The following is a 230,686-nucleotide window of genomic DNA, read 5'->3' on the forward strand; positions in this document are numbered from 1 at the left end:
CTGACCGGGCCGGACCAGCACGTGGATGTCCGCATCGCGCTCGAGCAGCTGTGGGATCAGGAAACGACCGATGAACCCAGTTGCTCCGGTAACCAGGTAAGCCATAGCCGATCAACATAGTCGCCCCGGCCGCGCGGTTTGTGCCCGGGATCACACTGCGGCGGGCCGGGTGGTGTTCGCGGGTCCGAGCTACCGGTTGGCGACCCGCGAACGACCGGTCCGGCGCACTTCGTTGTGCCCGGATTCCTCCGGCGTCGCGGGATCGCCGCGCCGCCGAGGAGACTCAGTCCGCGAAGACCGGCTTGCGCTTGGTCAGCATCGCGGTGGCGCCTTCGCGGAAATCGGGGGAGCCGAGCAGCTCGGTCTGGCCGGACTTCTCGGCCGCCAGCGCCCCGTCGAGGGCGATCAGGGTGGCCTGGTTGAGCGCCTTCTTGGTGAGCTCCAGCGCGCGGCGCGGGCCCGCGGCGATCTTGGCGACCGCGGCCTCCACCGCTGCGTCGAGCTCGTCGTCGGGCAGCACGGCCGTGAACAGTCCGGCGCTCTTCGCGGCAGGGGCGGGCAGCCGCTCGCCGAGCAGCGCCATCTCCGCGGCCAGCGGGCGTCCGGCCGCGGCGGCGACCAGCGCGGCCGCACCGCCGTCGGGCATCAGGCCGATGTTGATGAACGCCAGCAGCAGGTAGGAGTCCTCGCTCGCGTACACCAGGTCGGCGGCCAGCGCGATGCCGACGCCGACGCCCGCGGCCGCGCCCTTGATCCGGGCCACGACCGGAACCGGCGCGTCCACGATGGCTTTCACCAGCCGGTTGGCCGCGTCCATCACCAGGTCGGCGGTGATGCCGCGCTGCGCCTCGCCGGGGGACGCGGCCAGATCCGCGCCGGTGCAGAAGTCGCCGCCCTCGCCGGTCAGTACGATCGCGCGCACCGATCGGTTCTCGGCGGCCGTCAGGAACGTGTCGCCCAGCGCGACCATCGTGTCGTAATCGATGGCGTTCTTGCGCTTGGGTTTGGTGAGGGTGATACGCAGTACCTTGCCGTCCTGTACCGCGGCGAAGCCAGCGGTGGCCGCCGCGGTTGGTGCGGAATCGGCATTGCTCATTTTTCGCTCCTGGTCTGCGATTCGGCGGACGCCGGACCATGAATGGTGGTTAACTTTGCGAATTGTGGTTAACTTAGGTGGACTTGTCCGGCGCTGTCAACCAGGCGGCGCCGTCCCAGAACGGAGAGGTGCATGGTCGCGGAACACGGCGAGGTAGACCTCGCGCCCGCGCGGCCCGAACCGAGCGGGGGCAGGACGGGCCAGGAGAACGCCGGGGTACGCCGTCGCCCCAAAGACCGCAAGGCCCAGATCATCCGGGCCGCCGCGCGCGCCTTCAGCGAGCGCGGGTACTACCCTGTCGGCGTCGACGAAATCGCCGCCGATGTGGGCATTTCCGGGCCCGCGCTGTACCGGCATTTCGCGAACAAGTACGCGCTGCTGGTCGCCGCCGCCGAGGAGGGCGCGCGCCACCTGCTCACTGTCGCGCGCAACGCCGACGATCCCGGGCTCGACCCCGAACCGCGGCTCGAGCGCCTGATCAAGGCGCTCGCCGAGCACACCATCGACATCCGGCGCGAGGCGGGGCTCTACCGGTGGGAGCGCCGCTACCTGGAACGCGAAGATCGGATCCGGATCCGCAAGATCTACGACGATCTGAACGCCACCCTCGCCGCGCCCATCGCCGAGCTGCGCCCGGACGCGTCCGAGGCCGACCTGCGGGTGTTCGCCGCCTCGGTGCTCAGCGTGGTGGCCAGCATCTCCGCGCACCGCACGGCGCTCTCCGGCGCCCGGCTGCTTCCGCTGTTGCGCGAGATGTGCTGGTCGGTCCTGCGAGCCGAACTGCCGCCCGCTCCCGCGCAGCCCGAGCAGGGGCCGGCGGCGCGCGGCCTTCCGGTCACCTCCAAGCGCGAGCAGCTGCTCGCCGAGGCCATCCGCATCTTCGGGCGGCAGGGCTATCACGAGGCCAGCATCGAGGAGATCGGCGCCGCGGTCGGGATCAACGCCTCCAGCGTCTACCGGTACTTCAGCAGCAAGTCCGATCTGCTCGCCGCCGCCTTCCATCGCACCGGCGACCGGGTCTCGGTCGCCATGACCGACGCGCTCGCCGAGGCGACGAACCGGCCGGACGCGGTGCGCCTGATCGCCGCGCGCTACGCCAGGCTGACCTTCGCCACCCCGGAGATCATGCCGGTCTACTACGCCGAGTTCAGCAACTTGCCGCAGGCCGAACAGCACAAGCTGCGCGCCATCCAGCGCCAGAACGTCCTGGAATGGGCCAACCTGCTCGACGGCGACCCCGTCGAGGCCCGCTTCCGCGTGCACGCCGCGATCGGACAGGTCATCGACGTCGGCAGGCTCACCCGCTTCGACTCCCGTCCGGCTCAGCTCGCCCGCGTGACGGCGCTGATGGAAGCGGTCATGCTCGGCTCAGCCCGGGCGACCGTGGCGTAGTCGGAACATCGCCTTGGCCATGCGGAGATGGCGGGGATGCCGGTCGAAGGTGGCCAGGTTCATCGGCGCGCGGTAGCGCTTGCGTGCGACGGCGAGCGTTCTGCTGAACTCGCGCAGTCCGTGCTCGCCGTGGCTGTGGCCCTGGCCGTATTCGCCGACGCCGCCGACGGGCAGCGCGGGGATGCCGAGATGGGCGGTGGTCGAATTGATCGTCACCACTCCCGCCCGCAGCGTCTCGGCGAAGGACTCCACGCTGTGTACGTCCCTGGTGAACACCGAGACAGCGACGCCGTTTCCGGTGGCATTGATGCGCTTCGCGGCCTCCTCGATATTCGCCACCCGGTTGACGATCAGCACCGGCCCGATCGCCTCGCCGCTGATCGCGATGCTCTCCTCCGGCACCTCGGCGAGCACGATCGGCTCGACGTAGGGCTCGCGGATCGAATCCAGTCCGCCGACCACCGCGCGCCCGCCCCTGGCGAGCGCGTCGCGCACTTGCTTGCGCACCACGTCGACCTGGGGCTCCAAGATCATCGGCCCGTAGGAGGCGCGCTTGTCCGCGCCGGGGCGCAGCCTGCGGGCATCCGCGGCCACCAAGTCGAGGAAGTTGTCGTACACCGAATCCGCGACGTAGGCGCGCTGCACGCCGGAGGGGTTCTGGCCCGCGTTGGCCATCGCCCCGAACACCGCGGCCTCGGCCGCGTCCTCGAGTTTCGCGTCGACGTGCACCACCATCGCGCCCTTGCCGCCGCGCTCGACCACCACCGGCGTCATGGTCTGGGCGCACAGCGAGATCACCTCCCGCGCGCCCGCTTCCGAGCCCGAGTAGGCGATCTTGTCCAGCTTGGCCCGGCACAGCGCGGCCGCCGTGGCGCCGTCCCCGGTCACCACCTGAAGCACCGGCTGGCTCGGGGCCAGCTCGGCCCAGCTCTCGGCCAGCCACACCCCGACGCCGGTGGTCAGCTCGTGCGGCTTGAACACCACCGCATTGCCCGCCGCCATGGCGTAGGCGATCGAACTCATCGGCGTGAAGACCGGGTTGTTCCACGGCCCGAGCACCCCGACGACGCCGAGCGGCAGATAACCCACCGAGGCCCGCTGGTTGCGGCTCAGCCAGCTCGAGCCGAGCCTGCGCCGCCGCAGCGCGCGAGAGGCGTTGCGCGCGGCCCAATCCAGATTCTCGACCGCGAGCATCACCTCGCCCGCTGCGTCCGCCGCGGGTTTTCCGGTCTCCTCCGAGACCAGCTCGACCAATTCGCTTGCCCGCCTTGCGATGCTGCGCTTCCAGTCCAGCAGCCAGCGTCTGCGGCCACCGAAACCCAAATTGGCCCACCATCTTTCGGCGGTGCGCGCGGCGCGGACAGTGCGATTCAGCTCGCCCGCCCCCATCACGGCGTAATTTCCGACCACCTCTCCGGTACGCGGATCCTGGGATATCAGCACGTTCGATCGGCCCGATCCTCCCGGATGCGCCGCCAAGCGTGGCTGCGCGGACTCGGCCATGGTTACCTCTTCGCAGTCTCGACCCGCCGTGCCCCCACCCGAATCGAGCCGACCCCTGACGGACCGGCTCCCAGCGCGGTCCCGCCACAGACGAGTGAGTGCGTGTATGCCCCCGTTTAGCAGACTATGGTCGGCGTCCCCGGCCGACAAGGCTGCGCCGCCGCCCCTGCGCTGCCCTTGCCACGCCTCGACCAGGATCGATCCAGCGCGACGCGGATCACAGGCAGCGAATGTGATCAATCCCACATTTATCCCGCTCCAGGTTTGGGTACGGACTGGTCGTCGGTCCAGGACGCGAGATGCCGGTAACATCACGCCCGGCGGCAGGGATCACCACCCCGACGTACTTCAGTGCGTCCGGCGATCGGATCGCCGCCCCGGCCCGATAGTGGAGAGTTGATGCCGAGCTTGAACCCAGCAGAATCGCCGGCGCGCCAGCCAGATTCGACCCAGCGCGATCCAGCGGTCCGCGTCGAGGACGTCCGCAAGTCGTTCGGCGACGTGCACGCACTGCAAGGGATCAGCTTCACCGTCGAGAAGGCGAGTGTGCTCGGCATTCTCGGCCCCAACGGCGCGGGCAAGACCACCACGGTCAAGATCCTGTCCACGTTGCTGCGCCCGGACTCGGGCACCGCCGTCGTCGCGGGCCACGACGTGTGCGAGGACCCGGCGGGGGTGCGGCGCTCGATCATGATGACCGGCCAGTACGCCGCGCTGGACGAGAACCTGTCCGGCCGCGAGAACCTCGAACTGTTCGGCAGGCTGATGGGCTTGGGCAGGTCCGCGGCACGCAAGCGCGCCGACACCCTGCTCGAGGAGTTCGACCTGGTGAGCGCGGGCAAGCGCGCGGTGCGCAATTACTCCGGCGGCATGCGCCGCCGCGTCGACATCGCCTGCGGTCTGGTCGTGCGCCCCGAGGTGGTGTTCCTCGACGAGCCGACCACCGGTCTGGATCCGCGCAGCCGCCAAGGCGTCTGGGATCTGGTGAACGTGCTCAAGGACCAGGGCATCACGGTGCTGTTGACCACGCAGTACCTCGAGGAAGCCGACGTGCTCAGCGACAACATCATCGTCATCGACAAGGGCACGGTGATCGCCGAAGGCACCGCCGAGGAACTCAAGGAGAAGACCGGCGGCAGCTACTGCGAGGTGGTCCCGCTCGACCCGAAGAAGGTGCTGACCGCCGCGTACGCGCTGGGCGATCTGGTGCCCGCCGCCGTCACCGCCGAACTCGACGGCGCCGACCGGCTCTCCTTCCCGGCTCCGAACGGCGCGACCACACTGTCGGAGGCGCTCCGCAGGCTCGACAGCGCGGGTGTCGCGCTGGCCGACATCGCGTTGCGCAGGCCCTCGCTCGACGACGTCTTCCTTTCCCTCACCGGCCACACGGGCGGTCACTCGTGACCGCCAGCGCCACCGAACCGGCCACCACCGAGGCGGCCGAACTCTTCGCCGAGCTACCAGTCGCCCGTCCGTCCTCGTTCGCGCAGTGGCAGGCGCTGACCGGGCGCGTGGTGAAGACCATGGCCACCAAGGGCGAGCTGATCGTCGCCTTCGTGACGCCGCTGGTGTTCACCCTCGGCTTCTATCTGCCGCTGCGCTTCGTCATGAAGCTCCAGGGCATCGACTACGCGCAGTTCGTCATGCCGATCATCGTGTTGCAGACCATGGCGTTCACCATGCTGTCCAACGCGCAGCTCGCCGCGTTCGAGGCGATGACCGGCCTGAGCACCCGCCTCCAGACCATGCCGATCGGCACCTTGGTACCGCTCACCTCGCGGATCTGCGCGGGCCTGGTCCGTTCGGTCACCTCGCTGACCGGCGCGCTGCTCTTCGGGTACATGATCGGTTTCGAGTTCAGCGCCGGGTTCGGCCAGGCCGTGCTGTTCTGCGCGTTCTCGCTGGCCATCGGCACCGTGCTCGCGATCGGCGCGGACGGTCTCGGCAGCCTCACCAAGAGCCCGGAGCAGCTCAGCCAGGCGCTCACCCTGCCGACGCTGATCTTCGGCATGCTGTCCTGCGGGTTCGTGCCGGAGAGCAGCTTCCCGGAGTGGATCCAGCCGTTCGTGCGCAACCAGCCCATCTCGCAGTTCTCCTTCGCGCTGCGCGACATGGCGGGCGACGGGGTGAGCTGGGGCGTGTTGTGGGTGCCGCTGGCGTGGCTGATCGGGTTGACGGTGGTGTTCACGCCGTTCGCGGTGTGGGCGAGTGTGAGGCGGTCATGAACGTGCAGACGACGGAGTCCGAGGAGAAGGGCGCGGAATTCGCGCCGCTGCCGACCGTGGCCGCGCGCTCGGAGCACGCGATCGGCACCTGGGCGCAGCACAGCCTGTTGCAGTGCAAGCGACTGCTGATCGGCTGGATGCGCGATCCCGCCACCACCATCCAGACGCTGATCTATCCGGCGCTCACCCTGCTGATGTTCGACGTCGTGCTCGGCGGGACGATCACCAGGAACACCGGCATGGACGCCATCTACGGCCAGGTTCCGCTGATCACTCTGGTGGCGGCCATGTCCGGCGCGGTGGTGAGCGCGCTCGGTTTCAAGGTGGAGAAGGCCACCGGCCTGCTGAGCCGGTTCTGGACCATGCCGATGAACCGCGCGGCGAGCCTGTCGGGACGGTTGCTCGCCGAGGCGGTGCGCGTGCTGATCACGACGCTGTTCGTGATCCTGGTCGGCATGGCGCTCGGCTTCCGCTTCAACCAGGGACCGCTGGCGGCGCTGGCGCTGATCGGCATCCCGGTGCTGTTCGGCATCGGTTTCGCGGTGCTGTGCACGGCGCTCGCGACGCTCACCGAGGGCGTGCTGCTGGTCAGCCTGATCACGATCGTGAACACGCTGCTGATGTTCTTCAACACCGGATTCGTCCCGGTGTTCGCCTACCCGACCTGGCTGCAAGACGTGGTCGGCAACCAGCCGATGAGCACCGCCATCGACGCGATGCGCGGGCTCTCCGCGGGCGGTCCGGTCGCGGAGCCGCTGCTGAAGACGATCGCCTGGACCGTCGGCCTGATCGTCGTGTTCGCCTGGCCGGCGGTTCGCGGTTACCGCAGGGCGGCCGAAACCGCCTGATCGGCAATCGGCTCGGCGGGTCGACGTGGATCGTCGGCCCGCCGTCCTGTTTCGCGCGACCCGTGATGCGCGGACCGAGGGCTCGGCCGTTGTCCGATCCCGCGGCTACTCGATCTCGGTGGTCATCGGCTCGCGCGGCCGACTGAACTCGTAACCGGCCCAGCGGTTGCGGTTCGTCCAGCCGACCAGGTCGTAGCGCCAGCGGAACGGCCAGGTGTGCGCGACGGTGTTGAACAGCACCGCGCCCAGCGCGGCGTAGTCGTCGTGCGCGGAAAGCAGCGCGCGCTGCCCGCGCTCGGATTCGGTGAAGAAGGCTTCGAACATCGCGATCGACTGCTCGGTGGTCAGCCTGCCGAGGCCCCACAGTCCGCGCATGCGCATCCAATAGACCAGCCGCGCCCGCCACGGCCACAGCGCGTCGATAGGGTCGCGGCCGGTGCGCAGCGCGTCGACCGCCGTGTCGACCAAGGCGAGCGAATCCGCCACGCTGTAGCCGGTACACGGGTGCATCATGCCGCCGCGCGATCCGAACGGAACCGCCCGCGCGACGCCCTTCTTCGGCGGCGGCTGGTCGATCGGATAGTGGGCGGCCTCGTTGGGTTCCTCGCCGGTGAGCCGAATGCCATGGGCGGCAAGCCGATTCAATGTCCGCTTGCGCAGCTCGTGTTGCGGCATGCCGCCGCGCAGGCCGAGGCTGGTCTCCTCGAAGATCACCGTGCCGTCCCCGACCGGGACCGCGTAGAGGAACGACGGCGGCTCGTCCGGGCCCGCGCCGTTCTCCGGCCGCCAGTCCAGCAGCAGCCCCTCGCCTGCGCTGACCATCGGCGCCGCGGTCTCCTCGTCGACGAAGATGCCGTGCGCGCTGGCCGCCCTGCGCTGCCCGAGCGTGGGCAGGCCGCGGGTGTCGAACACCGTGGCGGCCTGCAATACCGTGCCGTCGGCCAGTTCGACCTCGTGCGCGTCGACGCGGGTGGCGCGCCCGGCGATCACCTCCGCGTCGTCGAGAGACAGCGCGTCGTGCAGACCCTGCTTGGACAGCACGCAGTAGGGACGGCGAATACGGTGCTCGGTCTTCGTCCACACCGTCGGCGCCTCGATGCGCGATCCGATCGCGCCGGGCGGCAGCCACTCCGGCAGCTCGTCGGCCCAGCAGGAAAAAGTGGGCGGCCAGAGCCGCTGCGGCCGCGGGTCGATCGCGATCACCCGCAACCCCGCCCGCATCGCCCGATGGGCCAGCGCCCGTCCGGTCGGGCCGAGCCCGACGACGCACAGATCGGCCGCCGGGACCGCACCGTCACTCATATCCGCATTCAATCCGCTGCTGTCACCCCGGTGCAACCAACCACGGGCCTCTGGTGTCCAAGTCCACTAACGCGGCGTGACCCAGGTGGTGATGTCGGCGTGGACGACCTCGAGGCCGTGCTTGTCGTAGATCGACACCGGCACCACCAGGTCCCGGCCCTCGGTGATCTGCGTGAAGTCCGGGATCTCCGGCAGCTTCGCCACCGCGCGCAATCCGGTCTCGGCCTTGGCCAGGTACTGCACGTTCATCGCCTTGGGAATCCAGCGGTGCGTGGTCGGCACCGTGGCCTCGCTGAGCATGCCCATGGCGACCTCGGCCAGATTGCACGCCGCGATGGCGTGGAAGGTGCCCAGGTGGTTGTGGATGCCGAACCACTTCGGCGAGGTCACCTCGCACAGTCCCGGCTCCAGCCGCACGACGCTGGGCAGCACCGTGCCGAAGTACGGCACCCTGGCCACCATGCCCAGCGAGAACAGCGCATGTCCCAGCCGGTTGTCCGGCAGCTTCTTCCACCCGCGCAGCGTTGCGGTCTCTTTCGTCATACCGCTATCTTACTCAAAAGTAAGTTCTGTACTCCATGGGCTCTCCGCGGAGTCTTCGCACACCTCGCAGGGGCTGTAACCTCTGCGTGGCGTGCGAAAGACGTGCGAAGTCGGCCCCCTCGCGGGGGTGATCGGGGCGACACCGGGGGCGATTTGAAGTGGGTTGGGGGTCTCGGGCATACTGTTCGGGTTGCCTTGCGCGGGGTCGTGGCTGTTTCCCAGTGAGACGGGTCGTGACCGGCGAGGCGAGCAGTACCCACTTGTGTGCTTCATCGAGTTTCGGTGTGAGCACGTCCGGGACGTTGTTCCGAGCCTGAGATGAAGTTTTCGATCCGGGCCGAGGAATAAGCGGTAGGGCGACACGCCCGACCGCGTGGACCGGAGAACCATGACAGATGAACAGCGGCGAGGATCGGGCGTGCCCGGTCGCGGTCTCCACTGAGCCGGATCTTGCCCGAGCGGGAGCCCTGCGGTTACGCAAGCTTCCCCCTCCGGGCCTGACCCACTCGAGCTGGGACGTCTTCGTGTGTTCGGGCTGTGCAAATGAGGGTGGTGCGGAAGCCCGGCTTCCGGATCACGAAGGAAAGCGGAGAAAAGGACACTTAGCGTGGCGGGACAAAAGATCCGCATCAGGCTCAAGGCCTATGACCACGAGGCGATCGATGCGTCTGCGCGCAAGATCGTGGAGACGGTGACCCGCACCGGGGCCCGTGTCGTGGGCCCGGTGCCGTTGCCGACCGAGAAGAACGTGTACTGCGTCATCCGTTCGCCGCACAAGTACAAGGACTCGCGCGAACACTTCGAGATGCGTACGCACAAGCGCCTCATCGACATCCTCGACCCGACGCCGAAGACGGTCGACGCGCTCATGCGCATCGATCTGCCGGCCAGCGTCGACGTCAACATTCAGTGACGGGGACTCGAGACATGACTGACAACAAGAACCGGCCCGCGGCCGGCATCCTGGGCACCAAGCTCGGCATGACCCAGGTCTTCGACGAGAAGAACCGCGTCGTTCCGGTCACCGTCATCAAGGCGGGCCCGAACGTGGTCACCCAGATCCGCACGGTGGAGCGCGACGGCTACAGCGCCGTCCAGGTCGCCTTCGGCGCCATCGACCCCCGCAAGGTGAACAAGCCGGTCTCCGGCCAGTTCGCCAAGGCGGGCGTCACCCCGCGCCGCCACGTCGCCGAGATCCGGGTCGAGGACGCGTCCACCTTCGAGGTCGGCCAGGAGATCAGCGCCGACGTGTTCGAAGAGGGCAGCTACGTCGACGTCACCGGCACCAGCAAGGGCAAGGGCTTCGCGGGCACCATGAAGCGCCACGGCTTCCGTGGTCAGGGTGCCTCGCACGGTGCGCAGGCCGTGCACCGCCGCCCGGGTTCCATCGGTGGCTGCGCCACCCCCGGCCGCGTGTTCAAGGGCATGCGCATGTCGGGCCGGATGGGTAACGACCGCGTCACCACCCAGAACCTGTCGGTTCACAAGGTGGACGCCGAGAACGGCCTGCTCCTGATCAAGGGTGCGATCCCGGGTCGCAAGGGCGGCGTCGTGATCGTCAAGAGCGCCGTGAAGGGTGGTGCGCACGCATGACCAGCCTCGAGAAGAAGGCCAACCTGACGCTGCCGGTCAAAGAGATCGGTGGCAAGACCAACGGCACCGTCGAGCTCCCCGCGGAGATCTTCGACGTGACCGCCAACATCGCGCTGATGCACCAGGTGGTCGTCGCGCAGCTGGCCGCGGCCCGTCAGGGCACCCACGCGACCAAGACTCGCGGCGAGGTCTCCGGTGGTGGCAAGAAGCCGTACCGCCAGAAGGGCACCGGTCGCGCCCGCCAGGGTTCGACCCGCGCGCCGCAGTTCGCGGGCGGTGGCACCGTGCACGGCCCGCAGCCGCGCGACTACAGCCAGCGCACCCCGAAGAAGATGAAGGCCGCCGCCCTGCGTGGCGCCCTGTCGGACCGGGCCCGCAACGAGCGCATCCACGTGATCACCGAACTGGTCGCGGGTCAGTCCCCGTCGACCAAGACCGCCAAGAGCTTCCTGGCCGAGCTGTCGGACCGCAAGAAGTTCCTGGTCGTCGTCGGCCGCGAGGACATCGCCGCGTGGAAGAGCGTGGCGAACCTGCAGAACGTGCAGCCGATCGCCCCGGATCAGCTCAACACCTACGACGTCCTCAACAGCGACGACGTGGTGTTCAGCGTCGAGGCCCTGAACGCTTTCGTTCACGGTCCCGCCGAGGCGGCACAGGAGGAGAGCAAGTGACCACCATCGCCGACCCCCGCGACATCCTGCTGGCGCCGGTCATCTCGGAGAAGTCCTACGGACTGATCGAGGAAGGCACCTACACCTTCCTGGTGCACCCGGACTCCAACAAGACGCAGATCAAGATCGCCGTCGAGAAGGTCTTCGGTGTGAAGGTCACCAGCGTCAACACCGCCAACCGTCAGGGCAAGCGCAAGCGGACCCGCTTCGGTTACGGCAAGCGCAAGAACACCAAGCGTGCGCTCGTGACCATCTCGGCCGACAGCAAGCCCATCGAGATCTTCGGAGGCCCGGTCGCGTAAGCGAGCGGGAATCCAGAAAGTAGAGAAGAACTCATGGCAATTCGCAAGTACAAGCCGACTACCCCCGGTAGGCGCGGGTCGTCCGTCTCCGACTTCGCCGAGATCACCCGGTCCACCCCGGAGAAGTCGCTGCTGCGTCCGCTGACCAAGACCGGCGGTCGTAACGCGCACGGCCGCATCACCACTCGCCACCGCGGTGGCGGGCACAAGCGGGCCTACCGTCTGATCGACTTCCGTCGCCTGGACAAGGACGGCATCCCGGCCAAGGTCGCGCACATCGAGTACGACCCGAACCGGACCGCCAACATCGCGCTGCTCCACTACGTGGACGGCGAGAAGCGCTACATCATCGCGCCGAAGGGTATCCAGCAGGGCACCCCGATCGAGTCCGGCCCGACGGCCGACATCAAGCCGGGCAACAACCTGCCGCTGCGCAACATCCCGACCGGTACCACCATCCACGCGGTGGAGCTGCGTCCGGGCGGCGGCGCCAAGCTGGCCCGTTCCGCGGGCATGAGCATCCAGCTGCTCGGTAAGGAAGGCCCCTACGCCACGCTGCGTATGCCCTCCGGCGAAATCCGTCGCGTCGACGTGCGCTGCCGCGCCACCGTCGGCGAGGTCGGCAACGCCGAGCAGTCGAACATCAACTGGGGCAAGGCAGGCCGCATGCGCTGGAAGGGCCGTCGCCCCACGGTCCGTGGTGTCGTCATGAACCCCGTCGACCACCCGCACGGTGGTGGTGAGGGCAAGACCTCCGGTGGTCGCCACCCGGTCTCGCCGTGGGGTCAGCCGGAAGGCCGCACCCGCAAGCCCAACCGTCCGAGCGACAAGCTCATCGTCCGCCGTCGCAAGACCGGCAAGAAGCGCTGAAGGAGGAGGTAAGAAATGCCACGCAGCCTCAAGAAGGGCCCGTTCGTCGACGACCACCTCCTCGCGAAGGTGGACGTGCAGAACGAGAAGGGCACGAAGCAGGTCATCAAGACCTGGTCGCGTCGTTCGACCATCATCCCGGATTTCATCGGGCACACCTTTGCGGTGCACGACGGCCGCAAGCACGTCCCCGTGTTCGTCTCGGAGTCCATGGTCGGGCACAAGCTCGGTGAGTTCGCGCCGACCAGGACGTTCAAGAGCCACGTCAAGGAAGACCGGAAGAGCAAGCGGCGATGACGACTGAGACTCAGAACCCCACTGCCCGGGCGACCGCCAAGCACGTGCGCGTCACCCCGATGAAGGCTCGTCGTGTCGTGGACCTGGTCCGCGGCAAGCGGGTCGAGGACGCTCTCGCGATCCTGAAGTTCGCGCCGCAGGCCGCGAGCGAGCCGGTCGCCAAGGTCGTCGCCAGCGCCGCGGCCAACGCCGAGAACAACCTCGGCCTGAACCCGGCCACGCTGGTCATCTCGACGGCGTACGTCGACGAGGGCGCCACCATGAAGCGTTTCCAGCCGCGCGCCCAGGGCCGCGCGTTCCGGATCCGCAAGCGCACCAGCCACATCACCATCGAGGTCGAGAGCGTGCCCACCGCCGGTGCTGCTCGCAGCCGCCGGAAGGGAGGGGCAAAGTAAATGGGACAGAAGATCAACCCCCATGGCTTCCGCCTCGGTATCACCACCGACTGGAAGTCGCGTTGGTACGCGGACAAGCAGTACGCGGACTACGTGAAGGAAGACGTCGCCATCCGTCGGCTGCTGGCCAACGGCATGGAGCGGGCGGGCATCTCGAAGGTCGAGATCGAGCGCACCCGTGACCGCGTGCGTGTGGACATCCACACCGCGCGTCCGGGCATCGTGATCGGCCGCCGCGGCGCGGAAGCCGACCGCATCCGTGCCGAGCTGGAGAAGCTCACCGGTAAGCAGGTTCAGCTGAACATCCTCGAGGTCAAGAACCCCGAGTCGGACGCGCAGCTGGTTGCCCAGGGTGTGGCCGAGCAGCTGTCCAACCGTGTGGCGTTCCGTCGCGCGATGCGCAAGGCCATCCAGTCGGCCATGCGTTCGCCGAACGTCAAGGGCATCCGTGTGCAGTGCTCGGGCCGCCTCGGCGGCGCCGAAATGTCGCGCTCGGAGTTCTACCGTGAGGGTCGGGTGCCGCTGCACACGCTGCGCGCCGACATCGACTACGGCCTCTACGAGGCCAAGACCACCTTCGGTCGCATCGGCGTGAAGGTCTGGATCTACAAGGGCGACATCGTCGGTGGCAAGCGTGAGCTGACCGCCGCGAGCGCTCCGGCGGGCGATCGCGATCGTCCGCGCCGGGAGCGGCCGAGCCGCCCGCGTCGGTCCGGTTCCACCGGCACCACCGCGACCGGCAGCACCGAGGCCGGGCGCTCCGCCGCCACTGCGGTGGCTGACGCCCCGGCAGAGAAGCAGGAGGGCTGACGCATGCTGATGCCTCGCAAGGTCAAGCACCGCAAGCAGCACCACCCGAGCCGTTCGGGCATGGCCAAGGGCGGTACGTCGGTGGCCTTCGGTGACTTCGGTATCCAGGCGCTCGAGCCTGCCTACGTCACCAACCGGCAGATCGAGTCGGCGCGTATCGCGATGACTCGCCACATCCGCCGTGGCGGCAAGATCTGGATCAACATCTACCCGGATCGCCCGCTGACCAAGAAGCCTGCCGAGACCCGCATGGGTTCCGGTAAGGGTTCGCCGGAGTGGTGGGTCGCGAACGTCAAGCCCGGCCGCGTGATGTTCGAAATGTCGTACCCGAACGAGGAGATCGCTCGCGAGGCGCTGCGCCGCGCGATGCACAAGCTCCCGATGAAGTGCAGGATCGTGACCAGGGAGGAGCAGTTCTGATGGCAACTGGTACACCGGCCGCAGAGCTCCGCGAGCTCACCGAAGAGGAACTCGTCTCCCGCCTGCGTGAGTCGAAGGAAGAGCTGTTCAACCTGCGCTTCCAGATGGCGACGGGTCAGCTGGACAACAACCGTCGTCTGCGCGTCGTTCGTCACGAGATTGCGCGCATCTACACGGTCATGCGTGAGCGTGAGCTCGGTCTGGCCACCGGACCCGCAGGTAAGGGAGATGCGGCATGAGCGAGAACACCACTCAGGAGCGCGGCCGTCGTAAGGTGCGGATCGGCTACGTCGTCTCGGACAAGATGAACAAGACGATCGTGGTCGAGCTGGAGGACCGGGTGAAGCACCCGCTCTACGGCAAGATCATCCGTACCACCTCGAAGGTCAAGGCCCACGACGAGAACGAGATCGCCGGCATCGGCGACCGCGTTCAGCTGATGGAGACCCGCCCGCTGTCGGCCACCAAGCGCTGGCGTCTGGTCGAGGTCCTGGAGAAGGCGAAGTAATTCCCCGCTCCGCGGCTTGAATCTCGAAGGCCCGCTTCCCCGTTCGGGAAGCGGGCCTTCGCCGTCTTCGGGATAGGATGATCACACCGAAGCGAGGTGGTTGGGGTGACCGACGTCGAGGACGGGCTGGCGCGCCCGCGACTTGCGGCAGGTGCGCTGTTCGCGCGCGGTGAGCGGATATTGCTGGTGCACAAGATCTATGGCAATGGGTGGGATCTGCCGGGCGGGCTCGTCGAGGACGGGGAGTCGCCCGCGGCGGCGTGTCGTCGGGAGGTGCGCGAGGAGTTGGGGATCGATCGGACGCCCGGTCGGTTGCTCGTCCACGACTGGGCGCCGTACCCGGGGGAAGGGGACAAGATCCTGTACGTGTTCGACGGCGGGGAGTTGGGCGCCGACGAAAAGGCGATCGAGCTTCAGGCCGAGGAGCTGGACGACTGGTGCTGGGTCGGGCTCGACACGCTCGACGACTACGTCGTTCCCCGGCTGGCCCGCCGCGTACGCCATGCGCACATTGCCAAGTGTGCCGGGCGCACCCGCTATTTGGAGCACGGCGAGCTGGTAGCGAACGCGAACTAGCGGGGCACTGCTGGGTCTGCCGGGGCACCAGGAACTCGGGGCCGTATTCCGAAGGTCGGATGCGCCGGGCTCGGATGTCATTCCGCGGGTTGAGGTGGTGGTGTTCCCCGCCGGAACCTGTCAGAAGGCTGATTACCGCGGGTAACGTACTCGGTGATCGGCCGTTGCGTCGAGTGGCGAGTCGGCCGGTGGATATCGGACCGCGCCGGACATGGGGCCGAACCAGTTCGGAGGGGTGCGATGGGATCGGAGCGGGTGTCGCGAGCGGAGTTGCGGGAGCAACTGGTGCGCAGCGGAATCGCCGGGGAAGTGGCGACGCCGCGGGAGGGGAATCTGCGGCATTACGGGCGGATGGTGGCCAAAGATCCGCGGTATCAGTTCGGATTGCGCCTGCGCGATTGGTCGTTCGACGAGACGCTGGCGATGATGGCGCGGCTGTGCGGTGTCGATCCGAATCCGGAACACACCCACGGCGTCGACACCATCGATCCGGATCTCACGCTCGACGCGCTCGACGCGATGGGGGAGCGCATCGGCGCCGCGGCGGCCGAGGGTGCGACGGTGCTGCTGGCGACCGGACATCCGGCGACGCTGCTCGGCGTGTACCGCGCGATCGAGGATGCGCTGCGCGCCGCCGGGTGCGCCGTGCTCACGCCCGCGGCGGGCTGGTCGTACGAATCCCGGCTCTGGGAGCCGGCCCCGCATCGCGAAATCGCTTATGCCTCAGGCGTCGCCGCACTGATCGGCACCGACGGACGGTGGCGGCACACGCACGATCCCGAGCCGATGCGGGCCGCGCTCGCGAGTCTGGACGGCGAACTCCCACGCCTGGTCGTCGCCGATCACGGCTGGGCGGGCGCGGCGGGGGAAGCGGGCATCGACACCGTCGGCTTCGCCGACTGCAACGATCCGGCGCTCTTCGCCGGTCTCGACGAGGGCAAGATCGCGGTCACCGTCCCCCTCGACGACGGCCTCGACCCCCACGTCTACGAGCCGCTCACGGCGTACCTCCTGCACCGCGCGCAACTCACCAAGCCACCACGCCGCCTGAGTTAGCCACCATTTCACTCTGCTCGTTCGCCTATCGCGGCCGATAGCGGCGCTCTTGCGCTATACGTATACATCTACTTATAGTGTGTCGAGACAGAGTGCGGGTGAACGCGCACGACGTCATCCACAACCGCACAGCGCCCGACTACGACGGACCGAATGAGGGCCCGCCGCTAGCTGATGCATGCCTGTATGCGCATTCACGAATGAAAGCGGGGAAATCATGACCAACCATCAGCAGCACGGACCCTCCCAAGACCTCGACAGCTGAGCCGATCCAGGCCAACGAAAGGACCTTCATGTTCGGCCGACTCGGGCGTCTCGTCGTCCACCACCCGTGGAAGGTGATCGGCGTGTGGCTGATCGCCGCCATCGCGCTGGTGGCTTCCGCCCCGGAATTCACCTCGACCACCGACCAATCCCGCTTCTTGCCCTCGCATTACGAGTCGATCAAGGCGATGGAGTTGCAGGAGAAGGCATTTCCGCAGAATTCCCCGCCCGCGGCGCTGATCGTCTTCGCCCGCGAGGACGGCGCCGCGCTCACCGAGAACGACTCGGCAGCGGTGGCCGCCGCCGCCACGGCGCTCGGCGGTGAGAACATCGAGGGCGTCACCGGAATTCAGGCGACGCCGCCCTCGGACAACCGGCTGATCCAGGTCATCGCGGTGCAGATGACCAAGGTCACCAGCGCCTCCGACAAGACCCAGGGCGACGCGGTGAAGAGCCTGCGCGACAGCCTGAAAGAGCAGGTGCGCGACACCGATCTGAAGGCGGGCATCACCGGCGCCGTCGCGCAGACGCTCGACCAGACCGAGTCCGGCGAGCGGGGCTTGGCCATCGTCGGCGCGGCGACGATCGTGCTGATCTTGGCGCTGCTTCTGATCATCTTTCGCAGTCCGGTGATCGCGCTGCTTCCCGTGGTGGTGATCGGCGGTGTCTCCAGCATGGTGGGCAGCCTGATCGCCATGGCGGCCAACGCCTTCGATCTGGAGATGGACGCCTCGGTCAACTCCATCCTCGTGGTCGTGCTGTTCGGCGTCGGCACCGACTACATCCTGTTCCTGATGTTCCGGTACCGGGAACGACTGCGCGCGGGCGAGGATCCCAAGACCGCGATGGTCAGCGCCGTCACCCGTGTCGGCGAGGCCATCACCTCGGCGGCGGGCGCGGTGATCATCGCCTTCATGGCGCTGACGCTCTCCAGCCTGGGCATGTTCCGTGCGCTCGGGCCCGCGCTGGCGATCGCGGTCGCGGTGGCGCTGGTGGCGGGACTCACCTTGGTGCCCGCGATCGTCTCCCTGCTCGGCACCAAGGTGTTCTGGCCGTCCAAGGCGTGGCGGGTGGAGCCGAAGGGCGCGCGGTTCGCCGCGATCGGCAGGGCGATGGGTAAGCGGCCCGGCGTCTTCGCCGTCGTCTCCGGTGGTGTGCTGGTGGCGTTGAGCGTCTTCGCCGTCGGGTTCAACCCCACCTTCGATCTCGGCTCGGGCTCGACCTCCGACGCTTCCGAATCCGTGGTCTACAACAAGGAATTGCTGAAGGGCATGCCCGCGGGCGCGACCCAGCCGTCGGACGTGCTGCTGCACGCGCCGGACGGGCAGTTGACTCCCGATCAGTTGCAGGGCTACCGGGCGGCGCTCGCCCAGGTGCCCGGGGTGGGCGCGGTCGGCGGACCGATGGTGTCGGCCGACGGAACCATCGCGAACTTCCAGGTGACCCTCGCCGACGCGCCGGAATCCGATGCCGCGCTGGACACGGTCCGCGGACCGTTGCGCACGGCGGCGCACGACGCGGCGCCCGCGGGCGCGACGGTGGCGGTCGGCGGCATCACCGCGGTGTTCGTCGACTTCCAGGACGCCATGAACCGCGACTACGCGATCGTGTTCCCGGTGGCGGCGATCCTGATCATGCTCGTGCTCGCCCTGCTGCTGCGCAGCCTGGTCGCGCCGTGGTATCTGATGGCCTCGGTCTTCCTCGGCTTCGCCGCGACCCTGGGTGCCACGGTGCTGGTCTTCCAGCACATCCAGGGCGCTTCCGGCCTGATCTTCACGCTGCCGGTGATCATGTACCTGTTCGTCGTCGCACTCGGCACCGACTACAACATCCTGATGATCGCCCGATTGCGCGAGGAAACCCGGGAGGGCCGCGACCCGCGCGAGGCGGCGGCGCTGAGCGTCCGCCACACCGGCCCGACGGTCGCCGCGGCGGGCGTCATCCTGGCGGGCACCTTCGCCTCGATGATGCTGGCGGGCAACAGCACGCTCTCCCAGATGGGCTTCGCGATCTCGGTCGGCATCGGCATCGCCGCCTTCGTCATGGCGATGTTCTTCACCCCGGCGATCACCGCCCTCCTCGGTCATCGCGCCTGGTGGCCGGGGCACGGTGATCGCGCACCGAAGTCGGCCGAAAGTGGTTCTAGCGAAGTGGATTACGCGCGTGCCACGTACTGACACGACGTCCGCTGACGCCGGGCGAGTGGAGGCGGCGCGTGGTAGGTCTGCCGCCGGGGGCTGGCAGAGCTGAACCGTGATTCGATCGGGCTGTTTCGTCGAAAGTTATTCGACGAACAGCCCTTTCGGCGTTCGGTGGGTGATCGACGCAGCGTTCACGCAATCCTCCCGCCCCGTGTCGAGCCCCATCGTAGGCCGGGGTGTGCCTCAGATCTCGCTGCGCGGCAACGGGTTCAGCTGCTGGTCGCGTACGGGCGGCGGACCTTGTGGGCGGCGTCGATGACGCGAGCCACGGCGGAGCCGGACACGCCCACCTCCTTGGCGATGCCTGCGCTGGACCAGGCCTGGTCGGCGAGGGTGAGAATGTCGGCGATCTGCTCGACCGGCAGCTTGGAGAGGCCCTGCTCGGCGATGTTCCGCGCGACCAGGCGGACCTCGTCCTCGGCGCTGTCCGGTTCCTGGTCGAGATCGTCGTCCTCGGCGTCCTCCTCGGCGATGGCGCGCTGGGTGGCGAGGATGATCTCGGTGCTGCGCGGACGCAACGGTTCCGGCTCGGGCTCCAAGGTGAGCTGTTCGGCAGCGGCCTCGGCGCGCACGCGTGGGGTCGAGTCGTCGGACTTCGAGCCGGAATCGGTGTGTTGCCGAGTGGTTCGGTCTTCAGCCGGTTCGGGGTCGGTGGCTGGTTTGCCCTCGTCCTCCACCGCTTCCTCGTCGCGGGCGGGCGCCGACTTGCCGCCGCGGATCGCCTGGAACTCGGCGAGCTCGACGGCGTCGGTCGTGTTCACGGGTTCGGCCGCTTCGGCGTCCTCGGGCTGCGGGTACGAAATGGTTTGCAGGGCATGGGATCCGGCCCACATCGACGGCGTGGTCCGGCCGTTGCCGTTGACCGGCCGGAGCCTGGTCTGCGCGATGTGGAGCGGCTGCGCGGCGGCGTCGTCGGCGGTATGGGCCGAGCGGCCGTTGGACGATCCGTTGCGTCGCGGCGTCCGCGGGGCGTCGTCCTCTTCGGCGAGCCCGCCGGTGAGCAACGAGAGCGGAACCAAATACGACAGCCCGGTCATCGAACCGCGAGCCGTAGCCGCGTCCGGTCCGGACTCCTCGTCGGCGGAAGCGGAGGTGTCCTCGGAAGTGAACGTGCCTGCGTCCTCGGAAGCGGAGGTGTTCTCGGCGGTGGAAGTGCCTGCGTCCTCGGAAGTCGAAGTTCCTGCGGGAGTGGCTCCGGCGTGGCGACCGTCGAGCGGCTGCTTCTCCGCGTCGGCGGCGGATTCCACGGAAGTCGGCCGAGTGTTCTGGAGCGGTCGCGGTTCGACGCCGTCCGTCCGGGAGGCGGACGTGGCATCGATGTCCGTCGCCGCGATCGCGCTCGGTCCACCGGTCGAATCCACGACCAGCCCGGCGGTATCCCACTGCCTCGTGTCCGCGGACCCGTACGCCCCGCGCAACTTCGGCACGGCGGTGTCGTCCACGATCGGCACGCTGTCGATGAGCTGCGCGTACCGCGCCGCGACCCAGGCGTGCAACCAGATCACCACGCCGACCATCGCCGGCGCGATCGCGAATTCGGCCGCTCGCCCGAGATCGCCCGCGGCCAGGTGCGGCCCGGTGTTCAGCGCGATGGTGGTGCCGAGCAGCGCCGCCTCGAAGACGATCACCTTGCCGCGCGGGAGCTCTCGCCCCCAGCGTGCCGCGGTCGTCGCGACCACCATGATGGTGATGATCGGGATGGAGATCATCGCCTCGATGCCATAGCTGAGCCAGTACAGCGGATCGGACATATCGCCGCTCGGGACGAGGTTGTGCTGCACGTTCACGCCCGCCCACACCATGCCGAGAATCACGACGGCGATCAGCGCCCGCGAGGACCATTCGGCACGGCGGTAGAGCTGAGCCAGCCGCGCGTCCTGGTTGGCGACGCGCCGCCGGGCCGCCAGCGCGCGGCGGTGCCAGCGCGCGTCGTCCTCCTCGGCGCGGCGGATGGCGGCCCCGGTGCGACGGTCGAGCTTCTCGGCGGCCAGCTCGTCCTCGACGGCGCGCCGCCGCTGACCGCGACGTTGGGCCCGAATCCATTCCGCGAGTTCACGTTCCGCGGCGATCTCGGCCTCGGAGAGCACCTCGACCAATGCGGTGTCGTGCTGCAGCGGCAGTTTCCCGCGCGCCGTCGCGACCCGTTGTGCCAGTGCCGCTATCTCGGAATTGCCGGTCGACGGTTCGTCGGGCATCGCGAGCCTTCCCTGGAGCCGATATCGGGCCGATTTCTCGGCGTCGACAAGTGTGCTCGAACATATGTGTGAACGCGATGAGACTAAACCGACGGCCCGCCGCGGTCAATGCGAACGGCGGCAGTGCGCGAGAGTGCCGAGCGTCTGCCCCGGTAGTGCGGGCCTCGGGGGAAGGTCAAGCGTCCTTATGACACACGGCTTCCAGCAGCACGCCGTCGTACCCGATCCAGAAGGTCGCGAAATAGGGCGGCGGATACTCCGGGAATTCGCGTGGCGGATGGACAATTTCGTCGCCGCGCGCGGCCGCCCAGGAATGCACCGCGTCGACGTCGGCGCGCGTGCGCACCATGAAGGCGAGGTGTTGCAGTCCCGGTTTCACGCGCGAATATCCCGGCTGTTCGGCCGGATAGAAGAACAGGTAGGTCCCGACTTTGCCGCGGGCGGGCCGGTAGGCGAACTGAGTGTCGTCCAGCAGGAAACGCTCGTAGTCGACGAGCGGCATCATTTCGTCGTAGTACGCGCGCGCCGCGGCGAGATCCGTGACGTTGATGCCGAGATGTCCGAGGGGCACTACTCGAACTTAGAGCCGCGGCCGTGGACTGGGAAGGATGCTTGACGCGCCAAGCGACGGCCCGACGCTAGGCCAGGGTCGTGTGCCAGACGAGCGCGGCGGCGAGTGCGCCCGCGCCGTTGACCGACCAATGCAGTGCGATGGGTGCGAGCAGGCTGCCGCTGCGGCGGCGCAGCCAGGTGAAGACGACGCCTGCGGCGGCGGTCGCGGCGACCGCGAGCAGGATGCCGACGATCTGTCCCGCCAGGCCGCCGCCGAGGAAGCCGGTGAGCCCGCGGTTGCTGGTCGTCAGGCCGAAGGACGAGGCGATGTGCCAGAGGCCGAAGAGCAGCGAACCCGCCGCGAACACCCCGCGCGCGCCGTAGACGCGATCCAGGGTGCCGTGCAGCACGCCGCGGAAGGCGAGTTCCTCGGGGATGACGGTCTGTAGCGGGATGACGATCATCGACGCGATGAGCGCGCCGGAGATGGTGGCGTACCGGTCGGCGAGGAAGAACGGGCGCGTCGCGGGCAGCAGCGCCCCGACGGCCACGGCCGCGAGCACGATGCCGACCGCGGCCAGCGCGTACAGCGATCCGCGCCGCCAGTGCCTGGGGGAGAGTCCGAGTTCGGCCCAGCCGAGCCCTCGCCTGCGGACCAGGGCGAGCAGGACGATCGCGGCGATCGGAACGGTGACGATGCTGGCCCACGCGGTGGTGAAGTGCGCGATCAGGTTGGTGCCCGCGAGGACGACGATCACGACCGCTACATCGATATAGGCATGCAGTTTGTTGTGGGTGGGGGCCGCTTCCTCGAGGTCCGTTTGACGCACCCGGCCCAGTGTAGGGTCCGGCCCGCGCGGTTCGCCCTTGGTTGAGCGCCTGATCACAGGTGCCGATTTTCACCGCGAGCGTGGTCTCGCGGAGGCTATCCTGTGACCAATCTGAATGAAACATGTTTCAGTTTTTTCGCCAATCTGGCCCGTAGGGAACTGGACGGTCGATACAGTCCGATCGTTCGCACCCGGTGTGCGTCTCGAAGAGGAGTTTCCGAATGACTAGAACCCAGAGGCGGATCGGTCGCCGGCTCGGCGTCGGCCTGACGACGCTGGTCGCGGCGGGTTGCGCGGCGATACTGACCGCGCCCTACGCGTCCGCGACGGTCGACGACCTCAGCGTCTCGGCGGGCAACCCGCAGGCGGGCTGCACCTATGAGATCACCGCGAAGGTGAATCACTGGTTCGAGGTCTGGTTCTACGACAACGCGCTGGTCATTCCGGGCAGTCCGGTGAAGCCGGTCAACGGCGTGGCGACCGTCCAGTGGAAGCCGAAGAAGTCGGGCACCCACACGCTGGCCGCGCTTCAGGGCTTGGCCTACGAGATCAAGGTGAACGTGGCCGAGCCCACCCTCACCGGCAGCGCCACCTGCGGCGCCGGACCCCTGGCCTGGATGGGGTCCTGAGAGAGCCGCGCCCGCGACGGGCAGAGCCATCGTCGCGGGCGCTCGGGCCGGCCGGCTACCCCTGTTCCGCCGGCCGGCCCGCCTTCGTCAGCACGCCCAGGCGGCGTGGTCCGTCCACGCCTGGAGGGTTCTCGTCGTCTCGAATCGTCGCGGCGCGCCGGTGACCGGATCGGTGAACTCGAGCGAGGCGGCCAGCAGTTGTAGCGGCCGGGTGAAATCGTGCACCGGCTTGTCGGTGAGACGAGGATAGAAGTCGTCCCCGAGGATCGGCACGCCGAGTCCGTTCATGTGCAGGCGCAGCTGGTGGGTCCGCCCGGTCAGCGGCCGCAGCCGATAGCGGCCGAGTCCGTCGCGGTGTTCGAGCAGGTCGACGACCGTTTCCGCGTTGGGTTCGCCCGCAACCTCTTGGGCGGCGAGCACCTGCTTCTCCTTGACTATGCGGCTGCGCACCGTGCGCGGTAGGTCCAGATCGGGGCGGTAGGGGGCGATCGCCTCGTATTCCTTGCGCACCGCCCGCCGGTGGAACATCGTCTGGTACGCCCCGCGCCGGGCCGGGTCGACGACGAACAGCAGCAGTCCCGCGGTCACCCGGTCGAGTCGGTGGGCGGGCACCAGATCGGGCAGATCCAATTCCTGACGCAGCCGGACCAGCGCGGTCTGCCGGATGTGCTGCCCGCGCGGAATGGTGGCGAGGAAATGCGGCTTGTCCACAACCAGCAGGTGATCGTCGCGGTGCACGACGGTGATGTCGAACGGCACGTCGGTTTCGTCCGGCAGGTCGCGATGGAACCACACTGCTCCGCCGGGGACATACGGCGCGTCCGGCGCGATGGGCCCGTCGAGATCGACGATCCCGCCCTCGCGCAGCAGTTCATCGATCCGTTCCGGCGCGACCCGGGGAAGTCGCTCGACCAGATGGTCGCGAATCGTCGCCCATTCGCCCGTTTCCGGCAGTCTCAGCCGGGCCGGGTCCAAGCCGTACCGCTTGGGCAGCGGCGGCTGCTGCCTTCTTCTCATCGGCGACAACTCTAATCGCCCCAGGTCAGCAGGCCGCGACCGGGCGGTCGGAGCTCGGGCGTCGCGAGGCCGGGGTGGTCGGGCGCGAGGAGGGCGCGACCCCGAGGCCGGCGCGCGTGGTGTGCTGCCGCCACCCCGGCAGTCGCGGCAGCCCGCCGGTTCTCGTCGCCGAATTCAGAAGCCGCGCAACCGATCCGGCGTAATCCGAATGGGCACCGAGTATTCCGCGTAGAACTCGTCCGCCGACATCTTGATGTCCGCCAAGCCCTCGGTGTACTTCGCTGTGTACGAGGCGATTTCGTCGTCGGACGGCCGTTCTTCGACGATGCGCGCCGTTCCGGTCAGTACCACCACCTCGCCGCCGTGCGCGTTGCTGTTGAGATTCAGCGAGACACGCGGGTTGCGGGCGATATTGCGCACCTTCGCCTTGTCCGGCTGGCTGAACAGGAGGAACTCGCCGTCGCGCCACTGGAACCACACGGGGTTCGGCTGCGGCGTGCCGGACGGGCCGACGGTGGTGAGCCAGAGGACGGACTCGCGGCCGAGGCGCTCGGCGACCTTGGCGCCGAAGTCGGTGGCGGTGTCGACGACGGGCGCGGCGGGGCGATCGGATGCCGTTGTGGTCATGCTGTGGTCAACGTCTCCGGCCGCGCCCCGATTCCGGTCGGCGCGCAGGTGTCCGAATACCGCGAGTTCAGGGCTCGGCGCGTTCGTCGAGCACCATCCGCCGCGTCTCGACGAGGGTCTGCCGCGCTCGTCGGCGCACCCGGCACAGTTCGACGGAGCAATTCAGATGGATCTGCATCGCGCGGTGGGCCTGGGGCGCGGAGAGTTCCCCTGGATCGGCGTAGCAATCGGTAATGGCCGAAACAATGTGCGTGACAAACATTTCCACAACCTCCGACTCTGGAGACGGGTAGCTATCGGGGAAAAGTACTTCCCGAGCCGGTGTTTCGGAACCGAGACGAAGCGCCGTTCACGCAACTGTCGACGCGGCGTCGGACAGCGGCAAGCCGCGGACTCGCGCCGCCACCGGTGGTCGGCCGCCCGTTCGCCTGCCGTTCCCCCATCTCAGGGAAAGTTAGCCTTACCTATCTTTCTGTGTGAAGATGGGGCGGATTCCGGCGAGGTACGCCAGAACGAGAGGCGAGGACACATGACGGTGGAGGTCACGCCGCGTGCGGCGGCGGAAACGGGGAACCGGCCGCCCCGCGCGGTGGCGAAACAACGCAAGCAACAGCAGGCGCTGGCGCGCAAGGAGATTCTCGCGCCGGTGCAGGGTGCGCTGACGCTCGCCACTGTCGTCATGGCGATCGCCTCGGTGTGCACCGTGGTGCCGTTCATCCTGATCGTCGAGGCCTGCCGCGAGCTGCTCGACGACCCGGTGGACACCGACCGGGTGTGGCGGCTGTTCGGCCTCGCCATGCTGGTGCTGCTGGTGCGCGCCCTGCTGCAAGCGGCGGCGCTGACCTGGACACACCTGGTGGATGGCGGCTACCAGCTCACCGTGCGCCGCGCGCTCGCCGCCAAGCTGACCAGGGTGCCGCTCGGCTGGTTCGGCGAGCACGGTTCGGGCGAGGTGAAGAAGTATCTGCAAGACGATGTGGAGGCGCTGCACTATCTGGTGGCGCACGCGCGGCTGGAGTTCGTCGGCGCGCTGCTCGTCCCGCTGGTCTCGCTCGGCTATCTGTTCACCGTGGACTGGCGGCTGACGCTGATCCTGCTGGTGCCGCTGCTCGCCTACGCCATGGCCTTCCGCACGATGATGAACCGCGAGAGCATGGACCGTCTCGCGGTCTACACCCGCTGGGAGCGCCGGGTGCAGCAGGCGACCATCGAGTTCGTCGACGGCATCCAAGTGGTCCGCGCCTTCGGGCAGGCGGGCAAGGCGCATCGCGATTTCCAGGACGCCGTCGACGGCCAGGCCGACAGCTTCGACCGATGGAAGACGCCGATGATCCGGCTCCAGGCGGTGGCCGACATCATGATCTCCCCGGTGTTCGTGATGCTGGTGATCGTCGTCGCCGGATTGGCGGGCGTCGGCGCGGACTGGCTGGCTCCACTCGATGTGCTGCCGTTCCTGCTGGTCGGTCTCGGTCTCGGCAGCGCGCTGCTCGGCCTCGGTTACGGGGGACAGGCGCTGCGCGCCGCGGGCGCGGCGGCCGAGCGTCTGTACGAGGTGCAGCAGAGCCTTGAACTCGCCTCGGCCGCACCGGGATCCGACGACCCGAGCGACGCCGAGCCGGGCCTCGTCCGTTTCGAATCCGTCGGGTTCGGCTACCGCGACGGCCACGATGTGCTGCGCGACATCGACCTGGAGCTGCGACCGGGCACCATCACCGCGCTGGTCGGCCCCAGCGGCTCCGGCAAGTCGACGCTGGCCAAACTGCTGCCCCGCTTCTACGACGTCGGGTCCGGCCGGATCACCATCGGCGGCCGCGATATCCGCGACTACCCGAGCGAAGACCTCTATCGCACCGTCGGTTTCGTGTTCCAGGACGTGCGGCTGATCCGCGGCACCATCCGCGAGAACCTGCTGCTCGCGGCCCCTGCCGCCGACGGCGCCGCGCTGGAGCGGGCCGCCCGCGCCGCCCAGATCCACGACCGCATCCTCGCACTGCCCCGCGGCTACGACTCCGAGATCGGCGTCGACGCCACGCTCTCCGGCGGTGAGGCGCAACGGCTTTCGGTGGCCCGCGCGCTGCTCGCCGATACGCCCGTGCTGGTGCTGGACGAGGCGACCGCCTTCGCCGACCCCGAGTCGGAGGCGGCTGTGCAGGACGCGCTCGCGGCGCTGGTGGCCGGGCGCACCGTGCTGGTCATCGCACACCGGCTGCACACCATCACGGGTGTGGATCGGATTCTGGTGCTGGAGAACGGCTCCCTCGTCGAGCAGGGCGACCACCGCACCCTGTGCGAGGCGGGCGGCGTCTACCAGCGGCTCTGGGAGATCAACGAGGCGGCACTCGGCGCGGTCTCGCTCGTGGAAAGTGAGGCAGCCCGATGATTCGCAAAGTTCTCGGCCTGGTGCCCGCCGAATTCGCCCCCCTGACACCGCGTTTGCTCGCCGCGATCCTGGCGCAGGCGATCAGCCAGGCGATCGGGTATCTGCTGCTGGTGCCGGTGCTCGAGGCACTGTTCGACGACGACCTCGGCCGCGCCTGGTTCTACGCGCTGCTGATGCTGGTCGCGGTCGGCGCCGTGGCGGTGTTCGGCTACCTACAGGCCTCGCTCGGCCTGCGCATCGCGGTCGGCATGCAGCGCGGCCTGCAAACCCGGCTCGGCGATCATCTGAACGCGCTGCCGCTCGGCTGGTTCGAAACCCGCAGCGCCGGACCGCTGTCGCGGGTCACGGTGGAGAACGTGCGCGAGATCCAGGGCACCGTCGCCTATCTGATCGCCAAGGTGGTCACCGGCATCGTGGTCCCGCTCGGCGTCGCCGTCGGCATGCTGTTCATCGACTGGCGGATCGCGCTGGCCATGCTGCTCGCCGCCCCGGTCCTCTTCCTCGTCAACGGCCTCGCGGGCCGCGCGTACCAGCGGGCCGACAAGGGCATGCACGAGGCGGCGGCCGAAGCCGATTCGCGCGTGGTGGAATTCGCGCAGGCCCAGCCGGTGCTGCGCGCGTTCGGCGCGGTCGGGTCGGGCAACAAGGCGCTGGACGGCGCGCTGCGGCAGCAACGGTCGGCCAACACCAGGATGGTCTTCACCTCGGTGCCGAGCCTGATCGTCTTCGCGCTCTTCGTGCAGGCCGTGTTCCTGGTCCTGGTCTACGTGGTGATCGCCAGGGTGACCGACGGCGTGGTGTCGGCCGCCGTCGCGATCGCGCTGATCGCCGTGAGTTCGCGATTCATCGAGCCGTTGAATCAGGCCGCGCAGCTGGGCAACGGACTGCGCTCGGCCGCCGCCGCGGTCGACCGGGTCTCCGCGCTGCTCGCGGAACAAGCCCTGCCCGAGGCGAACTCGCCGGTGACGCCGGGCGCGCCGACCGTGGTGTTCGACAACGTGAGTTTCGGCTACCGCCCGGGCGAGCCGGTGCTCTCCGGCATCACCTTCAGCGTCCCGGCGGGAACCACGACCGCGATCGTCGGCCCCAGCGGCGCGGGTAAGACGACGCTGCTGCGGTTGGCCGCGCGGTTCTACGACGTGGACGGCGGACGGGTCGCCGTCGGCGAACACGATGTGCGCGACCAGCCTTCGGAGACGCTGCTGAACCAGCTGTCGCTGGTCTTCCAGAACGTCTACCTGTTCGACCGGTCGGTGGCGGACAACATCCGGATCGGCCGCCCCGAGGCCACCGACGCCGAGGTGCGCCGGGCCGCCGAGGCCGCGCGGGTGGACGAGATCGCCGAGCGCCTGCCGGACGGCTACGACACCGCCGTCGGCGAGGGCGGTGCCGCGCTGTCCGGCGGTGAGCGGCAACGGGTCTCGATCGCCCGCGCGCTGCTGAAGGACGCGCCGATCGTGCTGCTGGACGAGGCGACCAGCGCGCTGGACCCGCACAGCGAGGCGGTGGTGGTGCGCGGCGTGCACGAACTCACCAGGGGCAAGACCGTGATCGTGGTGGCGCACCGCCTGGCCACCATCGCGCACGCGGACCAGATCCTGTTCGTCGACGGTGGTCGTATCGTCGAACGCGGCACGCACACCGAGCTGCTGGCGCAGGGCGGTCGCTACGCCGACTTCTGGAACGAGCGCAGCCGCGCGTCCGGCTGGCGGCTGGAACCGGCCGCGGTGTGAGGCGATGACAACGAGATCGGGCCGCCGCGGAGTGTTCCGCGGCGGCCCGATCGGTTCCTGTGTGCACGACTGGCGGTATCGGACGGAGTCCGTCGATCGACTCCGCGCATGGCAGGAGCGAAGGCGGAGGTGCGCTTACTTCCAGTAGGCCTGGTACTTCAACTGGGATTTCGCCATGTTGTGGGAGGTCTTGAGTGTCTTGACGATCGAGCGGGTGGTGTGGCCGTCGCAGGCCACCCACGCGAAAGCGTCCGCGGGGCAGGAGATCGCCTGGGCTTGTTCGCGCAGCAGGCGGCCGTCGTCCACGCGCTGGAGCCAGGTGACCTGGTGGTGCGGCTTGTTGCGGACGGGCAGCGTCTGGTCGGACTCGTACTGCCATTCCAGGAAGACACGAGCGGGCACGTCGCCGATCGCGTCGAGCAGCGAGTTGATCGCGGGCAGCGAGGCGGTGTCGCCGAAGAGGAGGTATTCGCTCGGCGGCGTCTCCGGCAGCTCGAACTTCGACCCGAGCACCGACGCCTCGATCTCGTCGCCGACCTTGGCCCGCTGCGCCCACACGCTCGCCGGCCCGGTGTGCACCGCGAACTCGATGTGAAAGTGGTCGCTCGCGGGGTCCTGATCGATGGTCGTGAAAGCCCGATGGTGCAGCTTGTCGGTCTCCGCATCCGGGATCCACAGCCGGATGAACTGCGTCGGGTGCACCGGGTGATCGGCAAGCAACCCGCCCGCGGTGAACCCGATCCGCTGGCATTTGTCGGTGACAGCCTCGGTCGACGTCACGCGCAGTCGGTAGTCATCGGCGCGCCACACCTTCATGATGACGCCGTTTGCCCCTCGTCCCATGGGGCATAAGGTTAGCCTATCCACGCTTGGCGATGAAGTCCGTCCTCGGCTTGCGCACCGCAGCAGCGGAGGCAGAGGGACGCCCGGTGGTTGCCGAACGCGGCTCATCCCTAGCTCGCGAATCGCCGCGTCGAACGAATCGCCCTCCGCCGGGCGCGAATACGTTGGTCAGTGTCCGACGGCTCCGCCCCGAATATCGCGGTGCGCCACGGCCGTCGCCACCACGTCGGCGCGCGGCCCGCCCAGCGGTTCGCTCAGAAACGCTGCCAGGATGTCGGCGGTCGCGCGCTGCGTCGGTACCGGTCCCCGCGAACCGCCGATCAGCTGGGCCACCGCGAACCGGCCCGGCCCGGAGAGGAAGAGCGGCGCGTCGGTGAAGCTGTAGTGGTTGGCGTCGCCGATTTCGAAACGGAAGCCGCCCGCGCCCAGCCTGCCGAGCAGCGCGGCGTTGCGCTCCAGGAACCGCTCGGAATGTCCTGTCTCGTCGTGCTCGCTCTCCAACAGCAGGAAAGGTTGGCGCAGCGTGCGATTGGGCAGATCGCCGTACAGCGTGCCGTCGATGTTCGCCGCGGCGCGGATGCGGTCGTCGTCGGCGGCCGCGGCGGCCGCGGCCGCCCCGCCGAACGAATGCCCGATGACGGCGATGCGCTCGGTGTCGAGATGACCGGAGAGACGCGGGCCGAGCGCGCCAGGCCGTTCCAATCGATCGAGGACGAACCGCAGATCGGCGGCCCGCACCGCCTGTCGCACGCTCATGTACCGCTCTCCGGCGGCGTCGTCGGCCGGGAAGTCGTCCACCGCCGTCGCGAGACGTCCGTCGGCGAGCTCGACCACGGCCGCCTCGTAGGGGTGATCGACGGCGAGAACCACGAACCCGCGGCTGGCCAGATCGGCGACCAGCCCGGTGTGGAACGCACGCGGCGCACCGTATCCCGGCGAGAACAGCACTACCGGCCAGCGGTCCCGGTCTCGGGCCAGGGACGCGCGATCGTCGGCGTGCGTGTCGATGCGGTCGTAGCCGCGCATGAGGAAGCTCGGAATCTGGCTCACCCGCCGCGGCAGCTTGCCTAGTCCGTCGAGGTAGCGTGAGCCGCTTCCGGTCGGCTCGGCGGCCGGATACCAGGCTTGCGCGATGACGTTGCGGCGGTCGGCCGGGTCGTCCGTCGCGGCTTCCGGCCGGTCCGGATCGACCCAGCGGAATGTCTCGGTGCCGACCGGATACGGTCCGCTCGGCGCGGGCAGCGTCGGCACCGGCGGCAGCACCCACGCGAAAGCCGCCGCGACGACGAGCATTCCGACGCCCACGCGCGCCGCGATCCCGCCTAGACGCCTGCTCGGCCGCGCCGCGACGAACCATGCCGTGACCACGAGCAGCAGATACGTCGGAACGAACTGCCAGTAGAACCCTTCGCGCAGCCACTGGACCGCCGCCACGAGCGCAACCCCGCCGAGCAACCCCAGCGCAGGCGCACGCCCGATTCGCGCGGTGCACATCACCACCACCGCGCATACGACCGCGGCCACAGCGATCACCACATCGATCAGCGACATATCCGCCTCGCTTCCGCTCGGACAACGGATTCGGGCTCCAGCCTGACGCGCGATCGGGTCATCGCGCGTCGGCAGCAGGTCGCGAGGGGATCGTCCGGAGGGATGATCGAAGGGTGCTGAATCAGCCGATTTCACGCTGCCGGACGTAGTCCGTCGACAGTCCGCGCATGGCCGGAGCGAAGGCGGAGTACGCAGAGAGGGCGCTGCCGGACGTAAGTCCGTCGACAGTCCGCGCATGGCCGGAGCGAAGGCGGAGGTACGCCTACTTCCAGTACGCCTGCGACTTGATCGCGGTTTTCGGCAGGTTGTGAGTCTGCTTGAGCGTCTTGACGATCGAGCGGGTGGTGTGGCCGTCGCAGGCGACCCAGGCGAAAGCGTCGTCGGGGCAGGTGATCTCCTGCGACTGTTCGCGCAGGAGCCTGCCGTCGTCGATGCGTTGGAGCCAGGTGACCTGGTGGTGTGGCTTGTTGCGCACGGGCAACGTCTGGTCGGATTCGTACTGCCATTCCAGCCAGACGCGAGCGGGCGCGTCGCCGATCGCGTCGAGCAGCGAGTTGATCGCGGGCAGCGAGGCGGTGTCGCCGAATACCAGGTATTCGCTCGGCGCGGCCTCGGGGAGTTCGAAACTGGAGCCGAGCACCGACGCGTCCAGCACGTCGCCGACCGCCGCGTTGACCGCCCAGCGCGCGGCGGGGCCGTCGTGCAGGGCGAATTCGATGGCGAACGTACCGGTTTCCGGATCGGGGTCCACCAGCGTGTAGCCGCGGTGGTGCAACTTCTCGGTCTCGAGGTCCGGGATCCACAGCCGGATCCACTGAGTGGGGTGCACGGGATGGTCGGCGAGCAGGCCGCCCGCGTCGAAGCCGAGCCGAATGAACTTGTCCGTGACGTATTCCGTCGCAGTGACGGTGAGCCGGTAGTCCTGACCGCCCCACGCTTTCACAATGACGCCGTTGAAACCTCTGCCCATGAAAGTGAGGTTAGCCTAAGCTGAATTTAATGTCACGAGGTACGCCGAGACGAGTTCGGCCCCCGTCGCGACGGGGGCCGAATCGTGCGCGAACCTGGTCAGCAGCCCTGGCCGACGAAGTTGCCGATGGTGCAGACGGATTCGCGGCTCAGCTTCCAGGTGCCGTCGATCTGCTTCCAGGTCAGGTCGAAGGTCCACGGCTCGTAGCCCTCGGTGGAGGTGTAGAGCACCGCGGACAGGGTGTCGCCGTTGACCGACACCGGGCCGACGACGTCCCAGCGCCAGCTCGCCGGGGCGATGGCGATGAGCGCGGCCGCGGCGTCGAAGGCAGGCAGGCCCGCCTCGCCGGTCTCCAGCTCGGCGGCGCGCGCGGCGCGCGACGCACCCGCGTTGAACAGCACCGCCATCTTGGCGCGCAGCTCACCGGTGCTCGGCGCCTGGGTGCGCAGCGGCGCGGTGATCGGCGCGGCCTCGGCGATCGCGGCGGTGGTGACGGTGCCGAACGCGCCGACCAGGGCGGCAGCGGCAAAGGCCACCGCGCCCAGCTTCTTTCGGGTGCTGATCATGAAAGTAATTCCCATCGTTCTCGTGCCGGTGCGTTCCCCGCTGTGGGGATCGACACTCGCGTTCACTGTAAGGTAAGCCTATGCAAACATGAAGGCGGGGGTTCGTCGATGTGGGCGCGAACACGGATACGCGCGATGTGAGAGTGGGAGAACCGGTGGAAACACTTGTGGTGATCGGCGCGGGTCCGAAGGCGATGGCCGTCGCGGCCAAGGCGCACGTGCTGCGCGAACTGGGGCTGCCCGCGCCGCGCGTCGTCGTGGTGGAAGCGCAAACGGTTGGCGGTAATTGGCTGCCGAGCGGCGGCTGGACCGACGGCCAACACCGGCTCGGCACCAGCCCGGAGAAGGACGTGGGCTTCCCCTATCACTCCACCTGGGCCCGCGGCCACAACCGCGCGATCAACGAGGCCATGACGGCGTTCAGCTGGACTTCCTTTCTGGTCGACCAGGGCACCTATGCCGAGTGGATCGACCGGGGCCGTCCGAGCCCGCAGCACCACGTCTGGGCCAAGTACCTGCAGTGGGTCGCGGCACGCGTGGATTTCGAACTCGTCCTCGGCACAGTGCGATCCATCGCCGCCGCGTCCGACGGCTGGCTGATCACCGCGGTGGACGCCGACGGGATTCCCACCGAAATCGACGCCGACGCGCTGATGATCACCGGCCCCGGCCGCAGCGAGAAGGCGCTCGCCAAGCATCCGAAAGTGCTCAGCGTCGCGGAATTCTGGGACCTCGCGGGCAAACGCAAGCTGCCGGTCTCCTCACGCGCGGCGGTCATCGGCGGCGGTGAGACCGCGGGCTCGGCGCTGGACGAGCTGGTGCGCCACGGCATGCTCTCCATCTCGGTGATCTCGCCGATGGCCACCATCTACACCCGCGGCGAAAGCTACTTCGAGAACTCGCTGTTCAGCGATCCGATCAAGTGGGGCTCGCTGAGCACCGAGGAGCGCAGGGACGTCATCCGCCGCACCGACCGCGGCGTGTTCTCGGTGCGGGTGCAGGAGAGCCTGCTCGCCGACAACCGGGTGCACCACATGCAGGGCCGCGTCGTGCGGATCGCCGATCAGGGCGACGGCGTTGCGCTGACCCTGCGCAACGAGATGCGTCCGGACCAGGTGCACAACTTCGACCTGGTGATCGACGCGACCGGCGGGCAGCCACTGTGGTTCCTGGAGATGTTCGACGCCAACGCCGCCGACCTGCTGGAGCTCGCGGTCGGCGGGCAGCTGACCCAGTCCAGGATCGAGTCCTCGATCGGCTACGACCTCGCCGTCCAGGGCTTGGACGCGAAGCTGTACCTGCCGAACCTCGCCGCGCTGGCGCAGGGGCCCGGGTTCCCGAATCTCAGCTGCCTCGGCGAACTCTCGGATCGCGTGCTGCGCAGCGAGTCGGTTCGCCCGGCGCGCGGCGGGCGGGTCGAGTCGAGCGTCGCAGGTAACCGGCAGCTACTCTAGCGGCTCGGTTTATAGGATAGCCTCAGCTTACTTTCACGAAGGGTTCACCTCTCATGCGCGTCGTATCATTCGGCTTCCAGACCTGGGGTCGGCGGACCTTGCAGGCTCTGATCGACTCCCGGCACGAGGTCGTCCTCGCGGTCACCCATCCGGCGAGTGATCATTCGTACAAGGGGATCTGGGGCGACTCGGTCGAGGAGCTGGCGCGCGAGCGCGGCATTCCGGTGCACCTCACCGAGCGTGCCGACGCCGAGACCATCGACCTGGTGAAGCGCGCCGAGCCCGACATCATCGTGGTCAACAGCTGGTACACCTGGATGCCCCCCGAGCTGTACACGCTGCCGCCGCACGGCACGCTGAACCTGCATGATTCGCTGCTGCCGAAATTCACCGGGTTCTCGCCGGTGCTGTGGGCGCTGATCAGCGGCGCCTCCGAGACCGGGCTGACCATCCATCGCATGGACGAGGGGCTGGACACCGGCGACATCATCGTGCAGAAGTCGCTGCCGATCGGCCCGGCCGCCACCGGCACCGAATTGGTGCTGGCCGGAATGGATCTGATCCCCGAGGCGCTGAACGAGGCCCTCGACGCGATCGACGCGGGCACCGCGGTGTGGCGTCCGCAGAACAAGGCCGAGCGCACCTTCTTCCACAAGCGATCCGATCGTGACAGCCGGATCGACTGGAGCTGGCCCGCCGTGGACCTGGAGCGCTTCGTGCGCGCGCTGTCCGCGCCCTACCCGCCTGCCTTCGCTCACTACCGGGGGCAGCGGGTGGAAGTGCTCGCGGCCACCGTGTCGGAGGGCTGCTACGGCGGCACGAACGGCCGCGTGGTGGTGCACGAGGACGGCGCGGCCGTGGTGTGCGGACCGGACGCATTCCGCGGGAACAACCGGGCGCTGACGATCACGCGGGTGCGCACCGCCGACGGCGTGGAACACGCCGCCGCCGAGTTCTTCGCGCGCGGTGGGTATCTGACCGACTCGCCGGAGTGATCTGGGCTACGTGATGTGCGGGCCGCGAGACGAATCTCGCGGCCCGCACGTGTGTTCGGGCGCCCTTCCGCAGCGGGCCGCAGCTGTTCGTCCCGCCGGTTCCGTGGTCGTCATGTCGATCACGCCGCCGCCCGAACTTACCCTAGCCTTACATCAGTAAGGTTACCCTATGCTAACGTCGCTGAGTCAGCGTTGCCCGGCCCGTCGCCAGATCGACGGCGGCGCCGGGCGCCTGACGCAGCGATACCGTGATGCAGGAGCCGTGTAATGCCGAAAACCCTTGGGTGGATTCGCAAATTCCACAAGCCGAGCTCGGACTCGAGCCCGACATTGCTGATGTTCCCGCACGCGGGTAGCGGCGCCTCCGCCTACCGCACCTTCTCCAAGGTGCTCAGCGAGAATTTCGACGTCGTCGTCTTCCAATACCCCGGCCGTCAGGACCGGGCCGCCGAGCCGATGCCGGAGACCCTGCCCGAGGTGGCGGCCGGTGCGCTCGGCGCGTTCCTGGAGTCGGAATACCACCGCGGCGGTCCCATCACGGTCTTCGGGCACAGCATGGGCTCGATGGTCGGGTTCGAATTCGTCCGCCAAGCCGAGGCGGCGGGCATCGAGGTCGGCCTGTTCGGCGCCTCGGGCGCGGTCGCGCCGTTCCGCGTCGTCGACATGCCCCGGCATCCGACCGAGGACGAAGAGCTGCTCGATCATCTGGCCGCGCTCAACGGCACCGGCGCTGACGTGCTGTCCAGTCGCGAGATCATGCGCATGACGCTGCCCGCGCTCAAGGCCGACTACGCCGCCTTCGACCGCTACGTGTGCGAGCCCGAGGTCAAGCTGCGCGCCAGGCTGCACGTCATGGGCGGGTCCGACGACGAGCACGTCACGGCGCGGCACCTGCAGGACTGGGCGACGCACAGCGAGCAGGACATCACCGTCACCCTTTTCGACGGCGGACATTTCTATCTGAACGACCACGTGGACGGCATTGCTGAATTGCTGACGTCCGAAGTTCTTTCCGCGAGATAGTTCGCGAATTCGTACGTTAGGTTTGGCATGGCACGCGCTGTTTCGGGGGACGAAGATCATATTGTCATCGCCGGTATGGCGGTGGAGGCTCCGGGGGGCGTCGACAATCTGGACGATTTCTGGTCGGCACTCGCCGAATCACGGGAATTGATCGGGCCTTTCCCCCGGGATCGGGAATGGCCGCTGCGGGAAGTTTTCTCCTTGCACCGCACCGAAGGCTGGGGTTCGGTGCCCGACGCCGGTGGGTTCCTCACCGGGGCAACCGAATTCGATCCGCAATTCTTCGGGATCACGCCGCGCGAGGCGGTCGCCATGGATCCGCAGCAGCGGGTCGCGTTGCGGGTCGCCTGGCGCGCGCTCGAGCACGCGGGCATCAACCCCGGCGCACTGGCGGGTGACGAGGTGGGCTGCTTCATGGGCGCCTCGTTCATCGAATACGGACCGCGCGCGGCGGAAGTCAACGAGTACAACGGTTATCGCGCGGTCGGCACCGCGCTCGGCGCGGTCGCCGGACGCATCTCGCACGGTCTCGGCCTGGTCGGGCCGTCTGTCACGGTGGACACCGCGTGCGCGTCCTCGCTGACCGCCGTGCATCAGGCCGCCGCCGCGATCCGGTCCGGCGAATGCGACTGGGCGCTCGCGGGCGGTGTGTGCGTGATGGGTTCGCCCGGCGCGTTCTACGAATTCGCCAAGAACAACGCGCTGGCCATGGACGGTCACCTGCGCGCCTACTCCGCGAGCGCCACCGGGACCCTGTGGGGCGAGGGCGCGGGCGTCGTCGTGCTGGAACGCGAGTCGCGGGCGCGCGAGCTGGGCCACCGCGTGTACGCCAGGGTGCTGGCCACCAGGATCAACCACAACGGCAAGGGCGCGCCGATCACGGTGCCTAGCGCGCAGGCGCAAGAGGCGCTGGTGCGCAAGACGATCGACGCGGCGGGCATCGACCCGAGCCTGGTCGGACTCGTCGAGGGACACGGCACCGGAACGCCGGTGGGCGACCCGCTGGAGCTCACCGCGCTGTGCAACACCTACGGCGCCGATGCCGAGCGCGGGCCCCGGCTCGGCTCGGTGAAGACCAACATCGGCCACGCCCAAGCCGCGGCGGGCATGCTCGGGCTGATCAAGGTGCTGCTGTGCGGCGCCAACGGTCACATCGCCCCGACTCTGCACGCGGACGACCCGGCCCCCGGGGTGGATTGGAGCGCGACCGGCCTGCGGTTGGCTACCGAACTCGAACCGTGGGAAGCGCACGAGGGCTTCCGCTACGCCGCGGTCTCGTCGTTCGGCGTGGCGGGCACGAACGCGCACGCCATCCTGGCCATGCCGGTTCTGGAGGATATCGATGCCTGATTACCGTCTCCCCGACGGCGCCGTTCCGGTGCTGCTGTCCTCCGAGACCGCCGACGGGCTGCGCGCCGAAGCCGCGGCCGTGCTCGCTTACCTGGAGCGCCGCGCCAACGTGACGCCTGATGCCGTGGCGGACATGCTGTTCCGCACCAGGACCGCGCGCCGTCGTCGCGCGCTGGCGATGGTGCGCACTCGCGAGGACCTGCTCGACGCGCTGCGCGCCGTCGTCGCGGACGCGTCGCACCCGGCGGTGGTGAGCACCGTCGGTCTCGCCGCCCCGAGACGCATCGGTTTCGTCTTCCCCGGTCAGGGCAGCCAGCGACCCGGCATGGGGCGCTCGTACTACGAGGCGTCCCCCGAGTACCGCGCCGAGGTCGACGCCTGTGTCGAGATCCACGAGAAGCGCTACGGCCACATCGCGCCGCTGCACTACCTGCTCGGTCACGAGGGCGAATATCAGGACACGGTCTGGGAAGTGCAGCCCGCCTTGATGTTCCACATGTCCGGCTTGGCCGCCATGTGGCAGGCCTACGGGGTGCGGCCGGTCGCGACGATCGGTCACAGCCAGGGCGAGCTGGCCGCAGGCTGGGTGTCGGGCGTCATGACCCGGCGCGACGCGGTGCTGGCCGTCACCCACCGGGCGCGGTTCGTGGACGAGATCGTGTACCCCGAGCAGTACTCGATGGCCGTGCTCGGCATGGACCGCGAGGAGTGCGAGGCGCTGCTGGCCAGGCATTCCGGCTGGGCCGAGCTCGCCGTCGTGAACGCGCCGCACATCCTTGCCATCTCCGGCGACCAGGACACCGTCGCCGACATGGTGAAAATGGCCAACGCCGAGGGCAAGTTCGCCAAGGAGATCAAGGTCGCCTACCCGGCGCACACCACGTTCCTGATCAAGATCCGCAAGGAGATGGAGTCGGTGCTCGGCGACGAGATGAGCGCGCCGACCTTCTCGCCCACCGAGATCACTTGCTACGGGGGCACTCTCGGCGGACCGATCACTCCGGACATCACGCACCGGCAGTACTGGTACTGGAACCTGCGCAACCGGGTTCGCTTCGACCGCGCGGTCGTCGCCGCCACCGCCGAGGTCGACACCTTCATCGAGGTGGCCGAACACCCCACACTGCAACTGGCGTTGCAGGAGAACCTGGCCACCGTGCCGGACGACCCGGCCACCGGCCCGCGCGACTTCCAGGTGCTCGGCACCTCGCGGCGCACCGCGACCGGGCTGGAGGATTTCACCCGCAACCTCGCGACCCTCGCCGTGCACGACCTGAACTACGCGTGGGAGAGCCTGCGGGTGGCCGACTCCTCCGTCCGCCTTCCGCTGCCGAACTTCCCGCACACCCGGATGGCGTCGAAGCGGCTGTGGGCGCCGTACCGGTCCGCCGCGGAGACGGCCGGACCTGCCGAGGTCGCGCCGGTCCGCTTGGCGGAGAGCTGGACTCGGCTCTCCCGGCGCACGCTGACGCCGCCGCGCACGGTGGCGGTCGTCGACCGCGACGGCCGGTGCGCCGAACTGGCCACGGCGTTGCGTGCGCGCGCCGAGCGGCACGGCGCGACGGTGACGATGTTCGACGGTTCGCCCGTCGAACAGGCCGACACCGTCGTGGTGCTGCTGCCGCCGGGCAGCGCCGCCGACGAGGCGGCCGCGGTGGCCGAGTTCGCCGAGTTCGCCACCGACCAGGGCTGGCTCGCGGCGCTCGGCCCGCGGGTCACCGAGTGCTGGCTGGTGACGGCGGGTGCGGAAGCGGTGGGGGAGAACGAGATTCCCGCGCTCGCCGCCGCCGCGGCCGGTGCGGCCTTCCGCTGCGTCGCGCTGGAGCGCATCGGCGTCGCCTTCCGCCGCATCGACCTGCCCGCGGACTACCCGGCCCTGGAGCAGAAGCTGCCCGCCGACCGCATTCTGGAGGCGCTGCACCTCGCGGGCGAGCCCGACCTCGCGATGCGCGACGGCAAGCTGCACGCCAAGCGTCTCGTCGTTGCCGAGCAGGCGCAGGCCGTCGCCGCTCCCGACCTCGGCGAGGTGCTGATCCTCGGCGGCACCGGACACGTCGGCCTGGAGTTCTGCGCGCAGTTCGTCCGCGACGGCGCGGGCCGGATCACGCTGGTGAATCGCAGCGGCGAGACCACCGCGCTGACCGAGCGGCTGCGCGCCGTTCGCGCGCTCGGCGACACCGAGATCGACGTGCTGGCCTGCGATATCGGCGATCCCGCCGCCGTCGCCGAGCTGGCCGCCCGCTACGCGGATCGTCCGGTGACCCTGCTCGCGCACGCGGCCGTCGACTACGTGTACTCCGCCGCGACCGAGTCCGACGCCGCGGCCGTGGCGCAGGCCGCCGCGGCCAAGGTGGTCGGTTTCGGCGAGGTGCTGCGCGCCCTGCCGACGACGCCGACGGCCACCGTGCTGCTGTGCTCGTCTTTCGCCGCCACCCTCGGCGGCTGGGGTCAGGCGCTGTACGCGGGGACCAACCGCATGCTCGATGCCATGGCCTCCCGGTTGCGCGCCGAGGGCCGCGCGTGCACCTCGGTGCAGTGGGGTCTGTGGGTGCTGCCCGCGGAGGCGGACGCGGCGGTCGAGGCCAGGATCGAGGGCTCGGGTCTGCTGCCGATGGCGGCCGCCGACGCGGTGGCGGCCGGGCTGGCCGACACCTCCGCCAACAGCCTGGTGCTCGCGGCGGACTGGTCGAAGCTGCGTGGCGTCACCGAAACCGTCGGGCTCGAACCGGTTTTCGCCCCCGCGCTCGACGCGCTGGCGGAACTGGCTCCGGCTCCCGCGCCCGCGCCCGCCGCCGAGCCTGCGCAGGCCGAGACCGCCCCGGCCCCGGCTGTTTCCGCGCCGTCGGTTCCCGAAGCGGGCTTCGCCGAGCGCATTCGCAAGGAACTGGACCGCGTCATGCTCTCCGACGGCAGCGAGACCATCGACGGCTCGGTGCCGCTGGTTTCGCTGGGCATGGACTCGCTGCAAGCGCTCGATCTGCGCAAACGGCTCAAGGCCGAACTGAACCGCGACCTTCCGGTCGCTGCCATTCTCGGCGGCGCGTCCCTGGATGACGTCGTGTCGCTGATGTCCGAGAACAAAGGCTGAGGAGTCCGCTGGAATGTCGGAGACCACGCAGGCGCCCGAGCGCAAGGCGGCGCCCCCGCAGATCGAGGACGTGCTCGCCCTCAGCCCGTTGCAGGAGGGCCTGTTCTCGCTCGCCAAGCTGGCCGGTGACGACGACCTGTACAACATGCAGTTCGTGATCGAGGTCGCGGGCCCGGTCGACGTCGCGGTGCTGCGCCGCAGCGTCGAAGCGATCCTGCGTCGGCACGCCAACCTGCGCGCCGCGTTCTGGGACCGCGACCTGCCCAAGCCGGTGCAGATCGTGCCCACCTCGGTGGAGCTGCCGTGGTTCGAAAGGACCGCCGACGAACGGGAACTCGAGGCGATCGTGGCCTCCGAGGCGCGTCACGGCTTCGACCTGTCCCGCGGCCCCGCGCTGCGCGTCGCGGTGGTCGCCCTGCCGGACGGATCGCGGCGGATGATCGTGACCGCCCACCACATCCTGATGGACGGCTGGTCGCTCGGCGTGTTCTTCCGCGAGCTGTTCGCGGTCTACGAGGCGGGCGGCTCGGTGGCCGCGCTGCCCGCGCCGCGCCCCTACCGCGACTACATCGGCTGGCTCGCCGCCCGCGACAACGAGGCCACCCTGGGCAGCTGGGCCGACTATCTCGACGACGTGGACCCGCTGATTCTCGCCGACCGCGCCGACGCGGCGGTGAACACGATCGTGCCGACCATCCACAAGGTGGCGCTCGATGGCGCCGACACCGATCGGGTGCAGCGCTGGGCCCGCGCGAACGGGCTGACCATGAACACGGTCGTCCAGTTCGCGTGGGCGATCGTGCTCGGCAGGCTGACCGACCGCAGCGACGTCGTCTTCGGCACCACGGTCTCCGGCAGGCCGGACGAGCTGGCCGGTGTCGAGACCATGATCGGCCTGTTCATCAACACCATCCCGGTGCGTATCCGGCTCGACGAGCTGGACGCCGCGGGCGGGGTGGCGCTCGGCTGCGCCCAGTTGCAGCGCGCGTCGGCGGCCATGCGCGACAACGGGTATCTGAGCCTGTCCGCCATCCAGCGCGCCACCGGGCGCGGCGCGCTGTTCGACACGCTGTTCGTCTACGAGAACGCGCCGGTCGCCGACGTACTCCAGGCGATAACCACCGCGGACGGCACCACCTTCCGGCCGACCGCGTCGGAGAGCCTCACGCACTACCCGCTGGCGGTCGTCTCCTACCTGCTCGACGGAGAACTCGCGGTGGTGGTGGAGGCCGTGGAGGCGGTCCTCGGCGAGATCTCGCCCGCCGACCTGGGTGCCCGCTTGGTGGAGGTGCTGCGCCAGCTGCCCGATATCGGTGACGCGGGCCAGGATTCGCTCGACGTGCTGCTGCCGGGGGAGCGGCCGCAGCCGCCCGCGGCCCCGGCCGACGACGTGCTCGGCGTGACTGTGCCGGAACTGTTCGCTCGCCAGGTGGCCGCGACACCGGACGCACTGGCGCTGAGCACCGAGGACGAACGATACACCTATCGCGAGCTGTCCGACGCCGCGCTACGCCTGGCCGGTGGGCTGTCCGCGCGCGGCATCGGCTCGGAAGACGTTGTCGCCCTGGCCATGCCGCGTTCGGCGGAATCGATCGTGGCGATCCTGGGCGTGCTGGCCGCAGGCGCGGCCTATGTGCCCGTCGACATCACGCTGCCCGCTGCTCGCATCGAATCGATTGTGCGTCAGTCGAACCCGCGCCTGATCCTGATCGACGGCGCGGGCATGCCCGCACTCGACGAGATCGAGGAGCTGCCGCCGGTCGAGGCGTTCGGCGCGGTCGTGACCGACTCCGCGGCCCTCACAGCCCCGGTGCCCGGGCACCCCGAGCAGCGCGCGTACCTGATCTTCACCTCCGGCTCGACCGGAGAACCCAAAGGCGTCATGGGCACCCACGCCGCGCTGGCCTCCTACTTCGCCGACCACCGCGACCGGGTGTACCGGCCTGCGACGGTCCGGCTCGGCAGGCCGCTGCGGATCGCGCACGCCTGGTCGCTGAGCTTCGACGCGTCATGGCAGCCGATGCTCGGCCTGCTCGACGGGCAGTCGATCCACCTGTTCGACGCCGAGGAGATGCGCGACGCGCACCGCCTGGTCGGCGGGATCGGCAGGCACGGCATCGACATGATCGACACCACGCCGTCGATGTTCGCCCAGCTGGCCGCCGCGGGTCTGGTGAACGAGCGCGGCGCGGATCTCGCGGTGCTCGCCCTCGGCGGCGAGGCCATCGGCGTCCCGCTGTGGAAGCAGTTGTGCGCCTTGCCGGACACGGCTGTGCACAACTGCTACGGCCCCACCGAGACCACGGTCGAAGCGGTGGTCGCCTCGGTGTCCGATCCGAAGGCGACGCCGACGATCGGTTCACCGACCACCGGAATGACCGGCTACGTCTTCGATTCCCGGCTGCGTCCGACGCCGCACGGCGTCATCGGCGAGCTGTACCTCTCCGGCGCTCAGCTGGCGCGCGGTTACGCGGGCAAGCCGGGCATCACCGCCGAGCGCTTCGTCGCCGACCCGTTCCGGCCCGGTCAGCGCATGTACCGCACCGGAGACCTGGTGCGGCGCTTGCCCTCCGGCGATCTCGCCTACTTCGGCCGCGCCGACGATCAGGTGAAGATCCGCGGCTACCGGATCGAGATCGGCGACATCGAGGCCGCGCTGCACGCGCTGCCCGGCGTGCGGGAGGCCGCGGTCCTGGTGCTGCGTCGCCCGAGCGGACCGGTGCTCGTCGGCTTCGCGGTCGGCGCGGAACTCGAATCCGCCCGGCTGCGTATCGAACTCGCCGACCGGCTGCCCGGCTACATGGTGCCGCACCGCATTCTCACGGTCGGCGGACTGCCGGTCACCAGCAACGGCAAGCTCGACGCGCGGCAGCTCGAGGCGCTGGCGAACGCCGCGCTGGACAGTGCGGCGGCGAGCACGGCGCCGACGTCCGACACCGAACGCGTGCTGTGCGCGACCGTCGCCGAACTCACCGGCGGCGCCGAACCCGGTATCGACGACCACTTGGTCGAGCTGGGTCTGGACAGCATCGTCGCCATCTCGCTGGTGAACGCCTTGCGCCGCAGGGGAATCGCCACGAGCCCGCGTGCGGTGCTCACCGCGGGATCGATCCGGGAACTCGCGGCGGCCATCGACGCGGGCGCGGGCGGCGAGCGGACCGGCGCCGTCGCCGAGTACGGCTCCGTCGGCCAGGTGCCGATCCTGTCCTGGATGCACGAGCACGGCAACTACCGCAGGCTGGCTCTGAACACCCTGCTGGAGCTGCCCGCCGACGTGGACGCCCCGCGTATGGAAGCGGTGCTCCAGTCCCTGCTCGACGGCCACGACATGCTGCGCGCCCGGTTCGTCGAGACCGCGGCCGGATACGACGTCGTCACCAGGGAGCCGGGTGTCGTGCGCGCCGCGGACATCCTGACCAGAATCGAAGCGGGACCGAACTTCCCGACGGAACTCGGCACGCGCGCCCAAGCGGTGGCCGACGAGATCGACCCGCTCACCGGCGATCTGGTGCGCGCGGTATGGTTCACCCGCGCCGACGGTCCCGGCCTGCTGCTGCTCAACATCCACCACCTCGCGGTGGACCCGGTCTCCTGGCACATCATCTGCGCGGACCTGGCCGCGGCCTGGGAACAGCTGTCGGCGGGCACGCCGGTGGCCGAACTCGCGCACCCGGTCGAGTACACCGCGTACCGCACCTGGGCCGAGCGGACCCGCGCTCGTGCGGGCAGCGCGGAGGTCGCGGCACAGCGCGATTACTGGGTCGGGCAGACCACCGCGCCGGACCCGGTGCTCGCCGCCCGGCGGCCGGACCCGAGCACAGACACCTGGTCCTCCTACCGGGTGCAGCCGCTGTTCACCGCGCCGGAGACGACCGCCGCGGTGCTCGACGGGTTGACCGGTGCGCTCGGCGTCCGCGAATTCCTGCTCGCGGCGCTGACCATGGCCCTGGCGACCTGGCGCACGGAACGCGGCCAGGACGCCGCAGGGGGCGCGTACCTGGCGATGGAGGGCCACGGTCGCGAAGACCAGGTGCTCGGCGCCGACATCGACACCGCGCAGACGGTCGGCTGGTTCACCAGCGTCTTCCCGGCCCGCTTCGGCGCGGGCGCTGATGCCGTGGATGTGGCTGCCGCGGAACAGGATCCGGCCGCCGCACGGGCGCTGCTCGAGTCCGTCGCGGCGACGCTGGCCGCGGTGCCGAACAACGGCGTCGACTACGGCGTCCTGCGCTACTTCGCGGCCGACGCCGAGCTCGCCGCGGCTCCCGAGCCGCAGGTGCTGTTCGACTACCTCGGCCGGATGGACCTGGCCGTCGCGTGCAAGCCGTGGTCGCCGGTCCACGAGGTCGAGCTGTTCACCCAGCTGCCGACCGCACCCGAACCCGATTTCCCACTCCGGTACGCCATGGACGTCATCGCGGGCGTGCAGCCCACCGACGCCGGGCCGCAGCTGGTCACCCTGCTGCGGTGGAGCGATGCCCTGTTCACCGCCGCCGAGGTCGCGCGGCTCGCCGATATCTGGCACGCCGCCGTCGCCGCGCTGGCGCGCGCCGTCGCGCCCGTCGCCGTCGGCGGATCGCCCGCGCAGGCCATGTGAACCCGGAACCCCAAGCCCGTCAGTCGAATCGAAGGACCGCCATGTCAGAGGACATTCTCGAGCGTCGTAAGCAGTTGCTGCAGCGCCGGTTGCGCGACAACGCCGTGAAGGCGGCCGCGCCCGCACCGGTGCGCACCCGCGTCAGCGGTGAGCCGAGCCCGCTGTCGGATGCCCAGCGGCGCATGTGGTTCGTGCAGCGGCTCGACCCGGCCGACACCACGCTGAACGTGTGTGTCGCCTATCGGCTGACCGGAGCGCTGGACGCCGAGCGGCTGCGCGCGGCCTGCGCCACCGTCCTCGCGCGGCACGAGGTGCTGCGCACCACCTACGGCGTCGACGCGGACGGCGAGCCGTTCCAGGTGTCTCGCGACGACGCCGAATTGCTCTGGCAGGAACACGATCTCAGCGCGCTGCCGGAGGCGAGCCGGAACCTGCGTGTCGAGGTGCTCGCCCGCCGCGAGTTCGCGCGCCCCTTCGACCTGACCACCGACCTGCCGCTGCGCGCGACCCTGGCGCGCACCGCGTCCGACGAGCACGTGCTGATCCTGGTCGTGCACCACGTCGGCTGGGACGACGACTCGTGGCCGGTGTTCTTCGCCGAAGTCAACGCCGCCTACCGCGGCGAGGATCTGCCGGAGCCGCGCGCCCAGTACGTCGATGTCGAGGTCGGTGCGAGCAGCGGTTCGGAGGCCGATCTGGCCTGGTGGCGCGAGACTCTGACACCGCTGCCCGAACGCCTCGAACTACCGAACAAGGCGGCGGTGAGCAGCCCGTCCAAGAACGCCGACCGGCGCACCCGACCGCTCGCGCCGGAGCTGATGGCGCAGGTCACCGAGCTCGCGCGCGAGCACTCGGCCACACCGTTCATGGTGCTGCTCGCCGCGTTCGAGGCGCTGATCCACCGGTACACGGCCGCCACCGATTTCCTCGTCTCGGTGCCCGTGGTCAACCGCGGGGCGGGCGCGCAGGGCCTGATCGGCTACTTCGGCAACGCCGTGCTGGTGCGCGCCGATCTGGACGGGTCCGCCGATTTCGCCGCGCTGCTCGAGCAGACCCGCACCGCGTGCGTCGGCGCGTTCGGCCACCAGGGCGTCGGCATCGACCGCGTGGTTCGCGAGGTCGGCCCGGAGCGTGTCGCAGGCCGCGACGCCATGGCACAGCTGGTACAGCTCAGCTTCAGCGTGCGCGGCGAGGCCAACGGCTTCGACCTGGCCGGCGTCGAATCCGCCGAACTGCCGCTCGGCAGCGCGGTGGCCCAGGAGGAGCTGGGACTGATGGTGGTGCTCGACAGCGCGGGCGCGCGGGTCGAGGCGACCTACCTGGTCGACGCGCTCGACCAGCACCTGGTCACGCAGTTCCTCGACCACTACGTCCAGCTGCTGGGCAGCGTCCTGCGCGATCCCGGAATGCGCCTGCGCGACATCGACATTCTCGGCGACGCCGACCGCGCCGAACTGCTGGCCCTCTCGCACGGCCCGCTCGTCCAGACGCCGGCGACCACCCTGGTCGCGATGCTCGAGGACCGTGCCGCCGCCGCGCCCGAGCACGTGGCGGTGGCCTCCGACGACATCGAGCTCACTTTCGACGCACTGAACCGCCGCGCGAACCGCTTGGCGCACTGGCTGATCGGCCGCGGCGTCGGCGCGGAAGACATCGTCGCGTTGCGCATGGCGACCTCCGTCGAGTTCATCCTCGCGTCCATCGCGGTGCTCAAGTCCGGTGCGGCCTACCTGCCGATCGACCCCGCATACCCGGCCGACCGCATCGAGTACCTGCTCTCCGACGCCCGGCCCACGCTGGCCCTCGATGTCGACGCACTCGCGGCAGCGGAAGCCGAGGCCGCCGACCTCCTCGACGCCAACCCGTCCGATACGGATCGCCGCGCGCCGCTGCACCCGTCGAACACGGCCTACGTCATCTACACCTCGGGCTCCACGGGCAAGCCCAAGGGCGTGCCGGTCCCGCACGAGGCCATCGCCGAGCACCTGATCGGCTTCAACGACGAGTGGGATCTCACCCCGCACGACCGGGTGCTGCAGTCGACCTCGGTGAGCTTCGACGCCTCCCTGCTGGACATCTTCGTCACGCTCACGGCTGGTGCGCGGGTCGTCGTGCCCAAGCCGAACGCCTACCGCGACATCCCCTACGTCGCGGATCTGGTCACCCGCCACGGCATTTCGGTGCTGCACATGGTGCCCTCGATGCTGGCCACGTTCCTGGTGCTGCCGGAGGTCAACGATTGGCGCACGCTGCGTCACGTCCCCGTCGGTGGCGAGGCGCTGCCCGGTGAGGTCGCCGACCGGTTCGCGACCCAGTTCGACGCGGAGCTGCGCAACCACTACGGCCCCACCGAGGCCGTCGTGTGCTCGACCCACATGCCGGTGGAGGGGCCGCAGGGCACGGGGATCGTGCCGATCGGCGTGCCGAACCAGAACGTGTACGCGTACCTGTTGGACAGTGCGCTGCAACTCGTGCCCAACGGCGTCGTCGGCGAGATCTACCTGGGTGGACGTCAGCTGGCCCGCGGCTACCTGCATCGGCCCGGCCTCAGCGCCGAGCGCTTCGTCGCCGACCCCTTCCTGCCCGGCGAACGGCTCTACCGCACAGGCGATCTGGCGCGCCGCAATGCCGGTGGCGAGATCGAATTCATCGGTCGCGCCGACGAGCAGGTCAAGGTGCGCGGGCATCGGATCGAACTCGGCGAGGTGGAGGCCACCGTCACCGATTACCCGGGCGCCGCGCACTGCGTCGTGATCGTGACCGAACACGAATCGCTCGGCCCGATCTTGGCCGGATACGTGGTGCCCGTGCCGGGCGTGGAACTCGACCTCGACGAGGTGCGCGCGTTCGTGGCCGCGCGTCTGCCGGAGTACATGGTGCCCGCGGCGCTCACCGTCATCGACGAGGTGCCGCTCACCGCGCACGGCAAACTCGACAAGCGGGCGCTGCCCACTCCCGAGCTCGCGGTGGCCCGCGCTTACCGGGAACCGAAGACGCCCACCGAGATTCGCGTCGCCGCGCTGTACGCCGCGCTCTTCACCCGGGACCGCATCGGCGCCGACGACTCGTTCTTCGAACTCGGCGGGCACTCGCTGCTCGCGGCCCGGCTGATCACCATGATCCGCGCCGAGTTCGGCATCGAGATCGATATGCGCGTGCCGTTCGACAAGCCGACCGTCGCCGGTCTCGCGACACACTTGGTGGCCTCGTTCCTCGATGAATTCGGCATCGACCTCGACGATCTCGACGACACCGAGGCGTCGGGCGCCGACCAAGCCGTCGCCGAGGCGCGCTCGGCGCGGCCGGAGCTTGTGCGCAGGGCGCGGCCCGAGCACATCCCGCTGTCGTACTCGCAGCGCGCGTACTGGTTGCAGCGGCGGATGGAGGGCTCGATCGACGGCGAGAACGTCACCTATCCGATCCGGCTCGAAGGACCACTCGACAGGGCCGCGCTGTTCGCCGCGATCGATGACGTTGTGGCCCGCCACGAATCGCTGCGCACCACCTTCCCCGAGCACGAGGGCACGCCGTATCAGCTCGTGCACCCGTTCGAGCACGTCGAGGTCTCGGTGCTGGATCTCGACGGCAGCGAGGCCGCGCTCGACGCGGAACTTTCCGCTGATGCCGAGTACGTCTTCGATCTGCAAGCGGAGCCGCTGCTGCGGCTGCGGCTGCTGGCGCTGGATCCGGGTACGCACGTGTTGTCGATCCTGATGCACCACATCATCGCCGACCGCCGGTCCTGCCAGATCTTCGTCGACGACCTCACCGCGGCCTACCGCGCCAGGGCGCGTGGCGCGGCTCCGGACTGGCCGGAACTCGCCATTCAGTTCCCAGATTTCGCGATGTGGCAGCGCGAGGTCTTCGACCGAGGACCCGACCGCGCGGTGAGTGACCTCGGTCAGTCGCAATTGGACTACTGGCGCGAGGCGCTGGCCGGACTGCCGGACGAGATCGCCGTCGGACACGACCATCCGCGACCACAGGTGCTGGGGCGCAACGGCATCGCCACGGTGCGCACCGTGCCCGCCGCGATCTGGGAGAAGGCCAGGGCAACAGCCGAGGCGGCGGGCGCTACGGAGTTCATGCTCTGCCAAGCGGTGGGCGCGGTGACGCTGAACGCGCTCGGCGCCGGTGACGACCTCGCCATCGGCGCGGCCGTCGCCAACCGCATCGGCGAAGCGACCGACGACCTGATCGGTCTGTTCGCCAACGTGGTCGTGCTGCGCAATGACGTCTCGGGCGACCCGACCCCGCGGGTCGTGCTGGACCGGGTGCGCGACGCGGCGCTGGACGCGATCAGCCGCCAAGGCGTGCCGTTCGAGCGACTGGTCGAGACCATCAACCCGCCGCGCTCGCTCGCGCGAAACCCGTTGTTCCAGGCGATGATGCACGTCCGGCACCGGCAGGCGCCGGTCGCGTTCAGCGAGGACGGCTCCACAACGGTGCGCGACATCGCCAAGTTCTACGACGTGTCGTTCATGGACTTCCACTTCGACTACACCGTGGACACCACCGGCGACCTGATCGCGCGCGTCGTGGTCAATCCCGACCTGTACGAGGCGGCGACCGGCGAAATCTTCGCCGACGTGCTCACGCGGGTGCTCGAGGCGTTCGCCGAGCGGCCCGACCGGGCGCTCACCGAGCTGGATGTGCTGGCAGGACAGTGGGACCCGGCCAGGTCGGTGGTGCACATGACGCCAGCGGCCGCTCGGTTCACCGACGGGGAGAGCGAAGCGCCACAGACCGACACCGAGCGCACCCTGATCGCCATCCTCGAGGACCTGCTGGAGATCACCGACGTCGGTCGCGACGACGGCTTCTTCGGCCTCGGCGGCGACAGCGTCATCGCCATCCAGTGGGCGGCGCGAGCGGGCGAGGCGGGTCTGCCGCTGACTCCGCAGTTGGTGTTCGAGTACTTCACCATCGCCGAACTGGCCGCCGCCGTGGACGATGCCGCAGCGAACCCGCCCGCCGAGGACGAGCACCGGCACGAGGCGATGTCGGTGTCCGGCCTGGATCAGGACGCCCTCGCCGCGCTGCAGAACTCCTGGGCGGCGCAGAACTGACGCGGACCGGTCGGCCGACCTGCGATCGGCCGACCGGGGTGTGCGACATGGGGAACGACCGATAGCGTCGGTGCCGATGAATTCCGCCACGACAGCAGCCGCGCCCATCCCCGCCGACCACGTGCGGGGCTGGGTGGAGGCGTCGTGACGGCGCAAACCGCGGCGGGGTGCCGACCGTGAGCGGGGCCGCGCCGATGTGGTTGATGGTTCCGGTGTTCGTGCTGCAAGTCGCGGTCACCGTCGGTCGATGGCTGCTGGTGAACGAGACCCCCGCCGACAAACTCATCAACCGGGCGTTGAGTTTCAGCGCGGTGTGCGTGTTCGCCGCGCTGTGGGATACCGATCTGAGTGCCGACGGCTACCCGAGCCGGGTCTTCCTCGTCTGCGGTGTGCTGGCTTTGGCCAGTGTGTACGGTCTGGCCGAATTGTTCGACAACGCCGAACCCGCGACGGTCCGCCGCAGGCAGTGGGGCTACGACGTGTTCGCGGTGAGCGGCGCGGGGGTGCTGTTGCTCGGCGACGGTCTCGCCGCGCCCGCGACCTGGTGGCGGACCCTGCTCTGGGTCGGTGTCTTCCAGTTGCCGATGGCCGGGGCGGGGGTGCGCACCATGCGCGCGTGCCTGCGCGAAATGCCGCGCGCGAGTTCGCGGCGCGAGCGGGTTGCCTACTCGGCGTTGATGGCGACCGCCGCCTATTGGTGCGCCGCCGCCCTTTTCGCCGCGACCACAGCGATCCTCAGTGGCCTCACCTATCCCACCGAATGGACCGTGACCTCGTGTCTGGTCTACCTGTTCGTCACCTTGCTCACGGCCGTGCCGCTGGTCCGAGCCGTAGGAGTGTGCAGCGGACTCGACCGCACCGGGCGGGAACTACGCACCCTGCGCCCGCTCTGGCGGGACCTCACGACCGCCGTTCCGGAAGTCGTGCTGCGTCCCGCGGCCGGACGGATCACCGAACCGGACTCGCGCCTCTACCGTATGGTCGTCGAGACCAGGGACGCGCTACAGCACCTGCGGATGTACATGCCGCGCAACGATTCCGGCGAGCTCGGCATCGCGGCCTACGCGCGCCGGATCGCGCAAGCGGTCGACGCCAAGGCAGCCGGGGTCGCGCCCTCCACGGAACGGGCGAGGGAGAATCCGTACGCGGGCCAGGATCTGGACGCCGAACTCGGACACCTGCTCGAGCTGGCCAGAGCCTGGCCGGGCGCGGTCAGCGAGCCCGGGCGGGCGAACCGACGATGACGCTGCCGACGTTGCATTCCTCGAGCTCGTTCACGCCCGCGGCGGACACGAACGCGGCGGTGTCGCTGAAGCCCTGCGCGCACGCGCCGAGGCCCATCGCGGTGGCCGCGAGATACACCGTCTGCATGAGCACGCCGACGTGCTTGAGGATGCTCGCGTAGGCGACCTGCTCGTAGGTCCACATCACCCGCCCCGAACGCGCGGCCATCAGCAGCACCAGCTGCGGTTCGCCGCCGTCGACCAGCGTGGCCGAGGTGGAGCGGATCAGCTTCTGCACGGCGGGCGAGTCGCTGGGGGCGACGGGACGCAGCACGTGGCCGAACGAATCGTAGTGGTACATACCGGGTTCCAGACCCGCGACGTTGCGCACGATCGGGTACAGCTCCAGCTCGTACACGCTGCCGCCCGACGGGTACGGGCGCGAGGTGAGCTCCTCGCCCTCGGCGACCTCGCGGACCGAGCGGGTGCGGGCGGTGCGGTACAGCAGCTCCGCGAGTTGATCGACGGTCATCGGCGCCGCGTCGTCGAAATCGCGGCAGGAGACGCGATCTTCGAGCACGTCGGTGAGGCTGGGGTCGGCGATGCGCAGCTTGTCCAGGTCGGGCTTCGCGAGCGGGACCGCCGCGCCGGGGTAGTCCGGCTTGCGCGCGGGCGGCTGCGGGAACGACGGCTTGCCCCACTTGGTCGGGCCGAAGTGCTCCCAGGTGATGGTGCGCGGACCGAGCGTGCTGCGGCGGTGGAACCACAGGTCGGGCGCGCTCCAGCTGCGGGTGGCGAACTCGCGTTCCTCGGCGGCCGGATCGGCGACCAGGAAACCGCACCAGTGCAGGTCGTCGGCGAGCTGGGACTTGATCGCGATCGGCAGTGTGGAGTCGGCCGCGCCGGGGCCGTCGAGCAGGCTGAGCAAGCGCGGGTCGTGGATGCGCAGATCGCACCAGGCCAGCGGATGCTCCAGCACGAAGCCCTGTGAGTCGCGGTGCAGTACAGCGAATTTCGACAGGGTCGCCGACCACGGCAGTGGCGTATTCGGCCGGGCGGGCGGGTCGGTGAAGGGCCGGATGGTGTAGAGGTCGCGGCCGCCGTCGCGCACGGTCACCGACAGCCAGCCGCCGTCGGTCAGGCGCTCCACCAGCTCGCCGACCCCGGCGCCGCCGCCCGTGCCCGCCATCTCGCCGAGGGTGGACGGGCCCTGGTTCAGCGTCTTCAGCGCCTGCACCTGGTCCGCGCCGAGGCCGGTGAGCTTCTGGTTGTTCGGCGGATTCAACAGCACCGCGCCTGTGGGCACGGTGACGCAGGTGACGCCGTCGCGCAGGGCGAACCGGGTCTGGTCGGGGTAGGTGGTGACGGCGGGCACCGGGAAACTCCTCTTGCTTCTTGCTTTTCGCTTACTTCGCGACGTTGGCCAGCGCGGGCGACAGCTTGTCCAGGATGAACGGGATGGACAGCACGGTCGGCTGGTTGATCCCGGTGATCTCCTGCGTGGTCAGAAAGACGACCGCGTTCTTCTTCACCGCGGGCAGCTCCGCGTAACCGGGCAGCTGGCGCCACTTTTCGTCCATGCCCGCCGAGTAGCCCGCGAGCAGCAGGTCGGCGGTGAGCTCGTTGACGCGCTCCGGCGACAGCGCGACGCGGCCCTGGTTGGCGGGCAGGTCGACGAGGTTCTTCGGGATGCCGAGGCCGAGCTGGGCGAACACCTTGCTGGATCCGTCGTTCGGGTCGTTGAGCACCATCAGCTGGGTCATGCTGGCCAGCCAGGTGCTGGCGAAGGTCTTGCCCTTCAGGCCGGGGTTGGCCGTGGTGATGCCCGCGATCTTGTCGTTCACGCCGGCGATGAGCTCGGTCGCCTCGTCCTGCTTGTGCAGCACCTTGCCGAGCGTGGTGACCAAGTCCTGCCAGGGCGTGACGATCTCTTTGCTCAGGCCGGGCAGGGTCGGCGCGACCTTGGAGAACTCGTCGTAGTTCTTCTGGTCGGCGATGAAGGAGTCGGCCAGGATCAGGTCCGGTTCCAGCGCGGCGACCTGTTCGGCCAGATTGCCCGTAGTGCTCAGCGGTTTCGCGGCCTCGCCGATCTTGGGCTGCCACGGCGGCGCGCCCTTGCCGAGCACGGCGACGTTGTCGATGTAGGCGGCGGGCGTCACGCCGAGCGCGATGCTGGTGTCGAGCCACTGGTTGCCGAGCACCACGATCTTCTTCGGCACCCCGGTGATGGTGGTCTCGCCCCTGACGTGGCTGACGGTGATCGACTCGCCGTCACCGCTCGCCGCGTCGCTCGACGATCCGCACGCGGTGACGCCGAGGGCCATGGCGCCGGCCAGCACGGCCACCGCCGCCCGCGCCCAACCGCGGGAAGCCCGCACAGACCTCATCGTTGAACCCTCCTTCACCGAGGAACTCCTCGATCGGCCCTCCCGAGCCACCAGATTAAGTCAGCCAAGCCTAACCTATCCATATCTCGGAACAGCCCCCGGTCGCGTTGACCGAGGCCGCCGCCGGCCTGGGTACGCTGCGCGCATGTCGGAGCATCTGCCGCACGAGATGACCGAAGAGCAGTACCGACGGCTGCCGGAGAACATCGCCCGCGAGATCGAAGTGGTGCACGGGCATGTGATCGTCTGCGAGTCGCCGGTGCCCGAACACAATCGAGTTGCGCGGCGGCTGGCGAGCGCCATGGAGCAGCTGCCGAGTACCGAGCCGTGCATTCGGGCCGAGACCGATATCGATGTCGTGCTGTGGAGAGTCCCGAAGTTCACGTTCCGTCGGCCGGACGTCACGGTCTACCGCTGCCTGTCCGAACGGGGCGCCAAACCGGAGGCCTCGGACGCACTGATTGTGGTCGAGGTGTCCTCGCCCTCGACCGCGGCCGAGGACTTGCTCGACAAGAAGGCTCAGTACGCCCGGGTGGGAATCCCTCTGTACCTGGTGGTTTCACTCGATACCAAGTACGAGATCGAGGAAGTGCGCGAGTTCCGGCTCGACGCGTACGCGGGGAGTACCGCTTGCACCGGCTGCACCGAGAAGGCTTCCTCGAGCTGGAGCACGTTATCGTCGGAGAAATCAGCTTCGCCGACCTGGTCCGCTGATGAAGGTCGGGGCGACCGGTCCTGGTGGATGTCGGCGCCGGGCCGATAGGGTACTGGCGTGAGTACTTTGCCGCTCGCGGTCGTGCTGGCGGTGACCATGTTCATCGCCGCGATCGTCGTGGGGCGCTGGTTCCTGGTGAACGAGTTGCTGATCGATCGGCAGATCAACGCGGCGCTGAGCTGGGATTTGGCGGCGATCGCGTTGTACGAGATCGCGAGTGTGCTCGGAATGCGCGATCTCGCGGACCGGCTGTTCCTCGGAGTCGGTGCGATGACGCTGGCCTACGTGTACGGGTTCGCCAGGCTTGTCGACGGCATGGACGCCGACGTGCTGCGAACCCGGCAGCGTCGATACAACCGAATCGGCGTGGCGACAGGAGCGGTCATTCTGTTGGGCCCCACCCTGGTGGATCTGCTCGGATGGCCGCTCGGTAGTCCTGCCGTCCAGATCAGGGTTATCTGGACGGTGGGCAGTCTCCTCGGCTCCTTGTGCGGAGCGCTGATCGCCCGGGCATGCATGCGAGAACTTCGCACTCCCGACCCGACGTTGCGGGAGCGCTGGACGTACTCCGCGCTGCTCGCGGTCGGGCTGTACTGCTGCTTCGCATCCGGCATCGGTGCGATCCGGATTGCCTACGGTGAGTCCTCCATGGAGCCCGGTTTGTCTTGGGCCGTAGCGACTTTCGTGATGCTCGGGGTGCTGACAGCGTTGATCGCGATCCCTCTGCTGAATGCCGTGCTGGTGCGCAGCGGGTTGGATCGGCACGGTCGCGCGTGCCGGCGGTTGCGGCCGTTGTGGCGCGATCTCACCGCTGCTGTCCCGGAAATCGTCCTGCTGCACGATGATTCGCACCGCGATGAGCCGAGGTCACGGCTGTATCGGATGACGGTCGAGATTCAGGACGCGTTGCTGCACCTGCGTCCCTACGAGCCTGCGCCGTCGGTCGAGCAAGACATGACGGACTACGCCAGCCGAATCGCGCATGCCGCACGAGCGAAGGCCTCCGGTGAACCGCCACGTCCACGCGCCGGTATGCCCGCGGTCGCCGTCCAAACACTCGGGGACGACGACCGCGCCGCGGGCCTACGTGATCTGCTCCAGCTCGCCAAGGCGTGGCCGAAGGAGGGCGTCGGCGATGACCTTCGGTCGAATGCCGGTGTGGCTCAGAGGCTGACGCGCTGCTCCGGCGGCAGGAACAGCTCGTCGCCTTCCTTCACCTCGAAGGTGGTGTAGAACTCCGCGATATTGCGCACGATCTGGTTGCAGCGGAATTCGTTGGGGGCGTGGGTGTCCTGGAGTCGGGAGATGGTGACCTCCTCGGTCTGCTTCTCCCGCCAGGTGCGCGCGTGTGACAAGAACATCTCGCGGTAATCGGGTGTGATGCCCTCGCGTTCGGCGGCGAGCCGGTAGGCCGCCAGCGCGATCTGCAGGCCGCGCAGGTCGGCCAGGTTCTCGCCGACCGTCAGCTTGCCGTCCACCTTGTACTTGGGATCGAGGCCCTCGGGCACCAGTCCGTCGAACTGTGCGATGACCTGATCGGTCTTGGCCTTGAACGCGGCCAGATCCTCCGGGGTCCACCAGTCGCGGCGGTTGCCGTCGCCGTCGTACTTGGCGCCCTGGTCGTCGAAGCCGTGGCCGATCTCGTGGCCGATGGTGGCGCCGACCGCGCCGTAGTTCACCGCGGTGGTCGCGTCCTTGTCGAAGTACGGTGGCTGCAAATACGCTGCGGGGAAAGCGATCTCGTTGTTGGTGGGGGAGTAGTAGGCGTTCACTGTCTGCGGCGACATCGCCCACTCGGACTTGTCGACCGGAGTGCCGAGTCGGTTGAAGGCCCGCTTTACCTCGAAAGCGTTGACCGCGCGCAGGGATTCGATCAGCTTGCCCCTGGTGATCTTCAGCCCGGAGTAGTCGACCCACTTGTCCGGGTAACCGATCTTGACGTTGATCTTGGCCAGTTTGGCCAGCGATGCCTCGCGGGTGGGCTGCGACATCCAGGACGAATTGGTGAAGTTCTCCCGGTAGGCGGCCATCAGGTCGGCGATCATCGCCTGCGCGCGCTCCTTGGCCTCCGGCGGGAAGTGCGCGTCCACGTACAGCTTGCCGAGCTGCTCGCCGAGATTGTCGTCGACCACCCCGACTGCCGATTTCCACAGCTCCGGTCGCTCCTCCAAGCCGCCGAGCACCTTGCCGACGAAGTCGAACCGCGCGTCGGCGATGGCCTTGGGCAAAAACCTGCCGTAGGCATTGGTGACGTGCACGCGCAGGTACTCGCGCCACTGCGCGATATCCACCTCGGCCCACAGCTGCCCGGCCGCGGTGACGAACGAGGGCTGGCCGACCACGATCTTCTCGAACAGCTCTCGCGGCCGGTCGGTGTTGCCCGCCAGCCACTGATCCCACTCGAATTGCGGTGCGAGAGCCTTCACTTCGTTCCAGCTCATCAGGTTGTAGGTGGCGTCGGTGTCGCGCGTGCGCACGCTGTCCCAGTGCGCGGCCGCGATCCTGGTCTCCAGGTCCAGCACCCGTTGGGCCAGCCCGGCCGGGTCAGGGAACCCCGCGCCCGCGGCCATCTTCTCCAGGTAGACCTTGTAGCCCGCGATCCGGGCGGCGAACTCGGGCTTGCGGTACTCCTGCTCGCCGAGCATCAGGCCGGACTGCCCGATCGAGGGAATGTAGGCGTTGGAGTTCTTGCGGTCGATGTTGATGCCGAGGCCGATCAGGCCACCGATCGGCAGCTCGGCCATCACCTTGGCCAGATCGCCCTTGGTCGCCGCGCCGTCGATCTTCGCGAAGAGGTCCGCCAGCGGGCTCATGCCCAGCCGCTCGATCTCCTCCAGGTCCAGCCTGGCGTCGTACAGATCGCGGATCTGCTGTGCTTCGGAGCCGGGCTTCGGGTCCTCGATGCCCTCGATGATGGCGCGCAGCTGCTCGGTGGTGCGATCGATCGCCTCGCTGATCGCGCCGACCTCGGACTTGTCCGGCGGTAGCTGGTAGTCGCGCAGCCAGGCGCCGTTGACGTGCCGGTACAGATCGTCCTGCGGGCGGACGAGCTGGTCGGCGCCGCCCATGTCGACGCCGGTCAGCCGCACGGTGCTGGCGTCGCCGTCGCTCGTGCAGGAGGACAGTAGCGCCGCGGCGGGAGCGGCGATGCCGAGCGCGATCAGGAAGGCGCGGCGGTCCAGCTGGGTCCGGCGACCGTTTGATGTCAACGTGAATCCTCTCCCCGATGCGGTCCACGCCCGCACGTTGTGATCGATGGCGACGTTCGTTCGCGCCGAGGCTACCGGCGCGGCGGGTTGCGAGCACGGATTCCTCGGCCGACGCCCCCGATTTGGGAACGACCTGGGGATTCCCATACACTAGACCGGTTGCCTGCGGGAGCTGTGCCCGCATCCTGGCCGCGAACCCCCAGTGGTTGGCTCTCGAGTTCTTGCTCAGACCGTACGAAACCGCTGGCAGGCGCGCGTTCGGGTGGTAACACGACCATGCCCGTCGGGTCGGCAATCCGGCGTGCGTATACGTCCAGGTCAAGGAGGCTGAAGTGATTCAGCAGGAGTCGCGACTGCGCGTCGCCGACAACACGGGTGCGAAGGAAATCCTCTGCATCCGCGTTCTCGGTGGTTCGTCGCGTCGCTATGCCGGTATCGGCGACATCATCGTCGCCACCGTGAAGGACGCCATCCCCGGCGGCAACGTCAAGCGTGGTGACGTGGTCAAGGCCGTCGTCGTGCGCACCGTGAAGGAGCGCCGCCGTCCGGACGGTTCCTACATCAAGTTCGACGAGAACGCCGCCGTGCTCATCAAGGCGGACAACGACCCGCGCGGTACCCGTATCTTCGGCCCGGTCGGCCGCGAGCTGCGCGACAAGAAGTTCATGAAGATCGTCTCGCTGGCTCCGGAGGTGCTCTGACATGAAGGTGCACAAGGGTGACACCGTGCTCGTCATCTCGGGCAAGGACAAGGGCGCCAAGGGCAAGGTCATCCAGGCCTACCCGGCGACCAACAAGGTCCTCGTCGAGGGCGTGAACCGGATCAAGAAGCACGTCGCGAACTCCGCCAACCAGCGCGGCGCCTCCTCGGGCGGCATCGTGACCCAGGAAGCCCCCATCCACGTGTCGAACGTGATGGTCGTCGACTCCGACGGCAAGCCGACCCGTATCGGCTACCGGACCGACGAGGAGAGCGGCAAGCGGGTCCGGATCTCCCGTAAGAACGGGAAGGACATCTGACATGACCACCTCCGAGAAGACCCAGCCGCGCCTGAAGCAGCGCTACCGCGCCGAGATCAAGGACGCGCTGAACAGCGAGTTCAACTACGCCAACGTGATGCAGATCCCGGGCGTGGTGAAGGTCGTCGTGAACATGGGTGTCGGCGACGCCGCCCGCGACGCCAAGCTGATCAACGGCGCCGTCGAGGACCTGGCCCTGATCACCGGTCAGAAGCCGCAGATCCGCAAGGCGACCAAGTCCATCGCGCAGTTCAAGCTGCGTGAGGGCATGCCGATCGGCGCGAAGGTCACCCTGCGCGGCGACCGCATGTGGGAGTTCCTGGACCGCCTGGTCTCCATCGCGCTGCCCCGTATCCGCGACTTCCGTGGCCTGTCGCCGAAGCAGTTCGACGGCAACGGCAACTACACCTTCGGCCTGAGCGAGCAGTCGATGTTCCACGAGATCGACGTGGACAAGATCGACCGCCCCCGCGGTATGGACATCACCGTGGTGACCACCGCGACCAACAACGAAGAAGGCCGTGCCCTGCTGAAGCACCTCGGCTTCCCGTTCAAGGAGAACTGAGCACATGGCTAAGAAAGCACTGGTCAACAAGGCCAACGCCAAGCCGAAGTTCGCGGTGCGCGCCTACACCCGCTGCCAGCGCTGCGGCCGCCCGCACGCTGTCTACCGCAAGTTCGGCCTGTGCCGCGTGTGCCTGCGCGAAATGGCGCATCGCGGCGAGCTGCCGGGCGTGCACAAGAGCTCCTGGTGAGCTCGCGCTCCTGGTGAGCGCGCACGCATAACGCAATAACGCACGAGGGCACGGACTCCCAGCGAGTCCGTGCCCTCGTGTGTTCGGGATCAGCGGTAGCCGGTTGGTGGTTCGCCGAGCGTACTCAGTACCTGGGCCGCGGTAGCCGGCTCTGTAATTCCGTGAAAGTGACCGCCAAACTCACCGGTTCGGTGAGCACCAGCGCATCGGTGTGGGTATGCCGCGTGACGTAGCGTCGCCCCGACCAGTCGAGTCGGCATTCCTCGATTTCGGTGATCTGCTGCCAATCCTTGGCGAAGTGCACGATCAGATAGACGGGAATGCCCTCCCTGGCGTACAGCTCGCGCTTGATGCCTATATCGGTGTCGACGGTGTCCTCCGAGGTGATCTCGACGACCAGAAGCGCCTGTCGGGCGACGAATTGGACGTCATACGGGCCGTCCGTGCAATCGCGCAGGATCAGATCCGGATACCGGACCCGCAGCCTCCGAAGCGGGTCAACAAGATCGGCGTCGGTCAGACGCATTGGAGTATCGCTGTGTACCTCGCGGCAGGGGCCGTGCGGATCGATAGCGTATTCGACCGCTGAAGCCAATCTCCTGACGACGAGATCGTGTTCAGGAGACTGCGCCATGGCCGTGATCATCACACCGTCGTGAATCTCACCGAAGGAGTCGGGTTGTCCCGCGAGAAACTCCTCCACGGCGACGAGGCGAGGTGGCTCGTTCCGCGGTGTCGACATGATCCTTACCCTACCTACGGCAGGCCGTTCAGCCGCCGCGATGCATGTACGGGAGGAGAGCTGCTCCGGTGCATGGGCGCTTGCGGTGGGCGCCACATACTCGAACACCGACGGTCGGCTCCCGTCGAGTCCGTAACCTCCTAGGTCCCGGTCGCACAACCATCGACGCCCCGATCCTCACCGTCTCCACCGCGGCCACCCTGATCGGCCGCAGCTTCCCCGCCGCGAATGCGGCGATCGACCGATTGACCGAGGCCGGAATCCTGCGCCAGCTCACCATCGGCCGCCGCAACCGAGCCTTCGAATCACCCGAAGCGATCACCGCGTTCACCGCCCTGGAACGACGCCTCGCCAGTCCGGATGGCGACACGCGGACTTCGGATCCGAACCGCCCGGTGCCGCGCCGCCGCTAACTCTCAGGGCGATGTCCGCCGCCTCGGTGCGCTCCAGCGACCGACATCCATCCTGGGGGCTGTCGGACTGGCGCGGTGCCGTGTAGCGACATCCGGACTCCGGTTTGTGGCCGGCGGCCGGTGAGTGCGCACACGTAATGCCGATCAGGGACCCGAGCCGGGTGGCTCGGGTCCCTGATCGGTATTGCTACCCGGGCAATGTTGAGAACAGCTTCGGATCGGGGTTATCTCAATTTTTAGTAACAAACGTTTCTGATTACCGATCTTCCGTGTGGACCATCACATGGAGGATGAAATGAACCATCTCGCAACAAAATTCGTTGTCGCCGTAGCGTCCGTGGCGATCCTGGGCGCGGGTGCCGCGCCCGCGATGGCTGCCCCGGCGCCGCAGGCCGCGCCGGTCGCCGATTCCGGTTCCTCGGGCACCGGCTCCGCGGCCCTCGACCTCCCGCTGGGCCTGCTCAAGCTGCTGATGTGTGGTCCGTGGGGCAGCACGCAGCCGCACCCGAACCCGGCTTGCCGCTGAGCGTCGGCCAGGTGAGCCGAAAGCGTGGACTCCCGGAGTCCGCGCTTTCGCGCGTTCGATGCCATTGCGGTGGCCACCACTGCAGAATCGAGTACTACCACGACCCGAAGGCGCCCCGGCCGAATTCCCTTGTGGTGGTATGCAATCTGCTGGTCACCGACGCGTCTGGGGCGATCCTGCTCCAGCGCCGCTGCGACACTGGGCAATGGGCGTTGCCGGGTGGTGCATGGGGCGGGGCGCTGGTCGTCTTGTGCGAGTTCAGAATTCGAGTTCGGACCAGGGGATGTGGATGGGGAACGGGAAGTTCGTCGTGATCGCGTCGGAGTCCTTCGGCGCCCATGAGCCAGTCAGCAGGTAGTTGGCCGTGTGGAGTGGGCGTACGCCAGCAGGAAGCTTGCCGTGCGTGGTTTCCAACGCGTAGGCATGAACCACCGAGATCGCGCTCTTCTCACGCTCCAGGGTGACTTCCCAGTACCAAGGGATGCCGGCTTGCGCGTAGCGAGCTTTCTTGGCTTCCATGTCGGTCTGCGTGTTCGACGGCGAAAGGACTTCTCCGACCAAGAGCACGTCTTCGGCGCGGACATCCTGGTAGGGCCTCGGCAGACAGCGGTGCACCAGGAAGTCCGGTGTCACGAAGTCGGATTTGCCTGTGCGACCAAGGAATACGTTGGTCTCGGTGTGGACCCGCCAGTACCGCTCCGGCCCGCTGGCCATGTCCTCGCGTGCGCAACGACGCAGCCCGCTCCATAGAAGATTCGTGAACTCCTGATGCTCCGCGGGCCCGCGACGCAGCCAGACGACGCGCCCTTCCCATAGCTCGATCTGCCCGGCGATCTCCTCAGGCAACTGCTCGAGCTCCTCCCAGGTCATGTACTCGGGCAGATCCGGCCGTTCGATCCGCGGACTCGACATGTCCTCATCGTAGTATCGAGCTCGCGTCTGACAACCGCTTATACGGCATTGACCAGCGCCGACATGGTGAAGTGCTGAGCCTTCAGCTGGCGCGAGGCGAACCGCAGCTCGAATCCCGAAGGCTTGAGCGTGATCTGCTCCTTGATGTCGAGCTTGTAGCCGGGGTCGTGCTCGAAGTCGAATTCGTGCAGGAGGTGGGCCAGGGCGAGCATCAGTTCGTGGTAGGCGAACTGGCGGCCGATGCAGGCGCGCAGCCCGGTGCCGAAGGGCTTGTAGGCGCGTTGGTCGCGCTGGCGGCCGGGCAGCCAGCGGTCCGGATCGAATTTCTCGGCGTCCTGGCTTCACACAGCCGTGTCTCGGTGGGCCTGCAGCGTCAGGACCGGCGTTCGAAGATCGGCCCGAGCGCCTGCGCGTCACGCATCGACATCTGGGTGGGCTCGAGCGGGTCGGTGGTGAGCAGATCGCCGATCATCGGCAACCGCCACCGCGGATGCGGTAGGGGAGCTCTGGGCTCGGTGGTCGAGGGCGTGCGAACTGCCATGGGAACTCCTTATCGAGCCTGCGACGTGTCGCGCCGCCGACCGTAGGTGCGAGCGCCGCGTGCTTGCGGCCATGCGTTGGCGAGCGCGAGCAGTATGTGGAGCTCGGCATCGAGGTCCCGGGCGTCGGGTTGCGCTCGGTTCTTGGGTTTCGCGGCGCTGTGGACGGGCGGTCGACCGGCGTTCTTGGCGATGATGGCCTCGGCGATGCGGCGGGTATAGGCCTGCGGATCCTTGTAGTCGGAATCGTCGATGGTGACGTAGCGGCGCAGGTGCAGCAGGCTGTCGCAGATCTCCGCTGTCATGCGGTGGAGCCGGATGGCGGGGTCCTGTTGTCCCCGGCCTGCCGTGGTGTCGAGCACGACTTCGGGTACGGCGGCGGTGAGGTCGGTCCACAGCGGCCGCAGTCTGCGGAGGTTACGGCCGGTGCGATCGTGGCCGAGGCGCGTGGTGAGCGTGCTGATCAGGGGAATGGCCGAGACGCCGACCGCGACGAACATCGCGGTGGCGAAGGACCAGGCCTTGCGATGCATCTCGGGATCGAGGACCGGCTGATCTGCCAGCACGCATCCGAATGTCTCGATGACGGTGGCGCCCACTCGAGCCCCGCGACGACGGCGGTGCAGAAGATGACGACGAAGACCACACGCTCGCGGCGGGTGATGTCTCCGGTCAGCATCTCCCTGAGGCAGATCCTGCCGACGAGGACGGCGGTGATGCCCACGGGCAGGCAGAAGGCAAGCCAGAGCGCGACGGCAGGCCAGCCGAGAAGCTGATCCACCAGTAGGTTCGCGCGCCGGGCCGGTGTTCCGGCGGCAAGGATGATGACGGTGGCTGTCGCAGCGACCAGGTCGTAGATGCGCTGTCGTTGCCGGGCGCGATCCGGGTCCGCACCATCCCACAACTTCGCGATGCCGTAGATGTCGGACACGACGAGCAGGATCGCGCCGAAAGAGAGCTGCCGGGCGAGGTTCACCACGGTGTCCTCGTCGCCGGGAAGTGCCGAGGTCAGGGCTTGCTCGAACCATGATTCTCGCAGCAGCATGCCGACCAGCCCTGCGGCGAGCGCACGGTTGATCAGCCTGTCGACGACTGTGTCGCGCAGCAGCAACCGCCGGTGTGGAAAGCGGTTCGGGAGAACGGTCTTCGGCCCGCGGTGTATGACCCCCCTTTGGGTTCCGTTGAGCTCCAGAGTATCCGAGACCTGCTCGACGGGCTGTCGGGCGTGCACAGGAGCTGCTGGTGAGCCGCGCCCGAATAGCGCAACACCGCGCAAGGGCACGGACTTCGAACGAGCCCGTGCCCTTGTGCGTTCGATTGCCCTGCGATTGTTCAGATTCGAGCTCGATCCATCGCAGGATCGGAGGGAAATGATTGGTTCAGTCACCCGCGAGTTTGATCACGATGACGTACTTGCCGAGCCAATTCCGGGTGTGCGCCAGCGCCATCCACGTGACTTCAGTGGCGACGATGGCAGTGAATACCATTGCGCACCAATGCGTTCCGGCCTGGACCGTGGCGGAAGGGTATGTTGTCTCAGCGACCACGGTTAGGGCAAGTGCGCTGCTGGTCCAGCGCGGTCGGTGCATTCGTAGAATGAAGCCGGGAGTGATGATCTCGCGAGCATTCGGCGAGGGCCTGAGTGTCATGATGGCTCCTGCGTCTGTCGATCTATCTCACCGCCCCGTGCTCGGCCAAGGTTCGATTCAGGGTTGGTCGAGATCCCGTCACCCCTCTCATTCTCGAGAGGGCCTCGAGAAGCATGATCCGCGCGCAATCCTTTGAAACGCCGTCGGGATTGTTGTGAAGAACCTGTGAATGCCCCGGCCGGGGCGGGCGCCGTGGCGGCCACCATGGCGCTGTTCTCTTTTTCCGCTAGAGGTCGTCCGGGAGGACCTGGAACGCCTTGTGCGATGTCAGCGGTGCAAGGGCTTGTCGAAAGTGGCAAGGACGCCCCGAGGTGTCCGCGATGATTATTCCGGTGCCAGTGGAGTCCTCTGCGTGCTGTCTTCGGCGAGGATTTCGTCAACCCGATCAGCCAGGGTCGGGTCGCCGCCGGCGAAGCGACGTAGCCGTAAGGGCTCGGAGCGGCGCCGCATGCGCATGGCAGCCAGGTGAATGGCGTCCCGAATTATGTCCGGTTTGCTGACCTGGGTGTTTTCGGCGGCCTTCTCGATCGTCGCGAGGTCGTCGGCGTCGACATAGACCACGACGCGTTTCAGCGGCATCTGCGTATGGTGGCACGTGTACGGCTCGGTTTCTGCCGTGATCCGTCGTTCGACCCCGATTTTGTCCTGGTCAGCCCATTGCCTACACTAGAGCGGTTGCCTGGGCACCCTCATGTCCGCATGCGTGCGGTGCGCCCGGTCGATACGTACCCCGCCGGTCGGCAGTTGCCGACCGGACCAGCCGAATTGTTGTAGGCCCACCATCGGCGCGCTTCCGGGCGCGCGGGTGCTGTATGGGAACCGCAGCGAGAAAGGTGTCGAGGTCGAACTATGACCATGACTGATCCGATCGCAGACTTTCTGACCCGTCTGCGCAACGCCAACTCGGCGTACCACGATCAGGTGAAGGCTCCGCACTCGAAGCTCAAGGCGAACATCGCCGAGATCCTCAAGCGTGAGGGCTACATCGCCGACTACCGGACCGAGGACGCGCAGGTGGGCAAGACGCTCATCGTCGACCTCAAGTACGGCCCGAGCCGTGAGCGCAGCCTCGCCGGCGTGCGCCGCGTCTCCAAGCCCGGTCTGCGTGTGTACGCGAAATCCACCAACCTGCCCAAGGTCCTGGGCGGCCTCGGCGTGGCCATCATCTCCACGTCGCAGGGTCTGCTCACCGACAAGCAGGCGGCACAGAGCGGCGTGGGCGGCGAAGTCCTCGCTTACGTCTGGTAAGGGAGGTCAGGACAATGTCGCGCATTGGTAAGAAGCCCATCACAATCCCGTCCGGTGTCGAGGTGAACATCGACGGCCAGAACGTGTCGGTGAAGGGTCCCAAGGGCACCCTCTCGCACGTGGTCGCCGAGCCGATCACCGTCGCCCGTGGCGAAGACGGCCAGCTCGAGGTCGTTCGCCCGAACGACGAGCGCCGCAACCGCTCGCTGCACGGCCTGACCCGCACGCTGATCTCGAACATGATCGAGGGCGTGACCAAGGGCTACGAGAAGAAGATGGAAATCTTCGGCGTCGGTTACCGCGTGGCGGCCAAGGGCTCGAACCTCGAGTTCGCCCTCGGCTACAGCCACCCGGTGCCGATCGAGGCGCCCGAGGGCATCACCTTCGCGGTGGAATCGCCCACCAAGTTCTCCGTGTCCGGAATCGACAAGCAGGCGGTCGGCCAGATCTCGGCGGTCATCCACGGCCTGCGCAAGCCCGACCCGTACAAGGGCAAGGGCATCCGCTACGCAGGCGAGGTCGTTCGCCGCAAGGTCGGAAAGACGGGTAAGTGATCATGGCGCAAACCGAAAACCAGAAGGCCAAGCGCATCCCGCTGGGCAAGGACGTGTCGACCGCGCGTCGTCTGTCGAAGACGCGTCGTCACTTCCGCCTGCGCAAGAAGGTCGCGGGCACCACCGAGCGTCCGCGCCTGGTGGTCAACCGCTCCTCGCGCCACCTGCACGCGCAGCTGATCGACGACTCGCTCGGCAAGACCATCGCCGCGGCGTCCTCGATCGAGGCCGACGTGCGGGCGGTCGAGGGCGACAAGACCGCCAAGGGCAAGAAGGTCGGCGAGCTGATCGCCGCCCGCGCCAAGGCGGCCGGTGTCGATGCTGTCGTGTTCGATCGTGGTGGCCACGACTACCACGGCCGCATCGCCGCGCTGGCCGATGCCGCTCGCGAAGGCGGGTTGAAGTTCTGATGACTGCAAACATTTACGGAAGGAACGTCTGATGCCGGGACGTCAGAGGCGTGACGGCGGCAGCGGACCCGCCGGACAGCAGAATGGTGCCGCCGGTGGTGGCGACAGCCGCGACGGCCGTGGCGGTGGCCGCGATCGTCGCGGTGGTGGTGACCGTCGTGACCAGCAGGCCGACAAGAACCAGCTCGAGCGCGTCGTCGCGATCAACCGCGTCTCCAAGGTCGTGAAGGGTGGTCGTCGCTTCAGCTTCACCGCCCTGGTGATCGTCGGTGACGGCAACGGTCTGGTCGGCGTCGGCTACGGCAAGGCCAAGGAAGTTCCCGCGGCCATCCAGAAGGGTGTCGAGGAGGCTCGTAAGGGCTTCTTCCGCGTCCCGATGATCGGCTCGACCATCACCCACCCGGTTCAGGGTGAGGCGGCGGCCGGTGTGGTCATGCTGCGTCCGGCTTCGCCCGGTACCGGTGTGATCGCCGGTGGCGCGGCTCGTGCCGTGCTCGAATGCGCTGGCATTCATGACATCCTGGCGAAGTCGCTCGGTAGCGACAACGCCATCAACGTCGTGCACGCGACCGTTGCGGCGCTCAAGATGCTGCAGCGCCCCGAAGAGGTCGCGGCCCGTCGTGGCCTGCCCCTCGAGGACGTCGCTCCTGCGGGCATGCTGCGTGCGCGCGCTCAGGCGGCTGGAGGTGCCAGGTAATGGCAGATCTCAAGGTGACCCAGATCAAGAGTTCGATCGGCGCCAAGCAGAATCAGCGGGACAGCCTTCGCACCCTCGGCTTGCGTGGTATCCGCAAGTCCGTGGTCCGCGAGGACAACGCCCAGAACCGCGGGCTGATCAACGTCGTGCGCCACCTCGTGACAGTTGAGGAGGTCTGACATGACCATCAAGTTGCACCACCTGCGTCCCGCCCCGGGCGCCAAGACCGAGAAGACCCGTGTGGGTCGCGGTGAGGGCTCCAAGGGCAAGACCGCGGGCCGTGGTACCAAGGGCACCAAGGCGCGCAAGAACGTCCCGGCCGCCTTCGAGGGCGGGCAGATGCCGCTGCACATGCGGCTGCCCAAGCTCAAGGGCTTCACGAACCGGTTCCGTACCGAGTACCAGGTCGTGAACGTGGGCAAGATCGCCGAGCTGTTCCCGCAGGGCGGCGAGATCGGCAAGGCCGAGCTGGTCGCCGCGGGCGCGGTTCGCAAGAACCAGCTGGTCAAGGTTCTCGGCGACGGCGAGATCGGTGTCGCGGTCCAGGTGACCGTCGACAAGGTGACCAGCGCCGCCAAGGAGAAGATCACCGCGGCCGGTGGCACTGTCACCGAGCTGGGCTGACGGTACTCTGCAAGCAGTGGCACCGGACGAGTGATGAGCTCGTCCGGTGCCACTGTTAGAGTTCAAGTGTTGTCTGCCAAGCCACGTCATGGCTTTCGGCGTCCCCCTGTTCGTCAGGGAATCGGGCAAAGCTGAAACTGCCATGTCATGACCATGTCGTTCGCGCCAGGAGGATCAGTGCTTTCCGCCTTCGTATCGGCCTTCCGGACTCCGGACTTACGGCGGAAGATTCTCTTCACGCTGGGGTTGGTCGCGCTGTACCGCCTGGGTGCCGCGTTGCCGTCGCCCGGCGTCGACTACAAGGCCGTCCAGGAATGTGTCGACCTGGTCTCCGGCGGTGAGAACGCAGGCATCTACCAGCTGATCAACCTGTTCTCCGGTGGTGCGCTGCTGCAATTGTCGGTCTTCGCGATCGGCATCATGCCCTACATCACCGCCAGTATCATCATTCAGCTGCTCACGGTCGTCATCCCGCGGTTCGAGGAACTGCGCAAGGAAGGCCAAGCAGGCCAGACGAAGATGACGCAGTACACGCGGTACCTGTCGATCGCGCTGGCCATCCTGCAGGCGACCGGTCTGGTCGCGCTCGCGGCGCGTGGTCAGCTGCTCCAGGGCTGCCAGAAAGACATTCTCGCCGACACCAGCATCTTCGGCATGATCATCGTCGTGCTCGTGATGACCGCGGGAGCCGCCCTGGTCATGTGGTTCGGCGAACAGATCACCGAGCGCGGCGTCGGTAACGGTATGTCGCTGCTGATCTTCGCCGGTATCGCGGCGCAACTACCGATTCAAGGCAGGTCCATCTTGGACAGCCGCGGCGGCCTCGTGTTCGGCCTGGTGTGTGTGGCCGCCTTCGCCATCATCGTCGCGGTCATCTTCGTCGAGCAGGGCCAGCGCCGCATTCCGGTCCAATACGCCAAGCGCGTGGTCGGCCGCAAGATGTATGGCGGCTCCTCGACCTACCTGCCGCTGAAGGTCAACCAGGCCGGTGTGATCCCGGTGATCTTCGCCTCGTCGTTGCTCTACCTGCCGAACCTGGTCGTGCAGCTGACGGGATCGCAGAGCGATCCCGATCCGAGCTGGTGGCAGGAGATAATCCAGAAGTATCTGGTGAACCCGAGCAACCCGGCGTACATCGCCATCTACTTCGGCCTGATCGTGTTCTTCACCTACTTCTATGTCGCGATCACCTTCAACCCGGAGGAACGCGCCGACGAGATGAAGAAGTTCGGCGGTTTCATCCCGGGGTATCGTCCCGGTAAGCCGACGGCCGACTATCTGAACTTCGTCCTGAGCCGCATCACTCTGCCCGGCTCCATCTACCTCGGTGTGGTGGCCGTCCTGCCGAACTTGTTCCTCGGTATCGGTAGTCCCGGTGGTCTCCAGAACTTCGCGTTCGGCGGCACATCGGTGCTGATCATGGTGAGCGTCGGCTTGGACACCGTGAAGCAGATCGAAAGCCAGCTGATGAATCGAAATTACGAAGGGTTCCTCAAGTGAGAGTTGTACTGCTCGGTCCGCCGGGTGCCGGCAAAGGCACCCAGGCCGTCCTGCTGTCGGAAAAGCTGGGCGTCCCGCACATCTCCACAGGGGACCTGTTTCGCGCGAATATCAGCCAGCAGACTCCGCTGGGTCGCGAAGCGCAGAAGTACATGGACGCGGGCGACCTGGTGCCCAGCGATGTGACCAACCGCATGGTCGAGGCCCGGGTCAACGAGCCGGACGCCGTGAACGGCTTCGTGCTCGACGGCTACCCGCGCACCATCGACCAGGCCGAGGCACTGGAGAAGATCCTCGGCGACATGGACAAGAAGCTGGACGCCGTCCTGTGCTTCGTCGTGGCGGAGGACACCGTGGTCGAGCGGATGCTCGCGCGCGGCCGCGCCGACGACAACGAGGACGTGATCCGCAACCGGCTCCGGGTGTACCGCGAGGAGACCGAGCCGCTGCTGCAGCACTACGACGGCCTGGTCGTCACGGTGGACGGCATCGGCGAGGTGGACGAGGTCAACGGCCGCGCGCTGCGCGCGCTGGGACACTGATGTCCCTGTCTCGGAAGCGCTGAGCCGTCATGGTCTTCGGGCGCAACAAGAGCAAGAAGGTGGTGCCGTTCCGCACCGCAGGTGAGCTGGACGCCATGGCGGCGGCGGGCGCGGTGGTAGGCCGCACTCTCGTCGCCGTGCGCGCGGCAGCCAAGCCCGGGGTGTCGACCCTGGAACTGGACGAGGTCGCCGAGCAGACCATTCGCGACGCCGGTGCGGTGCCGTCCTTCAAGGGCTACCACGGCTTCCCGGCCTCGATCTGCGCATCGGTGAACGATCGTGTGGTGCACGGGATTCCGACCGCGCAGGAGATCCTCGCCGAGGGCGATCTCGTCTCGATCGACTGCGGCGCCATCCTGGACGGCTGGCACGGCGACTCCGCGTGGACCTTCGGGGTCGGCGAGATCATCGAGGCCGATCGGCTGCTGAGCGAGGCCACCCGGCTGTCCATGGAGGCGGGCATCGCGGCCATGCTGCCGGGCAACCGGCTGACCGACGTGTCGCACGCCATCGAGATGGGCACCCGCGCCGCGGAGGAACTGCACGGCCGTGCCTACGGCATCGTCGACGGTTACGGCGGGCACGCGATCGGCCGCGAGATGCACATGGACCCGTTCCTGGCCAACGAGGGCGCACCAGGCAAGGGCCCGAAGCTGGTGGTCGGCTCGGTGCTGGCCATCGAACCCATGCTCACCCTCGGCACCACCCAGTCCAAGGTGCTCGACGACGACTGGACCGTGGTCACCCTGGACGGCAGCCGCGCGGCCCACTGGGAACACACCGTCGCGGTCACCGAGGACGGCCCGCGCATCCTCACCTTGCGCCCGGAGTAGGGCGAAAGTTTCGCACGGCGGCCCCCGATAGGATCGGGGGCCGCCGTTTCGCTTTTCCGCGAGCCGCCACATCTCGCCCAGAGACAAGGAGCACGTCGTGACGTTGCGCTTCGGGATTCAACTCGCGCCCAAAGCCGCTGAACTGCAACAGATCCGTGAGCTGGCCAAGATCGCCGACGCGGCAGGGCTCGATCTGCTGGGCATCCAGGATCACCCCTACTCTGGCGCGCTGGTGGACACCTTCGCGCTGATCGCCACCGTGCTGGCGGAAACCGAGCGGCTGCGGGTTTTCCCGGACGTAGCGAGCCTTCCGCTACGCGGGCCCGCGATGCTCGGCAAGCAGGCGGCGACGTTGGATCTGCTCAGCGGCGGACGGTTCGAACTCGCCCTCGGCGCGGGCGCGTTCTGGCCCGCCATCGAGGGCATGGGCGGCCCGGACCGTACGAATCCCGAAGCGCTGTTGGCGCTGGAGGAGGCCACCGAGATCATCCGCGCGATGTGGCGCCCCGGCGCCAAGGCCACTGTCGACGGCACCCACTATTCCGTGCACGACGTGCAGTCCGGCCCCGCACCGGCACATCCCGTCGGGATCTGGTTCGGCAGCGTCGGTCCGAAGGCCAACGCGCTGACCGGACGGATCGCCGACGGTTGGGCGGCGCCGATCCCGCACTATCTGCCCTACGAGAAATGGCAAGGGGCGCAAGACACTATCTCCGCGTCCGCCGTCGACGCCGGGCGTTCCCCGGCGGACATCACCCGCATGGCGCAGCTGGTCGGGACGATCACCGACGCGCCAGGTCCGGTGCGCCTGCGCGGCGAGGACCCGATTCGCACCGACGCCGCGGGCTGGGCCCGCATCTTGGTCGATCTCGCCGTGACGACCGGCTTCGACACCTTCGTGTACTGGCCGGAGTCGCCCGACGATACCCAGCTTCGCCGCTGGATCGGTGACGTCGTTCCTTGCACCCGCGCCTTGTGCGCTTAGCCGAGACCTTCGGCCGTGCAGCGGATTCGGCGGTTCTGTTCGGTACCTCCCCGGCTCGTTGGGAACTCTCTGACGATGCAGTCAGACTAGGTTCCGTGCGGGGGCCGGTTCCCGAGTAGCGAACTACTCGAATCTCGCTGCCGGAAGCCGCAGCCGGACCGCGCGGCCCCGCGGACGGCAGCTGTCGGCTCACCGAACATACTGGGGCGGAGGATGATTCAGCTCTGCCCTGTCTTGCGGAAAAACAGCACGTGATCATGGTCGATCAGCGCTATCGACTTGCGCAGCTGCCGGATGCCCGCGCCGGGCAAGTAGGTCAGATTCGCGAAGGACTGCGTATTGCCGAACGCCGAGCGCACCTTGTTCTCGGTGGCGTGGGACGCGCCGTAGGCGGCCAACAGGCCGAAGTCCAAGGGCGCGAGCGGCTCGTCGAGCGACGTGGGCCCGGCCGGGCGGCCGAGCGCGGCGTACTGCGTCGCCTTGCCGTGCTCGTACCGGCACAGCTCGTAGGACATGTTCGTGGTGGCCGTCACGCTCACCACCGGCCAGTTCTGGGAAAGCCGCAGCGCGAGCGGATGTCCGCCGACCGGAGCGAGTTCCCAGTTCAGGCTCATCACCGTCACCCAGCCGCCGTAGGACATCTCGATCAGCACCACGTCGTCGCCGAGCGTGCTCGCGGTGTTGAACTCGGCCTCGCCGATCACCCAGTCCTCGTCGTCGGCATTGAGGTAGGTGGCGCTGTCGACGAGCTGGATGTCGTCCTCGGCGTAGGCCGCGATGATCGCGGCGCGCAGTTGCGTCATGGCGTCCCGGTCCGGGCAGCGCACGCCGAGGGCGCCGAAGCTGGGGCCGATCTCGACCGGCGTCGACGGCGGCTCCGGATCCTCGCCCGGCGCGAGCGGGCGCAGGCCGACCAGCGCCAAGCGCCAGTTGATCTCCTCCACCGTCGACAGGTCGCCGGAGGACTTGCGGACGATCTGCTGCTGCGTCAGCCGTCCCGCTTGTTCCAGGGTGCGGCACTCCAGTTCCACCAGCGCGTTGTAGGACTTCGGCGTGAGGTCCAGATCGCGAATCCCGCACGCGCGCAGGCGGATCGACATGCCGGTGGAGGTGAACGCGGAGTACCGCTCGCGGTACATCGCCAGCGCCTGCTTGCGCGAGCGGCCCACCATGAGGGTGCGTAACAGCGTGCTCAGACTGGCCAGGTACTTGCCTGCCAGGTCGGGATTGTCCGCGGCAAGCTGGGCGCGAATCCGTGCGGCGTCCTCCACGGCGGCCACGGCCGCGTCCTGGTCCAGCCTGCCGAGCCACACGCCGCACTTGCCGAGCCCGTCGGCGCACATGCCCGCTACGTGCGGATACGTCTGTGCCACTTGGCGATACGTGGCGCAGGCGCCGCGGATGGTGCTGGTGGCCAGATCGCGGCGCCCGGCGTCCCGCGTGACCTGCTCGAAGATCCGCAGGGCCTCTTGTAGTTCGCCCGCGAACCGCGCCTCGACCATTCCGGCGGCCAGCCAGTGCAACCGGATCCCGACCGCTTCCTGCGCCGGTGCGGGAGCCTCGATGGTGCGGTCCCTGCGGGCGGCGGGATCGTTCCTGGTGGCGATCAGCGCCTTGGCGAGCTCGGCGAGCGAGGTGGCCAATCGGAGTTCGGAATCGACCGTTCGGTCTCGGGCCGCACTGCGATCGACCGCTACCTGTCGTTCGATAGCACTCAGATCCATCGCGACCCCAACTCCCGCATCACCTTTCACAGACGGTCGTTCCTTCGGCCACATCTGTTCTCGCGGAGAGTCTGCCACAAATCGGGTGCCGTCGCCCAGGAACGAACCGGCCGGCTGCTAGCTGCCAGCTAATTCGGCGCGAACCGCGTGCTCAGGCCTCCAGCAGCAGCGTGACCGGGCCGTCGTTGGTGAGCTCGATGTGCATGTGCGCACCGAATCGACCTGTCGCGACGGTCGCGCCGAGGGCGCGCAGTGCCGCGGCGAAAGCGTCCACGAGTGGTTCGGCGATCGGGCCCGGCGCGGCCGCGGACCAGGACGGGCGGCGTCCCTTGGCGGTGTCGGCGTAGAGGGTGAACTGGCTGACGACGAGCACGGGCGCGTTCAGGTCGGCCGCGGAACGCTCGCCGTTCAGAATTCGCAGCCGCCACAGCTTGTCCGCCAGGGCCTTCGCGGTCGCTTCGGTGTCGTCGTGCGTGACGCCGACCAGCGCGACCAATCCCTGCGGGTCGGGTTCGATCCGGCCGACCACCTCCCCGTCGACCCGCACCTCGGCGGCGGTCACGCGCTGCACCAGTACTCGCATGCCGTGATCATCGCACTCGTCGTGCACCGGAGGCGGACGCGCCGCGCAACCGTGCGGTGGCGGCGGTCGGCAGTGGCTGAGCCGCAGGCATTTCCGGCGGCGAGATCGCCACGGGTGGCGGTTCGCGTCCCCGACTGGTTGCCAGGCGGTTTCCGGGCAGTGCGGACCGGGTGTGGGCGACGACGGCGAGACGGTTCGGGTGTGTGCCAACTCGATTGTGCGGCAAGTCATCAGGCGCTGATCAGGCTATCGGCCGACGGCATCCCGACACATCTGCGCGTTACTCCCGCGAAGTCTTAAGTTCACGTAAAGGCTACTGGTGAGTTGCTATGGACTGTCATCGTCGGAGGAGTTCGAACCGTAGCCAGCGGTGGTCTCACTACCCGGGGAACACGAGGAGCGATGCCATGGTGAGGACGCCCGGGACGATCACGGTGGCAGACGAATTCGCAGGCCGAATCGGCCGGGTGGAGGTGCGCTATGTCAGTTGAGCAGTACTCGGAGAAGCTGAAGAGCTCGGGGTACGAGGCCGACAAGGTTCGGGCCCGGTTGGAGAGCGTCGCCAATCGCGTTCACGATCAGCTGAGCACGTTGCTGGCTGTTATCGGTAGTGACAACTTCGGCAGCAAATATGTCGAGGGTCAGGGTGACAACGGGTTGACGACGCGGTTGCAGGGCGCGGTGGACGGTACCCACACCATGGCGAAGTCGTGGGCGAACCTGTCGCAGGGCCAGTTCGAGGCGGCGGTTGTCGCCGAGCGGAACGAGGACGAGGCGCGGCGGCGAATCGAGCAGGTCTGAACAGCGGCAGTGGTGGCAGGCGGGCTGATCAGGCGCCGCCATGGAGTTCGGAGTGGGTGAAATGACGTCTGGCCGTATGGAGGGGGACATCACCGGGCTGTTGGAGGATTTCCGCAGCCGCATGCGGGATATCGCGGAAGCACAGCGGGAGCGGGTCAAGCTGATCGCGACCGCGACGACGCGTGACAAGTCGGTGTCGGTGACGGTGAATGCCAATGGTGTGGTCATCGAGACCCGCTTCTCCGACCGTGTCGGCGAACTGAGCTACGACCAGATCGCCAAGGCGGTCACCCAGATGGCGCAGCAGGCGGCCGACGAGGTGTTCCGCAAGAGCAAGGCGCTCGCGGAGCCGTTGCGTGACGAGCGGGCGCGGATGCCGAAATTGTCCGATGTCGTCGAGGGAATGCCGGATATCGAGACCGAGATTCCCTTGGAGCCACCGGTTTCGCTGGCGCCTCCCGGTTCGCCGGAACGCGCCGAGGACGAGGCGATGACGTTCACCGATGTCGAGAGCTACGACCACGGTGGTCGCGGGAATCCCAAGGAGAGCGTCACCGGTCAAGCCTGGTGACGTCTGAATCGGCCTTTCGATGGGTTATTGGACGATCCCGCCGGAGCTCGCTTGGCTCGAGTGGGTAGCGGGTTCGGAGATCACGCGCGTCGATCCCGACGACGTGGTCAAGATTTCCGCGGCGCTGCGAGATATCGCTGATGAGATCCTCAATGAGGCGATAGCGGAGGCGGATACCGCCGCGGCGGCGGTGGTCAACGCGTATCCGCTGGGTGATGGTGGGCAGCAGGTCGCCGATTCGTTGCGGGCGGTGATTCATGACGACACACCCAAAGGCGGGAAGCCCGAGCACGGTTCGATCGAGTTGATGGGCAACTCGTTCAAGGATCTGGCGATTTCGGTCGACGATTTCGCCGGTGCGGTTCATGCGAATCACCTGAACGCGATCATTTCTCTCGGTTGGTTGGCTGCCGAGATGGCTTTGGCGCTTTTCAGCGGCCCAGCGGCGCCGCTTGCCGAGGCCGGGGCGATCGCGGCGACGCGGCTTGTGTTCCAGCAGATGGCGCGGTGGTTGGAGGGTCGGATCGCCAGCATGCTCGCCAGGACTTTCTTGTCGGATGCGGCGAAGCGAGTGGTGACGAAGGTCGTCTACGAGATCGTCCAGGAAGCGATCGTCGAGGTCTTCCAGGGCACCGCGCAAGAGGTGGCGGTGCAGGGCATCGTCATCGCCGAGGGTCTGAACAGCCAGGGCTGGGATACGGGCGCGATCTGGGAGAACGCCTGGGTCTCCGCGCTGGCCGGTGGTGGCGGTGGTGGTGCGGGTTTCGGATTGAACCGCGCGATGGGCCGGATCGCGCCCAGTCTGATGAACAACAACGGCGTCCGTGGGTTCATCGGCGGGTCGATCGTTGGTACGGGTGCGGGTCTTGCCGGCGCTTTTGTCGCGGCGTTGGCGACAGGGAACTGGGATCCGCGTTCATTCGTCGGTGGCGCGCTCTCCGGTGCGGGGCCGAGCGGTATTCATGGTGCCAGGGGCCAGACCCAGCACAACGGGCCGATCAACTTCAACCAGGAGCCGGTCCGGGTTGGCACCCTGCCCGGCTCCGGACCTGACGGTACGTCCCCGGTTCCCGCACCGGACGTCAACGGTGCCGGTGCCGACGGTGGTGGAACGAACGGCGGCGGGGCGAATGGAGCTGGGACCAACGGCGCCGGAGCGAATGGCGCCGGAGCCAATGCCAATGGCGGTAGTGGTGCTGGAACTCCGAACACCACACCGGCGTCGGCCGACACCAGCCAATATGCCGGAAACGCAGGTACTTCCGATGCCGGACCGGTGGGCTCGAGCGAGGCCGGTGGTGACTCGGCGGCGAGCCAGCAGAGCGCTGCCCCGGCCACTTCCGGTCAAGGCAATGCGAATTCCGGTGCCAACGAGGGTGATGCGAACACCTCGACCGGTGATTCCGCCGTACAGAACAGCAGCGCCCCCGCAGCGGGCGCGCATTCGGTCGCGCCGAGCGGAGAATCCGCGCAAGTTGGCACCGATTCCGCACAAGCGGGCGGGGGCTCGGCACATACGGGCGCGGATACCGCCGCGCACACGGGTCAGCCCGCCTCTGTTGGTTCGGATTCGATTGCGCCGGACGGTAATTCAGCTGCGGATGGCCACCGCGTAGCCGACGGCTCCACCCGGGAAACTTCGGCTGCCGGCGTCACCGATTCGGGGACGCCCATGTCCGGTACCGGTACGACCGGGGCCGCTGTCGGCGGAGCGTCGCCCGCGGCGCAGACGCCTGGCGTCACTCCCGTGAACGCCGGATCGGTCGGGGTGGGCACGCCCGGTGCGCCGGCGGTTGCCGGTGCCCCCGGTGCGGCCGTTTCCGGTTCGACGCCCGCTGTCGCCGGGCCGACGGCCTCGAACGTCGCCCCCGGCGCATCGTCGCTGGCGTCCTCGTCGCCCACCTCGTCCGCTGCTCCGGTGCCGCAGTCCGGTAGCGCCCCCGCGTCGGGTGCTTCCCGGCCCGCCCATGCACAAGGGAACTCCACCGCGCTGGATGGCACTACGCGCGCCGTCCCGCCCGATACGGTCGGCGCGGCGCCGACCGGCGAGGGCTCGCCGGAGGTCGGCGCGGGCCCGGCCCGGGCGGCCGGTGTTCCCGGCGCGTCGACGGACCAGGCCGGACCGGTTCAGGCGCGAATCACGGATTCCGAAGCGCCGCAGTCCCGATCGGAGGCGGACGCGGAGGCCGCCGCGTCGAGCGTCGATCAGCAGCAGGTGCAGGTCGGCCCTGCCGACCTGGTTTCGCCCGACCCGGCGCCGACACCGCCGGACGGCACGGCGGATTCGATTTCTCGACAGCGAGATACGGACGACGCGGCCGATCAGGACGACGCTAACGCCGTGGACCCGGCCCCGGCTGCCCTCGCGCTGCCCCCGCTGCCGCCCGCATCGCCCGGCCGACCGGGACCCGCCCCGAGCAGTTCACGCCCGACCACCGACGGCGATCGGGCGGCTGCCGAGCCCGACACGAGTTCGAATGCCGCCCCCGATACGCGGCCGAACCCCGACCGCGACCCCGATCTGGATCCGGATCTCGATCCCGACAGTGTGCCTGTCGCGGACTCCGCCGCCAATGCGGCCGCCGCACTCGACGCTGGCGCGGACTCCGCCGCCAATGCGGCCGCCGCACTCGACGCTGGCGCGGACACCGATGCCGATGCGGGCGCCAATCCCGATGCGAATACCGCCGATGACGCGGATGCCGATTCGGATGCCGACTCCGATACTGATACCGATCCAGACGCAGACTCCGGCGCGGACACGGACACGGACACGGATACGGACGTCGACACCGACCTCGATGTCGACACGGACGCCGATGCCGATGCCGATGCCGACACGGACGCCGATGCCGATGCCGACACGGACGCTGATGCAGATGCAGATGCCGATGCCGATTCGGATGCCGACGCCGACCTCGATACCGATCCAGACGCAGACTCCGATGCGGACACGGACCCTGACGCCGACGCCGACACGGATCCCGACGCGGATCCGGATCCTGACGCCGACACAGATCCCGACGCAGACAACGATTCTGACGCGGACTCCGACAACACCAACACCCGTGACCCGCGGCGTGTCCTACCCGACGACAGCCGCGAGGCGACCCGCGCGGAGATCGACGAGGCCGACGCCATCCTGAATCGGATGGAGCCGGGTCTGCGTGCGCAGGATCTGCTGCTCGGCGATTCCGACGCCAATCCCGCCACCGACGACGATGCCGCGGCGCAGGCGGACAAGAACTCCCGGCGGTGGAACGCGCTGACCGACGCCGAACGGGCCGCCCTGATTCGTGCGTATCCGGATGTGATCGGCAGAGCACCCGGCATCGACTCGCATTCCGCCGACACCGCCAACCGGTTGCAGATCGCCCAGGATATCGCGGATCTCAGCGCACGCGACAGCCTGAACCGCCAGGAACGTGAGCGACTGCGCAACCTGAGGCGCACGGTCGCCGACTTGCGGCAGGCACAACTGCGGGCCGCGCGGATCGATCCGAACCTGCCGGTGCGCGTGCTCGCCTACGATCCGAGTGCCTTCGGTGGAAAGGGCAGGGCGCTCGTCGCGTTCGGCAACCCGGACACGGCGACGCTGGTGTCGTTGCATGTGCAGGGCAGGGACGCGACTGTGGCGGATCTCGGCGCAGTCCTCCAGGACACCGCCGCCAGGCACGCCGCGGCCACGGGCCGCCTGCGCGCGGGAGACTCGCTGGCATCCATTGCCTGGCTCGGTTACGACACACCGGGTCGGGCATCGGCGATGGTGAACTGGCGTGCGAAGAAGGCGGCGGAGCTGCTGCGGCGCGATATCGCGATCCTCGACGCGACCAGGGCGGTGGCGGGGGACAAGCCGTCCGTCAGGATCATCGCGGGCGGCTACGGTGTCGACGTCGCGGCGGCCGCGGGCCGCAAGGGCCGGTTGTCGGGCCTGGTCGGCGATATCGCGCTGGTCGGCACGCCGGGAGATCCGATTCTACCGTCGAAGCACTTCGGCGACGACGTGCGAGTGTTCGTGCCCGATGAGACCAACGGGCTCTACCACCAGTGGAACGCGCCGGAACCCCAGGGATCGAGGCCGCCGCGAGGGGTTCCGGTCGACACCATGTACCGGGTGTCCGATATCGAGTCCAACGGGGCGGGGACGGCACCGTACCTGCCGGATGTCGATCCGTCGCAACCGAATTCGCCACGTCCGGACGTGACCGAGAATGGCTGCGGACCACAGGCGCTGTGGAAGGCGGCCCAGGTCACCGGCAACCCCGCCATCACTGTTCCGGCGCCGGACAGTGTCGGCCCGGACGGCATGGACTGGCGCGATATGGAGCGGCATGCCGATGCCCAGCTGACTCCGTTGTGGAGGCGAGGGCGCCTCGCCGCATTGAACCTGCTGGGGCCCGGACGCAAGCGGACGGGGCAGCACGCGATCGCCGACGCGCTGCGGTACATGCGCGGCAAGTCCGCCGTGATCGTCATCAATCAGCAGCGCGGTAGCGTCCCCGACGGCGAACCGGGCGCGCACGCGTTCACCATGTACTGGGACGCCGACACCGAAAAGGTCATGGTGTATGACCCGCTCCGGCAACCGGACCCGTTCGAGTTCGATCCCACCAAGGTGCCGAACGCGAAGGCCACCTGGGGCATCTTCTACAACAAGAACGGCATCGCCACACGTCCGCTCGGCGACGAAGGCAGGCATGGGCTCGCGGCCGGAAGCGGCGCGCAGAACGACGATCTCGATCGGCAGATGCCGCCGCGAGCGGGCACGAGCGATCCCGCCGATCCGATGGCCGCGCTGCGGCGCCACCTCGACGAAACGCGGACACCCGAGCGACAGAGCCCGGATCCGCTGACCGACCCCGAGCGCGCTTACGTCAACGATCTGTCCACCCGTCTCGGGCTGGGGGATTCGCTGTCCAATGCCGCGGATCCGTTGCGGGCACTGGCAGATCTGGCACAGCGGGTCGCGCCGTCGCCGCAAATGTCGCCGGATCCGGGATCGCGACCCGATGTCGCGTCACCATCACCGGAAACCTTTGTACCGCGACCATTGCCGCCCGAATTGACGCAGGCGTGGCTGCTTCGTCAGATGAATGTGCCCCTCGACGCGCCGCTTCAGGCACTGCTCGAGGCGGCGATTGCCGAGCAGCAGGCTCGAACACTGTTGCGCGCAGGCGCGATCGAGGCTCTCGCCCTCGCGATCCGGTCCCCGATCGACTCCGCCGACCTGGACCTGAGCGCCGCGGAACTCGCCCACTGGGCCGGTGCGCTCGAAGTGTCCGCCGTCGATCTCGCCACCGATCGCGGCGTCGCCGAAACGTTGACCAGGCTGCGCGCGGAAACCCGTGATTTCGCCGCCACCATCGCCCAGCTGGCCGACGCACCCCCGCAGCGAGATGACTCGGGTTCCGCCAGTGGGCGGTCGCCGGAGTCCGCGTCGCGTGCGGTGGCAGAGCGCAATCGTGGTCGTTGCGCGGAGCTGTCGTTGCGGTTGATCAAGGCATTGACCGGCAGTTCGGTGATCAGGCTGCCGTCAGGGGCTGTCGGGCCGGCCGGAATGACCGCGGCCGAGGTGCAGGCCGCGGCGGGTGGGCAGCTGCGCACGGTGTCCGATCACGACGAGATCGCGCGGGCGCTGCTGGACATGCCGGAGGGGTCTTCGGCCTTGGTGGTCGATGCCTATACCGGTCCGGTGGATGAGCACGGTGTCGGTGCTCATGCCTATGTGCTCAGGCGCGAGAAGGACGGCGTCGTGGTGTACGACGCGGGCGCGAGCACCGTGCGGGGTTACCCGCCGAGGCTGCCTTCCGATATCGGCTCGACCCATATGATCCTGTTCGACGACTGCGGCGTTCCGGTGCACCCCATCGCGACAGACGGATCCGGCCTCCACCCGGCCGTGGATCTGCCAGTGCGCATCGGCCTTTCGCTCGGCGCACACTCCGATCAGGTCACTTCGCTGCTGGAGCTGACCAGAGTAGGCAGAGAAATCCTCGCCGTACTGGGGGACGGCGACATCGCGGTCGATTTCAGGCACCAGATGACCAGCGAGTTCGCCGATGGCACGTACGACTCGGAATCGGTTGTCGCCGAAGTCCGCGCCACTGAACGGGATCTCCTTCGTCAGGCGCTGACGCTGGTGCACGAAGGCGTACACGCGCAGATGGCGTGGGACGGCGAAACCAGCAACCGGTTGAATCGGATTCGCATGCTGGGCCGGGACGAGTACATCGCGTCGATGGTCCGCGAGGAAGCCCTCGCGGCCGGACGGGAGTTCGAGTTCGCTCGCGAACTACGCACGCTCGGTTACGCAGTCGACGACGATATCCGGCCCGCCGAGCGCTACCTCGCGGCCTACGACGCCAGGGCAGCGCAGGCGTCGCGCGCCGGCCTCGGCCTCACCGACGAGGAGATCCTGACCCGCGCACGGGAAGCAGGCGCGGCCGCCATCGCGGAGTACATCGCCACCTATCGGTGGGCGGATGGCAACAACTACGTCGAGTACTACGGCGCCGCATGGGACGACGTCATGACCGGCGGGTCCGATGTGCACGGGTGGAGTTCGCTCGAAGTGGAGGCGGAGGTCTCCGAGAACGCGACACGGCGGGTCGTCGCCCAACGGCGTCGGATGGAGCTGGCGGGGCAGATCAACGATCTCGCAAGCAGTCTCTACATCAACACCGTCGAGACCATCGACCCGGAACTGCGCGCGGAGACGCTGCCGAGGCTGCGCGAGGCGAACGAGCGGGAATTGGCCGAGCTGGCCGCACGGCTCGGTGTGGATCGAGCCGATGTCGGCCGGGACATGCTGCCCGACGCGGCGAGGGAGCGACGGCGCGCCGAGCTGCTCGGACGTGAACTGAAGCTTCGATTGTTGTCCGATCTCGGCGATCAGTATCACCTGCAGGGTGAGTTGATCAACCGTGCCGACACCGCCGCGAATGCCGCGGTGGCCAGGGATGTGCTCGCGTCCGAACTCGAGGAGACCGGACTCGACGGGGCGGAGACGATCACCCCGCACGTCGCGCTGGTCGCGGGAGAGCCGCCTCGGGTGGTCGTCGTCGCGCTCGAGCGCGAGCACGGCGCCGCGCTCGCGGGGGCATTGGCGGGCCGCCCGGATCTCGAGGCCGCGCTGCGTCATCCCGATCTGGATCTGCGGCTGATCGAGGTCGGAGAGCCGGGGCCGGACGCGAATGTCGAGGTGACATCGCTTCGTCGCGACGCAGGTCCCGACGTCGTCGATGAAGCGTTGAATTGGACTTCCGAGGACGAGCCCGCCGTATCGGTGGGGATGCCGGGTGATTCCGCGGGCGAGATGTCGGCGGATCGGATCGCGCGGGTCCGGCATCTGCTGGAGAGCAGCGAGATCGGCGCGTGGGCCGATGACATGCTTCGGCGCAACAACGTTCGCGTGGTGCACGAACTGGACGTCGAGCCGCGCTATTACCCGGAGCGTAGGACGCTCGTTCTCGGCTACGGGACCTCGGAGGTCCGGCAGGCCATCGACATGGTGCACGCCGCCGCCCACTTGCGTGATGCCGCGGAGGGATTGTCACCGCATCCGTTGACGACGCAGCGTGGCGACTACGTCGACGCGATGGTCCGGCAGGAGAGCCGCGCGCACGCGCTGGAGGCAGAGTTCGTCAAACAGTTGCGGGCCGGTGGACACGTCGTTCCGGTCGGCGATCTGGAAGGCGCGAGCGATGCCGCACGTCCCGGGATGGCGCGTCGGGCCCTGAATCGGATGACCGAGTTGTCGCGGCCGCGGCGCCTCGATGATCCGATGCGGGACCCGGCGCTCGACTTCGGTGCGGCAGCGATCCGGACGTATCTCGAGACTTACGACGGTGGGATCACCGACTACGTCGGCGTCTACACCAGGGATTGGAACGACGCGAACGGCGTGGTTGCCGACGGCACGGTCGCGACCGCCCTCCCCGATACCGATATCCACCAGCATGTCGATGATGCGGAGTTCGTCGAGCATTCGGATGACGACTCGCCGGATGTCGCCGACGTCTATCAGGACGCCGATGACGCGGAGTTCGTCGAGCATTCGGATGACGACTCGCCGGATGTCGCCGACGTCTATCAGGACGCCGATGATGCGCAGTTCGTCGAGCATTCCGATGTCGGCGCCCCGCACACCTCCGAGGCGAACCGCGGCCGCTGCGCCGAACTCGCGCTGCGCCTGATCAAGCGGATGACCGGCAGCACGACGATCGAGCCGCCGAACGGTCCGGTCGGGCTCGATGGCATGTCGCGGGCGGAGGTGCAGGAAGCCGCGGGTGGCCAGCTGCGGTCCTACGCCGATCATGACGCGATCCGCCGGGCGATCCCGGAAGGGGGCTGGGCGCTGGTCATCGACGAGTATTCCGGTCCCCTGGACGAATTCGGTGTCGGTGCCCACGCCTATGCGCTCGGACCGGGGACCGACGGTTTGACCGTTCGGGATCCCGGCAAGGAGGAGGAGCACGGCTTCCCGCCATCGATTCCGCGGGAGTTGCACGGTACGTACGCCATCATCCTCGATTCACAGGGCAACCCTGTGCATCCCATCCGGGGAAAGGGCGCCGGGTATCTGCCGACGGCGGATTCGCCGGTGCGTATCGGCCGCTCGCTCGACTCGCACGCCGATCAGGTGCGAGCGTTGTTGCGCGGAACGGAGACCGGCGCGGATGTGCTTCGAGTGCTGGACGATTCGTCGATACGGGTGCAATACGAACGGGCGGCCGCGGATCGGCGCAGCGGTGGGTTCGCCGCCGACTCGTTGACGGCCACGGTGTACACCGGCACCCGTGATCAGGTGCGTCAGGCCTTGTCGTTGGCGCACGAGTCGGTGCACGCCGAGCGGTATGTACGCGGCGAGTCCGGCCATCTCGGCATGGACCGTGCGACGTTCATCCGCACCATGGTCGCCGAGGAGGCGGCGGCGGTAGCGCGGTGGATCCAGCTCGCCCGCGAGTTCCGCGCCGACGAACAGCTCGGTGGATACTTCGGCGACCGGCACTACCTCGAAGACATCTACGACGCGGCATTCGACGCGGCGCTCGCATCGGACAGCGGCACAGCGCAATCCGTCGATGCCGACGGCCTGCGTCGAGCGCACGACCGCGCGGCCGAGGCGTTGATCGACGAGATCAGAACCCATGTCTGGCCGAACGGCAGGAACTATGCCGAGTACTACGGTGCCGAATGGGACAGCGCCCGTACCGATCACGCCGGGTTCTACGACGCGCAGATCACGCGGGAACCGTCACCGGAGGCGGCCGCGGCCTTGCGGGCTGGTGCGGTGGACCGCGGCCGGGCGCAGCGCGATCTGGTCGACATCACCGACGAACTGAACAGCAGGGCGGGCGAATACGGTATCGCCGCGCACCTCGACGCCGACTCGTTGTACCGGGAGCTCACCGCGCGTCTCGGGCCGGTTCGCGACGAGATGGCCGATCCATCGATCACGCCCGAGCGGTTGGCCGAGCTGCGGCGCACCGCGCACGATCTGCTTTCCCTGACCGATCTGACGGTGCGGCGGGAGAACGCGCAGACGGACTTCGACCAGCAGGCCGATCGCGTGACCGCGTTGGCCGCCCGCGAAGTGCTGGCCGCCCATGCTCCCGGCGCGCGCCCGCTCGGCGACCACTACGTCCATGCTCCCGGCAGGCCGAACCGGATCGTCATCGCCGGTGAGTCCTTCCAGCACCAGGCCCTTCGCAATGCCGCGGCGGCCGATCCACGGGTTCGCGCGCTCATGCGCGGCGGTCCGGTCGAATTCGAGCACATCTCGCTCGGCGTCGATGAATTCGGCCAGGTCCGAGCACGCACGGTCGACTCGATAGATCCGCGGGTGTTCGAATCCTCCGACAGGGTCGTCGAGGAACCGGATCTGGCCGCCGCCGCGACGAGGCAGCGACTCGAGCCGATCCTGGCGGCGCTGTCGAACAGCGCGGTCGGCGGGTGGGCGCTGGAAACCCTGCGTCGTCACGGCGTCACGATCGAGCACAGTTCCGGCGGTCCGGTGCGGTACTACCCCTCGCGGCGGGTGCTGGCCATCGACGCGGGCGCCACCGACGGTGAGCACATGCGCGCGATCGTGAGCGGCGCGATGCACGCCGAGTTCGCGGGCAGGCAGGATGCCGCGGTCGACGCCCGTGACCGGATGCGTTCGGAGCGACAGGATTACGTCGATCGCAAGATCGACGAGGAGACCTCGGCCCGCGTCTGGGAGATCGTCGCGGCCGTGCAGTTGCGTGGCGCGGTGGAACTCACCGCGACCGATCACGTCTACCTCGATGCCTACCGTAAGGCGCGCGAGGACGCGGCGAACGAGATCGGCGGCCCCGCCGACGAATTGGATCGGATCGCGAACCAGGCCGGTTTCGACGCGCTGCGCCCGCACGTAGCGGCGCATCGCCCCGCGGGCTCCGATCCGACCAACGCCGAGTTCTACGATCAGGCGTGGCGGGAAGCGCACGGCGGGCCCGCCGCCGCCTCGGACGACCAGCACTCCACCCCGCCCGCGGGCCGTCCGGAGTTCCGCCACGACGCTGATCACCAGGCGGAAATTAATGGGGCACTGCGAGATTCGTGGACATTGCGCCCAGGTCTTCCCGGTGAGAACGATGTACAAGGGGTGCTCGGGTTCAGTGCCGTCGGTCGCGATGCGGCGGCGGCGTTGCGCGACCTGAACGCCGACGTGCGTTTCGACGCGGACGGATCCGTCGACGTGTTCGACGGCAGGACGATGGAGGTGTCGGTCGGGGCGCGGGATCGCAGCCATCCCGCCCAGGCCGCCGCCGTCGTCCGCGCAGCGACGCTCGCCGACGCCGTGCGGACCGGTCTGCTGGAGGTCACGCCCTCGCGCGTGCGCGCCCAGGATCGGTCCGACTTCATCGCCGCGCGCGTCCGCGCCGAAGCGCTGGCACTGGGCAGGCAGGCCGAGTTCCATCGTGAACTCGAGCTGGCCGGATACGACACCGCGGCCGATCCGGTCACCGACCCGGCCGCGCGGCAGCGGCTGGAGGCGACCTACCTGTCCGCCTTCGATGCCGAAATCGCCGCGCGACAGCCTGATTCGGAGATCGATCCTGCTCTGCTCGAACGAGCGCGGCAGGTCGGCGTCGACGCACTGCTGGCGAGCGGCGAATTCGACGCACCGGACGGTTCCGGACCCGCACGCGCCCACCGGGATGCCGCGGCCGAGTTCTGGGACGCCCAGCACCGCATCACTGCACCGGACGGGCTGCGCGAATACGCGCCGACCACGCGGGACGCGGCGCGGGCACTGGAGGATATCGGCAGGAAGCGCGCAGCCGTCGAACGCGAACTCGCCCGGGTCGAGGCGGATTGGGATCGCGTGGCCGGGCGATTGGGCGATGTCTCGCGGCTGCGCGGGGACGCGGACACGCTCGATCGGCAGGACGTGTCGGCGCAGTTGCATGGGCCCGATGGCCCGCGCAAGATCGGTGCCCACATCGACCTGGCCGTGCTCGCCGAACTGACCGCACGCCATGGCGAACTGACCGAGCGGCGCCGCGCGCTCGGCGACGACCTCGCCGCGGCGGTCCGGCGAGATCTCGGCGCCGAGGAGCCGATCACGCTCCACGTGACCGAGGGCGGCGTCGTGTTCCTCGGCAGCGACGGCGACGCCCACGCGGATGTGGACCTGCCGCCGCCACCTTCGGACTCGGATGCGCGCGCAGTTCGTCTCGAGGACGACGCCGCGCCAACGGAATTGGCGGATCTGGTGGCGAAGGCCTCGGATCGGGTCGCCGCGGTGCTCGGGGATCACCGCCACGACATCGGTCGATGGGCGGCCCAGATGCTGCGGCGCCACGGTGTGCGGGTGCTCTACACCTCCGAACCGCGCTCGTATTCCGCCAGCCGGGACCACGTGGAGGTGGGGCTGGAGGAATCCTACGACCCGTCGACGAACACGGTGGTTCTGCGCGAAAGCGACAATCCGCGCCAGCGGGCCGTCGCGCTGGTCCGCGCCGCCCGCCTCGCCGAGCTGCATGCCACGTCGCCCCACGGGCCGATACCGCAACTCCGCATGTCGCGCACGGAGTACATCGACCTGATGCTGGATCACCAGGCCGACGCCGCGGCGCTGGGATTCGCGGCGAACCACCAGTTCACCGATGGGAACATGATCGGGTCCATGGCCGGTTCGTTGGCGAAGGCCTACCTCCGGGCGTTCGATCGGGCAGGCGATGTCCTCGCCAAGGCCTACCGCAATGACCCGGCGATCACCGGCCAGCTGCTCGATGCCGCCTCCCATCGAGCCGCCGTCCGGGCGGTGCGCGACAACCTCGACGAGCTGGTGCCCGAAGTCGACGGCCGGAACTTCACCCAGCGGTTCTCCGATCAGTGGTATCGCGCGCACGGCATCACCCCTGGCCCGGCCGTGCCGCTCGCCGAGACGGACGCACCCGCCCCGCCGAGGCGGCGCATCCACGCCCTGGTGGCGGAGCTCGAGCAGGTGCGTGAACTGCGTGCCGACGGCGAGGGCTCGGGCATCCCACGCAGCCCGATGGAAGAGGTGTACTCCGACGCCTACGACCGCGCGCACCGCAAAGCCGAGCGGGCACTGGTACGCAAGAAGTCCTCGCGGCCACCGGAATCGGTCGCCAGAGAGGCCGGAGAGCTTGCGATCCGCCGCCACGTCGACAAGGTGGGAATCGACAACGCCGAGCTGATCGTCGACGTCGTGCGGGCCGCTCGCACGGACGACTCCGACGACGCGCACTGGGGCAACCCACGTGCGAGCAGGACACCCGAGCCGCTCGGCGACGGGTCCGTTCCGGACGGCGCGAGCCCCGCCGACTCCGCGGCGGATGACATCGTCGCCGAGGCTGCCGACGCTTCTCCGTCGGTCCCCGTGGCCGCGCACTCCGAGCCCGATGGACTGAGCTCGTGGCGCGCCACCGTCCCGGATCGTCGGTACGCCGAGGTCTTGGAGGTGCTCCGCGGCAGCGAAACAGGCCGTGCAGCAATCGAACTGCTCGCCGAAATGCGTGCGGGCGTGCGTTTCGACGGCGGGCGGCCGGGCAGTGCCGACAGCTTCGATGGTGCGACGATGGACATCGTCGTCGGTGCGCGCGATCGCGGCCAGCAGGCGCAGGCCGCGGCGGTGGTGCGGGCGGCGGCGTTGGCGGCCGCGGTGCGCACCGGGCAGCTCGAGGTGACGCCATCGCGTATCCGGGCGATGAAGCGGGAGGCCTATATCGCCACCCGGCTGCGCGCCGAGGCCGACGCATTCGGCAGGCAGGCGCTGTTCCACCGGGATTTCGGCACTCCCGAAGTCGGCCCATCCGAATCACTGGTGGACCGCAACTACCGGAGGGAGTTGGAGCAGCGATATCTGGCCGCGTACGACTCCGCCCTCGCCGCCGCCCGGCGGCCCAGCGGAGATCTGGACGTGGAGCGGCACCGGGCGATCGCTCGCGAGGCAGGCGTCAAGGCGCTGCTGGCGACCGACTTGTTCGACTCGCCGTATCTCACCGACAGCGGCGTGCGTCTCGGTGACATCGCCGGTGGTGAGTGGGATGCCGTGCAACGCATCGTCGTTCCCGAAGGGACGGACGAGTATGTGCCGTCCACCCCGGAGGCAGCGCGCCGGGTCGAGGGCCTGATCCGCGAGCACGCGGACGTCCGGCGAGCGCAGGCGCTCGTCCAGTTCTCCTTCGATCAGACGGTCGAGCAGCGCCGCCGGTATATGCAGATTCCCGACGACTTCGATCTCGGATCCGATCAGGCATCGATCATCGCCGAACTGCGGAGCATCGCGCAGAAGCAAGCGCTCGGCGGCGACGGTTTCGTCGTCAACGCGTTGCTCACCGACCTATCCCAGTGGCATGCCCGGTTGGACGACGAGCGGGCACGGCTGGAGGGCGAGATCGCCGACGCCATCGGTCGCGACCTGCCGCAACCTACCCAGGACGGCGGCCAGGGGGTCCGACGTCCCCGTGTCCATCTCGACGAATCGGGTGCGGTGTTCGTGCGCCGACCGGACGCGAGCACACCGGAAACTGCCGAGTCCGGACAGCGGACCGTGCCGGTCGACCCCGATGCCGCCAAACCGGACGGGCTGGAGAACCTCACCGCCCCGCGCAACAAAAGGTTGTTGTTCGATCTGCGGCGCGGCGCCGGGCAGATCGGCGAGTGGGCGGCAGCCGCTCTGGCACGGCATGGTGTGCAGATCCGCTACACCGATGATCCCGCCGCGATGATCGCGCGGTCGGACGGGGACGAACCGGTGCCGGTCCACGATCGGGCGACGAATACCGTTGTCCTCCAGTACTACGACGGCGCGCCGACTCAGGTGGCGGCGCTGGTACGCGCCGCGGTCGCGGCCGGATTGCATGCCCGTGGCGCGGATCGGGCGCCGGACCGGTTGTCGCTGCACCGAAACGACTACATCGCGGCCGAGTTGGACCGCATGGCCGCCGCGTACGCGATGGACTTCCAGTACCGGCGGGTCGCCGCCGCCATTGCCGGCGAAGCGGACTACTACTCCCGTCCGACGCGCCGTAAGGGCGGGCGGCACATCGACGATCCACTGGAACTGGCGTTTCTCGACGCGTTCACCGAGGCGAGGAAGATCGCCGAGCAGATCTACGGCAAGAACAGCGCGGTGGGCCGGGACATGCTGGACGCCGCCGCCTACCGCGCGGGTCTGCGGGCCGTCCGCGCGGCCATCGAGGCATCTGGATTGCGCATCGACGGGCTGACTCCCGCCGAATATGCCGGGGCGGAGTGGGACCGGGCCCGTGGACTTCGACCCGATCTCGCGCCCGAGGGCGAAGCGGAGCTCGCGCCGGTCGCCGACGACAGCCCGCAGGCGCTCGACCAGCAGGCCCGCCGATACGTCGACGAGATCCGGGGATTCCCGGAGAAACGGGCCGAGGGTCACTACATCCCATACGGCCCGGCCGAGACCGCGTACACGGCGGCCTATGACGAGGCGCATCGCAAGGCCGAGCGCGCCCTCGCGAGCGATCCCCAGGCGCGTTCGCCGCAGACGGTCGCCGAGGCGGCCGGTCTCGCCGCCGTTCGCAAGTACGTGGAGAAGGTGGGCGCCCAGCGCGCCGAGATCGCCTTCGACGTCGTCCGTTCGGCTGACTCGATCGAACAGGACGGTCTGTACTGGGGCTCGCCGCGCATCGACCCCACTGCCGATGTACCCGAGCCGGATTCAGCGCAGCAGGCGGAACCGGTCGCCGACGACCTGGTGCGGCGTGTCCTCGACGACAAGCTGGCCGAGCGCGCCGACGGTGAACAGTTGAGCCCGAATGTGCTGCGGTTCCAGTCGGAGTCGGGCACGACCGAGTTGCTGGTGATCGCACCGAAGGGCGGGCACCTCGATGCACTGGACCAGGTGAGCCGCGACCACCCGGCGCTGCGCGACGCCCTGTGGGACGGGCACCATATTCGATACCTGGAAGTCGCGCCGGGGCCTGAGGGCAACCCGTCCACGGTCGTGCTCTCCCGCGATGTGGCCGAGGGACCGCGCCGCAACCCCTCGCTGGCCGACGCCGTCGACACATTCCTGTCGGAGTACCTGCGGTTCCGGGCCGAGGGCAGGATCAGGGAGGGGTTCGTCGACTGGATCACCCGGCTGGGGGAGGAAGGGTTCCACCTCCAGAACGAGGCCCGGCTCGCGTTCCGGATGGAGAATCGGTGGGTATCGACGCCGGTGCGCCTGAAGCCCGATTTGGTCAAGGTGGGATTCCGTGCGGCGCAGAACAATCCACGATTGCCGGAGACCGATCCCGCCGCAGTGGCCTACCGCCTGCACACGCGGCAGATTCCGCAGCTGCTCGAGCAGGTGCGCGAACCGTTGCCGAGCCCGCAGTTCATCAACAGGTTGGTAGAGGTCGGCCCGGTCCGGGTGGACATCTACCTGGAGAACGACGGCAAGGGCGGCTGGCGGGTGCCGCTGACCGGGCGCGGCGGCGGCACCGACGTGCTGGCCAGGTATTTCCAGGGCATGACCGATTCCGATCCGGATCGGTTGGTGGAAAAGATCGCTCAGAGACTTATCGACGGGACCGCCGAAATAGGCGACGGCTCGCTGCCTGAGGACACGCTCGGCCGCGACGCCGACAGCCCGCTGTCGCCCGAGCTGGACGACAACGCTGCCGTGCCGGACAGCGCGAGCTCCGCTGCTGCCCCGCCCTCGGTTTCGGTGGCCACGCGCCCTGCACCCGACGGGCTGAACCGGTGGCTCGTCGGGTCGCCGGATCGTGGGTTCGCCGAGGTCTGGGATGTGCTCAGTGGGAGCGAAACCGGCCGTGCGTCCATCGAACTGCTGGCGGACATGCGCGCGGGCGTGCGTTTCGACGGTAGCCAGCCGGGCAGTGCCGATGCCTTCGGTGGGCTGACGATGGATGTCGTCGTCGGTGCGCGCGATCGTGGTCAGCAGGCGCAGGCGGCCGCGGTGGTGCGGGCGGCGGCGTTGGCGGATGCGGTGCGTGCGGGTCGGCTCGAGGTGATGCCGTCGCGTATCCGGGCGATGGACCGCGAGGCCTATGTCGAGGCTCGGCTGCGCGCCGAGGCGGACGCGCTCGGCAGGCAGGCCCTCTTCCACCAGGATTTCGGTACCCCGGAAGCAGATCCGTCCGAGTCGTTGCCTGCGCGCAACTATCGGACGGCGCTGGAGCAGCAGTACCTGGCCGCGCACGATGCCGCCATCGACTCCGCCAGGCGAGGTGACGACGGCCTCACCGAGACGCAGCTGCGTGAGATCGGGCGAGAGGCGGGCATCGAGAAACTGCTGGCGACCGATCTGTTCGACTCGCCGGACTTCGCTCCCGGCGGCGCGACTCTCCGGGACAGCGCCGGTCGTGAATGGGATGATCTGCAGCGCAACGTCATTCCGGATGGTACGGACGGATATGTGCCGTCCACTCCGGACGCGGCGCGTCAGGTCGAGGGCTTGATCCGCGAGCACGCGGACATCCGGCGGGAACAGGCGCGGATTCGGTTCGATTTCGATCGGACCGCCGGGCGGCTCCGGCGGAGTTTGCAGATTTCCGACACTGTCGATCTCGGTTCCGATCGGGAAGCGATCATCGCCGAATTGCGCCGCGTCGCGAGCCGACGGCCCGGTCTCGCCGACCTCGATATCGCCGACGCCGTGCTCGTCGACCTGTCGCGGTGGCACGCGCGGTTGGACGGTGAGCTGGCACGGCTCGAGGGCGAGATCGCCGACGCGGTCGGCCGCGATATACTGCGGCCGGGGACCACCGACGGCACGACGGTGCGCCGCCCGAGCATTCAGGTCGACGACTCGGGTTCGGTGTTCGTGCGGCCCGAGCAGGCGGACTCTCCCGAGTCGGCGGTCGACGGCACCTCACCCTATCCCGACGACCCGGCCGGATCCGGCCTCGATCAGTTGACGCGCAGCCGCCACGATTCTCTGGTCGGAAAGCTTGTCAGCCAAGCAGATCGAATCGCACCGTGGGTCCTCCGAACACTGGTGCGGCACGGTGTTGGCATTCGATTCACCGACGATCTGGCTCTTTCGGTCCGTCGCCCGGATGCCGACGACGACGCACGGTCACTCGGTTACGAGCCGCTCACCACCAGCGCGGTGATCCAGGTCGGCGATTCGCAGCACGGGCAGATCGGTGCTCTGATCCGCGCGGCGGTCGCGGCCGAACAGCGCGCGCTCGGTGTCGACGCGCAACAGGAACGGCTGACGAGGCATCGCGACGAGTACATCGCCGCGACCTTGGACCGACTGGCCGAAGCGTACGCGATGGAATACCACCATCGCCGTATGAGAGATCTCGACGATGGCACGCGGCCTTACCGTGCGAAGCGGCCGCGCGAGGACGGGCGGTTGATCGAAGACGATCTGGAATGGGCTTTCGCCGAGGCGTACTCGGCCGCGTCGAAGATCGTCGCGCCGATCCTCTACAAGAACGACGCGATCAGCTACGACATGCTCTGGGCGGCCGCATATCGTGCCGGCTTGCGGGCGGTCCGTGCGAATCTCGATGCGCTGGGCGGCCGCATCGACGGTTTGTCTCCGAGCCGGTACGCCGGGGCGGAGTGGGATCGCGCCCGCGGTCTGGACGCCGATGTCGCCTCCGCTGAACAAGGTGTGCCCGCACCCGATCGAGAAGGCCCGGAGGCACGGGACCGGCTCAGCCGCACCCTCGCCGACGAGATCCGGCGATTCCCCGAGATGCGGGCCGACGGCCGATTCATCCCGCGCGGGGCGGCGGAAACCGCCTACACCGACGCCTACGACAAGGCGTATCGCAAAGCCGAGCGCAGGCAGTCACGCGATCCCGAGGCCCGCCCGCCCGCGTGGGTCGCCGAGGAGGCCGGGCTCGCCGCTGTCCGCAAATACGTCGACAATGTGGGCGCGGAGCACGCCGAGGTCACCTTCGACATCGCTCGCTCGGCCGATCCCGGCGAACGAGGCAGACTGCATTGGGGATTGCCCGCGTTCAGGTCCGACACCGCGGCCGACGCTCAGCCGGATGCGGATTCGAGCTCGGTATCCCAGTCCGATGTCGACTCCCAGCCGGATGCGGATTCGAGTCCGGTTGCGCAGTCCGACGCCGACGCTCAGTCGGATGCGGATTCGAGCTCGGTTTCCCAGTCCGATGTCGACTCCCAGCCGGATGCGGATTCGGGCCCGATCGCCCAGTCCGACGCCGACGATCTGGTGCGGCGCGTCATCGAGGACGAACTGCGTTCGCGCCCCGATGGTGAGCCGCTGAGCCCGAACGTGCTGCGGTTCAAGCCGGAATCGAGCACGCCCGAGTTGCTGGTGATCGCGCGCGACGGCGGGCACCTCGACGCGCTGCGCGCGGTGGGGCGCGACGATCCTGCGTTGCAGAACGCCCTGTGGGACGGGCACCGTGTTCGGTACCGGAAGGTCGAGCCGGGTCCCGCCGGCGAGCCGTCGACGACCGACCTTCTCCGCCACATCGTCGAGGGGCCCTTCCGCAGCCCCTCCCTGGAAAACGCCGTCGCGTCGATGCTCTCGGAGTACCTGGCGTTCCGGGCCGACGGCAGGATCGACGAGGGGTTCGGCGACTGGTTCCTCCGGTTGGGCGAGGACGCGTTCTACCTCGAGCAGGAAACCCGGTTCGCATTCCGAGCGCAGAACCGCACGGCCTGGCGGCCGACCGAACTCCGGCACGATCTGGTGGAGATCGGATTCCGTGCGGCGCAGAACAATCCGCGCCTTCGTGAGACCGATCCCGCCGCGGTGGCGTACCGCTTGCACACGCGCCAGATTCCGCAGCCGCCGCAGAAACCGGTCGATGCGCTACCGAGTCCGCGGTTCCGCAGCAAGAAACTGACGTTCGGCCCTGTGCTGGTGTGGATCTACCTCGAGAACAACGGCCAAGGCGGCTGGCGCGTGCCGCCGCCGACACGGAACGGCCTCGCCTCCGACGTGCTGGCCCAGTATTTCCAGGGCATGACCGATACCAACCCGGACCGGCTGGCGGAAAGGATCGCCAAGAAGCTCACCGACGGAACCGCCGATCTCGGCGAGACCTCGCCGCCCAAGGGCATGTTCGGCCGCATGAAGGGCCGACTGCCGTTCGGTCGCAAGGCGAGCGCCGAAGTCGAATCGGCGATGCATCGGGTCGAGCGGGACGGCGCCGAGGCCGACGACATCCGGCTCGGGCCCGACGGCAGGCCCGAGCGTGGTGGACCGGCGAGCTACGAAGCGCCCGAGTTCCCGATGGACCCGAATGCCGATGGTGGGCAGGGGAAGCCGCCGAACCAGCCGCCCACCCCCGCGCCGTTGCCCGATGAGCCCAACGAAGGCAAGGGACATCCCGCGCCGCGTCCGGCGGCCCGGCGCGAGCATCTGTTCGAGTTCGAGGGACTGACCTTCCGACTGGATCTGACCGACAATGGCGCGGGCGCCTGGAATCCAGTACTGCGCCAGGAGAATTCGCCCGCACAGGAATCGGAGACCGCGCCGCAGGCGACGAACCCGAAGGAGGTCGAGACTCCGCACGCGGCGCAGAAGCCGCCCGGCTCCATCGACAAGCCCAAGTCGAAGTTCCTCGCGAACACCGCCTACCGCGACGGTTTCCAGGGCTACAACCCGAAGTACCCCTCCGGCTCCAGCCTGGACGGCGCCGGGCAATCGGTGCTCGGGTACTCGGTGGGTCTGCCGCTCACCAAGGACAGCGGGCACGGCGATGTGCTCCAGATCAAGTTCAACCCGGCGCGCATCCTCAAAGAGGGCGCGACGATGTGGAAGAGCCGCGAGTACGTCCCGATTCTGAACCGCCTGACCAGCCGCGTTCCCGACCGCGCCGCCGAATTCCAGCCGATCCGCGATATGGACGGCACCGAATACCGGCCCTGGATCGACGACACCGATGCCGAAGCGGTGCGCAAGGAACACGGTGTCGGCATCGATGAGATGCGACGGCGCGACGACGCGGCGCAGCAGGCGAGTTCGCCCGAGTCCCAGCAGGCTGCCACCAACGAGCTCCCGCAGCCCGACCCGCAGATCCCGGTGGCGAACACCGAAGCCACCGGCACCTTCGCCGATCTGCTGAACGAGCTGGCGGGGGCCGCCGACCGCCGCCGCGAGCTGGCGGACCGGCTCGTGGCAGCCGCCCGTGACATGGGTCTTCGCCTCGATCCCGGCCTGGACGGCGAAGCGGCCCTGCACGCGGTGCGAATCCTGCAGTATCAGCAGGCCAGGCGGATCGGTGCGCTCGCCGGGCTCGCCGAGTCCGCCGTGCGCTACGACTCGGAGAACCGGCACATCCCGTTCAGCCAGGAAGTCAGCTTCTTCGACAACGACCCGATGACGCGCTTCCTGCGTGAGATCGTGCACGCCGACGACCGGCCGACGACGCTGCTGGACTGGCAGGGGGTCAACAACGGCGGTGAGCCCGGTCGCGACTGGGGCGATCTCAGCTACACCGACCAGCCCGGCATCGACCAGGGCAAGCCGGGCTACTTCGTGAACGCGCTGCGCCGCGATCAGATCAAGGACGAGCGCGCCGTCTGGGCCCAGCTCCTGCAGGTCGACCTCCACTATCTCGACGCGCATCCGCGCGGCGCGCTCGCCGACGCCCTCGCCACCGTGTATGCCCGTACCGACGACATCGCCCGATTCGCCGAACTGGCCAGCGAATTCGTGCGTGCCGATGGCGACGCCGATGAACTCACCCGGCTGGTGACCGACCTGGCCCTGCGGTCCTCGATCGTCTCCGACGGCGGTTTCCTCATTCCGGATGCCGACGGCCTCGGGCTGCTGCCCGGTGTCGACGGCGGGCCGATCCGACTGATGGTGGTCGACGGTCACCTCGACCACGCCCATGTGCTCGCCTCGGCGCTGCGCGCGTTCCCGAATATCGCCGAGGTCGTCAACGACGGTCAGGTGGACGTGGTGTTCCGGGCAGCGGAGATCGCGCCCGACGGCACCATTCGGGTCGATGACAGCGAGCCCGTGCGGGTGCGGCACGCCGCTGAGCTGGTGGACGGTCGCAGGCTGGACATGACCTTCCTGCTCGACGAGGACGGACAGTGGCGCCCGGTCGTCGAGGTGGCGCCGACGACCGAAGGAGAGGGCCCGCGGCCGAAGCCCGAACTGGAAGGGCTGTCTCGCACTGAAATCGAGGCCGCGCGTAAGGAACTCGCGCATCGTCTGGGCGTCCCGGAGTCCGATCTCGACAACCCGCAGGTGCTGTCCGACCGGATGGAACAGATCCGCGCGGAGAACAAGATCAGGGCCAGCCAGATCGAAGCGCTCATCGACTACGGCCGCACCGCATGGGATATCGATGACTTCCACACCATCGGCGACGCCCGCGCGCAGCTGGCCGACCGGCTGAAGCTCGAGCCCGGCCAGTTGACACCCGAGCGGCTTGCCCAGGCTTTCGTGCTGGACAAGATCGGCTCGGCCCGCAGGCATCAGGCCGTCGAGGACCTCGTCGCCTACGCGACGCTCATGCGTGGCATCGATTCCGATGTGGTCGACGCAGCGCGGGATCGGCTCGCCGAACGGCTCGGGGTGGGCAGGCGGCGCGGCCGTTTCCCCCGGGATCTCTTCCCGCGCAACTACCGCAACGACGAGAAGAAGTACCGCCCCGACCGGACCGGCACCGATCCGAAGCGGCTGAACAAGGCGATCGCCAAGCTCGCGCGCAGACCGGCCGAGCGCGAGAACCTCATCGATGCGCTCACCGAGTACTACCGCACTGTCAATCGGCTCGACCCGTTCGATCCGGTGTCGCGCGGCGCGGACGCGGTGGACCCCCGCCTGGCCGATGTCGAATTCCCGGTACACGACAAGGCCGTCGCGCACCTGCTCGACGTGGTCGGCGATCTCGCGTCGCTGGCCGAGGCACTGCGCGGCGCCCGGGTGCTCGACGGATTCGGCATGCTCGGCGCGAACAACTCCGCGCCCGATCCGCGGCCGACGCCGAACCCGGATTTCACCAGGACCGTCGGTGTCGATCTGCCCGAACCGATTCAGCCGTCCGATACCGATGCGGAAAAAGCGGCCAAGGCCAAGCGTTTCGAGAAGGTCTACGAGATCTATCGCGACGGGAAGATCGACCAGAAGGAACGGCTCACCCCGCGGCAACTGGCGAAGGTGCAGGCCGAACTGCGCGCCGAGGTACACGGGCGGGCCGCCGATCTCGACATGCTGGCCGCGCTCAACGATCGGGCCGCGGAACTGGATCGGCAGGCGCGTCGACCGCTGGAGATCGCGCGACTGCTCGGCGAGCGTGGCGCCGCGCTCGGCCAACTCGACGCGGCCCGTGCCGAGATCGAGGCGGCCACGGCTCGCTACCGCGCCACCGAACCGCAGGAGCGCGCCGCCGCGCTCGACGATCTGGCCGCGGCCGCGCGCAGGCAGCAGGCCGCCGACGCCGAGCTGGCGCGGGTGGACGCGGCGCTGGCCGCGACCCGTCCCACCGAACCGCCCGCCGCGCTGCCTTCCGCTGCCGACGATACGGTCGCGCACGGGGATGGGGGCTCGGGCGCACCCACGCGGCCGGAACCCGCCGCCGACGGTGGCGGCGGCCGGGTACCCCCGCAGGGGCCGCCCCCGACGCCGACCCCCGATCCCGATGAACCCTCGCGCAGGACCGATGTCGAGATCGCCCGCCGGGTGACCCAGCGGCTCGCGGCGGAGAATGCCGCCGCCGTCCGGGAATTGAATGCGGCGGACGCGGCAAGGGACGCCGCGATGGCGGGCCTGCCGGTCACCCGCGACGAGCTGGGCCCGGCCCCGGGTCAGGTGGCGAACACCATCGACCGGTTGACGAGGGCGCATCCCGAGCAGGCCGTACGCCTCGAGGAACTGCGCGGAGCCGCGCTGCGCTACCTCGCCGCCGAGTCCGAGGTGGAGGTGCTCGACGAGGCGCTGGCCCGCGCCATGCAGCGCGAAGCGCTGGCCGAGGAGGGCGCGGGTCGCATCGACGACACCGTCGGTGTCGTGGCCGGTGAGCCGCCGCGCATCGTCGTGGTGGGCTGGCATACGCCCGGGAACGTGCGCGCCCAGCTCGAGGCCGAGTACCCGCTGCTGCGCCCGCTGCTCGCGCGGCCGGGAGTGGTGGTCACCCACATCGAGATCGCCACCCTCGACGACGGTCGAATTACGCACCGGCGCACTGACTTCGGCCCGGACCGGCCGACCGGCGCCGCACCGGAGGAGCGCGGAACGGGCGGCCGGTCGCCGCGTCAGCGGGCCGAGGAGCGATACCAGCGGGCGCTGCGCGATGCTCACCGTCAGCTCGGGCAGCCGCGGCAGGAGGATCCGCGGACCACCGTGTGGCCAGGTGGTGAGCAGTCGTCGTCGGGTCCTGTTGCCGAAGCGGATGATTCGAGGGTCGATCTCGGTCGGCGGGAGGATCCACGGACCAGGGTGTGGCCGGGTGGTCCGCAGTCGGAGCCGGGGTCTGCGTCGAATCCTGTTGCCGAGAAGGATGATCCGACGGTCGATATGAGTCGATCGGGGGTTGCTGAGCAGTCCGGTGGTGAGTCGGCGGAATCACAGCCCCCGGCGGAAACCTACGAACCGAAGCATGCTGCTCCGCAGCAAGGAGTTTCGCAGCCCGAAACGGCCGAACCGAAGCACCGCGGCCGCCCGGCGGACGAGTCCGACGCCGGACCCGACGCGTACCAGCCGAAGCACCGTGGTCTTCCTGCGGACGAGTCGCAGGAGCAGGCGCAGCCTTACGAGCCGAAGCATCGTGCGCCGCAGTCCGATGTCGCGGAATCCGAGAGTGCGCAGTCTCGGACGCTGGATCCGAGTGATGGTGCGGGGCGGCATCGTGGTCAGCCTGCTGACGAGTCGGAGTCGCAGGCGCAGGATTATGAGCCGAGGCATGGTGCGTCGCAGCCCGGCGTAGCGGAATCCGAAGGTGCACAGCCTCGGACGCTGGAATCGAGTGATGGTGCGGGGCGGCATCGTGGTCAGCCTGCGGATGAGTCGGGTGAGCAGCCCGCCTACGAGGCGAAGCACCGCAGGGATTCCGCAGACGAGGAGGCCGACGGGGAGCAGGCGCACCGTGGCGCACCGGCCCCCGAATCACAGCAGCCCGGCGAGCAGTCGAAGGTAGAAGGGCCGGGTGAGCAGCCGCAGCCCGCGCAACCAGGCGAGCAGGCGCAGGCCGGGCAGCCCGAGGCCGCTCCGTTGCCGCCGGAGGTCCAGGAGGCTCTGGATCGGCTGCGTGCGGAGCGCGCCGAGGCTGTGACGCTGCGCGCGGAACGGGACGACATCCGGCGGACGTGTGCGGAGGCCCTCGACGCATCGGACGCGTCGTCCGTCGACGCCATGGCGCGGGCCGCGCGAGAGTTCGACGAGGCGAATGCGGCGGTGGCCGAGCTCGACGCGGAGATCGCCGAGCTCGAACTGTCGAACACACCGGAGGGCGTGTACCGGCAGCTGATGCGCGAACGCGCCGTGCTGGCCAGGGAACGCGAATTCTGGCGCGCCAAGCGCGATGACAGGTATTCGCGGTTCAGTGATCTTCCGCTGCCGTTCGGCGATGCCGCGCAGGCGCTGAACCAGTCCAATCTGGCGCGCACCCTGGAACACCTGGAAGCGAGTGTCGGCGGAACCAGGAACATCGCCGGCACCGGCGAAGAGGCCGGGTATGTGGCGCGCGAGCAGCTCGATCCCGGCGAGATCGCGCGTCGTCGCGAGCAGATTTTCAAGCTGCACGATGCCGCGTTGCGGTACAACCGCGTGCAGGCGGCGCTGGCGGAAGTGGATCGCCGGATCGCCGCGCTCGGCCGGGTCGGCATCGGGGAGCCGCAACCGCTGTCGCGGCAGGTGCGCGCCGAAGTCGACCGCCTGGCCGGGGAGCGCGCCCGCGAGGTGCTGGAGTCCAAGCCGTGGCGGCAGATGCGCGCCGATATCGCCGCACGCTTGCGGGTGAACGAGGACGATCTCGGCCCGAATGCCGTCGCACAGCAGAAGTCGCCCGAGGAGGCGCTGGACGAGGCGCTGGCGGAGGTGGCCGGTCGGACCATCAGGGTGGACCTGATGGACGAGCGCGACCGCAACCTCGACTTGCTGCGCGAGGCCGCGACGCGCGTGAACGAGGCCGACAATCGCATCGCCCGCATTCAGGGCAGGATCGCCGAATTGGCGGGAGCGGGGCGCGATTTCCTCGCCGCGGAGGGCGCGCGTCAGGTCACCGACCGGGTCGGGTTCGTCGATGGCGACCCGCAGCGGATCATCGTGATGGCACCGCGCGGCACGCTCGCCGCGCCACGTGCCGACCATGACGCCGCCCTGCTCGAGGCCACCCATCGCGATTCGCGGGTGGCGCGCGCGATGCTGTCGCGGGAGACGACGATCGAGTACCGCGAACTGGTGGCCGAACTCGATCAGCCGGTGACGACCAGGCGGCTGCGTTCGCCCTCGCGGGAATTCATGACGCTCGGCCCCGACGACGCTCCGATCCTGCGCCGGGTGCGCTGGCAGTCCGGTGAGCCGGATTCGACGACCTGGCACGAGGTCAACCCGGAGCGCCCGGAGTGGACGACCAACCGCAAGGGCCCGACCACGCCGAAGGAGTTCAAGGAGCGGGATCTGCCCGAGGGCGTGAGCGGTTGGGCGACCAATCCGTTCCAGGCGTCGGTGGTGGATCCGTTCGTGGACAACGGACCCGGCGTCAACAAGGGCCTGCTGCCCACCATCCCGGGCGGCGATCCGATCTACCCGGGCCAGACCTACGAGCTGCCCTTCGCCGACGTCTTCTACCACTTCATGCGGTTGAGCTTGGAACCGGCGAAGCTGTTCGGTTTCACCTGGTACAACGACTCCGAGCACCCGGGGCGGATCTCGCCCGGCTTCAAGGGACACCCCTGGTTCCGGAAGAAGAGCGCCGACGTCCAGCCGATGGCGCGCGAGCCCGAGCGCGCCGAGCGTGCGCATGCACCCGGAGAGCTGGCGGGCTACGACAGGAGACAGGCCGACGAGCAGCGCGCGTGGCAGCGGGTGCAGAACTGGGCCACCGAGCAGTATCGGCTGTTCCGTTCTTCCGATGGCGACATCGACCGCATCACCGCCAATCTTGCCGCCCGCCCCGAGTTCGAGGGCGCTGCGCGCGAGGTGCGTGCGGCGGAGACCGTGGATCGGATCGCGAGCGTCGTCGAGGACTACATGTCGGCGCGCAGCGAGGTGACGACGCGCAACCCCGACGACCCTGGCCCGGACCTCAGCGCCATCGTCGCGGACCTGACCGGAACACTGCGCAGTGAACAGCCCGGTGACGCGGCCAGATTGGTCGACGACATCCGTGAGGCGCTGCTCGGTCTCGAGCCGGACCGGGCCGCGATCGCCGCCGAGGTCGCGGTGCGCTTGGACAACTCCGTCCCGGCGTTCAGCCGCGAGCAGATCGCGCAGATCAAGCACCACTACATGGCGGCCGAGTACCGGCGGGCGCTGCCCATCGACGGGTCGCCCGCGCGCATGCGCCTGGACGCCGTCGCCGACGTGGCCGAGGCCTGGCTCCGGTTGATCGGCGACGAGGCGACGGCCGAAGACGTGCTCATGCTGCAGGACGCCTTGGCGGAGTCGAACTTCCTGCGCACCAACGACTATGCGTCCTGGCGCGACGCCAACCAGTACGCCGTCCGCATCGGCTTCGACTGGGATTCGGTGCGGCCGCCGTTGACCGCCTGGCGCAAGGGCATCAGGTACGCGCCCGCCCCGCTGCCCAAAGACGCTCCGCTGCCGCCGCGGCCGGATACCGATGACGACGGTCCCGCTCCGTTGCCGCCGGGCCCCGGACCCGATTCCGGGCCGAACCGTCCACCGCTGCCATCCCACAACCCCGGCCAGCTGCCGCCGGGACCGTCACCGGACGATGTCGCGACGGTGGAGCTTCCGAGTCCGGTTGGTGCGGATGATCCGGACGGCGACCCTTCGGACAACGGTGTGCCGCCGGACGACGGTGACACGAAACAGGGTCCGGCCGGTGCCATCGGTGACGACCCGACCATCGATCTCCGCCGCGGCGCCGAGAACGTCGAGCGCGACGCACACGGGCGACCAGTGGATCCGCAGGGTGAACCGCCCGTGCAGCAGGACGAACCCACACGGCCGATCCGCCGTGACGAGCAGCGGGACGAGGCGGTCGACCCCGAACGGGACGACAGCGCCGAAACCTCCGGGGACCGCTACGAGATCGACAACCCGCAGTTCGGTGCACGCCTGCGGTACGGCTTCGAGAACTGGGACGCGGTGGTCGACGCGCTCGCCCCGCACGAGCGCGCGGTGCTGGAACGCATCGCTTCGTTGAGCGCCGACGGCAGCCGATTCCGCGCCGCGATCGACGCCGCCTTGCGCGGTGACGCGGAACTCACGCCCGAACTGGCCGCGGCCGTGGACATTCTCGACGACGTCCTCACCCGCCTCCGCCTTCCCGACACCGCGGTGATGACCTACGTCCGGCCCGAGAATCCGCTGGACATGACCGGCGACGTGGTTGGTTCGCTGCACCGGATCGCGGAGTTCCCGCAGGTTGCGCTCGGCGAGACACAGCCGGTCGACGGCGGCCGCTTCCACCTCGAGCTGACCGTTCCCGCGGGCACGCCCGCCCTGTTCATGAACCGTTTCCTGCCGTCCGGCATGCCGGTGCCGGTCGTGATGCTCGGCCGCGGCCTGAACTGGCGTGTCGACTCGGTGCACAGCCTCGGCAACGACGGTCACTGGTTGATCCGTGCCACCGTGGTCCCCGACGCGGGCTCGCCCGTCGAGACCGGAGGCCACCGTGCGCCGGGAGATGCGCCGACGACCGGCAAGGAATCTTCCGAAGCTGCCGTACCCCAGTCCAATTCGGTGACCGAACGTACCGGGCTACCCCGCTCCGAATCGCTGGACTCCGACCGCGCCGTACCGTCGGCCGCCGAGCCGGGTCCGGTTCGAATCGATGACGAATGGTCGCGTATCGATGACCGCGATCGGATCGCGGCGGTGCTGCGTGCACGTCACGGGCTCGGGATCGAGGGCTTCGACCTGGACGGACTCGATATCGAGACCGCCAGGGAGGCGGCACGGGCGCTGGACGAGATGCTGTCGAAGTATCCCGAGATCGACCTGAGGAACTTCGCTTTCGGCCCGTTGCGCGGTCCGAGGTCCGACCCGAAAATTGTCGGGGAGACGGTTCCTGGCATCGGCAGGGACTTCTCGCCGGAAGCCAGACGGCGCGGGTTCTACCTCAACTCGGAGTGGATCACGATCAACCAGCGCTATGCGACGGATGCGTCGGAGCTGGCGCGATTCGCCGAAAAAGTACTGCGCAATGGTGAATGGCCCGTCGGGGCCGACCGCGTCGTGTACTCGGCGATTGTCCACGAGCTCGGCCATGCGCTGGACAACGCCGGTGAGCGGCGCGCCCAGCACCGCGCGATGGACGCGCTGCGCCAGCACTACGCGGCCACTCGACCGCAGCCCGACGCCGACGGATTCCGTAGCTGGCTCCACCAACTCAGCGGCTACAGCTTCGACGAGGACGGCCGCTTCGATCCCGCGGAAGCGCTCGGCGACGCCTTCCTCGACGTGGAACGCAACGGCGTACGCGCCAGCGAGCCCGCGCGCGTGCTGCATCGGATCCTGGTCGAGGAGGCGCGAGCTCGCATCGGTATGCCGCCGCAATATCTCGACCCCGCGCCGCACGTCGACCTGAATTCGGTCACCTTCGATCCCGACTTCGTCGCCGCGGCACGCGATCAGCTGGCGGGTCCCTCGCCAGCGGACGGACCGGCCGAGGCGACCCCACGACCGGAATCCGGCGAGCGGCCGCAGCCCAAGAAGCCGATGCGACAGCGGATCAGAGAACGGTTCGGCAGAGGAAGGGCCGAGGACGGCGATGCCGTGGCGGTGCCGGAGTCCGCCGCCGATGGGGGTGGGAAGAAGCCGCCGCAGGAGCCGCCGGTGCCGATGCCGGATCCCGATGAGCCGACCGGTGATGGCGCGGAAGGCGCTGCGCCGCAGCCTGATCAGAATGCCGATAATGCATCGGGTCCGGACGAGGACGGTGATGGCGCGGGCAGGTCGGCGCGGCCGGAGCCGACGCCGGATTCCGATTCCTCGGGTGCCGCCCGCCGGGTGCCCACCGAGCCATCCGCTCCGCCCGTCCAGCAGGGCACGCGGGACGGTGCGGCGGAAACTTCGAGAATTATTGGGGAGCAGTCGAGTTCGGCGCAGGCTGAACAAGCAGGGCAGCCGAGCTCCGAGAGTGGTGTGCCGGAATCGTCGGGCGCGCCGGTGCCTGCGGCGGAACCGACTGGAGACCCGCGCCCGGCGGGCGACGGGTCGAGGTCGCCGGAACAGGAGACGCAGCAGCCCGATCCCGCGCAGAACAGCGGCGCTCGGTCTGAGGGCGGCAGGCCGGATCGGTCCGCTGACGGTCCGCGCGCGATCGTCATCGAGTGGGATGGCCAGCAGATCCCACTCCGCTTGGTTGCCGAGGGCCGGGACGGTTGGCGACCGGAACATCCGCAGCCGCAAGCGGATCCGGACGAGTCCGGCAACCTGCCCGCAGAGCCGGAGACCCAGGAACCGCCCGCGACCGCCCAGCCAGGGGCGAAGTGGCCGCTCGTGAGTAACTCGGCCGTGGTCCAAGGTCACGCCGTCATTCCGAAGCATCCTTCGCTGTCGTCCCAGGACACCGCGGGCCAAGCGCTGCTCGGGCACTTCGCGGGGCTGCCGCTGACCAGTCACGGTGCGCACGGCGAACAGCTCGGGATGAAGTTCAACCCGATGCGTTTGGGTCTGGTCTTCGAAGAACTGCGGCGCAACCGCGAACTGTTGCCTTTCCTTCGGCGTTTGACCAGCCGTACCCCGGACCAGACCGGTGACGTGCCGCCCGTGCGCAGGCGCACCGGCGAGGACTATCTGCCCTCGATCGACGAGGCGCTGCCTTCCCTGCTGCATCGGGAATTCGGGCGCGAATTCGCCGAGGAGATTGCGCGCCAGCAACGCGAGCGCGAACAGCAGCGGGCGGATCGGCGGGCTGAGAACGCCTCGGCCACCGCGCGCTCCGAACCGTTCCCCGATGGCGTGCCGCCGGGCGTCGACGGCGTATTCGGCGATCTCTTCGGTGACCTGATCGACGCCGCCCGCCGCCGGAGCGCAGCGTTCGACTGGCTGGCCGACACGGCCGATCGGCTCGAGGTCGACCTGAACGAGGAAACCTCCGAAGCCGTTCAGGACGCGCTGCGGGTGCTGCGGTACCAGCAGGCCAGGCGCATCGGCGCGTTCGTCGGCCTCTCCATCGCCGAGGCGAACTACCAGGTCGAGAACCAGCGCATCCGATTCGGTCGCGAAGTCAGCTTCTTCGACACCGATCCGATGACCCGCCTGTTGATCGAGGTCATGGAGGCCAACGGCGGGGACCCCAGCTGGCTGCGCGTGGTTCGCATCGCCAACGGTGACGCGTTCCCGCTGTGGGGTGAGCTCTACGACGCCGACGAGCCGGGTCGCAACGAGGGCATCGCTCGCTACTTCGCGGACGCGCTGAACCGCGATCAGATCCGCGACGAACGGGCGGTCTGGGCTCAGCTGCTCGACGTCGACATCGTCGACCTCGGTGCGCTTCCTCGGCTCACGATGATCGACGCGGCGAACCGGATTCGCGCCTACGGCACCGATGTCGCCGACTTCCAGTCCCGCGTGCGCCACTTCCTGCGCGCCGACGCCGAGGTCCAGGAACTGACCGGGCTGATGTCGGATCTGGCTCTGCGCTCGTCGATCATCGACGACCTTGGTTTCCTCCTCCCGGACATCGATGGTGTCGCGCTGCTGCCGGGCGACCCCGGCGGTCCGCCGCGGATGGTCGTCATCGACGGCCACGGTGACCACGAGGCCGTGCTCGGCCGGGCGCTGCGGGACTACGCGGATCTCGCCGAGGCGGTCAATGCCGGCTTGGTCGAGCCGGTCTTCCGGACGGCCACACTGGAACCCGATGGCACCTTCCATCTCACCGACGCCGATCCCGGACGGATCGTGCACCTCCGTCAGGAGATCGACGGCCGCCTGCTCGACCTGACCTTGATCGACGACGGCCAGGGCGGGTGGCGTCCGGTGCTGCCGGAACCCGCCGATTCCGGCGCGACGTCGCAGCAGCGCCCCGCACCGAGCCGCAGCGAGATCGTTACCGCCCGTGACGATCTCGCCGCCGCGCTCGACATCCCGGAATCCGAGCGCGGTTCCGCGGCGGAGCTCGCCGAACGGCTGCGCGTGCTGGCACTGGACAATGCGGTGCGCGCGAGCCAGATCGAGGCGGTCATCGACTACGCCCGCACGGCCTGGGACATCGACGACTTCAACAACCACACCGACGCGCGTTGGCAGCTGGCGACCCGGATCGATATCGATCCCGCCGCGATGACACCGGAGGCGATGGCGCGGGCGCTGACCGATCCGGATCTGGGCTCCGCGCGCAGGTATCAGGCCGTGCAGGACCTGATCGCGTACTGGAAGGTGGCCAGGGCCGACGACAAAGCGGTGGCCGAGGCCGCACGGGATCAGTTGGCCGAGCGTCTTGGGGTCGGCAGGCGCAGGGGCAGGTTCCCCAAGGATCTGTTCTCCCGCAATCGCAAGAACGACGAGCTCGAGTACCGGCCGGACCCGTCCAGTCTGGACGCGAAACGGCTGAATCGCGCGATTCGGCACTTGATGCGCCGACCCTCCGAACGGGAGAACCTCGTCGACGCGCTCACCGAGTTCTACCGGACCATCAACGGTTCGGATCGGTACGATCCGGTCACCCGCGGCGCCGACGCGGTCGACCCCCGCGTCGGCGATACCGAATTCCCCGTGCACGAGCGTGCGGTCCAGCACCTGCTCGACGTCGTCGACGATGTCGACACGCTCATCGATGTGCTGGACCGGGTCGGCGACTTCGGGCCGGATGAGGTCTCCGCGAGCGGGCATGCCGCACCGAGCCGCGACTGGGCGCTGACCGTCGGTGTCGACCTGACCGATGCCGACGCCAAGCGCTGGGCGGAGGTGTACGAGGTCTTCCGCGACGGCAGGATCGACCAAGAGGAACGGCTCACACCTGCCGAGCTCGCCGAGGTGCAGGCCGCGTTGCGCGCGGAAGTCGTTGCCCGCGCGCGTGGTATCGCCGAGCTGACCGCGATGAACAACCAGCTGCTCGAACTGGCCGAAGCCGAACAGCGACCCGCACTGATCGACCGGTTGACCGCGCAGCGCGCCGCCGCGGCGCAGGAACTGGACGCGGCCGAGGCCGCGCACGACGCGATCGACAGCGGCCACCCGGGCCGGGAGACGACCGCGACCAGGTTCCGGGACGCTCGAGCCGAGCTGGCGCGCATCGATGACGAGCTGATGCGAACCAGTGCCGCGTACCGCGAGCTGAGCGCGGAGGCCGAGGCGTCAGGGCGACCGCTGCGCCGGGCCGAGGTGATCGAGCGATTGGAAGCCGATCACGCGGCCGCGGTCCTGGAGCTGGACGCGGCGCGTGCCGAGCGCGCCGAGGCGAATCGACCCCACCGGTTCGGCGAGGCGGACCTCACCGACAACCTGGACGAGACCCTGCACGAGCGGCGGGACAGGACAAGACCGGTCGGTGCGGCCACGGAGCGCTGGGAAGCTCAGCTGAACGAGCTGGAGTCGGCGGCACGCAGATACCTCGCGGCGCGTGACGAACTGGCGCGCCTCACCGCACAACTGACGGCGGCACGCAACACCGCCTTCGGTGACGAGGGCACGCGCGCCCCGCGTCCTGCGCGTCGCGACGAGCTCGCCGACCTGACGGCCCGACGGGCCGCCGCTCTGGTCCGGGTCAGCGCCGCCCGTGCGGTGCTGGACGTCGTCAACGGCAGGCGCGGGCAGAGCGAAGCGGAACCGACCGCGGGCGTGGACGCCGAGGTGACCGGGGTGCGCACCCCGAACGCGGAGACCCAATCGCCTGCCCAGCTGGGCGAATGGCAGGCCGCGGCGCACCGGTACGACGCGGCGCGTGCCGAGCTGGCGCGCATCGAGCAGCAGCTCGAGGCCGCGCGGCGCGGTCGACCGGCGATGTCGCAGGCCGAGCGGTCGCGTCGCGTGGTGGAGCGGATCGATGCCCAGCGAGAGACCGCGCTGCGGGAGCGGGACGACGCGCGGTCGCGGCGGGCCGAGGCCATGCGCGGGCTGCCGGTCGACGAGACAGAACTGACCGATGACGCGGCCATCGACGCCATGGTCGAACGGCTGGAGGGCCGGACCCTGCCGGTCACGGAACTCGCCGAGCAGTCGGCGCGGACCCGTGCGCTGCGGGACGCGGCCGTGCGCTACAACGCGGCCGAGCAGCGGTTGACCGCGGTGGATCGGGCGCTCGCGAGGGCGATCCAGCGGCAGGTGCTTGCCGAGGCGGGCGCACGCCGGATCGACGACCGAGTCGGTATCGTGCCGTCCGATCCGGTGGTGATCGTGGTCGTCGGCAGGGACGTGCCGACCGATGTGCGCGCCCGGCTTGCCGCCGACCACCCCCACCTGTGGTTGGCTCTCGGGCGGCCGGACGTCGTCGTCCGCCACCTACGGATCGAAGAATGGGCCGACGGCCGAATCATCTGGCATCGCACAGATTTCGGAGCGAACGGGCCGGTCGCGGTCGGTTCGAGCCCGTTGCGACCGGCGGACGTGGGTGCGCAGCAGGCTCCAGATGGCCGCGCCGGACAGCGCGATGCTGGTGGCGCGCAGCGGGATCCGGGTGGCGCGGACGGGCAGCCCAGCGAGAGCGGCGCACCACGACAGCCGGGCGAGCGCGACGCCGCGGTGAACCGAGCACGCGCGGATCTCGAGCGAGCGCGTGCCCAGCGAGATGTGCTTGCCGACGCGCATTTCGACGCTGTCATGAGCTTCAGGGCCGAGATCGGGCAGCTGCGTATCGCCTCGGCCGAGCTGACCATCCAGGCGTTGCCCGCAACGCTGCGCCGACTGCTCGACGAGGGCGTGCCCCGAGAACACGTCGATCGGCTCCGCGCGGCAGCGCACAACGTCGAGCAGCGGCGCGCCGATCTGGTTGCGGCGCAGACGGCATTCGTCGCGGCGCAGCGCCGACTGGGATTCGCGCGGGCCGGATTGCACGAGGTCCGATACGACTCCACCGCCGAGCCACAGCGAGCACCCGGCGCGGCCGATGCTGTCGACCCGCGCACGGTGCACTGGCCCGGTGGAGTCGCTGCGGAGTCTGGGGCGGAGACAGACCAGGGCGTCGACGGGCGAGCTTCGGAAGATGCCGCGTCCTCGGCAGCTGAGCCGGTCGATCCGCGTACGGTGCATTGGCCCGGGGGTGCGGTGGAGACCGAGTCCGGCGTCGGCGAGTCATCGCCGGAAGGTGTTGCGGCGCAGGTTGTTCGTCCTGCGGATCCATGGACGGTGCATTGGCCGGGTGGTCGCACGGTTGAGTCCGAGGAGGGTGCGGGCAAGGCTTCGCCGGAGGGTGCGGGGTCGTCGGAGGTCGCGCTGGTCGATCCGCGGACTGTGCATTGGCCCGGCGGTGCTGCCGCGTCCGAAGCGGGTGAGGAAGGGCGACACCCGCGTCCCGAGAAGGGAGACGACTCCGGTGCGGCGGGCGCGCCGGCGCGGCCGGGTCCGCAGCCCGGCACCGACCCCGCGGGAGCCGCGCGCACGGCGCCAACGGATTCGGGGCGGCCGGAGGCCGGTGCCGAGCGCGCGTCGAACAGCGAAGGGCCCGCCCAGGCGACGTCCGAATCCCACCGCGCCAGGGTCGCACCCGGCGAGGGCGATCCGGTTCCCGGCGACGCGCGTGAGCCGCAAGCCGCCGGGGGTGGCGGCGGGACGACGCCGCCGGGCCAGCAGCCGCCCGCAGCGGCCGAACCGCCGGATCCGCACGATCCCGGAGCGTCGCGGTCGAAACCTGCGACCGGCGAAACCCGCCCGCACACCATCGAGGTCGACGGTGAGCAGGTTCCGGTGCATCTGGTCGACGACGGCTCGGGCGGCTGGCGGGTCGAACCACCCGTCGTCCGTCCGGAGGCACCCGCGCCCGAAGCGGCTCCGTTGCCCACCTCGGAACCGCCCGCCACGCCTGAGCGCCGCCCCAACCTGGTGCGCCGCATGTGGACTCAGCTGCGCAGCGGGTTCGCCGGGCACACCCCGAAATACCCGTCCGGGTCCGGTGTGGACAGCGCCGGACAGTCGGTGGTCGCGCACGAAGCGAACGTGCCGCTGATCAAGCACACGCCGGAAGGCGATGTGCTGCAGACGAAATTCAACCCCGTGCGCATCCTCAAAGAGGGTGCGACGATGTGGCAGAACCGGGAACTCATCCCGTTCCTGAACAAGCTGACCAGCCGTATCCCGGACCATGCGGGCGACCCGCCGCCTGCCCGCTCCCGCAACGGCGAGGAATACCGCCCGTGGCTGGACGAGGCGGACTCGAGACAGGTCCGCCAGGAAACCGGCGAAGATGTCGAGGAGCTGCGCAGGCAGGCCGACGCCGAACAGCCGAAGCAAGAGCAGGCGCCCGCCCCGGAACGGGTGCGGTACGAGCCGAACCCGAATGCCACCGGCCGGTTCGCCGACCTGTCCCGCGACCTAGCCGACGCCGCCAACCTGCGCGAGGACTTGGCCGCCGACCTGATCGCCGCCGTCCGTGACCTGGGCGCCGACCTGGGGCCAGAAGTGACGCCGGAATCGGTCCGGCAGGCCTTCGAGGTACTGCGCTACCACCAGGCCCGTCGCATCGGTGCGCTGGCCGGGCTCGCCGAGGCCGCCGCCCGCTACGACGCCGAGAACCGCCGCATCCCCTACAGCACCGAAGTCAGCTTCTTCGACTCCGATCCGATGACCCGGTTCCTGCGGGAGGTCATCCACGCCAACGACCGTCCCACCACCCTGCTCGATTGGGAGGGCGTCAACAACGGTGGTGAGCCCGGCAGGGACTGGGGCGATCTCAACTACACCGATCAGCCCGGAACCGACGAGGGCAACCCGACCTACTTCGAGAACGCGCTGCGGCGCGACCAGATTCGCGACGAACGCGCCGTCTGGGCGCAGCTGCTCGGCACCGATCTCGGGCAGCTGGACGTGCATCCCCGGCGCGCGCTCGCCGCGGCGATCGATCACATCCGCGCGCAGGCCCGCGGTCTCGCGGATATCGAGCAGCAGATGCGGAACTATCTGCGGGTGGACGGCGAGGTAGCCGACTTCACCCGTCAGCTAGCCGATTTGGGGCTGCGCGCGTCGGTCGAATCCGACGGTGGGTTCCTGCTGACCGGTGTGGACGGCATCGGGATCCTGCCCGGGGAGGCCGGGCAGCAGCCCAGGCTGCTGGTGTTCGACGGAGATCTGGACCACGAACGGGTGCTGGCCGATGCCCTGCGGAAGCATCCCGAACTCGCACAGGCGGTCAACGACGGACTGGTCGATGTCGTGTTCCGGATCGCGCATGCCGAGCCGGACGGGTCCATGCGCCTGCTGGACAGTGAACCCGTCGCGGTGCGGCACATTCGGCAGGAGGTCGACGGGCGCGTCCTGGACGCCACCATGGTGCGCGACGATGACGGTACGTGGCGTCCGGTCTACGACAACGCGCCAGCGGAAACCGATCAGCGGCCGCCACTACTCCCAGAAGGGTTGTCCCGCAGCGAAGTCGAGATGGCCCGGCACGAACTGGCGCACCGCCTCGGCATACCGGAAGGGGAGCTCGACAACCCCGAGGCGCTCAGGCAACGCATCGAGCAGCTGCGTGCCGAGAACGCGCTCCGCGCGGCCCAGATCGAAGCGATTATCGATTACGGCCGCACCGCTTGGGATATCGACGATTTCCACGCGCTCAGCGATGCGCGCTCTCAGCTGGCGCACCGCCTCGGGTTGGCAACCGATCAGCTGACGCCCGAGCAGGTCGCCCGGGCGCTGGTCGGGGGCGATCTGGGTAAGGCGCGCCGTCTGCAGGCCGTCGAGGATCTGGTCGACTACGCGAAACTATTGCGCGGCACCGATTCCGGTGTGGTGGACGGCGCCCGGGATCGGCTCGCCGAGCGACTCGGTGTCGGGCGTCGTCGGGGCCGGTTCCCGAGGGACCTGTTCCCGCGCAGCTACAAGAACTCCGAAATGAAGTATCTGCCGGACACGTCCGGCACCGACCCGAAGCGGTTGAACAAGGCGATCGCCAAGCTCGCCCGCAAAGAGAGCGAGCGCGAGAATCTGATCGACGCGCTCGCCGAATACTTCCGGACCATCAACGGGCTGGACCGTTTCGACCCGGTCCGCTACGGCGAGGACGCGGTCGATCCGCGCGTCACCGACGGTGAATTCCCGGTGCACGACAAGGCGATCGCGCACCTGCTCGAGGTCGTCGGCGATCTCGACATCCTCACCGATGCGCTCGAAGGCGCCGACATCCTCGACCGCTTCGGCATTCTCGGCGCGCACACCGGACCCGCACCCGAACCCCGCGCCAACCCCGACTTCACCCGGACGGTCGGCGTCGAACTGCCCGAACCGGTGCGGCCCGGCGATACCCCGGAAGAGGTGGCCGCGAAAGCCGCACGGTGGGCGAAGGTCTACGAGGTCTATCGCGACGGCAAGATCGATCAGAAGGAACGCCTCACTCCCGATCAGCTGGCCGCCGTTCAGGCAGACTTGCGCAACGAAATCGAACGCCGCGCAGACGCTCTCGAGCTGTTGGAGGCTCTGACCCGCCGCGCCGACGAACTCGAGGCCGAAGCGCAGCGCCCCGCCCGCATCGCCCAGCTCCTGGCCGAACGCGACGCCGCGACCGCCGAACGCGACGCCGCCCGTGCCGCCCTCGACGCCGCCACCGCCAACTTCCGCCACAACCCCGGCGAAGCCGCGGCATCGGAACTCGGCGCGGCAGCCAAGCGGTACACCGACGCCGAAGCCGACGTCAGCCGGGTGGACGCCGAGCTGGCCGCGACCCAGCCGGCAACTCCGCCGAATGTGCCACCGGTGGGAGGGATGCCGCCGCAAGGTCGATCGGGTATGCCGCCGGTCGACCCACGTGTGGCGTGGGCGCAGCCGGTTGCCGGTGAGGGTGGTGTTGTTTCGGAGGCGCCGGTTGATCCGCGTGTGGCGTGGTCGCAGCCAGCGGGGCCGGACGATCCGACGTTGCCGTTGGGTGTGCGGACCGAAGGCGCGGATTCGGATTCTGGTGTGACACAGCCGCAACCGGGCGCGGGAGACGGTGGCGGCGGTCGGAAGCCGCCTGTCGGGCCGCCGGTGGCCACGCCGGAGCCGGACGGGTCGGGGGATCGTCCCGATGCCGATCTGGCGCGGCGGGTGACGAACCGGCTTGCTGCCGAGAACGCCGCAGCGGTAGAGGAATTGGATGCCACGCGGGCGGCCCGTGCCGAGGCGATGGACGGGTTGCCGGTGCGCGAAGGCGATCTGGCCGAGAACGCGCTGCCGGACACCATCGCCCGGCTGACCCGCGAATTGCCGGACCAGACAACGCGTATCGAGACTCTGCGCGAAGCGGCTACCCGGTTCAACCGGGCCGAATCCGTGCTGGAGGTGCTCGACGGAGCGGTCGCGCAGGCGATGGAGCGCGAAGCGCTGGCCGAGGAAGGTGCGAACCGGATCGACAATACGGTCGGCATCGTTGCGGGCGAGCCGCCCCGGATCGTGGTCGTCGGCTGGAATTCGCCGGGTGACGTGCGCGCTCAGCTCGCCGCCGACTACCCGAGTCTGCGTCCGCTGCTGGCCCGACCGGATGTCGTCGTCCGGCACATCGAGATCACCTACGGTGACGACGGACGAATCATCCACGTGCCGAGCGACTTCGGGCCGGATGGGCCCCTGCCTGGTCCGGTCGAGCCGGGACCTCCTCCGGGAGATTCGCCCGGGTCGCCCGAGCGGGAACGTCGTTCGGGGGAGGAGCCTCAGCCGCCCACCCAGAATCCGCAGGTCGCAGCCGATTTCGAGGCCATGCGTCAGCGCGCCGAGGCGCGCCTGCAAGAGGCGCTCGACGCGATCGCGCGCCGGGCGCAGGCAGCGCGCCAGTCGCAGGACAGCGAATTCGAGCAGCGCAGCCGGCAGCTCGATGAGGCGCTGGCCGAGAACGAGCGCCGTCAGACGGAGCTGGATGGGGCGCAGGAGGAGCCGCGGGTTCAAGATCCGCAGGCTGCGGCGGAGTTCGAGGCACTGGACGGTCGGCCGGAGGTGGCGCCGCTGGTTGGGGCGGACGAGCTGACTCCGGAGGCGCGGGCCCAGCTGGAGCGGTTGCGGGGTGCGCGCGCCGAGGCGCTGGCGCGGCGGGAGGAGTCGCGGGATATCCGGCGGGTGCTGGCCGAACTGCTGGCCGAGGCGGATCCCGGAGGTCCCGAGGCGGCGGCGCTGGCGCGGGCGACCGAGCGGCTCGAGGCGGCGGAAGTCGAGGTGGCGCGGCTCGATGCGGAGATCGCTGAGCAGGAGCTCGCTGGTACGCCTGAGGCTGTCCTCCAGGAGTTGATGCGCAGGCGTGCGCAGTTGGCGGCCGAACGGGCATTCTGGCGGGCCAAGCGGGATGATCGGTTCTCCCGGTTCGTGGATATCCCACTGCCGGTCCGGAACCCGAACGAGGCGCTGAACCAGGCGAATCTGGCGAGTACGCTGCAACACTTGGAGAACGGGATCGTCCGCACCCGCGATGTCGCCGGTACCGGTGAGGAAAGCGCCACGCGGGCACAGGAATTGGTCGGCCCCGATGAGATCGCCCGCCGTCGCGAGCAGATCTTCAACTTGCAGGACGCGGCGCAGCGCTTCAACGAGGCGGATTCCGAACTGGCCGAACTGGATCGGCAGATCGCCGCACTCGGTCGGGTCGGCGTCGCGGAGCCCGAACTTTCGCAACAGGTTCAGGCCGAGCTCGATCGCCTCGCCCGCGAACGCGCGCAAGCCGTGCTCGCGTGCAAGCCGTGGCGGTTGATGCGGACCGACCTCGCGCGCCGGCTCCGAGTCGACGAAAGCCGACTGGGTCCAGAGGGTTTGGGCGCCACCCTGGACGAGGTGGCGAACCGGACCATCCGCGCCGACCAGGCCGACGAGCACGTCCGCAATATCGCCCTGCTGCGGGAGGCCGCCACCCGCGTCAGCCAGGGCGAACAGCTCGTGCACCGAATCCAAGGCCAGATGGCCGAACTGGCGGGTGCGGGCCGCGACATCCTCGACGCGCTGGGTGTGCGCCCGATCGATCCCGGCGAAGGACATCCGCGCGTCGGACTCATCGAAGGCGAGCAGCCGCGCATCATCGTGGTCGCGCCGATCGGGCCGAACGTCCATCCGCGCGTCGATCACGATGCCGCGCTCGCCGCCGCGATCCGCTCGGATCCCGCTGTGGCCCAGGCGATGACGCGCCACGAAGCCCGCATCGAGTTCTGCTGGATCGTCGCCGAGCACGATGCACCGGTGCGGATCGCGCGGATGCCGGGGCCGAACCGCGAGTTCACCACGCTCCCGGCGATGGACGGTCGCCCGCCGCTGCACATGGTGCGCTGGCAGGACGGCGAAGGCAACTGGCATTCGCTGGATCCGCGCAGCGGCGAAGCCGGCACCGGCGGCCCGACCGTACCGAAAACCTATGAGGAACGCCTGCTGCCCGAAGGCGTCAGTGGGTGGGGTATGGCGCCGGTCGAAGCGGCGATCGTCGACCCGTTCGTCGGCAACGGCCCGGGTGTCAACCAAGCGTTCCTGCCGGCCATCCCCGGTGGCTCACCGATCGACAACGGCATGCCCACCTACGAGTTGCCGTTCGCCGACCTGGCCTACAACATTCTGCGGCTCACCCTGGAACCGGCGAAACTGTTCGGCTTCACCTGGTTCAGCGATAAAGAGCATCCTGGCCGGATCAAACCGGGCTTCAAGGGGCACCCGTGGTTCCGGGCGCCGAAACGCGACGTGCAGCCGATGGCGCGGGAATACCAGCTGCCCGAACGTGCCCCGGACAACGGTGAACTGGGCGAACCGTTCAAGCAGCGCCAGCGGCAGGAACAAGAAGCCTGGCAGCGGGTGCAGGACTGGGCCAACGCCGAATACCGGCGGTATCTCGGTGACGACAGCGATATCGACACCGTCGCCAACAACCTCGACGACCATCCGGCCGCCCAAGGCGCGGCGCGTGCGGTGCGGGCCGCCGTGCTCGTCGACGTGATCGCGAATGTCATCGACGACTACACCGCCGGACTCGTCGAGGTAACGCACCGCAGCCCCGACGATCCGGGCCCCGACCTGAGCCGCGCCGTCGAGGCGATCACCGGGCATCTGGATCACGAAAGGCCCGGTGACGCAGCACGATTGGTCGACGACATCCGTGATGCCCTGATGGGCCTCCGTCCCGATCGCGCGGCAATCGCGCGTGCGGTCGCCGAACGGCTCGACCACGCCGTTCCGGCGTTCTCCCACGAGGAGATCGCCCAGATCAAGAACCATCTGATGCGCGATCAGCATCTGCGCATCGATCCGCGCGACGGCGTGCCGCGCCGTCTCCCGCTGGACCCGGTCGCCGATGTCGCCGAAGCCTGGAACCGGCTCATCGCGGGTGGCGACAACATCCTGCCCGCCGATATCCTCCTGCTCCAGGACGCTCTGGCCGAATCCAACTACCTGCGCGCCCACCCGTACGGCGCCGCCTGGCGCGACGCCAATCAGTACGCCATCCGCATCGGCTTCGACTGGGACGCCGCTCGACCACCCCTCACCGACTGGCGCAAGGGCATCAAATACGCCCCCGCCGCCCTCGGGCCCGACAACCTCCTCCCGCCACGCCCCGAAATCGACCCCGACGACCCCAACCCCCTCCCACCCGGCCCCCGCCCCCAACTCCCACCCAACCCCGAGGGCCCGGTCAACCACACCCCGGAACCCTCGGAAAACGGACCCGCCCGACCGATTCCGAGTCCAGATGACCCGACCGTAGAGCTGCCATCGCCGGATACCGTCGATACTCAGCCCATTCCGCACCCGAATGGTCCGACCGTCGAACTGCCGTCGGCGGATGAAGTGGATACCCTGCCGATTCCGCACCCGGACGACCCGACGGTTGAGCTGTTGTCGGCGGATGGGGCCAATTCGGAAGTTGGCGAGGGTCAGTCGCGGCCAGACAGTGGTGCCGATTCGGAGGTCGGCGAAGGTCGGTCGCGGTCTGAGGGTTCGGCGCGGCTGGATGCTGAGGGCGGACAGCCGCGGCCTGAGGGTGGGGCGCAGGCTGAAGGTGGGGAGGGGCAGTCGCGGCCCGAGAGTGAGGCGCAGGCCGAAGGTGGCAAGCGGTCGCATGTCGGCGAGGGGCAGCCACAGCCTGAGGGAGGGGCTGACTCGGGGGTTGGCGAGAACCGGTCGCGGTTGCAGGGTTCGGTGCGGCTGGATGCCGAGGGCGGACAGTCGCGGCCTGAGGGTGGGGCGCAGGCTGAAGGTGGCAAGCGGTCGCAAGTCGGCAAGGGGCAGCCACAGCCTGAGGGTCGGGCTGACTCGGAGGTCGGCGAAGGCGAGTCCCGGCCGGAGAGTTTGGCGCGGCCGGAGGTCGGCGAGGGGCGGCCTCAGCCTGAGGGTGGGTCCGATTCGGAGGTCGGCGAGAGCCGGTCGCGGTCGGAGGGTTCGGCTCGGCTGGGTGCCGAGGGCGGACAGTCGTGGCCCGACGGTGGTGTGCAGAGCGAAGGTGGCGAGCGGCCGGAGGTCGGCGAGGGGCGGCCTCAGTCTGAGGGTGGGTCCGATTCGGAGGTCGGCGAAGGCGAGTCTCGGCCGGAGAGTTCGGCGCGGCCGGAGGTCGGCGAGAGCCGGTCGCGGTCGGAGGGTTCGGCTCGGCCGGATCGCGAGGGCGGACAGTCGCGGCTCGAGGGTGGGGTGCAGGCCGAAGGTGGCGAGCGGTCGGAGAGCGGCGAAGGTGGGCGTCGGACCGAGGGGGAGCAGCGTTCGGAGGGAGGCGAGCGGCGTTCGCGGCCCGACGGTGGTGCGCGAGCCGGTCTCGCGGCCGGAAGTGGCGCGGAGGACGATCGCGACCCTCGGATGCCACCACCGGTCCCGCCGAACCCGCCCGTGCCTCCTTTGCCGCAGCCGCCGCAGCCTCCGCAACGGCCGGTGCCGCCGGTGTCGCAGCCGCCGGTGCTTCCGCAACGGCCGGTGCCGCCGGTGTCGCAGCCGCCGGTGCTTCCGCAACGGCCGGTGCCTCCGCTCCCGGAGATCCCTCAGCTGCCGCAACCTCCGCTCCCGGAGGTCCCGTCGCCGCCTGTGCCTCCGGTACCACCCGTGCCACCGGAGCGACCGGTCCCGCCGCTTCCACCATTGCCGGAGCCTCCGTCGCAGCCGTTCCCACCTGAGCCGCCGGTACCGCCGGTCTCGCCGTGGCCCGCTTCGCCGTGGCCGGAACCCCCGACGCCTTCGGTTCCGCCTGCGCCGCCGCAGTTTCCGGTCCCGTCTGCGCCGGAATCTCCGTCGCCGCAGCCGTTCCCGCCTGGGCAGCCGGTTCCATCGTGGCCTGCGCCGTCGTTGCCGGAACCGTCGGTGTCTTCGGTTCCGCCTGCGCCGCCGCAGTTCCCGGCTCCGTCTGCGCCGGAATCTCCGTCGCCGCAGCCGTTCGCCCCTGGGCAACAGGTGCCGCCGGCGACGCTGCCGCAGTGGCAGGCGCCTCCGATCCCGGAGGTTCCGGAAGTTCCACTGCCGCCGGCTCCGCAGCCGCAGGCTCCGCTACCGGAACTCCCGGAGCGCCCGGAATTGCCGCTACCGCCGGGGCAGCCGGGGTCGGGCAACGGATTCGGGTCTCCCGGTGGCTCGCCGCAGCCGCTGGAGTCTGGTCTCGACTTGCCGTCTCCGCAAGGTGACGGGACTCGTAACGGACAAGGCGGCAATGGATTCGGGGTTCCGGGTTCACCCGGGGCCGGATACTACGACGCGCCCGCACCGGTACGGCCGGATTCGCCCGCGCCGCAGTACGACTCGCCGTCGAACGGCGCCTACGGCGGCGAATCCGCAGGGCAGACCGGCGATCAGCGGGCGCCGTGGCCGTCGAACGGTCATGCTCAGCCGAATGGCGTGAACGGTCACTCCGGTAACGGCTTCCCGGCCTCGAATGGTTCGCAGGCAGGTGCGATGGGAGCGCCCGGGATGCCGGGTACGGCGGCCCCGAGTGCGCCTGCGCGTCCTTCCCGGGCGGTGCCGCGTGCCTCGGTGTTCGGCAACGGGCGCGGTCCCGGCGGTGAGAGCGCGCAACCGCGGGGGAACACGATCGTCGTCCGGTCGCACACCGGGTTCGGTGAGTTCTCCGAACTGGATTTGGGTACCGGTGATCTGCGCGCCATGAACACGGGCCTCGGTCCTGTGGGTGGCGTCTACGGCACCGTCGGTGAGACACGGTTGGTGTTCTACCGTGACCGCGGAAGGCTTCTACTGCGCGTCGCCGGGCGGACGATCGACCTCGAGGCCGAGCACGTCACCGTCGGATGGGATCGAATCAACGAGCGCACAACCCGTTTCGCGCTGTCGATCGCCGGCTCCGTGCTGTGCGATGTGCGTTACCCTGCTGTGGCGCCCGATCTCGATCTCGGCATGCTGATCCGCGACGTGCTGTCCGACCCGGCTCGCCGCGAACGCATCTTCTCCGCGTGATCACCGGCCCGTCGGCCGGTTCCGTGTCTGCCGTATCCGCCACGCTCCGCGGGTTACGACATATCCTCCAGCTCCCACCGGTACCCGAATCCGCGGATGGTGGTGATCAGCCCGGGTCTGCCGAGCTTGGCGCGCAGTGCCGCCATGTGCACGTCGAGCGCCCGCGAGACCGCGGCGAACGCATCGCCCCAGATCCGGTCCATCAGCTGTTGCCTGCTCACCGCGGCCCCCGGTCGTTCCAGGAGGATGCGGATCAGCTCGAATTCCTTGTGGGTGAGCGTGATCGGTTCGCCCGCGATCTCCACCAGCCGCGCGTTCAGATCGACGCGGACATCGCCGGTGACGATCACGCGCTGCGGCGGCGGCGCGTGCGCGGTCGCGCGCCGGGTGACGGTCTCCAAGCGGGCGATCAGTTCCGCGATGCGCGGCGGTTTGACCAGGTAGTCGTCGGCCCCGGCGTGCAATCCGCGGATGACCGCCCGCTCACCCCCGCGCGCGGTGAGGATCACCACCGGTACCGAGCTGACCTTGCGCAGCTTGCGCAGCACCTCCAGACCGTCCATGTCCGGCAGCCCGAGATCGAGGACCACCGCGTCGTAGCGGTTGTGGCAGAGCAGCAGATCGCTGCCGCGCTTGATGTGATCGGCTTCGTATTTGGCTCGCAACGCCTCGAGCAGCGCGCTCGCCACCCCATCATCGTCTTCGACTACGGCAAGCCTCACGCACCGATCCTCGCAAATCGAAGGATCGGTGCGCAGGCGTTTCGGTTCCGCGTCACGCCACCGGGACTTTGGCCGTGCCCTCCTGCGTGGCGTCGTCGGCGCGCTCGGCCTCGAGGACCGAGGTCGCCGAGGTCTCCCGCATGAAGTAGTAGATGCACAGCGAGATCGCGATGCACCCGGCGACGTAGTAGAAGAACACCGATTCGTGCCCCGCCTTCTTCAGCGCGAGCGCGATGGATTCGGCCGTGCCGCCGAAGATCGACACCGTCAGTGCGTAGGGCAGGCCGACGCCGAGCGCCCGGATCTTGGTGGGGAACAGCTCGGCTTTGACGATGGCGTTGATCGAGGTGTAGCCGGTGATGATCAGTAGCGCGAGCATCATCAGGCCCCAGGCCGCGACAGGGTTCGAGGTGTGCGCGAGCACGGTCATGATCGGAACGGTGCACACCGTGCCGGTGATTCCGAAGAACAGCAGCAGCTTCCGTCGGCCGATCCGGTCGGACAGGGCGCCTGCCAGCGGCTGGATCACCACGAACGCCAGCAGCGCGATGAAGTTGATCCAGGCCACCGTGCCCTTGGAGATGCCGGAGGTGTTGATCATGAACTTCTGCATATAGGTGGTGTAGGTGTAGAACGCCACCGTGCCGCCGAGCGTCAGGCCGACAACGACCAGGCATTCCCGCGGGTATTCCAGCAGCACGCGCAGCGAACCGCGCTTCTTCTCCGGCGCCGAGGCGTCGGAGGCGGCGGCTTCGTAGTGCGACGACTCGTCCATCCCGCGGCGCAACCACATGATCGCCACCGCGCCCGCCGCGCCGATCACGAACGGGATGCGCCAGCCCCAGCTGTTCATCTGCTCAGAGGTGAGGATGTGCTGCAGGATGATCTGCACGCCGAGCGCGGTGAGCTGACCGGCGACCAGGGTCACGTACTGGAAGCTCGAGTAGAACCCGCGCTTGCCCGGGGTCGCCACCTCCGACAGATAGGTCGCGCTGGTCGCGTATTCGGCGCCGAGCGACAACCCTTGGAGCAGGCGCGCGATCAGCAGAATGATCGGCGCGGCGATGCCGATGGTGTGGTAGCTCGGCGTGAGCGCGATGATCAGCGAACCCGCGGCCATCACCGTCACCGACAGCGTCAACGCCGTTCGGCGACCGGCCCGATCGGCGTACTGGCCCAAGAGCCAGCCGCCGATCGGTCGCATCAGGAAGCCGAGCGCGAAAACCAGTGCCGATTGCAGGAGTTGGGCGGTGGAATCGCCCGAAGGGAAGAACGTCTTCGCGAAGTAGACGCTGAACGCCGCGTAGACGTACCAGTCGTACCACTCGATCAGGTTGCCTAGCGATCCTCGCATCACGTTGCCGACGACCCTGCGTTCACCGGCGGCTTGTGTCGCAGTCATGGTGTCCTCCTTCGGACTCCGCACACATATCGGGCACTCCCACTGTGTCGCCGGTCACCTGGGGCACTCCTGTGGTACGCGAAATCCCTAACCGTCCCTTAGGCAAGAGTCGTGAAGGCGTGGATGTGCAGTAGCCGTCAGAGCCCCGGGGGCTCCGTTTCCCATCGGTACCCGTAGCCGTGGATGGTGGTGATGAGGTGGGGGCGCTGGAGTTTGGCGCGCAGCGCGGCCATGTGGACGTCGAGGGCGCGGGAGATGGCGGCGAAGGCGTCGCCCCAGATGCGGTCCATGAGCTGCTGGCGGCTGACGGCGGAGCCCGGGCGTTCCAGGAGGACGCGCACCAGTTCGAATTCCTTGTGGGTGAGCGTGATCGGGGTGCCCGCGACCTCGACGGTGCGGGCTTGCAGGTCGACGCGGACGTCGCCGGTCACCACCACCAGCTGAGCGGGGGCGGTGGGGGTACCGGCGCGGCGGGTGATGGCTTCCAGGCGCGCCACCAGCTCGCCGACGCGCGGTGGCTTCGTCAGGTAGTCATCGGCGCCGGCGCGCAGACCGCGGATGACGGCGCGTTCGCCGCTGCGCGCGGTGAGGATCAGCACCGGCACCGAGCTGACCTCGCGGAGTTTGCGCAATACCTCCAGGCCGTCCATATCGGGCAGGCCGAGGTCCAGGATGACGGCGTCGTAGCGGTCGTGGGTGAGCAGCAGGTCGGCGCCGCGCCGCAGATGGTCGGCCTGATAGTCCTTGGCGCGCAGCGCCGCGACCAGGGCGTCGCCGACTCCGGGGTCGTCTTCGACTATCGCGAGTCTCACGCCCAGATCCTCGCAAATCGGAGGTTCCGTCCGCAGGGGTATTGGGTGGTGGGGGACCGGCAGGCTCGAGACCTTGACACGTTCTTAGGGAAGTCACCGCTCATGAGCGAGACGAAAACCGCCGGGTGCGGGAGAATTCCTTCCCAGCTGCTTCCTTCGAAGGAGCCGATGACCAGCACCCCGGTCCGCCATCAGCACCGCGGCCTCGTCCTGCCCTGCAAAAGACCGGACGAGGTCCGCCACGGCGGGTCCGCAAGTCCTACTTGGGGGGTGAGGGTTTCGGCGTGCCGGGTCGCTTTTCGACATCCTGTGCCAGGATGAAGGACAGCAATTCGGCTCTAGCCTGTCACCGGACGCCCTGTCGGGATTCCGGTGACGGGTGCGTGGATGAGGAGATAGCTGCACCGTGACCAGCCCAGAAGGCCCGAACGACGACGCCCGCGACAACCAGGTCTCCGGCGATCAGCAGCCGAATCTCACACCCGAGCAGCGCGCCGACGAAGAGTTCCGCCGGGAGTTCCAGCAGGCGTTCGAGGAGAGCAGCGACAAACCCGATGTGGAGTTCTCGCTGGGTGATTCCGGGCCGGAGCCGGAGCCCGAAACCGTGGACTCGGCCGAGCAGGCCCGCGAGCTCGGCCACAATCTGGCCCGTGAACTGGCCACCGGCGCCCCGCAGGGCTGGTCCAAGCTGGACGCGGTGTTCGCTTTCACCGCGGTCGCCGAGGTCGCGCAGATCGTGTTCAGCGACGATCAGGAGCGTTCGGTCCGCATCCAGCCGTCGGAGGCGGTGCTGGAGCTGGTGCGCAGGCACCGCGAGGTGTCCGCCGCCATGGGCGACGGCCCGTGGTGGCGGCTGCTGTTGCAGTTGACGCCGGCCGGTCAGCTGGATATCGACTACGACTACGGTGACGAGCCGTTCCCGGACGATCACCTGTTCCCGGCCGAGGTGTATCAGGCCGACCTGGAAGCCAATCCGCGGGACCGGCTGCCGGTGTGGCTGGCCGCGTACGTGAGTCACGGCAACCGCCAGTCCCGCACCCCGGCGGAGGCTGCCGCCTGGGCGCGCGCGGATCGGGAAGCCGGTGTGCGCGGGACGATCTCGGAGCGCGATTTCCCGGCGCTGCCCACGCTGTGGGCCCGCTGGGCGGTGTTGGCGGCCGCGTTCGTCGCCGTCGGTTCCGAGTGGGGGCCGCGTATTCTGCCCGCGCTGGGCTGGTTCGAAGGCGCCAAGCGGGGCGGCTCGACGCTGTACATGCTGCCCGGTGGCCGGGCCGTGTTCTCCGGTGGTGTCTGGAACGCGCCCGCCTTGGACGCGGCGTACAACCAGGATGCGCAGCTGCCCGCGTACTACGCCGGTGCTCCGGCCTGGGTGGCGAACCCGGTGCTGAATCCTCGGGCCGCCAGCGGTTTGCTGTCGTTCTGCTACTGGTGGGAGGGCGGTCGCTGGTACCGCGCCGAGTCGCCGACGGCCGATCAGCTCGCCGAGGCCGTGCCCGGTATCTGGACCGCGCAGACGGTGACCAACGTGATCGCCAGCCTGGTCGCCGCCGAGGCCACCGACGGCCAGGTCGCCGCCGTGGCCACGCTGGTCTCGGCCGCGGAAGCCGGTGTGGTGACCAGGGATACGCTGATCAGCGTCTTCGGTGACGAGGGTGGCTACGATATCGACAGCGCCTTCTACCAGCTCACCATGGCTGGCGTGGCCACCACGCTGCCGGATCCGATGCCCGAGGACGAGGCCATCGATCAGGTGCGCCGCTACATTCTCGATCGCAATCTCGACACCACCGGCTATCCGCTGGATCAGCTGCGTGCCGACCGCATCAGCTGCGGCTGGATGGTCTACGTGCCGACCGCGCCGGGTGAGATCGCCATCGGCCGTGCCCTGTTCTACATCGCCGATGACGGTGTGCTGGAGCAGTCCTCGTCCTCGATCGCGCCCTCGCGCTACATCGCGGAGTTCGAGCAGCGCTTCCAGGAGCGCAACGGGATGGTCGACGCCTGACCCAGGTTGCCCGCCTGGGTTAACATCAGGGAACGGATCGATGGCCAATTCCTAACAGGTTCTTTAGCTTCTCGGCCCGGTGAATCGGCCCGCAACGTCGGCCGAGATGCCAGAATGGTCGAAAAGCTCGGCTTACCAGCTGCTTTCCGGCTGGTACGAGCCTGTGAGATGGAGGTGCGCGGTGGACGTCGAGAGTTTTGTGGAAAAGCAGCGCATCGCGGGCACCGACACCGGCAAGGTGCGCGACCGCATGGACGACCTCGCTGATCGAGTGCAGGCGCAGCTGGATTCGCTGATCGCGATCGTCAGCTCCGACCCGGTCTTCGGCAAGAAGTTCATGGATGACCCGAAGGGTCTCAAATACCAGCTCGAGGGCGCTGTCGAGGGCACACGGACCATGGCCACATCCTGGGGCAAGCTCTCCGATGGCCAGTTCCAGAACGCGAGGAACGCCGAACGCGAGGAGCAGAAGCGCCGAGAGCAGTTCGAGAACATCTGAGCCGGACCGGTTGCTGGTAGTTGGCGGGCGGTCCACTCGGACCGCCATGAGAGTTTGTGGAGTGGGTGAGAACTAGGTGGCCAGACGCGATGCCGAGATCGCCGGCGTGATGGAGGAATTCCGCAGCCGCATCCGCGAGATCGCCGAGATGCAGCAGCAGCGGGTCAAGCTCACCGCCACCGCGAGCACCAGGGACCGGCAGATCTCGGTGACGGTGAACGCCAACGGGGTGATCATCCAAACCAAATTCGGCAGCGGCATAGGCGAATACAGCTACGAGGACATCGCCAAATCCATCACGCGGCTGGCCCAGCAGGCCGCCGAGGATGTGTTCGATCAGAGCAAGCAAGTCATGGCGCCCTTGGCGGAGGAGCGGGCGCGGCTGCCCAAGCTCTCCGACGTGATCCCGGGAATGCCCGACTTCCAGAGCGAGATCCCTACGGAGCCACCGGTTTCCGTCGCGCCGCCGGGTGACGCCGAGCGCGAGGACGCGGAACTGGTGTTCACCGATGTGGAGACCCTCGAGGACAAGCCCGAAACCGGAAAGGGCGTCACCGACTCGGTTTGGTGACGTGCGCGCGGTTTAGATGGGTTACTGGCATATTCCCGACGAGCTCGCCTGGGTCGGTTGGGTGGCGGGTGCGCAGATCACGCACATCGATCCCAATGACCTGGACGGGATCTCGGATGTGCTGCGTGAGGTCGGTCGGGAGATCCTCGAGCACGCCATCGGCGAGGCCGATACCGCCAGCCAATCCGTCCGCGTGTCCTACCCGCAGGGCAGTGGCGGCGAGAAGATATTCGACTCGCTCCAGAGCGTAATCCACGGCCAAGACCCGAAGCACGGCTCCATCGAGCTGATGGGCAAGTCCTTCGATCAGCTGGCCACTGCGGTCGACGACTTCACCGGCGAGGTCCACGGCAACCATTTGAGCGCGCTCTTCGCGCTCGGCTGGCTGGTGATCGAGTTGGCCTGGGCGCTGGCCGCGGGCCCGGCCGCGCCCGCCGTCGAGGCCGGTGCGATCGCTGCCACCCGTGCCGCCTTCCGGGTGATCGGCGAGATTCTGGAGAGCGCGATCGCCCGAATCATCGGTCAGCGCTTCCTGTCCGAGGCGGCGCGCACCGTCATCGCAAAAGTCGTCTACGAGATGCTTCAGGAGGGCTTTGTCGAGGTCGTCCAGAGCACCATCGAGGAAGCCGCTATCCACAACATCCTCAAGGCAGAGGGCCTGAAGTCGCAGCCCTTCGATTGGGGCGGCTACCTGAAGAACGTGGGTGTCTCGTTCGCGGCGGGTGCGGCGGGCGGCGGCGCCGGTTATGGCATGGGCCATATTCCGGCGCTCAACCGGATGATGACGAGCGACAACCGGTGGACCCGCGCCATGGGCGGTGGGCTGGTCGGTATCGGCGCGGGTGTGGTCGGTGCGACGGCCGCAGGCCTGCTGACCGGCCAGTGGACTCCGGAGTCGTTCGTCGGTGGCGGCCTGTCGGGCGCGATTCCCTCCGGTGCGTCGAGTTTCCGGGGAAATCGGCAGTACGCGGGTGCGCCCAACGTCGGCGGCGGGAACTTCAACGGCGGAAACTTCAACGTGACCCCGCCGGACGGCACCGCGCCGCCGGGCGAGCCGACCAACGGGACCGATCCCTCCAATTCCACTGGTGCTGCGGACAATTCGGGCGCGGGCAACCAGAACGGTGCCGGAAATCAGAATGGCGGCGGGAACCAGAACGGTGCCGGGGACAACAGCCCGGGCACGAACACAGCCAGTGCAGGCAATACCTCCGCACCGCCGGCCGGGCAGGACACGAACACGCCGCGGGCCGAGGCCGCCGACTCGGGCGCGGGCAACCAGCAGCAGACCGGCGCCGGACCGCAGGCGGGTCAGCAGGCGGGTCAGCAGAGCTCGGAATCCGGTGCGAGCGACAGCAATTCATCGAATTCCGGTGGGAACCAGAGCAATTCGGCTCCCCAGGCGGGCGATTCGAGTTCGGCCGCCGACAATCCCAGCTCGCGGGTGTCGGATCCGGCTGCTGGAGAGGGTGTTTCGGACCCGGGTGCGAGTGTTTCGGATCCCGGTGCGGGGGCCGCGCAGGTCGACCCGGTCGCCGATCCGGGCGCGGTCAACAACATCGCCGCCGGTTCACCGCTGGCCGACCCCCAAATCAGCGCTGGCACCGGTATTTCGGGCGATCCCAACTCGAGCCTGAACACTGCCGCCAACGGGGCCGGAACAACGGCGCCGGGAGCGGCCGCGCCGGGGTCGACGGCGCCCGGTGCGGGCACGTCGGCGCCGGGAGCGTCCACGAGCACGGGTGCGTCCAGTGTCGCGCCGGGCAGCTCGTCGTCCGCCCCGGGGTCCACCTCCACGTCTACGACCACGGGCCAGTCGAGCACCGCCACCGGCCAGCCGGGCGCCGGGCGGCCGTCGACGCCCAACCTGCCCGGTATGCCCCGCGCCGGGGACACCTCCGTTGCCGGTTTCAACGACGGCACTTCCGACGTCGCCCCGAGCGCCGACGCCGAGTCGACACCCGCGTCGCGCGCGGGCTCGTCCGCTCAGGCCGCAACCCCCGGCGCCGCCCCGGCCGGTCCGGTGCAAACGCAGATTTCGGATACCGAAGCGCCGCAACGGAATACCACCGTCGATTCGGATTCGGAGAGCGACGCCGCCAGCCAGGTGCAGGTCACGCCGGAGGGCGGCCCGCAGGTGCAGGCGCGGACCGACAGCACCCTGGATCCGGCGACACAAAACGACACCGACGGGAATGCGCCCGCGCGTCCCCGCAGCGATCAGGACCCGGCGGCGCGGCCGGACAGCGACCAGAATGCGCCCGCGCGTCCCGACACCGACGAGGATGCGCCCGCGCGGCTGGACAGCGACGAGGATCCGGCGGCGCGTCCGGATGTCGACGAGGATTCCGCGCTGGTTCTGCCGCCTCCGCCGCACACCCCGGCGGCCCCGGCTCCGGCACGCTCCAGCACCGATCCGGACACCAGCACGGACCCCGACACGGACCCCGACACGGGCACGGACCCCGACACGGACCCCGACACGGGCACGGGCCCCGACACGGATACCGACAACGATTCGGAGCAGGCCGCCGCCATCCTCGACAGCATGGAGGGCAAGCCGAAGCCCGCCGATTTCCAGCTCGGCCCCAAGGCCACACGGGCCGAGGCGGATGCTTTGGCGCGCAAGAACTCCGAGCGGTGGAACTCGATCACGCCGGAGCAGCGGGAGGTCCTGCTCCGAGTGCATCCGGCCACCTTCGGCAACAATGCGCCGGGCATCCCCGCGCCGGATGTCGATATCGCCAACCGGATACAGATCGACCGGGAGTCGCAGAGCCTGATCGCCCGCAGCCGGTTGACCGAAGCCCAACAGGCGCGAATGGAGAGTCTGCTGGCCGAGCAACAGCGGGCGGCGGCCGCCTTGGCGCAGGCGAAAGCCGAGCAGCCGCGGGCGCGGACACAGGTGGATCCGGACAGCAGGCCGGCGGAGAGGGCGGCGGCACGCCGTCAAGCCGCCCGAGAACGAGCCGAAGCCAAACGGCGGATCAACGAGGCTCGCACCGAGGCCGCGAAGACGGTCAAGCGCGTCAAGAACGAGCTCCAGAGTCTGATTCGGCAGAGCAAGCTGGACTCCGCCTCGCACAAGCAGCTGGTGAACCTGCTGCGTACTCGAGAGGCGATCGCCATGGCGGAAGGGGTGGCCCGAACCGTCGCGCCGAATACGCCGGTGTACGTCATGGCCTTCGACTCCACCGCGTTCAACGGCAGCGGCCGTGCGGCCATCGCCATGGGCGACGTCGACACCGCGACCCAGTTGTCCTGGCACGTCCCGGGCCGGGACGCGTCGCTGGCCAATATCGGCAGCACCGTGAACGAGATGGCCAGCCAGTACCAGGCGACCTCCGGTCGACTACGTGCGGGCGAGTCAGCGGCGTCGATCGCGTGGGTCGGTTATGGCACGCCGAACAAGGGCCAGTCCATGACCACCTGGCATGCCCGTCAGGGTGGCAAGCTGCTCGCCCGGGATCTGGCCGCCTTCCGCGCGACTCGAGCAGTGCTCAACGAGGGGCGGGTGGCGCAGGGGCAACCCGAGATCGCGGTCTCGAGCAAGATCATCGCGCGCGGCTACGGCGTCGACGTCGTCGAATCGTCCGGCCACAAGGGGCGTCTGAAGCGCCTGGTCGACGATGTCGTGCTCGTCGGTTTCTCCGGCGAGGAAGACCAGCCCTTGATCCGGAAGAAGCACTTCGGCGACGACGTCCGTGTGCATATCCAGGATCGCGCCAACGGTCTGTTCCACCAGTTCAACGCCCCGGAGGCCACCGGCCCGAAGCCGCCGGACAACGGCGTGCCGGTCGACCGCATGTACCGGCTGGAGAACATCGCCGCAGGCACCACCGAATTCCAAGCGCCCGACAACGAGTCGTTCCTGGACACCGATCGGCCCCCGTTGCGGGAGAACGGGTGTTCCGAGCAGGCGCTGTACCGGGCGCGCCAGCGTACCGGTAACCCGGACATCACCGTGCCGACCGATGTCGGCACGGACGGTGTATCCATGCGCCGGCTCGAAGAGCACGCCGATTCCCAGGCGACCGAGGTCAAGGTCGGCAAGCGCAAGTCGCCGCACAAGGCGATCGCCGAGGCGCTGGGCTTCATGAAGGAAAAGGCGACGGTCATCGTCGTCGACCAGAACCAAACGGTCGATGAGCATGGTGTCGGTTCGCACGCGTACGTCATGTACTACGACGCCGCGACCGGCAAGATCATGGTCGACGACCCGTACAAGTATCCGGACGGCCCGGTCGAGTTCGACCCCGGCAATCTGCCGGACGCGAAGAAGACCTGGGTCATGGTCTACGACGCGAACGGCAACTCCGTGCGCCCGCTCGCGGTGCGCCCGCTCGCGGTGGGCGCCGCCACCCAGGGCCACGACGATGACGATCGGAACCTGCCGCGGGTCGGCGACGATCAGGGCCGGCGGGATCCGATGCGCGACCTCCGGAGCTTCTTGGACGAACAGCGGCAGCAGGAGGAGCAGCGCAGGCGCGACGAAGAGCGCGGCGCCAACCAGCCTGCGCCGGAACCGGATTCGCAGCAGAACCCCGACCCCGAGGCTCAGCCCACGCCGGACCCGGATACGCAGCAGAACCCCGATCCTGGTGCTCAGTCCGATCCGGAAGCACAGCCCGATCCGGAGGCGCAGCAGGCTCCGGACCCGGGTGCTCAGCCTGATCCGGGAGCACAGCAGACTCCTGATCCGGATTCGCAGCAAACTCTGGACCCGGGTGCTCAGCCTGATCCGCAGGCGCAGCAGACTCCGGACCCAGGTGCGCAGCCCGATCCGGAGGCCCAGCAGGCTCCGGACCCTGGTGCGCAACCCGATCCGGAGGCGCAGCAGACTCCGGACCCCGAAGCCGAATCGGCGTCCGGTCCGCAGCCGAGCCCGGCTCGCCAGGCGACGCCGACGGGCGACCTGTCCCCGCTGACCGACGCCGACCGCGACCGCTTGACCCGCCTCTCGCAGGCGCTCGGCCTCGGCGACGCGCTGGCGAGCTTCGCGGACCCGCGCCGGATCCTCGCGGATCTGGCCCAAATGGCTTGGGCGCGTAGATTCCTCGACCCGACCCCGGTCACCGGGCGCATGAACGAGCTCATGGGCCCGGCCGATTTCGCTCCGTTGAGCATCGACGAGCAGCATCTGGGCGAGCGGTACTGGAACTACTCGCCGGATCCGAGCGACCCGGATTTCGCCCTGCGGCGCGACGAAGCCCACGCCCTGCCGGTTGTCGATCCCGATACCCCGGCGCCCGCGATGCCGATCGCCGTGCCCGACGCGATCGCACCCGCGCTGGGGCCTGCGCCTGCCCGGCCCGATTCCCGCGCCCCGCATCCGCTCGCGCCGGAGTCGGCTCAGGCGCAGCTGCTGCGTCAGCTGCGCCTGAGCGCCGACCAGGTGACCCAGGAGAATCTCGCGGAAACCATCGCGGAGCAGCGGTATCGGACCATGCTGCGGGCGGGCGCGGTCGAGTCGCTCGCGGACGCCAAGGCCCGGCTGGATGCCGCCGTCGACCCGAACCAGCAGGCGGATCTCACCAAGATCGTCAACCAGTGGGCAGATCTGCTCCAGCTCTCGGAAAGCGACCTGGCTGAAGGACAGGTCGATACAACGCTGGAGCGGCTGCGCGACAACGTGCTGGCCCGCGCCGTCGCCCTGAACGATCTGGCCGATGTCGCCCAAGCGGTGCACGTGGTCGAGGGCCGGGCCACCCAGGTGGCGGAGGGCGAGACCCGCCGGTACACGGTGGTGGTGGACGGTCAGCGGGTGCCGGTGCAGCTGACCGCCGACGGTTCCGGAAGGTGGCGGGTGCGGCCTGCCGAGCCGCTGGCTCCGCCGCCGGTGCCGGGGCCGGACTCGTCGAGCGACCCCGACGCGCAACCGCAGAGCCGGTGGAAGCGGGCGATGAAGTTCCTGCGCACCCATCTCGGCAGCCACGGCACCGGCCGCCCGATCCAGTACGCGCTCGGTTCGGGGAACAACAGCGATCTCTACAACGCGTTCGGCGCGGAGATCGAGTTGCTGTCCGGTGACGCGGCGGCCGATGTCAGTGGGCTCGACTGGGATCCGGCGTTCTTCGCGTTGCAGGCGTCGAAGCTGTGGAAGGGCCGCGAGACGTTCTGGGCCCTGGCCACCGGCAACTACTCGGCCAGTCCCCGGATCGGTGATCCGCAGGCACCGGATCCGGTTGCGCCCGACGAGCGCGCCGGTATCGATGAGGACGTGGTGCCGCCGGTTCCGGACGCGGAACCGCAAGGCCCGGCGCCCGATCCCGATCTGGCGCGCCGAGGCGCGGAACTCGGCGACGCCATCGCCGCCCGCAATGCCGCCGGTATCGCGCTCTACGAGGGCGCGGACGCGCTTTCGCTGTCGCTCGCCGACCTCAGCCCCGACGCGGTCCGCACCGCGGTCGGTGAGGCGAACTACCGAGCGATGCGGCAGGCCGCGGCGGCCGCGGCGTACGCGCAGGCGGCCACGCGGTTCCACAACGAGAACGAGCGCCTGCGCTACCTGCCGACCAACGACATGCGTCCCGATCCGCTCGAGCGTTATATGCGCGAGCAGTCCATTGCGGCCGGCCTGCCCGGTGCGGACTCCGAAGCCAACGGCGTCAACAACAATCCGACGCGGCTGAAGCTCTGGTGGGATCCGGAGGGCAACCCGAGCGCGGAGGCCCGCGAGGCGTTCCGGGAGGCGATGCAGCGCGAACAGGTGCGCGCCGAACTGGGCACCTGGGCCAACCTGCTCGATGTCGATCCGGCCAAGCACAGCCCGGCCGATATCGCCCGTGCGCTGACCGCGCTGCACGACCGTGCTGCCGAATTGGCGCGAGAGGCAGCTGAATTCGCGCAACTGGCGGCCGCCTACACCGATGCCGACACCGAGTTCGCGCAAATCGCCGAGGAGATGGCGGGCGCGGCGGGGCACCGGTGGTTGCTCGACCAGGGCGGCGACCTGCTCGATCCGGACAATGCGCCGGGTATCGGCCTGTTGGACGGCAATCCGCAGCGCCTGGTGGTGATCAACGACGGCGGCGACCACGACCAGCAGCTGGCCAACGCGCTCGCCGACCCGCGCAATACCGATATCGCGCAGATGCTGACCCAGGGCGAGCTGGAGCTCGAGTACCGGGTCGCCTGGGCCGACCGCACCGGCGTCATCCATGTGGCCGAGGTGGACGCGCCGCAGGTCCGGCATTTCTCCGGTGCCGTGGATGGTCGCGGGCTCGAGCTCACCATGGTCCGCGACAACGACGACAGCCCATGGCGCGTCATCCCCAGCGAAAGTGCGCTCACGCTGCCGGACAACGGGATTCCGGTGCCCGACCCCGCCACGCTGTCGACCGCGGAGCTGGCGGCCCGCGTCGAGGACGCCGCGGCCCGGCAGGGTGTGCAGCTGGCCGATCTGGCCGGGGACCGCGTCGAGGACACCCTCGACGCGGCGCGCGCCGCGAACCGGTTGCGCGCGGTGCGGATCGAGGCCATGGCCGATCTGGCCCGCCTGCACGCGAATGTGGCCCGCTTCAACGCCTTCGAACGGGCGCTGCACGAAGCCGAGGTGAACCGGTCCGAGCTGCGCGGGCGCCCGCTCGACGCGCTCGAGGAGCTGAAGCAGCGGCATCCCGAACGGGCGGCGAAGCTCGACGCGCTGGCCAGGCTGCTGAGCCAGGACCCCGACCTGGTCGATTTCGATCCGAACCTCTACGACGCGCAGGATCAGCTGCGGCCCGGCGGCCTGCCGATGCATCACGGCGACACTCACGACCAGGTGGGGTTGCTCGTCGACGATCTGGCGGACTTCCTGGCGCTCGCCCGGCACGGCCAGACGCTGCCCGGCGAGGTACCCGGCATACCGGACCCGGACGCCGACTGGCTGCACCTGCTGGGCGTCGATCTGGACACCGCCACCCCGGCCGAGCTGGAGTCGATCTACCGGAACTTCCGGGCGGGCCGGCTCGACGCGGCCGCGCTGCGCACGCCGGAGCAGATCGCCGAGGCGCTGGCGGAACTGCGGGCCGATGTCCGCCAGGACGCCACCGATCTCGCCGCCTTGGCCGCGCTGGCCGAGACGTACTACCGCCTGCCCACCGGCGGCACCCCCATCAACCACTGTGTGCCAAGGGCTTTCGACCAGCTGGCCGTGCGACACCCGAACGTGCTCGGCGGGTTCGCCGTCGATCCCGGCCGGATCAGCGGCGTGCCGTGGGCTGAGCTGTCGGACCACTTCGGCGCCGCGCAGCCCGAGCCGTTCCTGCCGGGGGAGGAGGGCGGCGCACATGCCCGCCTGCTGACCACCTTGCGCGCGCAGGGCCAGGGCGCCTCGGCAGTGGTGATCGACCAGCGGACCACCGTCGACGACTACGGTGTCGGCGGCCACGCCTACACCGTGACCTACCTGGGCCGCGACGTCTTCGACGTGGACGGCCAGCGGGTTTTGCTCACCGATATCGATGACAACGGCCAGGAGCAGCTGTTCGACCTCGGCCCCCATGGCGGCACCGATCCACTGTCGCTGGCCGAATTGACCGGTGGCACACCGGCGGAGACCGCCGCCACTTGGGCGAGCATCTTCCAGAACGACGCGCATGTCGCGGATCTCGGCGATGAGGGTCCGATGCCGGACGCCGACCTGCGTGTCGGCCAGGATCCGCCCGCGCCGCGCCGGCCCGAGGACCCGGTGCATCAGGCGTCGCGGTTCTTCGACGAAACACCCAGTCTGCGTACGGAACCGGAATCCGGGGCCGAGCCTTCTGCCGCGCACCTGGCCTACGCACAAGCCCTGGCCGAGCGCCTCGGTCTCGCGGAAACCCTCGGGGCACTGCCGGATCCGCAGTCCGCGCTCCAGGACATGTCCCAGATGGCGCTGGCCCGCCGCTTCCTGGACGCCTCGCCGGACGGCCTGGCCGACCAGCACATGCTGTTCCCGACGAACTTCGACACGCTCACCGCGGACGAGCAGTTCCCCGGGGAGCACTACTGGCGCTACCCGTCCGATCCGTCCGACGCCGAGTTCCTCGCCCAGCGCGACGCGGCCGAGGCGTTCCAGCGGTCGATCGGACAGCCGCCGGAAACCCAACCGGCGCCGCCGATTCCGCTCGCGGACCCGGATGCCGTCGCGGGGCCGCTTGTATCGTCGCCGGACCCGTCCGACCCGGCGCGTCCGCTCACCATGGCGCACGCCCAGCAGTCGCTCGCCGACCAGCTCGAGCTCACCATCGAGCAGCGGGATCCGGCGAATCTCGCGACCACCGTCGCGGAGCAGCGGTATCGAATCCTGTTGCGCGCTGGCGCGATCGAAGCGCTGGCAACCGCCCTGGGGCGCCGTGACCTCGCGCTGGACCCGCAGCAGCGGACCGAGATCGACAAGATCATCGAGGTCTGGGCCGACCTGCTCGCGATACCGAACAACGGCCTGGCGCCGGCGAACCTGACCGAGACCCTGGAGCGGCTGCGGTCGGAAACGCTGGCCCGCGCGCTGGCGGTCGCGGATCTGGCCGACGTCACCCAGGTGCTGCAAGCGGGCCGGACACCGGGCGGCCCGGTGCGGATCGACCTGGAGGTCGGCGGCGAACGAATCCCGGTTCAGCTGACACCGGACGGTTCCGGCGGCTGGCGGGTCGAAAGGGCCACCCGCCTGGCCGCACCGGAGGTGCCCACCGCCGCGATCGTCAAGGCGCCGGAGGCCGCCCCGGGTGTGCTCCGGACGCTGCGGGACCTGCCGGGTGTGGTCAACCCGCAGCATCCGCCGTCGGAGCTCGTGTCGGCGGGCCAGTCGTTCACGGTGCAGAATTTCGGTCAGCTGGCCGACAGCGAGTTCTGGGGGAACTTCGAGGCCAATCCCGCGTTGACCGCACGCGAGGTGGTCAACCTCAAGCGCAACTGGCCGAAGATCAAGGCATTCCTGCTCAGTCAGGTCACCTCCGCGGAATCGCACGGGCCCGTCTCGCGCACCGGCGATGTCTACGACTACGCCCGCGAGGACGCCGACCCGCAGAAGGTCAGCGAGAGCGAGGCCGAACTCCGCCGTCTCGGGCTGGCCGACCGCTTCCTCGCGGGACCACCGGTGCCGCAGGCCGGTTCGGTGTCGACCACGGGGCGCGCAGCGGACCGCACGCTGGAGCCGCCGGTCCCCGCCGACGCCGAGCACACCCCTTCGGTGCCGGCCCACGACGATCTCGCCGAATGGGGCCAGGAGGTCGCGCAGGCCGCGCAGGAGCTGGACGCGCAGGCGCGGGCGCTGCTGGCGCTGGCGGGCCCGCTCGGCATCGAACTGCCGGATCTGAGCTCGGAATCGGTGCGTGCCGCCGTCGCGCAGGCGCGGTATCTGCTGACTCGCGAGGGTGTTTCGACGAAGGCGTTCGAGGCCGCGCTCGCCCGATACGACGCCGAGAACGCGGATATCCCGTTCCGGACCGATATCGATCTGTCGCATCTACTGCCTGCCGCGGTCGTCAACCGCCCGAGCCCGCTGGAGCGGTACGCGGCCGAGGTCGCCGCGGCGACGAGTGGACGCACCGGCACCCTGCGCTGGACGGGCGTCAACAACAACATGCAGGGCGGGCGCATGTGGTGGGATCTGTCGCACCGCGATACCCCGGAGGGCCGCAGGTTCTTCGAGGAGGCGCTGCGCCGCCACCACATCCGCACCGAGCTGGACCAGCGCGCGCACCTCCTCGGCGTCGACCCCGAGAACCCGAATGTGCTGGCGGAGCTGCAGACGCGGCTCACCGACCTGCAGGACGCCGTCACCGCCTTCCAGCGGCAGGCACAGCAGTTCCTCGACGCCGACGACAATTTCGGCCAGTACGCCGAGGTGATGGCGAATATCGCGGGCAGCGAATGGATCCGGGTCAGCGGCGGTTTCCTGATCGATCCGGTCAACCATCCGGGCATCGGGCTGGTCGGGTCCCCGATGAAGCTCGTCGTCATCGACAACGCCATGAATCATGATGCGGCACTCGCGAAGGCGCTCGCCGATCCGGCGAATTCCGAGCTGGTGGAGCTGATCGACAACGGCAGTCTCGAGGTCGAGTACCGCGTGGCCTGGCCGCGTGAGGTCGGCGGTACCTGGCGGGTGGCCACCGCGGCGGTGGATTCGCCTGCGGTACGCCATATCTCGGAAGACTTCGACGGCCGGAACCTAACCGTCACCATGGTGCGCTACGAGGGCGGCCCCTGGCAGACGGTCACCGATCCGGCGCAGGCGGAGCCGAGTGGCCCGGCGTTGGATCTGTCCCGGATGTCGCGCGGCGAAATCGAGTCCGCCATTACGGAATTGGTGGGCCGCCTGCCGATCGGCCGCGTCGATCTGACCCCGAGCCAGATCGACGCCACCCTGGAGCGGCTGCGTTTCGACAACGAGGTGCGCGCCGCCCAGATCGAGGCGCTGGTGGAGTACGCACGCACCCTGCACGCCCTCGACGCCTACCACCAGCTCGACACCGCGCTGAACAAGCTGGAGCTGAGCCGGGCCGACCTGGCGACCGACCCCAAGGCCACGTTGGAGGCGCTGAAGACCGCGAAACCCAAGCTGGCCAAGGAGATCAACGCGCTCCTGACGAAGCTGGAAGCCGACCCGGAGCTGTTCACCCGGGATCCGCGGGTGGCCGACGACATCGCCCCGATCAACCTGGCCGACGCCCCCGCGCACCTGGCCGCCATGATCGCCGACGTCGATCTGCTGCTCGTGCAGCTGCAACTGGCCGGTCCGACCACTGTGCCGGGAGTGCCGGTGCCGGACCAGGATTGGGTGCGCCTGCACGGCGCCGACATCTACAACACCACCGACGCGCAGTACAAGGCGGCCTTCGGCAAGTTCAAGACCGAGAAGTTCGCCGACCTGTTCGTCCGCGACCCCGGCACCTTGACCGCGCTGCATCAGCAGCTGCGCGCCGAGGTCCGCCGGACCGCCGCCGAGATCGACGCGTTGGCGGCACTGGTGACCTATTACACCAGCGAGATCGATCCCACCGGTTCCGCCGCGATCAACACCTGTGTCTCCGATTCGCTCAGCCGTGTCCTTGCCGACCAGGGCAATATCGTCGATGTCCCGATCCCCTTGCCGAACAACCTTTCCGGCCGCGACTGGCAGGACGTGCAGCCGATGCTGCACGGCGCCCAGCCGGGCGGTTTCGACAACAGCGACGCCCGCGGCCACGCGAAACTGATCCAGGCGCTGCGCGAGCAGGGCGGCCCCGGCGCGATCGCCTGGGTGCTCGACGAGCGCTGGACCCCCGACGCGCACGGTGTCGGCGCGCACTCTTACACCGTGAAGTACCTGGGCGGCAATCAGTTCGAGATCGACGGTCGCCGCGTGACCTACGACGAGATCGGCTCCAAGCGCAGCAACCTGGAATGGTTCGTCGCCCCGGACGGCACCCGGGTCTCGCTGGCCGATCTCACCGGCGGTAGCCGCTATGAAACCAAAGCCACCTGGGCCGTGGCCTGGAAAGCCGGTCGGCAGGTGGCGAACTTCGGCGACCTCGACGCCGCACTGCCCGCCGCCGATCTCGCCATCGGCCAGACGCCGGACCCGAACGCCCCGGTTCCCGCGCATCGGCAGCCACCGGCCAACGCGCCGCCCAGCCCGGCGGCCGAGGTGGCTCGGTTGCGTGCCGAGATGGCCGCCGCGGTGGCCGGCGAAGCCGACCTGCGCGCCGAGATCGCGGATCTGCGGCAGCAGGCCATGGCCGCGCAGAACGCCGGCGATCGCGAGCTGGCCAGTAGCTTGGCGACCGACATCGAGCAGCGCGTTGCGGCAACCGGTGCGGCGGAGGCCGCGCGCGCCGCGGCGGTCGAAGTGTGGCAGACTTCGATCACGCAGCAGGGCAGCGACCTGCAAGCCCGCATCGACGCGCTCGAAGCGCAGCTGGCCGCTCACCTGGGCGGCGACACCGAGATCGCGCAGTTCCGCTCCGATATCGACCTCGTGGACAACCTCGAGGCCGCGTTCCAGCTGCGGGACCGCGTCGAGACCGCCGAGCAGGTCCAGCGGACGCTGGAAGCGCAGATCGAACGCGGAAAGGCGTTGCAGGACAAGCTGCGCGCGGGCATCCGGCTGCTCGAAGCCGACACGGTCGACACCCCGGAGGCGGAAGCGGCCCGGAACCAGGATCTGGCCGCCGCCCGCGCCAAACTCCGGCAGGCGACGCACGCACTCAGCGAGGTGGAGAGCTCGCTGGAACTGCTGCGGCAGAAGCTGCCGCCGGGCGATCTGACCCTGCTGAAGTCCGCGCTGACCACGGAGATCATCTCCGCCACCAATGCGCGGGCCGCGCTCGCCCAGGTCTTCCAGATCGGCGATACGGACCACCTGAACCCGCGGTACCCGGGACCGCGGGAACCGGGGGCCGAGCTGGTGCAGCAGTTGCGCGAGGTTGCCAAGCAGCTGAAAGACGAGGAAGCGCAACGGAGCGAGCTCGCCGAGCGGCAGGCCGCGCTGGACGCGATGAACGACCTCGGCCTGCTGCCGATCTCGGAGCGGGTCGGCGTGCGGCCGGCCGCGCAGCCTACGAGACTGTTCGGGGACAGCGAGATCGTGGTCGTCGGCACGGACACCGACGTCAACCACTACCGGCAGGCGCTGCAAGCGACGCTGTCGGCGCGGACCGACCTGAATCTGCTGCTGGGCATGGCGAAGTCGGACACCACGCCGCTGACCGTGCGGTTCACCCAGGTACAGCTCGACGCGCAGGGCCACTACCAGAGCACCGTGGATCTGCCGTCCACCGATGCCGAACCGACCCAGCGCGCGGGCGCCTGGGAGCCGGGCAAGCACCCGCGTAAGTGGGAGAAGGAGAAGTGGACCGACCCGCAGCCTCCGTTCCTGTTCAAGGTGTCGATGATTCCGACCTTCGACAAGATCATGGCGGGGTTGCACGAATTCGGACCAGGTGAGGTTCCGGCATTCCTGTTCCCGCAGAACCTGCCGTTCTCGAAGACGATCTACAACGTGCCCGATGGCGTGAACGCCTGGACCTCCGATCTCGGCCTCAACCTGTTCCACCTGCGCATCCTGGCGCTGGGCATCATGGACCGGATCCCGGGCCATACATGGACGAAGAATCTGATCCAGAACCGGCCCTGGATCGGCAAGTTCGTCCTGTCGGCCACCCGGTGGCTGCCCGCCAACACCGCGCACGGCAAGTCGATCGAGCTGCCGCTCTCCGCCGACTTCGCCACCAGGCATCCGGCGTTGGCCTGGGCCATGGCCGATGTGGCGCAATGGATTCCGGCGGTGCGCAACGGGCGCTGGATCCAGCTGATTCCGATGGTGCGCGGCACCCGCACCTATGGCTGGCTCGATACCAGCCAGCCCGATCCGCAGGCGCTGCACAACCCGGAACTGGCGACGCCGCAACTGAATTCGGAACAGGCGCGGTTGGACGGTGCGCACACGCTGCCCTACACCGGCGAGAGCGTCAAGATTCCGGAGACGCTGCGGCAGCGCTGGGCCGACAACGAAGCCGAACGGGCCGAGCTGCGGGAGCGGACCGAGGCCGCCTACGAGGGTTTCGAGCACAACCGGGTCTTCGAGGCCGACAGCAACCTGGCACAGATCGCCGACCGTGCCCTCGCCGATCCGGATCGTTACTCCGGCGGCGACCCGAAGCGCTGGGTGCGCGGCAAGGGCAATGCCTGGGTGCGCGACCCCGACGGTTCGACCATTGCCAAGCACGGCGACGGCTCGACCTGGCTCAAAGACCATGCGGGCAACCTGCGTTCCCGCGACGACGTCATCGAGACACTGCGCCAGGTGCGCGACTACCTGCTGCGCAACACCGAGATCCCGCAGAACATCGACATCGCCGCCATGTGGCAGCGGTTGCTGTCCAACCAGGCGGTGCGTGAGGACATCGTCGGGATCGAGGCCGCGCTCGCCTCGATCGAGTTCATCGCCCAGCACCAGGGCGCTTCTGCGCAGCAGGCGACGGCGGCGGCGAAAGCCGCTGGCTACGACTGGGATCAGCGCCCGCGCCATCCGCGCAAGCGCACCCTGTGGCAGCGCCTGACCGGTGCGCGCCCGACACCGCTCGGGTTCACCTCCGAGATCGACCCGATGGCCAACGATCCGGCGCGCACCCGCCGGTTCGGCAGCACGCTGTACTACGGCGTGCAGGGGCTCGGCCATATCCGAGATCAGGTGTCCGCCATCATGTCCGGCTGGCCGGCCGCGAAGGTCGAGACGGCACTGGACGAGGTGACCGATCTCGTCGCCTTGGCGACCCAGTCCCACCACGGTGATCACGGCATCGCCCGCGGCGGCGTGCACGTCTCGGCGCGGGTGACCGGCGAACCCGGCCTTGGCGTGCTCGAGGTGACGATCGTCTCCGACGGCGACGGCACCCTCGGCCCGCAGCGCTACCTGCTCGACGAGCACGACAACAACTGCGTGCAGCTGGCGGGCGAGCACGTCAACGCCGCCCAGGGCGGTGTCGTCACCGATGCGGATCTGCTGGAACCCTCGACGCTGGCCGGTGTGCGGTTCGGTGACCTGGTCCCGGCGCTCAACGGCGCGCCACTCCAGGGTTTCGCCACCACCGCCCAGACCAGCGGCCACGCCCGCCTGGTCCAGGGCCTGATCAACGCGGGCCCCGGCACCACCGCCTACGTCATCGAACAGCGCGGCACCCCGGACCGGCACGGCGCCATCGGCCACGCCATGTCGTTGCACTACGTCGGCGAGGAAAACGGCAGGCACGTCTTCGAACTCAACGGCGAGCGGGTCACGCTGAACCGGGTCGAGAACGGCCGCGAATACTTCGACGCCCCGGTGGCGGCCCTGCCCAGCGGACGGCCCCAGCAGATCTCCCTGGCCGATCTCGCGGGCGGCACCCGCGAGGGCACGGTCGCCCTGTGGGCCACCGCCTACCAGAACCAGCAGGCGATCGTCCTGGACACCGGCGACGTCAACGCGCCCCAGCCCGGCGACGACGTCTACATCGGCTCGAATCCGGCCGACCGATCCGGTGATTCGCGGGACGCGGAGCAGTCCGACACCGAGCAGGACAGCGACGAGGCTACGGCTGAACCCGAGCAGCAGGCGCCACCGGAGGGGTGGATTCTGTCCTCGGAGATGCCCCGTACCGCGATAACGGTGACGCGTGAGCTGATGATCGAGGGACAGTCGGCGGTGCTGGCGGATCCGAGCCGGGCGCGGGAAATCATCGCCGAGATCGGCGAGCGGTTCCTGGTGTCGAACGCGCCGGAGAAGGTGCACGGGCCGGAGCGACTCATCCAGGACATCTTCCCACCGCAAGAGCTTGCGTACCTGCGGTATTCGCTGGAGCGGTCGATCGCCTCCGGGGTGCTGCAATACAAGCTGACCCAGACCGCGTTGCAGCAGATGATGGCGCATCCGGAGCGAATCGCCGTCGCGGTGCGTGGCGACTACACGACCACCGAGCCGGACTACTACGCCTCCACCCTGCGCGAGGACTACGTGATGGTCGGCCACGACGGCTACCCGCGCGATTCCGGAATGCACGCGTTCATGCAGGCCGCGGTCGAGCATCTGACCGCGACCTGGCCGCTGATGTCCGACCCGGTGTGGGCAGAGCTCGCCGCGATCAAGGAAGAACGGTCCGCCGACCGCAAACCGCTGCTGGAGGCGATCCCGGCGAATCGGCGCCAAGAGCTGGATCTGCCCGCGCATTCGGTCGGCGTGTACAACGCGCAGGGTGACAAGACGGTGCTCAGCGCGGCGACCAATATGGAGAGCATCGCGCTGGTGCTGCGCGGATTCCTGACGAGTCTGTCCGAGCACGCGGACGTGATCACGGGTTGGTCGTGGGCGAGCATTCAGCACGCCTTGTTCCAGTTCACCAGCCAGTTCAGCGTGATGGCCGGTGTCACCTTCAGCACTCTGGGCCAGTTCACCGCGCCGCGGAACCCACCGCAGTTCGCCATCGAGTTCGATGTCCCGAACCAGAAGATCACCAAGGTGCGAATTACCGGCGAAACCATGAAGACTCGCCGCGACACCCGCAACGGCGTGTGCCCGGGCTTCGTCGGGATCAAGCCGGACGGCCAGGCCGTCGAACCGATCGAGCAGCTCCAGCAGTCCTTCGACGAGCGCGAGATTCCGACGAAGGGCCACAGCTCGGGCTCCAATATCGCCATGCGCCTCGGCGGTTTCCTGCTGCCGCTGCTCGGCCGGGACTACCCCGCGCTGCGGGTGCTCATGAACCCGGCGCTGAGCGAGTACAACACCGGCATCAACACCTGCTTCGTGGATTCGATGACGCGGGTGGCCGACGACCAGAACACCCCGGATCGGCCGAACGTCGTCACCGTGCCCGCCCTGGATACCCGCAACCTGTCGGGCATCTCGTGGTCCGATGCGCAGCCGAGCTTGCACGGCGCCGTGGCCGAGGGCTTCGATCACCCCGGCATGTCGGCGCACGCCAACCTGATCGACGGTCTGATGCATCGCGCCGGGCCCGGGTCGATCGCCTGGGTGCTCGATCAGCGCACGACCGAGGATCGCCACGGCGTGGGCGCGCACTCCTACGCGGTGAAGTACCTGGGCGAGAACAACTTCGAGGTCGATGGCGTTCCGGTCACCTACCAGCGCACCGACGATCACGGCGTGGCCTGGTTCACCACTCCGGCTGGTGACAGCGTCACGCTGCTGGACCTGACCCATGCCACCCCCGAGGAAACCGGGAGCACCTGGGCGGTGGTCTGGCGCGACGGCGAAGTCGTCGAGAACGTCGGCGATCGCACTGCCGCGCAGCCCGACGCCGATCTGCGAATCGGTCAGACGCCGGACCAGAACTCGCCGGTCCCCGCGCACCGGCAGCCGCCTGCGCACGCGCCGCCGCCCGCGCAGATTGCCGCGTTGCGTGCCGAGATGTCCGACGCCCTGGCTCGCGAGAGCGCGGACCGCGCGGAATCGATGCGGTTGTTGGCGCAGTCGCGGGAGGCGAGCGAGGCTGGTCGTCCTGCGGACGCGCAGGTCCTGTCGACGCGGGCCGAAGAATTCACCGAGACAGCGGAACTCGCGAAGGCGGAGGCCGAAGCGGCCCGCACCGCCGCAGTGCAGGCGCACGAGGACACGCTGAACCTGACCGAGGCGCAGACGCGGGCGCGGCTGGTGGACCTGGGGACGCAGGTCGCCGCCTTGCAAGCACAGCTGGACGGCGAGCTGGGCGGCGAGACCGAAAGTGCCCAATTTCGCAAGGATCTGGAGCTGGTCGACAACCTGACCGCGGCGTTCGCGCTACGCGATCGGGTGGACCTGGCCCAGCAGCTCGAGCGCACCCTCGGAGAGCAGATCACCCGCGGCCAGGGTGCGGTGCAGACGCTGCGCCGAGCCATCCGCGATCTCGAAGCGGAACCCGTTGACACGCGGGCGTCCTCGCGCGCAAAGCAGGCGGATCTGGCTGTGCTGCGGCTGAAGTTGCGCGACGCGCTGCATGCGCTGGCACAGTTGGAAGCCACGCAGACGGCGCTGCACGACAAGACGCCGCCCGGGCCGCTGATCGAGCTGCGCGCCGCGCTGACCCAGGAGATCCTGGCGGGCACGAGGTCACGCAACGCCCTGGCCGAGGTCTTCCAGATCGTCGACGACAACCAGCTGAACCCGGAATACCAGGGTCCGCTGGAGCCGGGCACCCAGCAGATCCAGCAGCTGCGCGCGCTGATCAACCATATGCAGGAGCTGGAAGCCGAACAGAACCAGCTCACCGAGTACCTCGACCAGCAGATCGCCGAGCGGCGGGCCGCGCTTGCCGCGCTGGACGCGCTGGGCATGCTGCCGATTTCCGATCGGGTGGGTGTGCGGCCGTCGCTCAGCCCCACGGCTACGAACTCGCAGACGGTGGTCGTCGGCACCGACACCGATGTCAACGACTACCGCCAGGCCCTGTCTGCTGCGCTGCCGCCGCAGACGGACGTGAGCCTGCTGCTGGACATGGCGAAATCGTCGGTCATTCCGGTGAATGTGCAGTTCCGTCAGATCGAGGTCGACGCCGACGGTACCTACCAGCAGTCGGTGGCGTTGCCGTCCACCGATGCCGAACTCACCGCGCGGGCCGGTTCGTGGGATCCGGCCAAGCATCCGCGTAAGTGGGAGAAGGAGAAGTGGACCGACCCGCAGCCGCCGTTCCTGTTCAAGGTGTCGATGGTGCCGACCTTCGACAAGATCATGGCGGGGTTGCACGAATTCGGACCGGGTGAGGTTCCGGCGTTTCTGTTCCCGCAGAACTTGCCGTTCTCGAAGACGATCTACAACGTGCCCGAGGGCGTGAACGCCTGGAGCTCGGACGTCGGCCTCAACATGTTCCACGCCCGCATCCTGGTCATCGGCATCCTCCAGCGGATACCGACCCATCCGTGGGCGAAGAACCTGATTCAGAACCGTCCGTGGATCGGTCGGACCATCCTGCGCGCCACCCAGTGGCTGCCCGCGAACACCGCACACGGGCAGTCGATCCCACTGCCGCTGTCGGTGGACTTCGTGAACCGGCATCCGCATGTGGCCCAGGCCATGGCCGATGTGACGCAATGGATTCCGGCCGTGCGCGACGGCAAGTGGATTCACCTGATCCCGGTGTTGCGTGGCACCCGCACCTACGCGTGGTTCAACGACGGCCAGCCCGACCCGCAGGCGCTGCACCGCGAGGAGCTGGCACAGCCGGCGCTGAACTCCGAGCAGGCGCGTCTGGACGGCACGACCGCATACCCGTACACCGGCGAGAGCGTCGACATCCCGGAGTCGCTCGCCGCTGAGTGGCGCGCCAATGATTCTGCGCGCCAGCGGATTCAGCAGGAGACCGACGCCGCCTACGCGGACTTCGAACACAATCGCGTCCACGAGCACGACAGCCTGCTCGCCCAGATCGTCGACAACGCGCTCTCGGATCCCGACGCCTACTCCGGCGGCGACCCCAAGCGCTGGGTGCGCGGCCCGGGCAAGGCCTGGGTGCGCGACCCCAAGGGCACGCACATGCCCAAGCGTTCCGACGGGTCGACCTGGCTGCGTGATCACGCGGGCAACACCCGCACCCCCGACGAGGTGGTGCGGAACCTGAACCGGGCGCGCGACTACCTGCTGCGCAATTCCGAGGTCAACCAGATCGCCGACGTCGTCGCGATGTGGAACCGGTTGATCGCCGGACACCCGGTGCGCGAGGACATCATCGCGCTCGAGGGCGCGCTGTTCGAAGCGGAGTTCCAGGCGCGCAATCCGAAGGCGACCGGGCATCAGGCACATGCGGCCGCCAAGGCCGCGGGCTACGACTGGGACGCCAACCGCCCGCATCTGCCGGGCAAGCGCACGCTGTGGCAGCGGCTCACCGGCCGCCGCGCCGACCCGCTCGACTTCACCTCCGGGCTGGACCCGAACGTCAACGATCCGGCGCGCACCCGCCAGTTCGCACTCCCGCTGTACTACGGCGTGCAGGGCCTGGACGGGGTGGACAGCAGGCTGCGCGCGGTCATGGGCGGTTGGCCCTCGGCCAAGGTCGACCAGGCGCTCGCCGTGGTGAAGGACATCGTCCACCGGGCCACCCGGTCCTTCACGACCAACGACCACGATCTGGCCCGCGGCGGGGTGCACGTCTCGGCGCGTGTCACCGGCAGGCCCGGCGAGCAGGTGCTTGCGGTCACCGTCGAGGTAGACGGTGACGGCGCCTTCCCGCGCACCAGGTACTACCTCGACCAGCACGACAACGACTGTGTGCCGGTCGCCGCGCGGTTCGTCAACCAGGCGCAGGGCACCACCGTCACCGACGCCGATCTGCTCGAGCCCTCATTGGCGGGTGTGCTGTGGAGCGATATCGTGCCCGAGCTCAACGGCGCACCGGTGCAGGGCTTCGTCTCCGACGCCGACTCCACCGCCCACGCCCGCCTCGTGCGCGGCCTGCTCGACTCGGGCCCCGGCACCACCGCCTACCTCTTCGAACAGCGCGCGACCGCCGACCGTCACGGCGCCATGGGCCACGCCGCCGCTCTCACCTACATCGGTGAAAATGCGGACGGCACGCACACTTTCGAGCTCAACGGGCACACCGTCATCCTGAACCGGGTCGACCCCGACGGCCGCGAATGGTTCCAGCGGCCCGCACCCGCAGGCACCCGTGAACTCACCAGCGGCACCACCACGACCGAGGTCTCGCTCGCCGACCTCGCCGGCGGCCGCACCGACCAAACCGTCGCCCTCTGGGCCACGGTGTACCAGGACGGCCAGGCCATCCAGCTGGCCCCCGAGTTCACCGACCCGAACGCGGCACCGCCCGCCGATGATGTCTCCTTCGGCACGAGTTCCTCGGTCGACGCCGTGATCGCGGCCAACTTGGCCGCGCTCGGTATCGACACCGAGGCAGGGCGGCTGCTCGAGGCGGCGCTGCTGCTCGAGGAGCGGTATCTGGCCATTGCCGTGATCGCCGAGCAGCCACAGCCGGAAACCGTGCTCGGCGAGCGCAGGTGGGCGGGGCACCTGGGTGCCAGGCTGGTTGCCCGGCAGCACGGGGACCAGGAGCTGACCGTCGACTTCATTCGCGCGATGCACGACCAGTTGACGATGTCGGCACCGCCGGAAATGGAGTTCGGTGCCCCGACACCGCGGATGGGTGTGCTGTCGACGCCGCTGACCGCGGACCAGATCGCCACCATCGAGGCGAACCCGCTACTGTCCTACATGCCGCCGCCCGCCGGGCCCGGCGAACACGGCGTGATCGTCTACCCGAACTACGCGTCGCAGGCGGAGGTCGACCAGGCTCTACAGGAATTGTGCGACTGGTACAACGCGGCCCAGCGTGGATCCGAGTACGACCCCTTCGAACTCGCCGCGGAGCTGCAGCGCAGGTTCGTGTCGCTGCACCCACTCGACTTCAACGGGCGCGCGTCGCGCATCCTGATGAATTGGTCGTTGGAGCAGAATGGGCAATTCCCCAGCGCCGTCCGCGAATTCGATGCCCTGCACATCCCTGCGTCGGACTGGGTGGCCGCGGTCCGGGAGGGCAGCGCCCGGTACGCCGAATGGCTGGCCAATCTCGCCGAACACGGACCCGCTCTCGCCCCCGTGGATCTGTTCGGTCTCCAGGCCGAGCAACAGCGGTATCGTGAAATCGGCGGGGAGAACGCACCTTTCGCGCCGGGGCAGCCGCGCAATCGCGCGAAGTACGAGCAATTGCTGCAGGCGGTCACCTCGCCGGAGACATCGGCACCACTGACCCCTGTTCTCACCGACCTACCGGACCCGGCCACGGCCGATATGGCCGACCTGCAAGCCTGGGCAAGTTCCTACGACGATCCCCAGCTTCGGTACTTCCTGGGGCAGCAGCACGAGGCCGTGGCCGCGCTACTCGCCGACCACGGCATGCCCGCCGCCGACTCGATCGGGCCGCGCCGGGAATTGGAAGCCACGGTGCGAGAGGGCCTTTCGCGGGTGCTGGCGGAGCTCGGCCGTCCCGATCCGCTGCCCGCGGATATCGCCGACCTGGCTGCGTTGGCACAGGAACTTGCCGACGCCCGCCCCGTAGCGTCCGAGCTGGCGGCCGCCGCGCTCGTCCTGGCCGACTTCGCCGCCGAATCCGCCTCGGCCGATCTCGCGGTTACTACCGATCTGTCCCCCGCACAGCGGGATCTGGCCCAGGCCCTCGGTGTGGACCCGGAGCTGATGCAGCGCCCCGGGCTGCTGCGGCAGGCCGTGGATGTGGTGCAGGGACAGCTGCGGGCCATGGATGCGGCGGCGTGGCAGCGGGCGGTGGAGGCCGGGCGGCTGCCGCTGTTGCGGCGGTGGATCGGCCTGCGCATGCAGTGGGACAACGCGACTCAGGAACTCCAGGTCGAGTCGCTGCGGACCGGGGTGCTCGACCCGGTGGCCGTGCAGCGCCTGCAGGACACCAATACCCATTTGCAGCAGGAACTGGCGGAGCTGCTCGCGGTCGCCGAACTGGTCGACTTCTCGGCCCAGAGCTCCGGCGATTCCGTGGTCGGGCTGCGGCGCGCCGCCGCGGCGACCGGATCGCCCGACTTGGCCGCGTTCGTCGACCTGTGTGCCGACGCGCTCCCGCCGATTCCGGCGGCGGAACCGGACCCGGACTCCCAGCTTGCGGCGGCCCGTGAGAACCTGGCCGAGTTGGCCGGTCTGCTCCGCGTGGATCCGGACTCGCTGACGACGGGTTCACCGCAACTGGCCCGACTGCGCGCCAAGTGCGACGACCTCGCCCGCGAGTTGGCTCAGGCACTGCGAACCTCGGTCGCGGACCTGGAAACCGTACTGGAGCAGAGGGATCTGTCCGGCAACCCGGATACCGATCCCGAAATGCTCGGCCGGTACACCGACTGGCTGACCCACACCGGGGCTCTGGAGGCCGCGGAGCACTACAACAGTTTGCTCGCGAACGCCGCGCCCGCGCCCGCCCCGACCGCCGTCGAGCTGAACGCCGCCCGCGACAACCTCGCGGAGGTCGCCGCGCTGCTGGAAGCCGACCCGGCCGAACTGTCCACCGATGGAACCGAACTGGGCGACCTGCGTACCAAACGCGACCAGCTCGCGGCGCAGGTCGCGCAGGCGCTGAACATCCCGGACGCCGAGCTGGAAACCGTGATGCAGGACCGCGACATCTACGCGGAGCCGGGCATTACGACGGAAACTCGTGCGGCATACGGCGATTGGCTGACCTACAACGCCGTCGTCATCGCCGCCGAGCACTACAACGCGCTGCTCGACGCTGCGACCGCGCCGACCCGGGCGACCTACGAGATCGCCGAGCTGAACGCCGATTTCACGGCGACGCTGCCCTCGGTCGACAGTGTCCAGTTCACCGCGTTGACCGTCGACGTCGACGGGCGGCTGCTCGACCCGGAAACCGAACTGCCTTACAACAGCCACGGTACCGGTGACCGGTTCATCCTCGGTGCGGCCCCGGGCGTGGTCCTGACCGCGTCGGCCGCCACCCACTACGAGCTGTTCCGCACCCTCGGCGATCCGAGCGCCGGACCCGCGGGCTTCGGCGTCTGGCACATCGTCGACGGCCGGATCACCAAGATCGAGCCGTACACCCAGGCCTTCTCCCACGCCAACACCGACCCGAAGTTCACCGCCCAGCTGCGTTACGAACTGACCAGACTCGGCGTAGACCTGTCCGGCGTCGACTTCAACCAGGAGAACCAGGGCGCGGTCTGGTCCAGCGTCGACTCCGCACCGACTGTCGACGCGCTGATCGACGGCGATATATCCACAGCGACAGCACTGTTCGCCGGATACGGGGACAGCTTCTGGACGAACGTCACCGAGGTCGCGCGGATCTCCGAGGGCGTGGACGTGACATTGCGCCTGTCTCCGGTGCGCGGCGAACCCGGACAGGTCACCCTGTCGATCACCTCGAACGGTGCTCGGCTGACCAACATCGATCTCGGCCTGGACCCGCTGCGGACCGGTATCGCGCTGCACCGCCTGCACCACCAGGTATCCGGTTGGCTCGCCGCGTCGAACGTGGGCTGGTCCGCCGATACCGCGACGCAACTCGCCGAGATTCCCGGCGCGGACCGCGCCGCCGCGGAACTCGGTCGGTCGACCGCATCGGCTGCCACCGATACCGTGCGATCGCTGCCGAGCGACCCGGCCCGGGCCCGCGCCCAACTGGATCGGGCTCGCGCGAACCGCGACGACTTAGCCGAGACAATGGAAGTGGATCCCGACGATCTCGGCCCGGACTCGCCCGTGCTCAGTGGGCTGCGCACCGAACGCGACGAAGCCGCCGCGGTCTTGGCCCCGGTACTCGAAATCGATATCGCGCAGGTGGATTCGACCCGTGTCGAGCGGTTGTTGATGAGCCGATCCAACCCCGACAGCGACGAAGCCGCCGAGCGCTTCCTGGAACTCGACGCGTTGGTCGACGCCGCCGACGACACCAATCGCCGCCTCGTGGCGCTGGCCGAGCTGGAATCTTCGGCTCCGAACTCGCCCGCGCCACCACAGCATCCGGCAGCGGCGGCTCAGCCGGTCACCGACGCCGATGCACTGGACCGTCCGGTACGCAAGCCGCGGAAGGGCCGCGACCCGGGGACGTTCTTCGCCTACGATCCCGACGGCCCGCACGAAGTGCAGGCGTTCCGGGCTCCGGGCCGGGCGGAGTCGGCGCCATCGAACGAGCCCGTCGGCGATGTGCTTGCGGCGGAGGAGATTCCGGCCCCGTTGACCGGTGACAGCCTGCCCACCGTGGAGCTCAAGCGCGGCTATGTGGGTGAGGAGTTGCGCCGCAACCAGTGGGGCGATCCGGTCGTGCACCATCTGTCCGAGGCGGAGCTGGCGACCCAGCGCATCGTCATCGGACCGGATGGCAGGCTCTACCGCGCGCACGATGGGCAGCTCTTCGACACCGGCGGCCGCACGGTGATGTTCGCTCTCGACCCAGCGGGCAATCTCTACGCCGAGACCGGACTGATCGACAAGCCGATGCGGCATTCGTCGTTCCTGTCCGGGCGCCCGGTCGCCGGTGTCGGCGGGATCCGGGTCGACGCGGGCCGCCTGGCCACCATGACCGACAGCAGCGGGCACTACCAACCCGCAGCAGCGGTCAACGACGATGCGCTGCGAGTCCTCGTCGACCAGGGTATGCGGGTCGCCGAGGATTTCGCGCAGTACGACCCACTGGACCGGCGCCGTCCCGGCCCGCTGGATCCGCAGGCCGTAGGAGCGGACGGCACCGCGCCGGGCGGCGGCGGGAAGCCCAGGGGTGCGGGCAATGTCGTGCGCGACGTGCTGCGCGCGTTCGTCCCGGATTTCGAACCGGGCCGCGACTTCGACGCCGCCACCCGAACCCAGCGCGCCGCGCACGGTGTGGTGGACTACCTCGCGGGTTTCTGGGAGAGCTCGGATTTCGTCGCGTCCTCGCTGTTCCGGCCCATCGACGCCGCAGTGCTGGAGCAGGTCGCGGCGATTGAGCCGAAGCGGTTGCGGCAGTTGCTCGAGCAGGGTGGGCTCACCGCGACCCAGATCGACGGTGTACTGAACCGGCTCGATGAGATTCGCATCAACGGACGCATCCACGGAGATCACGTCGGCGACGCCGACTCCGAAACGGACGCGGATGCCGAAACCGATTCCGAACAGGCCAGTTTCGAACCCGTCGACCCGCGAACCCTCGGACCGGCTCGCGAATCGGCCTTCACCGACCCCGAACTCAGCTCGCATGGACTCATTCGCGTGACGTTCGAGGGCAGCGACACCGTCTGGGTGTACAAGCCGTTCCACGGCGACGCCGACACCGCGGGCATCCCGCCTTCGGGCCGCGCGCTGCGCGAGGTCAAGACCTACCTGCTCGACCGGCTGCTGAAGTTCCACCTCAAGCCGCCCACCTATCTGTGGGAAGGCAGCAAGGGCACGGGCATCCTCCAGGAGTACGTGCCGGGCGCGGAGAGCGGACGTGCGGTACGCGGCTACGACCGGCTGACCCGCGACATGATCGCGATCGTCGACTACATCGCGGGCAACCGCGACCGCCACGTGGGCGACATCATCACCACCCGGTCCGGTCGCGTCGCATCGACCGACGACGAAGCCACCTTCCCCGTGGGCGAGAACTCCTTCGCCCAGTTCGCGACCCAGTCGGTCTTCGTGACCGACGTGCTGGGCCGAGACCTCCACCCCGATGCGATGGCGCTGGTCGCCGCGCTCACCGAGGCGGACGTGCGCGCGATCCTGGACGGCCTCGAACCCGAAGCCATTCAGGGCGCGGTGGACAGGTTCACCGAGATCAAGGACAACGGCAAGATCACCGGCGACACCTGGCCGTACCGTGGCGGACTGCCGGGCATGGTCGACAACGTGGTTGGCGACGACCGTCCTCGGGCGGACCCCGACGATGGTCCTGAGGGCGGATCGCCGGTCGATCCGAGCCCCGGCCCGGACGGGCCCGATCCGCGTCCGCAGGGTGGGGGCCGCGCGATGGATGCGGACACGCCCGATACCGCGGCTATGGGCGTCGGGAACCCATCGGGCCGATTCGATCCGGGCATCGTCACCGGGAACAATCCGGACGGAGACAGCTCGGGGCACGCGGTCGGGCCGAAGCAAGCTTCGGCCACCACGGACCGAGCAAAGGTGGCCGAGGAACGCTGGTTCGACAGCTTCCGGCAGCGGCTGCGCGACCAATTGCACGCGGTCGCGCCGCACCTGTCGGAGAACGGTCCGGAGAGTCAGGCGTTGGCTACGGCGAGCCGTTCCGACGTACAAGCAGGGCTGGAGGGGCTGCGGCGGGACCAGCGCCGGTGGTTGATGCTGCGAGTACGCGACGCGATGTCCTTCGAGGACGCATGCGCCGCCGTGAATCTGAATTCCGAGCAGGCAAGGGCGGACGCCCGGGTCGCGGAGAAGCGGGCGATCCGGAATCTTGCCCAGTCCATTGCCGCCGCGCTCGAGGAGCGGAACAATCCGGAATCGCGCTTGATGCGCGCCGCGCAGGAGCCGCGGAATCGGCGGACGTTGGAGCGAGCGATCGCGAAACTATCCCCGGCGCAACGGCAGTTCGCCGACCTGCGGATCCTCCAATCCCGCGAATGGCCCGCGGTAGCAGCCGAGATGGGCCGGGAACCGGCGCAGCTCTCGCACATCAGGAAGCGGGCCGTGGAGCGGTTGTCGGATGCGCTCACCGGCGTCCCGCGTCCGGACGCCGACCCGAACTGGGAGGCCGTCGAGGACGCGTACCACGAGCGCAACGACGAGTTCGTTCGTCACCTGGCCGGAATTCCGGTCGCTCGTCGTGCGGTGATCGAATTGGCTCTGCGGGGCAAAACGACGGAACAGATTGCCGCCGAACTACATCGCAGCGAGAACGCGGTGCGCAAAGCACGCAAACGAGCTGCCGACCAGCTGGCCAACCTACTGTCGGACAGCACGGTAGCGCTGACCGTGGACGAGGCTTTGGCGGCGGTGCGAGAGGCAGACCACGCCGCACTGGAGCCGTTGCTTGGATATCTCACCGCGAATCGACGGCACGTCATCGAGGGTGTACTGCACGGTGACACGCTCGCGGAGATCGCCGCTCGGATCGATGGCACTGAGAACGGCGTACGCCAGCAGCGCAACCACGCCGCGCGGCAACTGGCGGACTGGCTCGTCAACGGCGCACCGGAAGCCGTCACCGCCGCCGACTCGGCCGTCGACGTGGCGGAAGCCGACGAAGGACCCGAGAGCGCGACGACCGCGGAGCCGAACTCCGTCGACAGCAGCCCCGCGATGCTGTTGGTCAGAAACCCGGCCAACCGAGATGCCGTGCTGGCAGCCGCGGCGAAGCTTTCGCCCGCGACAAAGGAATTCGTCGAGCTCCGGTTCGGACAGGGCCTGAGCATCCCTGAGATCGCCGCGCTGATCGGGCGCAAACAGGGCGCGTTGTGGACTACGCAGTACCGGGTCGTTCCGAAGCTGGCCAGCATGCTGTCCGGCGGCCCCGACCCGATACCGTCCGGAAAACCAGGCAATGCTTTGAAGCTGGTACAGGAGACCCAGCGGACGAACAAGAAAGCACTGTCCCGGGCGATGCAGGTGCTCAATGCCAACGAAAAGCGCATTGTGCGACTGCGGATAGTCCGGGGCATGACGCGTGCTGAAGCGGCTGAGGCCATGCACCCGCTCAGCGTGAAGTCCGTCGACCGCATCTTCGGCGAAGCCGTGCGGAAATTGGCCGGCGAGTTGGCCGGGAGTCCTGTTCTGACCGATCCGGAATCCGCCGCACTGGTTTCGGCCGCTCCACGGGAGGCGCTGCGGCGCAACCTGTCCGGGCTCACCGAGCTGGAGCAGCAGTTCATCACACTGCGTATCTTCGAGGGTCGCAAACACGTGGCCATCGGCGCTGCGCTCGGGAAGCCCACGTCCGCGATCCAGAGTCTGCAACGTCGCGCCTACGCGCGAATGGCGACGCTGCTCATCGGTGATCTCGGCACCGAATGGAGCACCTCGATCCGTGGCGCCATACGGCAATCCTCGGCTCCGGACTCGCCTGCGCCACAACAGCATCCGGGAGCGGTGGCCCAGCCGGTCACCGACGCCGATGCACTGGACCGTCCGGTACGCAAGCCGCGGAAGGGCCGCGACCCGGGGACGTTCTTCGCCTACGACCCCGAGGGGCCGCACGAGGTGCAGGCGTTCCAGGCTCCAGGTCGAGCGGCCAAACGTACTCTGGGCCAGGACATGGTCCAGGTGCAGGCGGCTGTCGACGCCGACCGGGACAGAGTGCTCGAGCTCGCGCGACAAATGTCGCCCGTTTTCGCTGATTTCATTCAGAAGCGCTTTGTCGACGGTATGTCGGTCGCGCAGATCGCCGCGGAAAGCGGGGGGAACAAGAACACCCTCAACGCAATGCAGCGCCGGAACCTCCCGCGCCTGTTGAAGCTGTTGTCCGGAGAGTCGCGCAATGCGATCGATGGTCGCTCCACCGATGTGTTGGGACAGTTGCTCCAAGCCCGTCCTGATGATGTGCGCACCGCCATGGCCGAGTTGTCGCAGACGGATCAGATGGTTGTACGCATGCGGGTGCTCGAACGGAAATCCGCCGCGGAGGTCGCTGCTGCTCTGGGCAATACACCGGGCCAGCGCACCACCCAGAGTCGCGCACTACAGCGGGCGCTCGCGCAGGTCACCGGAGATCACGCGCTGAGCCCGGATGAGGTGCGCGCAGCGCTCGCGACTGCTCGTGCCGAGCAACCAGAGAAGTACGCGGCCGACCTCGCGCGGCTGCCGTACCAAGAGCAGTGGGTGCTGCGACTTCGTGACGCGGATCTGTCCCAGGCCGAGGTGGCGGCCGCGCTGGAGATGTCCGCGACACAGGTGCAGGGCATCGAGCGCCGCGGCAAGGCGCGCCTTGCCTGGTTGCAGTCCGACGACCCGCAGGCAGCGCTGTATCAGAGCGTGAACCAACGCGATCCGGGCGAGGCATCGGACTTCTTGCGAGACGTCATCGATGGCACGAGCGCACGGGCGCAGCGCACTCCCGGGCAGATCGTCCGAGATGCGCAGCAGACGCACATCGGTCGCTCCCAACTTCGGCGTCTGGTCCGTGAGCTGCCCAGTCCGAGGCAGAAGAACGTCTTCCGGTTGCGCGCGGTCCAGGGCATGTCGCACGTCGAGATAGCCGCGGAGCTCGATATCGAGGTCGCGCAGGTGCGCCGGTCCTACGAGCGGGCTGTTGGAACACTCGCTGCCTGGCTCACCGGAGCGGGCAACAGAGCGTCAGGCCCGGACCTGACGCTGGTCCGACAGGTCCAGCGCAAGCATCCGATGGATCTACAGCAGACGCTCGCCGATCTGGGGCGAGAGCTGAAGCTCAATGCAGCAGATATCGAGGTCGTTCAGCTACGCGTCGTGCAGGGAATGTCCCCGACCGAGGTGGCGAAGTCACTCGGGCCTACCGTTTCTCCGGCTGCGGTGAACATCCGGCTGGGTCGGGCGGCGCATGTGGTCGCCGAGCGACTTCGGGGTGAGGGTCTGACCTATCCGAATCCGGAGGCACACTCCTCGTTCGGCGAGTACCTGGCCGAACTCGGTCGTCTGAACAACCTCAGCCTGACGGCCAAAGAACGCATCGTCGGCATGAGTGTGCGCAGCATCGCGCTCTACGAATCCGGAAGCTCCCACGCACTCCGCGAGTTGGACCTGCTCGAGATCTACGATCGCGCGCTGCATCGCGCCGGTTCCTGGAATGCTTTCGCCGATGCGTGGGGACATGCCCTTCCCAATGGCTACAGCTACCGGATGGATCCGCGGGGAGAATCCCTCCCCGATCCCGCGGACTTCGATTCGGTGGGTGGCTGGCTGAAAGCGGTGCGGTTCTACAACCGATTGACACTGGAGGAATTCGCCGCCCGCATCGACACCAGCTACACGAGCATGAACGAGGCGCACAGACGGCTACGCCTGCGTTCGCTGCGCCAGGTTCGTGACGGTCTGAGCGTCCCAGCCGACTTCCTGGAGCGGGCGGTCCTGAAGTACTACACGCGCACGGATGTCCCCGTGGTCGATCAGGCCGAACACGACCTGTTCTGGAGCCTCGTCGCGACCAAACCGGGATCGGCGGAGGAACTGGCCATCCGGGACGAGATATTCGAAAAGTACGCGTGGATCGCGGAGACGATGGCACGACGCTGGGGGCACCTCGGCGAGGTCGGGCACCTGACACAACGAGCCAGCATCGCGGTCTATCGAGCAATCGTGAACTTCGCGCCGGGCGGAGGTCGCTTCTCCACCCACGCCTGGGCCAGCGTTCGCGGCGCTATGCTCGACGCCCATTTCGAGCAGAAGTTCCCGAACGTCGACCAAGCCACTCGCAAGTTGCTCATCGCAGTCGACACACACATCGCACGGCGGCTTCAGGTGGACGGGCGCGAACCGGATAACGCCGCTGTCGCGGAAGCGCTGAATCTCGATCCGGCCAAGGTCGCCGAAGCCCGAGTTCTGATGGCGCAGTATACGTTTTCGCTCGATGACACCCCTCCGGGTGACCGTCAGCCCGAGATCGCGGAGAACGAGGCAGCGTTCACCGACGTGGAGTTCGAACAGACGGTGCGCCGGGCGGTCGCGGATCTCCCGGATCCGGAGTTGGCGCAGCGCGTGGCGGCGCTGCACTTCGGCCACGGGCTCGCCGTCGAAAAGGTGAGCGTCCAAGTCGGGAAATCGCCGGATGAGGTTCACCGGATCGTCGCGGTGACAGGAGAGCTGCTCCGGAAAGCCTTCGCGCCAACGGAGAACCTCGCTCGCACGGAGAGCGCGCCCAGCGCCGATTCCTCGGCCGGTGCGCAGCCACCGGCACCGCGGGGCCCGGGCATGACGCGGACCGCCGACGATACAGTCGTCGATGGCGGGCACGGGTTCGACGACCCGCTGGGTACTGGCCAGGCGGCCGCGATGTCGTCCGACGCACCACCGCAGCGCTGCGCGGATGATGCTGTCGACACGGTGATCTCGGAAACCGGCAGCACGATCGTACAGTCGTTCACCGATGAGCCCGGCCTGCGCGGGCGGACCGGCACACAGCTGGAGGAGCGGACCAAGGGACGGTTGCAGCTGTTCGGCAGCCGGAACGAGGTGGCCGCCCGCCTAGCGGACCCGCACGACCCGCTGTCGATCACGATCCTGGTCGATCACTATGCCGCCGCCGACGCGAACGGTATCGGCGCGCACGCCTACGTGATGGCCAACCGAGGCGGCCGGATCGTGGTGCGCGACCTGAACGACAACAACGGCGCATGGCGGCCGTTCGTGCGGGGCGAGGCCGGGTCGGACGCGGTGGCGATGTCGGGCATCGCCTTCGACCGTGCCGGAAATCCGTTGCGCCCCATCAGCGAGTTCCCCGCCGACCCGGCCGCGCATCCGGAGTTCGCGATCGGCGCCACCGATCCAGACTCGAACGGGGACCGCGCTCCGCCTACCCTCTGGACGCCGCCAGAGGGCACACCCGATGAACAGGCGCTGGTGCGGAACGCGCTGTCCCGCTTGGGCGCCGACGCCGACGCGAGCATCCTGCTGCACCCCGAGCAGCAGTACACCGATCTGCTCGGCGAATCCGGCGACCTCGCGACCCGCAACCGCCAGTGGTGGGACGCACTGGATCCGGCCGAGCAGGCGGTGCTGATCAAACTGGCGCCGCGCGAGGTCGGCCAGGCCGACGGCATTCCCGAGCCGGTGCGGGGTCAGGTCAACCTGGACCTGCTGGAAAACGACCGACGCGCGCTGCTGGCCTTGGGCGCGAACGTGTCGCCCGCCGCCGAGAAACTGTGGAAGTCTCTGTCGGAGCTGCATTTCGACCTGCTGGAGATGGTGGCGAATAGCGAGGACCTCCCCGGCTCACCCGCGGTGAACCTGCGGACCTACACGCCGTCGCTGGACGGACAGGTGCGTAGCGTCGTCACCTTCGGCAACCTCGAGACCGCCGATTCGGTGTCCACCATGGTGTCGGCTCCCGACACCGTGCAGGTGACGGCTACCACGGTGCCGGACAATCTGATTCACGCGACGCAGCTGTTCGACTCCGCGGTCCTGGCGGACGCCGACCGCGAGTACGCGGTCATCGCCTGGCGCGGCTACGGCGACTCCGTGGCCGCCGACGGACAGTTGCTCGCCCGGGATCTTTCGGCGATCAACGCCGTTCGCGCGCAGGCGAGCACGCCGGCACCGGACACGCACGTCTTCGCCCTGGACAGCGCGGGCTCGCTCATCGCCGCCACCGCGTGGTCGACGCTCCCGGGCGCGGACGCCCAGGTCACCGATCTCGTGATCGTCGGCTCCTCGGGCCTCCCGCTCGCGCACGCCGCCGAAACCGGCATCAATCCCGAAAATGTCTATGTCGCGGCAACTTCCAGGGACCAGCAGACCTGGCTCGGCGCCGATGTTCCCGGCGCCCAGGGCCGGTACACCGGGTACGGCACCGGCATGGACCCGGCGACGGCGGCCTTCGGCGCCAAGCGGGTGGCCGCGGAGATCTCCTCCGCCGAGGATTACCATCACCCGGATCTGGTGCGCAGCAGCTACTTCGACTACGACCCCCGCACCGGGAATCCGACCGAGGCGCTGCGCAATTTCGGCCGGATCGCCGCGGGCCGGATCGGCGAGGTCACCTTCGACGAGCACCGGCCCGGCATGTCGGATCCGACGGCGCTGGACTCCACGAACGTGTACATGCCGATCGATCCGGCGAGCGGACGGATCGTCGAGCTCGAGGAGGACCTGGGGCGCGGCAACGCGGAGCTGATCTCGAATGAGCTGAACCCGCAGGAGCTGTACCGCCTGGATCCGTCACCGGCCCAGCCGTGGGGCGGCACCTGGTACGACGGGCATTTCGGCAACTGCGTCGACGTGTCGCTGCGCACCGGGCACGACGACCTGGGCCTGGATGTCGACCCGCCCGACGACGGCGTCGGGTTGGCCGGGCGCAGTGCCGACGAGGCGGAGTTCTACGGGCGCGGCCGCCTGCGGGTGCACCCGGACCGGGACTCGATCGCCCATCAGCTCGCCGATCCGGCGAATCCGATGACCGCGTCGCTGGTCGTCGTGACCTACGGGTACGACAACGTGGCCCACATGGTCCTGCTGGCCAATGTCGACGAGAACGGGAACATGGTCCGCGAAGGCGGTCGACTCATGATGAGCGACCCGAACGTCGACAACGGCGCGTGGCGCCCATACCTCTGGAACGAATCCACTCCGGATGTGGTGTCGACGACCGCAATCGGCTACGACGTCGACGGAAAACCGTTGCAGCCCAACGCTGATCACCCCGTCGACCCGGACACCCGGACCGGCGCGCTCATCGCCCAGATGGATCCGGCGCCCGCCGTCGCCCTGGACGACCGCCGCGTGTTCCCGAAGGACCCCGGCTTCACGGAGGCCGACCGGCAACGCGCCACCGAACTGCTCGCCATGCACCCGTCCGGGCGCGGCACGGATCCAGCGGTGCTGCTGCATCCGGAGCAGGTGTCGCCGGATCCGGTCGCCGAAGCGCGCCTGCTGACCGCCGAGAACTTCGCCTACTGGACCTCGCTGTCACCGACCGATCAGGACGTGCTGCTGCGGGTGCACCCGGAGGTGATCGGCAACACCGACGGCCTGTCCACCGACGTGCCGGTGACGCACGACGAACTGCGAAACAGCCTGCGCGACTACGCCAACCGGATCGCGCTGGCCCGAGAGATCCGCCAACTCGCTGCGATTGCCGACAGCGAGCTGACTCCGTCGCAGCGCGCGCGGCTCGCCGACCTGCACGGCACCGCCCGATCCCTGTTGCGCGCCGAGGCTTTGGCACGCACCGTGCACCGCTCGCTGCGACCGCCGCAGGTCCAGTTGCTGTCCTACGGTGCGGGCCGGGCCCTGATCGGCTACGGCAAGCTCGCCACCGCGCGGTCGGTGAGCTGGATCGTGCCCGATGCGGGCACCGGCCTGGGCGACCTCGATCCGGTCCTGCTCGCGGCGCGCAACCACTACGACGTGACCGCGCGGACGTTGCGCAACCAGGTGGGGGCGGACAAGGACGCGGTCGCGGTGATCGCCTGGGTCGGTACCGACCAGGATCTCGGCATCCGCCCGGAGACCGTGGCCGCGCGCACCGCGCAGGCCGGGAACCTGCTGCTCCGCGACGTCGCGGCGTTCCACGCGGGCCGGGGGCACAACGGCTTGGAGCTGGACGGCGCCGAGCTGGACAGTGCCCAGCGGGACGACGCCGACTCGTACCGCTCCGAGGCGGACGAGCTCGGACTACCGTCGAACTACCTGTTCGGACACCGCACCGGCGCGCTCATCGCCAACGCCGCCGGAGCCCGAGGCGGTTTCGTCGAGGGTCGACTCGCCAGCGTCGATCCCGCGACCCGCCTGATCGAAGCGGTCACGCTGATCGACCCGGCGGGCACCGGACCGATCGGGAGCGCAACGGAATTCGGATTCGGTGACGCCGTCGCCGCCGAGCTCGACATCGAGGCCGAGCAGGCCGAAAGCTTCGGCGCGCCGGTCTACGTCGTGTCGAGCTCCGGCGAGCTGGTGGCCTGGGCGGACGGCCGCCCACCGGGCGTGAGCCGGACCCTGTTCAGCCGCTTGGGCATCGGCGTTTCGGTGGAGGAGTTCGCCGCACAGCGCGTCGCGGGCGGCCCGATCGGTCCGCAACCCATCGATGTGCGCCACGGCTTCGCCGACACGGTGACTCACGCCCCGAACACCGTCCAGCGCAAGCTCGCGTTGATCGCCGCCGGTCTCGGCATCACCGTGACCGAGACGCCGGCAGGCTGGCAGGCGAACACCGAATACCGCACGCCGGACGTTATTTCCGCCGATGCGACCGCACCGAGCTACCCCGACGGCCCAGTCGGCAATCGCAACCGACCGCTGGAAGCGCCCGACAACGCCCCGTGGGGTGCCCCGTCCACCCTGCGGGAGCTCGACGGACCGATCCCGGACGCGGAAGAGGGAGCCGAGGCGGTGCGCCTGCTTCGGCACGCGCACAATGTTTTCGGGGCTTTCGGGGAGAGCATCGAGATTTCGACCCTGCTGGTCGGCGATCAAAGCCCCCAGCACGCGCTGCGGCTCGCCCAGTGGTGGGCGGGGCTGACCTCAGACCAGCAGCTGCGGATGCTGTACGACTACCCGAGGTCCATGGCCAATGCCGAGGGGCTGCCCGCCCGCGTGCGCGACCGTGCACACCAGCATGTGCTGCGCGGCACCGTCGCCCGGCTCGGCGATCAGCTCGACCTGGGGCCCCAGGATGCGGCGCTGCTCTACGACGCCGAGTCGATCTGGAAGGGGTTGTATCGCGGTGTGCAGGTGGCCGCGCAGGTCCGTGCGCCGCTGACCCCGCCGCAGGTGCAGATCCGGTCGGCCCAGTCGAATGTCGCGAACGGCCGCGGTATGGCCGAATTCTCAGTCGGCCCGGTGGATTCCGCCGACCACGTGTTCTGGGTGGAGTTCGGCCAGGACACCGACCCGGCCGAGGCCGACAAGTACCTGTACTCGATGGTGAACCTCTACGAGGCTGTCGCCGCCGAGGCCGGTGGCGGCTCGGTCGCGGTGATCGGACGCCTCGGCGACTCCGGATCGCATGCGCAGCAAGCGTTGCGTCATCGCATCGGCACCTACAACGCGGTGCGGGCCTACCACAACCTCATGGCCGGCGAGACCGACGCGGTGATGCCGCAGAACCATCTCATCGCCATGGGCACCGACGTCGCCGTCGCGGCCAGGGCGAACGAGAACCACGGGCTGTCCGGACAGCTCGCCACCATGATCTCGCTGAACCCGGACTCGCTGGATCGCGTGCCGTCGCCCGCGCGGCTCGGGCTGCCGCCCGGGTCGGTGTTCCTGGCACCCGCCACACCCGCCCAGTGGACAACCATGCGGGTCCGTCAGCTCCTGGCCGGGCTCGACGTCCGGATGCTCGCCGGGCAGACCCGAACCGCGCGATTCCTGCGGAATGGCGTGCGGGCGCTAATGGGCGCCAAGATCCAGTTGCTCTCGGCCACCGACCTGCCCGCGCAAGCGTTGCCCGCGGCCGCCGTCGACAACCCCGCCGAGCAGGCCCACCTGCGCTGGTTCGGTTTCGCCGACCCCGAAACCCACACGCCCACAGAGGGTCTGGCGACCATCGCGCACATCACCGCGGCCCGCGACGCCGCGACCGTCCGCGGTGTGCCGGCGCCGGACGGCACGCAGGCCCACGCACCGGCCGACCAGACCGAGATCACCGACAACGACTGCCTGGACGAGTCGCTGAACGCGATCGGCCGCGGCAAGCCGGACCGCAACATCCTGCCGTTCACGGAACCGCCGGGCCTCGTGGGGCGCACCGCCGACGAGGCCGAACTGCACGCCGGTGGCCGTCTGGAACGCCTGACCTCCCGCGACGCGATCGCCCTTCGCCTGCTCGACGGCCGCGATCCGGCGTCGGAGATCCTGGTCGTCGAGCACTACGCCGGTCCCGACGCCAATGGCATCGGCGCGCACGCCTACGTCATGGCCATGCGTAACGGCATTATCATGGAGTTCGACCCACGCACCAAGACCTGGCGCGCCTACCAGTGGGGTTCGACCCGACCGGGCGTTGTGGCGCTGTCCGGCATCGTCTTCGACGACGCGGGCAAACCGGTCCGCCCCCTCGACTCCTTCCCGTCCGATCCAGCGGTGCGGCCCGCCTACAACATCGGTGCCGACGAGGCCGTGGCGCAAGGACCGCCGGGCGCCGATCCGGACGTCGCCGCCGCTCTGGCCCGGGTATCCGAAGTGCTGGACGCCCGCGGCGACACCGCCTCCGTGCCGGTGGTCGCCGCGGTGCTGGTGGATGTCCTGCGCGCGGGCGGACAGGTGGAGGTCGAGACCTCCGATTCGCCGACGGGCGGACGCGTCCGCGTCGCGATGACACCGGAGGGCAGCGACAGCGCCATCGTCGTCACCGTGAACGGCGCCCCCGGCAACCCCGCCATCAGCCTGGAAATGCCGGTGCGGCAGGACAGTCCGGCGGATATCGAGCTGGCGGGCCGGTTGACGCCGCTGCTGATGCCCGGCTGGCGGGTGTCGGAGGATGTGGTCTCCTCCGGCCTGCTGGCCGAGGAACTGGCGCGCAACGCCCGGGCGCATACCGATGGGGACGGGACGCTCGAGGTGCGGGTGTCCGGGCCGGTCGGCGATCGCTCGATCAGTGTCGAAATGACCGATGGCAGTTCACAATTACCGGTCGAACCGGCGGGTGACGACATCAGTGGCGTGATGCTGCTGAAATCGCTGGCGCAGCGCGCGGGCTGGCACCAGGTCGAGGACGGTGACGTCGCGCCGGACGCGGGGAACGCCAAGACGGTGTGGTTCGAGTTCGACGAGAATCCGCCCGCGCCAGTGGATCCCGATCCGGTGGCCGAGCCCGAACGGGCGCCGGAACCGCTGGCCGGACCGGTGCCGAGCCGCGACGAATACGAGGTCGCGCGGCCGAGCGACGACGACGCCTACCGGCCGCAGACGGCGAGTGAAACGGACTACCGCATCATTCGCCTGGGTGCCGACGGGCTGTTCCGCTGGGGTCCGGACAACGCGCTGTACAACACGATCGACCCGGACGGCGACTTCTTCATCATGGGTGCCGACGGTGAGTTCCGGACTTCAGCCAACGCCAACCACGCCGCGCTGTACAGCACCTACAGCGATATCGACGCGGGACCGGCGGCGTTCGGCGACTGGAAGATCGTCGAGGGCAGGCTCGTCCATGTCCAGCCGTTCAGCACGACCTTCCAGCAGGCGAGCACGGATCCGACCTTCGCCGCGAACCTGAAGTTCGAATTGGCACGCCACAATGTGGATCTCGGCGCCGTCCGGTTCTCCGGGGACCTCACTGTTCCCAGCCTGCGGCTCGACGGCACCCCGACCATCTCGGTCGGCGATCTGCTCGATGGGAACGGCGCGCAGGCATTCCAGTTGATCGGTCCCGGAACGCATTTCGCGGTGCGTGTCGAGAGCGTGGACATGCAGCACGGCGCCACCGCCGACGGACCGATCGACACGCTTTCGGTGACGCTGGCGCTCGACCTTGCGCGCGGCGGCTCGGGCCGGGTCACGCTGGAATTCACCCGCGACGCGAACGGCACCACGATGCGGTACTGGGACCTCGATCTGGGTTACGCCGGTGTGGACACCAAGGACCCCGCCTTCCAGCCGGGCTCAGACCCCATCCGGCTCGCCGACGCCTTCGTCGAAATGCACGAATCGGTGATCCTGCCGTGGCTCGCCGAGTCGGGTGCCGCATTCGAGGGGCATCCCGGCCACTATGCGGAAACCACCGTGGGCGAGGAGGTTACGGATACCGAACGCCCCGAGGACCTCCACGAGAACGACCGCGTCAAGGGCGAACGTCGAGTGCAGGCGTCGATCGGGCGGCACTGGCTGCGCGATCAGCTCGCGGCGATCGGCTGGAGCGCCGATGATGACGTCCACCTCCAAATGGCGTGGTTGGCGACCAGCGAGGCCGTGGCGAACTCGGTGGAGCACAGCACCGGACCGGTCCAGATCACGCTGCGCGTGCTGCCCGGCACCGGCCACCTCGTGGTGCAGAGCATCGACAACGTCGCCGATCACCCGCCGAGCGGCCCGATCCGCGAGAGCGCCAACCTGATGGTGGACCGGGTCACGGCAGCCGAGGAACGCCGCCTGGCAGAGCAGGCGGCCGCACAGAAGGCCGCTCAGCCCGAGCCCGAGACGCCGAAGCAGGCTGATGGCGATGCGCTGTTGGCGAATCTGGATGAGGACGGCTTCGCGGGGATGGATCTGGCTGAGCTGGCGGCGGCGGTGGACGACGCCGAGTCGGCTGTGGAGACGCCGAAGCAGGCCGATGTCGACGCGTTGCTGGCGAATCTGGATGAGGACGGCTTCGCGGGGATGGACCTGGCTGAGCTGGCAGCGGCGGTGGACGACGCCGAGGCCGCCGCCGAAACCGGGGACAACAATTCCTCGGCCGCCGCCGAGCCGACCGAAGCCGAGAAGCAGGATGCCGCAGCCAACTCTGAACGCGGTCGCGGCATCAAGATCCTGCACACCGAGACCGACGCCTGGGATTACGCGCCCCTGGCCAACGGCCGCGGCAAAGCGATCTGGTTCATCATGCCGATCGCCGACAGCGACCCCGGTCCTGGGACCGACCCGGATCCGGCGCAGCCAACCGATCCGACCGCGCCCCAGGGCGATACACCCGCGAGCCCGGAAACCGACACCGACGATGTCGCCCCCGGACCTGGCACCGGCTACCAGGTAGCCGAGCCGAAGTCGCCGAACTCCTACCGGCCCGAGCTGACCGACGGCATCGATATCGGCAAGCTCCAGCTGCGCGGCGGTGTCTTCTACGACCAGAACAACCAGCCCTACAGTTCGGGCCCGAAGGGCGTGTCCTTCCTCATCGGCGCCGACCCGAGCGATATCCGCTGTGTCGCCGTCGACGATGTCGTCGGCAAACTGGATCCGCGGGACGTGCAACTGCATCAGCTGCTCTACAGCAGCTACGCCGACGCATCGGACGGCCCGATCGCCTTCGGCCACTGGGTGATCGAGAACGGCAAGCTCACCGAGCTCATTCCGATGAGCGGAGCCTTCTTGGACCCGGAGCGGCAAGCACTGTTCACCGCCCAGCTGCGCGCCGTGCTGAGCGAGGCCCGGGTGGACACCACCGATACCGTCGTCCACGGCGTGCAGCAGCAGCACGGAATATGGCGTCCGGCACTGCCTTTCGCCACCGTCGCGGAGCTGATGGCCCGCGGTGATCAGCTCGCGGCCATGGTGTTCCGAGGCTGGGGCGCGGACTTCTGGCTGGACGTCACCGACATCGCCACCACCGGAGACCGCGCCACGGTGACCGTCTCGCTGCACCCGGTCGGCGGCGAACCCGGCCGGGTCACCCTGGAACTCACCCGTGACGGCGACGGCGTCACCCTGCGCTACACCGATCCCGACCTGGGACCGGACGCGGATCGGGTGACCAGAGCGTGGCGGCAGCTGCACGATTCGATCGTGGTCCCGTGGCTGGGGGAGTCCGGCGCCACATACAGCGACCCCACTCCGGACTACCTGTCCCCGGATGACGTGCACCACGCCGAATTCGAACAGAAGGTTCGCGAAACGGACCTCTCCTCGCCGGAGGCCGTGGCCGACGCGCTGTACGAGCCGGTCGGGCGCGACGCGGTCACCGAGTTCTACGACGCGCGGGTGTCCGGGCTGAAGACGGCGGAGGTGTTGCGGGCGCAGAACTTCGCCGCGTACACCGGTGTGCCCGTGTTCTTCGTCTCGGCGGATGTGGCCAACCTGAGCGGGCTCAACGCGTTCTGCAACAACCAGGCCGAGACCGCGAACGTCTACTACAACGGCATCGCCACCGCGTTCCGTACCGCGCTCGAGGACTCCGGCGGCGTGGTGATCCCGATGCGCACCGGCGGTGACGAGGTCGGCGCGATCGTGCTCGGCCTCGACGAGCGGACCCTGACCGAGATCACCGCCGAGGTGAATCGGCGCGTCACTGCCTATGCTCGGCAGGAGGGGCTCAGCGAGATCGAGCACCCGAAGCATCCGGGCGACCCGGCCTATCACGGTGTCGGCCTGCATGTCGGGTTCACCGAGATCGTGCCGGGCCTGACACCCAAGGACATTTTCGACGCCGCCGACCTCGGCGTCGACGCCAGCAAGAACGGGAGGACCGATGTCGCAGGAGAGCCGCGACGAGCGACTGGGGCTGACCGGGCTGACACCGGAACAGCGGGCGCGACGGATCCAGGAACTGGAACGCGAGCTGGCGCAGAAGCGAGCAGCGGCCAAAGCCGAACTGCGCGCGGACCTGAAACGCCGACGCCAGGACTCGACCTCGGCGGACTGAACCGCAACCTACCCGCGCTCGCCGCCTACCCGTCACCGGATGAACTGCGCCGCTTCGCGTTCGCCGAGGGTCTGCATGCGCTGGGCGAGCTGACCCCGGAGCTGGTGGCCGAGGCGATGTACCGCCCGGTCGGCCGGGACGAGGTCACCGACTTCTACGACGCCCGGCTCTCCGGCGTGAAGACCGCCGAGGTGTTGCGCGCCCAGCAGTTCGTCGCCGAAACCGGCGTGCCCGCGTTCTTCCTGTCCGCTGATATCGCCAACCTCAGCGGCCTCAACGCGGTGATGAACAACCGGGCAGAGGCCGCCAACGTGCACTTCCGCGGCATCGCCGAGGCCTTCCGCTACGCCCTCGACGCGGTCGGCGGCGCCGTCGTGCCGATGCGCACCGGCGGTGACGAACTCGCCGCCGTTGTCATCGGCATCGACCAACAGACGCTGACCGGCGTCCTCGCCGATATCCAAGCCCGGGTCGCCGCCTACACCGCCGAGCACGGCCTGGACGTGATCGAGCATCCGAAGCACCCGGGCGAAGCGGCCTACCACGGTATGGGCCTGCACGTCGGGGTCACCGAGATCCTGCCCGGCCTCACCCCGAAGGACATCTTCGACGCCGCCGACCTCGGTGTCGACGCCAGCAAGAACCGCGCCTACGAGTTGGCCGACGCCCAGGCGAATCAGGATGGGGTCGCCGACGGACTCCGCCAGACACCGGCTTCGCTCATCGGTCAGCTGCTGCCCGAGCTGTCCACCTACGAGATCGTCGGCGACGATCCGACCGCGACCCTGCTGCCGGGGGAGGCCGCCGTCCTCCTGAAGGAGACGTCGACGCCGGGCTTTGTGCGGGAGAGAGCGAATACACGCACCGCCGCCCGGCGTGCGCTGGCAGAGCGCGGCCACGGGGAGGTCGAGATTGCGCGCGGCCCGCTGGGCGAACCGGTGTTCCCGGAAGGGCTGGTCGGCAGCCTCACCAACAAGATGATCGACCGGGCCACCCAGCTCAACTACTACGCCGCGGTGGTGGCCGACGCCGAGCAGTTCCGGGCAGTCGGCATCGACGCCGAAGACAACCGGTCCGTCCGGCAGATGATGTACGGCACCGGCCGAGTCGAGGAATTGCTCTGGGTGCAGGAGCAATTGGACTTTCTACCGGACAGCGGCGTGGCCTGGGACAAGGTGCTGTTCTCGGTCAAGGAGAGCATCTTCAAGGCCTGGTACACCGCGACCGGTGACCAGAGTCTGCGCCTGAACCATGTCTTCCAGGGCTCGCTGGTCACTTTCGACATCGAGGCCGGTACGTTCCACGTGCAGCTGATGGTGGGGGCCACCGGTAGAGACGGCCTGCCGCTGACCGAGATGCACGGTCGATTCGCGGTGCGCGGCAACGCGATTCTCACCGCGGCCCTGGTGCCCAACACCGCCGGAGCCACACTCGAACCCGCGACCGCCGAACCGGCGGTCGATCCGAGCTCCGCCCGCGCCGCCTACGCCGAGGCCGCCTACGCACTCAAGTGGCTGCTCATGGCACGTGGCTACAACGCGCACGGCATTGTCGAGCTCGCGCCGCCGCTGGGCGCCAACCAGATCGTCAGCACGACGCTGACCGACTGGGGACAGACCCACCCGCAGGCCCTCACGGCGGACGCCGAACTGCGCACCCTGTGGCAGGCCTTCCAGCTGATGTTGCCCCAGGGCGAGCACGCGCAGATCCTGATGCCCGTCCGGGTACCCAACCAGGGCGACCACGCGGGTGTCCTGGAGCTCACCCTGCACGAACACCTGCTGTGGGACGCGCACGGCGCACCGTTCGACCAAGCGGCCGACGCCGACCGACTCGCTGAAATCGTTGCCCCGCAGCGTCTGCGAGCCCTCGCAGCCCTGATGCCGAACCCCGAGTCGGCCCGCATCCTGCATGCCGTCGCCGAGGTACTCACCGATCACCCCGCCGCGGCCAACGCACCCACCACTCTCGCCCCGGTTGCCGACCACACCGTCCACTACGACAAGAACCTCGCCAAGGGCACCGGCAAGGTGGCTCCGATCAGCCTGGACCTGTCCCGCGCCACGGCCGCACCGCACCGCACGGGCGACAGCGCTGTGGATTGGAATGCCGCGCACGCGGCCGCGATCGGTGGTGCGATCGGTGCCACTGCTGCGCCGAACCTCACGGGTTCGGGGATCGCCGCTGCTGTGAATTGGGATGCCGCGCGCAGCGCCGCTGTCGGCGGTGCGATCGGTGCGACCGTGGTGCCGCATCTCACGGGTGCGGACATTGCGCAGGCCGCCGGGGGACTCCGCGGCTGGAACGGCGCCGCGCACGATCCGCGTCCGGCCGCGCAGCCGACCAAGAACGCGGCGCTCCAGTTGCACCGGCGGTTGCAAGGCGCGTTCGCCCAGTTCAGCGGCCGCCCGGCGACCTGTCTGGAAGGTGCGGCGCTCGCCACGGCGACCCAGGCGGAACTGAACGACGGCTTCCGTCGGCTCGACGCGCACCAGCGGGAGCTGCTGCTGCGCTTCCGCAGCCAGTCGTCGCTGCCGGAGGTCGCCGCGGCGGCCGGTGTTGACCCGGAGCAGGTCCGGCGCGCGGTGGTCCGGTTCGCGGAATCGATTGCGGCCATCGGACACCCGGGCCTCGAAGCGGTGTGGGCGGATCGCCGCGCCGACCCCGAACTGTTCGCGGACGCGGCGGTGGTGGTCGCGGCGCAGCAGGAGGGCGGCGGCGCCTGGCGCCGGGCCCTGGGCACGCTCACCGAACAGCAGCGCACCTGCCTCGACCTGACTCTGCAAGGGCTGCGGCCCGCGGCGATCGCGGTCGATCTGTCGGTCGATGCGGCGGCGGTGCAGGTGTTGCGTGCGGAAGCGATTCGGCAGATGGTCGAGGCGCTGGCCCAGCCTGCCGCGGTGGTGTGGATGTCGCCGGCCGAAGCCCTGCTGGCATTGGAAAAGATGCAGCGGGATGATACCGCCGGGGTGCGCAGCGCGGTCCGGTCGCTGGATACCCAGGGCGCCAGGATCATTCGACGCCGCATCATGCAGGGCATGACGTCGGCCGATACCGCGGCGGACCTGGGCATCAGCGAGGACCGGCTGGCCGAGCGGGAGGTCTTGGCCGTCGGACGGATGGTCAAGAAGCTGTCCGGGGCGATTGTGGTCACCGGCGCCGACGCGACGGTCGTGACCGCCTGGCAGGCCAACGACGAAAACTTCCTGGACTGCATGGATCTGCTGACCCCGCAGCAGCGCACGGCGGTCATGATGTTCCTCGACGGTTGGTCGCACACCGAAATCGCGGCCGCACTGGACATCTCCCCACAGGCGACCAGCAAGGTGCGAACGCGGGCGATCGCCAAACTGGTCGAGCTGCTCGCGACCGATCCGGACGCGCGAATCCCCGCGCAGACTCGCGACAGCGCCGAATTGCGCCGGGTGCGCGACTTGGCCGCCGACCCCGGCGCCTTGCGGCAGGCTGCGCGGCACCTCTCCGAGGCCGACTGGACCCTGATCGAGCAGCGTTTCATTCTGAAGGAGAAGACCGCCGATATCGCTGCCGCACTCGCCCTGCCCGAGCATGTGGTCGAGCAGCGGCAGCATCGGGCCGTCCTCCGGTTGAACCGGAATCTCGACGTGGCGGCCGTGGTCGCGGCGGTGCTACCGGCCGTGACGGACGCCGGGCCGCTCTCCGATGGTGTGCACGGGTTCAGCGAACCGGATGTCGTTGCACCACAGCTGATTCCAGCCGAACCCGATGACCTGCCGATCGCCGACTGCGTCGACCAGTCCCTGGGGCGGGTGGTCGCGGATCAGGGTGATGTCGCGGGGCTGCCGGATCCGGAAACCCGGAGTCCGTCCGGGCGGCGCTGGCGGGATGTGCGGGGGCTGCTGCGGGGGGCGCGGCCGGAAGGGTTCGATACCGCCGGGCCGCACGAGGTGCACGCGAACCTCGTCGAAGGCCTGATCAACCAGGCGGGCCCGGGTGCGATGGCGTGGGTGTTCGACCAGCGCCACACCGCCGACCAGGCGACCGGGATCGGTGCGCACGCGTACACGGTGAAGTACTTGGGCGACAACGTTTTCGAGGTCGACGGCCAGCGCGTCACCTATGCGGGCAAGCCGGACGGCGACGGGCTGGCCTGGTTCCGGACCGCCGCGGGCGACCGGGTCTCGCTGGCCGAGCTGACCGGCGGCTCCCGCGCGGAGACAGCCGCCACCCGCGCGGTGGTCTGGCGCAACGGCCAGGTCGTCCAGAATGTCGGCGATCGCACCGCGCCGCTCCCGGAGGACAACCTGCTGATCGGCGCGACCGCATCGGATCAGGATGGCGCGCAACCGGACCCGGACGACCCGTTCGCCGACGAGCCGCGGACCACGCGGGTGAAGCTGGCTGCGCAACCGCCCGACCCGCTGCTGGGTCCGACGGTCGTCGGCCTGCCCGGTGACGCCACCCACCCGGTGTGGGAACTGCTGTTCCGCACCGCCATCGGCCAGGAGGCCATGGCGGTCCTGCACAACGCCGAAGCCCACGTCCAGTTCGGCGACCGTGATCACTTCCACGGCCGCATCCGCCAGATCACCATCGACACCACCGGCCGGGGCCTCGTCGCCGTGGCGGAGCAGGTGCTCGCGCACGCGGCCCGGATGCAGGCCGTCGCGGCCGACGCGGTGGAAACCGAACCCATGCTGATCCGCGATATGGACCGGGACGCGTTCGTGGAGCCGTGGCTGCGCGCGGAGGCCACCGCGATCGCCTGGCGGGCCGAATTCGATCAACAGGTGCAGGACGCCGGTTTCGCGCGGACCGACCTGCTCGGCGTCGACCGAGCCGACCTGGCGTTCCAGCAGGCCCTGTTCGCCCGCTACTTCGCCGCCTACGACAGCGCGCAGGTGGCCCCAGGCACCGATGACGCGCTGGCGAGCCGCGCCCGGCGGGTGGCCGGGGTCGACGCGCTGCTGGAGAGCGCGGAGTTCATCACCGCGACGGATCTGCGCGAGACCCTCGAGAGCCAGTGGGAGAGCCGCCGGGGCATGGGCCGCGGGCTCGAGCTGACGGAGCGGCAGGTGCGCGAGCGGCAGCGCCTGATGCGGATCACCGCGGCGCTGCAACGGGAGATCGACGCGCTCGAGACGGCCTGGGATCAGGTCCAGGACCAAGTGCACGCGATGACCGCGACGAAGGTCGCCGCAATGCCCGACACCACGGATCGGGTGGCGCGACTGCACTACGTGCTCGACGTGATGTCCGATCACTTCCTGCGTTCCGAGGTCCGCATGTGGCCCACGCACAGCCGGGAGCAGATGGGCGCGCTGGTCGAGCTCACCGAACTGTGGCAGGGGGCGCACGCGCGCGCCGCGGCGGTGGGCCGCGCCATGGACGACATCAACGGTCGCCCACGCCGAGAGGCCGCGGTCCCGTCCGATCTGGAGATCGCCGACCGGGCCGTGCTGCCGTCGCTGGAGCGCACGGCCAACCGCGAAATGACCAGCGTCCGAGCCGAATTGCAGTCGACCGAGACCGGTCGCTGGGCCATGCGGACCCTGGAGCGCCTTGGCGTGCGGATCCGGTTCGGCTTCGACCAGATCGGAACGACCGACGCCGGTCGCGAGAACCTCACCCGCGAATCGGGCTACGACGCCGTCACCAACACCCTGGTGCTGCCCTTCGGCCGTGGCTCCGTCTCCCATGCCGAGCAGTTGGTCGTCGCGGCGCACCTGGCGCAGGCGACGCGCTCGGATGGTGACCCGCTGGTCCTGCTGACCGAGGGCCGTGACAGCTACGTCACGGCGATGCTGGACCTGCGCGCCGAGGCCGAGGCCCGCCGGTTCCACCACCGCCGCGAAGTGCACGGCTACAGCCGCTACACCGGCAGCCCGCTGGCGCAGGCCTACCATGCCGCCTACGACCACGCCGAAAACCTGCTGCGCAACGTCTATTCGGTGGAGTCGAAGTACGACGGCCTCCGCAACGACAACCAGGTGCCGCAGGCGGCGACGCACGCGGTGGCCTACCGGTTCGCAGCCCGTACCGTTCGGGAGCAGCTGGCGGCGCTCGGCCCGGTTGTCGACGGCGTCGACCTGAAAACCTTCTTCGATTCGGAATGGGATCGCGCGCACGCCATTCCGCCGACGGCGGACACGCCCGCACCGGAAACCGTCGCCCCGCCCGCGGAGCAGACGGATGCGCTGCTGGACCTGTACGCCGCCCGCTTCGTCGAGGCTATTCAGGAGCTGCGCGCCCAGCGCGCCCAGGGCGCGTTCGTACCGCTCGGCCCGGCCGAGCAGGCCTACCTGGCCGCCGAGGACAGCGCGGCGGAGCGGCTCGCGGCGGTGCGCGCCTATCTGGCCGGGACCGGTCTGGTGGATGCCCAGATCGCCCTGGATCTCGCCCGTTTCGCCAGCGGGGACCTGAACCGTCGGCTGCCGTGGGACATCGAGGAGGACTCGGCCGCTCAGCCCGCGCTCGACGCCCTGACGGCCGCGATCGAAGCGGCCACCGCCTCCGAGCTGGAGACACCCGGTCTCGACTCCGGTGTGTTCGGCCGGGAGCTCGACCGCGTGCTGGCCGAAAACCCAGGCGCGCAACGGGTTGTCGACGAGGGCCCGCTCGCGGATCGGTTCGCCCTGCTCCCGCCGTATCCGGGCAGCGACAATCCGCGGTTGCTGGTGCTCGCCGAACCGGGCGAGCACGTCGATCTGCTGCGTGATCTCGAGCTGGAGCAGCCCGATTTCGACGGCGTGCTGTGGCGGGGATCGCACGAACTCGAATACCTGTCGGTCACGCGGGGACCCGACGGCGAGGTCGTCGTCGCGGACATGCTGCAAGACGACGCCGAGGGCATGTTCCGCGCGCCGCGCTACGACGAGGTCGCGCCGGTGCTGCTGGATCACTATCTGCGCTATCGGCTGCGCAGCGAGGTGGATCCGGACTTCACCTTCGATCTCGATCTCCGGCAATGGCTCGAGCTGCTCGGGCCGGATGCCTTCATCGCCGCGGGTACCGCCCATGCCGAAGTGACCCACGGGTTCGAGCGCGTCGGCTTCCGGATGGTGCAGGCGGACCCGTCGATCACCGAGCCGCATCCGGCCGCGGTCAGCCACCGGCTGGTCACCCGCCAGATCCCGCTCCCGATCCGGGATTTCAGCGATCGGCCCGCAGGCAAATTCGTCGACACGAACCTGCCCATCGGAGCGGTGTCCTGCACGCTGCGGTTGCACGCCGACGGTGCGGGTGGCTGGCGGGTCGCGCCGCCGAATCACGCCGGTCACCCCACGGATGTGCTGTCCCGGTGGTTCCAGGGCATGACCGGCGCCAGCCCCGACCAGGTGGCCGAGCGTATCGCCCAGCTGCTGCTGGACGGGTCGGCCCGGATCGCGCCGCTCGTCCCGGCCGCGCTCGTCGAGCTGCACACCCCGAATCCGGAGATCGACAGCACGCCCACCGCGGCTGTCGAACCGCAGGCCGAGATCGAGGGCCGCTCAGCGGAACCCGAGAGCCCCGCGGCGAAGCGGAGTTTCCTGCGGCGTTTCGCCGAGCGAATCCGCCGTCCGGGTGCCCCGGCCGCCGGTCCGGAACCGAGCGGCCAGGTACCCGGCCCGCGCGCGGCCTCGGACACTTCGGATGGCGGGACGGGCTTCGACCTACCCGAAGCCGGTGCGCCGCTGCCGAATCCGCGGCCTGCCGAGGACTGCGTCCGGCAAACCATGCGCACCGGCCGCGCGGCCGGGCTGGATGTCACCGTGCCCACCGAGGCGAAACTGTCCGGTCGGACCGCGCTCGAGGTCGAGGAACAGTACGCGCACGGCCGGATGCGACCCGCCGATTCGCGAGACGCGATCGCCGCGCGCCTGACCGACCCCGACGACCCGGCCACCGCGATGCTGATGGTCGAGGAGTACTCGATCGGCGGCATGAATGTCGCGCACCTGACCCTGTGGCGGCTGGTCGACGGCCAGGTCATGGTCAGCGATCCCAATGTCGACGACGGCGCGTGGCGCGAGCACGTGCCCGGCACGGTCACGCCCGGGTCTCGCAAGATCTCCGCGATCGCCTACGGCGCCGATGGAAGGGCGCTGTTGCCGAGCGCCGAGCACGCCGCCGCTACGGAGGCCCACCCCGATGCGCTGATCACCCACCGCGATCTCACCCCGCGGGAAGTCGAAGTGCTGGACCTGGTGGCGGCGGGCCTGACCAACAAGCAGATCGCGGAGCGGTTGACGCTCGCGGACTACACGGTGCACACCCACCTGACCAGCATCGCCGTCAAGCTCGGCACCGGCGATCGGGCCGCGATGGCGGCGATCGGCGTGCGCAGCGGGATCCTGCCGTTCTCGGATCCGGATGTCGCCATGAAGCTCGAGGGCGGGCTGCACCCGGACGCGCTGGACGACATCCAGCTCGAGGTCCTGGCTCTGGTCGCGGACGGGTGGTCGAACAAGGAGATCGGGCTGGCCCTGGACACCACCGAGTCCGTGGTGAAGAACCACCTGGTCCGGATCGGCCGCGCGCTGGGCATCAGCGGCCGGGCAGGCATGGTGACGACCGCGCTGCGGGCGGGCATCCTGCCCATGGACGCCGAGTTCGCCCTGCGGCCGCAGTCCGGCGAGGGGCGTACCGCGTTGAGCCCCCGGGAAACCGAGGTGTACACGCTGCGTACCGCGGGGCGGTCGAACACCGAAATCGCCGCGGCGCTGGAGATTTCCGAGCACACCGTAGCCACCTATCTGGCCAGGATCGCGCACAAGCTCGGGGTCGGCGAGGTGGCCGGGTTGGTCGCGGGGGCCGAGACGATCACCGCGATTCCCACGCCGGGTACACCCACTCCGCCCCGGTCGGTCACGCCTGCGGCGCCGCACGAGCCGACCATGATCGACACGAGCCCCGCCGTCACGGAGCCGTTCGACCAGGCGCCGACCATGATCGGCATCGAGCAGCCGCGCAGCACCGAGTCCGAGGTATCCGCGAACCAGCAGGTGTCGGAGCCGTCCGCCGAGGTGAGCGAATCGAGTCTCGGTGGGCAGAATCGGGCGACGCCGACCCAGATCGTGCCCACCACCGAGGGGCCGGAGTATCTCGGTGACGATCCGTCGCTGCCGGAAGCGCTCGTGCCGGGCCGGGAGGTCGAGGGGCCGGAGTATCTGGGTGGGGACCCGTCGCTGCCGGAAGCGCTCGTGCCGGGCCGGGAGGTCCAGGGGGCGGAGTATCTCGATGGCCAGCCGGAGACCGACGAGCCGGAATACCTCGAGCCGGCGCAACCGCGCACCTCCGCCCTGCCCGACGGCTACAGCGAAATCATCGAGGGCATAGGCAACTTCGACGGCAACGGCCGCATGGTCGACGACGGCGTGCTGACCCCGAAACTGGCCAGGCAGGCGATCGCGAACATGCTCCGGGCGATCCAGCCGGTCGAGACCGGCTGGCACCGCGACGGCCACTTCCTACTGCCCGACGGCCGACAGGTGCACGTGCGGGTCGAGAGCAGTTTCGAGAGCGAAGTCGGCAGCTTCCAGCTGCGTCCCGGCGGTGCCGCGTTCGACGTCATCCTGTCCGACCGACTGCGCACCAGGGACGTGGCCCGTGCCGTCGCGCACATGCTCACCCGGATCCGGCAGCTGACCGACCCCGAATTCCAGCACCCCGGTCCGCGCTTTGCGGAACTGAAAGTGCTTGCCACCCAGCTGGACCAGTCGATCTTCGACCCCGCCCGCAGCAAGCTGACCCCCGAGATCCGGGCCGACTTCGACGACCTGATCGCGCACCTGGGCATGGACGTGGACCCGGCCGGTCCGGCGGCGGAAGCGCTGGCCGCCCACGATCCGGAACTCTCGCGCCGGATCAGGCTGGAATACGGTGGCGCTGTCGCCTTCCGGCCCATCTTCGGGAAGACACTGACCGACCCGGCGTTCCACGAGGCCGCGCTCACCCACCTCGGCCAGCTGTCCCGCTTCCTGACGGGCGAGCACGCCTCCGAAGTGCTGATGGCGGAACAACTTTCGCTCAATGCCAGGATGCGCGAGGAGCAGTGCCGCCGCCTGTTCGAGCCGATCTTCGCCAACCGTGACGTCAGCACCATCCGCAAACAGCTCGAAGCGGCCGAACTGTTCAGCGCCGACGACCTGGTCGCCGCCCTGGCTCCGATCAAACGCGCCTTCAACGATCCGATGCCGCCGGGTTGGCGGGCGGCCGCACTGGACGCCGCGATCACCGAGGTACAGCACACCCCCGGCCACATGCAGCAGATCAATCAGGCCATCGACTTCGACCGGATGCGCCAGGCGGCCCGCGCCTACGCCCAGATGCCCGACCGGGTCGGCGGCCTGCTCGATCGGTCCACCGGTGAGGTGTACTTCCCGGCCACCGCCACCCATCCGGGCGGGCAGACCATGTCCATGCTCGACTTCTTCCACGCCATGGACCGGGCCAACCGTGGCGCCGAAGCGGCCGGCCTGGACATCGAATACGTCGTGGTGATCCATGACGAGGCCAACGGCCGGTCCTCGGTCGACGTGCTCTCCCGTCCGCGCGCGCAGTATCGACTGCCCGCCCAGCAGAGCCATCCGGTGCGGTTCGTGCCGCGCCCGTCGGTGCCCGCGGCGGTCGAGGGCGGCCACACCGTGGACGTGGGTGTCGGGCGCGGTGGGTTCGCGGTCGAATTGACGCCCGCACGGGACACCTCCGGTCGCGGCCTCATCCTGCAAACCGAACTGCCCATGGATTACGCCGACGCAGGCCAGCGCCGCCGCAACCTCGGCATCCTCGACGCCGGTCCGCTGACCCGCCCGGGTTCGCTCATGGTGTGGGCCGACTTGCTGCTGCACGGCGCGGTGCTCAATGTCGGCGGCAACGGCGGCGTGGCGCGCTACTACATCAACAATGTCAGCGCCCACTACGGCGACACCGACTACGACACCCTGGCCCGGCAATTGCCGCACACCCTGGTGCCCGGCGCGCACATCGAAATCCAGTGGGACATGAAGTCGGAACTGGTGGAGGGTGGCGAACCCGGCGACCGCGGGCATATCCAGGGCGACGAGCTCATGCTCGCCATCAGCCGCGTGCTGCCGCCCTCGCTCGCGGCCGCCTTCGAGGTGGTCGAGCACACCGAGTTCGAGGGCGACGGCAGCGACGAATACCTGTTCACCATCGACACCGGAGCCAGCAATGTGATCAACCCGGACGCCATGGCCAAATACTCGCCGCCGCAGCCCACCGACCGTATGGTGATCGTGTACAAGCCCGCCGGTTACCGTCCGGCAACGGCTGGTCTCGAAGGTGGTGCACGGTAATGGCGGAGATCGAGGGCGTGCGCGAGTGGCTGGACCGCTCCGCCGAGTTCCTCCGCGGCCAGATGCGCTGGTTCGGTGCCCAGCTCGTGCCCGGGTCGGCACCGTACGTGGTCATCCCGAAGCATCCCAGCCAGGTGGACTGGGCCGATCCGCCCCGTCACCGGTTCGAGGCCCTCGCCAACCTGTCCGGCCCACCGGATCCGTCCCGCGCCGACCGCGCCGCCCAGGTGCTGCACACCGCGGGCTGGGCCGTCCAGGTCCAGCGTGATCCGCAGGCCCCGACCGTCGTCATCGTCCGCGGCGATCGCGAGGGCTACTGTCTGCAAGCCCGCATCGAGGACGGCTACGGCGGCATCGTCCTGCTCGGTGAAACCCCCAACATCCAGCTCTACCAGCCGGATCCACCCCCCGACCGCCCCGCCCCGGCCGTCACCCCGGACACCGTCAGCGACGGCGCCGTCCTCTGCTACGAATGCGACGGCCAGGGCCTGTGCCCCACCTGCCACGGCACCGGCTGGACCAAGGCGCCCACCGCCACCGGTCGCCACCGCTGCCGCACCTGCCAGGGGTCACGGGTGTGCCCGATCTGCGGGGGAGCGGGCGAACTCCGGATCACCGAGTTGTCCGACGACGACCGCATCCACTATCCGCATATTTCCTAACCGTTCCTTAGGAATTTCCTTGGCGGTCACCATGTTCGGATAGCAACGAACGAGCGATAATGTGCGAACCGCTCGGACCTCTTGCGTTGCTTGGGCTTACGGGTCGTCCGTATATGTTCGGGCAGTGATTCCGTGACAAGATGGACGTAAGACGGCACACGGGCGCACGTGACAGTCCCGGAGTTTCGGAGATAGTCAAGGAGTACGAGGCATGCCACCTAAGGAAGATGACGGCGGGGGCTCGGGACCTTCGATCCCGGAGCTCCCGCTACCCAACAATCCCTGGCCGGACATCAAAAAACGTGCGGGTGACGCGGGTTGGATCAAGTTCGATCCGCAGGCGGCGATCGCTGTGGGGCAGGCGATCTCGGATCTCCAATGGAAGTTGTTCTCCCTGTGGGGGAATGCCACGGCAGTCTCGTCCATGATCGACCTGTCCACGCCCGCCATATCCTCGGGTCCGGAGCTCGCCAAGGTGTTCGGTAAGCAGGGCCAGGAGATGTATCGCATCCTCGGCGCGCACCACAAGATCCTCGATGACATGCTCGACTCCGTCGTTGCGGCGGGCAAGAACATGGCCAAAACCGAGGAGGGCAACGTAGAGGATCTCCTCCGTCAGTTGGACGGGATTACGACCCCACTCCAAGACACGCACTACGCCGACGGAAAGGCTCCGGGTGCCCTCACGCAGCGCGAGGGTGATCACGGCAAATATCGCAAAGGGTGGAATTATGATGAAGACGGGATGCCGACCACCCGAAAAAAGGCGGCTAGTGACTATGAGAGTGGATTTCATGTAAAGGATAACCGGAAGCAGCCGGATATCAAGGGCACTCGGAACGCGGGTATCGGGGAAGTCCAAAATAAACCTTGGGCTACTCTTTATGCGAACCGGCAGTACCTGGAGGGTGGCGTCGTCGCGGATATGGTCGCCGATGATGCTGCTGAATGGGAGCATATCGGAAAAAAAATCCAAGAGTGGAGTGTGGAGTTTGGTAACAAGATTGTCAATCACCTGAACCCGGCTGCGGGGGAAAAGGTCTGGGAGGGTGAAGGTGCACAGGCGATCAAAACTGCCCTGAACAACTATCGCCTCTCCCTCGAACCGCTCGCGACATCCGCCGCACAGCACCATTCCCTGCTCGAGCACGTCTCGCAGTTCCTACAGGATACTCACTATTGGGCCCCGCCCTACAAGACGGAAGATGAAGACCCCACTTACTGGTTGACCGACCGGCAGCAGATGTTCGGCGAAACCTATGTGCGCGGTGTCAATTTCACGTCCAAGAGTATTCCGAACCTTGTTTACCCGACGGATGCGTTCAAGGACGTCCCGCCGATCTACGATCCCCGGGATACGAACAAAGACGGCAAGATCGATGACAAGGAAAAAATCCCGGGGGACACGAACAACGACGGCAAGCTCTCCGAGGAAGAAAAGCAGGCGCTGGCGAAAACCCAAGCCGGCGGTCCTGGCGGCCCCGGTCCCGGTCCTGGCGGCCCCGGTCCTGCCAGAGCCAAGGCAGGCCCCGGCCCCGGTCCCGGTTTGACCGCGGAGCAGAAGAAGGCACAGGCGAACGCAGCGGACGAGCAGCGGAAGGCCGCGCAGTTCGCCGAGCAACAGCGCAAAGACGCGGCCCGGCGCGCGAACGAACAAGAGGCCTACGAGAAGACGCAGCGGGCCGCCAACGAGCGCCGACAGGCCGAGGCCGAGCAGCGCGCCAAGGACGCGGCCGCGGAGCAAGAGGCCTACCAGAAGCAGCAGCGGGCGCAAGCCGCTGCGAAGGAAGCCACGTCGGCGGCGCAGCAGGCCGCTCAGCAAGGTTTGCAGGCCGCGCAGCAGGCTGTGCAGGAAGCCCTCCAGGGTGGCCAGAAGGGTGCGACCGAGGCGCTGGCGGCCGCGCAGCAAGCCGCGCAGAACGCGTTGGCCAACGGGATGCCGAAGGTGGGCGACCTGGCGTCGAAACTCGGCGGCCCCGGGCCTGGCCCCGGCTCCCTGGCAAAGGGATTGGGTCTGACCGAAGCCGCGAAGCTGTTCCCCCGCGCGGGCGCCGCCACGGCGGCGACCGCCGCCGGAACAGGTCTCGGCTCGCTCGGCCGGGCCGGGGCAGCCATGCAGGCGACGCCCGGTTCCCCCGGCCCCGCCGGTGCGGCGGGTCAGGGTGCGGGCCAGGGTCAGCAGAACTACAAGCGCCCTGCCTACCTCGAATCCGACCAGCACCTGGACGAACTGCTCGGTGAGGCGCCGAAGGTGGTCAGGCCGGTGGTCGAACAGTGAGTCGCACTTGGAAATTCACCGACACCGAGTTCATGGCCCTGTGGTCACGGTCCGGGGGCACGATTCTCCCGCATCCGTTCACCTACATCTGTGAAATGCAGACCACCGATGAATACGAACGTGCGTTGCACCTTGTTCGGGAACGGTGGCGGGGCACGGACGATCGGGTGCTCGATGAGATTTCCGAGGCCGTGTTGCAACCGGATATCGCTCTCGAAGTGCGCGGATTCGACGAGCGGGAGTACGAGCGCGCGGAAGGCTGGGTCCGGGTGCTCGCGGTCCGGCGTGGCGACCGCGGGTACGTGCTGAAGCAGGTGACCGGCAAGACCTTCGAGCACGCCGCCGGTTTCACCGTCACCGAATGCGAGCCGCTGGCGCTGGCCGACGCGGTGGTGGCTGAACTGCCGAAGGTCGAACCGGGAAAACAGGGCAGTATCAAGTTGCCGGTGCCCAAGAGTGAAGAAATGGTCGACACGAGTAGTTCCGGCCTGTGGGACGACCCCTACGGCGGCGGCTCCACCCCGGTGTCCGGGGAACGGTTCGAAAAGACGGTCGCGGCGTCGCGCGGGGTGGTGCGCGTGAGCCAGGGTTATTCGGTGTACGGTCCGCGCGGGCGGCTCACCCTCGAGCTCAAATGGCGGGATCTGCCCGATGACGGCAGATATCTGATCGCTCCGGACCTGCCGCCGGTCGCGCAACCCGTCGACGAAAAGAAGTTTGTGATCATGATCAACAAGGAGATCGCGAAGGTCGTCCAGACCATCAAGGACGAGAGACTTTCGCACCGTGCCTGATTCGGCTCGATACGCCTGACCACGTTGATCAACGCCGAGATCGCCGAGGTGGTCCGTGCGATCGAGGACGAACCGGTATGGACCCCGGCGGCGGGAACATACACTGAGCGACAAGCGATGAGGGGTTGATGCGATGTCCACAGCGGCGAACATCAGCGGCACGATTTCGGTGCGGACCACCGAACAGGGCCTGCCGCTGGCTATTTCGGTGGAAGCGGATGAGCTGCGGCGGGATCCGGCCGAGCTGGCGAATCAGATCATGCGGTTGTGCAGGCAGGCGGCGAACCGGGCCGGGCTGGCGCGGCGGGAGGAGTTGCAGGCGGCGGGGTTGACCAATCAACAGCTCGCGCTGACCGGGCTGCCGAAGCCAGAGGATGTCGCGGCGCAGGAGTGGGTCGAGGAAGAAGAGTACGACGAAGAGCCGCAGAGCTGGTTGAGGGAAGCCTGACATGAGCGAACGCAGAGAGCGAATCATGTGCCAGTGTGCGGTACGCATGCTGGAGCCGAGCGTCAGCGAGGTGGAGGCATGAGCGAACGCAGAGAGCGAATCATGTGCCAGTGTGCGGTACGCATGCCGGAGCCGAGCGCCAGCGAGGCGCAGGCATGAGTACCAACCCGGTGATGGACGAGATCGAGGCGCGGGCGCAGCGGGCGCTGAACCGGTTGCGCGATCTCGGCGACGAGATGGCGAAGGTGCGCGCGCAGGAGTCGTCGGAGGACGGTGCGGTGACCGTCGAGGTCGACGGCAGCGGAGCCTTGCGGGACATGCGATTCACCAGTGCGGTGTCGCGAATGTCACCCGGTGAATTCGAGCAGGCGGTGGTTTCCACGGCGCATCGCGCGGCGGCCGAAGCCATGGGGCGGATGGGTGAGCTCATCACCGAGTTCAATGAAGAATCCGCAGCTCAGACCTAGTGGCCGCACCAAATATTTACTCTCCCTTAAGGTTTTCCACCCGAATATTTACTGCGCGACTCATCCTGTGATCCGGTATATTCGGTCTGGACCTTCCAATCATTTTCGCGCAGAGGGTGTTTCCGATGCCTAACGGTTTTGACATCAATCCCTGGCCGCATGTGGCCGCCGAACCTGACGCGATTCGGGCCTACGCGGACACGGCTGCGGCGTGTGCCGCCAGCGTGGCGAGCGCCGGTTCGGTGAACCAGGCGGCCACCATGGCCGCGGCCATCCCGGTGTTCGGTTTGATCGGCCAGGATTTCCTCGCCTCCTTCGCGGTGGCGCAGGCCAATCACCTCACCTCGGTCGCTGAACTGGCCTACGTGCACGGCATGACGGCGCTGACCTGCCAGCAGGCCGCCACCGAATACCAAGTGACGGACGGGCTCTCGGGCTCCGATATCGACGCGGTCGGTCGCGCCTGATGTCGGAGCTGGTCGATCAGTCGGTATTGGACATGCTGCGCCAGAGCGCGGTGGGTCCGATGTTGGACCGGCCGGTGAACGATGTCCTGAAGGACATGGGCCTGCCGCAGCTGCCCGAAATTCCGCTGCTGCCACCGATTCCGGGCCTGCCGCCGCTGCCGGTGATCGACCTGTCCCTGCTGGCAAAGCCGCTGACCGATCTGGCCGCCACCTTCGGCACCGGCCAATTCCCGGCTCCCGCACCGGCCGCCGCGCCGGTGGCCAATGGTGATCCGGCCGCGCAGCCCGCGGCGAATCCGGCCGCCGCGCCCGTCGTCGATCCGACCGAGGTACTGAGTCAGGTCTCCAGCGTCGTCTCGACGGTGGTGCAGCTGGGCAGCACGGCGCTCACCATGGCGATGCAACTGTGGCAGAGTCAGGCCGCGGCCGCCGCCGAGGAAAAAGGCAAAGAGGCGCAGAAGGACGGCGGCAAGATCGCCACCCAGGCCGCGCAGGAGTCGGCAGGCGTCGCCTCAGCCGCGACCTCGGTCGCCATCGGCGGCGCGACGATGGCGGCCATCATCGCCAAGTACATGGCACAGGTCGCCGCCTCCGCGCCGTTCCTCTCGACCCCGGGTGGCCAGGCCTTCCTGGTCGCCTCGACCGTCGAGACGATGGCCGAGGCCACGGCGACGGTGGCGAAGACGCGCGGCGAAATGACCGTGCACAGCGCGGAGATGACGGCCACGGGCCAGAAGGTGCCGGTCACCGATGCCCCCAAGGGCATGGACCAGATGCAGATGCTGAGCATGCTGATGCAGATGATCCCCACGCTGACCACCGCGGTGAAGTCCGGCATGGAATCGGCTGTCTCGCTGCACAAGACATTGAACCCGGTGGCCTCCACCAACCCGGCACTGGAAAAGGACAAGGCCGAGCAGGCGGAGCTGGGCAAGAGTGCCGCCAAGCCCGGTGCGGGCGGCGGCGGTTTCGGTGGTGGCGGCGGTGCCGTGGCCGCCGCGGCGCGCCAGCTCAGCCCGTGGGTCGACGGTCGCACGGTCGGCAATCTGGGCGCGGCAGGCGCGAACGGCGTCGGCAACCCGGCCTCGGCGATGCAGGCCGGCGCCAGTTCGGCGGCCCGCAGCAACACCACGGCGGCCACCTCGCCGGGCGGCATGATGCCGATGTCGCCGGCGGCCGCCGCGGGCATGGGCCGTGGCGCGGAGGACGCCGCGAACGGCTTGCGCGGCGAACTGGTGTCCGCCTCGCACGGCAACGAGGTGGTGGGCGATATCGAAGGCGCCTCGCTGCCCGTCGTCGGCGCGGCCAACGCCGATGGACTCAACGAACCGCCGGACCAGGCACTCACTCTCTGATAGGAGGACGGCATGGAATTCGATCGCGCCGGGGCAATCAAGTCTGCCACCGCACTCGACGCCCTCGCGGACCGGCTGGAAGCCGATCTGAAGGCCAACACGCCCGCCCTGGCCGTGGAAGCCGCTGGGCTGGACGAAGTTTCACAGCGTGCCGCGCAGACCCTGCGCGGGGTGGCCGCCTCCTACGACGAAGCCGCGACCGCAGGCGTTCTCGAACTACGCAAACTGGCCGCCGCGCTGCGCTCGCAGTCGCAGTCGCTAGTGGTGATGGATACCGAGAACGCCGCTGGTCTCGGGGCGTCGGCCTAGCGCGAGGCGGGGGACATATGGTCGAACCGCCGATCCCTGGTTTCACCGGCGTGGTCTGGGAAGCCAGGCCCACGGAGAAACTCGCCCAGGATCTGACTACCGGTCGCGGCGCGGCGCCGATGGCCGAAGCGGCCCAGGCGTGGACTCGCCTTGGCGTGAGTTTCGGCGCCGCCGTGCCCGAATACGACCAGATCGTCAAGGCCATCGGCGAATCGTGGCGTTCGGAGACGAGCCCGGAGATCCTGGACCGGATCACCACACTGCGGGAGTGGCTGCTGGAGGCGGCCGGTTCCGCGGCCCAGAACGCCACCAAGACCGGCTCGCAAGCGCTGGCCTACGAGGTGGCCAGGCTGGCCATGCCGCACGTCGCCGAGATCGCCGCCCTGGAAGAGGCAAAGAAGTCGGTGGAGGCGATCGGCGCCGGGTTGGGTGCGCCCCTGGTGGGCGCGGCCGCCGATATCGACGCCGAACAGGATCTGGCCAAGGTCAACGCGGCCCGGGTCATGCGTGTCTACGAAGAGGCGACCAAGCCGCTGGAGACGCCGTGGACGCAGACCACGCCACCGGTCATCGCCAATAGTGCTGCGCTGGAGGCCGAGCGGGCCGCGTCCGAGGTGCGTCCCACAGCCGTGCCCACGACCGCCTTGCCGACCTCGTTCGCTGCGGCGTTCGCCCGGGCCACACCGCCGCCGCGGGCGAAGACGGCGTTCACCACGCAGGCCGTGGCCGCCGCCGGGACCGCCGAACCGACCCCGCTGCCCGTGGAAACGACTCCGGTGGCCGGAGATTCGTCGTCGGCGAGCCGCATGGGCGCCCCGGCCGCGATGGCGCCCGCAGCCGCCGTGCAGGACGACGACCGTACCCTGCGGGCCGGCGCCGCCTCCGCGCAGCCGGACAAGCCGTTCGAGGTCGACGCCGGATTCGCCGCTGCCCCAGCGGTAATCGGCGGCGCCGCCGAACCCGCACCGAAGGCGACCGCACCGGGGGCGCCATGACGACGATGACCAACGATGGACTCCTGGCGGTGTCCGACCTGCTCGGCGTGCAGACCCTGCCGCTGGTGCTGGGGGTCGGACCGCAGCAGGATTCGGTCGATGCCTGGCAGGCCGCGCGCGACCAGGCGATCGCCGACCTGCGCGCCGCCGGGTTGGTCAACGCCTACGACGATGTCGCCGCCGACCTGACCGACGCGCTGTTCATCCTGGCCAACCCGGAGCGTGAGCTCGCGGCCCGGATCTACACGGAGTCGGGGATTCGACAGGTCTGCGTGGCGCGCAAGGGAGCTCAGCACGCGCTGGCCACCCGCACCGGCGACACCTTCGACGTGGGCACCATCTGGTGCGACGGCGGCGGACAAGCGCTGGCGCGGCCGGTGCTCGAAGCGCTGGGCCGCGCCCCGGCCGCCGATATCCCGAGCATCAGCGCCCCGGTCGAAGATCTGCGCGAAAGACTGGACGAGGCAACGAGATCCAGCGACTACTCCGATATCTTCTACGCCCGCGGTGTGGCCGAACGCGATGCCATCGAGTTCGGGCTGGCCATGTCCAGCTGCCACGCGCACGCCGAGATCGTCGCCTACGCCTACGACGACGGCATCACGACCAGAACGTCCGGAGCGGTAGCGGTTTACGACACCTCGCGGGGTCGTATCGCCGCCAGCCCCGGCGCTGCGCCGGACCTGCGGGTCTGGTCGACCTTCACCCCGGGAACCGATCACCGGATCGCCCAGGCGATCTCGGCGCTGATCGAAACCTTGCCCGGAGGAAGGTGGATGCCCTAGTTAACGCATCGGAACTCACGAACCGACCGAACCACCGCGGCCCCTGCGCAGCGGAAAACCAAGTACCCACCGACATGATGAGGTGAACAATGTCCGGACAGACCAGTTATACAGAGGCCGAAGCTGCTGCGGTCGTCGACGAATACATGCAGGCCGTCGAGGGCATCAAGAAGACCATCTCGGCCGTGCAGGAAACCTTCGACGCGGCCCGCTCGGGCTGGGAGGGTGACGCCGCCGTTGCGGGACAGAAGGCTTCCACCGCTTGGCAGGAGGAGACCACCCGTATCAACACCAAGATCGACGAGATGAATCAGACCATCTCCGAGGGCAACACGACCCTCGGCAACGTCGATCCGGAAAACGTGGACGCCCTGACCAACCTGATCTGACACACCACTCGAAAGGAGACGGCCATGAAGTACACCAAACAGGTCCACGACCAGCTGATCAGCGAAATGGACCAGTACTACAAGGATCTCGACGGCTACAAGGACGCCTTCGTCGCCGCCAAGGACAAGCTGGTCACCAAGGGTTGGGAAGAGAGCGAGGCGCTGGAGTCCTTCACCGTGAAGGCCAACTCCCTGCTCGAGGAGCTCAACGACACCCACACCAAGATGCAGGCCCTGCGCAACGCCATCGACGGCGCGTTCAACAACGCGTTCGCCGCTGACAAGAAGGTCTACAACTCCTTCTGATCCGGGTTGGCAACGAGAAAGCCCCGGTCACCCTTGCGGGTGGCCGGGGCTTTCCGGTACTCGGTTAGCGGGCGGCGGCCAAAGCCGTGTGCAAGTACTGCATCTCGTCCGGTGTCGCCACCATGTGCACGCGGGTGGTCACACCTGCCGTGCGCACGGTGACGAGGTTGGCGGTCTCCGGGTCCTCGGCGAGGGTGACGTCGGGGTCGAAGTGGTCCTCCATGGTCGCCGGGGCATTGCGGAGCAGCACGGTGGTGGCGTCGGAGTGGTGTCCCGTCGGCGGAATGCCGTCGTAGACGATCACAGTGGCGGAGCGGTGCGCGCTGGCCTGCTGCCCGGCCGCGGACCAGGCCGCGATGGTCAGCGACTGGGGCACACCCACGTCGGCGGCCATCTGCCGCCACGCGTCGTGACGGTTGGTGTGCACCACGACCGAGGCGCCGAGCGCGATGGCGCGCAGGATCATCTGCTGGGCGACCAGCAGCGACCCGATCACCTCCACGCGCCGCACCTGGTGCCCGACCAGGGGCAGGGCCACGCCCTGTCCGGAGGTGTCGGCGCCGATCAGCTGCCCGCAGCCTGCGATCGGCATCGGCAGTGTGAGCAGCGAATCCGGCTTGCCCAGATAGGTTTCCGGGGTGAACTGACGGCCACGCTGTGCGATCGGCAGCGTGTACAGCAGGGCGCGGAACTGCTTGCCCGGCAGCGGAACCAGGCCCTCGGCCTTGACTACGGCGGGCTTGTCCGGGGTATCGAAGCGCACCACCGCGGTCACTTCGATGCCCGCGGCACCGGGTGTGGCGGCCTGGTCGCGCGGTGACTGTGCCGCGGCGCGCTGAAGACGCATGGTGACGGTGGTCGCCAGCGTCGGAGTGGACCACACTGCGGCGAAGCCCTGCGGTCCCAAAGCTTCCGGCGCCATCCGGTAGGTGGTGTAGTGCACGCCGTCGCGTTCCACGCTGTGCGGTGTCTCGGTGAACTCCTCCAGCGGCGTGTGCCGGGTGAGCTGGTTGACCGCGGCGGTGATCTCGGCGGCCGACAGCACTACCGTGGAGATGCCGTGGGCGGCAAGCCGATTTGCCACCCGCTGGGTCGCCACGATGGCCGTGCGCAGCGTGCCGGTGGCGCCGCCGCCGCGCCGCGCCACCGCGGGGGCATTGCCCAGCGGGTCCAGCCGCAGCACCACCCACACCGTGCGGTGCGCCACCGCGGGCAGCCGACCCAGGATCTGCTCGTAGAGATGCGAGACCCGGCCGGGCCCGGCGGTGCGGGCGCCGGTGCTGATCACGTCGATGGAGGCCAGCTCGATGTCGAACTGGTCGAGGCAGTGCGCGATCTCGGGCAGCGGCATCATGTCGTCGGAGATCAGCGACTGCGGGCTCAGCAGCGTCACCGTGCGCGGATGCGCCTCCACGCGCAGCATGATGAGCAATCGCGAGCCGTCCCAGCGCATTCCATAGGCGCCGCCTTCGGGTAGCGGTACGTCGAACGGCGCCTGATCAACGGTTGCCGAACGATTGCGGAACGCGCGCCAACGGAAGGTGATTTCTTCGTCCAGCCAGCCTGCCGGCGACTTGCGGCGCGGCAGTGGTGTCAGCCCGAGCACGAGGACACCGGCACATACTCCGGCCGCGACCCACACGGAGGCATCGAAGATCACCGCGACCAGTGAGGCCGCGACCGCGACGAGCGCCACCGGAATCACCCAGCGTAGCGGCAGAATTCGGAACAGCCAGAAGTACGAGGAGCGCAGGGGAGCGGGGGCAGGCTCAGCCGACGGGACGGGTGAACTCTGCGGCGCGGTGTCGCGATTTTCGCCGTCGGCTGTGGTGGAACCCATGCGGACATAATGGACCGAATTCGCTCGGCTTCGCTACCGGGGACGGCAGGCGGCGGAGCTTGCGTAGTCGGCGGGGTGGGTAGGTAGGTACTGTAAGCCGTGCCGGGTGAAATGCTCGGTCCGTTGTACCCCGCGTCAGTTCGGAGGCGTTTCGTGCCCGCACAGTTGACTACAAAGGCGCAAGTCAACGGTTACCGGTTTCTGCTGAAAAGGTACGAGCACGCGCTGATTCGGCGCGATGTCCGGATGCTGCACGATCCGATGCGCTCGCAGTTCCGCTCGCTGGTCGTCGGCGCGGTGCTCGGCATCCTGGTGGTCGCCGGTGCGGCGATCCTGGCGTTCCTGCGCCCCGTGGGCGCGATCGGCGACGCGACCATCGTGATGGGCAAGGAGACCGGCGCGCTCTACGTGATCGTCGACGGCACGCTGCATCCGGCGCTGAACCTGGCTTCCGCCCGCCTGATCGTTGCCAGCAACGAAAAACCCACCTCCGTCAAGGAATCCAAGCTGACGATGCCGCGCGGCCCGATGGTGGGCATTCCCGGCGTTCCGGCCACCCTGCCCGGCGCGGCCTCGCCGGACTCCGTCTGGAGCCTGTGCGATGCGGTGGAGCTGTCCGCGGCAGGCAGCGCCGCCCGCTCCGCAGGCGCCACGTCCACGGTCGTCGCAGGCGCGCTCGACTCGAGCGAGCCGAACACCGCCCGCCCGCTGCGCGACAACGAGGCGCTGCTGGTGACCCGCGGCGGCAAGACCTTCCTGATGTTCGACGGCAAACGCGCCGAAGTGGATCCGAACGATTCGGTGATCTCGCGCTCGCTGGGCATGCGGGAGTACAACCCGCGTCCGGTCAGCGCGGGCATGCTCAACTCCGCCACCCAGGTCCCCGCGATCGTCCCGCCGAAGATCGATCGGCTCGGCGAACCCGGCCCCGGTCGCTTGCAGGGCGTGCCGATCGGCGGCGTGATCCGCGTGCAGCGGGTCGACTCCGAAGAGCTGTACGTGGTGCTCGCCGACGGCGTGCAGCGGCTGACGCCGTTCTCCGCCGAGGTGATCCGCAACGCGAACTCCCAGGAGATGAACGAGATCATCTCGGTGCCGCCGGACCGGTTGGTTGGCGTGCCCGTGGTGAGCCCGCTGCCGGTGGACAAGTTCCCCGGGCCGGTCCCGACCATCCTCACTCCCGAGCAGAACAAGGTCAGCTGCATCCAGTGGGCCAAGAAGGACTCCGATCCGGCCGCCACGATCACGCTGCTCGCCGGACGTGAACTGCCGCTGCCGAAGTCGGCCAAGGTGGTGGATCTGGCCACCGGCGACGGCACCGGCGACCGCATCGACCATGCTTACATCCCTCCGAACTCGGGGGAGTACCTCCAGATGACCGGCATGTCGCCGGACAGCGTCCGCCTGGGCAGCCTGTTCTACATCTCCGACAACGGGATTCGCTACGGCATACCGGATCAGGAGACGGCCACCCTGCTCGGCCTGGCCGACAAGCCGCGGCCCGCACCGTGGCCGATCATCGGCCAGCTGGTGCCTGGGCCGACGCTCTCGCGCGAGGAAGCGCTCGTCAGCTACGACATCCTGCCGACCACCAACTGACGTGCCCCGCACAGCAGTACGGCTGGCGAGAACTCGCGGCCGTACTGCTGTGTCCGGATATCAGCGCAGCGTGGCCAGCACGTTGTCCAGCGCGTTCTGCATATCGTCCGACTCGATCCGCATCAGCACCGATTCGTCGACGGCGCTCAGATCCAGGTTGATGTCATTGGCCAGCCGGAACTCCCGCTCCTCCTCGGCCGCCTCGATCACATTGCGGATGAACCGGCCGTTACCGGCCATGTCGATGCCGCGCCGGATCTCACCGCTCTGATCCGTGGCCTCCTTGCGGTAGAGCTCACCGCAGGCGGCGATCAGCAGCGCCTGTGCGTCGTCGGCCAGTTCCGAATCCCGTTTCCGCGCAATGAAACGGCCGATATCGCCGAGCTCCTCCGGCGAGTAGGAATCGAACTTCACCCGCTTGGCGAAGCGGGACGCCAGACCGTCGTTGGAGGCCAGGAATCGGTCGATCTCGCCGTCGTATCCGGCGATGATCACCACCAGGCGATCGCGGTCGTTCTCCATTCGCGCGAGCAGCGTATCGACGGCTTCGCGACCGAACGCGTCACCGCCGGACAGGCCGGTTTGAATCAGCGTGTAGGCCTCGTCGATGAACAGCACACCGTCCATCGCGCTATCGATCAACTTGTTCGTCTTGATCGCGGTACTGCCCAAATGCTGGCCGACGAAATCGGAACGTTTGGCTTCGATCAACTTGTCGGTCTTGAGAATTCCTAAGCCACAGTAAATTTTTGCCACCACGCGGGCAACGGTGGTCTTACCGGTACCCGGCGGTCCGGTGAATGCCAGATGTTGGCCACGGGATCCGCTCGCCATTCCTTTTTCGGCACGGATCCGCGCTAGCTGAGCGGTTGCCTGCAACTTCGCAACCTGCATTTTCACGCCGGCGAGACCGATCTGCTCGTCGAGTTCGGCGCGCGCCTTCTCCAGGATCAGCTTGGCCTTGTCGTCGCGCTCCTCCTGGCCCATCTGTTCCAGCGTCGGCGCCGAGGCCGGATCCCACTTGTTGGTGCGCGCGTCGATGACCTCCTTGGTGGTCACCGTGATCCGGTACTTGCGGTCGCGCATGGCCATGGTGTTGGCCTCGAAACCCGGTGCCTCGGAGAACACCTTCTCGAACAGCGCCTGCGCCTTCTCCTCCTCGCCTGTCTCGCGCAGGGCGAGTCCGCGGCAGAAGCGGGCAGTGGTCGCCGCGGCCGGAATCGGGCCCTGCTCCGCGGCTTCCATGCGGCGGATCGCCTCGCCGAACAAACCCAGCTGGGCACAGGCGGTGCCGACCATGACGTGGGCGCCCGCGGCCAGGTAGGGATCCTCCCAGTCCGCCGAACCGGCCAGCACGGTCATCACATCGGGCCAGCGCTGCGTGGTGAAGTGCAACACGCCACGGACGTAGGCGCAGATCCGGTCGTCGATCTCGCGATCCGACGAGGAGACCTGTGCGGACCGGTGTTTGGCCAGTTCGTCGAGGACCTTCTCGGCTTCGTCGTAGTCGCCCTCGGTGATCAGCTGCGTGGCCTGCGCGAGCCAGATCTCGGCATAGCTGGCCAGCGGGTAATCGATGTACTGCCCGATGGTGAAGCGGCCCGCCAGCGCTCGCGGTTGCAGGCCGAGCCTGCGCTGCTCCCGGAAGAGCGTCGAGGTGCTGGTCTTGAAGAGGTTGAAGATCACCTCACGGGTGTGCTCGCCCGCGGCCGCGCGCCCGAGCCAAGCGTCGCACATACCGGGATCCCATTCGGTGGCGCGCTGGAAGGCTAGCTGAGCGTATTCCAGATCGCGGGCAGATTCCTGTCCGTCGATCACAATGCCCAAGGACAAGACACCAGCGTCGAATGCGCGTTGTGCCTGGCGGTTGCCGGTCATGTGGGTTTGCCCCTAAAAACGAACGGACGTGCTGTTCCTCGCCAAGCATAGCTGCTGCGAGGGAGGGACTTCTCCGTTAAGTTGAGTACGTTGCATGGCGTTGAAGTGTGTTCTAGGTAGGGAGTCGTCCGAGCTGTGACCGATCCGTCTAGCAGCGCTGTGGCTGCCGTTGCTCCGGAGTTGTGCCGAGTCTCGGTGATCGGCGGCAATACCCAGTTGGACTTGGGTTTGCCTGCCACAGTTCCGATCGCGGCGTTTATCGCCGACGTGGTGGAGCTGATCGAATCGCGCAATCCCGATCTCACCGAGCACGAGGACGGGGCACCGCTGCAAACGCAGCATTGGACACTGGCCCGGATCGGCCGCGACCCCATCCCGGCAAACCAATCGCTCACCGAGGCCGAGGTTTTCGATGGTGAGTTGCTGGTATTGCGCTCGGTGTCCGCCAAGGAGCCACCGGCGCTGTTCGACGACGTGATCGACGCCGTCTCCAAGCTGACCGCGACCTCGTTCCGGCACTGGTCGCCGCTGTCGGCGCGCTGGCTCGGTCTGTCCATGGGCCTGCTCGCGGTGCTGGCCGGGATCTACCTGCTCGCGGTGGCCAAACTCGACGGTGCCGGTGCCGCAGTGGGTTTCATCGGCCTCGGCGCCGGACTGATCGCCGGTGGCGCGGCCGTGCTCGTCGCCCGCCGGTATCAGGCCGAAGCGTCCTTGCCGGTGATCATGCTGTCGCTGTACGCGCTGCTGCTGATCTTCGCGGGCACCGCACTGTTCGTGCCCAACGCCTTCGGCAGTCCGCACGCGATGTTCGCCTGTGTCGCAACGCTGACCGCGGCCGCGGTCCTCTACAGCCTGGCCCGGGTCGGGGCGACCATGTTCACCACGGTCATCACTCTCGCGCTGTTCGGCGGCGTGGCCGCGATGGTGCGGATGGTCTGGGATCCCGCGCTGTCCAAGATCGCCGCCGGCGTGCTGGTCGGTGCGCTCATCGTGATCACCCTGGTGCCGCGCCTGGCCGTGGCGGCCGCACGGCTTCCGGTGCCGCCGGTGCCGACCGCCGGCGCCGCCATCGACCCCGCCGACCACGAACCCCGTCCCACCGTCAAGGACATCGGCGCCATCGGCGCCACTGCGCTACCCTCGGCCGCCGGTCTCGAGCATCGAGCCCGCGCGGCCAACGAATACCAGTCCGGCATGATCATCGGCTGCACCGTCGCCGCCGTGATCGGCGTGGTGCTGGCCGCGGATCCGCTCGGCGCGGCCCGCTGGCAGGGCATCACCCTGGGCGTTGTGGTCTCGATCATCCTGTGCCTGCGCGGGCGCGCGTTCGCCGACCTGGTGCAGGCTTGCACGCTGATCGCCGGTGGCGCGATCGCGTTGATCGCGCTGGGCATCGGTGCCGGGCTCGGTGAGGAGAACTGGCTGCTGCCGATCGCCGGCATGCTGCTCGTCGTGGCCACGGCCGCGGTGGTCTTCGGTGTGATCGGGCCGCACACCGAGATGTCGCCACCCATGCGCCGCACCGGTGAGATCTTCGAATACCTCTTGATCTGCACCATCATTCCGCTGGTGCTGTGGATCATGGACATCTACTCGGCCGCCCGGAACATCTGACATGGCACCGCTCCTACGGCGGCTGCTGCGGGCGGTGACGATGGCGGCGGTGCTCGCGCTCGCCACCGGAACACCCACGCCCGCACTGGCGATCGCGCCGCCGAAGATCGACGACGGCGCACTCGGGGCCGTGCTCGGCCTGGCCGCAGGCGCTAGACCGCCGGACGAGACCGAACAGGCCAAGGTCTGCGCCGAACCCACGCTCCAGGGCGGGGTGCCCCGCGATCCGCCACTGGCGCAGCGGATCCTCGGTTTGGCCGAGGCGTGGCAGTTCAGTCGCGGCGCGGGTCAGAAGGTCGCCGTCATCGATACCGGCGTGAACCGGCACTGGCGCCTGCCCGCGCTCCAGGCGGGCGGCGACTTCGTCTCCACCACCGACGGCACCGTCGACTGCGACGGCCACGGCACCTTCGTGGCCGGGATCATCGCCGCTCAGCCCAGCCTGGAGGACGGATTCTCCGGTGTCGCACCGGAAGCCGAGATCCTGGCCATCCGCCAGCTCAGCTCGGCCTACGAGGCCAAGGACCGCAATCGCCGGGAGGAGCCGGGCGTGATCACGCGCGAAGGCTACGGCACGGTCAACACCCTGGCCGCCGGTATCGTCCGCGCGGTCGACATGGGCGCCACGGTGATCAACATCTCCGAGGTGGCGTGCATGGCTGCGAGCGCGGGCGCTGCCGACGGCGCCTTGGGCGCCGCCGTGAAATACGCCTACGACCGCAATGTGGTCGTTGTCGCCGCGGCCGGAAACATCATGCAGGGCACTGCCTGTGAGAAGCAGAACGACCGCTCGGGCTGGTCGGCGGTGAGCACCGCGGTCACTCCGGCCTGGTTCACGCCCTATGTGCTGTCGGTCGCCTCGGTGGATCCCGCGGGCATGGTCTCACCGTTCTCGCTGCACGGCCCGTGGGTCGGCGTCGCCGCGCCGGGGCGCGAGATCGTCTCCCTGGACAGCAAGCCGGGTGGCGCGGGCCTGGTCAACGCCACCCAGACCGACGAGGGCTACTCCACCATCGACGGCACCAGCTTCTCCAGCGCCTACGTCTCCGGACTGGCCGCGCTGGTCCGGTCGCGCTTCCCGGAACTGACCGCCGCCGAGGTGATCGATCGAATCAAGCTGACCGCGCAGGCACCGGACAACGGACGCAACGACAAGGTCGGGCACGGCCTGATCGATCCACTGGCCGCGCTCACCGCGCAACTGCCGCAGAAGCCGGTCACCGTCGGCTCCGATATACCGCGCAAGATCGCCGGGCCGTCCCCGCCGCCGTACGTCGACCCGGCCCCGCGCCAGGTCGCCACGATCGGCTCGATCACGCTGCTCGCCCTGCTCGGGCTCGGCTACGCCGCTTCGATCCCGTTCCGGCGGGGTAAGCAGGTGAGTGTGGATCCGGGTGCGGAGCAACACACCCGAGAGGGGTTGTAGGACATGGCAACCGAAGGTTTCGTGCGCCGCCCGCGGATCGCGCCGCCACGTCCGCCGGGCGGTGAGGTCGCGTTGTCCGCGCCGCCGGAACTCGATCGTCCCGTCGTCGGCAATCTGCTGATGAAGCTGATGCCGGTGGTCATGGTGGTCGCCGTGGTCGGCATGATCGCGATGATGGTCATGATGGGCCGCAACCTGCTGGCCAACCCGTTCATGATGATGTTCCCGATGATGATGCTGATGTCGATGTTCGGCATGATGGCGGGCATGCGCGGCGGCGGCGGGCCGAAGAAGGCCGCCGAGCTCAACGAGGAACGCAAGGACTACTTCCGCTACCTCGATCAGGTCCGCAAGGATGTGCGCAAGACCGGCAATCAGCAGCTGGCGGCGCTGCGGTGGAGTCATCCCGAACCCAGCGACCTGCAATCGGTGATCGGCAGCCGCCGGATGTGGGAACGCAGGCCCAACGACCCCGATTTCGGGCACGTGCGGGTCGGCGTGGGCAGCCACCGCCTGGCCACCAAGCTGGCCCGGCCCGAGACCGGTCCGCTGGAAGACCTGGAGCCGGTGTCCACCGTCGCCTTGCGCCGGTTCGTGCGCACCCACTCGGTGGTGCACGGCCTGCCCACCGCCATCTCGCTGCGCGCGTTCCCCGCCATCAACGTCGAAGGCGACCGTGCGGCCGCGCTCACGCTGGTGCGCTCGATGCTGATGGAGTTCACCACCTTCCACGGCCCCGACCACACCGCGGTCGCCATCATCTGCGCCGACCCCGACGGCCCGGCTTGGTCCTGGGCGAAATGGCTACCGCACCTGCAACATCCGGTGGACCGCGACGGTGTGGGCTCGGCCCGGATGATGTACCGCTCGCTGGCCGAACTGGAGACCTCCATGTCGGCCGAGCTGGTCGAGCGCGGTCGGTTCATGCGTAACGCGCAGCCGACAGCGGGCCGGATCCATCTGCTGGTGATCATCGACGACGGCTACGTCAGCGGTTCCGAACGCGTCGTCAGCGACGCGGGCCTGGACTCGGTGACCGTGCTCGACCTGACCGCACCGCAGAGCGGTCTTGCGGTGCGCCGCGGTCTGCAACTGGTCGTCACCGACGACGGCATGGTGGCCGCGAAATCCGCAGCGGGCGTGGAGAAATTCGCCACCGCCGACCAGGTGACCCGCGCCGAGGCGACCGCGCTGGCCCGGGATCTGGCGCGCTTCCGCGTCGCGACCGCCGCCCAGATGGTGAGCCTGGGTGACGAGACCCGGGCCGATCCCGGCCTGATGGCGCTGCTGAAGATCACCGACGCCGCCCAGATCGATCCCGGGGTGGTGTGGCGCCCGCGCAGCGACCGGGAACGGCTGCGGGTGCCGATCGGCGTCACCCCCGACGGTACGCCGGTCGAGATCGACATCAAGGAGTCCGCCGAGAACGGCATGGGTCCGCACGGATTGTGCATCGGCGCAACGGGTTCGGGTAAGTCGGAGTTCCTGCGCACGCTGGTGCTGTCCATGGTGACCACGCACTCGCCCGATCTGCTGAACCTGGTCCTGGTCGACTTCAAGGGTGGCGCGACCTTCCTCGGCCTGGACTCGCTGCCGCACGTCTCCGCGGTCATCACCAACCTCGAGGAGGAACTCGCCCTCGTCGACCGCATGAAGGACGCCCTCTCCGGTGAGATGACCCGGCGCCAGGAGCTGCTGCGCGCGGCAGGCAACTTCGCCAATGTCACCGAATACGAGAAGGCTCGCGCCGCGGGCGCCAACCTGGATCCGCTGCCCGCGCTGTTCGTGGTGGTCGACGAGTTCTCCGAACTGCTCTCGCAGAAACCGGATTTCGCGGACCTGTTCGTGATGATCGGCCGCCTGGGCCGCTCGCTGCGTGTGCATCTGCTGCTGGCTTCGCAGCGTCTGGAGGAGAACAAGCTGCGCGGTCTGGACTCGCATCTGTCCTACCGGATCGGCCTGCGTACCTTCTCCGCCAACGAGTCCCGGGCGGTGCTCGGCATCACCGACGCCTACCACCTGCCCAGCGTGCCGGGCTCCGGCTACCTCAAGAGCGACGCCGACGATCCGCTGCGCTTCAACGCCAGTTACGTATCCGGGCCGTATGTTTCGCCGCGCAGTACCCGGCAGGTGGACGGCAAGACCGTCGGCGGGCAGTCGCCTGCGGTGTTCACCGCGGCGCCGGTGGCGCTGCCGGAGATCGTCGAGCCCGCGCGGGGGGCCGTGCCGAGTGGCAGGCCCGAGCTGCCGCCGCCGCCCGGACGGATGGGACTACCCGAATTGCCGCCGCCGCCAGGGCAACTCGTGGGTGAGGAAGAGGGCGAGGAGCGGACCCCGGTGCCGGTTGCCGAGGCCGTTCCCGCGACGCTGCTGACCACCGTCGTCGATCGCCTGCGCGGCCACGGCCGCCCGGCGCACGAGGTATGGCTGCCGCCACTGGACGAGTCGCCGTCGGTCGACATGTTGCTGCCCGACCCGGACTGGCGCTCGCCGGTCAACCGGCACGGTCAGCTGTGGTTGCCGCTGGGTGTCATCGACAAGCCCTACGAGCAGCGCCGCGACGTGCTGATCGTGGATCTGTCCGCAGCGCAGGGCAATGTCGCGGTCGTCGGTGGTCCGCAGTCGGGTAAGTCGACCACCCTGCGCACCATCATCATGGCCGCGGCCGCCACTCATACACCCGAGCAGGTGCAGTTCTACTGTCTCGACTTCGGTGGTGGCACACTCTCCGGTTTGGCGGGGATACCGCATGTCGGTGCCGTCGCGGGTCGCATGGAAGTCGATCGAATCCGCCGCACCATCGCGGAGGTCACCGGCATCCTGCGCCACCGTGAGGAGCTGTTCCGCGAGCTGGGCATCGACTCCATCGTCGAATTCCGCAGGCGGAAAGCGCTGCTGGCGGAGAAGTCGCCGACGGAGCGGCAAGCCGACCCGCTCGCTCAGGATCTGCACGGTGACGTCTTTCTCGTCATCGACGGCTGGCCCACCATCCGCGCCGATTACGACACGCTGGAACCGCAGCTCAATGCCATCGCCGCACAGGGTCTTTCCTATGGTGTCCACCTGATCGTCTCCACCACCCGGTGGCCGGAGATCCGCCCGCAGATCAAGGACCTCATCGGTACCCGCATCGAGCTCCGCCTCGGTGACCCGTCCGACTCCGAGATGGACCGGCGTACCGCGGTGCTCGTGCCCACCGGGCGTCCGGGCCGTGGTCTCACCGCGCAGAAGCTGCATCTGCTGGTCGCGTTGCCGCGCTTGGACTCCGACTCCGATCCGCGCACCCTGTCCGAGGGAATCGGCATCGCCAAGCAGCAGCTCAACGAGCTCTACACCGGCCGGAACGCGCCCGAGGTCCGGATGCTGCCGATGGAGCTCTCGCGCGAGGCCGTGGTCGCGGAGGCAGCGCGGCGGGGCATCCAGCAGAGCAAGACGCTTGCCGTCATCGGCATCGGCGAGACCGACCTGCAGCCGATCGCCATGGATTTCGCGGTGCAGCCGCACTTCTACAGCTTCTGCGATGTGGAGTGCGGTAAGACCACGCTGCTGCGCAATATCGTCGCAGGCGTCACTGAGAACTCCACCTCCGAGGAAGCCCGCGTCATCCTGATCGACTACCGGCGCACCATGCTCGGAGTGCTGGAAGGGGCGCAGCTGGCCGGATACTCGACCTCCGCGCAGACGTCTTTCGGGATGATCAAGGAAGTCGCGAACTACCTCCAGAAGCGGATCCCGGGCAATGACATCACGCCACAGCAGTTGCGCGAACGCAGCTGGTGGACCGGGCCCGAGATCTATGTCGTCGTCGACGATTACGAGATGGTGGTCTCCGGTGGGCGCAACCCGCTGGAGCCGCTGATCGAGTTCCTGCCGCAGGCACGCGACATCGGTTTGCACGTGGTGATCAGCCGCCGCGCCGGCGGCGCCGGCCGGGCCATGTACGACAAGGTGCTCGGCACGCTCAAGGAAATGGGTGTGGACGCGCTGCTGATGAGCGCGCCCAAGGACGAGGGCAAGATCATCGGCGACATCCGCGCCGCCAAGCTGCCGCCCGGTCGTGGCACGCTGGTTACTCGCGGCGGCAACGAGATGATCCAGGTGGCGTACCTGCCGCAGCTGTAGGGCGTACCTTCGGCCGTGCGCGGGCTGAGGGCGGAGTACGTCCGGCTCTGCCGCTTCGCGCGTCGCTCCGGCGCTGCCTGCTCAGTTCGGCAGCGCCGGGGGAGCGAGGATGGCGTCCGTCGGAGGGTCCAGCCTGGGCGCCGCCGACGGCAGACCCGCGGCGGGGATGGCGAGCGTCTGCTCGAAATCCCAGCTGTCGGTGCGTCGTTCGAACAGGGCGCGGGAGGGGCCGCGTGCGATCGGTCCCGCGATGCGCGCCATGTGGAAGCCCGCTCTGCGGTAGTAGTCGTGCAGGTCGGCGTTGGTCGTCCAGGCGTCGAGGCGGACCCAGTCGCGGTCCCGTTTCCTGGCCAGCTGCCCGGCCTGCGCGAGCAGGCGATGGCCGAGACGCTGTCCGGCGAAACGCAGGTCGACGATCATGAAGTGCACGACCACCGCGTCGGCGAGCTCCCATTGCGACCACAGTCCGGGGTCGGCGCGCTCGTTGACGGTGATGGTGCCCGCCGGTTCGCCGTCCACCTCGGCGATCCAGGTCTCGCCCGCGTCGAGCGATCGGCCGACCGCGCGGGCGAAGATCTCGATGGGCAGGCCGCGGCCGGCGACCGTCCACTGATCGGAGCCACGGGCGGTGAGCCAAGCGGTGCGCTGGACGCGCAGGCGGCAGATCAAGCCGAGATCGCCGAGGGTGGCCTCGCGGAGAACGGTAGTCATAGCAACGAGATACCTGGCCTGTACGACTCGCTCAAAATCTGCCGGATCACCGCGGTGCCCTCGGCGTCGCCGAGCTCGTACGCCAAGCGGTTGCGTGTGGCGATGGAGCGCTGTCGCGTCGCCCGGGTTATCCGGCTGTGGTCCGCCCCGATCCGCAGATGGTCGAGCAGGATCGTTCCGGTCGCGACGCCGAGCACGATCGCCTCCTCGGCGCTGGCGGGTCGCGCGACCAGCGTGTCGCGGTGAGCGGTTTCGGGATAGCCGCGGTCGGCCATCCGGCGGGTGGTGCCCTCGGGGATGTCGTGCGGTGAATCGATGCCGGTCGCCTCGGCCAGGTCGCGGGGATAGAAACTGACCTCCCACGACCACGGTTCGTTGTCCAGGTACTGCACGACGGTGCGGGCGAGCACCCAGGTGTCCTCCGCCACGCCGAGCCACTGCGCCACCTGCGCCGTCGCGGGTTCCATCCGCGCGCTGAACTCCTTGGTGGGCACCCGATCCGCGGCGCGGGCGATCTCCTCGAAGATGTCGTGCGGCGACTTGGGCCGGTCGCGACGGATGTGATCGGTCATCACCGACTCGAGCACTTCCTGGTTTCGGACGATCGTGCCGCGGGAAGTAGCTGTATAGACGAGATTTTCGGCGACAAGTACTTGAATGGCATTGCGGGCCGTGGTGATCGAAACCTGCATCTGCTCGGCCAGCTCGGTGTGACTCGGAAGTCGATCGCCCGGTTTCCATTTGCCTGCGCGGATCTCCTCGCGGAGGAGGTCTGCGATCCGGTGATACGTCGGACCGTCCGCCATCTTGCTCCTCGGTTGGTCGTGCAGGTAACGAAGTGTACTCTTCGTGACTCCCTACGGCCGGGTAACGCTTGACAGGTGCCTTCAGAGGTTTATTGTAATGAACGTCCTGATCCGGTGTTGTGCGGCGATGAACGGCGAGGCAACGTGGCAGGTTCGGATTCATCAACGATTGTGATGGCAGTTCCCGGCACACCCCGGTGTGTCGATTCGGCAGTGCAGTCCGTGTCTTCCGGGCTACTGCCCACTTCGGATCTACTTGTTCGGGCGTGTCGCGGGCATCGGGTCGTAGGTGGCCCCCTGCTCTGGTTCGCCCGTGATCTGGCGGTATTACACGAGCGGCGACTTGTCGGTCGTGGTGGATCGGTGAACACCGATCCCACTCATATTCTCGAAAACGAACGGCGCCGAAGCGAATTGGTCATGGCCATCGACGACTGGGTGACGCGCAGCGTGCCCCAGCATCGGCTCGGCGCTACTTTGCACACCGAGACTGTCGGCGCGGTGATCGATCGGCTCGCGGAGTCCTCGGTGCGTGCGCACCACGCACTGATGACGCTCGACGCGCACGACGAGCTATTGCACTGCGCCTGGCACCACCTCGCCGAATTGGCGGACGCCTACGACGACCTGGTCCGCGACGTGCTCGCGGGTCGGAGGCGGCTGCCCGAGTGGTGAGGTGGTTCGTTCGGTCGGGTGTCGTCACCCCTCCTCGGTACCCGACCGGCGAACCTCTTTGGCACACAGTGTTTGTCGAGCTGCGTGGTCGAACTGCTCGGTCCAACCGTTCGGTCGACCGCAGCGCTCAGCTGTGGAAGCGGCGGTGGTCGACGCTGAACTCGTCGGCGACCGTCGCGGCGAGTTCCACGTAGGCGCGCTTGGCCTGCTTGCTGAGCCGGTGCAGATCGATCTCGGCGCCCTCCGAGAGGTGCGCGTCATACGGGATGATGTGCACCGCGCGGCAGCGGGACAGGAAGTACTCGCGCAGCTGCTGCACGCCGACATTCGGTGAACCCTCGCGTGGCAGGTTGATCACCACGACGGCGTTGCGCACCAAGTGATCGTGGCCGTGCAGGGACAGCCAGTCCAGCGTCGCCGCGGCGCTGCGGGCGCCGTCGATCGCCGCCGAGGAAATCAGCACCAGCGAATGCGCCAGGTCCAGGACACCGGCCATCGCCGAGTGCATCAGACCGGTGCCGCAGTCGGTGAGGATGATGTTGTAGTAGCGCTGCAGGATTCGAGCGACCGCCCGGTACTCTTCGTCGTTGAACGCTTCCGACGCCGCCGGATCCCGTTCGCTGGCAAGCACTTCCAGTCGGCTGGTGGCCTGCGAGGTGTGCCTGCGCACGTCCGAGTAGCGCTCGATCGACGGATCGAGCAGCAGGTCGCGCACCGTCGACCGGGTCTGCAGCGGCACGCGCTGGGAGAGCGTGCCGAAGTCCGGGTTGGCGTCGACCGCGATCACCCGGTCGCCGCGGACGGAGGCGAAGATCGATCCCAGACCCATGGTGGTGGTCGTCTTCCCGACGCCGCCCTTCAGCGAGAGCACCGCGATGCGGTAGTCGCCGCGGACCGGCTGCCTGATCCTGGCCACCAGTTCCTGGAGCCGTAGCTCCTCGGCCGACATGCCGGGATTGATCGCGCCGCCGGACATGTGGTGCACGGCCTTGCGCCAACCACTGCCCGGCGACTTCTTCGCGCGGCGCAAGGGAACGTCGTCCAGCGAGGGCTGGCCCTGCTGGGGCTGACGCGGACCGCCCTGCGGCTGCTGGCCCCAGCTCTCACCGGCCGGTCCGTGCTGCGGCCGACCCCAGCTCTCGCCCGTGGGGCCCTGCGGGGGCGCGGGAGGTTGCGCGCCCTGGTTCCACGAAGGCGGTGCGGGTGGCTGCTGATCGGCGGCCGGTGGCGCGACGAAGCCGGGCGGGTTGTTCGCGGGCTCAACCGTTCCCGGCCCGGACTGCGTCGGATATCCCGGCTCGCCGGGCCGGCGATCGCCGGGGATGTGATAGGCGTTCGCGTCGGGGCCGGGGGCCGGAGCGTAACCACCCTGACGCTGGTCGGCATAGCCGTAGCCGGGCTGCGGGCCGTTCGGCGGGGCCGGCGGCTGGGTACCGTATCCGGCCTGCGTCCACGGCATTTCGCCGCCGGGGGCCTGGCCGCCCTGCTGTGCGAAGACGCCGGGATCCCGGCGCACCTCGCCGGGAGCGGGCTGATCGCTGACCGGAGCCCGGTGTCCGCCCTGGGCCGGACCCGGTGCGCCCCACGGACGCTCGCTCGGTTGGGGTTCCGCGGACAGTCGATGCCTGCCGCCTCCCGCGAACTCAGCGTCTTCGGCTGGGCCCGTGGTGTTGCGCGTGGACTCGTCGCCCTGGCCTTGTCCGACCGCCGCCGGTCCGTACACGGAGTCGTCGGGGCGCGAAGGGATTCCGCCTTCGCTCCGCTCGTCCGTGGAGGAGCTCGGAGCCGCCTCGTCGCCGACCGGCCGGGCCTCGGAGTTCGGACGCTCGGCGCCGTTCACCGGATCGACGGCAGCGGACGTGCCGCTCGCGTGCGCGACGGGTGAGGGCTCGCCCGATCGACCGATGTCGCTCGCCGACGCCGGTGTCTGCTGCGCGGCGGGCGAAGTCGCTTGCGCCTCGGACTGTTCGGCGAAATTCGCGGGTGGCGGGGGAAGCTCAGGGCGGGCGCTCGGCTGGTGTTGTTCGGGGCCGTCGAGCCAGGAGGGTGGCGCGTCGCTCGACGGCGTAGCCCCCTCGGGCGTGCGTGGCACGCGGCGTTGCTCCGCGGGAGATCCGACCGGGCCCGGCGACGCGGCCGCGCTCGGACCTGCGAGCCACGGTGGGGCCGCGTCGAATTCGGACGCCGCGCGGTCCGCGTCGGCTGCGGCGGGGTTGTGGTCCTGCACCGTCGATGCGGAGCCCTGACCCGTGTCCGCCTGAGCGGGAGTGTGATTCACCGCTGCCGGAGGGACGACGGGGTCCCCGGCCGGAATGCGGCGCTCGGCAGGCGAGTCGGCCACGTGGTTCTCGGCCGCCCCGCCGGTGACGCTGTGCCCGGCCTGCGGATCGCCGGTCGTTCGGGTGGAGCTGTCCTCGGCGGCCGGAGACGGCCGGACGTGGCTCGGCGGTGGCGGCAGGTCGGGAAGCCTGCGCTCGTAGCGCGTGGTCGCCTCGTCCGACGGAGGCGGCTCGGGGGCGGTCGGTGTGGGGGTGCGCTGACCGAGCGGTTGGAAGCCCTCGGAGGGCTGGCTCGGCTGCCGGGTGGGCAGGCTCGACTGCCCACCCTGTCCTCGCGGTGCCGACGACCTCGGGTCCTCGGGGTGCGGTTGCCCGGCCCATGCCTCGCCCGGTCGCTGCGCGACCTGGCTCGAACCGTCGACCGGCGGCTGATCTGGGCCGCCGATCGGCTGCTGCGGCTGGTGTCCCGGCCCACCCATCGGCTGCTGGTATCCGGGCACGCCGGTCTGCTGGTAGGGCGGTTGTCCTTGGCCGCCGTGCTGTTGCGGCGCTCGACCCGGCCCGCCGAACTGCTCCGGCGCGCCACTCCACTGCGGCCCGCCGTCGCCGATCGGCTGCTGCGGCGTATACCCGGCGCCGCCGGTCTGCTGCTCCGGTCGGCTCGGTCCGCCGATCTGCTCGGGCCGTGCCTGACCGGGACCGCCGATCGGCTGTCCTGGTCCGCCGAACTGCTGCTGTGGGGTCTGGCCGGGACCGCCGCTCGTCTGCGGGGGCTGGCCGTGGGCGTCGAACCGGGGCGGGACCGGGTGATCCGGCGCGCCTATCGGCTGCTGCCGAACCGGCCCCTCGGTCTGCTGCTGCCAGGAATCGTTGCGATCGGCTTGGCCGCGCGCGGCTTGCCGCGGCGAATCATCGGGCCTGCCCGCCTCCGTGTCGGGGCCGGACGACCAACCGGACTGCGGCTGCCCCCAGGAGTCGGCGGGCGGCTCGGGGCGGCGCTGCTCTTCGGCCGGGGGCGCGCTGGGCTGCTCCTCGACCGGCTCGTCCTTGTCGCGGCCGAGCCACCTGCGCTTCTTGTCCTTGCGGCCGGAGCCCTGATTCGCGTCGTTCCGACCATCGGGCGCCTGGGGCTTGCGGCGTCGTTTGCGGTCGGGCGCGTCGTCGATGAGCTCTTCGTGCGGGAGATTCTGTACCGGTGCTTCGTAACCGCCGGTGACCTCGCTGTCGGACAGCCATGGCGGCAGCATCGGGAGGTCGTTGTTACGACTCACCGCATCGCCTCGCTGTCCCACGGCTCCGTCGTGCGCTCGGTTTTCGTGGTGCCCGAGATGGCTCGCCCGCTACCCTCGCGCTCGGCCCTGTCGTGGCCGAGGGGCGCAGTGCCGACGGCTGGCCCGGTACGCTGGCTCACGGCATCCCCCTAAGTCTGCTCGACCGTTTCCTGGACTCGGTCAGTTTACGTGACCGGCCCCACCCGCCGTGGCGCAGGGAGCGGCCGCCCTGCGACTTCCTGGCGGGGCGTTTTTGCCGGATCGGATGCCTCCCGGTAAGCTGGAACGGCGGTGCACCTATGCGCCGCCTGTTTGCATGCCGCCGGTTCGGTTACGCCGTCCGGTACATACAAGCAGACACCAGGCAATCACACCAGGTTCGATCGGCGAAGTCGCTCGATGAACCGGGATCGCGGAGGACATGGCGAAGAAGGACGGGGCCATCGAGGTCGAGGGTCGAGTTGTCGAGCCGCTGCCCAATGCGATGTTCCGTATCGAGCTCGAGAACGGGCACAAGGTTCTCGCGCACATCAGCGGAAAGATGCGGCAGCACTACATTCGCATCCTTCCCGAGGACCGGGTGGTCGTCGAGCTCTCGCCCTACGACCTGTCCCGCGGCCGGATCGTTTACCGCTACAAGTGAATCGAGTCGGCGAACGCTGCTCACGGTGAGCGTTCGCCTAGGTCGATTCACTTGGTGTTTTGTGGGGGTGCAACCCCCACACCCCGCCCGGCGGGCTTCGCCCCCGGACTCCCGAACGGGCGGGTTGGCTTAGGCGCGGACCAACCGTTCGCGCGGGTCGGGCATCTCCGGACCGCCGGATGGGCGGGCTGGTTCGACCCGGACCAAGGCTTTTACCCCAGGTCCCTCCCGGAGGGACGGCCGTTCGCGAGGACGGCACAACAAAAGACTTCCCCAGCCGCCAGGCTGGGGAAAAACTGTGTTCACACCTCTGTGGACCACAACGAGATTGGACGGACGTGAAGGTTCAGCCGAGCGTCAAGAAGATCTGCGAGAAGTGCAAGGTGATCCGCCGCCACGGCCGGGTCATGGTGATCTGCGACAACCTGCGCCACAAGCAGCGCCAGGGCTGATCAAGGGCTCACCGCCAAGCACCGAACGCGGTTCGGATTGGCACAACGAAGAACTCCCAGCTCCAGCCGCACGCTGTGGAAATTCGGGCTTTCGAGAGAAGGCCCGGGGCGTGCGAGCCAACCACCGGTACGGAGGCCGGTGCCCCACACAAGACGGGGGAACGGACAGGGAGCAGACCTCCGCAACGATTAAGGAAACTGCCACATGGCACGTCTCATGGGCGTCGACCTCCCGCGCGAAAAGCGCATGGAGATCGCGCTGACCTACATTTTCGGCATCGGCCGTACCCGCTCCAAGGAGATCCTCGAGGCCACCGGCGTCAGCCCGGACCTGCGTTCGAAGGATCTCAGCGACGACGACCTGACCAAGCTCCGCGACTACATCGAGGCCTCGGAGTTCAAGGTCGAGGGTGACCTGCGCCGTGAGGTGCAGGCCGACATCCGCCGCAAGATCGAGATCGGCTGCTACCAGGGCCTGCGCCACCGCCGTGGCCTGCCCGTGCGTGGCCAGCGGACCAAGACCAACGCGCGCACCCGCAAGGGCCCGAAGCGCACCGTCGCAGGCAAGAAGAAGTAAGGGATACGGATGCCTCCTAAGAGCAGGGCCTCCGGCCCCAAGAAGACCCAGAAGTCGCGCCGCAGGGACAAGAAGAACGTCCCGCACGGCAACGCGCACATCAAGAGCACGTTCAACAACACGATCGTGTCCATCACCGACCCGAACGGCAACGTCATCTCCTGGGCGTCGTCGGGTCACGTCGGCTTCAAGGGTTCGCGTAAGTCGACCCCGTTCGCCGCGCAGCTCGCCGCCGAGAACGCGGCCCGCAAGGCACAGGAGCACGGCGTCAAGAAGGTCGACGTGTTCGTCAAGGGCCCCGGTTCGGGCCGTGAGACCGCGATCCGCTCGCTGCAGGCCGCAGGCCTCGAGGTGGGCACGATCTCCGATGTCACCCCGCAGCCGCACAACGGCTGCCGTCCGCCCAAGCGGCGTCGCGTCTAGCGGGAAAGGAAGGTAGAGCGAAATGGCCCGTTACACCGGACCCATCACCCGCAAGTCGCGTCGTCTGCGCGTCGACCTCGTCGGCGGCGATCAGGCGTTCGAGCGTCGCCCGTACCCGCCCGGCCAGCACGGCCGTGCGCGGATCAAGGAGAGCGAGTACCTGCTCCAGCTGCAGGAGAAGCAGAAGGCTCGCTTCTCCTACGGCGTCATGGAGAAGCAGTTCCGCCGGTACTACGAAGAGGCCAACCGCCTCAAGGGCAAGACCGGTGACAACCTGCTTCGTCTGCTCGAGACCCGTCTCGACAACGTCGTGTACCGCGCCGGTCTGGCGCGCACCCGTCGCCAGGCTCGTCAGCTGGTCAGCCACGGCCACTTCCTGGTCAACGGCGTCAAGGTCGACGTGCCCAGCTACAAGGTGAGCCAGTACGACATCATCGATGTCAAGGAGAAGTCGCTGCCGACCCTGCCTTTCCAGGTCGCGCGCGAAACCCTCGGCGATCGCCCGGTTCCGGGCTGGCTGCAGGTGATCCCTGGCCGTCTGCGGATCCTGGTCCACCAGGAGCCGGAGCGCGCCCAGATCGATGTGCCGCTGCAGGAACAGCTGATCGTCGAGTACTACTCGAAGTAATCAGCGAATGCCGCTGGTGCTCGGTCGTTCGGTTCGCCGGATGGTCGAGCACAACCCCTTAAAACGAGGCGTCAAATAGCGGGCGCCCTAAAAGGAGGATGATCCTCATGCTGATTTCCCAGCGTCCGACCCTGACCGAAGAGGTCGTCGCCGAGAACCGCTCGAAGTTCACCATCGAACCCCTCGAGCCGGGCTTCGGTTACACCCTCGGCAACTCGCTGCGGCGTACCCTGCTGTCCTCGATCCCGGGGGCCGCGGTCACGAGCATCCGCATCGACGGCGTTCTGCACGAGTTCACCACCGTTCCCGGCGTGAAGGAAGATGTCACCGACATCATCCTGAACCTCAAGGGTCTGGTCGTGTCCTCGGAGGAGGACGAGCCGGTGACGATGTACGTGCGCAAGCAGGGACCCGGCACCGTCACCGCCGGTGACATCGTGCCGCCCGCCGGCGTCGTCGTGCACAACCCGGACATGCACATCGCCACCCTGAACGACAAGGGCAAGCTCGAGATCGAGCTCGTCGTCGAGCGCGGTCGCGGTTACGTCCCGGCGGTGCAGAACAAGGCGTCCGGTGCGGAAATCGGCCGGATCCCGGTGGATTCGATCTACTCCCCGGTGCTCAAGGTGACCTACAAGGTCGAGGCCACCCGTGTCGAGCAGCGCACCGACTTCGACCGGCTCATCCTGGACGTGGAGACCAAGAACTCCATCAGCGCGCGGGACGCGCTCGCCTCGGCGGGCAAGACCCTGGTCGAGCTGTTCGGCCTCGCTCGCGAGCTGAACGTCGAAGCCGAAGGCATCGAGATCGGCCCCTCGCCGGCCGAGGCGGATCACATCGCCTCGTTCGGTCTGCCGATCGAGGACCTGGACCTCACCGTCCGGTCCTACAACTGCCTCAAGCGCGAGGGTGTGCACACGGTGGGCGAGCTTGTCGCCCGCACCGAGTCGGATCTGCTGGACATCCGCAACTTCGGCCAGAAGTCCATCGACGAGGTGAAGGTCAAGCTGCACGCGCTCGGCCTCTCGCTGAAGGACAGCCCGGCGTCGTTCGACCCGTCCTCCGTGGTGGGTTACGACGCGAGCACCGGCACGTGGAGCGACAGCGGCACGTTCAGTGACACCGATGGCGGCGAGCAGGACTACGCCGAGACCGAACAGCTCTAGGCCGCTGGGGTAGGCGCCCCGGCCCGGCCGCATACAAGGAGAATCAACAATGCCTAAGCCCAAGAAGGGTGCCCGCTTCGGCGGGTCGGCGTCGCACCAGAAGGCGATCTTCGCCAATCTGGCCACGGCGCTCTTCGAGCACGGCCGGATCACCACCACCGAGGCCAAGGCCAAGGCCGTGCGTCCCTACGCGGAGAAGCTCATCACCAAGGCGAAGGGCGGCACCCTTGCCGACCGTCGCGAGGTGCTGAAGGTGATCCGCAACAAGGACGTCGTCCACTCGCTCTTCGCGGAGATCGGGCCTTCGTTCGATGGTCGCGAGGGTGGCTACACCCGCATCACCAAGACGCTGCCGCGTAAGGGTGACAACGCGCCGATGGCGATCATCGAGCTGGTCCGGGAGAAGACCGTGACCAACGAGGCCGATCGCGCCCGTCGCGTCGCCGCCTCCAAGAAGGCCGAGGAACAGGCTCCCGAGGTCGTCGAGGAGAAGGCCGACGAGGCTGTCGCCGAGGCCGAGGCTCCGGTTGCCGAGGAGCAGGCCGACGAGTCCGCCGAGGACAAGAAGGACGCCTGACCTGGGTCGGGTTTCTCGAATGAGCCCGCCGCCCCTGTGGGTGGCGGGCTCATTCGCGTCGATCGGCCGAACCTGTCTGCGGCCCGTCGTGACTCCGTGGGCTGGTTTGCGTTCGACGAGAAGTTGTTGTGACAGTGGAGGATTCGATGGAATCGGCTAGCGCACAGACCGACTCTGCTGCCCCGGCGGCGTCTCCAGTGTCCCCGACGGCGGCGACCGAGCTCCGGGATGCGGTGCGGGCGCGCCTCGACATCTCCTACGACGGAACGGACTTCATCGGCTGGGCCCGCCAGCCGGGGCTACGGACCGTGCAGGGCGTGCTGGAGGAGTCGCTGAGCAAGGTATTCCGCGAGCCGATCCAGCTGACCGTCGCGGGCCGCACCGACGCCGGGGTGCACGCGGAGGGGCAGGTCGCGCACTTCGACACCACCGCCGAGTTCGACGGTGACAAGCTCGTCCACCGCATGGCTCGCTTCCTTCCGAAAGACGTGCGTATCAAGGCGGCTCGGAGCGCGCCGCCGGAATTCGACGCGCGCTTCTCGGCGATTCGCCGCCACTACGTCTACCGGCTCACCACCGCGCCGTACGGCGCGGAGCCGCTGAGCGCCCGGAGCGTGGTGCCGTGCCGCCCGGGCGTCGATCTGGAGGCGATGCGCGCGGCGTCCCGAAGCCTGTTGGGGTTGCACGATTTCGCGGCGTTCTGCCGTCGCAGGGAGGGCGCGACGACGGTCCGCGAATTGCAGCGCTTCGACTGGGAGCGGGAGGGGGACCTGCTCACCGCGTTCGTCAGCGCCGACGCGTTCTGCTGGTCGATGGTGCGCAGCCTGGTCGGCGGGGTGCTCGCCGTTGGCGAGGGCAGGCGCACCGTGGAATGGATCGCCGGACTGCTGGAGGAGACCGAGCGTGCGAGCGCGGTGACCGTCGCTCCGGCCCACGGCCTGAGCCTGGTCGCGGTCGACTATCCCGCCGACGCGGACCTGGCGGCGCGCAATGCCGAGACCAGGGAGATGCGCGTCGTGCCGACCCGAGGGTGCTGCGGCGGAGAGTGAATAGGGGACCGGTACCGCGGCCGGTCTCAGCGAACCGCGGTACCGGAGTGGTTCAGTCGCCGGTGCTCGCTTCGATGGTCTTGGGCTGTGAGTGGCCGGAGATCTCGATGCGGCGCGGCTTGGCCCTTTCGGCGACGGGGATGGTCACCGAGAGGACACCGTTGTTGTAGGTGGCGCTGATCTTGTCGGCGTCGACGTTGTCACCGAGGGACAGCTGGCGCATGTAGGTTCCCGCGAAGCGTTCCGAGGCGATCCACTGGACGCCTTCGTCGCTAGGCAGGCTGCGCTGGGCGCGCAGGGTGAGGGTGCCGTTGTCGACACTCACATCCACCGAGCCGGGATCGACGCCGGGCAGATCGGCATTGAGCACATAGTGGTCGCCCGCCTTGAACAGATCCATCGGCATGAATCGCGGTGCGCGTGCCGTTCCGACGTTCTCGCCGAGCAGCTGGCGAGCGACAGTGTCGATGTCATGGAATGGATCGAATCGCAGCACAGCAATCACCTCCATCTCAGTACGTCGGCGACCGCCACGGCGGCGACCGCCGGGAGCTGTGCACCCTCCAAGTTAGCACTCTCATGTCCTGAGTGCTAATGCCCAGGGGGCCTCGCTCCGCGGCGCGGAATAGGAACGGGGACAGCGGAGGTTCGTTTCCCACATGACAATCGACGGTCTCGGACGATTCGGTGTATGGCGCGGCTACCAGGGGGTGACTCCGGAGGAGGCGCACGAGCTGGAGGAGCTCGGCTACGGAACGGTATGGCTCGGCAGCTCCCCGCCCGCGGAGCTGCCCGTCGTGGAATCGCTGCTCGCCGCGACGGATTCGCTCACGGTGGCCACCAGCATCGTGAACATCTGGGCGGCCCCGGCGAAGATCGTGGCCGATTCGTTCCACCGCATCGAGGAGCGCTTCCCAGGCCGCTTCCTGCTCGGCGTCGGCGCCGGGCATCCGGAATTCAACGGTCCCTACCGCAAGCCCTACGACGCGCTGGTCGAGTACCTCGACGAGCTGGACGCGGCCGGAGTGCCGAAGCAGCGGCGGGCCCTCGCCGCGCTCGGCCCGCGGGTGCTGGAGCTGGCGCGCGATCGGACCGCGGGCGCGCTGCCGTACTTGGTGACCCCCGAGCACACCCGGCGCGCCCGTGTGGTGCTCGGCGCGGACGCGCTACTGGCCACCGAGCAGAAGTTCGTCATCGACGAAAACCCGGAGCGGGCGCGCGAAGTCGGACGCACGATCGTGCCCATGTACCTCGGGCTCGGCAACTACGTCGCAAATCTGCGCAGGCTCGGTTTCGACGACGCCGATGTCACCACGCCCGGTAGCGACCGGCTGATCGACCAGCTGGCGGTGCACGGCAGCGCGGAGCAGGTGGCCGTGCAGCTCAGGGCCCACCTCGAGGCGGGCGCCGACCACGTCGCCCTGCAGGCGCTCGGGTCCGACTACCTCGGCCCGCTGCGCGCTCTGGCCCCCTTGTTGCGCTCCTGACCTGCGCGAGCGTGCGGTGGCCATCGTACTAAGAGACAGTTAGGAAACCCGCCGCACGCTTCCGAATCCCTTGTGACTGCCGACACACTCTCTTCCAGTTGACGCGAAGAAGCGTCGAAGGAGGAGATTCGGTGACTACGACACAGTCCGGTGGCGAACGCCGCGTCGTCGCGAACGTGCTGCGCGGATCGATCGGCAACCTGGTCGAGTGGTACGACTGGTACGTGTACGCGGCGTTCAGCGTGTACTTCGCGAAAGCGTTCTTCCCCGAAGGGGATTCGACCGCTCAGCTGCTGTCCACCGCGGCCGTGTTCGCGGTCGGGTTCCTGATGCGCCCGCTGGGCGGCTGGGCGCTCGGCCGTTACGCGGACCGGTTCGGCAGGCGCGCCGCGCTGACGCTGTCGGTGACCGTGATGGCGGCCGGTTCGCTGCTCATCGCGATTACGCCGGGCTACCAGAGCATCGGCATCGCCGCCCCGGTGCTGTTGCTGCTCGCGCGACTGCTGCAGGGTCTCTCCGTCGGCGGTGAGTACGCCACCAGCGCGACGTATCTGTCCGAGGTCGCTTCGGCGGGCCGTCGTGGGTTCTACTCGAGCTTCCAGTACGTGACCCTGGTCGCCGGTCAGCTCACCGCGCTCGGCGTGCAGATCGTGTTGCTGCAGGTGCTCACCTCCGCGCAGATGCACTCCTGGGGTTGGCGAATCCCGTTCGTGATCGGCGCGGGCGGCGCGATCGTCGTCATGCTGCTGCGCCGCGGGATGGACGAGTCCGCGTCCTTCGAGGCGGAGGCCTCCGGCTCGAAGGAGCCCAGCGGTTCCTCGCGCGGTTCGCTGCGGGTCCTGCTGAAGTACCCGAGGGAGTGCCTGCTCGTTGTCGGTCTGACGCTCGGCGGCACGGTGGCGTTCTACACCTACACCACCTATATGCAGAAGTTCATGATCAACACCTCCGGCATCTCCAAGGGCACGGTGGCCTGGATCAACTTCGTCGCGCTGCTGGTGTTCGTGGTGATCCAGCCGCTGGCGGGCGGGCTGTCCGACAAGATCGGGCGGCGCAAGCTGCTGATCTTCTTCGGCGTGAGCGGCACCTTGCTGACCGTGCCGCTCATGACCGTGCTCGCGCACACCTCGAACCCGGTCGCCGCCTGGGGCCTGATGATGGTCGCCCTGCTGATCATCACCGGCTACACCTCGATCAACGCCATCGTGAAGGCGGAGCTCTTCCCGACCAAGATCCGGGCGCTCGGCGTCGGCCTGCCTTACGCACTGACGGTCGCGATCTTCGGCGGCACCGCGGAGATGATCGCGCTCGCACTGAAGAAGGCGGGCATGGAGTCGGTGTACTTCTACTACGTGGCGGGCTGCATCGCGGTTTCGCTGGTGACCTACTACTTCATGCGGGAGACCTCGGCGGAGTCCACCATCGACGCCGACGACAAGGCGCGGGCCGACGCGGTGAGCGCCGGAAGCGATGACGAACGCCCCATGGCCGCCGTGCGTGGCTGAGCGACTCGTGACCGCGCCGATCCAGCCCATGTGGCAGGATCGGCGCGTGCGGCTTGCGGTGGTCGAAGATGACGACGGTGTGGGCGACGCGCTCGTCGAGGCGCTCAATGCCCGCGGTTATTCCGCCGAGCGCAAGCGTCGTGGCAGCGAGCTGCTGCTCGACCACCGCGGCTACGACGCCGTCATCCTCGATCTCGGTCTGCCCGACGGCGACGGCCTGCAGGTGTTGCGGCAGCTGCGCGAGGTGAGTTCGGTGCCGGTGCTGATCCTGACGGCGCGCAGCGACGAACGCTCCATCGTGCGTGGATTGCGTGGCGGCGCGGACGATTATCTGGTGAAGCCGCCGCGGATCGCGGAGCTGATGGCGCGGCTGGAAACCGTGATGCGCCGGGCGGCCGCGGTCGCGCATTCGGAGCGCACCGAGGTGATCACCGGCGATGTGCGCGTCGATCTGGCGGCTCGGGTCGTCGAGGTCGGCGGGGTGCCGGTCGCGTTGACGCAGAAGGAATTCGAGCTGGTCGAGGCGCTCGTGGAACGGCCGGGTGCGGCGGTGAGCCGCCAGCAGCTGATGGACCGGATCTGGGGCGACGCGTTCATCGCGGTCTCGCGTTCGCTGGACGTGCACATGACCGGTCTGCGCGCCAAGCTCAACCGGCCGGGGCTGATCACCACGATCCGCGGCTACGGGTACCGGTGGGGGCAGTGAGCGGGGAGGGCCAAATGTCATGCGGCGCAGACTTCTTGCCGCGCTGACGGTGTTCGCGGCGATCGCCGTCCTCGCGTTCGCGGTGCCGCTCTCGCTGACCTATGCCACCAGCAGGACCCAGGAGTTGGTGCTCGGCCGCTCCGGCGACGCGGATCGGTTCGCCACTCTCGCCGACGCTTTGGCGGTGGAGGGCAACTACGCCGCGCTGGCCGAGGAGGTCGCGCGCTACCACGAGTTGTACGGCGAGAACGTGCTTGTGGTCGACGCGCGCGGGGCGACCGCGGTCAACGCGGGCGTCACCATCATCGATCCGGCCGTTGTCGCCGCGGTTGCCGACGCGCGGCGCAATCAGCGACCGCATCCGATCGACCGGCTCATGCCGTGGAGCGATCCGATGATGCTCGTCGCGCGACCGGTCGGGACCGGGGTGCAGGTCAACGGGGCCGTCGTCATCGAGGCGTCCACCGCGCAGGCGCGCCGCGACATCACCCGCGCGTGGCTGATCATCGGCGTCGGCGGGGTGGGGGCCATGGTGCTCTTCACGATGCTCGCGTTGACGCTGAGCCGCTGGGTGCTGCGTCCGCTCGCGGCCCTCTCCCGGGCCGTCGCCGAGTTGACCGCGACGCTGCCGAAGGCGCGGTCCGCGCCGCAGGCCGCCGACGACGCACCGCCTGCGTCGATCGCCCGCCACTACGGCGGTCCGCCCGAAATGCGCGCTGTCGCGGAATCTTTCGATACCATGGCGCTGGCGGTGGCGGACTCGACGGAGGCGCAGCGCCAGTTGGTCGCCGACACCGCGCACGCGATGCGCAATCCGTTGGCCGCCCTGACCATCCGGCTGGATTCGCTGGAGTACGCGATTCCGCAGAACGCCGCGGACACCTTCCGCGGGGCGAGCGCGGAGGTGGAGCGGCTCACCACATTGCTCGACGGTCTGCTCACCCTCGCGGTCGCGGAGACGCCGGACGCGTTCGCGCCCGCGGCGGTTACGGCCGAACAGCGTTGCGACGCGGGCCAAGTCGTCGCCGACCGCATCGACGCCTGGCATTCCGCGTTCGCCGCCTCCGGGCAGTCGCTGCGCGCCGAGCAACCGGGGCGGCCTGCCGAGGTCGCCGTGACCGCGGATGTGCTCGCGCAGATTCTCGATGTGCCGCTGAGCAATTCGAACCGTTACGCCGGATCCGGCGCGGACACCGTGGTGTCCGTCGGGATCGAGCCGGAATGGGTCACGGTGACGGTGCGCGACGACGGCCGCGGCGTCCCCTCCGACGAGATCCGCAAGCTCACCACCCGGTTCTTCCGCGGTTCCTCCGCGCAGGCAGGCGGTTCCGGCCTCGGCCTGCCGATCGCCGCGGCTCTCGCCCAGGCGCGCGGCGGTACGCTCTCGGTCTCCGCGGTGGCACCGCACGGACTCGCGATCTCCGTCCGTCTTCCCGTGGCGGTGGTGTCGTGACGGGTCGGCTGAACCGGCGAAAGTTCCTGGCGCTCGCGGCCATCGGCGCCGCGGGCGTCGGCGCTTCCGGCGTCATGGGGTGCGGGAGCGGGAACGATCCGGTGGTCCGGTTGGCTTCGGGTGAGGTGGGCGGTTTCTATCACGCGTTCGCGCGCCTGCTCGCGTCGGCGGCCGCCGACGCGGGGACGGTGCGGATCGAGCCGATCACCACCTCCGGATCACAGGACAATCTCGCCATGCTGGCCAGGGGTGAGGCGGAAGCCGGTCTGGCGCTGGCGGATTCGAGCAGGGGCGCGCCGGGCGGCGTGCTCGCGCTCGGGCGGGTCTACGAGAACTATCTCCAGCTCGCCGTGCGGGCGGACAGCGATGTCCGCCGGGTGGTCGAATTGCGCGGCAAGCGAGTGAATCTGGGCGCCCAGGGTTCCGGCGCGGCGCTGACGGGGGAGCGGATCCTGCTCGCCGCGGGGCTGGATCCGGCGACCGATGTCATCGTGGAGCATCGCCCGCTGCGCGACGCCGCGGCGGCCCTTCGCTCCGGTGCGGTCGACGCGCTGCTGTGGGCGGGCGGCGTGCCGACCGCGGCGCTGGAGGTGCCGCTGCGGATGCGCCTGGTGGATCTCGATGAGCTGGCCGCCCCGCTGCGCCAGCGCTACGGGCACATCTACGACCGCGTCGAGATCCCGGGCGATGCCTATCCGGGAGCCTCCGCGATCCAGACCGTGGGCGTGGCGAACCTGCTGCTCGCGGCGCCCGCCCTGGCGGACGAGGCCGCCGCCGCGATCGTCGATCTACTGGTCGGGCGCCCGAACCTGCTGGTCCCGGCGGAGGCCGCGGGCACCCAATTCCTGGACGCGCGTTCGTTGATCGGCACGGGCCCGATCCCGCTTCATCCCGGCGCGGCCGCGGCCTATCGGCTGCGCCACGGGTGAACGTCGATCAGGAACGCACCAAGCGGGCGATCGCGTCGGTCGCTTCCTTGATCTTGGCCTCGGCCTCGGGGCCGCCCGCGACGGCCGCGTCCACCACGCAGTGACTGATGTGGTCCTCCAGCAGGCCCATCGCCACGGCCTGTAGCGCTTTCGTCATCGCGGAGACCTGGGTGAGGATATCGATGCAGTACTTCTCTTCTTCGACCATCCGCTGCAACCCGCGGGCCTGCCCCTCGATGCGGCGCAGGCGCTTGAGGTAGTCGTCCTTGGCGGTGATGTAGCCGTGTGCCGAGTGGTCGTGGCCCGGCTGGTCCTGGGTGGTCTTCGTGTCCGGGGTGGTCACCGACTGTCTCCTTGCTGCCTGCCGGAAGAATCGATCATCGATTAATACCCCCCTAGGGTACATTTGTTCCGGCGTGTTGTCAGGTCCGCGCGCGGCCCGGCGCGGGCTGCGTCCGCCGTGTCGCGCGCTGATCGGCACCGTACCTGGCCAGCGCGATTCCGCCTATTACGAGCATCGCGCCGAACAACTGGACCGGCGCCACCGCCTCGCCGAGCAGCAGCCAGGAGAGCGCGACCGCGAACAGCACCTCGCTCAACAGGATCAGCGACATGAGCGTCGCCCCGATGCGCGCCGCGCCCGCCACGCCGCAGAGGTAGGCCACCACGGTACTGAGCAGGATCAGCAATGCCAGGGCCACCCAGGCCGGGAGGCGGCGCTCGGCCATGACGGCGGTGGCGCTGCCGATGTGGATCGGCAGCACGGTGAGCGCGCCGAGCGCCCAGCTGGTCGCCGCGGCCACGGTCAGGCCGGTGCCGAGCAGCACCACCGGGCGCAGGCTGTCCGAGGTGCGCGCGGAGAGCAGGAAGAACGCGGCGTTGCACAGCATGGACAGCGCGGCCCAGCCCAAGCCGGCCGGGCTCAGCCCGCCCGCGTCGAAGACATCGATCACCAGCGCGGCGCCGGCGAGCGCCACGATCGCGCCGAGCAGGGTGGCGTCGGACGGCCTGCGTCCGCGCACTGCCCAATCCCAGCCGATCACCGCGATCGGCGCGAGGAACTGGATCATCAGCGATACCCCCACCTGGAGGTATTCCAGCGACAGGAAGAACGTCGCCTGCACACCCGCCAGCGCGATCACGCCGAACGCGCCGATGGTGCGCAGATGACGCACGCTGCCACGCAGGCCATCGGGTTCGGCGAGCGCGGCAAGCGCCAGCATGACCGCCGCCGCCCCGGTCAGCCGCACGGCCAGCACCGCCCCGGGCGACCACTCCGCGGCGAGCACGGATTTCGCGAGCGGTCCGGAACTGGCGAACGCCAAACCGCTTGCCACGGTCAGCCAAACGCCCGCGCTCGACACAGCCACCTCCAGCTAGAAACGATGAATCGTCCCATCATTGCCCACGCACCCGAGTGGTGTCGCTCACGCATCGGTTCGCCGGACCGGTACCGGTTGCGCGGGAGCAGCGGGTGGGCGGAAGAATCGAGCCCATGAGTTCGCTTCCCCGGCCCGCCCTCGCCGTCATCGGCGGCAGTGGTTTCTACGACTTCTTCGACAACGACGCCACCCAGGTCGAAGTCGACACCCCGTACGGCAAGCCCAGTGCCCCGATCGCGGTGGGCGAGGTCGAGGGACGGCCGGTGGCCTTCGTGCCCCGGCACGGCAAGCGGCACGAATACGCCCCGCACACGCTGCCGTACCAGGCCAACATGTGGGCGCTGCGCGCGCTCGGCGTGCGCCGGATCCTGGCGCCGTGCGCGGTGGGCAGCCTGCGCGCCGACTGGGGACCGGGCACCGTCGCAGTGCCGGACCAGCTGGTCGATCGCACCTCGGGTCGTCCGCAGACCTACTTCGACGGCGGCGGCGTGCACGTCTCCTTCGCCGACCCGTACTGCGAGGAACTGCGCGTCGCGGTGACGAAGTCCGAGGTGGAAGCCCTGCCGCTGAAAGCAGGCGGCACCATGGTCGTGGTGCAGGGCCCGCGCTTCTCCACCCGCGCCGAGAGCCGCTGGTTCGCCGGTCAGGGCTGGGACCTGGTGAACATGACCGGTCACCCGGAGGCCGTGCTCGCCCGTGAGCTGGAGATGTGCTACGCCGCGGTCGCTCTGGTGACCGACCTGGACGCGGGTCTGGAAGAGGGCGACGGTGTGCACGCCATCGACGTCTTCGCCGAGTTCAAGCGCAACCTGGCCCCGTTCAAGGAGCTCATCCGGGCCTCGGTGGCGGCGATCGGCGAAACCGACACGTGCGATCGGTGCCGTGTCCATACCGGCGTGTCGCTGCCTTTCGCACTACCGTAACCGTATGGGACGGTGCGACGTTCGTGCCGCCATCGGCTCGGAGTCGGCCGGGGGCGGCGGGGTGTGGTTGCGATGAAAGTACTGCTCACCGGAGCTGCCGGATTCCTCGGATCACATGTGCGCGGCGCGCTGACGGCCGCCGGGCACGAGGTGATCGCACTCGATCTGATGCACGGCGACGTGCACGGGCCCGACGCCGAGCCACCCGAGGGCGTCGCCAGGGTGGACGTCAGAGACGCCGACGGGCTCGCGCCGCTGCTGCGCGGCGCGGAGGTGGTCTGTCACCTGGCGGCCGTCACCGCGCCGAACGGGGAATCGGATTCCGGCATCGCCGCGTTCGCCGCGCACAACGACCACGGCACGGCGGTCCTGCTCGCCGCCATGAGCCAGGCGGGCGTCCGGCGACTGGTGCTGGCGTCCTCCATCTCCGTGTACGGCGAAGGCCGCTATCGCAGCGTGCGCGGCGGGCCGTTCTTCCCCGGCCTGCGCTCGCGCGCCGATTTGGATCGCGGCATGTTCGACCACCGCGCGCCGCGCACCGGCGAGGTGCTCACCTGGGAGGCCGTCGGCGAGGATGCGCCACTGCGCCCGCGCGGCTTCTATGCCGCGAGCAAGGCGGCGCAAGAGCAGTACGCGCTGGCCTGGGGTCTGAGCACCGGGGCGGCGGTGACCGTGTTGCGCTACCACAACGTGTACGGCGAGGGCGCGCGCTCGGGTCTGGCCACCCGGTTTCGCGAGGAGCTGCTCGCGGGTCAGGCGCCGCGGGTGTTCGAGGACGGCGGGCAGGTGCGGGATTTCCTGCACGTCCGCGATGCCGCCGCCGCGACCCGTGCCGCGATCGAACGACAGCTGTCCGGTTTCGTGCCGCTCAACATCGCCTCCGGCCACCCGATCACGCTGTGGGAGGTGGCGTCGATCATGGCCAAGGCCCGCGGCGGGACGTCGCCGATCGTGACCGGTCAATACCGGATCGGCGACGTGCGGCATTTCGTCGCCGATCCCGAACGGGCCAGGCGTGCACTGGATTTCAGCGCATCCGTGGTTCCGGTCGACGGGCTCGCCGAATTCGCGAGGAGCGCCGCGGAAGTCGCCGCAGCGGGCTGACGTGCGCGACTGCGCTCGCCGAATCGGTTCGCGATCGCGGATTGTCAGGAGGCCGCGGTCCGGAAGGCGTCGGCATGCGCTTCGGCCCACTGCCGGAAGGTACGCGGCGGTCGGCCGGTCACCTCGCGCACGGTCGGGTGGACCTCGGATTCGTCCAGTGTGCCGTCGATGAAGAAGCTCGTGAACGCCTCGGCGTAGGCGCGGGGCATGGTCGCCGCCAGTTCGGCGCGGGTCTCCTCCTCGTCGAGCTCGCGGCACACGAGCGGTCGGTCGAGAACCTCGGCCAGCACCGCGACCTGCTCGGCGGGCAGCAGCGCCTCCGGGCCGGTGAGATCGAGGATCCGGCCGTCGAGATCGCCGCCGGTCAGTGCCCGCGCCGCCACCGCGGCGATATCGGCGGGGTCGACGGCCGCGACCCGCACCCACGAGAACTGGGCTCGCACCACGTCGCCCGTAGTCAGTTGGGGAAGCCAGCGCAGCGCGTTGGACATGAACGAGCGCGGCCGCAGAAAGGTCCACGGCAGACCGGATTCGCGCACGGTTTGTTCGGACAGGGTCATGTACCGGGAGACCGCGTTGCCGAGATCCGCCAGCGCCGCGGAGCCGCCCGAGAGCAGCACCACCCGCGCCAGCCCGGCCTTGCCCGCCAGCGCGAGCAACTCCTCGAGGTTCTCGTAGCCCGGCATCAGATACATCCCGTGCGCGCCGTCGAGCGCGTCGGCCAGGGTCTCGGGTCGGTTCAGGTCGCCGGTGACGGCCTCGACGCCCGCCGGTAGCGACGCGCGCGCCGGATCACGCACCACCGCCCGGACCGGCTGCCCGCCCTCGGCGAGCGCGCGCACGAGTTCGGCGCCGATGTTGCCGGTCGCCCCGGTCACCACGTACATGGCGTCTCCTTCGGCTTCGTTGCAAAACATCGCCCCCGCAACGTCTTTCGGTGTCGCCCGTCCAATGTACGTGCCGTCCGCGCGGAGTGCCGGAATCTCGCGCTCGGCGTAACTCCGCTTGTCACGTGGACGTTCGCGGACTGCTTCCGGCAGCGTCTTCTATGCTCGCCGGATGGACACCCCGCTACGGCTCGAGGTCATCGTGGCAAGCGTGCGCCCGGAGCGGTTCGCTCCGGTGGTCGCCGATTGGTTCCTGCGCGTGGTCCGGACGCGGCCCGAATTCGACACCGGCGTCATCGATCTCATCGGGACGCCGCTGCCGACGGACCTCACCGACACGCCGGAGGCTCAGGCTTATCGGGCCAGGCTGGCGGCCGCGGACGCGTTCGTCGCGATCACCTCCGAGTACAACCACGGCTACCCGGCCTCCCTCAAAACCGCGTTCGACACCGCGAAGCGGGAGTGGCGCGCCAAGCCCATCGGCTTCGTCTCGTACGGCGGACTCTCCGGCGGCCTGCGCGCGGTGGAACAGCTTCGCCAGGTGGTCGCCGAGATCCACATGGTCTCGATACGGGAGACCGTCAGCATCCACCAGGCCAAGCGGCAGTTCGATGCCACCGGCACGCCGACCGACGGCGCGGCGATCGATGCGAGCGAGCGGCTGCTTCGCCAATTGGACTGGTGGGGACGGCATTTGCGGACCGCGCGGACGGCCGATCCCTATCCCGGCTGACGCCGGACCGTCAGTGCGCGGCGTTCGCGACGGGCCTGCGCCCGCGCGGATGCCCGATGTAGGTGGCCTCGCGCGGAATCGAGACGAGGGTGAGATCCACCTGCGCGGTTCCGGTGCGCAGCACCACGCGGTTGCCGATCGCGCCCGGCTGGTGGATGGACAGGTCCGGCCTCGTCGCGGGCCAGCCCATCGGGTCACCGGTCACATAGATCGTCGTGACACCGGCGTGCGGTGCGGGCGCGAGCACACCGTCCACCACCGTCGCGGTGAAACCCGCGTCGGACTGGTGGGTTTCGACGGCGATGGCGAGTCGTTCCGGGTTGCCGATGGTCTGCACCAGGTTCTCCCACGCGTGCGCCCGGTCGGTGCGGATCAGGATGCGCTCCCCGACGGCCAGCGCGCGGAACACCAACTGCTGCGCCAGGTAGAGCTCGCCCGCCACGTACACCGTCGAGATGCCGGTGCCGATGATGCGGACGGCCACACCTTGGTTGTTCTCGTCGGAGCCGATGAGCTGACCGCACCCGGAGGAGGGCAGGTGCAGTGCGCCGATGACGTCGATCGGGTACTCGGTCATCGGCACGGTGTCGTCGAGTCCCGGTACGGCCAAAGGCAAGTGCGCGAGCAGGCTGTCGCGGTGGCGTCCGTTCATCGACACCATGCCCTTGAGCTTGCCGTTCTCGGGCAGTTCGCGGGCGGTCAGTCGCCAGGCCGCGCCGATGCTCACCGATTCGGCGGAACTGCCTGGGCGCAGCCGCACGGTGACGGTGGTGCCGCGCGAGGGCGCGACCCACAGCTGCGCGAGCAGATCCGAGCCGAGCTGCTTCGGATCGACCGCGCTGCCGACGTTGACGGCGTTGCCGATCTCGGCGTAGCGCCAGCGATGAGTCAGGGTGCGCGGGTCGAAGCCCGAGGTGATCTGCAGGACCGCCTTGCGGATCTCGGGGGCGGTCAGGATGCGCGCGCTGCAGTCGGCGTCCTCCAGCGCGCGCATGATGCGTTGCGTCGCAATGGTTACCGCGCGTGACGCGCCTTCGCTGCCGCCGCCGCGGCGCGCCGCGGCCTCCGGGCAGGCGATCGCGTCGAAGCCGATCGCCAGCCAGACGGCGCGGTGCGCGGTGGCGGGCAGCGGGCCGAGCAGCGTTTCATAGATCTTGCCCGCCGGGGTGCCAGCGCGGCTGCGGTGTCCGTGGCTGATGATGTCGATGCCGCTGAGCAGGATGTCGTGCTGGTTGAGGCAGGCGGCGAGTTCCGGCAGCGGGAGCAGGTGCGAGGCGTGCACGGTGCTGCTGGAGATGCGGGTCAGCCCACCCTTGGGCGGCAGCACCTCGACCACCGTCACCACGCGGGTACCGTCCCAGTACAGGCCGAGCGAGCGGTCGTCGGGGCCGCGGAAGTCGACGGTGTCGCCGATCTCGTACTCGCGGTGGGTGACATAGCGCCACCAGGTCGCGATCCAGTCCAGCACGGTGCGTTTGGCGATCGGGATCAGCGGCAGCAGGCCGACGACAACGGCGACGCCGAGCGCGATCCACCCGCCGAGGCCTGCCACCAGCGCGATCACCGCCACGATCAAGCCGATCACCTGTGCGATCAACAGATTCGGCAGCGAGATGCGACCAAGCAGCGGGCGCGGTCCCACCCCTGTGGCTTCGGCCATCAGCGTCCCCCAAAGTACCCGGTATCGACCGTTTTCCACCGGCCGAGCTGAACAAGAGTCCCAGCGAACTGTACTGTGTTCCGCGAACGTGAGCACTGTTCGGGGGAGGAACCATGCCTTCAAAACCCACCACTCGCTGGCAGGTGAGCGGTTACCGCTTTCTGGTTCGGCGGATGGAGCACGCACTGGTGCGCCGGGATGTCCGCATGTTGCACGATCCGATGCGCTCGCAGTCCCGCGCCTATGCGGCGGGACTGGTGCTGGCCTGCGTCGTGCTCGCCGGCTGCGGCATTCTCGCGTTGCTCCGCCCGCAGGACAAGATCGGCACCAACACGCTGCTGATCGGCAAGGAGTCCGGCGGCGTCTACGTGATGATCGACGGCGTGGTGCACCCGGCGCTGAACCTGGCCTCGGCCCGGCTCGCCTCCGGTGAATCGGGCAAGGCGGTGATCGTCAAGGAGTCCGAGCTCGGCAAGAAGCCGCGCGGCCAGCTGATCGGAATCCCCGGCGCGCCCGCGGCTTTGCGCTTCGACAAGGACGGCAAGGGCCGGGCGTGGACCGTCTGCGACGTGATGAAGGTCGACGGTTCCAAGGACCTCACCACCACCGTGCTGGCAGGTGATCTGGAGCTGGGTGAGAAGGCCTCGGAGGTGCCCGCGGACCAGGCGCTGCTGGTGAAGGTCAAAGAGCAGGCGTACCTGGTCTACAACGAGACCCGCGCCCGCGTCGACATGACCGACCGCAGGGTGACGGACGCGCTCGGCATCACCGGCGCCATCCCGCGTCCCGTCAGCGAGGGTCTGATCAACGCGATTCCCGAAGTGCCACAGATCATTCCGCCGAAGATCAACGACCCGGGCGCGGCCGTGAGCTATCAGATCGGCGGGCACCGCGTCGGCGACGTGGTGCAGGTGTCCAGCGAGCCGGACGTGGATTACGTGGTGCTCCAGGACGGTCTGCAGCAGGTGTCCGAGCTGACCGCCGATATCATCGGCAACACCCACCGCCCGTCGTCCAGCAACACCGTCATCGCCCAGACCGACAAGGTGAGCGCGCCGCCCGCCAGGTCGCTTGCGGTGGATACCTATCCGCGGGCACGGCCGAGCATCGTCGAGGTCAAGGACCGTCCGATCAGCTGCCTTTCCTGGAAGCCGAACCCGGCTGCCGCCGACAACAAGGACGGCGGTAAGCGCGCCGACCTCTCGGTGATCGCGGGCGTCGCACTGCCGATGCCGGACAAGGCGAAGGCGGTGCCGCTGGCCCAGGCCGACGGCTCGGGTCCGAACGCGGACTCGGTGTACGTGCCCCCGGGCACCGGCGCGTTCGTCCAGACCACCGGCATCGAACCCGACAGCAGGCGCAAGGACTCCCTCTTCTACGTCGCCGACACCGGCGTGCGCTACGGCATCAAGAACCCCGACGCGCAGAAGGCCCTCGGCATGGACGCCCAAGCCGGAGTGAAGCCAGAGCCGGCGCCGTGGCCGATCATCGGTCTCCTCGCCAACGGTCCCACCCTGGGTCGCGAGGAAGCGATGGTGGCCCACGACGGTGTCGCGCCCGACCCGTCACCGGCCGCGAAGCCCGTGGGCAATCAGCAGAAGTAGCCGTTCGCCGAGTCAGCGGCGGTCGGCGTCGGCTTCGCGCAGCGAGGCGACTTCGCTGCGGAGCGCGCGGACTTCGTCGAGCAGCACGGAGATCTCGCGATCGGTGCGCTCGGCGCTGGCCTCGACGGACTTCAGCTGGTCGATCACCCAGCTCGTCGTGGTGCCGATCGCGAAGCTGATCAGGCCGATGCCGAAGGTCATCAGGATCAAGGAGATCAAGCGGCCCTCGGTGGTCACCGGATAGATGTCGCCGTAGCCGACGGTGGTCACCGAGACCGCCGACCACCACAGCGCGTCACCGAAATCGGTGACCTTGCTGTCGGCCACGCCGTACTCGGCATCGAAGAACGCCAGGCTGCACAGCAGCAGGATCAGTACCGAACTGGCGCCGACGAACACCGCGAGCCGGGCGCGCGTGACGGTGTTGCGATTCAGCGTGTCCAACAACAGCAGTGCCGCCCGCAACAGCCGCAGCGGGCGGAACGGCGGCAGCACCACGATCAGCAACTCCAGCGGATGACGCCGCACGAACCGAAGCCGGTCCGTCGACAGCCACAGCCGCACCGCGAAGTCGCCCGCGAACAGCGCCCAGATCAGGATGTCCACGCCGGTCAGCCAGGAGTCCAGCCTGGGCGAGGCCCCGGTGTCGAGCACGTGCCACGCGTACACCCCGAGAAACGTCACCGCCAACGCCATCATCGGAACGTTGGTAGCGCGCTCCCACGCCTGCCTGCGGGTCGGTTGTTGCGAGTCGATCATGGAAACTGCCTACGTGCCTGGTGGAAAGGTCCGCCGCGCCTTCGGGCGCGAACTTTCGCAGACACTACGCGACGCGTGGGGCGCGGCGGGCGGTGATCAAGTCCGGGAACATCTGAAGCGGTACCGGATCGACTGACAGGTGGGGCTCGAGCATCCGCGGGATGTTCGAGCCCCACCTGCGTTGTCACTCGATGCCGGTCGACTTTCGCTGCGGAAAGTCGATCTTCACCGCGACCTCATAGATCGTCGGAGGCAACACCGAACCGTCGCCTTATCGGAAATGACGCGAGATAGCCGAGGAGTAGTAGGCCGGCGATCGTGCCGGAGCCGATCAGCGCGACATCGCGTGCTCGATTATCCGGCGGCGGTGGCGGCGCGGGCACCGCCAGCTGCTGGTTCTGAGCGGGACTCGGCCGCTTGGGAGGGAGCTGGTTCGGCACCGCATTCGTCAATGCCGCGATCGGGTCGACCGCGCCGTACCCGAGGAAAGGGTTCCAACCCTCGGCGGGCGCGTGGGCCGTCGCCTGCAGACGTTTGATCACCTCGAGGGCCGACAACTCGGGAAAGCGAGCGCGCACGAGTGCGGCAACCCCCGAGACGTACGGCGCCGCGAAGCTCGTACCTTGCATGGGGCTCGGCTGATTCTGCTTTCCGATCGTCCCATTGGCGGTGCCATTGCTGTTCGTGTCCAGTGAGACGATGTTCTCGCCCGGCGCGGCGATGTCGACCCACGGGCCCGGCACCGTGAACTGTGAAGGCTGACCATTCTGGTCGATGGAACCCACCGCGAGCACATAATCGTCGAACCGCGCGGGTGTCACATTGGTGGACAGCTTTTGCCAGAGATCACCCCCCGGGTCGAGCGGGTTCACGTCAGGGTTCCCTGCTTGACATTTGTCTTCTTTGTTCCCGGCGGCAACTACTACCACGACATCTCGCTCGATCGCGGCGTACTGAAGCGCCGCGCCGAGGGGGCCGTCGTTCGGACTCGTCGAGCCTGCCACGCAAGCGACAAGCGAGATATTGATGACCGTTGCCCCCATATCCGCCGCGCGCCGCACAGCCGAGGCCAGCGCTTCGATGCGGCCGTACCCCTCCGGCGGATCCTCCGGACGCTGCTCTTGCGATCGACCAGCGACCTGGAACAGTTTGCTGGTTTGCCTGATCGACAGGATTCGCGCGTCGGGGGCTACGCCGGAGAATCCTTGACCGTCGATCTGTTCGGCCGCGATGATGCCGGCCACCGCAGTGCCGTGGGCATCGCAATCGCTGGTGCCGTCGCCGCCTTCGGCGACGTAGTCACCACCCGGTTCGAGGCCAGGAAGGCGGGGGTGTCGCGCGACACCGGTGTCGATGACGGCGACGACTTGACCTGAGCCGCGGGAGAATTCCCAGGCGCGGGGCAAGTCGAGCGAACGCTGCGGCAGCGGGATGAGAGGACCGTCCCCACCCGATTGCGTACTGACGCACGGGTTGTTCGCCTTCTGCTCGGTCTTCTCCGGCGGGACGGCGGGGTCGCCAGGTGGGAGCAGAGCAGGATTGATCGGAGGCGGTCGATCGGCGTAAGCGGTGCCTTGTCCGAGACCGATCGATGCGCTCAAGCCGAGTGCCACCGCGACGATGAGCACTCGGGGACTCGCGTTCACAGCCCGCGGACGAGCGAGTAGAGCGAGGCCACCCAGAACACCAGCGGCAGCACCGCCGCGACGAACGCGTACTCGAGCAGCTCGACGCCGCGCCGCATCGGCGGCGTCGCCGTCTGGTTCGGGATGATGATGCCGAGAATCAGCGCCGCCACCAGAATCAGCATTGCGGCACCGAAGACGGCCAGCGGCATGTCCATCGCGAAACCGGCGCCGACCAACATGATCAGCACGATCGATGCGCCACCGGCGATCAGCACGACGGCCTGTTCGGCGCCCGCGTAGGTGCGGCTGCGGAACATCAGCACCGCCGCGCAGACCAGCGCCAGCGCGATGCCCTGCCAGTACGGGTCGCCTGACTCGGGATCGGTGGCGGCGAGCGCGCCCGCGACGGTGACCAGCGTGGTGGCGGAGACCAGACCCGCAAGGTACATCCGGGCCCGTTCCGACTTCACCCGCAGCGCCTCCATGGTGGGCAGCGCGCGGTGGTCGTCAGGGTCGTCTTCGGTGGGGTCGATCGGGGTGCCCGGCGAAGGCACCGGCGGCAGCGGCAGCTTGGCCAGCAGCATCGAAACCCGCGGCGACAGCGAAAGACCCGCGAGGCCGAGCGCCGCGGCCACCGCGCCGATGGCCTTCAGCGGCTGATCGGTGAGCAGCCCGACCAGGGCGGCGGGCACCGCGTACACCGCGAGCGTGGCCGCGCCGATGAACAGCGCGAGACCGACGCCGGTGACGCGCCACGCCAGGATCGCGGTGGCCCCCACCAGAACCGATCCGAGAAGGATGTGCGCCCAGCCGTAATGATCGGGCACATAGAGCATTCCGGCCGTCAACGCGGCGGGAAGCGCGCAGCCGCCGAGGACGAGCGCGGTCGCGGTGTCGCCGTACATCCGGCTCAGCACCATGCCCGCGACGACGAGCAGGATCGCCACCGCCAGCGCGATCGAACCGCTCACCCACTCCGGTAGCTCGTCCGGCGCGAGCAACAGTCCGAGGCAGCCGACGATCATCGTCAGCGCGGCCAGGATGGAGCCGGTGATCCGCGCGACCTTTGGGGTCCAGCTGCGGTAGTGGTCGGTGTCCGCGATCGCGACGTTGTACATGATGTCGTCGAACAGCGGCGTCGGCGCGGTGTGCGAAGCGCTTTCCAGCATCAGGAGTTCGCCGTCGCGCACGCCGTGCTCGCCGAGGCTGAGCGAGTTGGAGAACGGCGGGTGGCCGATTCTGGCCAGCACCCACTCGGCGGGCTCGAAGCGCTCGCCGTCGTTGTCGAAGTCGTTGGT

General features: G+C 68.8%; 130 protein-coding genes and 1 pseudogene (2 of these 131 cut by a window edge). 88 read left to right on the forward strand and 43 right to left on the reverse strand.

The genetic code is table 11. The features are described from left to right. Positions 1-105, reverse strand: partial view of an SDR family oxidoreductase gene (locus tag ACRWNM_RS04975; RefSeq protein ID WP_431963948.1) — the start only. Its footprint begins 921 nt before the window's first position; 105 of the gene's 1,026 nt are visible here — the first part of the coding sequence; it begins with the start codon at positions 103-105; the stop codon falls past the left edge of the window. Between the two features lie 178 nt (positions 106-283). Continuing rightward, on the reverse strand, positions 284-1,096 hold the full coding sequence (locus ACRWNM_RS04980) for an enoyl-CoA hydratase (protein ID WP_431963950.1): 813 nt from the start codon (positions 1,094-1,096) through the stop codon (positions 284-286). Positions 1,097-1,228: 132 nt separating this feature from the next. On the opposite strand from ACRWNM_RS04980, the gene ACRWNM_RS04985 reads away from it, so the two are divergent. Further along, entirely contained in the window at positions 1,229-2,488 is a 1,260-nt protein-coding gene (locus tag ACRWNM_RS04985) for a TetR/AcrR family transcriptional regulator (protein ID WP_431963952.1), read from the forward strand. Here the strand turns inward: ACRWNM_RS04985 and ACRWNM_RS04990 are convergent. After that, positions 2,465-3,991, reverse strand: a complete 1,527-nt coding sequence (locus ACRWNM_RS04990; protein ID WP_431963954.1) for an aldehyde dehydrogenase family protein — start codon at positions 3,989-3,991, stop codon at positions 2,465-2,467. The two genes, ACRWNM_RS04985 and ACRWNM_RS04990, sit on opposite strands and share 24 nt — an antisense overlap. Before the next feature lie 399 nt (positions 3,992-4,390). On the opposite strand from ACRWNM_RS04990, the gene ACRWNM_RS04995 reads away from it, so the two are divergent. From ACRWNM_RS04995 to ACRWNM_RS05005, 3 genes are read left to right on the forward strand one after another with little or no spacing between them, the layout of a single operon-like run. Further along, entirely contained in the window at positions 4,391-5,395 is a 1,005-nt protein-coding gene (locus ACRWNM_RS04995; RefSeq protein WP_431963956.1) for an ATP-binding cassette domain-containing protein, read from the forward strand. After that, entirely contained in the window at positions 5,392-6,216 is an 825-nt protein-coding gene (locus ACRWNM_RS05000) for an ABC transporter permease (RefSeq protein ID WP_431963958.1), read from the forward strand. The genes ACRWNM_RS04995 and ACRWNM_RS05000 overlap by 4 nt, the downstream gene beginning before the upstream one ends. Beyond that, positions 6,213-7,064, forward strand: a complete 852-nt coding sequence (locus ACRWNM_RS05005) for an ABC transporter permease (RefSeq protein ID WP_431963960.1) — start codon at positions 6,213-6,215, stop codon at positions 7,062-7,064. The genes ACRWNM_RS05000 and ACRWNM_RS05005 overlap by 4 nt, the downstream gene beginning before the upstream one ends. Positions 7,065-7,169: 105 nt before the next feature. Here ACRWNM_RS05005 and ACRWNM_RS05010 read toward each other — a convergent pair whose 3' ends face one another. Together ACRWNM_RS05010 and ACRWNM_RS05015 are read right to left on the reverse strand one after the other, a co-directional pair. Then, positions 7,170-8,366, reverse strand: a complete 1,197-nt coding sequence (locus ACRWNM_RS05010) for a lycopene cyclase family protein (protein ID WP_431963962.1) — start codon at positions 8,364-8,366, stop codon at positions 7,170-7,172. 66 nt (positions 8,367-8,432) lie between these two features. Then, on the reverse strand, positions 8,433-8,909 hold the full coding sequence (locus ACRWNM_RS05015; protein WP_431963964.1) for a hotdog fold domain-containing protein: 477 nt from the start codon (positions 8,907-8,909) through the stop codon (positions 8,433-8,435). 607 nt (positions 8,910-9,516) lie between these two features. Here ACRWNM_RS05015 and rpsJ point away from each other — a divergent pair. The 14 genes from rpsJ (at position 9,517) to ACRWNM_RS05085 (ending at position 18,848) form a co-directional block, all read left to right on the forward strand. Beyond that, complete coding sequence (gene rpsJ / locus ACRWNM_RS05020; protein ID WP_003938093.1) at positions 9,517-9,822, forward strand: 30S ribosomal protein S10; 306 nt, start codon at positions 9,517-9,519, stop codon at positions 9,820-9,822. Between the two features lie 14 nt (positions 9,823-9,836). Then, on the forward strand, positions 9,837-10,502 hold the full coding sequence (gene rplC / locus ACRWNM_RS05025; protein ID WP_431963966.1) for a 50S ribosomal protein L3: 666 nt from the start codon (positions 9,837-9,839) through the stop codon (positions 10,500-10,502). Further along, a complete protein-coding gene (rplD, locus tag ACRWNM_RS05030; RefSeq protein WP_431963968.1) occupies positions 10,499-11,173 on the forward strand; it encodes a 50S ribosomal protein L4 in 675 nt (224 codons plus the stop codon). The genes rplC and rplD overlap by 4 nt, the downstream gene beginning before the upstream one ends. Beyond that, complete coding sequence (rplW, locus tag ACRWNM_RS05035; RefSeq protein ID WP_011207266.1) at positions 11,170-11,475, forward strand: 50S ribosomal protein L23; 306 nt, start codon at positions 11,170-11,172, stop codon at positions 11,473-11,475. Before rplD ends, rplW begins: the two co-directional genes overlap by 4 nt. Positions 11,476-11,508: 33 nt before the next feature. Further along, complete coding sequence (rplB, locus tag ACRWNM_RS05040; RefSeq protein ID WP_067785345.1) at positions 11,509-12,345, forward strand: 50S ribosomal protein L2; 837 nt, start codon at positions 11,509-11,511, stop codon at positions 12,343-12,345. Between the two features lie 15 nt (positions 12,346-12,360). After that, positions 12,361-12,642 carry a 30S ribosomal protein S19 gene (rpsS, locus tag ACRWNM_RS05045; RefSeq protein ID WP_067785343.1) on the forward strand — a complete coding sequence of 94 codons (282 nt, stop codon included), beginning with the start codon at positions 12,361-12,363 and terminating at the stop codon, positions 12,640-12,642. Continuing rightward, positions 12,639-13,037: a 50S ribosomal protein L22 gene (rplV, locus tag ACRWNM_RS05050; RefSeq protein WP_062983231.1), complete on the forward strand. Its 399-nt coding sequence runs from the start codon at positions 12,639-12,641 to the stop codon at positions 13,035-13,037. Before rpsS ends, rplV begins: the two co-directional genes overlap by 4 nt. After that, positions 13,038-13,847 (forward strand): 30S ribosomal protein S3, encoded by an 810-nt coding sequence (gene rpsC, locus ACRWNM_RS05055; protein WP_431963971.1) that lies wholly within the window; start codon positions 13,038-13,040, stop codon positions 13,845-13,847. A gap of 3 nt (positions 13,848-13,850) precedes the next feature. Further along, the gene (rplP, locus tag ACRWNM_RS05060) at positions 13,851-14,267 is read left to right on the forward strand and encodes a 50S ribosomal protein L16 (RefSeq protein ID WP_067785334.1); all 417 of its coding nucleotides are present in this window, start codon (positions 13,851-13,853) and stop codon (positions 14,265-14,267) included. Continuing rightward, positions 14,267-14,506: a 50S ribosomal protein L29 gene (gene rpmC, locus ACRWNM_RS05065; RefSeq protein ID WP_011207272.1), complete on the forward strand. Its 240-nt coding sequence runs from the start codon at positions 14,267-14,269 to the stop codon at positions 14,504-14,506. The genes rplP and rpmC overlap by 1 nt, the downstream gene beginning before the upstream one ends. Continuing rightward, on the forward strand, positions 14,503-14,775 hold the full coding sequence (rpsQ, locus tag ACRWNM_RS05070) for a 30S ribosomal protein S17 (protein ID WP_431963973.1): 273 nt from the start codon (positions 14,503-14,505) through the stop codon (positions 14,773-14,775). Before rpmC ends, rpsQ begins: the two co-directional genes overlap by 4 nt. A 105-nt stretch (positions 14,776-14,880) precedes the next feature. Further along, a complete protein-coding gene (locus ACRWNM_RS05075; protein WP_431963975.1) occupies positions 14,881-15,351 on the forward strand; it encodes an NUDIX domain-containing protein in 471 nt (156 codons plus the stop codon). A 240-nt stretch (positions 15,352-15,591) separates the two neighbouring features. Continuing rightward, positions 15,592-16,407 carry a phosphatase gene (locus ACRWNM_RS05080; RefSeq protein WP_431963977.1) on the forward strand — a complete coding sequence of 272 codons (816 nt, stop codon included), beginning with the start codon at positions 15,592-15,594 and terminating at the stop codon, positions 16,405-16,407. Between the two features lie 293 nt (positions 16,408-16,700). Then, entirely contained in the window at positions 16,701-18,848 is a 2,148-nt protein-coding gene (locus ACRWNM_RS05085; protein WP_431963979.1) for an MMPL family transporter, read from the forward strand. 233 nt (positions 18,849-19,081) lie between these two features. On the opposite strand, the gene ACRWNM_RS05090 is transcribed toward ACRWNM_RS05085, so the two are convergent. The 3 genes from ACRWNM_RS05090 to ACRWNM_RS05100 all read right to left on the reverse strand — a co-directional run bounded on the left by ACRWNM_RS05090 (position 19,082) and on the right by ACRWNM_RS05100 (position 22,449). After that, a complete protein-coding gene (locus tag ACRWNM_RS05090; RefSeq protein WP_431963981.1) occupies positions 19,082-21,067 on the reverse strand; it encodes a hypothetical protein in 1,986 nt (661 codons plus the stop codon). A 175-nt stretch (positions 21,068-21,242) separates the two neighbouring features. After that, positions 21,243-21,638: a VOC family protein gene (locus ACRWNM_RS05095; RefSeq protein WP_431963983.1), complete on the reverse strand. Its 396-nt coding sequence runs from the start codon at positions 21,636-21,638 to the stop codon at positions 21,243-21,245. Positions 21,639-21,705: 67 nt separating this feature from the next. Continuing rightward, a complete protein-coding gene (locus ACRWNM_RS05100) occupies positions 21,706-22,449 on the reverse strand; it encodes a CPBP family intramembrane glutamic endopeptidase (RefSeq protein ID WP_431963985.1) in 744 nt (247 codons plus the stop codon). Between the two features lie 221 nt (positions 22,450-22,670). Between ACRWNM_RS05100 and ACRWNM_RS05105 the strand changes: the two genes are divergently transcribed. After that, positions 22,671-23,078: a hypothetical protein gene (locus tag ACRWNM_RS05105; RefSeq protein ID WP_431963987.1), complete on the forward strand. Its 408-nt coding sequence runs from the start codon at positions 22,671-22,673 to the stop codon at positions 23,076-23,078. Between the two features lie 87 nt (positions 23,079-23,165). On the opposite strand, the gene ACRWNM_RS05110 is transcribed toward ACRWNM_RS05105, so the two are convergent. The 3 genes from ACRWNM_RS05110 to ACRWNM_RS05120 all read right to left on the reverse strand — a co-directional run bounded on the left by ACRWNM_RS05110 (position 23,166) and on the right by ACRWNM_RS05120 (position 24,984). Beyond that, complete coding sequence (locus tag ACRWNM_RS05110; RefSeq protein WP_431963989.1) at positions 23,166-24,095, reverse strand: RluA family pseudouridine synthase; 930 nt, start codon at positions 24,093-24,095, stop codon at positions 23,166-23,168. 174 nt (positions 24,096-24,269) lie between these two features. Beyond that, positions 24,270-24,722 (reverse strand): TIGR03667 family PPOX class F420-dependent oxidoreductase, encoded by a 453-nt coding sequence (locus ACRWNM_RS05115; protein WP_431963991.1) that lies wholly within the window; start codon positions 24,720-24,722, stop codon positions 24,270-24,272. 67 nt (positions 24,723-24,789) lie between these two features. Continuing rightward, on the reverse strand, positions 24,790-24,984 hold the full coding sequence (locus ACRWNM_RS05120) for a hypothetical protein (protein WP_431963993.1): 195 nt from the start codon (positions 24,982-24,984) through the stop codon (positions 24,790-24,792). Positions 24,985-25,251: 267 nt separating this feature from the next. Between ACRWNM_RS05120 and ACRWNM_RS05125 the strand changes: the two genes are divergently transcribed. Together ACRWNM_RS05125 and ACRWNM_RS05130 are read left to right on the forward strand one after the other, a co-directional pair. Then, entirely contained in the window at positions 25,252-27,102 is a 1,851-nt protein-coding gene (locus ACRWNM_RS05125; protein ID WP_431963995.1) for an ABC transporter ATP-binding protein, read from the forward strand. Then, positions 27,099-28,835: an ABC transporter ATP-binding protein gene (locus ACRWNM_RS05130; protein ID WP_431963997.1), complete on the forward strand. Its 1,737-nt coding sequence runs from the start codon at positions 27,099-27,101 to the stop codon at positions 28,833-28,835. The genes ACRWNM_RS05125 and ACRWNM_RS05130 overlap by 4 nt, the downstream gene beginning before the upstream one ends. Before the next feature lie 135 nt (positions 28,836-28,970). Here the strand turns inward: ACRWNM_RS05130 and ACRWNM_RS05135 are convergent, their stop codons facing one another. The 4 genes from ACRWNM_RS05135 to ACRWNM_RS05150 form a co-directional block, all read right to left on the reverse strand. Further along, on the reverse strand, positions 28,971-29,678 hold the full coding sequence (locus ACRWNM_RS05135; RefSeq protein WP_431963999.1) for a siderophore-interacting protein: 708 nt from the start codon (positions 29,676-29,678) through the stop codon (positions 28,971-28,973). A gap of 168 nt (positions 29,679-29,846) precedes the next feature. Continuing rightward, a complete protein-coding gene (locus ACRWNM_RS05140; RefSeq protein WP_431964001.1) occupies positions 29,847-31,229 on the reverse strand; it encodes an alpha/beta hydrolase family protein in 1,383 nt (460 codons plus the stop codon). 262 nt (positions 31,230-31,491) lie between these two features. Then, a complete protein-coding gene (locus ACRWNM_RS05145) occupies positions 31,492-32,199 on the reverse strand; it encodes a siderophore-interacting protein (RefSeq protein WP_431964003.1) in 708 nt (235 codons plus the stop codon). A 98-nt stretch (positions 32,200-32,297) separates the two neighbouring features. After that, positions 32,298-32,765 carry a hypothetical protein gene (locus ACRWNM_RS05150; RefSeq protein ID WP_431964005.1) on the reverse strand — a complete coding sequence of 156 codons (468 nt, stop codon included), beginning with the start codon at positions 32,763-32,765 and terminating at the stop codon, positions 32,298-32,300. A gap of 155 nt (positions 32,766-32,920) precedes the next feature. Here ACRWNM_RS05150 and ACRWNM_RS05155 point away from each other — a divergent pair, with 155 nt between their 5' ends. The 8 genes from ACRWNM_RS05155 (at position 32,921) to ACRWNM_RS05190 (ending at position 51,585) form a co-directional block, all read left to right on the forward strand. Then, on the forward strand, positions 32,921-34,219 hold the full coding sequence (locus ACRWNM_RS05155) for a SidA/IucD/PvdA family monooxygenase (RefSeq protein WP_431964007.1): 1,299 nt from the start codon (positions 32,921-32,923) through the stop codon (positions 34,217-34,219). 53 nt (positions 34,220-34,272) lie between these two features. Further along, the gene (locus ACRWNM_RS05160) at positions 34,273-35,214 is read left to right on the forward strand and encodes a methionyl-tRNA formyltransferase (RefSeq protein WP_431964009.1); all 942 of its coding nucleotides are present in this window, start codon (positions 34,273-34,275) and stop codon (positions 35,212-35,214) included. 267 nt (positions 35,215-35,481) lie between these two features. After that, positions 35,482-36,237: a thioesterase II family protein gene (locus ACRWNM_RS05165; protein WP_431964011.1), complete on the forward strand. Its 756-nt coding sequence runs from the start codon at positions 35,482-35,484 to the stop codon at positions 36,235-36,237. A 27-nt stretch (positions 36,238-36,264) separates the two neighbouring features. Beyond that, entirely contained in the window at positions 36,265-37,587 is a 1,323-nt protein-coding gene (locus ACRWNM_RS05170; RefSeq protein WP_431964013.1) for a polyketide synthase, read from the forward strand. After that, positions 37,580-40,675: a nocobactin polyketide synthase NbtC gene (gene nbtC / locus ACRWNM_RS05175; RefSeq protein ID WP_431964015.1), complete on the forward strand. Its 3,096-nt coding sequence runs from the start codon at positions 37,580-37,582 to the stop codon at positions 40,673-40,675. The genes ACRWNM_RS05170 and nbtC overlap by 8 nt, the downstream gene beginning before the upstream one ends. A 13-nt stretch (positions 40,676-40,688) precedes the next feature. Then, positions 40,689-45,272 (forward strand): amino acid adenylation domain-containing protein, encoded by a 4,584-nt coding sequence (locus ACRWNM_RS05180; RefSeq protein ID WP_431964017.1) that lies wholly within the window; start codon positions 40,689-40,691, stop codon positions 45,270-45,272. A gap of 41 nt (positions 45,273-45,313) precedes the next feature. Then, positions 45,314-50,341, forward strand: coding sequence for an amino acid adenylation domain-containing protein (locus ACRWNM_RS05185; protein ID WP_431964019.1), 5,028 nt, complete (start codon positions 45,314-45,316; stop codon positions 50,339-50,341). 176 nt (positions 50,342-50,517) lie between these two features. Next, positions 50,518-51,585 (forward strand): MAB_1171c family putative transporter, encoded by a 1,068-nt coding sequence (locus ACRWNM_RS05190; RefSeq protein ID WP_431964021.1) that lies wholly within the window; start codon positions 50,518-50,520, stop codon positions 51,583-51,585. On the opposite strand, the gene ACRWNM_RS05195 is transcribed toward ACRWNM_RS05190, so the two are convergent. Together ACRWNM_RS05195 and ACRWNM_RS05200 are read right to left on the reverse strand one after the other, a co-directional pair. Continuing rightward, complete coding sequence (locus ACRWNM_RS05195; RefSeq protein WP_431964023.1) at positions 51,554-52,939, reverse strand: SagB family peptide dehydrogenase; 1,386 nt, start codon at positions 52,937-52,939, stop codon at positions 51,554-51,556. The two genes, ACRWNM_RS05190 and ACRWNM_RS05195, sit on opposite strands and share 32 nt — an antisense overlap. A 31-nt stretch (positions 52,940-52,970) precedes the next feature. After that, positions 52,971-53,951 carry an ABC transporter substrate-binding protein gene (locus ACRWNM_RS05200; protein WP_431964025.1) on the reverse strand — a complete coding sequence of 327 codons (981 nt, stop codon included), beginning with the start codon at positions 53,949-53,951 and terminating at the stop codon, positions 52,971-52,973. Positions 53,952-54,096: 145 nt separating this feature from the next. Between ACRWNM_RS05200 and ACRWNM_RS05205 the strand changes: the two genes are divergently transcribed. Continuing rightward, positions 54,097-54,714, forward strand: a complete 618-nt coding sequence (locus ACRWNM_RS05205; protein WP_431964028.1) for a Uma2 family endonuclease — start codon at positions 54,097-54,099, stop codon at positions 54,712-54,714. A 9-nt stretch (positions 54,715-54,723) separates the two neighbouring features. Further along, on the forward strand, positions 54,724-55,899 hold the full coding sequence (locus ACRWNM_RS05210) for an MAB_1171c family putative transporter (RefSeq protein WP_431964030.1): 1,176 nt from the start codon (positions 54,724-54,726) through the stop codon (positions 55,897-55,899). Here the strand turns inward: ACRWNM_RS05210 and ACRWNM_RS05215 are convergent. Further along, entirely contained in the window at positions 55,830-57,875 is a 2,046-nt protein-coding gene (locus tag ACRWNM_RS05215) for a M13 family metallopeptidase (protein WP_431964032.1), read from the reverse strand. The two genes, ACRWNM_RS05210 and ACRWNM_RS05215, sit on opposite strands and share 70 nt — an antisense overlap. 332 nt (positions 57,876-58,207) lie before the next feature. On the opposite strand from ACRWNM_RS05215, the gene rplN reads away from it, so the two are divergent. Genes rplN through ACRWNM_RS05235 form a run of 4 tightly spaced genes read left to right on the forward strand, consistent with a single transcriptional unit; the run spans position 58,208 to position 59,650 of the window. Further along, entirely contained in the window at positions 58,208-58,576 is a 369-nt protein-coding gene (rplN, locus tag ACRWNM_RS05220; protein ID WP_014981702.1) for a 50S ribosomal protein L14, read from the forward strand. Between the two features lies 1 nt (position 58,577). Continuing rightward, positions 58,578-58,895: a 50S ribosomal protein L24 gene (rplX, locus tag ACRWNM_RS05225; RefSeq protein ID WP_068056941.1), complete on the forward strand. Its 318-nt coding sequence runs from the start codon at positions 58,578-58,580 to the stop codon at positions 58,893-58,895. Position 58,896: 1 nt separating this feature from the next. After that, complete coding sequence (gene rplE / locus ACRWNM_RS05230) at positions 58,897-59,460, forward strand: 50S ribosomal protein L5 (protein WP_067785237.1); 564 nt, start codon at positions 58,897-58,899, stop codon at positions 59,458-59,460. A gap of 4 nt (positions 59,461-59,464) precedes the next feature. After that, on the forward strand, positions 59,465-59,650 hold the full coding sequence (locus ACRWNM_RS05235) for a type Z 30S ribosomal protein S14 (RefSeq protein ID WP_014981705.1): 186 nt from the start codon (positions 59,465-59,467) through the stop codon (positions 59,648-59,650). Between the two features lie 124 nt (positions 59,651-59,774). Here ACRWNM_RS05235 and ACRWNM_RS05240 read toward each other — a convergent pair whose 3' ends face one another. After that, on the reverse strand, positions 59,775-60,353 hold the full coding sequence (locus tag ACRWNM_RS05240) for a Uma2 family endonuclease (RefSeq protein WP_431964035.1): 579 nt from the start codon (positions 60,351-60,353) through the stop codon (positions 59,775-59,777). Between the two features lie 107 nt (positions 60,354-60,460). On the opposite strand from ACRWNM_RS05240, the gene ACRWNM_RS05245 reads away from it, so the two are divergent. Both ACRWNM_RS05245 and ACRWNM_RS05250 read left to right on the forward strand, forming a co-directional pair. After that, positions 60,461-60,805, forward strand: coding sequence for a hypothetical protein (locus tag ACRWNM_RS05245; RefSeq protein WP_431964037.1), 345 nt, complete (start codon positions 60,461-60,463; stop codon positions 60,803-60,805). Between the two features lie 295 nt (positions 60,806-61,100). Further along, complete coding sequence (locus ACRWNM_RS05250) at positions 61,101-61,331, forward strand: hypothetical protein (RefSeq protein ID WP_431964039.1); 231 nt, start codon at positions 61,101-61,103, stop codon at positions 61,329-61,331. Positions 61,332-61,589: 258 nt separating this feature from the next. On the opposite strand, the gene ACRWNM_RS05255 is transcribed toward ACRWNM_RS05250, so the two are convergent. The 6 genes and pseudogenes from ACRWNM_RS05255 to ACRWNM_RS05280 form a co-directional block, all read right to left on the reverse strand. Continuing rightward, complete coding sequence (locus ACRWNM_RS05255; protein WP_431964041.1) at positions 61,590-62,243, reverse strand: Uma2 family endonuclease; 654 nt, start codon at positions 62,241-62,243, stop codon at positions 61,590-61,592. A gap of 38 nt (positions 62,244-62,281) precedes the next feature. Then, positions 62,282-62,566: pseudogene (locus ACRWNM_RS05260) on the reverse strand (cytochrome P450); the annotation flags it as partial. A gap of 50 nt (positions 62,567-62,616) precedes the next feature. After that, positions 62,617-62,784 carry a hypothetical protein gene (locus ACRWNM_RS05265; RefSeq protein ID WP_431964043.1) on the reverse strand — a complete coding sequence of 56 codons (168 nt, stop codon included), beginning with the start codon at positions 62,782-62,784 and terminating at the stop codon, positions 62,617-62,619. Between the two features lie 9 nt (positions 62,785-62,793). Further along, on the reverse strand, positions 62,794-63,315 hold the full coding sequence (locus ACRWNM_RS05270; RefSeq protein WP_431964045.1) for an MAB_1171c family putative transporter: 522 nt from the start codon (positions 63,313-63,315) through the stop codon (positions 62,794-62,796). After that, positions 63,246-63,761: a hypothetical protein gene (locus ACRWNM_RS05275; protein WP_431964047.1), complete on the reverse strand. Its 516-nt coding sequence runs from the start codon at positions 63,759-63,761 to the stop codon at positions 63,246-63,248. Before ACRWNM_RS05275 ends, ACRWNM_RS05270 begins: the two co-directional genes overlap by 70 nt. A 994-nt stretch (positions 63,762-64,755) precedes the next feature. Further along, the gene (locus tag ACRWNM_RS05280; protein WP_431964049.1) at positions 64,756-65,010 is read right to left on the reverse strand and encodes a ribbon-helix-helix protein, CopG family; all 255 of its coding nucleotides are present in this window, start codon (positions 65,008-65,010) and stop codon (positions 64,756-64,758) included. 270 nt (positions 65,011-65,280) lie between these two features. Here ACRWNM_RS05280 and rpsH point away from each other — a divergent pair, with 270 nt between their 5' ends. The 10 genes from rpsH to ACRWNM_RS05330 all read left to right on the forward strand — a co-directional run bounded on the left by rpsH (position 65,281) and on the right by ACRWNM_RS05330 (position 71,824). Continuing rightward, positions 65,281-65,679, forward strand: coding sequence for a 30S ribosomal protein S8 (gene rpsH / locus ACRWNM_RS05285; RefSeq protein WP_067785212.1), 399 nt, complete (start codon positions 65,281-65,283; stop codon positions 65,677-65,679). Between the two features lie 14 nt (positions 65,680-65,693). Beyond that, a complete protein-coding gene (rplF, locus tag ACRWNM_RS05290) occupies positions 65,694-66,233 on the forward strand; it encodes a 50S ribosomal protein L6 (RefSeq protein ID WP_431964051.1) in 540 nt (179 codons plus the stop codon). 2 nt (positions 66,234-66,235) lie between these two features. Then, positions 66,236-66,643 carry a 50S ribosomal protein L18 gene (gene rplR, locus ACRWNM_RS05295; RefSeq protein ID WP_431964053.1) on the forward strand — a complete coding sequence of 136 codons (408 nt, stop codon included), beginning with the start codon at positions 66,236-66,238 and terminating at the stop codon, positions 66,641-66,643. Between the two features lie 31 nt (positions 66,644-66,674). Further along, positions 66,675-67,340, forward strand: a complete 666-nt coding sequence (gene rpsE, locus ACRWNM_RS05300) for a 30S ribosomal protein S5 (RefSeq protein WP_330252247.1) — start codon at positions 66,675-66,677, stop codon at positions 67,338-67,340. Next, a complete protein-coding gene (gene rpmD / locus ACRWNM_RS05305) occupies positions 67,340-67,519 on the forward strand; it encodes a 50S ribosomal protein L30 (protein WP_014349110.1) in 180 nt (59 codons plus the stop codon). Before rpsE ends, rpmD begins: the two co-directional genes overlap by 1 nt. Position 67,520: 1 nt before the next feature. Then, complete coding sequence (rplO, locus tag ACRWNM_RS05310; protein WP_431964056.1) at positions 67,521-67,964, forward strand: 50S ribosomal protein L15; 444 nt, start codon at positions 67,521-67,523, stop codon at positions 67,962-67,964. A 177-nt stretch (positions 67,965-68,141) separates the two neighbouring features. After that, complete coding sequence (gene secY / locus ACRWNM_RS05315; RefSeq protein ID WP_431964058.1) at positions 68,142-69,464, forward strand: preprotein translocase subunit SecY; 1,323 nt, start codon at positions 68,142-68,144, stop codon at positions 69,462-69,464. Continuing rightward, on the forward strand, positions 69,461-70,006 hold the full coding sequence (locus ACRWNM_RS05320; protein ID WP_431964060.1) for an adenylate kinase: 546 nt from the start codon (positions 69,461-69,463) through the stop codon (positions 70,004-70,006). Before secY ends, ACRWNM_RS05320 begins: the two co-directional genes overlap by 4 nt. Before the next feature lie 29 nt (positions 70,007-70,035). Then, positions 70,036-70,839: a type I methionyl aminopeptidase gene (map, locus tag ACRWNM_RS05325; protein WP_431964062.1), complete on the forward strand. Its 804-nt coding sequence runs from the start codon at positions 70,036-70,038 to the stop codon at positions 70,837-70,839. 97 nt (positions 70,840-70,936) lie between these two features. Continuing rightward, positions 70,937-71,824 carry an LLM class flavin-dependent oxidoreductase gene (locus ACRWNM_RS05330; RefSeq protein ID WP_431964064.1) on the forward strand — a complete coding sequence of 296 codons (888 nt, stop codon included), beginning with the start codon at positions 70,937-70,939 and terminating at the stop codon, positions 71,822-71,824. A gap of 218 nt (positions 71,825-72,042) precedes the next feature. Here ACRWNM_RS05330 and ACRWNM_RS05335 read toward each other — a convergent pair whose 3' ends face one another. Beyond that, the gene (locus ACRWNM_RS05335; RefSeq protein WP_431964066.1) at positions 72,043-73,548 is read right to left on the reverse strand and encodes a hypothetical protein; all 1,506 of its coding nucleotides are present in this window, start codon (positions 73,546-73,548) and stop codon (positions 72,043-72,045) included. A gap of 151 nt (positions 73,549-73,699) precedes the next feature. Beyond that, positions 73,700-74,131, reverse strand: a complete 432-nt coding sequence (gene dtd, locus ACRWNM_RS05340) for a D-aminoacyl-tRNA deacylase (RefSeq protein ID WP_431964068.1) — start codon at positions 74,129-74,131, stop codon at positions 73,700-73,702. Between the two features lie 480 nt (positions 74,132-74,611). Here dtd and ACRWNM_RS05345 point away from each other — a divergent pair, with 480 nt between their 5' ends. From ACRWNM_RS05345 to ACRWNM_RS05355, 3 genes are all read left to right on the forward strand, one after another. Next, positions 74,612-74,932, forward strand: coding sequence for a hypothetical protein (locus ACRWNM_RS05345; protein WP_431964070.1), 321 nt, complete (start codon positions 74,612-74,614; stop codon positions 74,930-74,932). A gap of 61 nt (positions 74,933-74,993) precedes the next feature. Next, positions 74,994-75,503, forward strand: a complete 510-nt coding sequence (locus ACRWNM_RS05350) for a YbaB/EbfC family nucleoid-associated protein (protein ID WP_431964072.1) — start codon at positions 74,994-74,996, stop codon at positions 75,501-75,503. A 19-nt stretch (positions 75,504-75,522) separates the two neighbouring features. Continuing rightward, complete coding sequence (locus tag ACRWNM_RS05355; protein ID WP_431964074.1) at positions 75,523-120,540, forward strand: hypothetical protein; 45,018 nt, start codon at positions 75,523-75,525, stop codon at positions 120,538-120,540. 53 nt (positions 120,541-120,593) lie between these two features. Here the strand turns inward: ACRWNM_RS05355 and ACRWNM_RS05360 are convergent, their stop codons facing one another. The 3 genes from ACRWNM_RS05360 to ACRWNM_RS05370 all read right to left on the reverse strand — a co-directional run bounded on the left by ACRWNM_RS05360 (position 120,594) and on the right by ACRWNM_RS05370 (position 123,476). Next, complete coding sequence (locus ACRWNM_RS05360; RefSeq protein ID WP_431964076.1) at positions 120,594-121,262, reverse strand: response regulator transcription factor; 669 nt, start codon at positions 121,260-121,262, stop codon at positions 120,594-120,596. A gap of 52 nt (positions 121,263-121,314) precedes the next feature. Then, a complete protein-coding gene (locus tag ACRWNM_RS05365; RefSeq protein ID WP_431964078.1) occupies positions 121,315-122,664 on the reverse strand; it encodes an MFS transporter in 1,350 nt (449 codons plus the stop codon). Between the two features lie 137 nt (positions 122,665-122,801). Further along, the gene (locus ACRWNM_RS05370) at positions 122,802-123,476 is read right to left on the reverse strand and encodes a response regulator transcription factor (protein WP_431964080.1); all 675 of its coding nucleotides are present in this window, start codon (positions 123,474-123,476) and stop codon (positions 122,802-122,804) included. A 406-nt stretch (positions 123,477-123,882) separates the two neighbouring features. Between ACRWNM_RS05370 and ACRWNM_RS05375 the strand changes: the two genes are divergently transcribed. The 16 genes from ACRWNM_RS05375 (at position 123,883) to ACRWNM_RS05450 (ending at position 188,892) form a co-directional block, all read left to right on the forward strand. After that, positions 123,883-125,481: a hypothetical protein gene (locus ACRWNM_RS05375; protein WP_431964082.1), complete on the forward strand. Its 1,599-nt coding sequence runs from the start codon at positions 123,883-123,885 to the stop codon at positions 125,479-125,481. Between the two features lie 181 nt (positions 125,482-125,662). Further along, a complete protein-coding gene (locus ACRWNM_RS05380; RefSeq protein ID WP_431964084.1) occupies positions 125,663-125,980 on the forward strand; it encodes a hypothetical protein in 318 nt (105 codons plus the stop codon). A gap of 76 nt (positions 125,981-126,056) precedes the next feature. Next, entirely contained in the window at positions 126,057-126,551 is a 495-nt protein-coding gene (locus tag ACRWNM_RS05385) for a YbaB/EbfC family nucleoid-associated protein (protein ID WP_431964086.1), read from the forward strand. Positions 126,552-126,567: 16 nt separating this feature from the next. Next, positions 126,568-179,637 carry a sigma factor-like helix-turn-helix DNA-binding protein gene (locus tag ACRWNM_RS05390; RefSeq protein ID WP_431964088.1) on the forward strand — a complete coding sequence of 17,690 codons (53,070 nt, stop codon included), beginning with the start codon at positions 126,568-126,570 and terminating at the stop codon, positions 179,635-179,637. Continuing rightward, positions 179,637-180,299 carry a hypothetical protein gene (locus tag ACRWNM_RS05395; RefSeq protein WP_431964090.1) on the forward strand — a complete coding sequence of 221 codons (663 nt, stop codon included), beginning with the start codon at positions 179,637-179,639 and terminating at the stop codon, positions 180,297-180,299. Before ACRWNM_RS05390 ends, ACRWNM_RS05395 begins: the two co-directional genes overlap by 1 nt. A gap of 211 nt (positions 180,300-180,510) precedes the next feature. Continuing rightward, entirely contained in the window at positions 180,511-182,577 is a 2,067-nt protein-coding gene (locus tag ACRWNM_RS05400; protein WP_431964092.1) for a cell envelope integrity protein TolA, read from the forward strand. A gap of 32 nt (positions 182,578-182,609) precedes the next feature. Further along, positions 182,610-183,371, forward strand: a complete 762-nt coding sequence (locus tag ACRWNM_RS05405) for an ESX secretion-associated protein EspG (RefSeq protein ID WP_431964527.1) — start codon at positions 182,610-182,612, stop codon at positions 183,369-183,371. A gap of 133 nt (positions 183,372-183,504) precedes the next feature. Further along, positions 183,505-183,819: a hypothetical protein gene (locus tag ACRWNM_RS05410; RefSeq protein ID WP_431964094.1), complete on the forward strand. Its 315-nt coding sequence runs from the start codon at positions 183,505-183,507 to the stop codon at positions 183,817-183,819. A gap of 155 nt (positions 183,820-183,974) precedes the next feature. Continuing rightward, positions 183,975-184,286 (forward strand): YbaB/EbfC family nucleoid-associated protein, encoded by a 312-nt coding sequence (locus ACRWNM_RS05415; RefSeq protein ID WP_431964096.1) that lies wholly within the window; start codon positions 183,975-183,977, stop codon positions 184,284-184,286. A gap of 125 nt (positions 184,287-184,411) precedes the next feature. Beyond that, positions 184,412-184,753 carry a type VII secretion target gene (locus tag ACRWNM_RS05420; RefSeq protein WP_357456008.1) on the forward strand — a complete coding sequence of 114 codons (342 nt, stop codon included), beginning with the start codon at positions 184,412-184,414 and terminating at the stop codon, positions 184,751-184,753. Next, positions 184,753-186,108: a hypothetical protein gene (locus tag ACRWNM_RS05425; protein WP_431964098.1), complete on the forward strand. Its 1,356-nt coding sequence runs from the start codon at positions 184,753-184,755 to the stop codon at positions 186,106-186,108. Before ACRWNM_RS05420 ends, ACRWNM_RS05425 begins: the two co-directional genes overlap by 1 nt. A gap of 12 nt (positions 186,109-186,120) precedes the next feature. After that, entirely contained in the window at positions 186,121-186,417 is a 297-nt protein-coding gene (locus tag ACRWNM_RS05430; protein ID WP_067785091.1) for a PE domain-containing protein, read from the forward strand. Between the two features lie 17 nt (positions 186,418-186,434). Beyond that, entirely contained in the window at positions 186,435-187,412 is a 978-nt protein-coding gene (locus ACRWNM_RS05435) for a PPE domain-containing protein (protein ID WP_431964101.1), read from the forward strand. A 5-nt stretch (positions 187,413-187,417) separates the two neighbouring features. Beyond that, positions 187,418-188,197, forward strand: a complete 780-nt coding sequence (locus ACRWNM_RS05440) for an ESX secretion-associated protein EspG (RefSeq protein WP_431964103.1) — start codon at positions 187,418-187,420, stop codon at positions 188,195-188,197. An 89-nt stretch (positions 188,198-188,286) separates the two neighbouring features. Then, positions 188,287-188,586, forward strand: coding sequence for a WXG100 family type VII secretion target (locus tag ACRWNM_RS05445; protein WP_068056992.1), 300 nt, complete (start codon positions 188,287-188,289; stop codon positions 188,584-188,586). A gap of 24 nt (positions 188,587-188,610) precedes the next feature. After that, positions 188,611-188,892, forward strand: coding sequence for a hypothetical protein (locus ACRWNM_RS05450; RefSeq protein ID WP_068056994.1), 282 nt, complete (start codon positions 188,611-188,613; stop codon positions 188,890-188,892). A gap of 64 nt (positions 188,893-188,956) precedes the next feature. Here ACRWNM_RS05450 and eccE (ACRWNM_RS05455) read toward each other — a convergent pair whose 3' ends face one another. Next, entirely contained in the window at positions 188,957-190,732 is a 1,776-nt protein-coding gene (gene eccE, locus ACRWNM_RS05455) for a type VII secretion protein EccE (protein ID WP_431964106.1), read from the reverse strand. Positions 190,733-190,885: 153 nt separating this feature from the next. On the opposite strand from eccE (ACRWNM_RS05455), the gene eccB (ACRWNM_RS05460) reads away from it, so the two are divergent. Next, positions 190,886-192,331, forward strand: a complete 1,446-nt coding sequence (eccB, locus tag ACRWNM_RS05460) for a type VII secretion protein EccB (protein ID WP_431964108.1) — start codon at positions 190,886-190,888, stop codon at positions 192,329-192,331. Positions 192,332-192,391: 60 nt separating this feature from the next. Here eccB (ACRWNM_RS05460) and eccA read toward each other — a convergent pair whose 3' ends face one another. Then, positions 192,392-194,209 carry a type VII secretion AAA-ATPase EccA gene (eccA, locus tag ACRWNM_RS05465; RefSeq protein ID WP_431964110.1) on the reverse strand — a complete coding sequence of 606 codons (1,818 nt, stop codon included), beginning with the start codon at positions 194,207-194,209 and terminating at the stop codon, positions 192,392-192,394. A 135-nt stretch (positions 194,210-194,344) separates the two neighbouring features. On the opposite strand from eccA, the gene eccD (ACRWNM_RS05470) reads away from it, so the two are divergent. From eccD (ACRWNM_RS05470) to eccCa, 3 genes are read left to right on the forward strand one after another with little or no spacing between them, the layout of a single operon-like run. Further along, positions 194,345-195,823 (forward strand): type VII secretion integral membrane protein EccD, encoded by a 1,479-nt coding sequence (gene eccD / locus ACRWNM_RS05470; RefSeq protein WP_431964112.1) that lies wholly within the window; start codon positions 194,345-194,347, stop codon positions 195,821-195,823. Position 195,824: 1 nt separating this feature from the next. Beyond that, positions 195,825-197,249 carry a type VII secretion-associated serine protease mycosin gene (gene mycP / locus ACRWNM_RS05475; RefSeq protein ID WP_431964114.1) on the forward strand — a complete coding sequence of 475 codons (1,425 nt, stop codon included), beginning with the start codon at positions 195,825-195,827 and terminating at the stop codon, positions 197,247-197,249. Between the two features lie 3 nt (positions 197,250-197,252). Continuing rightward, on the forward strand, positions 197,253-201,371 hold the full coding sequence (gene eccCa / locus ACRWNM_RS05480) for a type VII secretion protein EccCa (RefSeq protein ID WP_431964116.1): 4,119 nt from the start codon (positions 197,253-197,255) through the stop codon (positions 201,369-201,371). 81 nt (positions 201,372-201,452) lie between these two features. Here eccCa and ACRWNM_RS05485 read toward each other — a convergent pair whose 3' ends face one another. Both ACRWNM_RS05485 and ACRWNM_RS05490 read right to left on the reverse strand, forming a co-directional pair. Then, positions 201,453-202,082 (reverse strand): GNAT family N-acetyltransferase, encoded by a 630-nt coding sequence (locus tag ACRWNM_RS05485; RefSeq protein WP_431964118.1) that lies wholly within the window; start codon positions 202,080-202,082, stop codon positions 201,453-201,455. Continuing rightward, the gene (locus tag ACRWNM_RS05490) at positions 202,079-202,888 is read right to left on the reverse strand and encodes a GntR family transcriptional regulator (RefSeq protein WP_431964120.1); all 810 of its coding nucleotides are present in this window, start codon (positions 202,886-202,888) and stop codon (positions 202,079-202,081) included. Before ACRWNM_RS05490 ends, ACRWNM_RS05485 begins: the two co-directional genes overlap by 4 nt. Before the next feature lie 363 nt (positions 202,889-203,251). Between ACRWNM_RS05490 and ACRWNM_RS05495 the strand changes: the two genes are divergently transcribed. Then, a complete protein-coding gene (locus ACRWNM_RS05495) occupies positions 203,252-203,563 on the forward strand; it encodes a DUF4254 domain-containing protein (RefSeq protein ID WP_245668422.1) in 312 nt (103 codons plus the stop codon). Between the two features lie 127 nt (positions 203,564-203,690). On the opposite strand, the gene ACRWNM_RS05500 is transcribed toward ACRWNM_RS05495, so the two are convergent. Beyond that, on the reverse strand, positions 203,691-205,181 hold the full coding sequence (locus tag ACRWNM_RS05500; protein ID WP_431964529.1) for an AAA family ATPase: 1,491 nt from the start codon (positions 205,179-205,181) through the stop codon (positions 203,691-203,693). A 2,353-nt stretch (positions 205,182-207,534) separates the two neighbouring features. Between ACRWNM_RS05500 and infA the strand changes: the two genes are divergently transcribed. The 8 genes from infA (at position 207,535) to truA (ending at position 212,628) form a co-directional block, all read left to right on the forward strand. After that, positions 207,535-207,756, forward strand: a complete 222-nt coding sequence (gene infA / locus ACRWNM_RS05505) for a translation initiation factor IF-1 (RefSeq protein WP_003418601.1) — start codon at positions 207,535-207,537, stop codon at positions 207,754-207,756. A 338-nt stretch (positions 207,757-208,094) separates the two neighbouring features. Further along, positions 208,095-208,208 carry a 50S ribosomal protein L36 gene (gene rpmJ, locus ACRWNM_RS05510; RefSeq protein ID WP_011207363.1) on the forward strand — a complete coding sequence of 38 codons (114 nt, stop codon included), beginning with the start codon at positions 208,095-208,097 and terminating at the stop codon, positions 208,206-208,208. A 205-nt stretch (positions 208,209-208,413) separates the two neighbouring features. Next, complete coding sequence (gene rpsM, locus ACRWNM_RS05515) at positions 208,414-208,785, forward strand: 30S ribosomal protein S13 (RefSeq protein WP_039795645.1); 372 nt, start codon at positions 208,414-208,416, stop codon at positions 208,783-208,785. A 9-nt stretch (positions 208,786-208,794) separates the two neighbouring features. Beyond that, the gene (gene rpsK, locus ACRWNM_RS05520) at positions 208,795-209,208 is read left to right on the forward strand and encodes a 30S ribosomal protein S11 (protein ID WP_011207365.1); all 414 of its coding nucleotides are present in this window, start codon (positions 208,795-208,797) and stop codon (positions 209,206-209,208) included. Between the two features lie 22 nt (positions 209,209-209,230). Beyond that, positions 209,231-209,836 (forward strand): 30S ribosomal protein S4, encoded by a 606-nt coding sequence (rpsD, locus tag ACRWNM_RS05525; protein ID WP_067785061.1) that lies wholly within the window; start codon positions 209,231-209,233, stop codon positions 209,834-209,836. 107 nt (positions 209,837-209,943) lie between these two features. Beyond that, a complete protein-coding gene (locus ACRWNM_RS05530; RefSeq protein ID WP_067785162.1) occupies positions 209,944-211,002 on the forward strand; it encodes a DNA-directed RNA polymerase subunit alpha in 1,059 nt (352 codons plus the stop codon). Positions 211,003-211,051: 49 nt separating this feature from the next. Next, positions 211,052-211,579: a 50S ribosomal protein L17 gene (rplQ, locus tag ACRWNM_RS05535; RefSeq protein WP_431964125.1), complete on the forward strand. Its 528-nt coding sequence runs from the start codon at positions 211,052-211,054 to the stop codon at positions 211,577-211,579. 146 nt (positions 211,580-211,725) lie between these two features. Continuing rightward, on the forward strand, positions 211,726-212,628 hold the full coding sequence (gene truA, locus ACRWNM_RS05540) for a tRNA pseudouridine(38-40) synthase TruA (protein ID WP_431964127.1): 903 nt from the start codon (positions 211,726-211,728) through the stop codon (positions 212,626-212,628). A 52-nt stretch (positions 212,629-212,680) separates the two neighbouring features. On the opposite strand, the gene ACRWNM_RS05545 is transcribed toward truA, so the two are convergent. After that, positions 212,681-213,124 carry an Hsp20/alpha crystallin family protein gene (locus ACRWNM_RS05545; protein WP_431964531.1) on the reverse strand — a complete coding sequence of 148 codons (444 nt, stop codon included), beginning with the start codon at positions 213,122-213,124 and terminating at the stop codon, positions 212,681-212,683. A gap of 163 nt (positions 213,125-213,287) precedes the next feature. Between ACRWNM_RS05545 and ACRWNM_RS05550 the strand changes: the two genes are divergently transcribed. From ACRWNM_RS05550 to ACRWNM_RS05570, 5 genes are all read left to right on the forward strand, one after another. Further along, positions 213,288-214,115 carry an LLM class F420-dependent oxidoreductase gene (locus ACRWNM_RS05550; protein WP_431964129.1) on the forward strand — a complete coding sequence of 276 codons (828 nt, stop codon included), beginning with the start codon at positions 213,288-213,290 and terminating at the stop codon, positions 214,113-214,115. 131 nt (positions 214,116-214,246) lie between these two features. After that, positions 214,247-215,620 (forward strand): MFS transporter, encoded by a 1,374-nt coding sequence (locus tag ACRWNM_RS05555; RefSeq protein WP_431964131.1) that lies wholly within the window; start codon positions 214,247-214,249, stop codon positions 215,618-215,620. Positions 215,621-215,666: 46 nt separating this feature from the next. Further along, the gene (locus ACRWNM_RS05560) at positions 215,667-216,326 is read left to right on the forward strand and encodes a response regulator transcription factor (protein WP_431964533.1); all 660 of its coding nucleotides are present in this window, start codon (positions 215,667-215,669) and stop codon (positions 216,324-216,326) included. Positions 216,327-216,345: 19 nt separating this feature from the next. After that, positions 216,346-217,779: a sensor histidine kinase gene (locus ACRWNM_RS05565; RefSeq protein WP_431964133.1), complete on the forward strand. Its 1,434-nt coding sequence runs from the start codon at positions 216,346-216,348 to the stop codon at positions 217,777-217,779. Continuing rightward, a complete protein-coding gene (locus ACRWNM_RS05570) occupies positions 217,776-218,708 on the forward strand; it encodes a TAXI family TRAP transporter solute-binding subunit (protein ID WP_431964135.1) in 933 nt (310 codons plus the stop codon). The genes ACRWNM_RS05565 and ACRWNM_RS05570 overlap by 4 nt, the downstream gene beginning before the upstream one ends. Before the next feature lie 7 nt (positions 218,709-218,715). On the opposite strand, the gene ACRWNM_RS05575 is transcribed toward ACRWNM_RS05570, so the two are convergent. Continuing rightward, complete coding sequence (locus ACRWNM_RS05575) at positions 218,716-219,051, reverse strand: metal-sensitive transcriptional regulator (RefSeq protein ID WP_068057015.1); 336 nt, start codon at positions 219,049-219,051, stop codon at positions 218,716-218,718. A gap of 79 nt (positions 219,052-219,130) precedes the next feature. Then, positions 219,131-220,072 (reverse strand): EamA family transporter, encoded by a 942-nt coding sequence (locus ACRWNM_RS05580; protein WP_431964137.1) that lies wholly within the window; start codon positions 220,070-220,072, stop codon positions 219,131-219,133. A gap of 131 nt (positions 220,073-220,203) precedes the next feature. On the opposite strand from ACRWNM_RS05580, the gene ACRWNM_RS05585 reads away from it, so the two are divergent. Beyond that, positions 220,204-221,013 carry an S-methyl-5'-thioadenosine phosphorylase gene (locus ACRWNM_RS05585; RefSeq protein WP_431964139.1) on the forward strand — a complete coding sequence of 270 codons (810 nt, stop codon included), beginning with the start codon at positions 220,204-220,206 and terminating at the stop codon, positions 221,011-221,013. 72 nt (positions 221,014-221,085) lie between these two features. After that, on the forward strand, positions 221,086-222,117 hold the full coding sequence (locus ACRWNM_RS05590) for an NAD-dependent epimerase/dehydratase family protein (protein WP_431964141.1): 1,032 nt from the start codon (positions 221,086-221,088) through the stop codon (positions 222,115-222,117). A gap of 44 nt (positions 222,118-222,161) precedes the next feature. Here ACRWNM_RS05590 and ACRWNM_RS05595 read toward each other — a convergent pair whose 3' ends face one another. Continuing rightward, the gene (locus ACRWNM_RS05595; RefSeq protein ID WP_431964143.1) at positions 222,162-223,004 is read right to left on the reverse strand and encodes an NAD(P)H-binding protein; all 843 of its coding nucleotides are present in this window, start codon (positions 223,002-223,004) and stop codon (positions 222,162-222,164) included. 172 nt (positions 223,005-223,176) lie between these two features. Between ACRWNM_RS05595 and ACRWNM_RS05600 the strand changes: the two genes are divergently transcribed. Further along, a complete protein-coding gene (locus ACRWNM_RS05600; RefSeq protein ID WP_431964145.1) occupies positions 223,177-223,737 on the forward strand; it encodes an NADPH-dependent FMN reductase in 561 nt (186 codons plus the stop codon). Positions 223,738-223,747: 10 nt separating this feature from the next. Here the strand turns inward: ACRWNM_RS05600 and eccE (ACRWNM_RS05605) are convergent, their stop codons facing one another. Further along, entirely contained in the window at positions 223,748-225,397 is a 1,650-nt protein-coding gene (eccE, locus tag ACRWNM_RS05605) for a type VII secretion protein EccE (protein ID WP_431964147.1), read from the reverse strand. A gap of 113 nt (positions 225,398-225,510) precedes the next feature. Here eccE (ACRWNM_RS05605) and eccB (ACRWNM_RS05610) point away from each other — a divergent pair, with 113 nt between their 5' ends. Further along, positions 225,511-227,001: a type VII secretion protein EccB gene (gene eccB / locus ACRWNM_RS05610; protein ID WP_431964149.1), complete on the forward strand. Its 1,491-nt coding sequence runs from the start codon at positions 225,511-225,513 to the stop codon at positions 226,999-227,001. Positions 227,002-227,013: 12 nt separating this feature from the next. Here the strand turns inward: eccB (ACRWNM_RS05610) and ACRWNM_RS05615 are convergent, their stop codons facing one another. The 3 genes from ACRWNM_RS05615 to eccD (ACRWNM_RS05625) form a co-directional block, all read right to left on the reverse strand. Then, positions 227,014-227,760, reverse strand: coding sequence for a potassium channel family protein (locus ACRWNM_RS05615; RefSeq protein ID WP_431964151.1), 747 nt, complete (start codon positions 227,758-227,760; stop codon positions 227,014-227,016). A gap of 236 nt (positions 227,761-227,996) precedes the next feature. After that, on the reverse strand, positions 227,997-229,388 hold the full coding sequence (gene mycP, locus ACRWNM_RS05620; protein ID WP_431964153.1) for a type VII secretion-associated serine protease mycosin: 1,392 nt from the start codon (positions 229,386-229,388) through the stop codon (positions 227,997-227,999). 14 nt (positions 229,389-229,402) lie between these two features. Next, positions 229,403-230,686, reverse strand: the 3' portion of a protein-coding gene (eccD, locus tag ACRWNM_RS05625; RefSeq protein ID WP_431964155.1) for a type VII secretion integral membrane protein EccD. The gene runs 183 nt beyond the window's last position; only the last 1,284 of its 1,467 coding nucleotides appear in the window; the start codon falls outside the window, past its right edge; its stop codon occupies positions 229,403-229,405.

The sequence above is a fragment of the Nocardia sp. bgisy134 genome (assembly GCF_965341865.1).
Lineage (GTDB): Bacteria > Actinomycetota > Actinomycetes > Mycobacteriales > Mycobacteriaceae > Nocardia.

What these genes read in the sequence shown, in the direction of transcription:
- ACRWNM_RS04980 (WP_431963950.1), bottom strand. Translation starts at nt 1,096, where the DNA reads ATGAGCAATGCCGATTCCGCACCAACCGCGGCGGCCACCGCTGGCTTC.
- ACRWNM_RS04985 (WP_431963952.1), top strand. Translation starts at nt 1,229, where the DNA reads ATGGTCGCGGAACACGGCGAGGTAGACCTCGCGCCCGCGCGGCCCGAA.
- ACRWNM_RS04990 (WP_431963954.1), bottom strand. Translation starts at nt 3,991, where the DNA reads ATGGCCGAGTCCGCGCAGCCACGCTTGGCGGCGCATCCGGGAGGATCG.
- ACRWNM_RS04995 (WP_431963956.1), top strand. Translation starts at nt 4,391, where the DNA reads ATGCCGAGCTTGAACCCAGCAGAATCGCCGGCGCGCCAGCCAGATTCG.
- ACRWNM_RS05005 (WP_431963960.1), top strand. Translation starts at nt 6,213, where the DNA reads ATGAACGTGCAGACGACGGAGTCCGAGGAGAAGGGCGCGGAATTCGCG.
- ACRWNM_RS05010 (WP_431963962.1), bottom strand. Translation starts at nt 8,366, where the DNA reads ATGAGTGACGGTGCGGTCCCGGCGGCCGATCTGTGCGTCGTCGGGCTC.
- ACRWNM_RS05015 (WP_431963964.1), bottom strand. Translation starts at nt 8,909, where the DNA reads ATGACGAAAGAGACCGCAACGCTGCGCGGGTGGAAGAAGCTGCCGGAC.
- rplC (WP_431963966.1), top strand. Translation starts at nt 9,837, where the DNA reads ATGACTGACAACAAGAACCGGCCCGCGGCCGGCATCCTGGGCACCAAG.
- rplD (WP_431963968.1), top strand. Translation starts at nt 10,499, where the DNA reads ATGACCAGCCTCGAGAAGAAGGCCAACCTGACGCTGCCGGTCAAAGAG.
- rplB (WP_067785345.1), top strand. Translation starts at nt 11,509, where the DNA reads ATGGCAATTCGCAAGTACAAGCCGACTACCCCCGGTAGGCGCGGGTCG.
- rpsS (WP_067785343.1), top strand. Translation starts at nt 12,361, where the DNA reads ATGCCACGCAGCCTCAAGAAGGGCCCGTTCGTCGACGACCACCTCCTC.
- rplV (WP_062983231.1), top strand. Translation starts at nt 12,639, where the DNA reads ATGACGACTGAGACTCAGAACCCCACTGCCCGGGCGACCGCCAAGCAC.
- rpsC (WP_431963971.1), top strand. Translation starts at nt 13,038, where the DNA reads ATGGGACAGAAGATCAACCCCCATGGCTTCCGCCTCGGTATCACCACC.
- rplP (WP_067785334.1), top strand. Translation starts at nt 13,851, where the DNA reads ATGCTGATGCCTCGCAAGGTCAAGCACCGCAAGCAGCACCACCCGAGC.
- rpmC (WP_011207272.1), top strand. Translation starts at nt 14,267, where the DNA reads ATGGCAACTGGTACACCGGCCGCAGAGCTCCGCGAGCTCACCGAAGAG.
- rpsQ (WP_431963973.1), top strand. Translation starts at nt 14,503, where the DNA reads ATGAGCGAGAACACCACTCAGGAGCGCGGCCGTCGTAAGGTGCGGATC.
- ACRWNM_RS05080 (WP_431963977.1), top strand. Translation starts at nt 15,592, where the DNA reads ATGGGATCGGAGCGGGTGTCGCGAGCGGAGTTGCGGGAGCAACTGGTG.
- ACRWNM_RS05085 (WP_431963979.1), top strand. Translation starts at nt 16,701, where the DNA reads ATGTTCGGCCGACTCGGGCGTCTCGTCGTCCACCACCCGTGGAAGGTG.
- ACRWNM_RS05090 (WP_431963981.1), bottom strand. Translation starts at nt 21,067, where the DNA reads ATGCCCGACGAACCGTCGACCGGCAATTCCGAGATAGCGGCACTGGCA.
- ACRWNM_RS05105 (WP_431963987.1), top strand. Translation starts at nt 22,671, where the DNA reads ATGACTAGAACCCAGAGGCGGATCGGTCGCCGGCTCGGCGTCGGCCTG.
- ACRWNM_RS05110 (WP_431963989.1), bottom strand. Translation starts at nt 24,095, where the DNA reads ATGAGAAGAAGGCAGCAGCCGCCGCTGCCCAAGCGGTACGGCTTGGAC.
- ACRWNM_RS05115 (WP_431963991.1), bottom strand. Translation starts at nt 24,722, where the DNA reads ATGACCACAACGGCATCCGATCGCCCCGCCGCGCCCGTCGTCGACACC.
- ACRWNM_RS05120 (WP_431963993.1), bottom strand. Translation starts at nt 24,984, where the DNA reads ATGTTTGTCACGCACATTGTTTCGGCCATTACCGATTGCTACGCCGAT.
- ACRWNM_RS05125 (WP_431963995.1), top strand. Translation starts at nt 25,252, where the DNA reads ATGACGGTGGAGGTCACGCCGCGTGCGGCGGCGGAAACGGGGAACCGG.
- ACRWNM_RS05130 (WP_431963997.1), top strand. Translation starts at nt 27,099, where the DNA reads ATGATTCGCAAAGTTCTCGGCCTGGTGCCCGCCGAATTCGCCCCCCTG.
- ACRWNM_RS05135 (WP_431963999.1), bottom strand. Translation starts at nt 29,678, where the DNA reads ATGGGACGAGGGGCAAACGGCGTCATCATGAAGGTGTGGCGCGCCGAT.
- ACRWNM_RS05140 (WP_431964001.1), bottom strand. Translation starts at nt 31,229, where the DNA reads ATGTCGCTGATCGATGTGGTGATCGCTGTGGCCGCGGTCGTATGCGCG.
- ACRWNM_RS05145 (WP_431964003.1), bottom strand. Translation starts at nt 32,199, where the DNA reads ATGGGCAGAGGTTTCAACGGCGTCATTGTGAAAGCGTGGGGCGGTCAG.
- ACRWNM_RS05150 (WP_431964005.1), bottom strand. Translation starts at nt 32,765, where the DNA reads ATGATCAGCACCCGAAAGAAGCTGGGCGCGGTGGCCTTTGCCGCTGCC.
- ACRWNM_RS05160 (WP_431964009.1), top strand. Translation starts at nt 34,273, where the DNA reads ATGCGCGTCGTATCATTCGGCTTCCAGACCTGGGGTCGGCGGACCTTG.
- ACRWNM_RS05165 (WP_431964011.1), top strand. Translation starts at nt 35,482, where the DNA reads ATGCCGAAAACCCTTGGGTGGATTCGCAAATTCCACAAGCCGAGCTCG.
- ACRWNM_RS05170 (WP_431964013.1), top strand. Translation starts at nt 36,265, where the DNA reads ATGGCACGCGCTGTTTCGGGGGACGAAGATCATATTGTCATCGCCGGT.
- nbtC (WP_431964015.1), top strand. Translation starts at nt 37,580, where the DNA reads ATGCCTGATTACCGTCTCCCCGACGGCGCCGTTCCGGTGCTGCTGTCC.
- ACRWNM_RS05180 (WP_431964017.1), top strand. Translation starts at nt 40,689, where the DNA reads ATGTCGGAGACCACGCAGGCGCCCGAGCGCAAGGCGGCGCCCCCGCAG.
- ACRWNM_RS05185 (WP_431964019.1), top strand. Translation starts at nt 45,314, where the DNA reads ATGTCAGAGGACATTCTCGAGCGTCGTAAGCAGTTGCTGCAGCGCCGG.
- ACRWNM_RS05200 (WP_431964025.1), bottom strand. Translation starts at nt 53,951, where the DNA reads ATGAGGTCTGTGCGGGCTTCCCGCGGTTGGGCGCGGGCGGCGGTGGCC.
- ACRWNM_RS05205 (WP_431964028.1), top strand. Translation starts at nt 54,097, where the DNA reads ATGTCGGAGCATCTGCCGCACGAGATGACCGAAGAGCAGTACCGACGG.
- rplX (WP_068056941.1), top strand. Translation starts at nt 58,578, where the DNA reads ATGAAGGTGCACAAGGGTGACACCGTGCTCGTCATCTCGGGCAAGGAC.
- rplE (WP_067785237.1), top strand. Translation starts at nt 58,897, where the DNA reads ATGACCACCTCCGAGAAGACCCAGCCGCGCCTGAAGCAGCGCTACCGC.
- ACRWNM_RS05235 (WP_014981705.1), top strand. Translation starts at nt 59,465, where the DNA reads ATGGCTAAGAAAGCACTGGTCAACAAGGCCAACGCCAAGCCGAAGTTC.
- ACRWNM_RS05250 (WP_431964039.1), top strand. Translation starts at nt 61,101, where the DNA reads ATGAACCATCTCGCAACAAAATTCGTTGTCGCCGTAGCGTCCGTGGCG.
- ACRWNM_RS05255 (WP_431964041.1), bottom strand. Translation starts at nt 62,243, where the DNA reads ATGTCGAGTCCGCGGATCGAACGGCCGGATCTGCCCGAGTACATGACC.
- ACRWNM_RS05265 (WP_431964043.1), bottom strand. Translation starts at nt 62,784, where the DNA reads ATGGCAGTTCGCACGCCCTCGACCACCGAGCCCAGAGCTCCCCTACCG.
- ACRWNM_RS05270 (WP_431964045.1), bottom strand. Translation starts at nt 63,315, where the DNA reads ATGCATCGCAAGGCCTGGTCCTTCGCCACCGCGATGTTCGTCGCGGTC.
- ACRWNM_RS05280 (WP_431964049.1), bottom strand. Translation starts at nt 65,010, where the DNA reads ATGCCGCTGAAACGCGTCGTGGTCTATGTCGACGCCGACGACCTCGCG.
- rpsH (WP_067785212.1), top strand. Translation starts at nt 65,281, where the DNA reads ATGACCATGACTGATCCGATCGCAGACTTTCTGACCCGTCTGCGCAAC.
- rplF (WP_431964051.1), top strand. Translation starts at nt 65,694, where the DNA reads ATGTCGCGCATTGGTAAGAAGCCCATCACAATCCCGTCCGGTGTCGAG.
- rplR (WP_431964053.1), top strand. Translation starts at nt 66,236, where the DNA reads ATGGCGCAAACCGAAAACCAGAAGGCCAAGCGCATCCCGCTGGGCAAG.
- rpsE (WP_330252247.1), top strand. Translation starts at nt 66,675, where the DNA reads ATGCCGGGACGTCAGAGGCGTGACGGCGGCAGCGGACCCGCCGGACAG.
- rpmD (WP_014349110.1), top strand. Translation starts at nt 67,340, where the DNA reads ATGGCAGATCTCAAGGTGACCCAGATCAAGAGTTCGATCGGCGCCAAG.
- rplO (WP_431964056.1), top strand. Translation starts at nt 67,521, where the DNA reads ATGACCATCAAGTTGCACCACCTGCGTCCCGCCCCGGGCGCCAAGACC.
- map (WP_431964062.1), top strand. Translation starts at nt 70,036, where the DNA reads ATGGTCTTCGGGCGCAACAAGAGCAAGAAGGTGGTGCCGTTCCGCACC.
- ACRWNM_RS05335 (WP_431964066.1), bottom strand. Translation starts at nt 73,548, where the DNA reads ATGGATCTGAGTGCTATCGAACGACAGGTAGCGGTCGATCGCAGTGCG.
- dtd (WP_431964068.1), bottom strand. Translation starts at nt 74,131, where the DNA reads ATGCGAGTACTGGTGCAGCGCGTGACCGCCGCCGAGGTGCGGGTCGAC.
- ACRWNM_RS05345 (WP_431964070.1), top strand. Translation starts at nt 74,612, where the DNA reads ATGTCAGTTGAGCAGTACTCGGAGAAGCTGAAGAGCTCGGGGTACGAG.
- ACRWNM_RS05350 (WP_431964072.1), top strand. Translation starts at nt 74,994, where the DNA reads ATGACGTCTGGCCGTATGGAGGGGGACATCACCGGGCTGTTGGAGGAT.
- ACRWNM_RS05355 (WP_431964074.1), top strand. Translation starts at nt 75,523, where the DNA reads ATGGGTTATTGGACGATCCCGCCGGAGCTCGCTTGGCTCGAGTGGGTA.
- ACRWNM_RS05365 (WP_431964078.1), bottom strand. Translation starts at nt 122,664, where the DNA reads ATGACTGCGACACAAGCCGCCGGTGAACGCAGGGTCGTCGGCAACGTG.
- ACRWNM_RS05390 (WP_431964088.1), top strand. Translation starts at nt 126,568, where the DNA reads ATGGGTTACTGGCATATTCCCGACGAGCTCGCCTGGGTCGGTTGGGTG.
- ACRWNM_RS05395 (WP_431964090.1), top strand. Translation starts at nt 179,637, where the DNA reads ATGGCGGAGATCGAGGGCGTGCGCGAGTGGCTGGACCGCTCCGCCGAG.
- ACRWNM_RS05400 (WP_431964092.1), top strand. Translation starts at nt 180,511, where the DNA reads ATGCCACCTAAGGAAGATGACGGCGGGGGCTCGGGACCTTCGATCCCG.
- ACRWNM_RS05405 (WP_431964527.1), top strand. Translation starts at nt 182,610, where the DNA reads ATGGCCCTGTGGTCACGGTCCGGGGGCACGATTCTCCCGCATCCGTTC.
- ACRWNM_RS05410 (WP_431964094.1), top strand. Translation starts at nt 183,505, where the DNA reads ATGTCCACAGCGGCGAACATCAGCGGCACGATTTCGGTGCGGACCACC.
- ACRWNM_RS05415 (WP_431964096.1), top strand. Translation starts at nt 183,975, where the DNA reads ATGAGTACCAACCCGGTGATGGACGAGATCGAGGCGCGGGCGCAGCGG.
- ACRWNM_RS05420 (WP_357456008.1), top strand. Translation starts at nt 184,412, where the DNA reads ATGCCTAACGGTTTTGACATCAATCCCTGGCCGCATGTGGCCGCCGAA.
- ACRWNM_RS05425 (WP_431964098.1), top strand. Translation starts at nt 184,753, where the DNA reads ATGTCGGAGCTGGTCGATCAGTCGGTATTGGACATGCTGCGCCAGAGC.
- ACRWNM_RS05430 (WP_067785091.1), top strand. Translation starts at nt 186,121, where the DNA reads ATGGAATTCGATCGCGCCGGGGCAATCAAGTCTGCCACCGCACTCGAC.
- ACRWNM_RS05435 (WP_431964101.1), top strand. Translation starts at nt 186,435, where the DNA reads ATGGTCGAACCGCCGATCCCTGGTTTCACCGGCGTGGTCTGGGAAGCC.
- ACRWNM_RS05440 (WP_431964103.1), top strand. Translation starts at nt 187,418, where the DNA reads ATGACCAACGATGGACTCCTGGCGGTGTCCGACCTGCTCGGCGTGCAG.
- ACRWNM_RS05445 (WP_068056992.1), top strand. Translation starts at nt 188,287, where the DNA reads ATGTCCGGACAGACCAGTTATACAGAGGCCGAAGCTGCTGCGGTCGTC.
- ACRWNM_RS05450 (WP_068056994.1), top strand. Translation starts at nt 188,611, where the DNA reads ATGAAGTACACCAAACAGGTCCACGACCAGCTGATCAGCGAAATGGAC.
- eccE (WP_431964106.1), bottom strand. Translation starts at nt 190,732, where the DNA reads ATGGGTTCCACCACAGCCGACGGCGAAAATCGCGACACCGCGCCGCAG.
- eccA (WP_431964110.1), bottom strand. Translation starts at nt 194,209, where the DNA reads ATGACCGGCAACCGCCAGGCACAACGCGCATTCGACGCTGGTGTCTTG.
- mycP (WP_431964114.1), top strand. Translation starts at nt 195,825, where the DNA reads ATGGCACCGCTCCTACGGCGGCTGCTGCGGGCGGTGACGATGGCGGCG.
- eccCa (WP_431964116.1), top strand. Translation starts at nt 197,253, where the DNA reads ATGGCAACCGAAGGTTTCGTGCGCCGCCCGCGGATCGCGCCGCCACGT.
- ACRWNM_RS05485 (WP_431964118.1), bottom strand. Translation starts at nt 202,082, where the DNA reads ATGACTACCGTTCTCCGCGAGGCCACCCTCGGCGATCTCGGCTTGATC.
- ACRWNM_RS05490 (WP_431964120.1), bottom strand. Translation starts at nt 202,888, where the DNA reads ATGGCGGACGGTCCGACGTATCACCGGATCGCAGACCTCCTCCGCGAG.
- infA (WP_003418601.1), top strand. Translation starts at nt 207,535, where the DNA reads ATGGCGAAGAAGGACGGGGCCATCGAGGTCGAGGGTCGAGTTGTCGAG.
- rpsM (WP_039795645.1), top strand. Translation starts at nt 208,414, where the DNA reads ATGGCACGTCTCATGGGCGTCGACCTCCCGCGCGAAAAGCGCATGGAG.
- rpsK (WP_011207365.1), top strand. Translation starts at nt 208,795, where the DNA reads ATGCCTCCTAAGAGCAGGGCCTCCGGCCCCAAGAAGACCCAGAAGTCG.
- rpsD (WP_067785061.1), top strand. Translation starts at nt 209,231, where the DNA reads ATGGCCCGTTACACCGGACCCATCACCCGCAAGTCGCGTCGTCTGCGC.
- ACRWNM_RS05530 (WP_067785162.1), top strand. Translation starts at nt 209,944, where the DNA reads ATGCTGATTTCCCAGCGTCCGACCCTGACCGAAGAGGTCGTCGCCGAG.
- rplQ (WP_431964125.1), top strand. Translation starts at nt 211,052, where the DNA reads ATGCCTAAGCCCAAGAAGGGTGCCCGCTTCGGCGGGTCGGCGTCGCAC.
- truA (WP_431964127.1), top strand. Translation starts at nt 211,726, where the DNA reads ATGGAATCGGCTAGCGCACAGACCGACTCTGCTGCCCCGGCGGCGTCT.
- ACRWNM_RS05550 (WP_431964129.1), top strand. Translation starts at nt 213,288, where the DNA reads ATGACAATCGACGGTCTCGGACGATTCGGTGTATGGCGCGGCTACCAG.
- ACRWNM_RS05565 (WP_431964133.1), top strand. Translation starts at nt 216,346, where the DNA reads ATGCGGCGCAGACTTCTTGCCGCGCTGACGGTGTTCGCGGCGATCGCC.
- ACRWNM_RS05585 (WP_431964139.1), top strand. Translation starts at nt 220,204, where the DNA reads ATGAGTTCGCTTCCCCGGCCCGCCCTCGCCGTCATCGGCGGCAGTGGT.
- ACRWNM_RS05590 (WP_431964141.1), top strand. Translation starts at nt 221,086, where the DNA reads ATGAAAGTACTGCTCACCGGAGCTGCCGGATTCCTCGGATCACATGTG.
- ACRWNM_RS05595 (WP_431964143.1), bottom strand. Translation starts at nt 223,004, where the DNA reads ATGTACGTGGTGACCGGGGCGACCGGCAACATCGGCGCCGAACTCGTG.
- ACRWNM_RS05600 (WP_431964145.1), top strand. Translation starts at nt 223,177, where the DNA reads ATGGACACCCCGCTACGGCTCGAGGTCATCGTGGCAAGCGTGCGCCCG.
- eccE (WP_431964147.1), bottom strand. Translation starts at nt 225,397, where the DNA reads ATGGCCGAAGCCACAGGGGTGGGACCGCGCCCGCTGCTTGGTCGCATC.
- eccB (WP_431964149.1), top strand. Translation starts at nt 225,511, where the DNA reads ATGCCTTCAAAACCCACCACTCGCTGGCAGGTGAGCGGTTACCGCTTT.
- ACRWNM_RS05615 (WP_431964151.1), bottom strand. Translation starts at nt 227,760, where the DNA reads ATGATCGACTCGCAACAACCGACCCGCAGGCAGGCGTGGGAGCGCGCT.